The sequence below is a fragment of the Pseudomonas alkylphenolica genome, assembly GCF_000746525.1.
Taxonomy (GTDB): domain Bacteria; phylum Pseudomonadota; class Gammaproteobacteria; order Pseudomonadales; family Pseudomonadaceae; genus Aquipseudomonas; species Aquipseudomonas alkylphenolica.
This window is the reverse complement of the sequence record NZ_CP009048.1, coordinates 540,001-766,078: the sequence shown is the minus strand read 5'-3', so window position 1 is coordinate 766,078 and position 226,078 is coordinate 540,001. Positions and strand designations below refer to the sequence as shown.

Here is a 226,078-nt window from a genome sequence, read left to right as displayed (position 1 = left end):
GTCGAGCTGCTCGACCGCCGCAGTCTGCGCTCGGTGGAGAACATGCAAGGCATGCCGGTGTGGGTGAAGAGCCTGTCTGCTGGTGCCTGTGCGCTGCTCATCGAATCCCGCGCTGCCACACAATCGCTGCTGCACGAGCAACTGGCACACATCAGTGCCTCGATCGCCGGGTTCCCGGTGGAAAAGCAGGTTGATTTCAGCGAAGACCCGGTGGTTTACAACCAGCTCTGGCGCATCCGTAAAGACACCTTCCCGGCCGTCGGTGCAGTGCGCGAGACGGGCACCACGGTGATCATCGAAGACGTCACCTTCCCCGTGGAAAAACTGGCCGAAGGCGTCAATCGTCTGATCGCACTGTTCGACAAGCACGGCTATGACGAAGCAATCCTGTTCGGTCATGCCCTGGAAGGCAACCTGCACTTTGTCTTCACCCAGGGCTTCGATTCGCCACAGCAGGTGGCGCGCTATTCAGCTTTCATGGATGACGTCGCCCAGCTGGTTGCCGTGGAATACGGCGGTTCGCTGAAGGCCGAGCACGGCACCGGGCGCAACATGGCTCCCTTCGTCGAGCTGGAATGGGGTAGCGACGCCTATCAGTTGATGTGGCAGCTCAAGCGCCTGCTCGACCCGGCCGGCATTCTCAACCCTGATGTAGTGCTGACCGACGATCCGCAACTGCACCTGAAAAACCTCAAGCCGCTGCCGGCCGCCGACGAGATTGTCGATAAATGCATCGAATGCGGCTTCTGCGAACCGGTGTGCCCGTCCAAAGGGCTGACGCTCAGCCCGCGCCAGCGCATCGTCATGTGGCGCGATATCCAGGCGCAGAAACGTGCTGGCAACGATACCCGTCAGCTCGAACGTGACTACCAGTACCAAGGCATCGACACCTGTGCCGCCACCGGCTTGTGCGCCCAGCGCTGCCCAGTGGGCATCAACACTGGCGAGTTGGTGAAGAAACTGCGCGGCCAGGTCGCGGAGCATGTGAAAACCGCCGACTGGCTGGCAGAAAATTTCCACACTGCCCTCAGTGGTGCACGCTTTACCCTGCAGGCTGCCAATGGCGCACGCAGGTTGCTCGGCGCCCCGCGCCTGAGTCGCCTCAGCGCCCACCTCAGCAAAGTCAGTCACGGCCGGATTCCGCAGTGGACGGCGGCCATGCCGCAACCGCTGAAGGCCATTTCGTTCGGCCCGGCGAGCAACGATGCGCGGCCACGGGTGGTGTACCTGGCAGCGTGCGTGTCGCGGGTGATGGGCCCGGCGGCGGCCGACCGCGAACAGACCTCGTTGCTCGACAAAACCCGCGCCCTGCTGGAAAAAGCCGGCTATCAAGTGGTGTTCCCGGAGAACCAGGACAACCTGTGCTGCGGCCAGCCCTTTGCATCCAAGGGCTACGCCGAACAGGCCGAACACAAGCGCCAGGAACTGATCAACGCGCTGCTGCATGCCAGCCGCGGCGGGCTTGATCCGATCTACTGCGACACCAGCCCCTGCACCCTGCGCCTGGTTCAGGACCTGGCCGAAACCCGCCTGGATCTCTATGACCCGGTGCGCTTCATCCGCACCCATCTGATCGACAGGCTGGAGTTCACACCCCAGGACGAACCGATTGCCGTGCACGTGACCTGCAGCACCCAGCACCTGGGCGAAAGCCAGGCGCTGATCGACCTTGCGCGGCGCTGCAGCAAGCAGGTGGTGATCCCTGAGGGTATCCACTGCTGTGGCTTTGCCGGTGACAAGGGCTTCACCACCCCTGAGCTCAACGCCCATTCGCTGCGCAGCCTCAAGGACGCGGTGCAATACTGCAGTGAAGGAATTTCCACCAGCCGTACCTGTGAAATCGGCCTGTCGAATCATGGCGGGATCGATTATCACGGACTAGTTTATCTGGTGGACCGCGTGACCCGGCCTCGGAACCTCTGAACTCCGATCGCGGGGCAAGCCCGCTCCTACCGGTAGGAGCGGGCTTGCCCCGCGAAGAGGCCATCTAATCTGCCCCCGGCAAGCGTCGCAGTCCATCCAGAACGGCTCCCTTTTCCCAAGGCCATCGCGCCAAGGAGATTTACATGAAGCGTACTGCGATTACTGGACTGTTGATTACCGCCGCCCTGCTTGCATCCCCTGTGTTTGCAGACGAAGACCTGTGCACTGCCAACCTGCAGAAAATCAGCGACACCCTGGCCACCGCCGGTGCAACCTCAGAAGGACTCGACAAATCAGTTGCCACACACGTCGAAGACGCCAAAAAGGCCCAGGCCGCAGGCAATGACAAGGATTGCATCGCGATCACCAGCAAAGTGATCGAGCGCCTGGAAAAAACCGAAAAAGGCGGCCAGTAGCGAATCAGCAGGGCGACTGGAACCGCAGTCGACGTCGCCCGACCGATGGCGTATACTGATCCCCGAGCGTTGAAAAACGCTTCAGCTAGAGCGCAACAAATGGGGCCGATTAGGATTCGACGCCGGTAGTGAAACTCTAGGTGCATGCCGAGTTGGTAACAGAACTCGTAAATCCACTGTTGCAACTTTCTATAGTTGCCAATGACGAAAACTACGGGGAAGTACGCTTCGCTGCGTAAGCAGCCTAGAGCTTCCTTCTGGTAGCTTCGGCTCCAGCAATCACCAGGGGATGCCTGTAAACCCGAAGTGATTGTCATACAGAACAGGATCGCCGTGCAGTACGTTGTGGACGAAGCGGCTAAAACTTACACAACTCGTCCAAAGCACCCTGCCCGTCGGGCGGCTGCGGATTAACTCAATAGACACGGCTAAGCATGTAGGACCGACAGCGGAGCACTGGCGGACGGGGGTTCAAATCCCCCCGGTTCCACCAAACAAGCTATACAAATCAGGCACTTAGCGTTTATCGCAAGTGCCTTTTTTGTGCCTGTCAGGGGCAATTTGGTCAGGTCATGCCAGTTTTATGAGCGCATCCTTCCGGTTCCCTGTGTGCGCTGAAGAGGTTCAAGCATCTGCGTTTTGCTTGCGCTGGCGACTGGGTGGAATCTTCAGAGCCCGTTTCGATCCGGCGGAATGACGCGAGCCGCGGACAACCTCCAGCTGCCCGCCGCCACGCACAAAATCACTCACCTCTTTGACCCGGCGACTGCGTAGCCAGGCAATCCATCGAGCAAGCTCGGCGTGCCCCTGCTGCTCAATCATCTGCATGAAACGCACCTGCCAGCGCTTACAGGCAACCCCGCAGAGCCCGGTGCGTCGCTGCAGGTCAACGATGCTTTCGCCATTGATCAGCCCTTGGGCAAAGCCCAGCCAGTGTTCTGGGTAGTTCATTCGGCTCAGCAACGTGCCTTTAGTCAAGCTCACCGTGCTCCAGCAGCCGGGACAGACAAAATTGGGGCGTCGCTCATCGACACGCCGCATATCAGGCGAACCACACTTCGGACACACAGCCTGCCGAGTGGTCAGCAAGTGCTCTAACCGACCCAGGAACGTCTGGGCCTGAACTGCAATATGCGCGGGTGGTTCCAGGCTGGTGCGATCTTGTCGCGCAGACCACCAGTGATACAGCGCCGGAAACTCTTTGGCCATCACCGCACGGCAAGGCTTGATCCAGCGCCAGGTGGAACTGGGGGAAATACCCAAGGCTTTGGCAGAAGCGGGCGCAGGCCAACCCGCTAGCAAGTAATGAGCATAGGCCGACCACAGGTGCATATGCCCATAGTTTGAAAACGGATGCTTCGTCAGGCAGTTAAAACCTTTATTGCACGCAATGCAGCGGTAGAAGGGTAAGCGCAGGTTTTGCTGGGCATCCAGCCTGAAGCGCGGGTGGCCGCACTCGGGGCACTTGACCGGTGATTTATTGGGTAGCTCATGCAGATAATGGATGAAGGCATCCGCCTGGCTGTGCAACTCGACGGGCAGGCACCGGCGATAGTCGGGTGGAACCTGGACATCGGGCGCCGAGCTTGAGTTTTGCGTATCACTGTTTTTCACTCGGCGCCTTCCCCCTTTTCACATTCCAGATCAACCAGGCGCGTGGTGGGGCCATTGGCTTTTAAGCGTTCAGTAACAAGGCTCGGCCAGCGGTTGCGGGAGCGGCGCTTTGCAATGCTGTAGGTGAATTCCTGGATTCTGGCCATGGGGTAAAACATAGGTTCGAGTATCAGCATCGCAAAATCACTGCCACTTAAGTAATTCTTGCCGCCGGCGTCTTTTTTCGCCTGTTTTATCCGCGCTAGGGTATGTTTGAAACTGTCGCTCATTTTGAATCGCACGGCCAACTGACTTTTTACGAATGTATCCGACTCGCTGTGATTGCCGTGTTCGTCAAAGTAAGGGCCGTTGTTCATATAGGAACGAATGTATTCCCAAAAGCCTTTTTGCAGCGCAAGTGATTTGCCGAAGGGCGCTCCAAGGCTGACCATTAGCGCTGTCTCCGGTTCTTCAAATTTCCATACCCTGATTTCAAGCGAAGCGTTTTGAATGCTACCGATTTGTGCTCCAACTATTTGAAATTCATTCGATACAGCGATAATACCATCCCATGGGGTATGGAATAGTTCACCATCGTGATCGAAATAAATTTCTTGGGTGCGGCGGTTAAAAAGAATAGGGAGGGGTAATGGGCGTAGAGTTTCCCACAGGAATGGCGCCAGAAATAAAGGTATGCCTATAGAAAACGTCATGCAGGTAATATCGAACATTCCTTGTATTGCGCCTAAAAGGCCAAGACCCAACATTGCACAGCCACCTATCCCTCCTAGTGCGCCTGTAAGGAGTCCTCGATCAAAGTCACCGCCTGCCTGCAGCGCCAAATAGTTTTCGGTGTGCTCATCGACGATAAATAGCTCCACCGGCTGCTCGCCCGTCGATTTGTTCGCCTCAAGTATTACTGTTGGCGTGGGGCTTGGTGTATTCATATCCATGCTCGTTCTGTGATATTCGCGGCAGGTAGATTATGTGGGTAACAGAGGAACTCCTCTTCGATGCACCGCAATTTTCTAGCACTGTCCTAAGTTGCGCTCACTCTCCAGATCAACAAGGCGCGTGGTGGGGCCATTGGGTTTCAAGCGTTCGATAACAAGGCTGGGCCAGCGGTTGCGGGATCGGCGTTTTGCAATGTTGTAGGTGAACTCCTGGATTCGATCCTGGGGGTACAAAATAGGCAAAAATATTAGTTTAATAACATGATTGCTGCTCAAGTAATTTTTGCCACCTGCCTCTCGCTTCGCCTGCTTTATTTCATCCAGGGTTCTTTTAAAGCTGTCGCTCATTTTTGGGCGTACGGCCAGTTGGCTTTTTACAAAGGTATCGGACTCACTGTGATTACCGTGTTCGTCAAAGTAAGGGCCGTTGTTCATATAGGAGCGGATGTATTCCCAAAACCCTTTTTGCAGCGTCAGTGACTTTCCGAAGGGTGCCCCAAGGCTGATCATCAGCGCTGTCTCCGGTTCTTCAAATTTCCACACCCTGATTTCCAGTGACGCGTTTTGAATGCTACCGATTTGGGTGCCAACGATTTGAAACTCATTGGCTATGGCGGAAATGCCATCCCACGGGGCGTGGAATAATTCGCCATCGTGGTCGAAGTAGACTTCGCGGGTTCGGCGATTGAACAGGATGGGGAGAGGTAGGGGGCGTAGGGACTCCCATAGAAAAGGAGCTACGCACAAAGGGATACATAGGGCGAGCATTATATAAAGCCCTTCAAGACTCCCACTTTGAAAAAAACTGAACAACCCCAACCCTATTCCTCCTATTCCCCCTGTTCCTGCCAATATGCCGGTCAACAGCCCTCGTTCAAAGTCACCACCTGATTGCAAAGTCAAGTAGTTTTCGGTGTGCTCGTCGACGATAAACAACTCCATCGGCTGTTCCCCCGTCGATTTGTCAGCCGCAAGTATTACCGTGGGTGTGGAGTTGTATCGGGATTCTTCTGGCGTATTCATATCACTTTACTCAGTGCCGCTCACACTCAAGATCAACAAGGCGCTTGGTGGGGCCATTGGGTTTCAGACGTTCGGTAACAAGGCTGGGCCAGCGGTTGCGGGAGCGGCGTTTTGCAATGCTGTAGGTGAACTCCTGGATTCTGGCCCAAGGGTAAAGCATAGGCTCGAGTATCAGCATTGCAAAATCATCGGCACCTAAGTAATTCCTTCCGCCCGCCTCCTTTTTCGCCTGTTTTATTTTTGCAAGGGTATATTTAAAGCTGTCGCTCATTTTGAATCGCACGGCCAACTGGCTTTTTACGAACGCATCCGACTCACTGTGATTACCGTGTTCGTCAAAGTAAGGGCCGTTGTTCATGTAGGAACGGATGTATTCCCAAAAGCCTTTTTGCAGCGCCAGTGATTTTCCGAACGGCGCCCCTAGGCTGATCATCAGGGCTGTCTCCGGTTCGTCGAATTTCCACACCCTGATTTCCAGAGAGGCGTTCTGAATGCTACCGATCTGGGTCCCAACCAGTTGAAACTCATTGGCTATGGCGAGAATGCCATCCCATGGAGTATGGAATAATTCACCATCGTGATCGAAGTACACTTCTCGGGTTCGGCGGTTAAACAGAGTGGGGAGAGGTAATGGACGTAGGGTTTCCCATAGGAATGGAACCAAAAACAAACAAATACCGAGAGCAAGCATGATGGGGTCGAAAATACCTTGCATCGCCAACATAAGAGTAAGCCCCACCGATGCGCAGCCACCTACCCCACCTAATACGCCAGTCAGACGTCCTCGATCAAAATCACCGCCTGACTGCAACGCCAAATAAATTTCAGTGTGCTCATCGACGATAAACAACTCCATCGGCTGTTCCCCCGTCGATTTGTCAGCCGCAAGTATTACCGTGGGTGTGGAGTTGTATCGGGATTCTTCTGGCGTATTCATATCACTTTACTCAGTGCCGCTCACACTCAAGATCAACAAGGCGCTTGGTGGGGCCATTGGGTTTCAGACGTTCGGTAACAAGGCTGGGCCAGCGGTTGCGGGAGCGGCGTTTTGCAATGCTGTAGGTGAGTTCCTTGATTCGATCCTGGGGGTAGAGCATTGGTTCTATTATGAGCTTTGCAACATCATCGGCGCCTAAGTAATTCCTTCCGCCCGCTTCCTTTTTCGCCTGTTTTATCTGCTCCAGGGTGTGCTTGAAACTGTCGCTCATTTTGAATCGCACGGCCAACTGGCTTTTGACGAATGCATCCGACTCACTGTGATTACCGTGTTCGTCGAAGTAAGGGCCGTTGTTCATATAGGAACGGATGTATTCCCAAAAGCCCTTTTGCAGCGCCAGTGTTTTTCCGAACGGCGCCCCCAAGCTGATCATCAGGGCTGTCTCCGGTTCTTCGAATTTCCACACCCTGATTTCCAGTGAAGCGTTCTGAATGCTTCCGATATGGGTTCCGACCAACTGAAACTCATTGGCTATGGCGAGAATGCCATCCCACGGAGTATGGAATAATTCGCCGTCGTGATCGAAGTACACTTCTCGGGTGCGGCGATTGAACAGAATGGGTAGAGGCAGTGGACGTAGTGTTTCCCATAGAAAGGAATACCACACAAAGGGATAGCTATGGCGAGCATTATATTCAGACCTTCAAGATCCCCACTTTGCAAAAAACTGAATAGCCCAAGCCCTATCCCTCCTATCCCTCCTGTTCCTGCCAACACACCTGTCAACCGTCCTCGGTCAAAGTCACCGCCTGCTTGTAAAGTTAAGTAATGCTCGGTGTGCTCGTCGACGATAAACAATTCCATCGGCTGTTCCCCCGTCGATTTATCCGCCTCAAGTATTACGGTGTACGTTTGATGTTCTGGCGCATTCATATCCATGCAAGTTCCGTAATGTTAACCGCAGGCAGCGTCAGTCCTTCACGTGGGGAGAAAATTAATTCGCCCTCTATACGTCGTAAGTCTCTAACACCAACTTCATGGTATACTCGGCGATAAAGCGTTATGCCAGCCTGTATAGGAATGCGGGTGCCGCTATGTCGAGCAAAGTCTCTACCTGTCCATTCGACTTTTATGATTTGATCGGTGTAATGCCCGAGTGTGTCGCCCCAAATTTCCTGCCCTTTAAAGTGGATCATGTCGTCCATCAGCTCTACGTTCTCGCCGGGCAGTTTCAGCAGTAGGTAAGTGGAAAAGACCTGCCCTTGATAAGGGTTGAGTTCTGCTAGCCGATAGGCATCAATGCTGACCGGAAACAGAATGGGATATAACCTTTCCATGGACTGCGCATAGCTATGAGCCCAGTCCTTATTCGCTCTAATACCGAAATAGCTGTTCTTGACCCATTGTTCGAGCGGAGTATCTGTTGTGTAGACCCGAGCAATCACTCCACCGACAATAACTGTCGCGAGCCCAAGTAACTTGGCCCCTAGGTGTGGCACCACGTTGAGCCCCCTGGCAATAGCCGCCGCATCCCCAGCTATCACTGCAGCCCGTGCGGCTCGGAATGCCCGGAATGCGTGGACCTGAATCTTGATGCTGGCCAGCGATGCGCCAGCCACAACCAAGTTCGCGGACATGGTGTCAAAGTCGCCTGCTTTGTAGGCCTCAAAGGCGTCTACCCCATAGAGCACGACGTCGAACGCCAGAAAGATGCTTTGCGCCAAAGCCGAGTTGGCGGCGCGCTCCAAAGCCTTGGCCAAAAATAGCCGAGATGAAATTGAGGTGCTACCGCTCTGCCGGGCCGCGGATTCCCAATTAACCTCGGCCACTCGTTGACCTACCGCTGCCACTGCTGCCCCTATTCCAAATAGGGCACCGAATGCCCCAAAGGCACTTTTGGCCGTTTTATCATCAACGAATGTCTTCCCCGCCCAAGCAAAATTCACCCCCGCCACCAACGTCACAATCGACTTGATCGGCGCCTTACTCAACGCCCCTTTCAAATCAAACACACTACCCAGATCAGCACCCGCTGCGAGGTTGACCGGCAATGGCGGCAGCTTGGTACTCGCCGGTACCAGGTGCATAAACGGGATGCTTTCGCTTACCGCACTGGCCAAGGGAGCAACGTTAAGTCTGGCGGGCAGGGTGTTGCGGGTGCCTATCAGGTCGCTGTACCACTCGCCCAGTTGCCGCGGCGTGATGCCCAAGGTCTGAATGCGCTGGCCACTGCGGGCCAATGCGGCGGCCATGTAAATGCGTCCGGCGGTGCTGGCGGCATTTTCCGCTTGATGCAAGTGCAGCCCGGCAACCGGTGCGAGGGCTAGAAACAGGGCTTCAATACTGGAGGCCGGCGCACGTTGACTGAGCTTTTCAGCCGTCTTGTTCATTGCCTCTGCATAACCAAAGGCTTTAGTCAGCTGAGTGACGCCGTCCTTGAGCGATGCGCCATTGTCGTGGGCCGTATCACTCAGATCGATGAGGTATTTGATTTCGCCAACGCCCAGCCTTTTGGGTAACCCCAGCAACGCCCAGAGCAACCAGGGTTTGCCTTGTGTGTTACCTTCAAGGCTTAACGTTATAGCCTTGGCACCGGTACTTGTATTCGCCGGGCCCAGGCAGGCGGCAGCGAAATGCACCTCCAGTGCCTCGCGACTGGCAGGCAGCGTAATGTCGAAGTGGCCACAGGCGGTGTCCATACTGGACGGGCCATTCATCTGCAAGGTGTTGAACCAGTCGACCCAGAGCTGCGCCAGTCGGCGCATGTCGACGGTATAGTTGTATGCCTGCGTGTCCTGATCGTCCCAGACGCGGTTCAGCTCCTCATAGCGAGTGATCAAGCGCAACTGCGCTTTCAGTTGCGCGTCGCTATTCATCAACGACTTTAAAACATCCGCAATAGCCCATTCGTCAGCGTGATGTTCCTGATAGTTGTCAAACCCTGCCTTACGGGCGCGCATCAGTGCGGCAAGATCGAGCAGTACACCCCAGGCATCATCAATGACCGCGTAAGTATGTTGGTCGCAGCGCGCCATCTGCTTTTGCACGTTCAGCCAGTTCATTGCCTGTTCCGTTTCAGGCTCGCTGCTCCAGCCGTAGCGCGTTGCATCGCGGTATTCGCCAATATGCTTTTTGATCGCGTCAATCTGGCCGCTGTACGGTGCCACACCCGGCACAAAGGTGCGCATGATGCGCTGGCGCACGGCGGGGTCTTGTTTGGCAGCCTGATACTGCGGCTCACTCCAGCGCACCGGCGACCACACCAAACCGGCAGGCTCGCCTGCCCTGAGCAGCAGGTGGGGCTGGGTTCGGGTATCAATTACCCGCCCGGCCCGTGAGGTTTGCGTGAGTTGGGCCGATTCGACCTGATATTCCACCAGTTTGGCTGGCGTGCTTTCCCAAACGTAGAGCCAACCATCACGCAGCAAGCGCGAGGTGTAATTAAGCGCTCGCCCGCTGACGTCAGGATGGCGCGGGCCAAGCTCAGGAAATTGACAGTTCAGTGGCGGCAGATCATAGGCGCCGACATCGACAGCCGCCGTAGGCCCCAAGGCATAGCGCAACGGCAATACCGCAGCAAGCAGCGGGCACGATCCGTAAGGGGCTTGATCCTGTTGACTCATGAATGGTGCTCCGTGTTCGCTAGCAAGCTAAGCACGTGCATGAGCGCATCGGGCAAGGTGATTTGTGCCGCTAGAGCGTAGCCTTGGCCGGCGCGAACATGCGCTTATCCTTAAGCTGAAAATTGAAAGTAAAACGCGTTGCCCACGCCATAACCTGGGCAGCTCAAATTTCAGCGCACGCTAACAAGGTCGCAAGGGAATTGATGTCAGACGCATCCTGAAGTTCGTAGGAATTGTCTCTATCTCAAAATGTTTTGCGCTAGCAGCCCACGGTCTGCGCCCGTAAGGACGCGACATAAAAAAGGCCCGGGCGACAATCGCGCGGGCCTTTATCGTACGGCTGAGTAAGCGCAGCCTTACCAGCCCCCAGGCAACCAGCCCAGTGCACTGGCAATCGCATAGGCCATGCTGCACAGGTACAGAATCACCACCAGTACCTGGATCAGCGGATGGGCGATCCAGCCGCACTGCCAGGCCGGAACAATGTCACCGTTCTTGCGCGCCGAACGCAGCATCAGGATCGGCATGATCGAGAGGATCACGCCACTGAACACCCCGGCGAAGTACAGGGCGTTGACGAAGCCGACCATGCCACTGTAAGCCAGGATGAACGGCGGTACGCAGACGATGCCAAGCACCAACAGACGGTTCTTGGGGTTGCTTTCCGAGCCCAGGCTTTTGAACTTGTCGAAGATATTGGTCAGGAAGCTGCCGCCCAGGCCCCAGTAAGACGTCATCATCGCGCACAAGGCAAAGGTGTTGGCGGTGTAGAACGCCCACTGTCCAAGAGCCTGGCCCCAGGCCAGGGTGGCGACTTCGGTCTGGTTTTCCAGGCCGTTCAGGGCAATCACCGACATCGGCACGATCGCCAGCAGGATGAAGGTAATCACCATCCCGGTGATAACTGCGACGGGCAGTCGCTTGGGTGCATGGCTGAAACCACGAGCCATTTCCGGCACCACGTACTGCGCCGAAAAACAGAACACGGCAATGTTGAACACCGGGATCATGTAGATCCAGCTGCCCTCGAACAGGTTGGCAAAGTCGGTGCGCTCGTTGATCAGTGTCGCAATCACCAGCACCAGGGTCATCGAGACCATGCCGATGCTGATGAACTTTTCACCCTTGCCGATCGCCTTCAGTCCCAGGTACAGCACAAATGCCGCAGGCAGGAAGAACAGCAGGCTGCCCAACGCCGGACTGATACCGAAGAACTCGCTGAGGATCTTGCCGCTGCCGCTCATGTAGGCGGTCAAGGCGCCGATGCTGTTGACTGCCACCGAAAGGAAGATCGCCCAGGCACCGAAGGAGCCGACATAGCGTTGCGCCAGGCCGCTCAACTGATGATGGCTGCGGGTACGCAAGGTCGTTTCCGAGACATAGAGCATGGAGATGGTGGTGAAGACACCGGCAACCGCCAGCCACAAAAGCAGCGGCATGTAACCGGCCAGACGGCTGGCATAGGCCATCGACAACACGCCGGCACCGATGTTGGTGCCGACGATCATCGCTACGGCCTCGACGAAGGTCAGGCGTTTGACCTCAAGGCCCGATGATTCGGAAACGGACGCGTCAGCACCGCCCACGGCGATGTTGGGGTTTGCACTCATGATCACACTCACTGCGTATTTATATTTATTACCGGAAGCACCTGAAACGATGCGTCACAGGCCCATCGCCTGGGCGATGGCTCTGTGCCATGGATTTTTCGAGCGGCGGGCAAAATATCACACATGATGTTCGAAATAACATTCATTCGAATGTGTGAGAGTGTGAACCGAGATTTCAGGAAATTTGTTTAAAAGCAGGTGGTTAGCGATCTTCAACGTTGTAACGCAGAGGTCAAGCCCGACCAAGGTCGGGCTGCCTCGCAAGCGAGTACGATCAGAATTCCAGGCAGATCTTGCCGAAATGCTGGTTGCTTTCCTGGTAACGGAACGCATCGACGATCTGTTCCAGAGCGAAGGTTTTGTCGATCACCGGACGCAAACCGTTGGCATCGATTGCCCGCACCATCGCCTGCTGCTGGGCTCGGCTGCCGACCAGTACCCCTTGCAAGCGGATCTGGCGTACCAGTGCCTGCACCAGCGGCAGCTGGCCGGCGACCCCGGTGAGAATTCCGATCAGCGAAATGTGCCCGCCAATCCGCGCGGCGATCATCGATTGCTCAAGGGTCGCCGGGCCGCCCACTTCGATAACGTGATCCACCCCACGATTACCCGTGAGCTGGCGCACCGTTTCGCCCCACGCCGGCGTCTTGCGGTAGTTGATCAGGTGATCGGCGCCCATGGCCTTGAGGCGTTCAAGTTTCTCGTCACTGGACGAGGTGGCAATCACCGTGGCGCCAGCCAGTTTGGCGAATTGCAGGGCGAAGATCGAAACACCGCCAGTGCCCTGCACCAGCACGGTATCGCCCGGCTTGAGTGAGTCGTCGGCCATCAGCGCGCGCCAGGCGGTAAGCCCTGCGGTGGTGAGGGTCGCCGCCTCGGCATGGCTGTAGCCTTTGGGGGCATGGGTAAACGACGTAGCACGCGCGGTGACCAGTTCGCGGGCATAGCCATCGATACCGTCTCCTGGCACTGTGGCAAAGCCTTCCACCAGCGCCTGGCCGTCGAGCCAGTCGGGGAAGAAGGTGCTGACCACGGCATCACCCACAGCAAACTCCGTCACGCCGCTACCCACAGCAGTAACCACACCGGCACCGTCAGCCATGGGGATGCGCGACTCGGTCGGTCCCCACATGCCGCTGACCACGGCAAAATCGTGATAGTTGAGCGAGTTGGCGTGCAGACGAACGGTAATCTCGCCAGACTTGGGTGCGGCTGCCTCGCAGATACCGACTTGAACCTTGTCGTAACCACCGCCCGCCTGGACATAAATAGCCTTGCTGGTCATGCGAACCTCCTGGTTGGATCGGGTAAATAGCTGATCAGTCTTTGCCTCGACTTGGCAGCGGTCAAGCGCCAGCTCTTGCGAAATATCCAGACAAACAACCATAATGCGAGTAATTATCAATTACTGCGCTAGTTGCCGTTCATGCCCGCTCCCGATCATGCCGCTCTGCACACGCTCTACAGCGAACACCACGGTTGGCTGAAAGGCTGGCTACGCGCCCGCCTGGGCAACGCCAGCGATGCTGCTGACCTGGCCCAGGACACCTTTATCCGGGTACTGACCGCGCGCAATGCCCAGACCATTCGCGAGCCGCGCAGCTATCTGGGTGCCATCGCCAATGCATTGATGATCGACAAATTCCGCCGCAAGGCACTGGAGCAGGCTTATCTTGCCGAGCTGGCAAGCCGTCCGGAACGGATGGCCGATTCACCGGAAAAGCGCTTGCTGATCCTCGAAACTCTGGTGGCTGTCGACACCCTGCTCGACGGATTGGGTGAGCGCACCCGCCGCATCTTCCTCGCGGTGCAACTGGAAGGCCTGAGCTATGTCGCCACTGCTGAGCGCCTGGGGGTTTCGGTCACCACGGTGAAAAAGCACCTGATCCGCGCCATGACCCATTGCCTGCTGCTGACGGACGACTGAATGGCTCAAGCTCTGGATTACCGCACCCTCGAAGCCGCTGCCACCTGGTATGTCCAGCTCAACGCGGCGCAGCCCAGTGACGCCCAACTGCAAGCCTGGCAGGACTGGCTGGGCAAAAGCCAGGCGCATGCCCAGGCCTGGGCCCGGGTGGAAAAGCTGCAACGCCAATTTGGCAGCCTGCCGGCCGATGTCGCCCTGCCGACCCTGGCTGGCGTCCGGGCGCGCCGTCGTGCCGTGCTAAAGACCCTGGCCATGCTCCTGGCCGTCGGCGCCACCGGCTGGAGCGTGCATGAGAGCACCCCGGCGCTGGCGCTGATGGCCGAACTGCGTACCGCCAAGGGGCAACGGCGCCAGGTCCGGCTCAGCGATGGCAGCCAGCTCGAACTCAATTCCGATAGCGCCGTAGATATTCACTTTGATGGTCTGCAGCGCCAGTTACGCCTGTACCGCGGCGAGATCATGGTGCAGACCGCCAGCGATCCCGCCGCCCGGCCCTTCGAAGTGCAGACCGCCGAGGGCCGCGTACGCGCCCTGGGTACGCGCTTCAGTGTGCGCAGCGACGACGGCCAGAGCCGGGTCAGCGTGTTGCAGCACGCGGTGGAGATCCGTCCTGTGGATAACCCGCTGCTGATGCTGCGCCTGAACGCCGGGCAATCGGTCAGCTTCGATCAGCGGCAGATCGGTAGCGCCCATAGCGCTGCACCCGGCACCGGTGCCTGGACCCAAGGGATGTTGACGGTGATCGAATGGCGCCTGGCTGATTTTGTCAGCGAGCTGCGCCGCTATCGCCCGGGCATGCTGCGCTGCGCCGAAGGCATTGCCGATTTGCGTCTGTCCGGCGCCTTTCGCATCGACGATACCGACACCATTCTGGAAAACCTCAGCGCCTCGTTACCGGTCAAGGTGCGCTACCTGACCCGCTATTGGGTCAGCATCGAAGCGGTCTGAATAATTTCAATAAAAGGGTTGCCGATTTTCATTCTCATTCGGCTACGCAGTTAAAGCAGCAAATTCAGCTGCACCTCTGCCCAGCCAATCGAAGGAAAACCTGCATGACCCGCATTTGCCCCCGGGCACCCCGCCCTCTGGTTCGCGCCGTTCACCTGGCGTTGTTCGGCCTGACCCTGGCGCCACTGCCGATGCTGGCATTGCTGCCGGCGCAGGCCATGGCACAGAGCGCCAGCAAAAATTTCCAGATCGCTCCGGGGGCACTGGGCACCAACCTCAGCCTGTTCGCTACTCGCGCCAACATCACCCTGTCGTTCGATGCCCGTGAAACCCAAGGTAAGCAATCGGCTGGGCTGCAGGGCGACTATTCGGTAGAGGAAGGTCTGGCGCGCCTGCTGCAGGGCAGCGGCCTGCAGGCCCAGCGTCAGAGCAATGGCGGCTATGTACTGATCCCGGCCGGCAACGGTGACGCCCTGGAGCTGGGGGCGACCAGCATCAACGGCCAGCTCCTCGGCGAAACCACGGAAAACACCGGCTCCTACACCACCGCCGCCTCCCGGACCGCAACCAAGCTACCGTTGTCGATTCGCGAAACGCCGCAATCGATCACCGTTGTCACTCGCCAGTTGATGGATGACCAGGGCGCCCAGAGCATCTCCGATGTGTTGCGCAATACCCCCGGTGTATCGGCGCAGACCTACGACAGCGACCGTACCGAATTCACCAGTCGCGGCCTGGTCATCACCAACTACCAGTACGATGGTGTGAACACCATTTATGACGGTGTTTATGACGAGGGCACTGCCCATGTCGACATGGCCATCTACGACCGAGTCGAAGTACTCAAGGGTGCGACCGGCCTGATGACCGGCTCCGGCGATCCGTCCGCGACGGTGAACCTGATCCGCAAGAAACCCACCGCACAGTTCCAGGCCTCGCTCACCGGCAGTGCCGGCAGTTGGGACAACTATCGCGGCGAAGGCGATGTTTCCGGACCGCTTAACAGCAGCGGCACCCTGCGCGGCCGTTTTGTCGGCGCACAACAGGACAAGAAGGGTTATCAGGATCACTACCAGCAGAAGAAAGAGGTGTACTACGGCATTCTCGAAGCCGACATCACTCCCGATACCCTGCTGACAGTCGGCATCGACCAGCAGAACACCACCCCGCGCGGTACCTCCTGGACCGGCAACCCGGTGTATTTTACCGACGGCGGCCGTACGGATTTCTCCCGTTCGTTCAACCCGGGCGCCGACTGGAGCCGTCGCGACTTCCAGAACCGCACCTACTTCGCCTCCCTGGAACAGGCACTGGCCAACGACTGGTCACTCAAGTTCAGCGTCAACCAGTTGCAAAGCGATCACGACACCCGCCTGGCTTCGGCCAGTGGCGGCTCGCCGGACCGCGACGGCAACGGCATGTTCTTCTTCTGGGGGCGCTGGGAAGGTCATCGGGTACAGAACTCTGCTGACCTGAACCTCTCCGGACCTTTCACCCTGTTCGGTCGCCAGCATGATCTGGTCGTCGGTTATAACACTGCCCACTCACGCCAGACCGGCAGCACCTGGGACACCAGTGAATTCGCTATGGTGCCGGGCAGCATTTTCGACTGGGACGGTCACATCGGCGTGCCGGACTTCCCGAAAAACGGCAAGTATGAGCAGAAGAAAAGCCAGAACGGCGCCTACATCGCCACCCGCCTGCGCCCCACCGATGAGCTGTCGGTGATCCTCGGTACCCGTGTCAGCACCTTCAAGTACCACGATAACTATGATTACGACGGTCTGAACCCGACTGTCTTCGCCGACAACTCCGCGAGCTACAAACAGCATGGCGTGGTCACGCCCTATGCCGGCGTGGTGTATGACCTGAACGACACCTATTCGGTGTACACCAGCTACACCTCGATCTATCAGCCGCAGAGCAACAAGGACGCCAACGGCGCCACTCTCGACCCGGTCGAAGGCGACAGCTATGAAGCCGGTCTGAAGGCGGCTTACTTCGACGGCCGACTCAATGCCAGCCTGGCCTTCTTCCGTATCGAGCAGGACAACGTCGCCGAGTCGATCGGCTCCAACCCGCTCACCAACGAAGGCATCTACAAAGCCACTAGCGGCGCAACCACCAAGGGCCTGGAACTGGAAGTTGCTGGTGAGCTGATGGAAGGCTGGAACCTCTCGGCCGGCTACACCTATGCCCGCTCCCGCGATGCCGACGAACAACACATCTACGGCTTCCCGATGAGCACCAGCAAACCTGAGCATTTAGTGCGTGTGTTCACCACCTACCGTCTACCAGGCATGCTGGACAAGGTAACTGTCGGTGGTGGAGTGAACTGGCAGAGCGCGTTCTACGGCAAGATCTACAGCGGTGCGGTGAACGACTACACCTACATCAAGCAAGGCGGCTATACCCTGGTCGACCTGATGAGCCGCTACCAGTATGACGAGCACCTGAGCTTCACGGTCAACGCCAACAACGTGTTCGACAAACGTTACCTGAGCGGGCTGGGCAACTTCGACACCACCTACTATGGTGAGCCGCGCAATGTGATGCTGACCACGCGCTGGGACTTCTGAGTGTTCATCGCGGGGCAAGCCCGCTCCCACCGAATGTCACCGGTGGGAGCGGGCTTGCCCCGCGATAGGCTTCAACCTCGAAGCAACGCCTGCAACGCCCGGCAATCCGCCGCATGCCAGTCAACCAATTCCGGCCATGGATTGTCGGGCAGGTTGACCAGGACGGTCCGGGCCCCCGCCGCACGACCGCAATCGAGGTCAAAACGGTAATCACCGACCATGACCATCTCGGCCGGCGCCACATCCCACGCCTCAGCCAGCTTCAACAAGCCACCGGGGTGCGGCTTGGGTGGCGCTTCATCACGTCCGAGCACGTACGGCTCGGCAAAGCAGTCGGCCAGGCTGATGGCTTGCAGCGTGACATGCGCCAGCTCCCGCGCGTTGCGGGTGAGGATCCCCAGCTTACAGCCGCGTCCGGCCAGCTCACGTACCAGTTCCACGGCACCGACCGCAGCCTGCGAACCGATCGCCAGATCACGTTCATGCTCCAACAACCAGGCATGCTTGGCCGCCGCTTCGGCAGCAGGCAACGCCGCCAGATGGGTAAGGATGTCGTCCGCCGGCGGAATTTCCAGGGCCTCGCGAATGGCCGCGAAGTCATGTACTGCGACGGTCAGGGTGCCGTCCATGTCGAACACCCAGTGACGAATATCCTTGAGGCTCATGCCCAGTCCTTGCGCTGACGGATCAGGCCTTCCTGGCAGGACGAAGCCACCAGTTGCCCCGCCTGGTTGAAGATGTTGCCACGGGAAAAGCCGCGGGCATTACCCGCCCAGGAACTGTCCATGGCATACAGCAGCCATTCGTCAGCGCGCAGATTGCCGTGGAACCACAGCGCATGATCGAGGCTGGCGACCTGCATGTCCTTCTGCCACACCGATTTGCCATGCGGCAGCAACGAGGTGGTCAACAGGCCGAAGTCCGAAGCATAGGCGAGCATGTACTTATGCAGTGCAGGCACGTCCGGCAGGTTACCGTCAGCACGAAACCAGATGTACTTCACCGGCTCGCCCGGCTTGGGATTGAACGGGTCTTCTGCGGTGACCGGGCGCATTTCGATCGGCTTGGCGCACAGCATCTTGTCGCGGATCGCCTCTGGTAGACGGTCGGCCATGCGTTGGGCCAGCTCCACTTCCGAAGGCAGGTTTTCCGGACCTACCACCGCAGGCATCTGCGTCTGGTGGGCGAAACCCTCTTCGTCATACTGGAACGACGCGCTGCAGGTAAAGATCGGCTGGCCCTTCTGGATCGCCGTCACCCGCCGGGTACTGAAACTGCCGCCATCGCGTACCCGGTCAACCGAGTAAACCACCGGCATCGTCGCATCACCCGGACGCAGGAAATAACCGTGCAATGAATGCACATGGCGTGCTTCTTCGACCGTCTGGCTGGCGGCCGACAACGACTGCCCCAGTACCTGGCCACCGTACAGCTGGCGAAAACCCAGATCCTGACTGCGTCCGCGGAACAGGTTTTCCTCAATGGCTTCCAGACTCAGCAAGTCGACCAGATCGTCCAACACGTGGCTCATTCAAGATTCTCCAAAGCAATGCGCAACTGCGACAAATGATACAGGGTTTGTCATAGCTCACCTGTATGTTGTGCAATTCAGCCACGCAGGGTCTGTTGCCACTGGGCCCGGTTGATGCGGTACAGCACATGGGCCCGCAAGGGGTGGTCCTCGGGCAGTTTCGGGTGCAGGAAACTGCCGGTCAGGTCCTGTTGCATGCCAATGGCCTGCATGACCTTCTGCGACGGTAAATTGCTTTCAGAAGTGAACGACACCACCTGCTCCAGGCCCAATTGGGCAAAGGCGCAACGCAGACTGGTCCAGGCCGCCTCGCTGGCGAAACCCAGGCCCCAATGACGACGAGCCAGGCGCCAGCCGATCTCCACGGCTGGCGCAAAATCGGCGTCGAAGCTGACATTGAGCAAACCGGTCATGCCGATGAAGGCACCGGAATCCTTGCGTTCCAACGCCCACAAACCAAAACCGTACTCATTGAAATGGCCACGGATACGGCCGATCAGTGCGGCGCTTTCAAGGCGCGTCAGCGGGGCGGGAAAATAGCGCATGACCTGAGGGTCGGCGCACAGGGCGGCGAACTCGTTGAGGTCGTCATCCTGCCATTGGCGCAGCACCAGTCGTGCGCTTTCCAACTCGAGTATGGGGGGCATCGCCTGCTCCTGAACACATCACCTGCAGTTTACAGCGTAGGCAGACGCAGGAAAGCTGGCGAATCGGCTGACACAGCAGGTGTCGTAGAAGACTTTTTTCACATCCACTTCACCTGCTCTGCACAGGTCGTCACCTACAGTGCTGCCACGCTTGTGGTACCTGCCCCCTCCCGGCTGCCACTCAATCCGATTCCGTTATGGAGTAGCAGCATGTTGCCAAACCCGGCGCAGAACACGGCCCTGTCAGCGCTCAAGCGACGACGTTTTCCTTCGGTCAAAACCGCACTCATCGGCGTGTGCATCCTCCTGGCATTGGCCACCCTCACTACGTGGGCAGCAACGAGAACCCGAATTGTGGACTTGGGCAGTGACAATCAAATGCACAGCAGCGGTGTTTACAGTGAATGGTCCAAGGGCGCGGTGATCGTACTGATCCGTCATGCAGAGCGCTGTGATCGCTCAAGCAACGCTTGTCTTGGCGACCCGACCGGGATCACTGTGGCCGGCAGTCAGGCCGCCACGGACGTTGGCCATGGTTTGCAGCACTTGGGCCTGGATAGCGCCGAGGTGCTCAGCAGTCCGCAGGTCAGGACCCGCCAGACCGCGCACTTCATCTTCGGTAAAGCCATCAGCAGCGAAGAATGGGTGCAACAGTGTGACCAGGACTTCGCCAAGACCGCCCTGGCGCACAAGGCGCCGAAGCACAACCTGGTGCTGGTGACCCACAGCGGCTGCATCGACCATATGGAGCGTCAGTTGAAGGTGCCCGGCGGTCAGCGCTCCAGCGACTATGCCAGTGCATTGTTCGTCTCGGTCGCCGCCACCGGCAAAGCGAGAATCCTCGGCCAGATGAACGCCAGCGAATGGCAAAAAATTCTTAACAGTACACGGACCTGAGCATGCGGGCCGGCTCAACGCCATGCCAGCATCACTACGCCCAGAGTGACCAGGCTGATACCCGCCCACTGACGTAGATCGAGCTTCTCGCCGAGCAGGGTCACCCCCAGCACGGCGACCAGCACCACGCTGAGTTTATCCACAGGGGCAACCTGAGACGCCTGGCCCAATTGCAGTGCGCGGAAGTAGCAGATCCAGGAAGCCCCGGTGGCCAGCCCGGACAGCACCAGAAACAGGTAGCTGCGCGGCGAAATCGAAGCCAGTGACTGGTACTGCCCGGTGGCGTAGAGAATCAGCGCCAGGCTGATCAGTACCACCACGGTACGCAGCAAGGTGGCGAAGTCGGAATTGATACCGCTGATGCCGACTTTGGCAAAGATCGCAGTCAGCGCTGCGAAGATAGCCGAGAGAACAGCCCAGAACGTCCAGGAAGCCAGCATGCATGCGCCTTTTTAATGAGTCGTGCCTCCTACAAAGTAGCGCAACGGCAAGCGCAACTGGCAAGATCGAGCCCTGACTTGCTCAAGAATCTGCCATGCCCCTGCCGCTGATCTACCACGACGACTACAGCCCGGCGTTTCCCGCCGAGCACCGCTTTCCGATGGACAAGTTCCGCCTGCTGCGCGATCACCTGGTCGACAGTGGACTGACCACCGACCAGGACTTGCTGCGCCCGCAGATCTGCCCCAACGATATCCTCGCCCTGGCCCATGACCGCGATTACATCGAACGCTACATGAATGGCGAGTTGTCACGCGAAGACCAGCGCCGCCTCGGCCTGCCCTGGAGCGAAGCCCTGGCCCGACGCACGGTAAGAGCGGTCGGCGGCTCGCTGCTGGCCGCCGAACAGGCCCTGGAGCATGGCATCGCCTGTCACCTGGCCGGCGGCACTCACCACGCCCACTACGACCATCCCGCCGGCTTTTGCATCTTCAACGACCTGGCGGTGATCAGCCACTACCTGCTGGAAGCCGGACGGGTGCACAAGGTGCTGATCTTCGACTGCGACGTGCACCAGGGCGATGGCACCGCGCGGATTCTCCACAACACCCCCGACGCCATCACCGTGTCCTTGCACTGCGAGCAGAACTTCCCGGCACGCAAGGCCCAGAGCGACTGGGATATCCCCTTGCCCCGCGGCATGGGCGATCAGGCCTATCTGAAAGTGGTAGAGGACGCCCTCAACTACCTGTTGCCGATGTACCGCCCGGACCTGGTGCTGTATGACGCTGGCGTCGATGTGCACAAGGACGACGCCCTGGGGTATCTGCAACTGACCGATGAAGGCGTCGCAGCCCGTGATGAGCATGTCCTGCGCCAGTGCCTGGGGCGCGATATCCCGGTGGTCGGGGTGATCGGTGGCGGCTACAGCAAGGACCGCCAGGCCCTGGCACGCCGCCATGGCATCCTTCATCACAGCGCCAAGCGGGTACTGGGTTACTCACAATGACTGTGGAACCGCCTGTGGATAACCTGCGCGAAAGCCACTGCAGCCCTTTGCCCGTATGGGTTTGAAGCGGCTGTACATTTTTTGCTCAGTGTTTCCGCCTGCCGCGCTGAGGTAGAATGCCGGCTCTTTTTCCCAGCTTGCAGCCGACCATGACCGACACCCCCGCCACCCACCGCCCACACGTTGTCATTATCGGAGGCGGGCCGGCCGGGTTGATGGCCGCCGAAGTGCTCGGCCAGGCCGGGGTCGCGGTGGATCTGTACGACGCCATGCCTTCGGTAGGACGCAAATTCCTCCTGGCCGGGGTCGGTGGCATGAACATCACCCATTCCGAACCCTACCCGGCGTTCATTTCCCGTTATGCCGAGCGCAGCGCTGAAATCGCCGGATTGCTCGAAGGCTTCGACGCCGACGCCCTGCGCCAGTGGATTCACGATCTGGGCATCGAAACCTTTGTCGGCAGCTCTGGCCGGGTCTTTCCCCGTGAGATGAAAGCCGCCCCGCTGCTGCGCGCCTGGCTCAAGCGCCTGCGCGATACCGGGGTAGTTATCCACACCCGTCACCGCTGGCTTGGCTGGAATGCCGATGGCAGCTTGCGTGTGGCTTATCCACAGGGCGAACTGACGCTCAAGCCTGCTGCCACCCTTCTGGCCTTAGGTGGCGGCAGCTGGGCACGCCTGGGTTCTGATGCAGCCTGGTTGCCCTGGCTTGTGGATAAAGGCGTACAGGTCGCGCCGTTACAGGCCGCCAACAGCGGATTCGAGGTGCATGCCTGGAGCGATCTGCTCAAGGACAAGTTCGCTGGCGCACCGCTGAAAAACATCGCCCTGAGCCTTGCAGGTCAGGCGCCGCGCCTGGGTGAGTGCATTGTCACTGCGCAAGGGCTGGAGGGCAGCCTGGTGTATGCCTGGTCGGCGCAGATCCGTGAAGCGATCAACCGTGCAGGCAGCGCCACGGTGTTGCTCGACCTGTTGCCCAATCGCACTGTGGATAACATTCAGAAGGCTTTGGCCAAGCCACGCGGCTCACGTTCGATGGCCAAGCACCTGCACAGCCAGTTGGGCCTGGACGGGGTCAAGGCGGCGTTGCTGCGCGAGCTGACCGATGCGCAGAGCTTTGCCGACTCGGCGTTACTGGCCCAGGCAATCAAGGCCCTGCCGATTGTGCTGGTGCGCCCTCGCCCGCTGGATGAAGCGATCAGCAGCGCCGGTGGGGTTATGTTTGAGGCGATGGATCAGCGTTTGATGCTCAAGGCGCTGCCGGGGGTGTTTTGTGCCGGCGAGATGCTCGACTGGGAGGCGCCGACCGGGGGGTATCTGTTGACGGCGTGTTTTGCCAGTGGGCGCAAAGCGGGGCTTGGGGTTCTCGACTGGCTGAAAAACTGATCGCGGGACAAGCCCGCTCCTACCAGCCTGGTGGGAGCGGGCTTGCCCCGCGATAGCTAACTCAAGGCTTACGCTTGCGCGGCCCGGTATTGAAGGTTGGCACCTTGCGCACCGGTTTGGCCGCAGGCGCTGCTGCCGGCGTATCGCCACTGTCCATCCAGCGACCCAATGTACGCTTGCCGCTACTTTCCTTGGGCTTCTTCGGTTTCTTCGGCTTCTTCAGCACCTGCCCGCTGGCATCGGTCATCGGCACCTTGTGATCAGGAATGAAATCCGGTTCTTCATGGCGCGGCAAGGTCTTGCGGGTCAGGGTTTCAATAGCCGATAGCAGCTGCACTTCATCGGCGCACACCAGCGAGATCGCCTCGCCGCTGTTGCCTTTACGACCGGTGCGGCCAATACGGTGGATATAGTCTTCAGCCACGATCGGCAGGTCGAAGTTGACCACCAGCGGCAGGTCGTCAATGTCCAGGCCGCGTGCCGCCACATCGGTGGCTACGAGGATCTGGATCTCTCGCGCCTTGAAACTGTCCAGGGCACGCTGGCGGGTCGCCTGGGGTTTGTCGCCATGGATGCCATCGGCGTTCACGCCCTGACCGCGCAGACGCTCGACCAGTTGATCGACACCGTTGCGCGTCTTGGCGAACACCAGCACCTGCTTCCAGCGCTGCTTGCGCATCAGGTGGCTGAATAGCTCTGGCTTGCGCTTCTTGTCCACCGGGACGATCCACTGCTTGACCGTGCTGGCAGTGACGTTGCGCGGGCTGACTTCGATGCTCAACGGATCATTCAGGGTCTGCGCGGCCAGTTGGCGGATTTCGTCGGAAAAGGTCGCCGAGAACAGCAAGGTCTGCCGCCGTGCCGGCAAGGCGGCATACACCGCACGCAGCTCTTCGGCAAAGCCCAGGTCGAGCATGCGGTCAGCTTCGTCGAGTACCAACGCCTGAAGCTGATTGAATTTCACCGCGTTCTGACGGAACAGATCGAGCAGGCGCCCAGGTGTTGCCACCAGCAGGTCGATGCCCTTGCGCAGTTTCATCATCTGCGGGTTGATGCTGACGCCACCGTAGACCGCATAGGTGCTCAGCGGCAGGTGTTCGGCGTATTCACGGATGTTGCTGTGCACCTGTTCGGCCAGCTCGCGGGTCGGAACCAGCACCAGCGCGCGCACCGAGTTGCTGGCAACCTTGGCGCCTTCCAGGGTCAGGCGCTGCAACAGCGGCAGGGCGAAGCCTGCGGTCTTGCCGGTACCGGTCTGGGCTGCGGCCATCAGGTCGCGCCCGGCCAGCACGGCAGGGATGGCCTGGGCCTGGACTGGCGTCGGGGTGTTGTAGTCCAGGCGCTCAAGCGCGCGCAGCAAGGGTTCAATCAGGCCGAGTTTGGCGAATGTCATGGCAGTACCGTCAGGGGAATTCAGCAATGGCGGCAGTTTACCTTGTTCCGCCAGCACCTTCCTGACAAACCGCTGTTACTTGCACAGCTCGCCTTCTACCTGCGCTTGTGGCTTGACCTGCTCGGCTGTCGGCTTGCGCCACTGCGGCAGACCGATCAACACCACCGCACCGATGATGACCGCCATCGCCACGCACTCCTCGAAACCGATCTGCTCGCCGGCAAACAGGATGCCGAGCAGCACCGCTACCGCCGGGTTGACGTAGGCGTAGCTGGTGGCCGCCGCCGGACGCACATGCTTGAGCAGGTACATGTAGGCGCTGAAGGCCAGAATCGAGCCGAAGAACACCAGATAAGCCAGCGCGCCCCAACCAGCGGCGGTGGGCATCTGGGTCATGCGCTCGCCACTCAGGGCGCTGCCCAGCAGCAAGGCGGCACCACCCACGAGCATCTCGGCGGCGCTGGCCATCGGCCCCTGAGGCAATGGCAGGCTTTTGCTCCAGACCGAGCCGAACGCCCACGATGCGGCGGCAAACAGGATCAACGCGGCGCCCATAGGGCTGGCCTGCAGGTTGGACCCCAGGTTAAGCATGGCAATCCCGACCAGGCCGAGGACGATCCCGGCCCATTCCAGGCGGGTGTTGCGATGCCCCCAGAACAAGCCGAATACCAGAGTGAACAACGGCACCGTGGCGACCGCCAACGCCGCCACCCCGGAGGCTACGCCAGCGTGTTCGGCCAGCGTCACGCCCCCGTTGCCACAGCTGAGCAACAGCACGCCAATCGCACCTGCTGCACGCCATTGTGGCCAGGTCGGCGCCGGCACACCGCGCCAGCGCAGGAAGCCGTACAACAGCGTACCGGCAATCACAAAGCGCACGCCCGCCATCAGCAGCGGCGGCCAGGATTCGACACCGATACGAATGACCAGGTAAGTCGAGCCCCAGACCAGGTACAAGGCGAGGAAGGCGCCGATCAAAACCAATGGAAAGCGACGAGAGGCAGACATGGGGGGCTCGAATTCTGATTGTCGGGGGATTAGTTTAGAAAGGCACGCGTGCAAACATAAGTTACAAAACCTGTTTAAACAAACCGTACACTTTCGAAAGCACGGTTATTCAGGCAATCAACCTTTGATTCGAAACACGCCCCGAGAAGACCATGGACAAGTACGATCGAATGCTCCTCAGCGCCTTGCTGGAAAACGGCCGCGCCTCGTTTGCAGAGCTAGCCCGCAAGGTTAACTTGTCTGCCCCGGCGGTCGCTGAACGGGTCGCCAAGCTTGAAGCCAGCGGCGTGATCACCGGCTATCAGGCCAAGGTCGATCTGGAGAAGATCGGTTTGCCGATCCAGTGCATGATTGAACTGCGCCTGGCCAGCCACGGTAATCAGCAGACCTATGAAGAGCTCTCGCAGATTCCGCAATTGACCGAGTGTCACCGGGTTACCGGCGACCCTTGCGTGATCATGCAGGCTGCCGTGGCCTCGATGCCTGAGCTGGAGGCGTTGATCAATCGCGTCGCCCAGTTCGGCTTCAGCAAGACCTCGATCATCCTCTCCAGCGCGGTGGAGCGCCGCTTGCCGCTAGGCCACCTCGAGCACAACGGCAAGAAACCCTAGCGGTAGGTCTTCAGCGCCTCGGCGATCTTCGCCGCCGGGACTTTCTGCAAGCTGCAGAACAACTGGTGGGACACCGCACTGACGCCTTGCTCACGCAACTGCCCGGCCAGATGCTGGGCCAGGTTGGCGGCCATTTCCGCATCGGCCATGGCCCGGTGAGCGGTGCCGGTGTCGGGCAGGCCGGCCCAACGGGTCAAGGTGCCGAGCTTGTGGTTCGGTGCCGCCGGCATCAGGCGCCGGGCCAACAGCATCGAACAGGCGAAGCGCTGGCTGCGGCTGCGACCGATCTGCGCCAGTTCGTAATCCCAGAACTTCTGGTCGAACGAGGCGTTGTGCGCCAGCATCGGTGTGTCGCCAACAAACTCGGCGACTTCGTTCATCACCCGGGCAACAGGCGGCGCGCTACGCAGCATGGCCGTGGTGATGCCGGTCAGCGAGGCAACGAAGGCCGGTACCGGCAAACCTGCATTCATCAGGCTCTGGTAGCGGTCGACAATGCGCCCCCGTTCGAGCATGACCACCGCCACCTCAGTAGCGCGGCAATTGGCACCGGGCGAAATACCGGTGGTTTCAAAGTCGATGACAGCAATACGTTCCAAAACAAAACCTCAGTAAAACCTAGTGCCTGAGCAACAGGCTGCCCTCGATGGGCACATAGCGGCTGGCAGCGCGAATCAGCGAGTTGGCGGTAAGGCCCGGGACACCATAGGCGACGGCTTCAATACCATGGCGACTGATGACGCGTTCAAGCAGCAGATCGAAATCACCGTCACCGGACGCCAGCACCACTTCATCGACCCGCGCGGCGGCATCGATCACGTCCAGGGTGATACCCACATCCCAATCGCCCTTGGCCGAGCCATCGCTGCGCTGAATGTAGGGTTTGAGTTTGACGGTGAAACCGAGGTTGCGCAGGATCTGCTGAAACTGCTGCTGTTTGCTGTCGCCGCGGTCGATGGCATAGGCGACTGCCTCGACGATCTGCCCATGCTGGCTGATATCGGCCCACAGCGCCGCGTAATTGAAATGACAGCCATAGGCCTGGCGCACGGTGTAGTAGAGGTTCTGCACATCGGCGAATACCGCGATCTTCTTCACCGTTCTTCCTCATGGCGCCGTGGCGCGGTTGCCGGCCGCCGCACACCGGGGCCGTTTCGGCGCCCAGTATGCCAGCCTGGAGGCGGTGCGGGTATGCGCGCTCAGACGAAGCTGTCGTCGCCGCCGAAGAATCCGCCGTCGTCACTGCTGTAATCGCTGTCCATGAAGCTGCCCTGATCGTTGGCGTAGTCGCTGTTGTCGGCGGTCAGGCGCTGCTCGTCATTGCTTCCCCAGCTGTCGCTGGCGGGTGCGGGCTCTTCCTTGATCACCTCGACCACTTCTTCGGGTTGTGAATGCTGGTTGAACAGGCTGCTGATGCCCTGCGCCAGCATGACCCCGCCCGCCACACCGGCAGCGGTCTGCAAGGCGCCGCCGAGAAAGCTGCTAGCGCCACCACGGGCAGGCGCCTGAGCGGGCGCTGCGTTGAAACCTTGCTGCGCGCCAGCGCCGGGCTGATTGAACGAACGCGACGGTTCACGCCAGCCGCCACCGCCCGGAGTACTGGCCGGTGCTTGTGACTGCGGCTGAGAATCACGGGTGCCGCTACCGAAGATGCTCGAAAGAAAGCCCCCACTGTTGCTCGGCGTAGTGGCTGCCACTTGTACCTTGGCCTGTTTCAGCTCGGCCTGCAGCTGCTTGTTCTGCTCGTCCAGGCGTTTGAGCGCCGTTTCCTGAACCAGGATCGCCTGTGCCATGTAGTAGGGCGCTGCCGGTTGCTGCTGCAGGTGCTCGGCAATGCGCGCCTGAGCCTGGGCATCACGGGGGACGGCCGGGTCTTCGGCTTGCCTGAGTCGGCCGAACAGGCCATCGATCAGGGTTTGTTCTTCACTGTTCATGGGCAACCTCACACAAGAGCCGGGGGAATTCAGGTTCACTGAAAATGGGGTGCCAAGGCCGTGGATTCAACACAAGGCGCGATGAAACTTTCTTCAGGTTGGGGGCTGGCTGGGCTAAAGTTACGCCCTGCTTTTTTCAACTACGATATCGACCGATGAATCCGCTCAGCGTTCTGCGTGACTCCCTGTACTTCTTCCGCCGCCACCTGCTGAGCATCGCCCAGCTCTGTTTGCCGCTGGTGGTGCTCGAAGCACTCTGCACCCAATTGCTCTACCAACAGCTGGGCAAGGACGCGTCACAGGCCTATGGCATGCTTGCCAGCCTGTTGTTCTACCCACTGTACAGTGCCGCGCTGATTCTCTACCTCGACACCCGCAGCAACGGCTATACCCCGCTCAAGCGCAACCTGCTGGCCATGGCCCTGCGCCTGTGGCCATCGTTCGCCTTGATGGTGATGCTCAGCTCGCTGCTGATCATGGCCGGCGCCGCACTGTTCATCCTTCCGGGGATCTGGGTGATGATCAACCTGGTGTTTGCCGAGTACCTGCTGGTACTGCGCGGCCTGCCGCCGCTGGCTGCCATGCGCGAAAGCTTCCAGATGACCACCGGCAACTTCTGGCGAATCCTCACCTGCATCCTCGGTGTAATGGCCCCTTTGTGGTTAATCGATGGCCTGAGCCAGATGCTGATCCCCGAGCCTTCGCCCCTGGCGCAACTGGCCCTCGACAGCGCCAATGGCTTCTTGCAGCTGTTCAGTACGGTGGTGATGTTCCGTCTGTACATGCTGGTCAGTGAAGCGGTCGTGGAACCGCCAGCACCCTGAGCGGTTTCAGGGCCGGATGGCTACTTGCGCGGCTTGGCCCGCGCCGTAGCCTCGGCGATCAACGGGTCGTCCGGCCAGTAGTGTTTCGGGTAGCGGCCCTTGAGGTCCTTCTTCACCTCGGCATAGGTACTGCGCCAGAAGTTGGCCAGATCCTGGGTGACCTGCACTGGGCGTCGCGCAGGCGACAGCAGGTGCAGCAGGACTTGCTGACGCCCCTGGGCGATACGCGGGGTTTCGGCCAGCCCGAACAGCTCCTGCAGGCGCACAGCGAGGATCGGCGGCGTTTCGCTGTAATCCAGGCGGATATTCGACCCCGAAGGCACGCTCAGGTGCATCGGCGCCCATTCATCCAGACGCTGCGGCAGCGGCCAGGGCAGCAGATTGCGCAGCATCGACGACAGGTCGAGCTGGGCAAAATGGCTCAGGCGGGTAACCTTACCCAAGTAGGGTTGCAGCCACTCCGGCAGACTTGCCAGCAGGGCCTCGTCGCTTAGATCAGGCCATTCGCTTGCACCGTTGGCTGCCAGATCAAGCTGGCGCAACAGGGCAACCCGCGCTTGCCACTGACGCAGCTCGGGCGTCCATGACAGCATTTCCAGGCCCTTGCGTCGTACCAACTCAAGCAGCGCCCGCGCACGGGCATCTGCATCCAGACCGGTCAACGGCTCGCGGCTGAGCACCAGCTCGCCGACCTTGCGCTGGCGCTCGGCGCGCAATACGTTTTCACGCTCGTCCCAGTCGAGGATGTCGACACTGCGCACCTGCTCGACCAGTACCCCGTCAAACAAGGCAGGATCGAACTCAGCAGCCAGATAGATGCGCTCTTCGCGCTGACCCTGGCGACTGCCAAGGTCGGCGATCACCAGCCACGGACACTTCATCAGCGCATCGGGCTCGCCAAACAGCGCCGCGCGACCATTGGCCAGACGGTACTCGGCGCCACCGGCGCGGCGCTGCTGAGCAACTCGGTCCGGATAAGCCAGCGCCAACAATGCACCCAGCCAGCGGGAGTGCTCGGGGTCGGCAACCGCAGAGCGCGCTTTGCCACGCAGATAGCCACGATACTGCCGGGCCAGTTGCCGGGCACGTTGCACTCCACCCTGCCCGCCTTTGTTCGCGCGGGCTTCACCGCTGAGCAAGGCCAGGCGGCTGTGCAGATCGGCGCCAGCGCCGCGCAGAATATCGCGCTCGCCCAGCAGCGCAGCGACGTCACAGGCCATGGCCGCCAGCCCCAGGTCCTGACCACGCAACAACAGATGGGCGATGCGCGGGTGTGCGGGTAACTCGGCCATGGCCTGGCCGTGCTCATTCAGGCTGTCCCGACTGTCAGCCTTGAATGCCCCCAGGCGCTGCAACAGATCCAGGGCCTGTGCATAAGCAGCTGCAGGAGGTTGATCAAGCCAGCGCAATTGATCCGGGGTGACACCCCAGCGCGCCAGCTGCAAGGCCAGCCCGGCGAGGTCGGCCTGAAGAATTTCGGCGCTGCCGTAAGCGGCCAGCTGCTCATGCTGGGCCTCGGACCACAGTCGATAACACACCCCCGGCTCAAGGCGACCGGCACGACCGGCACGCTGGGTGGCACTGGCCCGCGAGATACGCTGGGTGTCGAGGCGGGTCATGCCGCTGCCCGGGTCGAAGCGCGGCACACGCGCCAGGCCGGCATCGATCACCACGCGCACACCATCAATGGTCAGGCTGGTCTCGGCAATGTTGGTCGCCAGCACCACCTTGCGTTTACCGGGCGGCGCAGCATCAATGGCCGCGCGCTGAGCATTGAGCTCCAGTTCGCCGTGCAATGGGCACAAGAGAATGTCCTGACGCTCACCCAGCGCCTCCTGCAACGACTGGTGCACCCGGCGGATTTCGGCCTGACCGGGCAGAAACACCAGCAGGCTGCCTGACTCGTCGGCAATAGCCTGCAATACGCAATCGACCACCCGTGGCTCGATGTACTCGCCCGGCTGGAACGGCCTGCCCCAGCGTATATCGACCGGGTACATACGCCCTTCACTGCTGACCACCGGTGCCTCATCGAGCAAGCTCGACAGGCGCTCGCCTTCAAGGGTTGCCGACATCAGCAGAATCTTCAACGGCGGCTTATCACGCAGTAGCTCACGGCCATTGAGGCTCAGGGCCAGGGCCAGGTCAGCGTCGAGGCTACGTTCGTGGAATTCGTCGAAAATCAGCAACCCGACGCCTTCCAGCGCCGGATCGGCCTGCAGACGGCGGGTGAGGATGCCTTCGGTGACCACTTCAATCCGGGTTTCGGGACCGACTTTGCTGTCCAGCCGAATCCGGTAGCCGACCGTTTGCCCGACCTGCTCGCCCAACTCGCTGGCCAGTCGCTCGGCCGCCGCGCGGGCGGCAAGCCGGCGCGGCTCAAGCATGAGAATGCTCTGCCCTGCCAGCCACGGCTCGTTGAGTAGCGCCAATGGCACACGGGTGGTCTTGCCCGCGCCGGGTGGCGCTTCCAGTACCGCTTCATGGCGCAGGCTCAAGCCTTCACGCAAGGCTGGCAGTACGGCATCGATCGGTAACGAAATCATGGTGGCCCTCAAACAATTCGCCCAGTATAACGGCGAACCGAGCCTGCTCTATCATGGTCTTAGCTGTAGATACCGGCTCTTTGCCTGTATCTTTGTGGCCCTCACTCCGGAGATTTCCATGCGTATTCCCTCCCGCGTCATCGGCGGCGTCCTGATAGCATCCTTGCTGACCCAACTGACGGCCTGCGGCACCATCTTCTACCCAGACCGGCGCGGCCAGATCGAAGGCAAGATCGACCCTGTGGTGGCGGCAATGGATGCCATTGGCATCCTGTTCTACGTGCTCCCCGGGTTGATCGCTTTTGGTGTCGACTTCGCCACCGGTGCCATCTATATGCCTGGAGGGCGAAACGCGCAGATCGCACCGGAAAAACTCAACCAGGCCATCAGCGCTGATGGCAAGGTCGATAACAGCAAGCTGCAGGCCATCCTCGAAAGCGAGCTGGGCCTGCGCTTGCCGCTCAACGACCCGCGCCTGATCCAGCACAAGGGCAGTGTCGAGCAACTGGCGATGTACGGCCTCAAGCCCGCCGCTTGAGCAACGCACAGGAAGCCCCGGCAGCATGACCTCTTCGGCTGAACATCAACGTCTGCTGCGCCTGGCCACCCGCGCTTCGCTGGCGGTGGCCAGCATCCTGATCCTGACCAAGGCGGTGGCCTGGTGGCTCAGCGGCTCGGTAAGCCTGTTGGCCGGGCTGACTGACTCGGCGCTCGACGGCGTGGCCTCATTGCTCAACCTGCTGGCGGTGCACTACGCCTTGCGCCCGGCCGATGACGATCACCGTTACGGCCACGGCAAGGCCGAAGCCATGGCTGGCATGGCCCAGGCGCTGTTCATCGCGGTGAGTGCCGTGCTGATCGGCGTACAGGCCGTGGAACGCCTGCAAAATCCCCAACCGCTGGGCGACACCGCCATCGGCATCGCGGTGATGCTGCTGTCACTGGCGCTGACGGTGGCCTTGTTGACGCTGCAAGCCCGGGTGATACGCATCACCGGCTCGACCGCGGTGCGTGCCGACTCGCTGCATTACCGTTCCGACCTGTTGCTCAACGGCAGCATCCTGGTTGCCCTGGTCCTGGCACGCCTGGGCTGGCCGCAAATGGACGCCTTCTTCGGTCTGGGCATTGCCCTGTACATACTCTGGAGCGCGCTGCAGATCGCCCGGGAAAGTACATCGATCCTGATGGACGAGGAACTGCCCGGCGATATCAGCGAACAGATGCTGGCCCTGGCCTGCAGCGTGCCTGGCGTGCACGGTGCGCATGATTTGCGCACGCGAGTTTCCGGTAGCCACTGGTTTGTCCAGGTGCACCTGGAGTTGCCGGGCAACATGCCGCTAACCGATGCCCATGCGCTGTGCGATCAAGCGGCAGCAGCCATTCACGGCAAGTACCCAAAAGCGGAAGTGTTGGTACATGCCGATCCAGTGGATTGAGCCGGCGTATCAGTTAACGCTGTAACCCCGCCCGCTCAAGCAAGCCCTCAGCGCTTGCCGGTAGCTGTCCGTCACTTGTATAGCCGGTGCATAAGTCGCTTTGGCCGGATCGAAGCCGCTTTGCTGCACCGCCCAACGGTGGCACTCGTAGCGATCCCGATCAGCCTGTTCCGGACTTTGCCCGGAAACCGGATTGGCAACGACGTCGTAGTCATTTTCCATTGGCTGAGGCTCTGTGCTGGCCACCGGCGGATTGACCACAATGTACTCGTTGCTGTCTTGCAGGTACTGGTAGTAGGTACCTGCGACAAGGAAATACAGCGAATCGGCGACCCACACTTCGCGGGCGTAATCCGGCAAGTAGCCGACCCGCATACCGTAGTGAGGCGCTACCACCACATAGCGGGGCCCTTGCGGACGGTACCAGTACCCACCGGAATAAAAGTAATCGCTACCACGGTAGGGCACACGCCAGTACTGGTCAGGAAACTGCTCGATCACCTGACCGGGTCGGTAACGCGGCCCGCTGCCCCAGCCGTTGCCATGACCATCAGGCCGCCCCGGCCAGTTATCCTCCTGCGGTCGCTGTTGCGGCCCACCCGCCTGATAGTAGCGGTTGCCATTGTTGTGCCGAGGAATGTCCTGGTAGTACCCGGTTCGCGGCGGCTGGGTCTGGCGCACCTCGTCCGGACGTGACTGCAGGGGCGACGTCCCTTGAGACTGCTCGGCGCCTTGTCCGCCATACCCGTCACCCGATCCACCCTGCCCCTCGGCCAATGCCTGCAGGTTGATAGTGATGCACAACAAACCTGCACCGGCCAGACACCAGCTACGTGACTTCATGTTGTTCCTCTCGGACCGTTGAGATGGGCCTGTGGATAAGACTGGAAAAACCACGACGGGTTTAACCAACAATTTATCAGGCTGTCCGGAACGAGGTATCGGCACCAGGATGAAAAATTGCAGACAATAAAAAAGGGAGACCCTGGGGTCTCCCTTTGAGAATTTTGTCCGTGCTCGACGCTTGTGACGTCGGCTCACCTCACGCTGTCTTGTGAACAGTGTGTAGCCCGGGGGCCGAGCACAACCCTGTTGGGTTGCTGGCCGCAGCTGCCCTGATAAGGCCAGCTGCACTGGACTGATGTCCGGGCAGTGATTCTGGGTATAAGCATAGGGCTAGAGCGGCAGCAGAGGATTGCGAAGATTGCTCATTCAAATAGCACTTGCGCAATTTTTACCTAAGGATTGATAATTCGACGCAATCGAAACAGAAAAGGCATCTTCCATGAGCAAGCTTGACCGCTACGACCTGAGCATTCTTGCCGAATTGCAGCGCGATGCGCGCATCTCCAACCAGGAACTGGCCGAGCGCATCGGCCTGTCGCCTTCGCCCTGCTCGCGCCGGGTCAAGCAACTGGAAGACGACGGCTACATCGCCCGTCAAGTGGCGCTGCTCGACCGCAAGAAGCTCGGCTTGAGCCTCACGGCCTACGTATTGATCGGCATGGATCGCCACACCCCGGAACGTTTCGAAGCTTTCGAAACTGCTATCCGCAACCTGCCTCAGGTGCTTGAGTGCAGCCTGGTTACTGGAATGGATGCCGACTATCAGCTCAAAGTGGTGGTCCCGGACATGGACCACTACCAGCAACTGCTGCTCGGCCACCTGACCCGTATCGAAGGGGTGACCAGCGTGCGCTCCAGCTTCGTGCTCAACCAGGTGCTGGCCAGCACTGAACTACCGTTGACGCACCTGCGTTAGTCAGACCGGCAAGCGGGGCGTATAATCGCGCGCCTCAACTTGCCGGAGAATATCGATGGATCCTGCGTTGTTCGAAGAGTGGATGATGACTGTCCTGGTCACCATCCTGATTGGTTTCATGGGCTTTATCGTCTGGGACCTGGCGAAGAAGTCCAAAGCCGGCAAGTTCGGCACCTTCATTCTGTTTTTCGTGCTGGGCCTGGGTATCCTCGCTTTCATCATCAAAAGCGTGGTGATCGGCTATATCGAAGGCGTCTAGGGATTGTACGAAAAGTCGCCGAGCGGTGATCAGGCAAGGCGAAAACAGGCGAGGAAGCGGAGTTTACTGATTGTAAATGAGCATTCCGAGCCTGTTTTCAACGCAGCATGATCGACGCGCAGGCACTTTTCGTACAACCCCTAACGCCTGGCCGGAACTTCCCGCCACTGCCCCTGATCCAGACCGTCCAAGGTCCAGTCGCCGATCCGCACGCGCACCAGGCGCAGGGTCGGCAGACCGACGGCGGCGGTCATGCGCCGCACCTGGCGGTTACGCCCTTCCTTGATCACCAGTTCCAGCCAGCTGGTCGGTATGCTTTTGCGAAAGCGTACCGGCGGGTTGCGCGGCCACAACTGCGGCTCTTCGAGTTGCCTGGCCTGGGCAGGCAAGGTAGGCCCGTCATTGAGCTCGACACCGTCGCGCAAACGCTGCAGTTGCTCTTCTGTCGGCTCACCCTCGACCTGCACCCAGTAGGTTTTCGCCAGCTTGTGCTTCGGATCGGCAATCCGCGCCTGCAGCTGGCCGTCATTGGTCAGCAGCAGCAAGCCTTCGCTGTCGCGGTCCAGGCGGCCGGCCGGATAGACGCCGGGAATATCGATGAAATCCTTGAGGGTCGCGCGCCCTTCGCCGTCGCTGAACTGGGTCAGTACGTCAAAGGGCTTGTTGAACAGGATCAACCGCGGCTCGGCCGGCGGCGCCTTGGCCTGGCGACGCGGGCCTGCGGGTTTGGCCGCGCCAGGGCGCGGCTTGGAACGTGGGGGTAACGGCATGGGGCCTCAGCGGAACGGCGGCTCGTCGAAACTGCGCAGTTTACGCGAGTGCAGCGAATGCAGCTCGGTGCGCAGCAGGTCGAGTGCGGCGATACCGATTTTCAGGTGCTGGCTGACTGCCCGGTTGTAGAAGGCGTTGGCCGCCCCCGGCAGTTTGATTTCGCTGTGCAGCGGCTTGTCCGAAACGCACAGCAACGTGCCATAAGGCACGCGCAAGCGGTAACCCTGGGCGGCGATGGTGCCGCTTTCCATGTCGACCGCCACTGCCCGAGACAGGTTGATCAGCGGACGCTCCTGAGCCCAGCGCAGCTCCCAGTTGCGGTCGTCGTAGGTCAACACGGTGCCGGTACGCAGACGCTTTTTCAGCTCGTCGCCACGCTCGCCGGTCACCTGCGCCGCCGCTTCCTGCAGCGCCATCTGCACCTCGGCCAGGGCCGGGATCGGAATATGCGGCGGTACCACCCGATCCAGAATGCCGTCCCGGCGCATGTAAGCGTGGGCCAGCACGTAATCGCCGATGGTCTGCGACTGCCGCAAGCCGCCGCAGTGACCGATCATCAGCCAGCAGTGCGGACGCAGCACCGCCAAATGGTCGGTGATGTTCTTGGCGTTGGAAGGGCCGACGCCGATGTTGACCAGGGTAATGCCGTCGCCATCGGCGGCGATCAGGTGATACGCCGGCATCTGGTAACGGTGCCAGACCACACTCGCCACCAGCGACTGGGCCTCACCGTTGTCCATGCTCTTTTCGATGATCACATTGCCCGGCAGGACCATGCGCACGAAACGTGGGTCATCGCGCAGCTGCTCCAGGCCATGACTGACGAACTGATCGACATAGCGGTGGTAGTTGGTCAGCAGGATCCACGGCTGCACATGGCGCCAGTCACTGCCGGTGTAATGCACCAGACGGCGCAAGGAAAAGTCCACCCGCGCCGCGTCGAACAGCGCCAGCGGCAAAGGATCGACGTTGGCCCAGTCGTACAGGCCATCGGCGATGCCATCGGTGGCGGCCGACAGGTCAGTGCTGGGGAAAACCCGTGCCAGCGCGGCGGCAGTGATACCGCTACCGGCCAGTTCGTCACCCTGCTCGACCACGTAGGGATAAGGGATATTCTGCTGACTGACACCGACTTCGACGGTGACGGTGAAGTCGCGCATCAGTGGCTTGAGCTGTTCCAGCAAATAGCCACGGAAGGCAGCGGGATGGGTCACCGTGACGCTGTAAGTGCCCGGCAGTTGAACCTTGGCGTAGGCGCGGGTGGTGGCCGGCACCTCACCATGATACTCGTAGGTCAGGCGCAGTTCCGGGTAGCGGAACAAGGCGCGCTCTTCGGCATTCGGCTCGGTGCGGTCCTTGAGATAGCGCTTGAGCGCCTGGCTCAGGGCCGCGGTGGACTTCTCGTGCAGGGCCGCCAAACGATCGACGGCCTGCTCGGCGGTTTCTACGACAACGAAGGCTTCATCAGTACGGCTCACAATGTACTTCCTGTCTGACATGCATGTAGCCATCTTGCCTACTTATTCAGGCAAAGGCACGCACGTTAGAGCGACCTGTTTGGCGTCGACCGTGCCACTATTTTGCCAACATCGATGCCCCGCGGCAGCACACCGTAGACCCGGCCACTGCCGCCCAGGCGGCTGCCGATAAAAGCATCGCTGACGGTGGCATTGCCCGCTTCAAGCAACAGCTTGGCCTGCAAGCCCAGGGCGATGTCTTCGGTGAGCTGACGGGCGCGGTACTGAATGTCGCCGGTGTCGGCAAACGCCACCTTGAGATTGCCGATGTGCGCCGCCAGACGCGGATCACCGTGACCGTCACCGAGCTCCTCGAACAGCACATCGAGCACACCTGGCTCCTTGGACAGGGCACGCAACACGTCTAGGCACTGGACATTACCGGAACCTTCCCAGGTCGAGTTGACCGGTGCTTCACGGTACAGGCGCGGCAGGATGCTGTCTTCGACATACCCGGCGCCGCCCATGCATTCAGCCGCTTCGTTGATCATTGCCGGGGCGCGCTTGCAGATCCAGTACTTGCCGACAGCGGTGATCAGCCGGGCAAACCGTGCCTGTTGCGGGTCATCCGGCTGATCGAGGGCATGGCCCATGCGCAGACTCAGGGCCAGCGCCGCTTCGCTTTCCAGGGCCAGGTCAGCGAGGACGTTCTGCATCAGGGGTTGCTCGGCCAGCAGCTTCCCGCCGACCTGGCGATGAGCACAGTGGTGGGCAGCCTGGGTCAGGGCCTGGCGCATTAGCGCGCTGGAGCCGACCATGCAGTCGAAACGGGTCATGGCGACCATTTCGATGATGGTCGGCACACCGCGGCCTTCCTCGCCGATCATCCACGCCAGGGCGCCACGGAACTCCACTTCACTGGAGGCGTTGGAGCAGTTGCCGAGCTTGTTCTTCAGGCGCTGGATATAGAACTGGTTGCGACTGTCATCCGGGCGATGGCGCGGCAGCAGGAAGCAGCTCAAGCCCTTGTCAGTCTGGGCCAGGGTCAGGAAGGCGTCGCACATCGGCGCCGAGCAGAACCACTTGTGCCCGACCAGTTCGTAGGCCTGTCCCGGTCCCGGCGCACCCACCGGGTAAGCACGGGTGGTGTTGGCGCGGACATCGGTGCCGCCCTGCTTCTCGGTCATGGCCATGCCCAGGGTTACCCCGACCTTGTGCCGGTCACCGACGTTACGCGGGTCGTACTCGGTGGCGAGGACCTTGGGCAGCCAGTACTCGGCCAGTTCCGGCTGCAACTTGAGCGCCGGCACTGCGGCAAAGGTCATGGTCAGCGGGCATCCACTACCGGCTTCCGCTTGGGTATGCAGATAGGTCATCGAGGCCCGGGCGACATGGGCTCCCTGGCGCGGGTCGGCCCACGGCAGCGACGGCAAGCCGTGCTCGATGGCCGTGCGCATCAGCTCGTGGTAGGCCGGATGAAACTCCACCAGGTCGATACGATGGCCGTAGCGGTCATGGCTGCTGAATTGCGGTTTGTGCTGGTTGGCCAGGAACCCTGCGGCCATCAGCGGCCCTCCCGCCAACGCCCCGTACGCGTCGATCCGGGCCTCAGCCCAGCCTGCCCCATAGTGCCGCGACCATTGCTGCAGCGGCAGGTCGATGCGATACAGATTGGCCCCATCCAGCGATGGCGGCTGGTTGGTGACTTCATGGGTTTCAGCGTACTGGTGCAGGTTCATCAGGGGGCCTCCTGGATCCGGACGTGACTGAAATTTCAGTGAATCACGCCGCGCCCCCTGCTCAAAGTGACAAATACGCCTAACTAGCCGCGATTTAGCCCGGGCTGGGCCAGCACCTGCGGCTGGCTCAAGGCGAGGCTCAGTACCAGCTCGAAACGGCTGCCCAGCCCCGGGCTGGACTCATGCTGCAAGCGTGCTCCGATCAACTCGGCCAGCTGCCGGCAGATCGCCAGGCCGATGCCCAGGCCTCCGTACTGGCGACTCATCGAGCCATCAACCTGGAAGAAGCGCTGATACAGACCTGGCTCGGCGAGGCGATCAAAGCCGATGCCGCTGTCGCTGACACTGATGGACAGGCCAAGCAGACCCGGCCCTTGCAAGCGCCCACGCACCTGCAACACGACCCCACCCTCATGGGTGAACTTGATCCCGTTGTCGAGCAGGTAGCTGATGCACAGGGCCAGCTTATGCCGGTCGCCGACCAGCAACTCGGGCAAATCGGCCGGTGTATCCAGATTCAGGTACAGCCCCTTGCCCAGCGCCGCTGCCGCGTACTTGCTGCGCAGCTCCTGCAACAGGTTGCGCAAGCCGAACGGTGCGTTTTGCGCACTGAGGCGACCGGCCTGCAGCTCGGTGAGGATCAGAATGTCGTCGACCATGCCCATCATGTCCTGGGCCGCGTAACTGGCCGTGCGCTGGTACTGCGCCAACTCGTGCGCCATCGGCACTGTCTGCATCAATTCCAGCGAACCGATCACGCCGTTCATCGGCGTGCGCAGCTCATGGGTCACTGTGGCCAGGAACTCATCCTTCAAGCGGTTGCTGTTGGCCAGTTGCTGGTTCAGCACTTCCAGGGCCCGGCCCGTGTCGCGCAGGGCCTGGGCCTGCTGGTCACGCATGCTGTTGATTCGATCGGCCAGGGCCAGCGACAGCAGGCACACCTCCAGCGCCGAACCGATCTGGCTGGCATACATGGTCAGGAACACATTGGGCAGGTAGCCCAGCACCATCAAGGTATTGATCAGGCCGCCAAGCAGGAATGCCGTCCAGGCGATGATGAAATAACGTGCCACCCGCAAGCCGCGCCGCCAGGCATACACCCCGGCCGCAAAGATCGTCACGGTAAACAGCAACGCCAGGGCCGTAGCCAGACGCAGGGCGATGCCGTAACTGCTGATCAGCGACAGCAGCATGACCACCCCGCCACAGGCCATCAGCACTTTGAGCAGGCCATCGAAGGCGCGGCTGTGCCGGGCCATCTGCAGGAAACTACGGGCGAACTGGCAACCGAACAGTCCCGACGCGCCGATGAACAGCGGCGTGGCGGCATTCGCCCACCAGGGGCTGTCAGGCCAGAAATAAGCCACCGCCGCGCCGTTGACCGATACCTGATAGAGGCCGAACGAGGCGATATAGAGGATGTAATAGAGATAACTGGTGTCGCGTACGCTGAGGTAGATGAACAGGTTGTAGACCAGCATCCCCAACAGCACACCGTAGATCAGGCCGAGCACATAAAGGCGGGTCGGCTGCGCTTCCAGGTAGGCTTCGGTGGACCATAAGGTCAACGGCGCCTGGACCGAACCCTGGCTGTGCAGGCGCAAGTAGGCGGTGGTGGTCTGTCCAGGGCTGAAGGGTAATTCGAACAGGTAGTTGTTCTGCTCGATCTGGCGACTGGCATACGGCAGTGCGTCACCGGTGCGCTGAGCCAGGCGGAAAGTACCACTGCTGTCAGGCAGGTAAAGCTCCAGATGGTCCAGTGGCGGGTAGGCCAGCTCCAGCAGCCAGCTGCGCGGCGCGGCCGAAGGCAGTGCGGTGTAACGCAGATCGAGGCGGATCCAGAACACCGAGCTCGAGTAACCGGCATTCAACACATCGGCTTGATGCGTACGGAAATGCTCACTGAACGAAGGAGCACTGACCTGCGCGATGCTGGCATTGCCATCGCGGTCTTCGAATACCTGCATCACTCGCCCCAAGGGCAAGCTGCGCGTCGAGTCGTCGAAATCGACCGCCGTGGCCAGTAGCGGCAACCAGCCCAGCACAACAATCAGCAAATAGCGCATACAGCCCCAGCATGGTCTGTCCCGGTCGTGTCGCGGTAGCCTCCTGTCCGTTTGAGGCGACGCGATCCGGCAGTAACCGTTATCGGTTGTTTGAGCACTCTAGCATAGCTTTTCAGCGCTACCAGACGCCACATAAAACTTTGATGAAAAGGCTCTAGCACGGCACTTTCAGCTACATGCGAATTAATTTCCTGACCACTTGATCAAAAAAGCCTGGCGCAGGGGCAGACCCGACAAAAGCGTTTGGTGGTAAGCTCGCGCACCATGAATACCTACAGCTCCCGCCCCGTTGTCCTCTGTCTCTCCGGCCACGACCCCAGTGGCGGCGCCGGCTTGCAGGCAGATATCGAAGCCCTGATCGCTCAAGGTTGCCACGCCGCTCCCGCCGTGACCGCCCTGACCGTGCAGGATACCGTCAATGTCACTGACTTCCGCGTGCTCGACCGCGAGTGGGTGTTGGCTCAGGCCAACGCCGTACTGGCCGACTCCACGGTCGCAGCAGTCAAGCTGGGCATGCTCGGCTCGCTGGACATGGTCGACACTGTAGTCGAACTGCTCAGTGCCCACCCGCATCTGCCGCTGGTCTGCGACCCGGTGCTGCGCGCTGGCGGCGGTGGCCGCCTGGGCAAGGACGAAGTCGGCTACGCCATGCGCGAACGACTGTTGCCCCTGGCCACTATCGCCACCCCGAACCTCCCCGAAGCCCGCATCCTCGCCGAACTGCCTGAGGGCACCGCGGATGAATGCGCAGAAAAACTGCTGCCCTTCGTCAGACACCTGCTGATCACCGGCGGTCACGGTGACGAACACGAAATCCACAACCGCCTGTACAGCCGCGATGGCCAGCGTCACACCTGGACCTGCCAGCGCCTGCCTGGCAGCTACCACGGCTCGGGCTGCACCCTGGCCAGCGCCCTGGCCGGTCGCCTGGCCCTCGGCGAACAACTGCAAAGTGCCGTACGTTCAGCCCTGGACTACACCTGGCGAACCCTGCGAGATGCCGAACAACTGGGCAAAGGCCAATATGTGCCGCGTCGCCTACCCCTGGATTTCTGTTCCTGAGCCCGAGGCCCCTAGATGAAGCTACGCGGTCTGTATGCCATCACCGACAGCCAACTGCTGACCGGCAAGTTTCTGCCCTACGTTGAAGCGGCCCTTGAGGGCGGCGTGACCTTGCTGCAATACCGCGACAAGAGCCAGGACCAGTCCCGCCGCCTGCACGAGGCCGAGGCCCTGGCCGAGCTTTGCGCACGCTACAAGACCCAACTGATCATCAACGACGATGCCGAGCTGGCCGCGCGCCTGGGTGTCGGTGTGCACCTGGGCCAGACCGATGGCCCGCTGACGCCGGCGCGCACCCTGCTCGGCCGCGAAGCGATCATCGGCTCGACCTGCCATGCCCAGCTTGAGCTGGCCGAACAAGCCGCCCGCGAAGGCGCCAGCTACGTTGCCTTCGGCCGCTTCTTCAATTCCGTGACCAAGCCGGGTGCGCCCGCCGCCGATACCGCCTTGCTGGAGCAGGCCCGGGCCCGGATCAAGTTGCCGATCTGCGTGATCGGCGGCATCACCCTCGACAACGCCGCCCCGCTGGTCGCCCACGGCGCCGACCTGCTGGCGGTGATTCATGGCCTGTTCGGCGCCGACAGCACGCAGGAAGTCACCCGCCGTGCCCGCGCCTTCAACGCCTTGTTCGCATCTGCCTGATTGAGAGAGCCCATCATGTCTCGTTCCGAAACCCTGTTCGCCAACGCCCAGAAACACATCCCCGGAGGCGTCAACTCGCCGGTGCGGGCGTTCAAAAGCGTTGGCGGCACGCCGCTGTTCTTCAAGCATGCCGAAGGCGCCTACGTCACCGACGAAGATGACAAGCGCTACGTCGACTACGTCGGTTCCTGGGGCCCGATGATCCTTGGCCACAGCCACCCGGACGTGCTCGACTCGGTGCGCAAGCAGCTGGAACACGGCTTGTCGTACGGCGCGCCGACCGCCATGGAAACCGAGATGGCCGATCTGGTCTGCTCGATCGTGCCATCGATGGAGATGGTGCGCATGGTCAGCTCCGGCACTGAAGCGACCATGAGCGCCATTCGCCTGGCCCGCGGCTACACCGGCCGGGACAGCATCATCAAGTTCGAAGGCTGCTACCACGGCCACTCCGACAGCCTGCTGGTTAAAGCCGGCTCCGGCCTGCTGACCCAGGGCGTACCAAGCTCGGCTGGCGTGCCGGCAGCCTTTGCCAAACACACCCTGACCCTACCCTTCAACGACATCGACGCGGTCGAGAAAATGCTCGCTGAAGTCGGCCAGGAAGTGGCGTGCATCATCGTCGAGCCGGTGGCCGGCAACATGAACTGCGTGCCGCCGGCACCAGGCTTCCTCGAAGGCCTGCGCACCCTGTGCGACAAGCACGGCGTGGTACTGATCTTTGACGAAGTGATGACCGGTTTCCGTGTCGCCCTCGGCGGCGCGCAGGCGCATTACGGCGTGACGCCGGACCTGTCGACCTTCGGCAAGATCGTTGGCGGCGGCATGCCGGTCGGCTGCTTTGGCGGCAAGCGCAAGATCATGGAGCAGATTGCACCGCTGGGCCCGGTCTACCAGGCCGGTACCCTGTCGGGCAACCCGCTGGCCATGGCCGCGGGCCTGACCACCCTGAAACTGATCAGCCGCCCGGGCTTCCACGCCGAGCTCAGCGATTACACCAGCCGTCTGCTCGATGGTCTGCAGCAGCGTGCCGATGCCGCTGGCATTCCGTTCGTCACCACGCAGGCCGGGGGCATGTTCGGCCTGTACTTCAGTGGCGCTGACGATATCGTCACCTTCGACGACGTGATGGCCAGCGATGCCGAACGCTTCAAGCGCTTCTTCCACTTGATGCTTGAAGGCGGCGTGTACCTGGCGCCAAGCGCCTTCGAGGCCGGTTTCACCTCGATCGCCCACGGCGAAGCCGAGCTGAAGATCACCCTGGATGCCGCCGAGCGGGCGTTCGCCAAGCTCAAGGACTGACACTGTCTGTAGGAGCGGATTTATCCGCGATGGGGCGCATAGCGTCCCCCCCTTCACTGGGAATGGGGACGACTTTGTCGTCCATCGCGGATGAATCCGCTCCTACACAAGCAGAAAATCGAGTAAAGACTTTGTAAGGTAGGCGTTGCTTATCCCATAATGTGCCACCAGACACTTTGGCCGCAGCTTTGCAGAGGTAAGTCGATCCCCATGAACCGCACCGGCCGCGCCCTCGCCCTGGGCTGCCTGTTGCTTCTTCAGCCCCTGCTGGCCTCAGCAGGCGGTAACTCGTTGCTGATTCCGGCAACGGGCCGCTGCACCCTCAATTCCCAGCCCGAAGACCTGCCCCAAGCCTTGGCCGCGTGCCAACAGGCCGCGCAGCAAGGCGACGCCCAGGCCCAATACGAACTCGGTGAGTTCTATTACGAGGGCACCAATACGCCACGCGACCTCAAACAAGCCCTGAGCTATTTCGAGCAAGCCTCGCTGCAAGGCCACGCTCAAGCTCAGTACCGTCTGGGCACCATGTTTTTCAAAGGTGAAGGTGTCGCCGCCAACAATGTACAGGCGTACATCGTGCTGAAAATGGCGGCAGTCAATGGCGCCGAAGATGCCCTGGACCTGGCCGATGAGGTCGCCGAGCAAATGCCGCGTGAGGATCTTGAAGTGGCGACCCAGGTATTGGGACAGATTTTCCGCAAATACCTGCTGGAGCTGCAGACCGCCGAAGGGCGTACCCCCTTCTCGCCACTGCCCTGAACCCCGGGCTTATTTTTCCGGCATTGGCATCGGAAACGGCATCACGTTGCTGACACCACGCGCCTCACTGATTTTTGGCGTTCCCAGGCGCTCGACCTCATCGATACGCACGATCGAGTGCATCGGCACAAAGCTGCGCACCACGCCTTCAAATTGCGCCTTGAGTTTTTCTTCACTCGGATCGACCACCACCTGGGTGCGTTCGCCGAAGACAAATTCCTCTATTTCAAGAAAGCCCCACAGATCACTCTGGTAGATCTGCTTGGCATACATCTCGAATACCTGGCCCTGGTTGAGAAAGATCACTTTGTAGATAGGTGCTTCGCGCTTGGTCATTTCGGCGGGGACAGCCACAGGTTGTAAAGAAAGGCCAAACTATAACATAGCCCCCAGACCGACAACGCTAGGATCCACCGCCCCGGGCCCTTATAATGTGCGGTTCTTCGAATTACCTGATGATCTCCCATGGCCAAGAAGCTTTATATCGAAACCCACGGTTGCCAGATGAACGAGTACGACAGCTCGCGCATGGTCGACTTGCTGGGTGAACATCAAGCCCTGGAGGTCACGGCACGGGCCGAAGACGCCGACGTGATCCTGCTCAATACCTGCTCGATCCGCGAGCGCGCCCAGGACCGGGTCTACTCCCAGCTGGGCCGCTGGCGCGAACTGAAGGACCTGAAGCCGGACATGGTCATCGCCGTCGGCGGTTGCGTGGCCAGTCAGGAAGGCGAATCGATCCGCAAGCGTGCGCCGTATGTCGACGTGGTGTTCGGCCCGCAGACCCTGCACCGCTTGCCGGAAATGATCGATGCCGCGCGCACCACGCGCCTGCCGCAGGTCGATGTGTCATTCCCGGAAATCGAAAAGTTCGATCACCTGCCCGAGCCGCGCATCGACGGGCCGACCGCCTATGTTTCGGTCATGGAAGGTTGCAGCAAGTACTGCACCTTCTGCGTGGTGCCCTACACCCGCGGCGAAGAAGTCAGCCGGCCATTCGATGACGTCTTGTCCGAAGTCATCCACCTGGCCGAAAACGGCGTGCGCGAGATCACCCTGCTGGGGCAGAACGTCAACGGCTACCGTGGCCAGACCCACGATGGTCGCCTGGCCGACCTGGCCGAACTGATCAGGGTCGTAGCGGCAGTGGATGGCATCGACCGCATTCGCTACACCACCTCGCACCCGCTGGAATTCTCCGACAGCCTGATCCAGGCCCACGCCGAAGTACCCGAGCTGGTCAAACACCTGCACCTGCCGGTGCAATCGGGCTCTGACCGTGTGCTGGCAGCGATGAAACGCAACCACACCATCCTCGAATACAAGTCCAAGCTGCGCAAACTCAAGGCCGCCGTGCCAGGCATCTGCATCAGCTCGGACTTCATCGTCGGCTTCCCGGGTGAAACCGAGAAAGACTTCGAGCAGACCATGAAACTGGTCGCCGAGGTCGGTTTCGACTTTTCCTACTCCTTCGTCTACAGCCAGCGTCCGGGCACCCCGGCCTCCGACCTGCCCGACGACACCCCGGAAGAGCTGAAAAAAGAGCGCCTCAAAGCCCTGCAGCATCGCCTCGACACCCAGGGCTTCGAGATCAGCCGACAAATGGTCGGCACCGTGCAGCGCATCCTCGTCACCGACTACTCGCGCCGCGACCCCGGCCAGTTGCAGGGGCGTACCGAGAATAATCGTATCGTCAACTTCCGCTGCGACAATCCAAAGCTGATCGGCCAGTTCGTCGACATCCATATCGACGACGCCCGCCCGCATTCGCTGTTCGGTTCGCTGGCACATTGACCTGTCCCGCCGGGTCGCAATACTGGCCCGGCGACCCTTGATCGTTTCAGCGCTTTCGCCCTGCAGCGGCTAGGGTTATCCTTGAGTCCATCTCCATTGCCGTTGGGCGGCTAAAAAACAACCTTGAACGCACCCATAGAACCTCATCGTTTCATCCTCGAACCCTTCGAGGCCCATCGCTTCGCCAATCTGTGCGGGCAATTCGACGAGCATTTGCGCTTGATCGAACAGCGCCTGGCTATCGAAATCCGCAACCGCGGCAATCAGTTCGAATTGATCGGCGAACCCAAACACACCTCCTCCGCCGAGCAACTGCTGCGCCGTCTCTATCGCGAGACCAAGGCCACCGAGCTGTCGCCGGAAATGGTTCACCTGTTCCTGCAGGAATCTGCGGTCCAGGAGCTGGAAAACCCGGCCGTCAACGAAGTCAGTGTTTCCCTGCGCACGCGCAAGGGCATGATTCGTCCGCGCGGGCTGAACCAGCAGCGCTATGTGAAGGAAATCCTCGGCAACGACATCAACTTCGGCATCGGCCCGGCCGGTACCGGCAAGACCTACCTGGCCGTGGCCTGCGCCGTCGATGCGCTGGAACGTGAACAGGTACGCCGCATTCTGCTGGTACGTCCGGCAGTCGAAGCGGGTGAAAAGCTCGGCTTCCTACCCGGCGACCTGGCCCAGAAGATCGACCCGTACCTGCGCCCGCTGTACGACGCCCTGTATGAAATGCTCGGCTTCGAACACGTCGCCAAGCTGATCGAGCGCCAGGTGATCGAGATCGCCCCGCTGGCCTACATGCGTGGCCGCACCCTGAACAACAGCTTCATCATCCTCGATGAGAGCCAGAACACCACGGTCGAACAGATGAAAATGTTCCTCACCCGTATCGGTTTCGGCTCCACCGCGGTGATCACCGGTGATATCACCCAGGTTGACCTGCCGCGCGGCACCAAGTCGGGCCTGGCGCATGTCATCGAAGTGCTCAACGGCGTGCCGGGCATCAGCTTCACCCACTTCCAGCCCAAAGACGTGGTTCGCCACCCACTGGTACAACGCATCGTCGAAGCCTACGAGCGCTTTGAAAACCGTCCACTTAACACCAGTGAAGGCAACAAACGCGATGCTTGAGCTCGATCTACAGCTGGCAAGCGATGCCCCGCACCCGAGTGAAGATCAGTTCCGCCGCTGGTGCGAGCTGGCCCTGCGCCAGCGCACGGCCGATTCGGAAATGACCATCCGCCTGGTGGACGAAGCCGAAGGTCGTGAGCTCAATCACACCTGGCGGCACAAAGACTACGCCACCAACGTCCTATCCTTCCCAGCCGATGTGCCTGACGAACTGCTCGACATCCCGTTGCTCGGTGACCTGGTGATCTGCATCGCCGTGGTCGAGCGCGAGGCCGCCGAACAGGGCAAGGCGCTGGAGGCCCACTGGGCGCACCTGGTGATCCACGGCTGCCTGCACCTGCTGGGCTACGACCACATCGACGACGATGAGGCCGAGGAAATGGAAGCACTGGAACGAGAATTGCTGGCTGAACTGGGTCATCCGGACCCTTACGCCGACGACGAACACGACGTACCCCACACTGATATCTGCAAGGATCACGAGTAACCGCCATGAGCGAAGATCGATCGAGCAACGGGCAAAAGTCCTGGCTGGGCAAACTGACCCAGGCTTTTGCCCATGAGCCGAAAAACCGCCAGGAGCTGCTTGAGCTGCTGCGCGAAGCCCATCAGAACAAGCTGCTCGACAGCGAAGCGCTGACCATCGTCGAAGGCGCCATCCAGGTTGCCGACCTGCAAGTACGCGACATCATGGTGCCGCGCTCGCAAATGATCAGCATCAAGGCCACACAGTCGCCACGCGAGTTCCTGCCAGCGGTGATCGACGCTGCGCACTCGCGCTACCCGGTGGTCGGCGAAAGCCATGACGACGTCCTTGGCGTCCTGCTGGCCAAAGACTTGCTGCCGTTGATCCTCAAGGAGAACGGCGACAGCTTCAACATCAAGGACCTGCTGCGCCCGGCCACTTTCGTGCCCGAGTCCAAGCGCCTGAACGTGCTGCTGCGCGAGTTCCGCGCCAACCATAACCACATGGCCATCGTCATCGACGAATACGGCGGCGTGGCTGGCCTGGTGACCATCGAAGACGTGCTTGAGCAGATCGTCGGCGACATCGAAGACGAACACGACGTCGAGGAAGACAGCTATATCAAGCCGTTGCCCAGCGGCGACTTCCTGATCAAGGCCCTGACCCCGATCGAGAACTTCAACGAATTCTTCGACAGCCAGTTCTCCGACGACGAATTCGACACGGTTGGCGGTTTGGTCATGAGCGCCTTCGGCCACCTGCCCAAGCGTAACGAGACCACCGAAATCGGCCCGTACCGCTTCCGCATCCTCAATGCCGATAGCCGCCGGATACACTTGCTGCGACTGACCCCTATCACCCGTTAAGGACAACCATGCGCTGGATCACCCGCCCCGGCTGGCCCGGTAACCTGCTGGCCGTGGCGGCCGGTGCAATCACCACCCTGGCCCTGGCGCCGTTCGATATCTGGCCGCTGGCACTGCTGGCGGCCGGCCTGTTCTACCTCGGTTTACGTGAGCTGAGCCCACGCCAGGCCCTGGGCCGCGGCTGGTGCTTCGGCTTCGGCCTGTACGCCGCCGGTACCAGCTGGATCTACGTCAGCATCAACACCTATGGCGGCGCCACGCCGCTACTGGCTACTGGCCTGCTGCTGGCATTCTTTGCTGCCATCGCCTGGTTCTTCGCCCTGCCTGCCTGGATCTGGGCGCGCTGGCTGCGCCGCAACGAGGCGCCCCTGGCCGACGCCCTGTGCTTCGCCGCCCTGTGGGTCGGCCAGGAAGCCTTTCGCGGCTGGTTCCTCACCGGTTTCCCCTGGCTTTATTCCGGCTACAGCCAGCTCGACGGTCCGCTGTCCGGCCTGGCTCCGGTCGGTGGCATGTGGCTGATCTCCTTCTGCCTGGCCTTGTGTGCCGCCCTGCTGTGCAACCTGCCTCGTTTGCGGGCGCGCAAATCCTTCCTGGCCTTGGCCATCGTCCTGTTGCTGGCGCCCTGGGGCGTGGGCCTGGCCCTGAAGAACCACGCCTGGACCGAGCCTGCCGGCAAACCGCTGACAGTGGCCGCCCTGCAAGGCAATGTCGAGCAGGAGCTGAAGTGGAACCCCGAACACGTCAACGCCCAGCTGGCCCTGTACCGTGACATGAGCTTCAGCTCCAAACCGGTCGACCTGCTGGTCTGGCCGGAAACCGCTGTGCCGATCCTCAAGGAACAGGCCCAGGGTTATCTGGACATGATGGGCAGCTTCGCCGCCGACCGGCATTCGGCGCTGATCACCGGTGTGCCGGTTCGCGAAGTGGTGCACCAGCAACGTCGTTACTACAACGGCATCACCGTGACCGGTGAAGGCGATGGCACCTACCTCAAGCAGAAACTGGTGCCTTTTGGTGAGTACGTTCCACTGCAAGACATGCTCCGCGGCGTGATTGCCTTCTTCGACCTGCCGATGTCGGACTTTGCCCGCGGGCCCGCCGACCAGGCACTGCTACAGGCCAAGGGCTATCAGATTGCCCCGTACATCTGCTACGAAGTGGTCTACCCGGAATTCGCTGCAAGCCTGGCGGCCCGTAGCGACATCCTCCTGACCATCAGCAATGACACCTGGTTCGGCACCTCGATCGGCCCGTTGCAGCACTTGCAGATGGCCCAGATGCGCGCGCTGGAGGCCGGTCGCTGGATGATTCGCGCCACCAACAACGGTGTCACCGGGCTGATTGATCCATTCGGGCGCATCACCGCACAGATCCCGCAGTTCGAACGCGGCATCCTCTACGGTGAAGTGGTGCCGATGCAGAAGCTCACGCCGTACCTGCAGTGGCGCTCCTGGCCACTGCTGATTGTCTGCACGCTGCTGTTTGGCTGGGCCTTGCTGGCCAGCCGGATCGCCAAGACCGTCTAGTAGAACAGGCGGTAACCGAGCAGGCCGACTGCCTCATTGAGCAGTTGGCCACTCTGCCACATGGCCTTGCCTTCCGGCAGCCAGCCACCGAATGGCCGGGCATGATCACGGCCGAGAAAGTTGACTGGCGCCGGGATGACGGTAAAACCCGCCTGTTCAAAGCTCCAGCGCGACCGCTGCATATGCCAGGCCTGAGTCACCACAACCACACGCTTGATACCCTGAGGCAAGAGGATCTGGGCGCTCATTTGAGCATTCTCCCAGGTGGTCCGGCTGCGCTCTTCTTTCCAGCGCACGCTCACACCGAGATCACCCTGTAGCACATCGGCTATCAACTGCGCTTCGCTAGGCGGAGTGCCGTAGTGCAAACCGCCAGAGATCAACAGTGGCAGACCCGATGCCTTGGCCAACCGGGCGGCGTAACGCATGCGCTCCATGGCTGCACCTGCCGGCTGATCAACGAAGTCCCAGGCCGGATCGCCGCGTTCGCGCCCTGCTCCCAACACCACAATGGCATCGGCCTGCGCGGCCAGCTGCGCCCATTGTTCATGGCTCAAAGCCGGCTCGGTCTCCAGTAAATGCGCCGAGCGCTCGACGACAATCGGCAGACTCATCGTCCACAAGCCACCCAAGCCCAGGACAAAACACAGGGCAGACAGGCGCGGCCAGGAACGACGCAGCCACCAGGCAGCGATCAACAGCAGGAACAACACGCCGGGTGGCAAGATTATTTGTTTGATCAAATAACGAATAGGCACAGGTCACCTCCATGGAGGTGCGCAGCCTAAGAGGATCGGCACCTGGCAACAATAGTCAGGAGTCAGATGCCGATCATCTTGAGTTTGCAAAGGGGGGCGCACTCCGTATTGCGCCTGGGAATCCGGTAGCTACTTGAATTGCAGCTTTCTGGATTTTGCCGTGGTAGTGGAGCGTGTCTTGTCCTTGAGCCAGACAACTCTGGCCGTAGGTGGCGGCTCCGCTGATAGCTGTGCGCCAGCGCATCCATGCCTGCCCTCTGGAAGGGAGTCCAGATAGGCTTTGATCACATCGAATTCAGCGCGGCTCAGACCACGCAACTCCAATTCAGCAGGCACTTCATCGCGTAACCGAACGGAAGTTCTGGCGACCTCCAGAGCAAGCCCCAGACGATCGATCAGCCGTTCGTAAAGCTCCGGTTTTGTTGCTTGTAGCTGCGACTCTCCCATCCGTTCACCTCATTGAAGATAAAATATCTCCCCCCAACAGTGAGCTTAGCGTTACTCGAAAAAGCAGCCGGACGCTGCGACCAACGGCCCGCAGCGCCTGTGCCAGTGCAATCAGGGTTTCCCTCGATGGACAGGGGTCATGTATGCTAGGCCGTTCACCATTTTGACACCGGATTGCCGATGTAGCGGTTTTTCCGCTGCCTGGATAAGGTCTCCCATCTCTAAGCGCAAAGTAGCCATGCACGAACTCTATCAGCCCCGCGAAATCGAAGCCGCCGCCCAGTCCTACTGGGACGAGCAAAAGTCTTTTGAAGTCAGTGAACAGCCAGGCAAGGAGTCGTACTACTGCCTATCGATGTTCCCGTACCCAAGCGGCAAGCTACATATGGGCCACGTGCGCAACTACACCATCGGTGACGTGATCGCCCGTTACCAGCGCATGCAAGGCAAGAACGTCCTGCAACCCATGGGTTGGGATGCCTTCGGCATGCCGGCGGAAAACGCCGCGATGAAAAACAACGTCGCGCCGGCCAAATGGACCTACGAAAACATCGAATACATGAAGACCCAGCTCAAGAGCCTGGGCCTGGCCTTCGACTGGTCGCGTGAAGTCACCACCTGCAAACCGGATTACTACCGCTGGGAACAGTGGCTGTTCACCCGCCTGTTCGAAAAAGGCGTGATCTACCGCAAGAACGGTACCGTGAACTGGGACCCGGCCGACCAGACCGTATTGGCCAACGAGCAGGTCATCGACGGCCGTGGCTGGCGTTCGGGCGCGCTGATCGAGAAGCGCGAAATCCCGATGTACTACTTCAAGATCACCGACTATGCCGACGAGCTGCTGGAAAGCCTCGACGAGCTGCCGGGCTGGCCTGAACAGGTCAAGACCATGCAGCGCAACTGGATCGGCAAGTCCCGCGGCATGGAAGTGCAGTTCCCCTTCGATCAGGCCAGCATCGGCCACGCCGGGGCACTGAAGGTCTTCACCACCCGTCCGGACACCCTGATGGGCGCCACCTACGTGGCCGTTGCCGCCGAGCACCCGCTGGCCACCCAAGCCGCCCAGGGCAACCCCGAGCTGCAAGCGTTCATCGATGAATGCAAGAGCGGCAGCGTCGCCGAAGCCGACGTCGCCACCCAGGAGAAAAAAGGCCTGGCCACCTCGCTGTTCGTCGAACACCCGCTGACCGGTGAAAAACTGCCGGTATGGGTCGCCAACTATGTACTGATGCACTACGGCGATGGCGCGGTAATGGCCGTTCCGGCCCACGACGAGCGCGATTTCGAGTTCGCCAAAAAGTACAACCTGCCGTTCAAGGCCGTGGTGCGCACCAGCCTGGGCGACGAAGTCGCTGCCGAGTGGGATGCTGCCTGCGGTGAGTACGGCCAGTTGATCAACTCCGGCGAATTCGACGGCCTGGACTTCCAGGGCGCGTTCGATGCCATCGAAGTGGCCCTGATCAAGAAAGAGCTGGGCAAATCGCGTACCCAGTTCCGTCTGCGTGACTGGGGCATCAGCCGCCAGCGCTACTGGGGCTGCCCGATCCCGATCATCCATTGCCCAGCCTGTGGCGATGTGCCGGTACCGGAAGACCAGTTGCCGGTCAAGTTGCCTGAAGACGTGGTACCGGATGGCGCAGGTTCGCCACTGGCACGCATGCCTGAATTCTACGAGTGCACCTGCCCGAAATGCGGCACTGCGGCCAAGCGCGAAACCGACACCATGGACACTTTCGTCGAGTCGTCCTGGTATTTCGCCCGTTACGCCTCGCCGAACTACGAGGGCGGCCTGGTCGACCCGAAAGCGGCCAACCACTGGCTGCCGGTAGACCAGTACATCGGTGGCATCGAACACGCCATCCTGCACCTGCTCTACGCACGCTTCTTCCACAAGCTGATGCGTGACGAAGGCCTGGTCAGCTCCAACGAGCCGTTCAAGAACCTGCTGACCCAGGGCATGGTCGTAGCCGAAACCTACTACCGGGTTGCCAGCAACGGCGGCAAGGACTGGTTCAACCCGGCTGACGTCGAAGTCGAACGTGACGCCAAGGCCAAGATCATCGGCGCGCGCCTGAAAACCGACGGTTTGCCGGTCGAGATCGGCGGCACCGAGAAGATGTCCAAGTCCAAGAACAACGGCGTTGACCCACAGGCAATGATCGAAGCCTACGGTGCCGACACCTGCCGTCTGTTCATGATGTTCGCCTCGCCGCCCGACATGAGCCTGGAGTGGTCCGATTCCGGCGTCGAAGGTGCCAACCGCTTCCTGCGTCGCGTCTGGCGTCTGGCCCAGTCCCATGTCGCCCTGGGCTTGCCGGGCAAGCTGGACGTTGCAGCCCTGGACGATGGCCAGAAAGTGGTCCGCCGCGCCATTCATGCAGCGATCAAACAGGCCAGCACCGACGTCGGCCAGTTCCACAAGTTCAACACCGCCATCGCCCAGGTGATGACCCTGATGAACGTGCTGGAAAAAGCCCCGCAAGCCAGCGAACAGGACCGTGCCCTGCTGCACGAAGGCCTGGAAACCGTCGCCTTGCTGCTGGCCCCGATCACCCCGCACATCAGCCACGAACTGTGGCACCGCCTGGGTCACCAGGGTGCGGTGATCGATGCTGGCTGGCCGGCGCTGGATGAAAGCGCCCTGGTGCAGGACAGCATCGTTCTGGTCATCCAGGTCAACGGCAAGCTGCGCGGCCAGATCGAAATGCCGGCCGGCGCCAGCCGCGAAGACGTCGAAGCTGCTGCGCGCAGCAACGAAAACGTGCTGCGTTTCACCGAAGGCCTGAGCATCCGCAAGGTCATCGTGGTACCGGGCAAACTGGTCAACATCGTCGCCAACTGACAGGACTACCGGCCCGCAAGCATGGCGGGCCGGTATACAGAATCGGCCCACAAGGGAGCAACAAGATGATCAAACGCAATCTGCTGGTAATGGGCCTGGCCGTGATGCTCAGTGCCTGCGGTTTCCAGCTGCGCGGTACCGGCACCAGTGAGCTGACCATCACGGAACTGGACCTGAGTGCACGCAACGCCTACGGCGAAACCGTGAACCAGCTGCGTCAGGCCCTGCAAAGCAGCGGTGTCAACGTTCACGCTGGCGCACCATACAAGCTGGTCCTGACCAACGAAGCGGAAACCCAGCGCGCCGCCACCTATGCCGGTGGCTCGGGTCGTTCGGCCGAGTATGAGCTGAGCACCGTGCTGAGCTACAGCATCGAAGGCCACAACAATACCAACCTGCTCAACGACAAGCTGGAAGTGCGCAAGATCTACCTGCACGACGGCAACAACATCACCGGCTCCCAGCAAGAAGCGACCCAGACCCGCCAGGAAATGCGCCGCGACCTGGTGCAGAACATGCTGGTACGCCTGCAACTGCTGACGCCGAGCCAGCTCGACCAGCTGCAGCAGGACGCTGACGCACGCGCCAAGGCCCAGGCCGACGCCGTGGAAGCGGCCCGCCGCGCCCAGGACGAGACGCCTCAGCAGTCGCCCCTGCAACTGCCGATCAACTGAGTCTGAACGGGGCACTTCGGTGCCCCGCCTGCGATCATGAAACTCGCCCCCGCCCAGCTCAACAAACACCTGCAAGGCAGCCTCGCGCCGGTCTACGTGATCAGTGGCGATGATCCGTTGCTCTGCCAGGAAGCCGCCGATGCGGTGCGTGCTGCCGCGCGCCAGCAAGGCTTCGATGAACGCCAGGTATTCAGCGCTGACGCCAACTTCGACTGGGGCACCCTGCTCCAGGCTGGTGCCAGCCTGTCACTGTTCGCCCAACGGCGCCTGCTGGAGCTGCGCCTGCCTTCCGGCAAGCCTGGCGACAAGGGCGCTGCGGCACTGATCGAATACTGCTCACGACCTGCCGAAGACACCCTGCTGCTGATCAGCCTGCCCAAGCTCGACGGCAGTGCGCAGAAGACCAAATGGGGCAAAGCGCTAATCGAAGGCCAGCAGGTCCAGTTCATCCAGATCTGGCCGGTCGACACCCAGCAACTGCCCCAGTGGATCAACCAGCGTCTGTCCCAGGCCGGGCTGTCCGCCCAGCGCGACGCGGTAGACCTGATTGCCGCCCGGGTCGAAGGCAACCTGCTCGCCGCAGCCCAGGAAATCGAAAAGCTCAAGCTGCTGGCTGAAGGCAATCAGATCACCGTCGAGACGGTGCAAGCGGCGGTGGCTGACAGCGCCCGTTTTGATGTCTTCGGCCTGGTCGATGCAATTCTCAACGGCGAGGCTGCTCATGCCCTGCGCATGCTCGAAGGCTTGCGCGGTGAAGGGGTCGAACCGCCAGTGATTCTCTGGGCCCTGGCACGGGAATTACGTGTGCTGGCCGGGCTTGCCCAGCAGTACAGTCAGGGCGTGCCGCTGGACAAGGCCTTCAGCCAGGCTCGGCCACCGGTCTGGGACAAGCGCAAGCCACTGATGAGCAAAGCCCTGCAACGCCACTCGGCGCAGCGCTGGAGCCAGTTGTTGCAGGATGCCCAGCGCATTGATGCGCAGATCAAGGGGCAGGCCCAGGGTTCGCCCTGGACGAGCCTTGCGCGATTGTCGTTGTTGATGGCTGGGCAACGTTTGGCATTGCCGGCAGAGTGACTGCAATCGCGGGGCAAGCCAGCTCCCACAGTGGGAGCTGGCTTGCCCCGCGATACTTTCACCCCTATATTGCGCCCAGCAACCCAACAGGAGCCCTGCCATGAGCAAAAAACCCAGGCCCAACAAGGCCAAGTCCATAATCGCCCAACCTCTGTTCCGCAGCCGCCAGGAACGCGCAGGCAAAGGCAAAGGCAGCTACCGCCGCGAAGCCTTCCAATCGAGAGATTGGGAGGCTTCTTACTTTTTGGCGGCATAAAAGCAAGATTCCGGCAGGCATGGTATGGTCGTCACCTGACCTGAAATACCTGGACCTGTGCATGCCCTTTTGTCTTTCCCATCGCTGGCAACCTCGCCAGCTGATTGCTGCCTCCAGCCTCATCCTGCTCGTCGCCTGCGCGGAAAAACCCACCGCCGCCGATGCCCTGCCGCTGGCTCCTGCCCAGCCCGCCCCGGTCGTGACCGTGCCGAACCCGGTAGTCGACACCAGCACCGAAATTCAGCCGCTGCAAAGCTTTGCCCAATGGCAAGCAGGCTTCCGTCAGCAAGCCTTGCAAGCGGGTATCAACCCCGGCACGTTTGACCGCGCCTTCCTCGGTGTCACGCCAGACATGGACGTGATCAAGGCCGACCGCAGCCAGCCAGAGTTCGCGCGCCCCGTCTGGGAGTACCTCGACGGCGCCCTGTCGCCCCTGCGCGTACGCAATGGCAAAGGCCTGCTGGAAAAACACGCAGAGCTCTTGAGCCAGATCGAACAGCGCTACGGCGTCGACCGCAACGTGCTGGTCTCGGTGTGGGGCATGGAAAGCAACTTCGGCCAGTTCCAGGGCAACAAGTCAGTGATCCGCTCCCTGGCAACCCTGGCCTATGAAGGCCGCCGCCCGGCCTTCGCCCAGGCACAACTGATCGCCGCCCTGCAGATCCTGCAGAATGGCGATATCCAGCCCGACGCCATGAAAGGCTCGTGGGCGGGCGCCATGGGCCAGACCCAGTTCATTCCGACTACCTACAACACCCATGCGGTGGACTTCGACGGTGACGGCCGCCGGGACATCTGGAACAGCTCCGCCGATGCCCTGGCCTCCACTGCCCATTACCTGCAAAGCTCCGGCTGGAAACGCGGTGAGCCATGGGGCTTCGAGGTACAACTGGCACCCGGCTTCGATTACTGGCTGGCCGATGGTAGCCAGCGCAAGAGCGTATCCGAATGGATGCAACTGGGCCTGAAACTGCCAGCCGGTGTACGCCTGCCTGCCGGAAGCGAGCAACTCTCCGCTGCCCTGCTGCTGCCTGCGGGATATCGCGGCCCGGCGTTCCTGGTTCTGGACAACTTCCGCGCGATCCTCAAGTACAACAACTCGTCTTCTTATGCCCTGGCTGTCAGCCTGCTTGGCCAGCGTTTCGATGGCTCGGGTTACATCGCCGGCCCTTGGCCAAAAGACGATCTGCCGTTGAGCCGTAGTGAGCGCGTCGAGCTGCAGACCCTGCTCAGCGCCAGAAACTATGACGCCGGGGCCGCCGACGGCATTATCGGCGCCAACACTCGCAAAGCTATCCGCAATGCCCAGCAAGCACTGGGTTGGCCGGCTGATGGCTATCCGACGCATAAACTGCTGGAAAGCCTACGTCAGCGCTAAACCATGATCGCGGGGCAAGCCCGCTCCCACGCCACCTGTGGGAGCGGGCTTGCCCCGCGATTAGTGTTCAAACAAACAGATCCTGTTCCAGGCGCAAGCACTTGCGCTCAGCGTCCAGGTACACCTGCGCCCCTAGCGGCAAGGTGATATTGGGATCGCAGTGGCCACTGCGCCAACCGGCCAGCACCGGTATCTGCAGCGGTTCGAACATCTCCCGCAACAACGGCGTCAGCGCCTGCAGTGTCAGCCCGGCAAAGTCCCCGACCAGCACACCCCGCAACCCTTCGAACTTGCCGGCCAGGCGCAGCTGGGTCAACAGCCGGTCGATGCGATACAGCGGCTCGTTGACATCCTCGATGAACAGAATGCCATCCCGGCACTCGAGCTCTGCCGGCGTACACAAGGTTGCACACAGCATCGCCAGATTACCGCCCATCAACCGCCCTGAGGCAGCGCCAGAGACGATCGTACTTAAAGGATGACTCTGTGGATGCTCCAACCTGTCACCACACTTCAAACGCCCGCTGAGCAGCTCGAAAAGTGAGGACACCGAAGGCGCCTGCTTGTGCGCCAGCAACTCGGACTTGAGCATTGCCCCATGAAAGGTCACAAAACCGGCATGCCGGGCGATCGCACTGTGCAATGCGCTGATATCGCTGTAGCCAACAAACGGCTTGGGGTGTTTGCGCAACACGCCATAGTCGAGTCCCTCAAGCAGGCGGATACTGCCGTATCCACCGCGCAAGCAGATAATTGCATCCACATCATCCGCGGCGAACGCCGCATGCAGGTCCGCCAGCCGCGTCGCGTCGCCACCCGCCAGATAACCTTGAACCTCGGTTACCCCCGGATAGATCCGGCATTGATAGCCACGCGCTTCGAACCACTGGATCGCCTTGAGCGTATCGAGCTGGGCCGGTCCAGCGGGTGCGATGATGGCGATACGGCCATTCTCTGGCAGCGCCTTTGGCAGCATTGAACTAACTGATTGCAGGGCTGGCTGCTGATCGATAGGAAGGTTCATCCAGACGACTCCTTGTTTGGACTTGAGCATCAACCCTAGAGCGGTTGACGGTCAAACGGCGGGTGGAAAAAATCCCGCAAACAAAAATGCCGATGCCGCCGGCAAGCGGGCATCGGCATTCGACACAGCCGGGATCAGAGCTTGATCTTGGCCTCATGCGCCTGCTGGTCGGCATGGTACGAAGAACGCACCAGAGGACCGGAAGCAACGTTCTTGAAGCCCATCTTGTAACCTTCTTCGGCGAACCAGGCGAAGGTATCCGGGTGCACGAAACGCTGCACCGGCAAGTGGCTGCGCGATGGCTGCAGGTACTGGCCGAGGGTCAGCATGTCGATGTTGTGCTCGCGCATGCGGTGCATCACTTCGATCACTTCTTCGTCGGTCTCGCCCAGGCCCAGCATCAGGCCGGACTTGGTCGGTACGTGCGGCACCAGCTCTTTGAACTTCTGCAGCAGGGTCAGCGACCACTGGTAGTCGGAGCCTGGACGTGCGGCCTTGTACAGGCGTGGCACGGTTTCCAGGTTGTGGTTGAACACGTCCGGCGGGGTCTCGGCGGTGATCGCCAGGGCCACGTCCATCCGCCCACGGTAGTCCGGCACCAGGGTTTCCAGCTGGACACCCGGCGACAACGCGCGAATTTCGCGGATGCAGTCGGCAAAGTGCTGGGCACCGCCATCACGCAGGTCGTCGCGGTCCACCGAGGTGATCACCACGTACTTCAGGCGCAGGTCGGCAATGGCGACGGCGAGGTTCTTCGGCTCATCGACATCCAGAGGCTTCGGACGGCCGTGACCAACGTCACAGAACGGGCAGCGACGGGTGCAGATGTCACCCATGATCATGAAGGTCGCAGTACCACCGGAGAAGCACTCACCCAGGTTCGGACAGGACGCCTCTTCGCAGACACTGTGCAGCTTGTGTTTGCGCAGCAATTGCTTGATACGGTCGACTTCCGGCGAAACCGGGATACGCACGCGGATCCAGTCCGGTTTCTTCGGCAACTCGTCGGTCGGGATGATCTTTACCGGGATACGCGCGACTTTCTCCGCGCCACGCAGTTTGACACCCGCCTCGACCTTGGGCCGTGGCGCTGGTGTCACGCTTTGCACTGGTTCTTGCACAACAGTAGTCATATTCAGAAGATTCCGCCCGTAAGGGTCGTCTGCTCAGCATAGTCGAGGTGCTTGACCAGCTGCCCGCGCAGCCTTGCCCTTACCTCAGAGAGTTCGATCGAGCCTGCCTGGTCGCGCAGCTGGGTCATGGCCAGCCCCGCATACCCGCAGGGGTTAATCCGGCGGAATGGCGCAAGGTCCATGTCCACGTTCAAGGCAAGGCCATGGAAAGAACAGCCATTGCGGATCCGCAGGCCGAGGGAGGCGATCTTCGCTCCATCGACGTAAACGCCCGGGGCATCGGCCTTGGCCGCCGCCTCGACGCCATAACTGGCCAGCAACTCGATCAGGCAGCGTTCGATCCGGGAGACCAGATCACGCACACCAAACCCGAGCCGGCGCACATCAAGCAACAGGTAAGCCACCAGCTGGCCGGGACCGTGATAGGTCACCTGGCCGCCCCGGTCGGTCTGCACTACTGGAATATCGCCGGGCACCAACAGGTGCTCGGCCTTGCCCGCCTGGCCCTGGGTGAACACCGCAGGGTGCTCCACCAGCCAGACCTCGTCGCAGGTTTCGGGGCCGCGCTGGTCGGTGAACCGGCGCATGGCCTCGAGCACCGGCTCGTAAGGCAATAATCCCAGATCGCGAAAGCCGAGGCTTGCCGGCATCAGAGCACCATTTTCACAATACCGGTAGCGCGCAGGGCGCTGTTGATATTGTGCAGCTGGTCTTCACCGGTAGCGACGATGTGCAGTTGCACAGTGGTGTACTTGCCTTCTTTACTCTGGCGTTCGGCCAGGGTCTTGAGATCGACTTCGGCGTACTTCTTGAGGATCTCGATCACCGTATCCTTGAAATTGACCACGGTGTCACCGATTACCTTGATCGGGTAATCAGCGCAAGGGAATTCGATTTTGTGCGATTTGTCAGCTTCGGTCATGGCAGTAACGGCCTCGTAAGCCGTGGCAACAACAACGCCCCCGCGTGAATTGGCGGGGGCGTGGCTGGTCACGATATCAGTTGAACAGCCCGTAGAAGAATAGACGAATGCTATCCCACACCCGGCCGAAGAAACCAGCTTCCTCAACAGCGTCCAGCGCGATCAGATCGGCGCTGTGTACAACGTTGTCATCCAGTTTGACTTCCACTTTACCGATCACGTCACCTTTGGCGATTGGCGCGGTCAGTTGCGGGTTCATGGTCATGCTTGCAGCCAGTTTCTTCAATTGGCCTTTAGGCAAAGTCATGCTCAGGTCTTGGGCCAGACCGGCTTTTACCTTGTTGACGGCACCCTTCCAGACTTGCGCCTCGGCCAGTTCAGTGCCCTTCTGGTAGAAGGTCTGAGTTTCGAAGAAGCGGAAACCGTAGGTCAGCAGCTTCTGGGTTTCGGCAGCACGGGCCTGCTCGCTGTTGGTACCGAAGACCACGGCGATCAGACGCATACCATCACGTACGGCCGACGACACCATGCAGTAGCCCGCTTCGTCGGTGTGACCGGTTTTCAGGCCATCGACAGTCTTGTCGCGCCACAGCAGCAGGTTGCGGTTAGGCTGCTTGATATTGTTCCAGAAGAACTCTTTCTGCGAGTAGATCGCATAGTGAGCAGGGTCTTCGTGGATGATTGCGCGCGCCAGTACCGCCATGTCGTGAGCCGACGAGTAGTGCTCGGGGTTCGGCAGGCCGGTCGGGTTCATGAAGTGGCTGTTGCTCATGCCCAGGTCAGCGGCAGTCTTGTTCATCATGTCGGCGAAGGCGTCTTCGCTACCGGCGATGTGCTCGGCCAGGGCGACACTGGCGTCGTTGCCCGACTGGATGATGATGCCGTGCAGCAGGTCGCTGACGCTGACCTGGGTGCCGACCTTGATGAACATCCGCGAGCCACCGGTACGCCAGGCGTTTTCGCTGACGGTTACCGGGTCGTTCTCGCCGATTTGCCCGCGACGGATATCCAGGGTCGCGATGTAGGCGGTCATCAGCTTGGTCAGGCTGGCCGGCGGCAAACGCTCGTCACCATTGTTCTCGACCAGGATATTACCGCTGGAAGCTTCCATGAGCACGTAGGACTTGGCTGCCAGTTGCGGCGGCGACGGCATCATCTGCTCTGCCGCAAAGGCGGCAGGGGTGATCATCAGCGGTACAAGCAGGCAAAGGCGTTTGGCAAAGCTGGTTATGTTCATCCGTCTCTCGAAATGGCTATTGGGCTCATGCCCTACATGGGCAAAACGTCTTCAGGCGCTGGGCCTTGCGAGCAAAACCGCCATTGTACATGGCTGTTCCGCCCGCTTGCATGACAAACCGACCAGTCCCCCCGATCAGTCTGCCGTCACAACTTTTGGCTGGCCAAGGTTGGCCAGACGCACACTGTCCTGCATCTGCTGGGCTTCGCCCTGGCTGTTGATCGGCCCCATACGTACGCGGTGCAGGGTCTGCTGGTTGCGCACGATCGAGCTGATGAAGACCGGCGCGCTGACCATACCGCTCAACTTGGAACGCAGCAGTTCGGCGGCATCCGGGTTGGCGAAAGCGCCGACCTGCAAGTAAAGACCATTGCTGGCCTGGTTACTGGCGATCTGCACAGGTACGACCGCTGCGGCATGCTGCTGCGGCGGAGGCGTCCACTGCTCGACGGCGCCGGTGCTGGGCGTAAACGCCTGGGTCTGGGCAACCTGCGGCTGATCCAGCACCATCGGCGCCGGCTGGCCACGCTGAGCCCACCATTGTTTCGGATCGATACCCTCGACACGCACGCGCGCGGTACCGGTTTCGGCGTAACCGAGCTTCTTCGCCGCCGCATAGGACAGGTCGATGATGCGGTCCGAATAGAACGGGCCGCGGTCGTTGACGCGCAGGACCACACTGCGATGGTTGTCCAGGTTGGTGACCTTGACGTAGGCCGGCAGCGGCAGGGTCTTGTGCGCCGCGCTCATGCCATAAAGGTCATAGACCTCGCCGTTGGCGGTGTTCTGACCGTGGAACTTGGTGCCGTACCACGACGCCGTACCCTCGGCGCGGTAGTTGCGCGAGTCCTGGATCGGGAAGTAGGTCTTGCCCAATACGGTGTAGGGGTTGGCCTTGTAGTTGCCGGTATGCACGGTCGGCGTGGCATCCGGGATCTTCGAGACATCGACGTCCCACCACGGCGCGCCGTCCTTGTGCGCCCGGTTGATGTCCAGACCGGGCTTGGCCCGCACCACATTGGTGCTTTGCTGTGTCGAAGGCTTGCTGGAAGAGCAACTGGCCAGCATCAGGCCCAGGGCCGCACAGCCGATCAGTTTGAGGGATGTATCTGAAAACATTACGCGCATTACTTGGCGCCCCGTGCTTGAACCAGCAGGTCCGATAGCTGATGTACCGCCATCGCGTACATCACGCTGCGGTTGTAGCGAGTGATCGCGTAGAAGTTCTGCAGACCCAGCCAGTATTCGGGGCCGTTGTCGCCTTCAAGCCGGAAAGCGGTGACCGGCAGATCATCGCGCAGCGCATCATGACTTGACCAGCCCAGTGCCCGCAACTCCCCGACCGTCTTGACCGCGTCAATCCCGGGGGTCAGGCCCTCGTCGATGCGATCACCGCTGGCCGTGGCACGGCTGACTACCGGCTCACCGGCAACCCAGCCATGACGCTTGAAGTAGCTGGCAACGCTGCCGATGGCATCGTCCGGGTTGTTCCAGATATTGATGTGGCCGTCACCGTCGAAGTCCACGGCGTAGGCGCGAAAGCTGCTGGGCATGAATTGCGGCAGGCCCATGGCGCCGGCGTAGGAACCTTTGAGGGTCAGCGGATCGACCTGTTCTTCACGCGCCAGCAAGAGGTACTCGCGCAGTTCCTTGCGGAAGAACTCGGCCCGCGGCGGGTAATCGAAGCCCAGGGTCGAAAGCGCATCGATCACCCGGTAGTTGCCGGTGTTGCGGCCAAAGAAGGTTTCAACACCGATAATCGACACGATCACCTGGGCCGGGACGCCATACTCCTGCTCGGCACGGGCCAGGGTCGCCTCGTGCTGACGCCAGAAATCCACGCCACGGGCGACCCGTGCGTCAGTGAGAAACATCGGCCGGTAATCCTTCCAGGGTTTTACCCGTTCGGCCGGCCGGGAAATCGCATCGAGGATCGACTGCTTGCGCTTGACGTCGCGAAACACATCCATCAACTGCTCGTCGGCAAAGCCATAATCGCGGGTCATCTCAGCGACGAACTCCGCTACCTGAGGCGAGCCGTCATAGTCGCCTGCGACCGCTTGCTGACCACCACCGAGCAAGCCGAGCAGGCCCACCCAGGGCGCACAACGAGCTGCCCAGCCACGCATTACTTGCATGTAATTCTTCACCTTATTCAAACCTGTGCAATCCATTTGCGATGCGTATGGATCGACATTAAAACTCCAAACGCTGACAGCAGCGTCACTAACGAAGTTCCGCCATAACTAATGAAGGGCAGCGGCACACCCACCACGGGCAACAAACCGCTGACCATACCGATATTGACGAACACATAAACGAAAAAGGTCATGGTCAGGCTGCCGGCCAGCAGCTTGCCGTAGAGCGTCTGGGCCTGGGCGGTAATCACCAGGCCACGGCCGATCAGCAACAGGTAGATCAGCAGCAGCGCACAGATACCAACCAGGCCAAACTCCTCGCCCAGCACGGCGATGATGAAGTCGGTGTGGCTTTCCGGCAGGAAGTCCAGGTGCGACTGGGTGCCGAGCAGCCAGCCTTTGCCAAACACACCACCGGAACCGATGGCCGCCTTGGACTGGATGATGTTCCAGCCGGTACCCAACGGGTCGCTTTCCGGATCGAGGAAGGTCAGTACCCGCTGCTTCTGGTAGTCGTGCATGACGAAAAACCACATGGCCACAGCCACTGGTACTGCGGCGGCGAGCACACTGAGGATCCAGCGCCAGCGCAGCCCACCCATGAACAGCACGAACGCACCCGAAGCGAGGATCAGCAACGCCGTGCCGAGGTCCGGCTGACGCACGATGAGGATGAACGGCACGCCAATCATGATCAGGCTGATCATCACATGCTTGAGGTGCGGCGGCAGGGAGCGCTTGGCCAGGTACCAGGCAATGGTGGCCGGCATGATGATTTTCATGAATTCCGAGGGTTGGAAGCGAATCACCCCGGGAATGTTGATCCAGCGTGTGGCGCCCATGGCGTTATGGCCCATGACATCCACCACCACCAGCAGGATCACCCCGCAGACGTAGGCCAAGGGTACCCAGCGCGCCATGAACCGCGGTTCCAGCTGGGCGATGACGAACATCGACACCAGACCGATGCCGAACGAGCTGGCCTGTTTGAGCAACAGGTCCCAGTTCTTGCCACTGGCCGAATAGAGGACGAACAGGCTGCCCGCCGCCAGGGTCAGCAGCAGGATCAGCAAGGGGCCGTCGATATGGATACGCTGCAGGAAGCTGGCGCGGCGGCGCATCACGTCTTCGCTGGAAAGCATGCGATCGAAATTGTTCTTCACTGGGCCGATTCCTGAGCGACGGTGGCGGGAGCGAACTCGGATTTGAGTCGGCCATTCTCGTCGAGCAACCAGGCGTCCATCACCTGACGCATCACCGGCGCTGCGACGCGGCCACCCGCCTCGCCGTTTTCGATCATGACCGAGACTACGATCTTCGGGTTCTCTGCCGGAGCGAAGCCGACGAACAAGGCGTGGTCACGGTGGCGCTCCTGAACCTTGTTGCGGTCGTACTTCTCGCCCTGCTTGATTGCCACCACCTGGGCGGTACCACTCTTGCCGGCAATGCGGTACTGGGCACCGGCGGCGGCAGCGCGGGCGGTACCACGGGCGTTGTGCATCACCTGCTCCATGCCATGGGTGACCTTGGCCCAGTCGGACTTGTCGCGCAGGACGATGTCTTCCATCGGATTCTCGTCCACCGGCGGCTGGCCTTCGATGGTCTTGGCCAGGTGCGGACGGTTCCACTTGCCCTTGCTGGCGATCAGCGCGATCGCCTGGGCCATCTGCAGCGGCGTGGTCTGCATGTAGCCCTGGCCGATACCGAGAATCAGAGTTTCACCCGGGAACCAGGCCTGGCGGCGGGTAGCGCGCTTCCATTCGCGGGTCGGCATCAGGCCGGCGGACTCCTCGAACATGTCGAGGGAGACTTTCTGCCCGAGGCCGAACTTGTTCATGTAGCTGGACAGGCGGTCGATGCCCATCTTGTGCGCCAGATCGTAGAAGTAGGTGTCGTTGGAACGCATGATCGCCAGGTCGAGGTCGACCCAGCCGTCACCGCTGCGGTTCCAGTTGCGGTACTTGTGGTCATAGTTGGGCAACTGATAGTAGCCCGGGTCGAACACCCGGCTGCTGGCCGTGACCACACCACTGTCGAGACCGGCGATGGCCACTGCCGGTTTGATGGTCGAACCCGGCGGGTACAAGCCCCGCAGCACACGGTTGAACAGCGGCCGGTCGATCGAATCGCGCAGGTCGGCATAGGCCTTGAAGCTGATGCCGGTGACGAACGGGTTGGGGTCGAAGCTTGGCTGGCTGACCATCGCCAACACTTCACCGGTGTTCGGATCGAGCGCGACGACGGCCCCGCGACGCCCGCCCAGCGCGGCCTCGGCAGCTTCCTGCAACTTGATGTCGAGGCTCAGGACAATGTCCTTGCCTGGGATCGGGTCGGTGCGCTTGAGTACCCGCAGTACCCGGCCCCGGGCGTTGGTCTCGACCTCTTCGTAGCCAACCTGGCCATGCAGCTCAGGCTCGTAGAAGCGCTCGATACCGGTCTTGCCGATATGGTGGGTACCGCTGTAGTTGACCGGATCGAGGGTTTTGAGCTCTTTCTCGTTGATCCGCCCGACATAGCCGACCGAGTGAGCGAAATGCGCACCCTGCGGGTAATGCCGGACCAGCTGGGCAACCACCTCGACACCGGGCAGGCGGAACTGATTGACCGCAATCCGGGCAATCTGCTCCTCGGTCAGCTCGAACAGGATCGGCACCGGCTCGAACGGCCGACGCCCCTGGCGCATGCGCTTTTCGAACAGCGTACGGTCGTCCGGGGTCAGCTCCAGCACTTCGACGATCACATCGAGCACCTGCTGCCAGTCGCCGGAGCGCTCACGGGTCATGCTCAGACTGAAGCTTGGCCGGTTATCGGCGATGATCACGCCATTACGGTCAAAAATCAGCCCGCGGGTCGGCGGAATCGGCTGCACATGCACCCGGTTGTTTTCCGACAGCGTCGAGTGATAGTCGTACTGGATCACCTGCAGGTAATACAGGCGCGCGATCAGCACGCAGATCAGCAGGACGATCGCCACGGCACCGACCACGACGCGACTGCGCACCATCCGGGCGTCTTTCTCGTGATCCTTGAGGCGAATCGGCTGCGTCATTGAAAGGCTTACAGGTTCATTTGTGGTAAGGGTGCCCGGACAACACGGTCCAGGCGCGGTACAGCTGTTCGCCGATCAGTATCCTTACCAATGGGTGCGGCAGGGTCAGCGGCGACAGCGACCAGCGCTGCTCGGCCCGTGCACAGACTTCCGGCGCCAGCCCTTCCGGGCCGCCAACCATGAAGTTCACGGTACGCGAGTCCAGCCGCCAGCGGTCCAGCTCGACCGCCAGTTGCTCGGTACTCCAAGGCTTGCCATGGACCTCCAGAGTGACAATCCGTTCCCCTGGCTGGACCTTGGCGAGCATGGCCTCGCCCTCCTGACGAATCAGGCGGGCGACATCGGCATTCTTGCCCCGGGTGTTGAGCGGTATCTCCACCAGCTCCAGCGACAGCTCCGAGGGCAGGCGCTTGGCATATTCATGCCAGCCGTCCTCGACCCACTTGGGCATGCGCGAGCCGACCGCGATCAAACGCAGACGCACGACGCTTCCTTATTCCTGGTCTTTGTTGAGCTTGGCGAAGAACTCGTGGGTGTTTTCCGGGCTGTGGTGCTTACCATCGGCCGCACGGCTTTGCTCGGCACCTTTCCACAGACGCTCCAGGTCGTAGAATTGGCGGGCAGCGGCGGTCATCATGTGCACGATAACGTCGTCCAGGTCCAGCAGAACCCAGTCGCTGTCGCCTTTGCCTTCTTCACCCAACGGGCGCACGCCCTGGGCTTTGACCATTTCGCGGACCTTGTCCAGCATCGCGCCGATCTGACGGTTCGAGGTACCGGTGGCGATGATCATGTAGTCGGTGATGCTCTGCTTGTCGCGAACGTCGATGACCAGAACGTCCTGGGCCTTGACGTCTTCCAGGGCAGCAACGGCTACCTTGACCAGCTCTTCGCCTTTAATCATTTCTTGCTTGCTCATATAAAACTCATTCAACTCTTAGGTATGAGGCGCTCAGCGCACTCAGTTCGGCGCACGGTAAAGGTTGTGCGCATCGATGTAGGCCAGTACTGCGTCCGGCACCAGAAACCGCACCGACTTGCCGCTGGCCAGCAGCTGTCGGATCTGCGTGGCTGACACCGCAAGCGGCGTCTGCCAGACGAATGCAATTTGTCCCGCAGGCCCTGCCAGGGCCTGCGGGTCACTGACTGAGCGTGCGGCCAACAGGTTGCGCAGGGCATCCGGTGGCTCGACGTCGGCATCCGGGCGTTGCAGCACCAGGATGTGACAGTGTTGCAGCAATTCTTCCCAACGGTGCCAACTGGGCAGGCCGCAGAACGCATCCCAGCCCAGCAGCAGAAACAGCTGATCCGAAGCGGCCAGTTCGGCGCGCATCAGTTCCAGTGTTTCGATGGTATACGACGGCGTGTCGCGCGCCAGTTCTCGCGCATCCACCGACAAAGTCGGCACGCCTTCGACCGCACAACGGACCATTTCCAGGCGGTCCTGGGCCGATACCTGCGGCGTGCCCCGGTGCGGCGGGCGGGCATTGGGCATCAGCCGCAGCTCGTCCAGCGCCAGCACCTCGGCCACCTCGAGCGCGCTGCGCAAGTGGCCGATGTGTACCGGGTCGAATGTCCCGCCGAGCACGCCAATGCGCCGGGCGGGCGGCATCGTCATGACTGCAGCGAGCGGTTTGCGCTCGGCCAAGTCAGAGCGACTCCTGTCCACGCAGCTGACCGTCGCCGATCACCACGTATTTTTCACAGGTCAGGCCTTCCAGGCCGACCGGGCCGCGGGCATGCAGTTTGTCGGTGGAAATACCGATTTCTGCGCCCAGACCATACTCGAAACCGTCGGCAAAGCAGGTCGGGGTGTTGATCATCACCGAGGACGAATCGACCTCGGCAGTGAACTGCCGGGCCTGACCCTGATGTTCGGTGACGATGGAATCGGTGTGATGCGAGCCGTAATGATTGATGTGCTCGATGGCCTGGTCCAGACCGTCGACCACGCGGATCGACAGAATCGCCGCCAGGTACTCGGTGCTCCAGTCGGCCTCAGTGGCCGGCACGGCATCGATAATCTGGCGGGTACGCTCACAACCGCGCAGTTCGACGCCTTTTTCCCGAAACTGACGGGCCATTTCCGGCAGGAAGTCTGCCGCGACCGACTGATCGACCAACAGGGTTTCCATCGCCCCGCAAATGCCATAACGGTAGGTTTTGGCGTTGAAGGCAATGCGTCGGGCTTTGTCCAGCTCAGCGTGCTCGGCCACATAAACGTGGCAGATACCGTCCAGATGCTTGATGACCGGCACCCGTGCATCACGGCTGATGCGTTCGATCAGGCCCTTGCCACCGCGCGGCACGATCACATCGACATACTCGGGCATGCTGATCAGCGCGCCGACAGCTTCGCGGTCGGTGGTTTCCACGACCTGCACCACCGCAGCCGGCAGGCCGGCTTCGGCCAGGCCACGCTGGATACAGGCGGCAATGGCGCGGTTGGAGTGAATGGCCTCGGAACCACCGCGCAGGATGGTGGCGTTGCCCGACTTCAGGCACAGGCTGGCGGCATCAATGGTCACGTTCGGCCGCGACTCGTAGATGATCCCGATCACGCCCAGCGGCACGCGCATCTTGCCAACCTGGATACCCGAAGGCCGATAGCTCATGTCGCGGATCGCCCCGACCGGATCTGGCAGGCTGGCCACCTGGCGCAGGCCGACGATCATGCCGTCGATCCGTGCAGGGGTCAGCGCCAGGCGCTCAAGCATGGCTGGCTCCAGACCATTGGCGCGACCAGCGGCCAGGTCCAGTTCATTGGCGGCAGACAGCTCGGCGCGCGCGGCGTCCAGGGCATTGGCCGCGGCCTGCAGCGCACGGTTCTTCTGCGCGGTACTGGCGCGGGCGATGACGCGGGCAGCTTCACGGGCGGCGCGACCCAGGCGGGTCATGTAGTCAAGAACGGACTCAGTCATGGGTTCAGTGTCTTGGCGAAGGGGAAATCGGCTGATTATAACTGGCACGTCGCCCCACGCCCAGCGGTGACAGGCGGATGGTCGAAAACAGTGTTCATACAATGGCCAATCCACCCTTATCGCGGGGCAAGCCCGCTCCCACAGTGGGAGCGGGCTTGCCCCGCGATAAGGTCCCTGGCAGCTGTTCAGCATCGATTAAGCCAGAAATTGCTATCATCGCCGCCCTGACCACCGCGAATTCGCCCGCATGCCAGACTCAGCCCCCTGCCCGTCCCAGGCCCTGCCCGACAGCTTCTTCGACCGCGACGCCCAGGAACTGGCCAAAGCCCTGCTGGGCAAGGTCATCCGCCACCGTCACGGCCCGTACTGGCTGGCCGCGCGGATCATCGAGACCGAGGCCTATTACCTGAGCGACAAAGGCAGCCACGCGTCGCTCGGCTACACCGAAAAGCGCAAAGCGCTGTTCCTCGATGGCGGGCATATCTATATGTACTACGCGCGCGGCGGCGACTCGTTGAACTTCAGCGCCCATGGCCCGGGCAATGCCGTGCTGATCAAGTCGGCCTATCCGTTCGTCGACGCCATCAGCGACGACAACAGCCTGGCGCAGATGCAACTGAACAACCCCGACGCCAGCGGCCAGGCCCGTCCTGCCGAACGCCTGTGCGCCGGGCAGACGCTGCTGTGCAAGGCTCTGGGCCTGAAAGTGCCGCACTGGGACGGCAAACGCTTCGACCCCGAGCAACTGTTTGTCGAAGACTGCGGTATCAACGTGAAACACATTATTCAGGCCGCCCGCCTGGGCATTCCCCATGGCCGCGACGAACATCTGCCCTACCGTTTTGTCGATGCCGACTTTGCCCGCCATTGCACACGGAACCCGCTGCGCCGGGGCCAAGTCGAAGGCCGGGACTACTTTCTACTGACACAAGGAAACTGACACGATGGGCCAATGGCTCGACAGCCTGACCGGTTGGCTTGGCGCCAACCCGCAATGGCTTGGCTTGGCGATTTTTCTGGTGGCCTGCGTGGAGTGCCTGGCCATCGCCGGGATCATCGTGCCGGGGACCGTGTTGCTGTTCGGCGTGGCCGTACTGGCCGGCAGCGGTGCCCTGCCACTCGGCGAAACCCTGTTGCTGGGATTCCTTGGCGGCCTGCTGGGTGACGCCATCTCCTACACCCTGGGGCGCAAGTTTCATCAGAACATCCGGCGCCTGCCGCTGTTACGTCATCATCCGGAATGGATCGGCGGCGCTGAGACCTATTTCCAGCGCTACGGCATCGCCAGCCTGCTGGTCGGTCGCTTCATCGGCCCGCTGCGGCCGATGCTGCCGATGGTCGCCGGCATGTTCGACATGCCCCTACCACGCTTTATCGCCGTCAGCCTGCTGGCCGGTGCCGGTTGGTCGGTTGCGTACCTGCTGCCGGGCTGGGCCACTGGCGCGGCGATGCGCTTGCCGCTCCCCGAAGGCTTCTGGCTGGATGCCGGGCTGATTAGCGCAGGCCTGGCGCTGCTGCTCGGGGTCAGCATCAACTGCAGCTTGCGCAGCCTGCGTGGTGGCACCCGGGTCATCGCCCTGCTCAGCCTGGTGGCTTTGGCCGCATTGTTTCTCGGCTGGCCGTATCTGCATGAATTCGACCAGGGCTTGATGACCCTGATCCAGGAACATCGCAGCAATGTCATCGATGGCAGCGTGGTACTGATCACGCGCATGGGTGATTTTCGTACCCAGTTCTTCCTCGGTGGTTTACTGACCGGCCTGTTGTTACTGGCACGTCAATGGCGTCCGGCGATCTTTGCCGGTACCACCCTGATCGGTACGGCCCTGGCCAATGGCAGCCTGAAATGGCTGTTCGCCCGCGCCCGCCCGGAAGTACTGACCGACCCCTTGACCACCTACAGCATGCCCAGCGGCCACAGCTCGGCAGCCTTCGCGTTTTTCCTGGTGCTGGCGGTACTGGCCGGACGCGGCCAGCCGGCGCGCATGCGCCTGACCTGGATCCTGCTGGGGTGTTTGCCGGCGCTGGCCATTGCGTTGTCGAGGGTCTACCTGGGCGCGCACTGGCCAACCGATATCCTCGCCGGGGCCATGCTCGCCTGCTGTATCTGTGCCACCAGCCTGACGCTGATCCAGCACCGCGAGCCGATCACCGCCCTGCCACTGAAAGTCTGGTGGTTGATTCTGCCGGCGTGCGTGGCGCTACTGGCGTTCTTCAGCTTGCATTCGCTGCCACATGCCCTGATGCGTTATCAGTACTGAGGGTTCAGGCGAACAACTCGCCTTGCAGCCGATCGAGCAATGCCTGGATAGCGTCCAGGCGTTGCCGAGGTGAATCGATGGCCAGCAGGTCGAGCTTGTCCTCTTCGACAAAGGGCAGCAGGTAAGCCAACTGGTTGGCCAGTGCCTGCTGGCCTGTGACCGTCACCGGCATGCCCAGCGCCTCCACCATCGGATGCTCGCCGAGCGCTTGCAACAGCGCCAGCAAGTCATGATGGTCATCCGTCAGCGGCAGGTCGTCCCCCTCTGGCAGCCAGGACACATCGGCGACCAGCAACTGATCCTTCTGCACCTCGAAAGGCCCGACGCGAAAACGCCGGGTGCCCTCGACACGAATGCCGAGCAGGCCGTTGTCCTGCTGCTGAAAATCGCGGATCACAGCCTCACAACCTATCTGCGAAAAGCCCGTCGGTGCCCTGCCGACCTGCTCGCCGTCAAGTATGCAGACAACACCAAAACCGCCACCCCGCTTCATGCAGCGGCCGATCATGTCCAGGTAGCGCGCCTCGAAAATCTGCAGATCGAGAAAGCAACCTGGAAACAACACGGTATTGAGCGGAAACAGCGGTAAGGTCATTGCTACTCCTCAAGCAACCAGGCTGACCGCCAGCGGCAGGAACACCGCCGTGGCAACGCCCATCAGGCTCATCGCCAGGGCCGCAAAGGCCCCGCATTCATCACTTTCCTGCAGGGCCACCGAAGTGCCCACTGCGTGAGCGGTTACACCCAGTGCCATGCCCCGCGCCTCCGGGCTGTGCACACCACAGCGCGACAACAAGCCAGGGCCGAAGATTGCGCCAATCACCCCGGTGATCAACACAAACACCGCCGCCAGGGCGGCCACGCCACCGATCTGCTCGGCCACCAGCATGGCGATCGGCGAAGTCACCGACTTGGGTGCCATGGTCATCAGGATCATGTGCTCGGCGCCAAACCACCAGCCCAGCAGCAGACAAGCGCCCGTCGCGACGATCCCTCCGATTACCAGCGTAGTAAAGGTCGGCCAGAACAGCTGGCGAATCCGCCGCAGATTGAGATAAAGCGGCACCGCCAGCGCCACCGTCGCCGGCCCGAGAAGGATACTCATGATCTCGGTACTTTTGCGGTACTCGCTGTAAGTCAGGCCACAGGCGAGGAGTACGCCAATGACGACCAGCATCGACACCAGTACCGGCTGGAGGAAAATCCAGCGGGTCTTTTCATAGGCCGCCAGCACCAGCTGGTACGCCCCCAGGGTGATGCCGATCCCGAACAATGGATGGTGAATGACCGCGCCCAGTGCGCCGCTCCAGTCCAGGCTCATGGCTGTTCCTCACGCTTGGTCTGACGGGCGATGAGCTTTTGCATCAGCACCCCGACGAAGGCCAGGGTAACCAACGCCGAAATCACCAGGGCACCGACGATGGCCCAGAAGTCCGCCGCGATATCCGCGGCGTAGACCATCACCCCCACCGCTGGCGGCACCAGCAGCAAAGGCAGGTAGCGCAACAGGCTATTGGCCGCCTCGCTCAGCGGCGCACCCACTTCACCGCGCACCATGAGGAACACCAGCAGCAGTAACAGGCCGATGATCGGCCCGGGCAAGATGGGCACAAACAAGTGATTGATTGCCGTCCCAAGCAATTGAAACAACACCAGCCAGGTCAAACCACGCAACAGCATAACTATCTCCTTCAGGCCTGGCGGCCATTATAAGCACGCTAACGACTTGCCTATAACCTGATATTCGCCGAAAACATGGCGACTTGACCGCTTTGTGCAGGCGTGCTGATCTTAGTCTTTCGAATCTGCCGAAATCATAAGAAAACCAAAAATCACCTGGAGAGTCACAATGCCCTTTGTACCTGTTGCAGAGCTGTCGCAGTACGTTGGAAAGGAACTGGGACGTTCCGAATGGCTGACCATCGATCAAGAGCGCATCAACCTGTTTGCTGAAGCCACTGGCGACTTCCAGTTCATTCATGTGGACCCGGAGAAGGCGGCAAAAACGCCATTTGGCAGCACCATCGCTCACGGTTTTCTCACCCTGTCGCTGATCCCCAAGCTGATGGAAGACATCCTGGTCCTGCCTGAAGGTCTGAAGATGGTCGTCAACTATGGCCTGGACAGCGTGCGTTTCATCCAGCCGGTCAAAGTCGACAGCAAGGTCCGCCTTAAAGTTGACCTGAGCGAAGCCTTCGAGAAAAAGCCCGGCCAATGGCTGCTCAAATTCACCGCCACCCTGGAAATCGACGGCCAGGAAAAGCCCGCCTATATTGCCGAGCCGCTGACACTCTGCTTCGTCTGAGGCCACCCTGCACTGAAACAGCCTCTGCGGCTGTTTCAGCCTGCACATTGTGCGGCATACTCGGGGCCTTACCCGTCCGGACCCCGTCATGCGCCCACTTGTTCCCCTTGCCCTGACCTTGCTGCTCGCCGCCTGTGGCGATGGCGAACCGCTGTCTCCACCTGATGCCCGCCTGCCCGATGGCGGCCGCTTCCGGGGCCAGGTCGTCGATGGCCTGCTGCAAGGCGAAGGGCGCATCGATTACCCCAACGGCAGCTGGTACGCCGGCAACTTCCATAATGGCCAGTGGCATGGCCAGGGCGAGTGGCATGGCAGCAATGGCGAGGTCTACCGTGGCCAGTTCCAGCAGGGCCTGTTCCATGGCCTGGGCACCCTGAAGACACAGGGCAGCAGCTACACCGGTGGCTTCAAGCTGGGCCGCCGCGATGGCGAAGGCACCCTGAAAGAAACCGGCCTGTTGTACCGCGGCCAGTTCAAGGACGACCAATACAATGGCGCCGGGCATCTGGAACTGGCCGACGGCAGCCAGTACCAGGGCCTGTTTGCCCGCGGCAAACCCAATGGCGAAGGCATCCGCAGCGACGCCAGCGGCAACCAGTTCAGCGGTCGCTTCGTCAACGGTCAGCTCGAAGGCAGCGGCACCTTCAATAGCGCCGAAGGCGACCAGTACATCGGCGCCTTTCGTGACAATCACCTGGAAGGCCGCGGTCGTTACGAAAGTACCGACGGTGATGTCTGGATCGGTCAGTTCAAGGACGGCACGCTCAACGGCAAGGGTGAGCTGATCGGCGCAGACGGCAGTCACTACAAGGGCAACTTTGTCGATTGGCGCTTTTCCGGCAAGGGCCGCCTGCAACTGGCGGACGGCAGCCTCTACGTCGGCGGTTTCGAAAACGACACCTACCAGGGGCCTGGCCGTCTGACCTTGAGCGATGGCAGCAGCCAGAGTGGTTACTGGGTCAATGGCCAGCGCGTGCGTGACGAACAGGGCCGCCTGTTGCCTGATCCACTGGAGCTGGCCTTGCTCAATCAAGGTCGCCTGCTGGAACAGGCCCTGGCCAAGGTGCCGGCCTCGACGCCGGAAATCGAACTGTACAGCCTGGCCCTGGCTGGCGACGGCAAGCAAAGCGTGTTTCTGCGCGAAGCCGACTATGTCAGCAACTTGCTCAAGAGTCGCTTTGGCGCAGTAGGCCAGATCAACCTGGTCAACCACCGCGACCATCTGGATGATCGCGCGCTGGCCACCCGCGAGAACCTTGCCCGGGCGGCGCAAACCCTGGCCGAACGTAGCGGCCCCGAAGACCTGGTGTTCATCTACCTGACCAGCCATGGCAGCCACGAGCACGAACTGGTGCTGGACCTGCCGCGCATGCAACTGGCCGACCTGCCCGCCGACGCCCTGGCCAGTGCCTTGGCGCCATTAAAAGATCGCCACAAGGTGATCGTCATCTCCGCCTGCTATTCCGGGGGCTACATCGACGCACTCAAGGACAACATGACCCTGATCATGACGGCCTCACGCGCAGACCGCGTATCATTTGGCTGCTCTGAAGAGGCCGACTTCACCTATTTCGGTGACGCGTTGTTTGCCCAGGCCCTGAACCAGACCGACAACCTGAGCCAGGCCTTCGAGCTGGCCAGCGCCAGCGTTGCCGAACGCGAATCGGCAGAAGGATTCGAAGCGTCCGAGCCGCAGATCTGGGCGCCCGCCGAGGTCCTCGCACACTGGCAGCGACTGCGCCAGCAACAGGCACGCAAAGCGTTGCAGAGCAACGCGGACAAGCAGACTGGACATGCAAAAAATGCCAGTACCCACTAAGCTGACTGTATCAAGGGAGAGACATCATGTACTTGACGCCTCAGCATATCCTGCTTGCCGGAGCCACCGGTCTCACCGGTGAACATTTACTCGATCGGCTGCTCAGCGAGCCGACTGTCAGCCGAGTATTGGCCCCTACCCGCCGCCCGTTGGCTAAACACCCGCATCTGGAAAACCCGGTCGGCGATCCGGCGCTGTTCCTGCCGCAGCTGGCCGGTCGCGTCGATATCGCCTTCTGCTGCCTGGGTACCACGATCAAACAGGCTGGTTCCGAGCCGGCCTTCCGCGCTGTCGACCTGGACATGGTCGTGGCCTTTGGCAAGCGCGCCCGGGAGATGGGGGCACGCCATCTGCTGGTGGTCAGTGCCATGGGCGCCGACCGCAGATCGCCGATCTTCTACAACCGGGTCAAAGGTGAGATGGAATACGCGCTGAGGGCCCAGGATTGGCCGCAACTGACCATTGCCCGACCTTCCCTGCTGCTCGGTGACCGAGAGGAACCACGCCTGGTCGAACAGATTGCCGGCCCTCTGTCGAAACTGATTCCCGGCAAGTACCGCGGCATCGAGGCCTGTCAGCTGGCCCGGGCGCTGTGGCGTCTGGCGCTGGAAGAACAGGATGGCATTCGTATTGTCGAGTCTGATGAATTGCGCAAGCTCGGGAAATAATTGTAGGAGCGGATTCACCGGGACGCCGGACCGCCGCGAAGGGGCGCAGCGCGGCCCCAAAAATTGGGACTGCTCTGCAGTCCATCGCGGATGAATCCGCTCCTACAATCCGCTCCGGCAGTTACAACCCGCCAGTCGCCTGAAACCCAATCCCCAATGCGGTCAACACCGACAAGGGCAACAACAAGGTATCCAGCAACGCGCTACCCGGCAGATCCAGCCCAGGGTAGTGCGGCGCTTCGGCACCGAAACGGTCTATGGCGCAGCAACCACCCTGCAGTGCGTACAAATCCAGACGCGTGCCGCTATACACCAACGGCGCCCCCGGCTTGGCCGCATCCAGCGTGCGCACGGTGGCACAACCGCTAACCAGTAAAACCAGCAGGCCTAAGCCAAGCAGTCGCTTCATTCATCGGCGCCGAAGTGATGCTCGCCCCAACGCGGCAGCATGTCCTGGGGAATATTCAGCACATTGAGAATCCGCGCCACGACAAAGTCGATCAAGTCGTCGATGGTCTGGGGCTGATGGTAGAACCCAGGTGCCGCCGGCAGGATCACCGCGCCCATGTTCGACAACTTGAGCATGTTCTCCAGATGAATACTGGAAAACGGCGCCTCACGCGGCACCAGAACCAGTTGCCGACGCTCCTTAAGGGTGACATCCGCAGCACGCTCGATCAGGTTGTTACAGGCCCCGGTGGCAATGGCCGAGAGCGTACCGGTGGAACACGGCACCACCACCATCGCCGCAGGCGCGCCGGAGCCAGAGGCTACCGGCGACATCCAGTCTTCCTTGCCATACACGCGAATCTGCCCGGCGGCAGCGCCGGTGTACTCGGTCAGGAAGGCCTGCATCGCCTGAGGTTTGGCCGGAAGCACCACATCGGTCTCGGTCGACATCACCAGTTGCGCCGCCTTGGAGATCAGGAAATGCACCTCACGGTCTTCGCGCACCAGACAATCGAGCAGGCGCAGACCATACTGCGCCCCCGAGGCCCCGGTCATCGCCAGGGTGATGCGTTCCGGCCCGCTCATTTCAGCGCCTCGGCCAGTTTGCCGTGCAGCCCGCCAAAGCCGCCGTTGCTCATGATCACCACCTGGGTGCCCGGCGTAGCCTGGCTCTTGACCCGTTCGATAATCGCTTCAAGGCTGTCGGCGACCACCGACGGCACCTTGCATTCGGCGGCGGTGGCGGCCAGGTCCCAACCAAGGTTCGGCGGCGCGTACCAAATCACCTGATCGGCGTCGTTAACGCTTTCTGGCAAGCCATCACGGTGGGCGCCCAGCTTCATCGAGTTGGAGCGTGGCTCGATCACCGCGATCAGCGGTGCATCGCCGATGCGCTTACGCAGGCCGTCGAGGGTGGTGGCAATCGCAGTCGGGTGATGGGCGAAGTCGTCATAGATCGTCACGCCCTGCACTTCAGCGACTTTTTCCATACGCCGTTTGACGCTTTTGAACGCGCTCAGCGCAGCGATACCCATGGCCGGCACCACGCCAACATGGCGGGCTGCAGCCAGGGTCGCCAAAGCGTTGGCGACGTTGTGCTGACCGGTCAGCTCCCACTCGACCACACCCTGGGTTTCGCCTTCAAAGCTGACTTCAAAGCGCGAGCCGTCGGCGCTGAGCAGATTGACCTGCCACTGTCCGCCTTCACCGGTGGTCTGCACCGGGGTCCAGCAACCCATCTTGATCACCCGCTCCAGGGCCGGCTCGGTAGTCGGATGAATCACCAGGCCTTCGCTCGGAATCGTCCGCACCAGGTGGTGGAACTGCCGCTCGATGGCAGCCAGGTCCGGGAAGATATCGGCGTGATCGAACTCAAGGTTGTTGAGGATCGCGGTTCGCGGACGGTAGTGCACGAACTTCGAGCGTTTGTCGAAGAAGGCACTGTCGTATTCATCGGCCTCGACCACGAAGAACGGCGTGCCGCCCAAACGTGCCGACACCGAGAAGTTCTGCGGCACACCACCGATCAGGAAGCCCGGGCTCATGCCGGCATGCTCCAGCACCCAGGCCAGCATGCTGCTGGTGGTGGTTTTGCCGTGGGTACCGGCAACTGCCAGCACCCAGCGGCCTTGCAGTACGTGGTCAGCCAGCCATTGCGGACCCGATACGTAGGGCAGGCCCTTGTTGAGCACGTACTCAACCGCAGGATTACCCCGCGACAGGGCGTTGCCGATCACCACCAGGTCGGGGGCCGGGTCCAGTTGGGCGGCGTCATAACCCTGGGTCAGCTCGATGCCCTGGGCCTCAAGCTGGGTGCTCATGGGCGGATAGACATTGGCGTCGGAGCCGGTGACCCGATGCCCGAGCTCTTTGGCCAGCACCGCCAGAGAACCCATGAAAGTGCCGCAGATACCAAGAATATGAATATGCATTATCGACCTCGCAAAACGTCGAGGCAGGGTAGCCCAGGGCGCAGGAATTCGCATCCTGTGTTTCGCTCAAAGGCTCCGGGCGATACCGTGTTTGCGAAGTTTTCGATACAAGGTATTGCGGCTGACGCCTAACTGGGCTGCTACATGGGTCATGTGCCAGCGTTGTTGTTCCAAGGCTGCAAGCAATGCACTGCGCTCGGCATCCTCCAACGGTGGGAGCGGGCTTGCCCCGCGAGGCGTTGGTTCAGACAGACCGCTATCGCGGGGCAAGCCCGCTCCCACAATGCTCGGCAAATCTCTGAAGCTGATTGCGCCCTCATCACAAAGCGCCACCAACGTGCGCAACACATTACGCAACTGCCGTACGTTCCCTGGCCAGGCGAAATCGAGCAAGGCCTGGCGTGCCGAGGGCTCCAGCGTTACTGACTGCTCGCCCGCCTCCTCAGCCAGAATAAAATCAAGCAGCTGCGACTTGTCACTACGCTCACGCAAGGCCGGCAACTCGATCTCCAGACCATTGAGCCGGTAATAAAGGTCTTCACGGAAGCTGCCATCCTCTACCCGCTCCAGCAGGTTGCGGTGGGTGGCACTGATGATGCGCACGTTGACCGCCTGCGGCTCGCCACCGATCGGCACCACCATGCGATCTTCCAGCACCCGCAACAGACGGGTCTGCAGGGCCAGGGGCATGTCACCGATTTCATCCAGCAACAAGGTGCCGCCATCAGCCTGCTGCAACTTGCCGCGCATGCCCTCCTTGCGCGCACCGGTAAAGCTGCCACCGCGATAACCGAACAGCTCGCTCTCGATCAGGCTTTCCGGAATCGAGGCGCAGTTCAAGGCGACAAACGCCCGGTCGCGGCGCTGGCTGGCCTGGTGCACGGCCTTGGCAAAGGCCTCCTTGCCACTGCCGGTTTCACCATTGATCAACAACGGCACATCACGTTCGAATACCCGCACGGCACGACGAAAATCGTTCTGCAGCGCAGGATCCAGCAGGCAGATTGACCCCGTCTTTTCCACCTTGGCGGCAGGGGCTGGCGTTGGCAACGAAGGCTGCACCGGCTGGCGCACCTGCCCCCGCAAACTGGCAAACAGCAAGCGGCCATCGCGGGTACGCAGTGGCCAACTGGCACTGGCATGGGTAGTGGCACGGCTGAACAACTCATCCAGGGCACAGTCGAAAAACATCTCCACCGGCTTGCCCAACGCACCGCCACGAATAGTGCCAAGCAGGTTCAAGGCACTCTGGTTGACCGCGCAGATTCGCCCGTCGCCATCGAAGGCCAGCAAACCTTCGCTGAACAAACCGACCGATTCGGCCTGCAGGTGAAAACGCAGCAGCCACTGGTTCTCGAAGTAGCGCAGGAAATAGCAGCTCTCGATCATCTTCGCCGAGAGATTGACCAGGGCCATGGTGTGAAACTGGCTCTGGCGCGACACGTCCGGGCGCGCCGAAGACACATCGAGCACCGCCAGCAGCTCGCCGTGCGGATCGAACACCGGACTGGCCGAACAGGTCAGGCCGGTGTGCCTGCCACGAAAGTGTTCGTCTTGATGGATGGTCAGCGCCTGCCGCTCGACCAGGCATGTGCCGATACCGTTGGTGCCCTCGCGGGCCTCGCTCCAGTCGGCGCCCAGCCACAGTCCCGCACGCTCGAACACCCGCCGTTCGGTCGGTGCGGTGACGCAATTGAGGATCACCCCACGGGCATCGGTCAGCAACACCGCGTGCCCGGCGCCGGACAACTGCTGGTGCAGGCTGTTCATCTCATTGCCGGCAATCTGCAGCACCTGTTGCAGACGCTCGCGGCTCTCCAGCACGCGGCCATGCTCAAGCACAGTCGGCGCGATGCTCTGGGCCGGGTCCAGGTGGTAATCCTCCAGGCAGCGCAACCATGAGCGGGCAATCGAAGGGTCGCTGCCCGGCCCGTGCATCTGTGCCTTGCCCTGAGTCACCGTGAGCACTTGCCGGGCGTGCCGGCTGAGGTGATTGTTCTGCACTTTTTATTGTTCTCCGCAGATGAGATCGGCCCAGCATCCCCCACCCGTCCACGCATTGCAATGCTGGCTTGACCGTTGGGTCACGGCCTGTGCCATTAGCGGTACAAAGTGTCACCCACGCTGTACCGACGCTGCTACACCACCACCTTCCGCCTTCCGGCAAAACCCTGCAAACCCTTGATTTTACTAGGCCCGACAACAGTGGCCCGAGCCTTGCTCTATGCTTTAGATATCCTCCCCAACAAACACAATAGCCAGGAGACACACCATGCGTTACGCACATCCCGGTACCGAAGGCGCCAAGGTTTCCTTCAAGAGCCGCTATGGCAACTACATCGGTGGCGAGTTCGTAGCTCCAGTCAAAGGGCAGTACTTCGAAAACACCTCACCGGTGAACGGCCAACTGATTGCCGAATTCCCGCGTTCCAGCGCCGAAGACATTGAAAAGGCCCTGGACGCCGCCCATGCCGCCGCTGACGCCTGGGGCTCGACCTCGGCGCAGGCGCGCTCGCTGGTCCTGCTGAAAATCGCCGACCGCATCGAACAGAACCTCGAGCTGCTAGCCATCACCGAAACCTGGGATAACGGCAAGGCCATTCGCGAAACCCTTAACGCCGACATCCCACTCGCCGCCGACCACTTCCGCTACTTCGCAGGCTGCATACGCGCCCAGGAAGGCGGTGCTGCAGAAATCGACGGCAACACTGTGGCCTATCACCTCCATGAACCACTGGGCGTGGTCGGGCAGATCATCCCGTGGAACTTCCCGATCCTGATGGCCGCGTGGAAACTCGCACCAGCCCTGGCAGCCGGCAACTGCGTGGTACTCAAGCCGGCCGAACAGACCCCGCTGGGCATCACCGTACTGATGGAACTGATCGGCGACCTGCTGCCACCTGGCGTACTCAACGTGGTGCAAGGTTATGGCCGCGAGGCCGGTGAAGCCCTGGCCACCAGCAAGCGCATCGCCAAGATCGCCTTCACCGGCTCCACCCCGGTGGGCTCGCACATCATGAAATGTGCCGCCGAGAACATCATCCCGTCGACCGTGGAACTGGGCGGCAAATCACCGAACATCTTCTTCGAAGACATCATGCAGGCCGAACCTGCCTTCATCGAGAAAGCCGCCGAAGGCCTGGTACTGGCCTTCTTCAACCAGGGTGAAGTGTGCACCTGCCCATCACGGGCACTGGTGCAGGAGTCGATCTACCCGGCGTTCATGCAAGAGGTGATGAAGAAGATCAAACAGATCAAGCGCGGCGACCCGCTGGACACCGACACCATGGTCGGCGCCCAGGCCTCCGAGCAGCAGTTCGACAAAATCCTCTCGTACCTGGAAATCGCCGAGAAAGAAGGCGCCGAGCTGCTCACCGGCGGCAAGGTGGAAAAACTCGAAGGCAGCCTGTCGACCGGTTACTACATCCAGCCGACCCTGCTCAAGGGCACCAACCAGATGCGCGTGTTCCAGGAAGAAATCTTCGGCCCGGTGGTGAGCGTCACCACCTTCAAGGACGAAGCCGAAGCACTGGCCATCGCCAACGACACCGAGTTCGGTCTTGGTGCCGGCGTCTGGACCCGCGACATCAACCGCGCCTACCGCATGGGCCGCGGCATCAAGGCGGGCCGCGTATGGACCAACTGCTACCACCTGTACCCGGCTCACGCCGCGTTCGGTGGCTACAAAAAGTCCGGCGTCGGTCGTGAAACCCACAAGATGATGCTCGACCACTACCAGCAGACCAAAAACCTGCTGGTCAGCTACGACATCAATCCGCTGGGCTTCTTCTAACCCACAAACAGCGCGGCCCCACCCGGGGCCGCTCTGGCTCGCTTCCTGCAAGACCATCACCAGAGACATCGGCATCCGCCGGTCACGATAAAAAAAACAGGTGAACCCTATGCCAAGCGATCACTCCGGCAGTGTGCCGGCAGGCTCTTCTGTCGACTTTGAAAAAGTCGGCACCGACTATTTCCAACAACGTGAACTGAAAAAGGGCGCAGCAGGCTGGGTACTGCTGGTCGGCCTCGGCGTTGCCTATGTGATTTCCGGCGACTATGCCGGCTGGAACTTCGGCCTGGCCCAGGGTGGCTGGGGCGGGATGTTCCTCGCCACGTTGCTGATGGCGACCATGTACCTGTGCATGTGTTTTTCCCTCGCCGAGTTGTCCTCGATGATCCCCACCGCCGGTGGCGGCTACGGCTTTGCCCGTAGCGCGTTCGGCCCCTGGGGCGGATTCCTCACCGGCACGGCGATCCTGATCGAATACGCCATCGCCCCGGCAGCCATTGCCGTGTTCATCGGCGCGTACTGTCAGTCGCTGTTCGGTATTGGCGGCTGGATGATCTACCTGGCCTTCTACATCATCTTTATCGGCATCCACATCTTCGGCGTCGGTGAAGCACTGAAGCTGATGTTCATCATCACCGCCGTGGCCGCCATAGCCCTGGGCGTGTTCCTGGTGGCCATGGTGCCGCACTTTGATGTGAACAACCTGTTCGACATCGCCCAGACCGACGCCGTTGGCGCCAGCAGCTTCCTGCCGTTCGGTTATGTCGGCGTGTGGGCGGCAATTCCTTACGCAATCTGGTTCTTCCTCGCCGTCGAAGGCGTACCGCTGGCCGCTGAAGAAACCAAGAATCCCAAGCGCGACCTGCCTCGCGGCCTGATCGGCGCCATGCTGGTGCTGCTGGCCTTCGCCCTGCTGATTCTCGTGGTCGGCCCCGGCGGCGCCGGTGCCGAAGCGTTGAAAAGCTCGGGCAACCCGCTGGTCGAAGCGCTGGCCAAAGCCTACGGCGGCTCGACCTGGATGGGCAGCTTCGTCAACCTGGTGGGCCTGGCCGGCCTGATCGCCAGCTTCTTCTCGATCATCTACGCCTACTCGCGGCAGATCTTCGCCTTGTCGCGTGCTGGCTACTTGCCGCGCAAGCTTTCGGAAACCAACAAGAGCAAGGCGCCGGTCCTGGCACTGGTGATCCCCGGGATCATCGGTTTCGGCCTGTCGCTGACCGGCCAGGGCGACCTGCTGATCCTGGTTGCGGTGTTCGGCGCTACGCTGTCTTATGTACTGATGATGGCCGCGCACATCACCCTGCGGATCAAACGCCCTAAAATGGAGCGCCCCTACCGTACCCCGGGCGGGATCTTCACTTCAGGTGTGGCGCTGGTGCTGGCCTGCATCGCCGTGGTCGCCGGCTTCCTGGTTGACCCTCGGGTAGTGGTTGGCGCTGCGATCATCTATGGCGTACTGATTGCCTACTTTGCGTTCTACAGCCGGCACCACCTGGTAGCCGGAACACCGGAAGAGGAATTCGCCGCGATCCAGAAGGCCGAACAGGCCCTGCACTGATCAACGCTATCTGCGCCGCAGGTCAGGCCTGCGGCGTTCTGGAGAGTCTGTATGGCAAGTTTTGTACACACGGCAGGTCAGCAGACCTACCGCTTTGAAAGCCTTAAAGAAGTGATGGCCAAGGCCAGCCCGGCGCGCTCGGGTGATTTTCTCGCTGGCGTTGCGGCAAGCAACGATGGTGAACGGGTTGCTGCACAAATGGCCCTCGCTGACATCCCGCTCAAACACTTCCTCAGCGAAGCACTGATCCCTTACGAAGAAGACGAAGTCACCCGCCTGATCATCGACACCCACGATGCCAGTGCCTTTGCCGCGGTCAGCCACCTGACCGTCGGCGGCCTGCGCGACTGGCTGCTCAGCGATCAGGCCGATGAAGCCAGCCTGCGCGCCCTGGCGCCCGGGCTGACCCCGGAGATGGCCGCCGCCGTGTCGAAGATCATGCGCGTGCAGGACCTGGTGCTGGTGGCACAGAAGATCCGCGTGGTCACCCGCTTTCGCGGCACCATGGGCCTGCGCGGACGCCTGTCGACCCGCCTGCAACCCAACCACCCGACCGACGAACCGGCCGGGATCGCTGCGAGCATCCTCGACGGCCTGCTGTTCGGCAATGGCGACGCCATGATCGGCATCAACCCGGCCACCGACAGCATCGCCTCGATCTGCGCCCTGCTGGAAATGCTCGACGCCATCATCCAGCGCTACGACATCCCCACCCAGGCCTGCGTGCTGACCCACGTGACCACCTCGATCGAAGCGATCAACCGCGGCGTGCCGCTGGACCTGGTATTCCAATCAATTGCCGGTACCGAAGCGGCCAACGCCAGCTTCGGCATCAACCTCAATGTCCTTAAAGAGGGCTACGACGCCGGCCTGAGCCTCAATCGCGGTACCCTCGGGCAGAACCTGATGTACTTCGAAACCGGTCAGGGCAGCGCCCTGTCGGCCAATGCCCACCATGGCGTCGACCAACAGACCTGCGAAACCCGCGCCTATGCCGTGGCCCGCCACTTCAAGCCGTTTCTGGTCAACACCGTGGTCGGTTTCATCGGCCCGGAGTACCTGTACAACGGCAAGCAGATCATCCGTGCCGGGCTGGAAGACCACTTCTGCGGCAAGCTGCTCGGCGTGCCCATGGGCTGTGACATCTGCTACACCAACCATGCCGAAGCCGACCAGGACGACATGGACACGCTCCTGACCCTGCTCGGCGTTGCCGGGATCAACTTCATCATGGGCATCCCCGGTTCCGACGACATCATGCTCAACTACCAGACCACCTCGTTCCACGACGCGCTGTATGCGCGCCAGACCCTCGGCCTGAAACCGGCGCCGGAGTTCGAAGCCTGGCTGGCGCGCATGGGCATCTTCACCCAGGCCGATGGCCGGGTGCGTTTCGGTGACAACCTGCCCCCGGCTTTCCGCCAGGCCCTGGCCCAACTGGGATAAGCGAGGCGACCATGGACAACACCCCACAGCATGACAACAGCGCCAACCCCTGGCTGGAGCTGCGCCGCCTGACCCCGGCGCGCATCGCCCTCGGCCGCACCGGCACCAGCCTGCCGACCGGCGCCCAGCTGGATTTTCAGTTCGCCCATGCCCAGGCCCGCGACGCCGTGCACCTGGCCTTTGATCACCAGGGGCTGCGCAGCCAGTTGAATGAGCGCCAGCGCGACAGCCTGCTGCTGCACAGCGCCGCCGCCGACCGCGACAGTTACCTGCAACGCCCCGACCTGGGGCGGCGCCTGCACCCGGATTCAGCACAACTGCTGCGCGAACACGCGCAGGCCAACCCTGGCGGCGTCGACCTGGCCATCGTGGTCGCCGACGGCCTCTCGGCCCTGGCGGTGCACCGCCATACCCTGCCGTTTCTGACCCGGTTTGAAGAACAGTCTGCGGCTGATGGCTGGTCAACCTCACCAGTGGTCCTGGTGGAACAGGGCCGCGTGGCGGTGGCCGACGAAGTGGGCGAGCTGCTCGGGGCGAAAATGACCGTAATCCTGATCGGTGAACGCCCGGGCCTGAGCTCCCCCGACAGCCTCGGCCTGTACTTCACCTACAACCCCAAAGTCGGCCTGACCGATGCTTACCGCAATTGCATATCCAACGTGCGCCTCGAAGGCCTCAGCTACGGCATGGCCGCCCACCGCCTGTTGTACCTGATGCGCGAGGCGTGCCGACGGCAGTTGTCCGGGGTCAACCTCAAGGATGAGGCGCAGGTACATACGCTGGAGGCAGACGCCGGCACGCCAAACAAAGGAAACTTCCTGTTAAGCAAACCCTGAGGTGCAAACATTTCGTAGATTGCGCTTTCTAATTATCTTCAGGCAGCATCTGCCAAGGCGGCCGGCAATTTGCCGCACACTCCCATGGACCCTGAGGCCTGCTTATGCGGATCATCAAAGCCACCCTCGAACACCTGGACCTGCTTGCCCCGCTGTTCGTCAAATACCGAGAGTTCTATGGCCAGTTGCCATACCCGGACTCTTCCCGCTCGTTTCTGGAGAAACGCCTGGAGCGCGGTGAATCGATCATTTACCTCGCCCTGGCGGACGATGACGACAACAAGCTGATGGGCTTCTGCCAGCTCTACCCGAGCTTCTCGTCGCTATCGCTCAAGCGTGTGTGGATCCTCAACGACATTTATGTCGCCGAAGATTCCCGACGCATGCTGGTCGCCGACCACCTGATGCGTGAAGCCAAGAAAATGGCCAAAGCGACCAACGCCGTACGCCTGCGGGTCTCCACCAGCAACAACAATGAAGTGGCGATGAAGACCTACGAGTCCATGGGTTTTCGTGAAGACAACGAGTTCAAAAGCTACATCCTGCCGATCAACTCGGACTAACCCGGCGGGAGCGGGCTTGCCCCGCGATGCAATGTGGCTGACACTCCGCAATCGCGGGGCAAGCCCGCTCCCACCGAGATAAGAGCATCAACCTTCCCTTCCTTGGAAATCCGCCGCTACAAACTGCGCAGGCACAATCTTGTCGCCGCCGTATAATGCGCCTCCTCAAAATGTGTGAAACTTTACCCATCACTCGGGTAGCGGTTGAATGCATTCGCACTGCCCGTCATCGCAGGCCCCGACCGGGTTCAAAGAACACAGGTGCTGTACATGGACTTCAACCCGCTGGACCTCATTCTGCATCTCGACGCCTACCTCGATTTGCTGGTCAACAACTATGGCCCGTGGATCTACGCGATCCTGTTCCTGGTGATTTTCTGCGAAACCGGACTGGTGGTCATGCCGTTCCTGCCGGGTGATTCCCTGTTGTTCATCGCCGGCGCGGTTGCCGCTGGCGGTGGCATGGACCCGGTGCTGCTCGCTGGCCTGCTGATGGCGGCAGCGATCCTCGGCGACAGCACTAACTATGTAGTCGGCCGAACAGCCGGAGAACGGCTGTTCCGCAATCCCAATTCGAAGATCTTCCGTCGCGACTACCTGCAGCAGACCCACGACTTCTACGAGCGCCATGGCGGCAAAACCGTCACCCTTGCGCGCTTCCTGCCGATCCTGCGCACCTTTGCACCGTTCGTCGCCGGCATTGCGAAAATGCAGTACCCACGTTTCCTCGGTTTCAGCGTCGCCGGCACCGTACTCTGGGTCGGTGGCCTGGTGACCCTCGGCTACTTCTTCGGCAACGTACCGTTCATCAAACAGAACCTGTCGCTGATGATCGTCGCGATCATCCTGCTGTCGCTGGTACCGATGATCATTGGTGTGGTGCGCAGCCGTATGCACCGCACCGCCAAGGTTCAGTAAGCCCTGGCCATGTGGTCACTGAGCGCTTGGCGCCGTCGCCGCACCCTGGCACGTCACCCCATCGACCCGCAGCGTTGGCAGCGGGTTCGCGAGCGCCTGCCGATGCTCGATGGCCTGAGTGCCGACGAAGACCACTGGCTGCGCGAAGCCTGCGTACTGTTCCTGCACGACAAACACCTGAGCGCCCTGCCCGGCGTTGAGCTGGACGGCGAGCAACGGCTGTTTCTCGCCGCCCAGGCCCAGTTGCCGCTGCTGCATCTGGGCGATCTGAACTGGTACCAGGGCTTCCACGAAATCGTGCTATATCCCGACGATTTTCTCAGCCCCCAGCGCCACCGCGACGCCAGCGGCGTGGAACATGAATGGAACGGTGAGCACAGTGGCGAAGCCTGGCAACAAGGCCCGGTGATCCTCGCCTGGCCTGGCGTGCTGGCCAGCGGCGGCTGGGAAGGCTACAACCTGGTCATCCACGAACTGGCGCACAAGCTCGACATGCTCAATGGCGACGCCAACGGCCTGCCGCCACTGCACAACGATATGCGCGTCGGCGACTGGGCCAAGGCCATGCAAGAGGCCTTTGATGACCTCAACCGCCAACTCGACCGCGACCCGGACGCCGAGACCGCCATCGACCCTTACGCAGCGGAAAACCCGGCAGAATTTTTCGCCGTTACCAGCGAATACTTCTTCAGCGCCCCCGACCTGCTCAACGACGCCTACCCCGCGGTGTACCAGCAACTGCGCGGTTTTTACCGCCAGGATCCGCTGGCACGCCTGCAGCATTTACAGCACAACCACCCGCATTACCGGCAGGCGCAGGACTGACGCTGCCGGACATCAGGGCGAACGTGGCAAGCAGTGCGGAATGTGCCTATAATCGCGACCAATTTTTGGCCAAACATGGGGGCACTGCCCAATGAGCTACAGCAAGATTCCGGCTGGCAAAGACCTGCCGAACGACATCTACGTCGCCATCGAGATTCCAGCCAACCACGCCCCGATCAAGTACGAGATCGACAAGGACAGCGATTGCCTGTTCGTTGACCGTTTCATGGCCACTCCGATGTTCTACCCGGCCAACTACGGTTACATCCCTAACACCCTGGCCGACGACGGTGATCCGCTGGACGTGCTGGTTGTTACCCCGTACCCGGTTGCCCCAGGCTCGGTTATCCGCGCCCGTCCGGTCGGCATCCTGAACATGACCGACGACGGCGGCGGCGACGCCAAAGTCATCGCCGTACCGCACGACAAACTGTCGCAGCTGTACGTTGACGTCAAAGAATACACCGACCTGCCGGCCCTGCTGATCCAGCAGATCGAGCACTTCTTCGCCAACTACAAGGATCTGGAGAAGGGCAAGTGGGTCAAGATCGAAGGCTGGGACGGCGCTGACGCCGCTCGCGCTGCGATCACCAAGTCGGTTGCTGCCTACAAAGGCTAAGTAACCCTCAGCAAAAAGCCCCGCTCATGCGGGGCTTTTTGTTTCAGAAGCAGCTCACCCGGTGGGAGCGGGCTTGCCCCGCGATAGCTAACCGTCAGCCACATCGCATCGCGGGGCAAGTCGAATCGTCGCACCGCCGCTCCCACCGGAGGGGTCAAGCCTTCTGCATCCCCAACCCCACATCATCAACAATCGACTTGGCGAATTCGCACAGAAAATAAGCAGCCCACATCATCTCGCCGTCTTCATCCAGCAGCCCCGCCTGGATCAGCTTGTGCACACAACCGAGCACGGTTGAAGCCTGCTCCAGCGCGTAATCACACGGCACGCCCGGCGCAATACGAAACAGCCCCGTGGGCGATTGCTCGCTGCGGATGAAATCCACCACACCTACCGTCTTGCCAGTCTCCTTGCTCATGGCTTGACTCCTTGCAGCTTGCTCAGCGCATGCTCGACCAGCGCCCTGGCCATCTCGGCCGAATGCAGCACATTCACCAGCATGCCCTGGCCGGGTTCATTGGCGTGGGCGCGGCAGAATTCGTCGGTGGTTTCGTGAATGCCACGCAGGAGTTCGCTGGCGAAGGCCAGGGAGTCAGGGGGGATGAGATCGCTGTGGATGGAGAAGTAGGGGCTGGATAAAAGTGAAAGCGGTGGGTCGGGAACGATTTTTTTCATGGCTTAACTCCCAGTCGATTCAGGAGCTTCCACCTCAATCCTTCTCACAAGATTAGGGTGGCAGCTGTACGCGGGGTGAGAAACCGAGGACATAGGAAACTCGGCCAGACCGAAGTCTGCCCGCGCACAGCCGCCATAACATGACTGCTCTAATGTCATCGGGTTTCTCACGCCCGGTCGTCAAAAAAGACGACCTGAGGAAATTAGCCCTGATGCATCTTTCCAACAACAGCGAAAAGGCGGCAGCGCGCGTAGGATAGTTCCGAACGCAATCCGAAGTGAATTTTTTCGACAAGAAACCTCCTACGCAGTCCTAGGCATTGCCTGTAAAACCAGGCTTTTTCCCGCCTTAAAAATGAACCTCGCGTTTATAGCCCGGGCTGTGCAAGCCCTCTAGACTCGGGACTCATGAATACCTCCGGTGATCGACTCAAAACCCTGCTGCACGAGTGCAGCCTCTCGCCTTCCGACTTTGCCGCCCAGCGCAGGGTCACGCCGCAGCACGTCAACAACTGGTTCAAACGCGGCGTACCCCTGGCCCGACTCGACGAAATCGCCGAGTTGCTGTGTGTACGCAGCAAATGGCTGCGAACCGGCGAAGGTCCCAAACACCCCAACCCCTTGCCGCGCCTGAACACCGCACTACGCAAACCGGGTACAGAGCCGGCGGAACCGAGCCTGCTCGCCGCCAGCACCACTGATGACATCCGGCTGCCGTTCTACAGCATGCAATCCCGGCAGCTCAGACCCATCCCCGACCGCCACCTGCGCTTGCCCGTGCGCATCTTCGACACCCTCGGTATCGACCCGGACGTGGCGCTGTGCGTGAGCATGCCTGCGAGCAACATGAGCCCGTTGCTGCCACGCGGCAGCACCCTGGCCATCGACTGTGGCCTGAAACACATCGTCGAAGGCGAGCTCTACGCCCTGCTGCACAACGGCCGCTTGCGCATCCACAGCCTCAGCCAGCGCGCCAACGGCACCTTGCGCCTGCACAGCCACGACAGCGACGAACACCCCACCGAAACCTACAGCCCGGCGCAGCTCAAAAACCAGAAGCTGAGCGTGCTGGGCTGGGTGTTCTGGTGGGGGCATTTGCGCGACAGCCGCCCGGTTTGAGCGGCTGCGGGTGATTTTTTGCTGGGCATCCGGCGCGATAGCCAGTATGCTACGCCGCACATTTCGCCCCGGCTGCATAGCACGCCAGCGGGCCTGGCGCGGCACACACTGCCTGTCGCCACCTCCCGGCCCCAGCGCCGGAGCAACGATTTTAAGGCGGTTGCGGCTTACCATAAATTAGCCAAGACCGTCCCCTAGAAGCCGGCCACAAGCCGGCTTTTTAATTGTCCGAAATAATCCTACCCCATCCAAGAATCTTCCTGATAGCGTAGCTATTCCGGGGGTTTCAAGCATTCCCCTGTCCGATGGCGTTCAAAGCCATTCGACCTCATCCGACGATGAAGTGGGGGGACAGGTGGGGGGACAAAACGGGCGACAGGGAAAATCCAATGGGTAAGCTGAATCCGAAACAAGTCGAAAATCTGACCGAACCCGGCACCTATGAAGATGGTGATGGGCTTCGCTTGGTCGTCAAATCTACCGGGCGTAAATCCTGGCTGCTTCGATTCCAACTGGCGGGCCGTCGTAGAGAGATGGGGCTGGGCTCATTTCCTGAGGTGAGTCTCAAGAAGGCCAGACAAGACGCCAGCGCTAAACGCAGCCAACTGAGTGATGGCATTGACCCCCTGGCAGCCAGGGACATAGAGCGCGCCGCTCAAAGGGAAGCCCAGCGTGCAAGTGAAGCCAAGCAGCTGAAGTTCGAGACTTTGGCAGCGGAATACCGCGATGCGCACGGCTCGTCGTGGTCGGAGAAATGGCGTAAGGGATGGCTGCGAAAGCTAGAGCTGTATGCGTTTGATCACATAGGCAAGCTGTCAGCCGAAGACATCGGCACTCCCGAAGTGCTTAAGGTGTTGCAACCCATCTGGGCCACCAAGACTAGAACCGCTGACGAGGTGCGTGGGCAAATAGAACAGGTCCTGGACGCGGCCAAGGCACGCAACCTGCGACAGGGTGAGAACCCCGCTCGCTGGCGCGGGCACTTAGACAATCTGTTGAGCCGCTCTGAAAAGAGGAAAGCTCGGAAGCGTGAGCACTTTGAAGCATTGCGCTGGCAGGAAGTGCCGGAACTGATGATAAAGCTCAGGGCAAATTCCACTCCCCCGTCCTGGGCCGCTCAACTGCTGATCATGACCAGCGCACGCGCCCACATGGTTAGGTTCGCTCGTTGGGATGAGTTCGACCTAGAGGCTGGAACTTGGTCCCTGCCAGATGAGCGAATGAAGATGCGAGTAGCTTTCGTAATTCCGCTTGCCAAGGAAGTCGTAGAGCTGGTGAAGAGCATCCCGCGAAATGAGGGAAATCCCTTTCTCTTCCCAGGCCAAGGCAAGACAGGGGTAATGCACGCAAACGCTATACGAACCCTACTGCATGACATGGGTTACAAACACATCACTCGTCATGGGTTTCGGTCTTCATTTCGTGATTGGGCTGGTGAATGTACCCATTACCCACGGGAGGTCTGTGAAATGGCGCTAGCACATGACGAGCGTGATCAGACTGAAGGTGCATATTCTCGCTCGGACTTTCTGGATAAGAGGCGCTTACTTATGAATGACTGGAGCATATTTACGACACCCCCGCCAACAACCTGAATATCAAGTTCATCTAGAGGTCGCCGCCTCAAAATATGCAATTAGCGCACAAAGCAAGGCGCCTCAAGGCGGCAAAACCCACCGAGTGACACATTGCAGATGCAGCTCTAAATCATAATCTGAGAAAATTTGAAATCTCTAGGGAGACAGACAAGATCGCGTAAAGCTATCAAAGCGTGGCGAACCCAATACTTCTATAAATTCATGCCGACTCAGGGCCGGCATCCAGAGTCCATCTTTTCATTACCGATAGTTAGGGCTCAACACGAAACACCTCAGCGCAATTAGGACAAGATACATCTCGCCCCTTTAACGCATGTCGAAAATAGTGATCTCGAACCTTACCTTTTTTCTCTATACTTGTAATAATAAATTCGTAAACATCCAAGTCTAATAAAATCCAATTCCTGTCCACATATTCTGAAAGCGCCTCAGAAAGCGTATTAGCGGCCTCAGCATAACTACGCCATGGATTGACCGGGCCAGGCACTAACAATTCAGCTAACATTTCATAAATATCTTCTCTAATCTTTTTTCCAACCTTAGCCCCCAAAACCCGTCCATTATAAGCCAAATTCACTACAGACATAAAATTCTGCATCCCATCGAATCTGCCAATCTCTAATGCAGATCTCATAGCCAGTATTGCCGAAGCGTCAGGGCGCCCCTCCGTAAGCCTCGACACCGCCGCTTCATAATAAAGAACCGCATAGAAAAATCTTTCTTTCAACTCTACCGTACCACGAGCATCACCCTCCCTTAGCCAGCATTTCAAAATATCCCTCTCAGAAATAACCCCCTGCTTTTCCACAAATCGAGAAACATGCTTTCTATAAAGATTGAACGACTCCTTTGGCCAATATTTTCTAAGCGAAAACCGCAACATTGCTCGCAACTTTGACAGCGCAACATAAGCCCCTGCACCTTCAACTTCCGCAACTGAATTGTGCGCACCCATAAAAACCTCATCCATTTTCAATTAAGAATCACAACTCCTTTTTTACCTTCTTGCACAAGACGAATCAACCCATCACAGGCAAGCTTTTCGTATATATCCTCCAGCCTATCTGAATCTCTAAGTCTATTTGGACAATGACGTCTAATATAGGTTTTATCAACTCGCCTTTCACCTTTTTTATCATAATTCGACCTAATCCAAGCGTGGAGCTCACTTGCATCGTTTTCTAGCATGGTATCAGGGCTGAATACTTTATTAAACTGACGTGAAAACCAATAACCAAGCTCAATTGACGCCCTCATCGTCGCCTCAGAAACATCCCCCTCGCGACCCTCAAATATATGAAATATAGCAGCCAATCTAATCATATTTTCTGCAAGTTTTGATGCATGATCTGGCGCCCACCCATAAACCCCGTCTTCCGAAATTTCTTTTTCTATCTGATTTCGGGTATTGTTCCAGATCTCACTAGCGCGCTCCGACAATCGAATCACTTTTCGAGTACACTTGCCAAGACGACGATCACCAACATATTCTTTCAGAAGAGCGACTGCCTTATTTCCAAACCTCTCACAAGCGTCCCATCGCTGCTCAGATCCATCTGTAATTCTAGAGCCTTGAGTGGACTTAGGCCGGCAAAATAAAAAACGAGAAGTAAGACCCGTACCTCTTGCAGCATCTCCCTTGATCTCGTTGAATGACTCAAAAACACTAGGCTGGATCATTAAGCAAAGGACAAGTCTCGCATCGAGCACCTGATAGGACTCACTTGAAACACGCCCCACCCGCACACCATCCCCACTCCAGACTGAATTGATTTTATCGAAATGTTGAAACGCTCCTCCTTTCAGAATCCCTGACGCCTCGCTGGAGATCCATCCTGCCGACGACAAGCCCCCATTCATAGTTTGAAACAAAGCCTGGACTGTCACATCATCGTTGAGAAACAACAAGCTCAATGGTGGACTTGGCTCTTTATCTTGATGCTCACAGATCAATCTAGCAACTTCTTCAGTGTCTTCACCTCGTTTCACGCACCTTCTTAATTTAGATTTATGTGCTTTTAAAATCTCGAGCCAAACAGCATGCAAAGATTTATACTTAATCAACTCAAGACCGCGCTCCACAAGGAGCGCTTCTTGATATTTAAATACACTTGCGGACAACGCACGAAGCGTCGGTGACTTTCCACTTCCAGAGCCGGCAATCGCCATGATAGCAAGCGATAACGGGCAAACATTACCTAGAGGAGACCTAACGTCATATAGACCCTGACAAGCTAATGACATCATCGCCAACGCAGAGCAAACAGCCAGTTCCTTTGGGGATTTTATGTTTCTCTGCACCTCATCAACTGCTTCAGAAAAAACCTCGAACGGTAAATCCGGAACAGTATCCGATGCAATATGTTTACTTGATGCCTCCTTTGGTCCCGGTGGAGTCCTATTCCATGACGGCTGCCGCGCCGGCCTCTCACCATGCATCAGCGTCCTTCCTGTTTTTTCAGTTCAATAAATGCTCTTATCTCCCGCAGATCCCATCCGACTGCGAAGCTTCCGATCTTGAACGGCTTAGGAAAATCCGAATCAAACCATTTTGAACCTGGTTTGATTCGCTCATATATAGTCGACCTACTGAGCCCCAGCATGACCTGAAGCCGACTAATACGGATTACTCGAAGTTCATCCTCAAAACTATCTATTTGCATAAGACCCTCCCTTAGACGCCTCAACGGTATCTGGTAGGTGAAATAGAAACAGCCAAACCACTAAACAGATATTATTTTAAGCGGTTGCCTTGACATGACTGAGATTTCGAGAATGACGACTCACGACATTTTTTCTAAACAACAGCCCTCCGCTACCTGCTAAAGCTGCTACCGCTGTAGCAAAAGTAGCGGCCGTAGCGGCGTCCACCCTGCATGAAAATTCCATTCGTTATTTTTTCGGCCACACATAACTTCCTTGACTACATCATCAAGGAGGTTCGCCCCATGTCATTGCAGTGCCCTCGCTGTCATTCCCCCAAAGTCGCTTCTTTCCATCACGCCATGAAAGTCGGCGCGGCCATCGGGACCGTTGGCGGTGTTGCTCGTGGCGTCAGTGCTGCACTGGCTGGTGGGCAGGCTGGTGCGCTGATTGGCGCTATCGCCGGACCGGTCGGTATCAGTCTCGGCTCGGTTTCAGGGGCCATCCTCGGCGGCCTTGCCGGCGGTGTTGGCGGCTGCGCACTCGGCGCCCAACTGGGTGAGTCGCTCGATCGCCACGTCCTGGCCCACAACCTCTGCCTGCTCTGCGGCCACCGCTTCAATCTGCCTGCTTAATCCATTACCTCACTCTCATTTATGACGTCCGGATGGTGCTGCGCGATGCGCAGCCTTTATGCCGGCGCGCACCCAAAGGAATCACCACCATGGCTCATCTCGTCGAAACTATGGCCTACGTTGGCGCTACTCCGTGGCACGGCCTGGGTAACAACCTGCCGCAGAAACAGCCCATCGAAGTCTGGCAACGCGAAGCCGGTATGGACTGGCAGATCCTGGAAAGCCCCGTGCACTTCAAGTCGGACGCCATCGGCCATCTGGGCACGGTCCACTCGTTCTCCGAACAGAAGGTGCTCTACCGCTCAGACACCAAGGCACCACTGTCGGTGGTCTCGCAGCGCTACCACACCGTGCAACCTCGCGAGGTGCTGGAGTTCTACCGTGATCTGACCGAGGTATCTGGCTACGAGCTGGAAACTGCTGGCGTGCTCAAGGGCGGCCGCAAGTTCTGGGCACTGGCACGCACAGGCCAGGGCGCCGCGATCAAGGGCAACGACCAGGTGAATGGCTACCTGCTGCTGGCCACGTCCTGCGACGGCACCCTGGCCACCACGGCAACCCCCACCACCATTCGCGTGGTCTGCAACAACACCCTCACCATCGCTCTAGACGGCACCAGCCGTGCAATCAAGGTGCCGCACAGCACCCGCTTCGACGGCGATCTGGTGAAGAAGCAGCTCGGCATCGCCGTCTCGCAATGGGATGACTTCATGTACCGCATGCGCCACCTGGCTGAACGCAAGGTGCAGTGGCATGAGGCGCTGGGCTTCTTTATGAACGTGATGTGCGAGACCAGCCCGACCGGCGCCTTGCCGGAGCAACTGCCCAACGAGCGCGCCCTGCGCAAAGTGCAGGAGCTGTATGAAGGTCGTGGCCGAGGCAGCCAGCTGGACTCGGCTCGCGGCACAGCCTGGGGCTTGCTCAACGCCGTGACCGAGTACGTCGATCACGAGCGCCGGGCACGTAGCACCGAGTACCGCCTCGACTCCGCCTGGTTCGGCCAGGGCGCACAGATCAAGCAACGCGCTCTGGAAACGGCCCTGCAACTGGTCGCCTGAACTTATACCTACTCCACCCCATAACGCCCGACCCGCTTCGTTGCAGGTCGGGCGTTTCCATTTCTGCAAGGTGAACGCTATGAAAGCTACTTCATTGAATCGCAACACCAGCAAGTCCCGTCCGGCTCTGCGCTTGGTCAGCACCAAGGAGCTGCCCCGAGAGGACTGGCTGCAGATCCGCAAGCAAGGCATCGGCAGCTCGGATGCAGCTGCGGCCGTGGGGCTGAACCCCTACAAGTCGCAGCTGGAACTCTGGATGGAGAAGACCGGTCGCGATGCTGGCATGCCCAAGGCTGATCCTCAGGATGAGGAAAGCCCGATGTATTGGGGCAACGTACTGGAGCCCATCGTTGCCTGGCATTACAGCAAGCGCACGAAGAACAAGGTGCGGCGCATCAACGCCGTGCTGCAGCACCCGGATCCAGAGCTGCCCTGGATGCTGGCCAACATCGACCGCGAGGTGATCGGGGCCGACGATGTGCAGATCCTAGAATGCAAGACAGCCGGTATAAACGGGGCTCGCCTCTGGAAAGAGGGCGTGCCGGAGTATGTCCAGCTACAAGTAATGCACCAACTCGCGGTCACCGGCAAGCAGGCCGCAGATGTGGCTGTGCTGCTCGGTGGCCAGACGCTGGAGATCCACCGTATCGAGCGGGACGAGCAGATGATCGCTCGCCTGATCGAGCTGGAACGCAAGTTCTGGCACTACGTTGAAACCGACACACCACCACCGGCTGATGGCACGACTTCCGCTGAATCAGCCCTGCGCTGCCTTTATCCGGATGACAACGGTCAGGTCGTCGACTTTCGTGGCCATGCCGGACTGGCCGCAGCCTTCATTGAACTGAAGGCCGTTCGTCAGTCGATTGCCGACAAGGAAAAGCGCGAGGCTGAGCTAAAGCAAATGCTGCAGCAGGCCATGGGCGATGCCAGCAGGGCGGAGTTTTCCAATGGCTACGTCAGTTGGCGCAAAGCCAAGGACAGCATCGGCCTCGATGTCGCTCAACTGCTCAAGGACAAGCCCTACCTGCAGGCCAAGTACCCGCTGCTGAAACCAGGTGCACGGCGCTTCCTGGTCGGCTGAAACCCAACTCCTCCAACTCTTCCATCCCCTTGGCCAGTCCGTGCAGTTACAGCTGCATGGCTGGCCTTTTTCATTTCCAGGAGACTCACCATGCTCAAAGGTCTGGCTATCACTCCGCCGGTGCTCGGGCGGATTTCCATCGGTAAGGTCATCGAGAAGAACGGCAAGCGACTGCCGGAGAAGGATGACCAATTCACCATCACCTCCCAGGTGCAGGGTAAGGACGGCTGGCTGCTGCATCCGCTTAATGACGAGCTGCGCCAGGGCAAGGACGACAAACTGCGCAGCATTCCGGTACGGCTTCTGTTCAATGAGCCGGAGCTGAACTTTCGCGCTGACTACACGCTGTTTGATCGGCAGTCTGGCAGGCCGTTGTGCGTGGGCAATGGCGAGACCTGCAAGCGAGTTACCCAGGACGGAATGCAATCGCTGCCCTGCCCTTCGCCGGATGCCTGTCCACTGGCCAAAGGCGGTGCCTGCAAACCCTATGGCCGGCTGAATGTGCTGATCGGTGATGACGATCCGCTAGGTAGCTTTGTTTTCCGCACCACCGGTTTCAACAGCATCCGCACCCTGGCCGCACGCCTGCATTACTTCCAGGCCATATCGGGCAATCGGCTGGCGTGCCTATCGCTGGAGTTACGCCTGCGCGGTAAGTCGACTCGGCAGAGTCATGGCACGCCGATCTTCTACGTCGATCTCACAGTGCGTAACGGCATGGATATAGCCGAGGCGCTACAGGCTGCGAATGAGCAGAATAAACAACGGCAAGCCGTGGGTTTCGACCAAGCCGCACTGGACGATGCGGCACTACGTGGCTTCGCTAATGGGGCCTTTGAAGACAGCGAAGAAGACAGCAGTGCTGTGATTGAAGAGTTCTTTACCTGCCGGGATACAGCTTCCATCAACACCCAACACGAAGCACCGCAAACCAGCCCCAGCTCATTGGCCGGCAAGCTGGAAGTGCTCGCCAATCAACCCCACTGACCTAGCACCGCCTGCACTGGCTCCAGGCAGGCCACCGGAGAACCGAGATGATGTTATTACGATTTCTGCTTTGCCTATTTGCCTTCATCGGCGCGCTGGCTGCAGCCGGTGTATTGGTCGTGAGCGTTGTGCTGATGCTGCGTTTCCCACCTTTGCTGATCGCTGTAGTACTGGCCTGCTGGATTCTCTGCACGCAGCTTAAGATGTTACGCATTCCGGATCAGCACATGTAGCTTCTCAGCTACACATGCTTTTATCGTGACTTTGTCTTTGGCAGCACGCACACACGCAATCAATACAACGTGAAGCCAATAAGATGGGAGCACGCTACGCATGACGCCTTGCCGATATAGCCATTCATAAATAGAGTAAATGTACCTTCAAGGAGAAGAAGAAATGAAAGCTGCAATTTTTATCCTAGCGACCCTATTTTCCACAACATCACTGGCAAATAGCTATTGTGAAAGCAGGGACACCACCCGTGCAATATTTCAGTGCTACGACGCCATCGCCCCTTCGGAAATGGAAAAGATGAAGGGTCTCTATGAAAAAATACGAAACCACCCAGCCACAACACAAGAAGCACTTCAGCTACTTGAGTTCGACCATCAAAACTGGGCCGGGCTCTTGGATGCTAGCTGTCGTGACTCTCGCTGCGGCTATACAGCCCTGGTAAATCGTAACAATGCGCTGGCCGGTCGCCTAAATGCTTTAGGCCCTGTACAGGCAGATAATTCAGAACCCGAAAATTGCCTGGACGCCTGGATTAATGCCTTCCGTGAAGAGATGGGTGAGGATTCGATGATAGTGGGTGAGCAGCTTGATGAGTGGAAAGACTGGTGCAGCGAAGGGAAGCGGCCTTAACTCTACAGTGAGGCCGGAACGCCACATTGAAGCAATCAACGCCTTTTAGCGAATGACCTTTTCTACTTCCATTGAGGGGCCCCATGGGGCCCCCTCAATGGATAAACTGCCCTTTCTTTTTGTCGATCTCTCCAAGCACCAGGACCGACTGCAGCCGAACTTGCACAGGGTTGGGCCACCCCACAAGGAGGAATCATCTCTCCGGTAATGGCGAATTGGACGCTGGATGGCCTGGAAGATGTCGTCTACGCGCCGCGCTACGTACTGGATGATGACGAACTAATGATCTGGGGCGTCGTGAGCCACAGCCGCCCTCAAATAAAAAAGCGCGACGCCCAAAGCGGGTGCCGCGCAAACGCTCAATCACAGGTGTACGACGCTAAACTATTCAGAACTGCTCGTCTGCCAGGCCATACAGCGACTCGCTGCCAGCGAGGATGCTTGCTTCTAGACCCAATGTGCGAGGCAGTAGATGGGCGAAGAAGAATTCGGCGGTTGCCAGTTTGGCACTGTAGAAAGCTTCACCTTCTATGCGTTTTCGGTGGGCCACTTCGGCCATGCGCGCCCACATCCAGGCGTAGGCGGTGTAACCGAAAAGGTGCAGATACTCCACCGAGGCCGCGCCGGTTTCATTGGGGTTGTCGGCAGCGCACTCCTGCAGCCATTTGCTGGTTCGCTCCAGGCGCTCGACGGCATCCAGCAGGTTGATGGCATACGACGTGTCGTGCTGTTCGACAAAGCGGCGGATTTCACGGGTGAATTGACGCAGTACCACGCCGCCGTTGCCGATAACCTTGCGCCCAACCAAATCGAGCGCCTGAATGCCATTGGTGCCTTCATAGATCTGGGTGATACGGCAGTCGCGGATCAGCTGCTCCTGGCCCCACTCACGGATATAACCATGGCCGCCGAAAATCTGCTGGCCATGGGTGGTGGTTTCCAGCGCCATATCGGTGAGGAAGGCCTTGGCCACCGGCGTCAGCAAGGCAACCAGCTCTTCCGCGCGCTTGCGGGTGGCGGCATCTTCGCTGTACTTGGCGGTGTCGAGCTGCATGGCCACGTAGCTGGAGAAGGCACGACCGCCCTCGTTCAGCGCTTTCATGGTCAGCAGCATACGGCGCACATCCGGGTGCACGATGATCGGGTCAGCGGCTTTGTCTTTAGCCACCGGGCCGGTCGGCGCACGGCTCTGGATACGGTCGCGGGCATATTCCACGGCGTTCTGGTAGCTGCGCTCACCCAGGGACAGGCCCTGGATACCCACGCCCAGTCGCTCGTAGTTCATCATGGTGAACATGGCCGCGAGGCCCTTGTTCGGCGCATCGACGATCCAGCCGGTGGCGCCGTCGAAGTTCATCACGCAGGTGGCCGAGGCCTTGATGCCCATTTTGTGTTCGATCGAGCCGCAGGACAGGCTGTTTTGCTCGCCCAGGGAACCGTCGGCATTGACCATAAACTTCGGCACCAGGAACAGCGAGATGCCTTTCGGGCCCGCTGGGGCGTCCGGCAGCTTGGCCAGTACCAGGTGAATGATGTTCTCGGTCAGGTCGTGCTCACCGCCGGTGATAAAGATCTTGGTGCCGGATACCTTGAAGCTGCCATCAGCCTGCGGCTCGGCCTTGGTGCGGATGATGCCCAGATCGGTGCCGGCATGCGGCTCGGTCAGGCACATGGAACCTGCCCAGGTGCCGGCGTACATGTTCGGCAGGTATTGCTCTTTCAGCTCTTCGCTGGCGTGGGCGTTGATCGACAGGCAGGCACCGGCCGTCAGCATCGGGTACAGACCAAAGGACAGGTTGGCCGAGTTGACCATTTCCTCGACCTGCGCCGAGATCGCCTTGGGCATGCCCATGCCGCCGAATACCGGATCACCACCGACGCCGACCCAACCGCCTTCGGCGTAGGTTTTATAGGCATCCGGGAAGCCGGCTGGGGTTTTCACTGCGCCATTGGCCCAGGAACAGCCTTCTTCGTCGCCGCTGCGGTTCAGCGGGGCGATCACGCCGCCGGTAACCTTGCCGGCTTCTTCGAGAATCGCCGCCGCAGTGTCTTCATCGACCACTTCAGCCAGGGCCGGCAACTGGGCCCACAGCTTGGAAACTTCAAACACTTCATTGAGCACGAAGCGCATATCGCGCAGGGGAGCTTTGTAGTCAGCCATGCTGGAGTCTCTCGCAGAATGCCCGAACATTCGGTCCGGGGATGGATAATTCAGTCGGGGCGACCGTGCGCAGCCCACACCTGGGCGATACCGCTGCCCATGATGCCGCCGATCACGCCCACACGTTGAATGTTGATAGTCGCCGGGCTGGCCTCTTAAACACGTTCGAAAACCACGGCAATACCCTGCTCACCGCCAATACACATGGTGGCCAGAGCGAAGCGGCCCTGGATGCGGTGCAGCTCATGGATGGCCTTGGTGGCTACTCGCAAGCGCCAGGCAGCGTTTAAACTGCCGCGCAGTCTAGAGATCGACGGCACCATGACCTATGCCGAAAATACCCCCAATGCCTGACGTTTTTTGCAACCTCAGGTGCCCCAACCAGGATGAACAAAGGCTATGCAAGAGAAAGATTCGGTCGCTGTCTACTTCGTCCAGGCCGCACTGCAGGGCCTGGCTGATCAGCCCCGGCGCGTAGCCGGCGTGCTGGCCGAAGCCGGCATTGATCCGCAGCTGCTGACGGACAACAGCGCCCGGGTGGTGGCCAGCGCGTTCGCCAAACTGTGGCTGGCAGTGGCGCGGGAGCTGAATGACGAATTCCTCGGCTTCGACTCCAACGGCATGCCCCAGGGCAGCTTCGCACTGATTTGCCGCGGACTGATCCACAGTGCCAACCTCGGTCAGGCCCTAAAACTCTGCCTCGGCGGCCTGAACCTGTTCATCCGTGATATCGGCGGTAACCTGAGTTTGCGTGGCAAGCACGCAGTGATCCGCCTGGACAATCGCGGACAGGCCAGCAGCGCCGCCGAAGAAACCTACCTGACCATCGTTCTCGGCCTGCTCTGCTGGCTGGCCGGGCGGCGCATTCCGATCAATCGCTCACAGTTCGTCCACCCCCGCCCGCCTCATGGCGATGACCACCTGTTCTGGGGGCCGAACCTCAGCTTCGAGACAAGCCACAGCGAAATCGAGTTCGACGCCAGCTACCTGAGCCTGCCCCTGGTACAGGACCAGACATCGCTCAAGCAATTTCTGCGCACCTCGCCGCAGTGGCTGATCGTGCGTTTCAGCAACCGCCAGGGCCTCGGTAACCAGATCTTCAAAGCCTTGCGTCACAGCCGCCACGAGCAGTGGCCGACCCTCGCAGACCTCGCCCGAGAGCACGGCATGAGCATCGCCAGCCTGCGCCGGCAGCTACAGCGCGAAGGTTTTTCCTTCCAGGAGCTGAAAGATGAAGTGCGCCGCACCATTGCCTTCGAGTGCCTGCGCAACTCGCAATTGAGCATCGGTGAGATCGCCGAAAGGGCCGGCTTCCAAGAGGCCAGCGCCTTTCACCGGGCATTCAAGCAGTGGACCGGACAAAGCCCTGGCCACTACCGAGCGAAACGGCTAGTGCAGAGCAATGAATACACACCAGGCGCTCAGCCTCGGTGACACACCGCATCCGCGCCCTTCGAATACTGAGCACATACCCGGATAGTCCATCGGCGGCACAGATGCGGAGTTGGCGGCCTATATTTGGTCAGCGCTGCAGTCCGAACCGCTGCGAGCCCTGCAAACTGTTTTCTTCATCTTGCCGAGTACCTGCACACACAAGTCGCTGTGTGGCATGACGCGGCAGGCCAATACCACGCCCGCAGCTTGTTCATCGGCGCTGACATGAGAGCGGCTCATGACGCCTGCGGCATAACTGCCTTCGACAATTTGCACCTTGCAGACTCCGCAGCCACCACCGCGGCAACCGACGGGGATGCCACGCCGACCCAGGCGCGCCATTCCATCGAGCACTGACTCGCACTCGTCGCAGGCGTATTGCTCGCCGGTATCTTCAATCAGGACTTGATGCTTCATCGCGCACACTCACTAAGCAGAAGTGGCCATCGGTAACAGCCCCAGGGCTTTCAGGGCGGCATTCGCGCAGATCTCGTCCTGCTCCTCAGTGCCACCGGAAACGCCGATGCCGCCAATGCAAACACCATCGAGAATGATCGGTACGCCACCACCGAGAACCACCAGGCGCGGACGACTGGTAAGGCCGATGCGCAGTCGCTCATCGTCACCGATCTTGCCCATCCACTCCTTGGTGGCAAAGCCAAAGCTGGCGGCGGTATAAGCCTTGTCGATTGCCAGCCCCTCGGAATGTAGAAAGGCTCCGTTCATGCGCAAATAGGCCAAGGTATTGCCATTGCGATCGACGACCGCCGCATTGACCTTGATCCCCAGCCGCTCGGCGCGGCTTAACGCCGACTCAACCGCAAGCGATGCACCTACCCAGCTCAAGGTGGCTATTTCATCGCAATACAGCTCTGGGGTTTTCATCCGGCCACTCCAAGCTTGGCGGCACGGGCACTGATTTCCTGCTCGCGCAATGCATCGGCACCCAACCCGCCGATGGACCAGTCCTGCGGTTCGACGCGGGTACACCTGCCGCGCACAAGTCTGCGTTCAACCTCCAGGATGTCGACCAGCAAGTTGGTAAAGCCGCTCATCAACTGCCGACGCTCGTCCAGCGGGCGCCCTTCCAGCACGATGAAGTCAAAATACGGCGCATGCAGGCCGTTAGCGCTGACAACGTCACCGGCCACGGCGCACTCATCTGCCGCATGCAGGGTGACAAACGCCCGTACTCGCTCTATGGGGGACTCCAGCACCTGGCTGTAAAGCTGAGAGGCGGCTTTTAACAGCTGGACTTTTTGCTCGGCCGAACAATGGCCTTGCACAAGGTGAAAGTTCACGACTGGCATATTGACGATCTCGCTAGATGTTCTTGGATTTATTAGCTAACAGCTCGACCCGGAAACACTCAGGGCAAACCACGACGGCGGCCGGAATCCAGCATCAGGGTCGAGCCGGTCATCGCATCGGCCTCGGGCGCCAGCAGCAGGCTCACGGCCCAGGCCACTTGCGCTGGCGTGGTAAAGGCGCCAATCGAGGACTCCGCACACATCTCCTGCAACACTGCCTCGGCACTGATGCCGCGCTGGCGGCCACGGTCGGCCGCCACCCGGTGCAAGCGCTCGGTGTCCGCCGGCCCCGGCGCCAGCAAGTGCGCGGTCACCCCACGCACACCATAGGCCAGGCTGAGCTGGCGCACGGCATTCACCAGTGCGGCATTGGCAATCCCGGCAGATGCGGCGTAAGCCGTGGGTTCAAAGCCATAGTGACCGCCAATGGCGATCAGCCGCGAGCCTTTTACCAAGTGCTTATCCACTGCCCGGGTCAGACGCAACAGGCCACCGACCTTGATATTCACCGCATCCACCAATGCGGCCGTGGGCGCATCGAGAATACCGCCGACCACCGCCACGCCCGGACCATGCACCACCATACGCACCGGCCGATCCAGCACCGCGCGGATGGCCGCCACTGCATCATCGCTGGCGATGTCGGCCACGCAGGGAATCAGGCCGCGATGCAGGCCGGCCAGTTCGCTCAGCGACTCGGCGCTACGCGCCACCGCCACCACGTCGAGGTTGCTGGCGCACAGCCGGGCAACGATCTGCCGACCAAAGGCACCGGTTGCCCCGACCACCACGGCCAAGTCTTTATCCGTATTCATCATCGTCCTCCGCTGCAAGTCAGGGGCATGCCGTGCATGCCCCTGACACCGTTACGTGGGCAGCAGAATTCCGCGCTCCCGGGCCATGGTCAGGGCGGTGTCCTGGATCATGTCTTCCTGGCCACCGATCATTTTCTTGCGCCCCAGTTCGACCAGGATGTCCCGCGCCGGTACGCCAAACTGCAGGCTGGCACGTTTGGCGTGGAGCAGGAAGGTGGAGTACACACCGGCATAGCCGAGGGTCAGCGATTCGCGATCGACCCGCACGATGTGCTCCATCATCGGCACGATGATGTCTTCGGCCACGTCCATCAGCTTGAACAGGTCGGTGCCGGTCTCGATGCCCATCCGTGCACAGACGGCGGCGAAGACTTCCAGCGGCGTATTGCCGGCACCGGCACCGAGGCCGGCGACCGAGCCATCGATACGACTGGCGCCCGCCTCGATGGCGGCAATCGAGTTGGCCACGCCCATGCCCAGGTTATGGTGGCCGTGGAATCCGATCTCGGTCTCCGGGTTGAGCACCTCGCGCAGGGCGCCGATACGTTCTTTGACATCCTCGGGCAGCATGTAGCCGGCCGAGTCGGTGACATACACCGTCTGCGCGCCGTAGGACTCCATCAGCTTGCCCTGCTTGGCGATGCCGGCGGCATCATTGAGGTGCGCCATCATCAGAAAACCGGTGGTGTCCATGCCCAGCTTGCGCGCATAGGCAATATGCTGGGGCGAGGTGTCCGCCTCGGTGCAGTGGGTGGCCACGTGCACGCTGCGCGCGCCGCAATCGTAGGCCGAGTGCAGCTCGGCCATGGTGCCCAGGCCCGGAATCAGCAGCACGGAAATCTTCGCCTGCTTCATCAGCGGGGCAACCGCGCTGATGTATTCCTCGTTAGTGTGCGGGGCAAAACCGTGCTGCAACGAGTTACCGCCCAAGCCGCCGCCGTGGGTGACCTGGATGTACGGCACACCGGCATCATCCAGCGCGGTGGCGACCTTGACCATCTGCTCGACACTGATCTGCTCGCGCTTGGCGTGCATGCCGTCGCGCAGGCACATATCGTGCAGGATGACTTTGCGGCCCTTGAGGCTCGAACTGGTGGACTGGCTCATTACGCGACCTCCGGGGCTTTAAGCTGAATGGTGCCGGCGAGGATTTCCTCGGCAAACATTTCTGCGGTGCGGGTGGCGGCCGCGGTCATGATGTCCAGGTTGCCGGCATAGGTCGGCAGGTAATCACCCAGGCCTGCCACTTCCATAAACACCGAGACTTTCTTGCCATCGAAAATCGGGCCGTTGACCAGGCGATAGCCCGGCACGTACTTCTGCACCTCGGTGATCATCTGCAGGATCGACTCGGTGATCCGCAGCCGATCCGGCTCCTCATCGGTCAGGCAATAGATGGTGTTGCGCATCATCATCGGCGGCTCGGCCGGGTTGATGATGGCCAGCGCCTTGCCCTTGCGGGCCCCACCGATTTTCTCGATGGCGCGCGAGGTGGTGTTGGTGAACTCATCCAGGTTGGCACGGGTGCCGGGGCCGATCGACTTGGACGCCAGGCTGGCGACGATCTCGGCGTAGGCGACGCCCTGAATGCGCGACACGGCATTGACCACTGGGATGGTGGCCTGGCCAGCGCAGGAGATCATGTTGACGTTCATCTCCAGCTTCTGCGCGTGTTCGCGCAGGTTCACCGGCGGCACGCACAGAGGACCGATGGCCGCCGGGGTCAGGTCGATCATCAACACGCCGAGGGCGTTGAGCTTTCGGCTGTTCTCGGCGTGCACATAGGCGCTGGTGGCATCGAAGGCGATCTGGATGCCGTCGTCGAGCACATGCGGCAACAGGCCGTCGACGCCCTCATGGGTGGTTTTCAAACCCATTTCGCGGGCCCGCAGCAACCCTTCAGACTCGGGGTCGATGCCGACCATCCACACCGGCTCAAGCACCGGGCTACGCAGGATTTTGTAGATCAGGTCGGTACCGATGTTGCCGGAGCCGATCAGTGCACATTTGATCTTTTTCATTGAGCCTGTTCCTTCTGCTTCGCAGCGCGCTGGGCCATGTTCATTCCGGCAACGTAGAACTCATCGCCACGGTGCTCGGTAATAAGAATACGGACGGTTTCTGCGGGGCATTCCAGACTCTGACAAACCGCTGCGGTCACCGCCGCCGCTACGCGGCTCTTCTGCTCGGCAGTACGGCCTTCGACCATATGCATTTCAATGATGGGCATGATTGCCTCCTCGGTTCTTATTGTTATTCCACAAAGCGCATCGATACGCTGCCCAGTTCCTGGAAGCGGGCTACAACACTGTCACCGGGCTTCACCGCAATGGCTTCGGTAATCGCGCCACTCATGACAAAGCTGCCGGCGGGCAGCACTTCACCCAGCTCGGCCAGAATGTTCACCACCATGGCGATGGCTTCTGCCGGGTGGCCGAGCACCGCAGCGGACGCGCCCATGGCAACCATCTCGCCGTTGATCTCGATCACCACGCCGAGGGTGCGCAGGTCGATGTCTTCGACATATCGCGCCCTGCCACCGCCAACGAAACGCGCGGAAGAGGAGTTGTCGGCGATCACGCTTTCCAGATCAAACTTGAAGCCGGAAAAACGCGAGTCGATAACTTCCACCGCAGGCAACACATAGTCAGTGGCGGCCAGTACCTGTTCGGCAGTGCAGTTCGGCCCGCGCAGCTCGTGCTTCATGACAAAGGCCACTTCACACTCCACCCGGGGATGGATAAGGTCGCTGACGGAGATAGCCGAGTTCTCCGGGCGGGCCATGCGATCGGTCAGAAAGCCGATTGATGGCACATCAACGCCCATCTGTACCATTTTGGCCTTGGAGGTCAGCCCGGCCTTCCAACCGATAAGTTTATGGCCCTGCTCGATAAAGCGCCGGCGCAGCTGGGTCTGCACCGCATAGCTATCGGCGATGGTCATGCCTGGGTATTCATTGGTCAGTTTGGGAATGGCATAGGCGCGGGTTTGTGCGCCTTCAACCCGCTCGCTAAGACGAACGATATCCTCACGAGAAAGTGTCAGGTTGCTGCTCATACTGTGCTCCTTCCGGCAAACTTCACCCGGCAGCTACCAAGGCCGCCAACGCTACACACCAATTCGTCACCATCGGTCACTGGCACCAGTGCCGACTGCGAACCGGAGAGAATCACTTCGCCCGCCTTGAACGGGATGCCCAGCTCACCGAGGGTGTTGGCCAGCCAGGCCACGGCATTGGCCGGAGAGCCCTGGACGGCGGCACCGACGCCTGTGGAGAACAACTCGCCGTTCTTCTCCAGCACCATGCCGGCCAGGGTGATGTCCAGCTTGCGCGGGTCGCCCTTGGTCTTGCCCAGTACGAAGACGCCGCAGGAGGCGTTGTCCGCAACTGTGTCCTGAATCTTGATCTGCCAGTTGCTGATACGTGAGTCGACGATTTCGAAGCACGGCAGCACGTAATCGGTGGCGCGAATCACATCCATGGCGGTGATCCCCGGCCCCTTGAGGTCATGCTTGAGGACAAAGGCCAGCTCTGCCTCGGCCTTCGGCTGGATCATCTGACCGAGGTCGATGGTGTCGCCTTCGGCAAACACCATGCCCGAGGTAAGCATGCCGAAGTCCGGCTGATAGACGCCGAGAAACTCCTGCACCGGCTTGCTGGTGGCACCGATCTTCTTGCCGATGATTTTCTCCCCGGCCGCCAGGCGTCGGGCGACAAACTGTTCCTGGATGCGGTAGGCATCCTCGATGCTGATATCCGGTTCACGGCTGAGCAGCGGCGCGACGGCGCGACGACTGACGAATGCCTGATACAGCTCTTCGCCGTACTGCTCGATCTTTTGCTGGTCCATATACGCCTCAGAGTTTTACGCAGACATTGCGGGTTTCGGTGTAGAACTCCAGCGAGTGCACGCCGCCTTCGCGACCGATGCCCGATTGCTTGGAGCCGCCAAACGGGGTGCGCAGATCGCGCAGGAACCAGCTGTTGATCCAGGTGATACCGACATCGATGCGCCCGGCCATGCGGTGGGCGCGCGCCAGGTTGCTGGTCCAGATGGTGGTCGACAGGCCGTAGTCGGTGGCGTTAGCCTTTTCCACCACTTCGTCTTCGCTATCGAACGGCGAGATGTGGCAGCACGGGCCGAAGATTTCCTCCTGCACCACGGCAGCCGTTTCCGGCAGGCCGGTCCAGATGGTCGGCTGGACCCAGGCGCCTTCGGCCAGCTCGCCCGGCATCTGCGGCACACCGCCGCCGGTGACCAGGGTGGCGCCCTCTTCCACCGCCTTGCGGTAGTAGGAAAGCACCTTCTGCTTGTGCTCCTGGCTGATCAGCGGGCCGTAGTTGGCCTGATGATCATCGGGGCGGCCGTACTTGACCGCCTCGGCCTTGACCTTCAGGGCCTGGACGAAACGCTCGAAAATCGGCCGCTCGACATACACCCGCTCGGTACCCAGGCACACCTGGCCGGTATTGAGGAACACCGAGCGCGAGAAGCTTTCCACTGCCGCCTCGAAGTCAGCATCGGCGAACACGATGCCGGCGTTCTTGCCGCCCAATTCGAATGACACGTCACGCATGCCTTCGGACGCCGCTTTCATGATCGCGGTGCCGGTGCGGGTTTCACCGGTGAAGGTGATGGCATCGACCTGCGGATGGCGGGTGACGAATTCGCCCGCCGAATCCGGGCCGAAACCGTGCACCACGTTGTACACGCCCTTGGGAATGCCCACCGCGTTCATCACCTCGCCCAGCAAGGCCGCGGTTTGCGGCGACTCTTCGGACGGCTTGACCACCACGGTATTGCCGCAGGCCAGGGCCGGGCCGACCTTCCAGGTCATCAGCATGAACGGCGCATTCCACGGGCAGACCACGCCGATCACGCCCTTGGGGCGACGAATCGAGTAGTTCAGCGCGCCGCGACCATCGGGGGTGTCCATCTGGAAGGACTCGCTGGCGACGTTCTTGATCACGTCGGCAAACACCTTGAAGTTGGCCGCGCCACGCGGGATGAACACATGTTTCATCACATGCTCGGGCTGGCCGGTGTCGGACATTTCGGCCTCGACGAAGTCGTCGAAACGGCGAGTGATTTCGTTGGCCACACCGTAAAGCAACTCGATGCGCTGCTCTGTTGTCAGACCGCCCCACTCACCCTGCAGGGCACTGCGAGCGGCGCGGACGGCGGCATCGACTTCGCCACGACCGGCTTCACTGACCGAGCAGATGATGCGGTTGTCCAGCGGGGAGTGTTTGTCGAACCGCTTGCCGCTGGCAGATGCGACAAACTCACCGGCGATAAAGTTTTCAATCTGGCGCATGGAAACTCCGGGGGTATTGTTCTGTATGACTACCGGCTGTACCTGCCCAGGCCAACCGGCATTTGTCCCTGTCAGCGAGTCTAGAAAAGCCAATCAATACCGACTAATACTTTATTTAGCCAAATTTAATACTTATTAGGTATCGATAATGGCACTCTAAATCAGCAATCACCCGCTCCCCGTGCATGTGCCCAGGGAACGGATCGTCGCAATCAGATGGCTTTGAACAGTGGGCTGCGTACCTGCTGGGCATCAGCCGCCGAGATGAACTTCTCGGTGTAGATATCCCGCTCAAATAGGCGCCCCTGCATCAGGGTGCTGATGCAGGAATCGATCATCAGCGGCGGGCCGCACAGGTAAGCCTTGTGTCCGCGGAAATCGTTGTCGAAGTGCGCCTTTGCGGCGTCATGCACAAAACCGCGGAAGCCCTGCCAGTCCGAGTCCTCGGGTTCATGGGAGAGCGCCGGCACATAACTGAAGTTCGCATGCTGGCGGGCCATGGCGAGAAACTCGTCGTGGTAATACAGCTCGTCACGGTTACGCTGGCCGTAGATCAGGGTGATCGGCAGCTCGCAACCTTCGGCCAGCAGATCGAGAATCATCGAGCGCGGGCTGGACAGCCCCGAGCCACCGCCCATGAAGATCACCGGCGTGCGCGCCGACTTCCTCACGAAGAAGCGCCCGTAAGGCCCAGTGATGCTCACCCGCTCGCCGACCCGCAGCTGCTCGTGGACATACGCGGTACCGCGACCGCCCGGCACGATACGGATATTCAGCTCGATTTCGCTGCCATCCGCCGGCGCGCTGGCCACCGAGAAAGCCCGACTGCCAATGCCGTCGGGCAACTGCAGGTTGATGTACTGGCCGGCCTGGAAGTGCATGCCCGCGCCGTCGAGCTTGATCCAGACGCCCTTGATCGTTGGCGTCAGGGTCTCGATGCGGCTGACCGTGCCGGCGAAATCGCGCACTGGCAGGTTTTCGGCATCCGGGTCTTCGTCGATTTCCGCCTCGATCACCAGATCGCTCTCGGCGGTGGCGCAGCAGGCCAGGCACTTTTTTTCTTCCCGTTCAAAATCCATGAGGGCAAAGCTGGAGGCCTCGCCGTGTTCGATTTCGCCATCCACCACTTGGATCTTGCAGGTCGCGCACAGGCCGTGACAGCAGGCATGGGGCAGGTAGATGCCAGCCCTCAGGGCTGCGTCGAGAATGGTCTGGCCTTCTTCGATCTCGATGGTCAGACCCAGCGGTTCAATCGCCAGTTCGTAACTCATGGCCCGCCCCTCAGTTGACCGCACAGATGCTGTTGAGACCCGGCGTCTTGAAGCGCAGCTGGTCTTTATGGCCGATGCCATTGTCGGCCAGGCTGGCCTCGAAGTTCGGCACCCAGGGCTGGTTGCCCTTGAGCCACTGGATCGCGTGCCAGTCGATCAGGGCGGCATCCGGATCGGCTTGCAACAGGGGTTTGAGCGCGCTTTCAAGCAACTCGGCAAAGGTGGTCTGCGGCGGCAGACACAGCAAAAACGGGGCAGCAAACAGCAGGTGGTGATCCCAGCTGGCGTACACCAGCTGCTTACCGTTGAAGTTCTCAACGCGATCGCGGGCAACGCCTACGTACTCTTTACGGGCGACTACAGGCATGGTGTTCTCCTTTTATTGTGTCGGGGCGTGGCCGCGGCCACACCCGTCAGAGTCTTACTGGTTGGACGTTGCCATCCCGCGCCACATCTCGAAGTTGCGGCGATCCTGGGAGTCGGCAAAGTCCCCGTTGTCCTGACCATCTTTCAGCGACACCCAATCCATCCAGGCACCCAGGTCGCCATTGGTCGGCTCCTGAAACAGCGCCGGCATTGGCAGCCAAGCCTGGATATATTTCTCCGGCTCGTTATCGAAGATGCTCATGCAGTGATCGGAGCAGAAGTGATACTTGTCGCCCTTGTATTCCACTTCACGATGGCAAATCAGGCTCGGGTCGTCCGGCTCGGTAAATACCGTCGGCAACTGACAGCACTGGCACAGCTTGGCCAGGCCGTAGTTCTTCAGCGGCGTACCCGCCGCCTCAAGCTTCTTGATGTGCTCCCAGCGCGGGCGGTAGTACTTGTCGAACGTCGTTGGGTACTTGGCTGACAGCCATTGCAAGTCCTCATCCGAGGGAATCCAGGCGTGGAGCGAGATACCAAAGCTCCACTGGTACAGGCCCAGCATGAACTGGTGGGACATATGGTCGATGCCGGCTTCGGCGTCGTCCCAGCTCTTGGGTGGACGAATGCCGTAGCGCGCCAGGTCCTTGAACAGCGCGCCGCCGTTCTCGGCACCGTAGATCTCCCACGCCTCGCGCCAGGACATGACACGCTTGGGCAGCATGTAATCCATCATGGTGCTGACCAAACCGAGTACGCGGAAGCCGCGCCAGAACCACTTGTCGACCCAGCCCTGGACGATCGGCAGGTTGTCCGGATCCTGTTCGAGCATGAACTTGATGCACTCCAGGCCCAGGGTCATGTGCCGCGCTTCATCGGACTGCGCGGAGAAACCAAAGGTGACGGTGGCCATGTCGCCGTTGTAGGCAGCACCGGACATAAACGGCACAAATAGCAGGTTGGTCAGCACGTACTCGAACGAGAAGCCGATGGCCATCATGAACTCGAAGGGCCCTGCGGACATGGCATCGTCGAAGAACGAGCGGGCCACCGAGGTGTACCAGATACGGTCACGCTGGTCGGCAAAGGCATGGAAGCCGTTGTAGAACTTGTTGTAGTTGGACAACGCGTGAATTTGCGTCTGTGCATGGCGAATCTCATCGATCGCCTGCATCTGACAGGCCACTTGCGTACCCACACCACGAAACTCGCGACCGGCACGGGCAAAACCTTTGTGCGAGGCATATTCGCCGGGGCTGATGGCCTGCAGGAATATCTTCAGCGCCGACAGGTAACGCGCATCGGTGATATTCAGGTGGCCGTTGTTCTGCGCATGGGCATCGATGATGGCGTAGAACTTGCGCTCTTTTTCCGCCTGGTATTTCCAGTAGGCATCCATGGTCAAGCGGAACGGATCTTCCCACTTGTTCCAGTCATGAATTTTCAGCCCTTCGTAGGCGATGTAGGGAAAGATTTCTTCCTCGGTGCGATACGACGGATCCCAAGCCAGGTCGCGCGTCAGCAGGCGATATTTTTCTTTCGCATTCATCTTTTTGCTAGCGGTTTTCATGTCCATTACAAATGTCCTCGCTTAGTTGCCCCAGGTCAGGGTCAAGGAGTCTTCGTCTTCAACGACGTTGCCGGAGAGCGTGATCAGATTGACGTTCAGCTCCTGCATGTCGAAGCTGCGACCCAGCTGTTCTTCAATGGTTTCGCGGCGAATGACCAGACGGCCAGGCGCATCGATCTTGACCATGGCCGGTTCGCGGTTGACCACCGCCTCGGGGTTGTCCAGCTCAATGGCCTCGATAATCGGGCGCGTTTCTTCATTGGTTTGCAGTGCAATAAATACAGTCGACATAAAAACTCCTCAGACCACCACGCCGGTTTTATCGAGGCGGGCCTTGAAGGCTGCCAGTTGCTCACTCATGACGTCATCGGCCTGCCCGGCAAACTCCTGCTCAATCACCGGTAGCAAGGCCGCCGCGGCACAATCACGCCAAGCGATGGTCCAGGCCTGCAACTGCTCGCGGTTGTGCTCGGACTCGGCCGCTGCCACCTTCATCACCGCATCCACCCACTTGCGGGTTTCGTCGAACCAGTCGTTCATGAACTGCGACAGCATGGCCACCACCGAACCGCCATTGGCCGCGAACCGGTCATCGACAATGCGCTCGTACACCAGCGGATAGAGCAGGCCGTCCAACGCCACGTTCTGCGCGACAAACAACTCGAACGGATCGCGCACCACCAGACAGTCCTCGGTGTAGCGACGCAGCCCTTGCCAGGCATCGCCTTCCATCCAGGCGGCTTTGCCGTCATCCAGGGCTTCGGTGCCGCCAAGCAACAGACCGATACGCGACAGGTATTGCGCGATACCAAGGTTATCCATGGCGTGGTAGATGCACGGCTGGGTAAACACCGTGCCGTAGCCATAGCTACAGATGAAGGTGTTGTTCAGGTTGGCGCCCCAAGCGGCATGGCGCAGCGGCACCAGCAGGTTGAGCGCGCGCTGGCGCAGATCATCCGGCAGCATGTCGGCCAGGCCGCGGGTTTCAACGAAGTTGAAATTGGCTTCGACGTTTTCCTGCTGACGGGCACGGGCCAGGGTGTAGGTGCTGTAGTAGAACTGGCGCGGGTCTTTCAGGGCATACCAGTCGCTCATCACGATCTTGGTGATGCCTGCGTCGTAGAGCGCCTGATCCGGATCCCAGGTCGGCCGGTAGTGCAGGTTTTCCGCCGCCTGGATGTCGTAGCTGCCCTCCTGATAACGCGAGGCTGGTTTGTCGCCAAAGCGCCGGGCCAGGTGGTCAAACGTCTGCCGCAAGGGCTGGATGCTGACCGTGCGAAGATCGATGTGCATGTGTCTCTCCCACCGGCGCCTCACCCAGGGTGAAGCGCCCAATTCGATTAGTTTTTGAAACGAACCTGAGTAGCATCCGCCAGGCGCCAGTCCCATTGCCCCGCCTCGTCGTCCTCACCATCGACCTCAGGTAATGCCGGCATCGACTCGACCTGGTTGGTGCGACAGAACTCGTCGAACGCTTCGTGCGTCAGGATCATTTCCACGAACAACTCGGGTTCGCCGATGGCGAAGTCGAACTCGACAAAGTTGCTGCCACGGCTGCCGGTAACCCGCACAAAGCGCTTGCGCGTATCCAGCTCGGCCGGCTGCATGTCCAGTGACTCATCAGGCAAGCTCATGGGGCGCCCTCAGGTCACAACGGTCATGAAGGTTTCGTGCAACTTGCGCTGTGGGTAATCGAGACCCTGGGCAAAGTTGTCATAGGTCCAGGACAGTGGCTCGTAGTCCGGATAGGGGTGGTAGCCGCCCATGAAGGTTTCAAAGCGGTTACCGGAGGGATCCCACGCATAGATGGTGCAACCGCGAGTCACGCCGTGACGGGTTGGACCGATGTCCACGTTCACTTCGTTCATCGACATGATGTCGCCGGCGCGCAACACCTGCTCCCACGACTCGAGCAGAAAGGAGCAGTGGTGCAGCTTGCCCTTCTCCGGGTACTCGACGAAGGCGATGTCATGAACCTTGTGCGAGCACGACAACCAGATGCCCATGTCGCTGTCGCCATCCGGGCTGAGCACGCGCTCGACCAGGTAAAAGCCCAGGACTTCGGTGAAGATTTTCTGCACTTCGGCAATATTCGGCCCGTACAGCAGGCAGTGGTCTAGCTGTATGGGAGCAATGCCATGCTCGCGCTGGGCATTCCAGGGGGCCGGGTTGACCTCGGAAATGCCGTTGCCGACGCAGGTTTTCTCCGCGTACAACTCGATCAGATGGCCAGACGGCAACTCGAAGCGCACGCGCTCGCCGGTTTCCAGCATCTCTCCCGCAGGGATGCGGGTCGTGGTCAGGCCGTAGGCCTGCAGATCGGCGTCGAGCTTTTCCAGGGTGGCCTTGTCCAGCACCTTGAAGCCAAAGAAATCGATACCGGCAGTATCCGCCTCGCGGATGATGTAGCAGCTGTGATCGCGTTCATCCCAGCATTTGAAATACACCCGGCCCTGGTCGTCACGCCCGGTCTCTACCAACCCCAGCACGTTGCGGTAGAAGTGGATGCCTTCTTCGAGGTTCAACACGCGCACCTGGGCATGCCCTGGACGCAATACACCTGTCATCGCCATTTGTTGTCTCCATTATTGGCTTGATGCGGTTTGCTCTACGCCGCCTTGATCGGCTGGCGAAAGCTGGATTTACAGCTTCAACCGAATAATGCAGAGATGGTGCCAACAAAGTTAAAGCATTGATCTATATGAATTTAATGAAAAATATAAGGATTTTTAGGTGCCTTGCTACGTGACGCTTCTGTCCATCACCCCCTCCAGCCTTACAAAAACGTAAGGCTAGCGCTGCGGCAAAACGCCACATATCGCGGCTACTCAGGCGCGCCGGCCAAACAACGGGGCGATTAACCGGTTACACAGGAAAAAAAAAGGCGTCGAACGACGCATCTGACACAAAACCGAACAATCTCCATGCCTTTCTCGCGCTGAGGGCGAATCGAAGTGCAATGGCGGTGCGACGGCGAGCCTGAAGGAGCAGTGCTGTACGCTTTTGTCAGGTGTCAGGCGGCGTAGCGCCCTCCCTCAGTGTCTGTTTGACCCGGTAAGCCAACTGCCTGCGAGTGATGCCAAGCAGACGGGCCGCGTGGGTTAGGTTGCCATGAGCACGCGCCACAGCGAGTCGTAGCAGGCGTGCCTCATGGGCCTGCAGGTCGAAGTCGTCGACCAGCAACGTCTCATAGAGCTGGTCTTTCTTCGCCTCATCGGCATTGCCGACCTTGCCCTCGCGGTCGATCACCGCACCCGGAGCAGTAACCGGGACCATACCGGGAAACAGATGCTGTACTTCAATTTGCCCGCCAGACGGCACTAGCAACACCGCCCGTTCCACCAGGTTTTCCAGTTCGCGAACATTGCCCGGCCAGTCGTAGGCCATAAGCCCCTGCATGGCCAGATCACTGATGCCTTGAATGATCTTGTGGTACAGCGGTGCGTACTTTTCGGTCAGCACCGAAAACAACACCGGAATATCCGACTTACGATGACGCAGCGGCGGAATTTCCAGGGGGTAAGTCGCCAGGCGGTAGTAAAGGTCAGCTCGGAAACGGCCATCAGCAATCGCCTGCTGCAAATTGACGTTGGTCGCCGCCACCAGGCGCACGTTGACCTTACGCAACTTGTCATCGCCAAGACGCTCGACTTCGCCTGTTTGCAGGACGCGCAACAGCTTGACCTGAGCGGCCGGCGATAGCTCACCCAGCTCATCGAGAAATAGCGTACCGCCATCGGCGCGCTCGAACTTGCCGGGGCGTGAAGCCTGCGCACCGGTATAGGCCCCCTTCTGCACGCCGAACAGCTCCGACTCAATCAGATCGTTGGGAATGGCGGCGCAATTGACGGCGACGAAAGGTTTGTCGGCACGGTCGCTGTTTTCGTGCAGCCACTGGGCAAACACTTCCTTGCCGACCCCGGTCTCACCCAGCAGCAGCACTGTTATCGGGCTATTGGCGGCCTTACTGAGCAGACTGAAAGCGGCGCTGAACGCCGGTGAACTGCCCACCAGTTTGCCCGCCGGACGCTGTTCGCGTAGCTGCCATAACTCGTCTTGCAACTGCTCGAAGGATGTTTCCTGAGTTTCCGGCGACAGACAATGCTCCAGAAAATCCTCATTGCCCCACGCTTCGAGGGGACGCCCTTCCAGCATGCAAGCGGAGGCGCCACAACAGACGCACTGGGTTTCGCGAAATATAATCACGCGTTTGAAGAAGCGGGTGACATAGCCCGATGCATAACCCGCCATGTTCCAGCAGGCCGGTTCACTGCTTACACCGAACAACTGCAAATGGGATTCCGCCTCCCAGGAGTTGTCGCAATTGACCGTGCCGAAAAAGGTGCCTTCTTCCCAGTCGATTTTGGCGTCGAGAATGGTCGAGCGCACCAAGCCTTCGAACGCGTGCAGTTCTGGGCCGATCTTAAATACGTCGTAGTTGTCGCCTTCACCATAGAGTTTCTGCGCGAAATCGGCATCATTCTGACCAGCTGCAAATCCCATGCGAAACAGCAGCCCCTTGGCACGCTTGGGGCCAAGGGACTCAAACAGTTCCTGGCGCAAAGCGCCCAAGGCTTTGGCATGCATCAACAGCATGCGATTCTCGTCGAGCCAGATTTGCCCGCTCTCGATATTGAAGCGCAGTCGTGAACGCAAATTGAAGCGTTCGACCAGAGGTTGCTCTGCCATTTAAACCCCTAAAGCAGACCAGTCGAGTGGCAAGTCCTTGGAACCCACCTAACCGCTGGTATTTATTGTTGTAGGTGCGAGCTATCGCCTTCGCGTTATGCGCCTCAGTCTATGCGGCTAATGCAGTACATGCCTGTTTTACATTTTGGTAAGCCTCACGAACCAGAGGCACCGCGCGATCACGCACGTGCTCAAGCCTTCCACTTTGGGCCGCACCAAGCAAGTCATCGCGAATACGCCGATAAGCGCCCAGAGCCTGAAGCAAGCCAGACACGCGTCCACTGCGCTGCTCATCAACGTTTTTTGTAGCACCCTGGACCTCGCCAAGCAGCTGATCGATTTCACGATCAAGGGCATGAATGCGCTGAATATGCGGGAGCATCTGCGACGTGGTGCGGGCATTCAGCACCATGATGTTATGCGCTCGGGTTTCTTCGATAGCCCCTATTATGGCGGCCACCCCATCGCGACTGACATCTATCTGGCTGGCCAGGCTCTTCAGGTCGACCAGTCCCAACATCAGCGCGCGCAGGCCGGCGTTACAGTCGTTGACCTTACTGTCTAGCTCGGAGGCCAGGCGCGCCACCGCGCTGGAATCCTCCAGCACCTTGCCGGCACTTTGCGTCTCGCTGCTGGCACGCTCGGCAATCCCCTGCACCGCCTGCAATGTGCTCTTAGCGGTCGAGGCAATGCCATGCAAAACCTGCGCAGCCTGGTTCGCGCGCAGTACACCGTCCGCAGCCCCCTGACGGGTACTGGCTAGGCGCTGATCGAGTCGATCAATCCCCTGACCAATCAACGAGATGATTTCACCGACATTGAGGGTGGCGCTGCCGGTGTTCTCGGCCAGTTTGCGTACCTCGTCGGCAACTACGCTGAAACCGCGTCCCTGCTCACCGGCGCGCGCGGCCTCGATGGCGGCATTCAACGCGAGTAGATTGGTTTGCCCGGCGATGCCCTGGATGATCGCCACGATCTCACCGATGCGCGCCACTTGCTGACGCACGCTGTCAAACTCTTCGGCAACTGAAGTCACTACAGCGGAGAGGTCAAGCATATCGCTGGCCACCTGCTGCACCTGCTCACCACCGATGTTGACCTGATCCCGCGCGTCGCGACTGACATCTGCCAGCATTAGGGCTTCACTGGCGGTAGTCCTGGCCCGCGCGGCCATGGCCTCGAACTCCGCCATGGAGTCACGTGCCATCGCCGACTGGCGATCGGCCGTGGCGACCGCCTCGGTAAAGCCGGACACCAGCGTACCTGTGGACACGGTCAGATCAGAGGCCAGAGCACTCATATGCTTTACCGCCACCACCTTCTCGTGCAACACCTCCTGCAGGCGCTCGATGGCACCTAGGGCGCCTCCACTAACCTGCCCCTTATCGTCAAGCAGTGCGCGTATTTGATTCAACGCAGCCAAAACCGCGCGCTCACGTTGGCTGATGCCGAGCAGCAAGTACAGGCCTAGCACGACCATTGCGGCCAACCAAACCCCACGCAGGCCGAGGCTATCCAGCGCGCAAAACATTGCGACCGCCACGAGCAAAATCAATGCGAGCCAATCGCGCTTGTGCGCGTTCAATTTACTCAGCATGGTTATTCCATCCTTTCAACGATATGTCCTTCACCAGACCGCCCGGCAGGTATCGGCCTGGTGAAGGCGTGGGCTCAGGTCATGCCTGCGCCACCTGCGCTTGCGGGCGAAACAGGAAGTGCGCCAGAGCGGGTAGGAGGATAAGTGCGCCAAGCATGTTCCAGACGAACATGAAGGCCAGCAGGATGCCCATATCGGCCTGGAATTTGATTGGCGACCAGGCCCAAGTGGCGACGGCGATTCCCAGGGTGATGCCGGTAAGAACCACCACCTTGCCGGTGAAAAGCAGGGCCTTGTAATAGGCTTCCGACAGCGTCATGCCCGCTTTCAAGTGCGTCATGGTCACTGTCATCACATACAACGCATAGTCGACACCGATACCCACGCCAAGGGCGATCACTGGCAGGGTCGCCACCTTGACGCCGATATTCAGCCAGACCATCAGTGCCTCACAGAGCACCGAGGTAACCATCAGCGGCACCACAGCGCAGACCACCGCACGCCAGGAACGAAAGGTAATGAATGCCAGCACGATCACCGCGGCGTAGACCAGGAACAGCATCTGCGTGTTGGCTTTTTTCACCACGATGTTGGTGGCCGCCTCAACCCCCGCGTTACCCGCAGCATTGAGGATGCGGATGTCGTCAGTGCCATATTTGGCCGCAAAGGCTTCTACTGTATTGACCACGCTGGTCAGCGTGTCGGCCTTGTGGTCTTTGAGGTAGGCGTAAACAGTCAACAGATCGCAGTTCTGGTTGAACATCTCCCGGGGCGCGCGCGTGATGATCGAGTTGAGCATTTCCTGGGAGCGCGGCATCTCGAACCACTTGAGACTGCCTTCGTTCATCCCCGAGCTGGCAGTCTTGGCCAGGCCTGCCAGCGAACTTGTGGTTTCAACACCTGGCAGCTGCTGCAGCTCGCGCTCCAGAGCATCAACCGTATGCAGGGTGCTGTAGTGTGCGCAGGCATATTGCGAGGTCTTCACCATAACGATGTAGACGTCGCTGCTGGCTGCGTAGTTAGAGACGATGAAGGCATTATCGAGATTGTAACGCGAGTCTGCCCTTAGCTCTGGAGCACCAGGATCGGTATCACCGATCTTCAGTTGGAAGCTGACGACCAAGCCGAATACGCCCAGCACCAACCCCAGCGCGACTGCGACTGTCGCCCAGCGGCGGCTGGTGAACAGATCGAGAAAGGCCCAGAACGGGTGTTTCTTGTGTGCCACATCGTTGGCCTCCTGCAGCTCAGCCTTTAGACTGCGCTGCGCTGCAACCGGGCTGACACCTGCGTACGAAAGCAGGATCGGCAGCAACACCAGATTGGTGAAGATCAGTACCGCCACCCCGATACTGGCCGTGATGGCCAGATCTTGAATCACTTGGATATCGATCACCATCAGCACCGCAAAACCCACCGCATCGGCCAGCAGCGCGGTCATTCCAGCCAGGAACAATCGGCGGAAGGTATAGCGGGCGGCCACCAGCCGATGGGTTCCACGACCGATGTCCTGCATGATGCCGTTCATCTTCTGCGCACCGTGGCTCATGCCGATGGCGAACACCAAAAAGGGCACCAACACCGAGTACGGATCCAGCTCATAACCCAGGGTCGGCAGCAGGCCCAGCAGCCATACCACCGCGATCATCGAGCAGAGCACCACCAGCAGGGTGCTGCGCAAGCAGCGGGTGTACCAGAACAACACTGCGGTACAGATGGCAATGGCGGCGGCGAAGAACACCAGCACCTGCATCAGCCCATCAATCAGGTCGCCCACCACCTTGGCAAAGCCGGTGACATGGATGGCAACCTTGTCCGACTCATACTTTTCGCGCATCTGCTCAATGCGCTGAGACAAGGCATGGTAATCAATGCGCTGGCCGGTCTCGGCAACCTTCTCCTGCAGCGGCACCAGGATGATGCTCGACTTGTAGTTGGCCGCCACCAATTGGCCGATTTCGCCGGAGCGCTCGACGTTGATACGTACCTGCTCAAGGCTTTGCGGCGAGCCATCGTAGTCGTCCGGAATCACCGGGCCTCCGTCCAGGCCGTCCTCGGTTACGCCCGTCCAGCGCACGGCCGGTGCCCACAGCGATTTCATGTACGGCCGGTCGACACCCGGAATTAGGAACACCTCGTCACTGAGCTTGCGTACGGTGTCCAGGTATTCGGCGTCGAAAATGGTGCCGTCCTTGGCTTCTACGGCGATGCGCAGAGTATTGCCCATCCCAGCTAGCTGCTTGCGATTCTCCAGGAAGTTGGCGATGTACGGATGGCCGGTGGGAATCATCTTCTCGTACGCGGCATTCAGCGACAGCCCCAAGGCTTGATAGCCTAGTACCAGTGTCGTCAGCAGGCAGATCGCCACAATCGCCAACCGGTTGTTGAACAACAGCCGCTCGGCGAAGGTTCCCGAGTACTGGTCGAACTTATTGAGATCGGCAATAACTGCATCAGCAGGCATGGACGGCATGTGGCTCATGGCTTAACTCCCAAATCATTTGCGTCCAGTTCGATGCGGGACATTCCACGCGCACTGGATAAAATCAGCGCACCGTCTGCCGCCTCGACAATGCCTGTGATACCGGTTCCCGGCTGCACTGGCAGCGCGGTAAAGCTCTGCGCGTTATCTGTACTGCGTAGCAGTCGGCCACTTTCGTCAGCCAGCAGCACCGAACCATCGTTTAGGCGCAACCCGGCACTCAGGGTGACGGGCTGGCCGACGTCCGCCTTCTGCCAACTCGCACCGCCGTCCAGGCTGAGCCAGGCGTTGCCACGCAGCCCGTAGGCCAGCAACCCCTGCGCGTCGAGGTTGAGCGCACCGAAAAACGTACCGCCGTAGGGCGTCAGCACCTCAGCAAAACTGCCACCCTCATCCGAAGAGCTAAACAATGCGCCCTGCTCACCACAAATCAGCAAGTGCTGATCCTTTATCTGCACTTGATAAAGATGCTTTCCACGTGGATTAGGTACCCGGCCCGCCAGCGATTGCCAAGTCTCGCCACCATCACGAGTTTCAAGTGCCAGCCCATAGGCACCGACAACATAGCCCTGGCTTTGACTCAGGAACGCCACATCGAGGAAGGGCTTGTCTGGACCATCCTTGACCAAGTACTCAGCGCTACGCAGTGCTTTTTCAGCCCCGACTTCACCCGCGGCAGCCCGCTGACGGGCATCCTCAAGAATTATCTTGGCCGCCTGGTTGCCGTCGAGCTGGCGCTGCCAGGTCTCGCCGCCATCGGCGCTGTGCAGCACCACACCGCTGTGGCCTACGGCCCAGCCATGAGTGGCCGAGACGAAATGCACAGCGGTCAGCGTCACACTCACCGGCACGCTTTCGGCCTGGTGCCAGTTGCGCCCGGCGTCGTCGGAAAGCAGCACGATGCCGCGTTCGCCCACCGCCACCAGGCGATCGCCGGCACGGGTCACCGCCAGCTGTAGGCTGTGCTGGGCCCGCGAGCTTTCCCGCGCGGGGAGATCGAGCAGGTCGGGCACGGTCTGCCCGGCTGCTACGTGGGAGGGGCCTGCCAGGCAGACCAGGGAGAACAAGGCGGCGGCCAGGGCCGCGCGCCGGTGGAGCGGAATCAGCGCTTGCATGGTGCGTACTCGAATCCGACTCCCGCCTCCGCTGCGCCGCCAAACGGGGCGCCTGCGGGGCGGGAAAGTCATGAGAGGGAACTCCAGCACCCTGCTAGGGGCAAAGGTGCCGGGACTACAGCCGGGGCTTGACGGTTCAGCGCACGCCTTCGGCGGCGACTGCATCACCCGTCCAGTGCGTCTCGGGCCTGCGCTCAACCACCTTGAAGACAGCCTCATTGAGCGACTGGCTGGTACTCATGGTGTTGGCCTGCAGGTTGAAGGTGTGCGCCGGTTTGAGTTCCAGCATCGGCGTGGACGGCAGCACGAACGGGGTGATCTGGGTGGTGCGCCACAGCTTGCCTTCGCTGTCGTAGCCATCCATCAACAGGATCATCCAGGAGTCCTCGTCGACGTAGTAGCGGCGCTTGGGCACCGCGTGGCGCTTGCCGCTGACCACTGTCGCCTCAACCTCCCAGACGCGGTGCAGTTCCCAGCGCACCTGGTCCGGATTGAGGTGGTGCTTGCCGTAGGCCTCATCCAGCGACGCGGTGACCACTTCGTTGGCGTTATAGGGCACATACATCTCGCGCTTGCCGACCAGCTTCCAGTCGAAGCGATCGATATGACCCCACAGTCCCTGCACTTCGTCGAAGTAATTGGCGCCCGAGGAAACGAAGTCTGGCGTGTCATAACCCACGGTCGGTGCGCGACGCACTCGGCGCTGGCCAACCAGATACTGCCAGGCCTGACGCGCCTGTTTGACGTCTATGCTGTCCCGGGTCACTAGTGTCTCACCAGCCTTGAAGGGCGGGGCTATAGTGACGAAACGCTGCAAAAAGTACTCACCGCTCCAAGTATCGGCACTGCCGTTCTTGTAGTAGAAGGGATACTGGTTGGACTGGTCATTCATGGTCGCCAGGATGCGCGAACCATCGGCGGCCAGTACGATATTCTTGAAGCTGGAGACATCCTCAGACTCGTTCTGGACCCGGAGCTGGTGATTCCAAATCACCTCGACACCCGCCTTGGGAATCGGGAACGGAATGCCGCCGTAGCAACCCTGCAGCGACATGCCCTCATCCTTGGTCTGACAGCTCGTGGCGTTTTTCACCGTGTTGTCATACACGTACTGCGGCGCCACACCAGTGCGATGAGTAGGGTAAACATCAACCCGGAAGCTGTCGGGGTACTTCTTCAGCAGCGCCTGGGTACCCTCGGAGAGGCGCTCGGCATACTGCCCCAGGTTCTGCGCGGTGATTTGCGCCAGCGGCTTCTCATCGGCAAACACCTTGCGCGGAATGTCGCCCACCTTCTCGCCTGAAGTCGGCACGCTCAGGGTTGGCGTCCAGGCCGGAATGCTGCCATCGGCATTGCCGGCCATTTCACCGCCCAACGGGTTGAGCGTCTTGCCCAGCGCGGCGGCTTCCTCGGGACTCACCGCGGCCTGCACACTTGATGCGCCAAGCAGGATTGCAGCCAGGGCTGCGCATAGAGCTGTTTTCTTGTGCATTGTAATGATCCTCTAACCAGTGGAGCCTGACTCAGAACGTGCGCTGAACCGAGAACGAGATGAAGTCGCGGTCGCCGTGGAAGTTGTTGTAGGAAAGCTCAGACACTGCGGTGTCGTAGTTGATCACCGAGCCATCCGAACCGAAGTAGTGGGTGTAGCCCAGGCTGGCCTGCCATTGTTTCTGGTAATCACCCTTGAGGCCGATGCTGACGTTTCCACCGTTCTCGGAAGGGAACAGCACACCGTTGACCGAGGAACGACCGAACAGGCCGTAGCCCACACCAATCGGCACCTGCAGATCGAGACCAGGTGCCACCTGGAAGTATTCGGGGGTAAAGATGAACTGCAGCGCACCGGCGTCGCGGGTGGCCAGCGGATCAAGTTGATCCTTGTTGTCTGTCACGCTCATCACACGGTTGAAGGCCAGCTCGCCGATAAAGGACGCACCATCCCAGAACGGTGTGGCCGACAGCACGCTGATCGCCGAGAGGTTCAAGTGCAGGGTGCGGCCTTTAGGGAAGGCGGCATCGCTACCGCCATCGATGACACCAAAACCACCGGGCGCAATCACCGTGTTACCACTGGCGACCAATGGCATGTCATCACGAACCGATATTTCGGCGGCCACGTTGGTTTCACCGAGCAGGGTACTGACACTGAAGCCTAGGGTGCGAATATCTTCGGCGTATACCTGCTCGTAGAGCCCGACATCCGGGTAGACATAGAACTGCGGCATCTTGTCGTGATACTGCGCGGCATAGATGCCGAACTCGTAGTCACCGGAGGTGATACGCATCTGCACACCGCCCTGCCCCGAATCACGCGCCTCGATATCGTCGGCACGGTTTACCGCGAAGCCGGGGCCAAGAATCATCGTTTCACCACCTTCATCGATGAAGTCGGTAAAGCTGAAGTAGCTGCCCGCGCCAGGCAGGCGGCTCTTGCGCCACTCCAGCTGGTAGTAGGCTCCGATGGAGACGTTGGAGTTGATCTGCAACTGCCCCGCCACCTGGCCGATGGGGCGCAGGATTTCCTTAAACTGGGAATTGGGTACCGACAGGGCTTTGATCAGATCCAGCGAGGTCTGCGCAGCAGCAATGCTGTTAGAGCCGAAGAATAGGCTCTCGCCATACAGCTGGGTGAAACGACCCGCTTTAAGGTTAAGCCCCATATCACCTGGCGCGAAACTGCCATAAACGAAAGCATCAAGCAGCTCGGCCTTACGCCCGTGGAGTTTTTCCGTGTCCTTGGTGAACTCGTCGTAATCGGCCGAGCGCGAGTTGACCAACGCGCCACCAAGCGCACCCGGATTATCGTTGGACTTGTTGTAGACATCGTCGTACCAGGCCGCGCCACTGACACGCATGCCGTACTTGCCCTTGTAACGCAGATCGAACTCGGATAGCAGGTCGAGGCGATTGGAGATCAGCCCCTTGTCGAAGTTGAGGTCGCCATCGTTGGTGTTGGCCTGCACGCCAACGGAGTTATCGGCGACTGCAGAATCGGCACCACGCACACGCCACGCCGAGCTGTATTTGATGGTGTTGTCCAACGACATGCGCAGGTCGGGGTTGCCGGAGTCGATCTGGAAAGCCAGGACGGGCCCAGTGGCAGCAGCTCCAGCACAGACGCCGGCAATGGCGAGAAACATCGTTTTTAGGCGAAATTTGGGCAGACTGACTCTAGGCAGCACGTCGAGATCCTCAGCTTGTTATTGTTGTGTAGGGGCTATAGACCTTCATTAGCGCTCTGGGCGCGCTATGGGTCTGTGCTCTCGAATCACAAACTATTACCGCCGAGGATTACCGTCCAATACCATAAAATCAAAACCCTAATACCTTTAAGGTATGAACACATCCGCTATCATCAGCCCGCTTCCCATGATTTCTGCACGGTCGCAAAAACAATGGCGAATGGCCTGAGAGCCGTATGATTCACGCTGAACCACAAAGCCTGGGCACTTTAAACAGCCCTCCGACCTTACTCAGTACAAGGCTGCACCATGGAACTACGCCATTTGCGCTATTTCGTCGCCGTCGCCGAAGAAAAGAATATCGGCCGCGCCGCTGTCCGCCTGCACATTTCCCAACCGCCCCTGACACGGCAGATTCAACAACTGGAAGAGGACCTAGGCGTGCAACTGTTTACGCGCACGCCACGCGGGATGGAGCTGACTCCAGCGGGTGAGCTACTACTCGATGAGGCGCGCAACATTCGCTCAGTGGTAGAGCAAGCGACTGAACGTACTCAACGGGCGGGCCAGGGCAAACTTGGCCGACTAGATATTGCAATCTTCGGTTCAGGGATTCTCGACACGATTCCCAAGCTGCTACTGATGTTTCGCGGTGCCTTTCCCGACGTGAAGATGGTCCTTCACAACATGACCAAGGAGGCCCAAATCGAAGCCTTGCGGCAGCGGCGCATCGATGTGGGCTTCAACAGGTTCATTGCACCTCTAAACGACATCGCTAATGAGGTCGTAACAACAGAGAAAATTCTGCTGGCGGTCAATGAGAATCACGCTTTAGCTCGTCAGGAAGAAATCCCATTTCGAGTGCTGGCTGATCATCCTCTGATCGTATTTCCATCCGGGCCGCGCCCCAGCTTTGTCGACAAAGTCATGAGCATGTGCCAGCAGAAGGGCTTTACGCCGCACGTGGTTCAGGAGGTTGGTGACACGCTGACCGGCGTAGCTTTGGTAGCCAGTAATTTCGGTGTCTGTTTGGTGCCGGAATCCGCCTGTGTGCTGGCGCTGCCCGGAGTCGTTTATCGCCCTCTAAGCGATATACCGGAGAACTCTGGCGTTGACTTGAATTGCATCTACCGGGCTGATGACCAATCACCAATACTAAGGTCATTCTTGGATACTATTCGGGAATTCCGGAATGGGTCCAACCTCGAGTGAACCGCTAGTTACGCCCCGAAGATTCCAAATCAATCAAATCACAGCACTGACAGGCATGCTGGAATCACTAGGGTCTGTTGAGTTTTCACATGGTGAGTCAGAGGAAAGCGCAGTCCATGTGCACACCAGAGGTTTGAATATTTCACCCTCGACAAGGATGCTTCAGCTGCCCCGTCCGCAGGCATCGAGCACCCTCAGGCCTCAAGCGCAGGTGCTGGGCGTTTTTGACGAGATACTTCATTGCCCTGTGGATATGAGGTCGAATCGCTTGATCTCCCCTCTGGATCTGGCCAATGCCGCACTTATCTCCATATCGATCCTTGTCGTGGTTGCAGCTTTCCATGTAGCCCTGACCACGCGTAATGTCTTCCCACAAGCCACCGATCTCGATGGCTTTCCAGACATCCCGGCAGACCACGTTGCCATTAAAGAAGTAAGCAGCATGGATGTGATAGCCCTGACCATCATTCCGGTCACCCTGCTCCACCGAGTAGATGTAGCCGATAAGATGTTCAAAGATCGGATTGCGTTTATGCGTGATCACTAACTGCTGCAGGTCATCAAATACGTGCTCAACTCGTAGCCTGGCCTGAGCCTCTGAGCGATAGTAAAGATTGACTCTGACGATCGTAGTACGCGAATAAAGGCTCACCAGAGCATCCGTGTACCCAGTGATCTCCTTCTCCTGCTTACGCGCCTCAACGCTGCGATCCCCACTCTTGCGCCGATACCGCAGCTCACGGGTCAATTGACGAATCCGTGCTGTCAGGACATTCATGCTGTGGTGGTGATCCAGATAAGCCGTACCCCGTTCATTCGGACAGATCGGACCGTCAAGACGGCGCTCAAGGCCTACGTCCTGGCAAGCCTCCCTGAATGCTTGCAGGTGCTCGCTGTAGCTGTACTCCACCCGATCATCGAACAGGTCGACCATTTGCTTGATGTGGGTGAAGTATCGGGAGAGCCTGGTCTCTTCGAGACGCTCATAGCCTGATCGGCTTTGCGTGATTCGGAATGCTGGTGCGTCAGTCTTCTCGATAGCCTGGACGAGTGACTCAATTTGAAGGGCAATGTCGGATTGGGAGAGGTGGGTGTAGGTCTTACGATTGCTCATGGTGGGTACCTGGTTGATTGACTCATACCTAGTACGTGATGTGGATTTTTTAACCGTTCTCCTTTTCCTCTGCTGGTAGTCCATGCTGAGCATGGGTTAGTGCTTGTTACTATTGAATCACTGGATTAGATAGTTAATAGCTATATCAATAGATGCAGCTCCGCCCATTGCCGACCATCCCGACGAGACAAGACAATCGGGAACAAGATTGCCAAGCCTATCGAGAGATTTTCCGCATTGCTTCTTGGGAGAGTTAGCTGAGAAACCGACCTCTAAAGGCACAAGCACCATTACCAGTCGAAGCCAGTCATAGCGCATGATTATCAGCCCTATCCAACCATGCTTTGGACTATGACGCCGAGGTCGCAAGGACAAATACTCAGTAACCGACTTCTTTCTGATGCCGAAAGGCCAGTACATATACAGCGTCATCCTCCCGCTCATGCCGATAGAGCGCAACATACCCCGACTCACCGAACTCGATTATCAGCTCACGCAGTTCCGGCAGTTCTGGGAATGGACGACCTACTTCCGGCCCTTCTTCTAGTCGAGCAAGTTGTCGCTCAATCGCCTGGGCAGCACGCCGAGCTACCTGCGGACCTTTCTCGACAAGAAACTGACGGCAACGCTCCAGCCCTTGCGCAGCGCCTTCAGTGATAATCAATCGTGGCACTTGGGAAGCTCCGCCTCAGCATCGGTGCCCCAGGTATTTAGCCAGGTCCGAGTCTCTTGGCCGGTCAGATGCCGCCCCGTTTCCTGATACGCTGCCCACGAAGCCAGGGCTTCCTGTTTAAAGCCCTCGCGGGCCTCTTCGCGCTCGACGTACTGCGCTATCGCTTCGCGCATAATCCAGTGGGACGAACGTTGACGCAGACCAGCTAGGTGCTGAATGCGATTTTTCAGCTCGTCATCAATTTTGATAGAAGTGGCCATAGCCAAACCCTCGTTATCTAAAGGTATTACCTTTTGATAAGGTATCAGTCTCCCAGTTCATCTGTCCATACGCTCAGGAGACGGACGACTGCACGCAGAGCCAGGATGGGGGGACAAGTGGGGGGATAGATACTTAATTACAAAATAAATCCATATAAATCAATACACTGGACAATATAAAACGCCGCCCACAAGCCGGCTTTTTAATGCCTGAAACATTTGTAGAACAAGGTCTTTAGCGCACCTGGTTCCAGCCAGCATCCCTCAAATATCTATCGTCCAGTATTGCCTGTGACATCTAGGCAGTTCGACGGGTTAAACTCGGTGTTTTGCCTTGCCCAAGGAATTGTTGGGTGGCTCAAGTGATTCACGGCTTGTTCCCCGAACGTGTGCTGGATAACGAAACCAAGAGCCGGGCATTTGCTTTGGTGATTTTTACGATACTGAAGTCGGCGGCTGGCCTCGCGGAGAGCGGCCAATAGGTCCAGGGAGTGACAATGGCAATTCCGGATTTCCAAAGCGTGATGCGGCCTGTGCTAGCCACTGTGCAAAACGGCGCGCCGCTGCCGCTCAGCGAACTACGCGAGCGGGTAGCTGATCAGTTCCAACTGACTGAGGAGGAGCGCAAAGAGCACCTGCCTTCCGGGCATCAGACAGTAATCAACAACCGCGTTGGCTGGGCTCGGACTTATCTGAACAAGGCAGGGCTACTGACCATTCCAGCCAAGGGCATGGTGCAGATCACTGCACGTGGCCTTGATGCTCTGTCCAATGGGCCAGAGCGCATTACTGTGAGCTGGTTAAAGCAATTCCCCGAGTTCGCCGACTTCCATACCGCCAAGCCACAGACGACAGACATCCCTGTGGTGCTGGATATCGCCAGCTCAGAAACCACTCCAGACGAACAGTTAGCCGAAGCTCATCAGGCGCTGATGCAGTCACTGGCTGATGAGCTGCTTGCTCAGGTGCGGGCAGCAACGCCGAGTTTCTTCGAACAAGTGGTGGTCGATCTGATGCTAGCCATGGGTTACGGAGGCTCACGCAAGGAAGCCGGCAAAGCAACTCAGCTCACCAATGACGGTGGTATCGACGGCACCATCAAGGAAGACAAGCTTGGCCTCGACGTGATCTACCTGCAGGCCAAGCGCTGGAGCAACACAGTGCATCGCCCGGAGATCGACAAGTTCATCGGCGCACTGACCCGCCAACGGGCACGCAAGGGTGTGTTCATCACTACCTCGGACTTTTCCATGGGCGCGAGAGACGCGGCGCTTGGTCTGGATATCAAGGTGGTGTTGATCGATGGTGTCGAGCTTGCTCAGTTGATGGTCGAGCACAATTTGGGGGTGAGCGTTAAGGAGGTCTACGAGGTGAAGCAGCTCGATAGCGATTACTTTGCCGAAGAGTGATTCGCCGCTGCTTTGACAAGGTTTGAGTTGTACAGTTTCTGGTAAACGGGGCTATTCCCCTATAGTACTTGTGGCTACAGATAGTGGCACATTAGAATCATCATGAGCGACCTGCCAAATCGCACTGATGTACGCGCTCTTCTCTAAGGCCGTTGTTAGCACGGAAGAATTGGCAGGGCTGAAGCCTGATCCTCTAATGCATAGGTCAAGGAGACCAGCATGCCAGACATCAAGGATAAAAAACTTCTCTACCACCTGACCTCTCTTGAAAACTTGAGCAGCATTCTTAGGGACGGCCTCAAGCCACGCTCCCAACTCCAGGGGTTCGCAGACGTTGCAGACGCTGAGATCCTGAGGAAGCGACAAGCTCTTGGACTTGAGCATTACGTGCCCTTCCATTGGTTCGCAGCTAATCCGTTTGACGGACGAGTCCAACTACACAGCCCCGACACCACATTCGTCCTGATCTCAGTCTATCGAACGTTTGCGAATCAAAATGGATGGAAGGTTATTCCCCGCCATCCCTTGGCGAACGATGCAATCCAACTGCTTGATTACGACGAAGGTTTCGAAGCCATCGAATGGGATGTCATGAGCGAGCGCAATTATCAGGATCCCCACTGCAAAAGCGTATGCATGGCAGAATGCCTCTCTCCTGAGGTCGTACTTCCAAACAATTTTTCAAGAATTTATGTCTCTAGCGATGAGGTCGAGAAGGTTTGTGCGGCTAAAATTCGCGAGGCTGGTGTTAATGTGCTCACCGGCGTGAATCCTGGAATGTTTCTATAAATGATCTACAGCAGACTGAATCCAGAGAAGGCTCTGATTTGGCGTATCGTCCACCGCGACAACCTGCCTTGGATTCTGGAAAACGGTCTGCATTGCGCAAACTCAGGTGTGCAGTCGCCCCAGTATGTAAACATCGGCAACGCTGACCTGATCGACAAGCGCAGATCAAGGCGCGTCCCGATAGCGCCAGGAGGGGTACTAGCCGACTACGTGCCCTTCTATTTCACCCCCTTCTCTGTGATGATGAAAAACATTCATTCTGGGTGGAGTGTTCAGCAGCGTAGCAACGACGAGATCGTGATACTGGTCTCTAGCCTGTACCGCGTTGAACAGCTGGGCCTACCGTTTGTCTACACAAACGCACACGCCTATCCGGATTGGACAGACTATTACAGCGACTTGGCGAATCTCGACCAGATCGATTGGCCTATCATCCAAAGACGCGACTTCAAGCGCGAACCTGACGACCCTCGGAAGATGGAGCGTTATCAGGCCGAAGCGCTGATTCACCATCACTTACCGATTACAGGACTCCTGGGCATCATGTGCTACACCGATGCGATGAAAGAACGCATAGAACGAGACGTTGCCAACCAAGGCTTGACGTTGCCTGTTCATGCGCGTCCGGGATGGTATTTCCAATGATCAGATTTACCCAAGGCAACCTTCTGGAAGCCAAGACCGAAGCCCTCGTCAACACGGTGAATACCGTTGGCGTAATGGGTAAAGGCATCGCGCTGATGTTCAAGGAGCGTTTCGCGGAAAATTATCGCCTGTACTCGGCTGCCTGCAAGGCTGGCGAAGTGGAAACAGGCAAAGTTCACGTAACTGCAGTCAACGAGCTGGAAGGTCCTCGCTGGATCGTAAACTTCCCCACCAAACGTCACTGGCGATCCCCTTCGCAGATGGCATGGGTGACGGAAGGTCTGCATGATCTACGTCGGTTTTTGATTGAAAATCAGGTCAAGTCCGTGGCTGTTCCACCGCTGGGCGCCGGTAACGGCGGTCTGAAATGGCCGGAAGTCCGCGAACAGATTGTTGCCGTATTGAGTGACTTGGATGTGGATGTCTTGGTCTTTGAACCTTCCAACCAGTATCTGAATGTCGCTAAACGTAGCGGAGTGGAAAAACTCACGCCTGCTCGCGCGCTCATCGCCGAACTGGTTCGACGCTATTGGGTTTTAGGCATGGAATGCAGCCTGCTTGAGATTCAAAAGCTGGCCTGGTTCCTTGAGCGCGCCATAGAAAAGCTGCCAGATACCAAGAACCCTCTGAACCTTAAGTTTGTAGCTCATAAATACGGGCCGTACGCCAACCGATTGGAGCATCTGCTCAACAACTTGGATGGCAGCTATTTGCATTGCGACAAACGTATCAGTGATGCCGGTATAAGTGATGTGATCTGGTTTGACGAAGACCGCAAAGCCTATCTACAAACCTATCTCAAAACAGAGGCCAAGGAGTATTCCCAAGCCCTGGAGCGCACCGCCAAGTTGATCGATGGCTTTGAGTCACCCTTTGGTATGGAGTTGTTGGCAACAGTTGATTGGTTGCTGAGTCAGGAAGGGGTTTCCCCGAGCGTTCCCGCCGTACGTGAAGCGTTAAGGCATTGGGATGGTGGTGCAGGCGCTGCTGCTCGCAAAAGCAGACTATTCGATGATCAGGCGCTTGATATTGCGCTCAAACGTCTCACTTCCAGTAGTTTCAGACCTGAAGTGACTACCTGCTAAGGGACACTTTTGTATTGGGCTGAAAGTAGCCGCCTTAGGAACTCTGCTTAGGCCACCCTAGATTGCAATAGTAAATTCGATGGCCGCGAAATGAACAAGCATGTGAATAGTAGGGAAGCTTAATATTTTCAAAACCCGATAGAAAGCCGACTGCAAGTCGGCTTTTTAATACCCGCCTGTTTTCAATCCCCGTCGAACACCACCGGCTTCATCGCCGCCGTATTAACCTTCAGGGTAAACACATCCGGCCGGGCGTAATGCCCGCACACGTCGAAGTCGAGGTTACTGGCCTGCCCCACGGTCAAGTCGATCTCGGCATACAAAATAGTCTCCTGATCAAACACCGGCCCGGCCAGCACCTGCCCGGTTGCACTGACGATCATGCTGCCACCGTGCATGATGTAGTCCCCTTCTGCGGCTTCCAGGCCAAAGTCTTCCCGGTAGGACGCCGGGTACTCGCCCAGGGTGATCGCCTGGCAAGCCGAAAGCACCGGCACCCGCCCTTCCAGAGCAATGTGAACCATGGACGCCGCCCAGGTCGGACGATCGTCGGCAGTCGGCGCGCAGTAGATTTCCGTGCCCTGGGCATACATCGCCTGGCGCAGTGCCGGCATGTAGTTTTCCCAGCAGATGACCGTGCCGAGCTTGCCGAACGGGGTGTCTACCGGGGCGATGCTCGAGCCGTCGCCGAAGCCCCAGATGATGCGCTCCTGGCCGGTCGGCATCAGCTTGCGGTGAAAGCCGGTGCAATACAGGGTCCGGCCCAGGCGTTCGATGATGCCCATGACCACATGGACGCCGGTTTCATTGACCACTTCTCCGAGCATGGCCAGCTCCGGGCCGTCCAGGCTGACAGCGCCTTGTACATAGCGCAGGTACTGCGCCCGGCCGAGGTCACTGCGGCTACCGACAACGGTGCCGAACGCGGCGCCCTTGGGGTAGCCACCGAGAAAGGCCTCGGGGAATACCGCAAGTTCACTACCTTGCGCAGCAGCGTCACGGATCAGCCCGGCAGCTTTCTCGGCACTCAGCTGCGGCTCGAAGGGGATGGATGAAGTTTGAACAACAGCAACCTTGATCATGAGTCTTCCCTTGATGAATGGTGAGGATCGGCTTAACCGCGGGTGATGTCCCGGTCTTTGGTTTCCGGCAGCATGAACCACAGCACGATGAAGCAGATCAGCGACACCGCAGCCAGGTAGGCGGCGGGAATGTTCGGGTTGTGGGTGGCCTGGATCAGTGCCACGGCAATGAACGGGCCGGGCCCCGCCAGCAGCGCCAGGGCGACGTTGTGGCCAACTGCCGCACCGGTAGAACGGATCGAGGCCGGGAACACTTCAACCAGCAGCACCACGTCCATCACTGCGGTTATTGCCACCAGCGCCGCCATGATCACCAGCCCCAGCAGGATCGCGGCGAAGCTGCCGGTGTTCATCAGCAGGAACACCGGATACGCCAGCACAGTCAGGCCGGCGGCGGCAGCCAGTACGAAAGGACGACGGCCAAAGCGATCGCTCAGACGACCAACCAGCGGGTTGAACAGGGTGTAGAGCACCAGGGCCAGGCTGCACAGGACCAACGCGGTCGATTTGCTCAGGCCGACGGTCTGGGTCAGGTGGGTGTTGGCGTAGGTGATGAAGTAGTACAGCGACACACCGAACAGCGCGGAAAAGGCGAACGAGACCACGAAGGCCCGTTGCTTGGCCCCACGCGAAACCTGCTCCAGGCCACCGGTGGCGCGCTTGTGCTGCAGCGCCTCGTAGACTGGGGTGTCACCCAGTTTGCGGCGGATGTACATGGCCACACCGGCCATGACGATCGAGGCTACGAACGGTACGCGCCAGCCCCACGCCATGAGGTCTGCGTCAGAGAGGGTCGCGGTGATGATCGCGGCGATGGCCGTACCACACAGGAATGCCGCACCTGCGGTGCCGGTGATGACGCTGGCCGCAGTTGCCCGGCGGTTGGCGGGAGCACTTTCAACGATGTAGATGCCGGCGCTGGACCACTCACCGCCGACCATCATCCCCTGCAGAAAGCGCAGCGCAACCAGCAGGATCGGCGCAGCGATGCCGATGCTCGCGTAGCCGGGCAACAGGCCGATCAGGGTGGTGGCCAGGCCCATGCCGAACACGGTAATGATCAACACCGCGCGACGCCCCAGCTTGTCGCCAATCGGCCCCAACACCACAGCGCCCAAGGGCCGTGACAGGAAGCCCACGGCAAACACCGCCAACGACGACAGCAGCGAAACGCCCGGTGCAGTGGACGGAAAGAACAGCTGTCCGATGACCGCGGCGAAGTAGCCGTAAATGGCAAAGTCGAACCATTCCATGAAGTTGCCAATGCCGACGGCAATGGCCCGTTTGCGCAGCTCTGCTGCGTCGTTTGATGAGACGGTGTGCTCACCCTGTTGCGATTGCACTATTGAATCCTGCATCCCCGGCCACCTGATTATTGTTGTGTTTGCGCAGGGTCGAGATTAAGAATGTCGAGACAAATTAATCAAACGAATACAAGAGATGACCATGATTAGTGTCGCTAATATCAGCAGGGTCGACCTCAACCTGCTCATCGTTTTTCAGTGTCTGATGAACGAGCGCAGCGTGACCCGTGCGGCGGCGCTGCTGCATGTCACGCAAGGCGCGGTCAGCTCTTCGCTCAAGCGCCTGCGCGAACAGTTTCACGACGAGTTGTTCATTCGCACCAGCACCGGCATGGTGCCAACCCGACGGGCGCTGGAGATCGCGCCGAAAGTCACTGAGGCCCTCACCGCTGTGGCCTCCATCGTCGACAAGCGCCCGCAGTTTTCCGCCGAATCATCCACCCGGGTGTTCAATATCGCGCTGTCGGATGACATCGAAAGCTATGTGTCGCCAAGGCTGGTCAACGAAGCAAAAGCACGCGGGCTTTCCGTCAAATTTGCCTTTCACCAGAGCAACAGTTCGCTGTGGAAAACCTCGTTGGCGGACCCGGACATTGATCTGGTCCTGTGCTCGGAGCCCAAGGAACTGACGTCGCATTACAGCTCGCAGGTGCTGTTTTCTTCGTCCTACTCCTGCCTGTACGACGGACCACGGTTGAACCTGAAAAGCCCGCTCACCCGCGATGAATACCTCATGCACGAACATGTGCGGATTTCCTTCGACGGGCGTCGAGGGTTCGTTGACGACCTGCTGGAAAGCGAAGGCGTCGCCCGCCGTGTTGCGGCGTCATTCACCCATTTCAGTGGCGCCCTGGCGACCTTGGTGCATAGCGATGTGATCGCCACCTTGCCCACTTTTGCAGCCCTGTCCTACGCCCGAATCGCGCGTTTGACTGTCAGCCCTGTACCGATTTTCGTCCCGGCCTTTCGCGTGTTCATGGTCTGGGATGTAGAGCACAACGACGATCCGCACAACCGCTGGCTGCGCAGTTTCATTATCGACACTACCCAGGAACTGCAGCACGGCTCACTCACGCCGACCTGAGCGACAGTAACCGGCTACAGACGCCATTACATTGACATCACCGACCTTAACATCGAGACTTTCCGCCTCTTCAAGATGCTCATTGATATGGAATGCACCATGAGAAATCTACTTGTAGCCTCTTTGGCCGCGGTTGTGCTTACCGGCTGTTCTGCCGAAATCGACAACGCAGAAGTCATGACTAGAAACGGCTTGATCTACAAGTACGGCGACACTGATCCTTTCAGTGGCCGAGTCGTTAACACGCCAATTGGCCTGCCAGGCATTTCAGCCCTGTGTAACTCTCAAGTAGAAAAGGGACGCTACAGCGGCAAAAGCGAATGTTTCTATAACTCGCAGAAAGTTTACGAAGTCGAATACGCTGCAGGTATCAAGAACGGTACAGAAACCGTGTTCGACGCCAAAACAGGCGCCAAGGTGTCGGTAAAGAACTGGAAGAGCGGCCGCCTGGACGGGACTGTAGAGGAATACCAGAACGGCGTGCTGACGCATCGAAAAGCGTTCAAGGATGGCAAGCCGGATGGCCAGGAAACCCGCTGGACCGCCGACGGTAGCAAGGTGATCACTGAACTCAGCTGGAGCGAAGGCAAGAAATTCAGTGGCTACGAGACCGACTCAGAGGCAAAGCTGAACTATGCAAACGGCCAGCTTCACGGGCCGCAATCGAAATACGACTACATTGTCGGTAGCCTGAAGCAATTCGTCGCCGCAGAAGAGAACTACAAAGACGGCAAGCTCGATGGCGTACAGAAGCAATATAAAAACATTCTGCACACCGCTATTGTTCAGCAGGAGTCCGAAATCATCTACGCGGACGGTACTGCAGTCTCCGGGTGGATCCGGCAGTTCAGCACCCCGGATGGCAAGGTGCTGCAGGAAATCAAGCTCGTGCAGACCGAGCAAGCTGAGGACGAGGACTTCTTCAGCGGTTACCCCGGCAACCTCGTACCCGACGGCGTCATCCAGTCGTACAACCCGCAAACCGGCCAGCTCGAAGGCCAAGAGCGCTGGGTTAACGGTGTAAAGGAAACACAATCATCCCTGCTTTCCACGGTTGCAGCGGTTTCTGCCGAGACCTGTCAGGACGCCTGGATGACCGAGTACCGCAAAGAGGTCGGCGAAGAAGCGATGATCACCAGCGACCAGATTGGCGAATGGGAACAATGGTGTGCTGAAGGCAAGTTGCCTTAAGGCAGGTGTTCAGCGAGGGCGGCTCAAGGGCCGCCCTCATTGCTTGCTGGCTTCTCCCCCACATGCTCAGCCTTTGACGCACACCACCTGCCGCAAGGTATGCACCACCTCCACCAGCTCCCGCTGCGCCTGCATCACTGCATCGATGTCTTTGTAGGCCATGGGAATCTCATCGATCACGTCTTTGTCTTTGCGGCATTCGACATGCGCGGTGGCGCGCACCTGATCTTCCAGGGTGAACTGCTTTTTCGCCCGGGTGCGGCTCATGGTCCGCCCGGCGCCGTGGCTGCAGGAGCAGAACGACTCTTCATTGCCCAGGCCACGGACGATGAAACTCTTCGCGCCCATGGAACCGGGGATGATGCCCAGCTGGCCTTTCTGCGCCGATACCGCGCCCTTGCGGGTTACCAGGATGTCCTGGCCGAAGTGGTGTTCGCGCTGTACATAATTGTGGTGGCAGTTGACCGCCTCCAGGTTGGCTTCGAAGGGTTTGCCAAGTACCTGGCGGGCCGCAGCGATCACCGCGTGCATCATCAAGGCACGGTTCTGCCGGGCAAAATCCTGGGCCCATTCGACCGCTTCGACGTAGTCGTTGAAGTGGCGGCTGCCTTCTTTGAAATAGGCCAGATCCTTGTCCGGCAGGTTGGCGATGTGCTGACGCATGTCGGCCTGGGCCAGTTCGATGAACAGGTTGCCAATGGCGTTGCCGACGCCACGCGAACCACTGTGCAGCATGAACCAGACGCGGTCGCTTTCATCCAGGCAGACTTCGATGAAATGGTTGCCCCCACCGAGGGTGCCCAGGTGCTGGCGGTTATTGGTCTTTTCCAGTTGCGGGTACTTGCCGGTGATGGCCTTGAACCGACCGGCCAGGTCCTTCCAGGCATGATCGGCCTGGGCCGGAACCTTGTCCCAGGCACCCTGGTCGTGACGACCGAAAGTCTTGCCATGGGGCACCGCCTGTTCGATAGCGCTGCGCAGCCGGTGCAAGTTGTCGGGCAGGTCCGCGGCAACCAGCGAGGTGCACGCAGCGATCATGCCGCAGCCGATATCCACGCCGACCGCCGCCGGGATAATCGCGCCCAAGGTCGGGATCACACTGCCGATGGTCGAGCCTTTGCCCAGGTGCACATCCGGCATGACTGCCAGGTGTTTGAAGATGAACGGCATCTTCGCCGTGTTGATCAACTGCTGACGGGCTTCGTCTTCCACCGGCACGCCCTGGGTCCAGAGTTTGATCGGTTTGCCGCCGGCCACTTCAAGCAGGTTCATGTCACACCTCTGGATTGACGCACATGTATTTACAACCAGAAACACAATGCGTTCAGGAAAATTTACAGTACACCAGACAGCGACTAAGGTGTATTCAGAGGACCGAATCGCGACTGGCAGGACGCCAGTCGGCACATGCTGAGCAGGTGCCACCGGGCATCTGGATTGGCCTCTTTTCGAGGGCCGGGGAGACAACTCCATGGGGCGCCGCAAGCCAACCCGGAGTTGTCCCCGCCTCTCCTTTTCCCGCCCTTATTTCAACTTCAGCTGCGTGCGCAAATAGTCGTGCAGAGCGGCCGCGCTCTTGCGGTAGCCATCGGCTGTCAGGTGCACCAGATCGCCACGCGCCAGGCCTTGCGCCTGCCAGGCAGCAATCGAACACTGACCGCCCATGTACGCCTGCCAGTCCCAGAACAGCGCATTGGCCTGCCGGGCGGCCTGACGCTGGATACGGATGACCGCAGCCAGCTGCTGCGGCTGACGCGCTGCACAGCTACGCGCCTTGCGCTGCTTGATCGAGTCAGGCGGGCCGACGATCAACACTACCGCCCGCGGCAGGTCGCGACGCAGGCGTTCAAGGGTCTGCTTGAGTTGGGTCTGGTACAGGTTGAGGTCAAGCGTGTCGTCGAACGCCTCGTTGGTGCCGTAGGCAAGGATCACCAGGTCCGGGCGCAGCGACTTGAGGGTGTCCTGCCAACCGGGTTGCCATTTGTCTGTTACCTCAAGCCGCGCACCGTTGATGCCCAACGCCGAGTAGATCACCCCGGCATTCTTCTGCCCCTGCAGGTACCAGCCCCCCAGTACGGTGCCGGGGCGACTGTCGAGGGTCAGATCCAGCGGCAGGCCGAGATTGTTCACCACCGGGCCGAAGCGCCATTGCCCACCCGTGGCTGCCAGCAACCGGCGGTTCTGGCCACGGGAGTCACGCAACAACAGAGAAGTACTTTCCTGCGCCTGGTACAAGGCTGACACCCGATAGCGCTGGGAATTCGGCTCACGTGCCTCGATGCGCACACTGGGCTTTGCCGCCAGGGGTACCGACAGATAGCCGCCAAGGGGGAACTGCGCGCTCTGCTGGTTACGTGCCGACACCAGTTCCCACTGGCGCTTGGCGGCCTTGAGGATGACCTGCTCATAACGCGTGCCGGGTACTGGCGTAGCAGCAACCAGGCCGATACCGCCATCGCCGTACTGCGCTTGCAGCAAGCGGCGCATCTCGCCGCTGAACAGGTCGGCGGCGGTATGCGAATCACCAAACTGAACGACCGTGACCGGTGCACGGTTGGCATTCTTGAATTTGCCGGCCAGCACCGCCAGGTTGCCATTGCTCTGGTTGAGCGCGGGCTTGGCCGGCGCAGTCACCGGCCTAGCCGTGGTATCGACCGCCGCCACCGGGCTACAGCCCGGTAGCGCACAGATCAGTAGAGCCAGCCCGAGAATGTTGTGCAGTCGACGCATCAGTGTCCCGTTACAGTGAGGCCTGGGAATGCGATCTTCGACAATATCTGTTCGGCGATCAGCTTTTGCCCGGTGATAGTGAAATGAATGCCGTCATCGACCCGGGTCTTGACCCGTTTGCCCTGGCTGTCCTGCAAGGTATAGGAGAATTCGTCATCCTTGTAACCCAGCACCGGATTGACCGAGAGGTAGTGTTGCTGGTGCAGCCCGACCTGTTCCTGATACAGGCCGCTGAGGTAGGCCATGGCACTCGACAGCCGCGGCTTTTGCATGTTCGGCGGGCCGACCCAGATCACCTGTACCTGATGCTCGCGGGCCTGTTCGAGAATCGCATCGATGCGCTGGCGGTAGGCACTCTCCCAGTCCGGCGACTTGAAGCGCAGGAATGGCTTGCCCTTGCCCTGGGGCATGTCCCAGGGATCGTTGGGGCCGAGGAAGATCACCATCAGGCGAATATTCGGTGAGCTCTGCAGGGTCTGCGCCACCGTTCGCGGCCAGTTGAAAAACCCCGGATAGGCCAGCCCGGTACTCTGCCGGCTGAGGTTGACGCTTTTGATCTGGTAGCGCTTGCGAAGGGTGTTGGCCAGGTGCGGCGCGACGCCTTGCATCAATGAGTCGCCCACCAGAAACACCTCGTCACCCGCCGCCAGGGAGACCACGGTGGCCGACGGCGACGGGCTTGGCGCAACGGCTGCGGCTGGCTTGACCGGTGCCACAACCGTCGCCGGAGCAGCCACCTTGACCGCCAGCGCTTTGCTCGCCACAGCGTGTGGTGCAGTATGGGCTGCCTCCAGATTCACCGGAACCACGGGAATGGGCGCAGGCAGCTCGACGGTTTCGACCTTTGCTATCGCTGTGCGGCTCTGCGCCAGGCTGTCGACAAAGCTGTCACGGGCCGCACCCAGGGCCTGGGTCAGATTGCCCCCCAAGCGCCAGGCCGGGCTTTGCCCAAGCACCGGCAGCTCGCAGCTCTGATGGTATTTCTGCTGGCAGTAGAGGCTGATCGAATCCTGGTTCAGCCAGAACAGCAGCGCAGTGGCCAGGGCAATCGCGTAGAAGGCTTTCGCCGCATCCACTTGCACGCGCAGCAGTTGAGCGGAATTAGAAGCTTGCATAAATGAACCCCGGCACGCCCGACTGCGAAGCAAAGATCACCAACGACACAAACACCCCGAGCGGAATCGGATAGAACTGCCAGGGCAAGCGGGTTGTGGCGGTAAACAACTGCCGTAGCAGTGCAAGCAACTGCGGATACACCGCGACGTACAGCACACTGGCCAGCAACAGCAGGCCGGTCGCCGAGAACAGCCCGTCGAGGCTCAAACCGCCGATGCCGGCGAGCATGTCGATGGCTTCATCGAGGCTCGCGCAGCGGAAAAAGATCCAGGCAAAGGCCACGTAGTGGAAGGTCAGCAGACGCGCCGCCAACCCCGCCCCGGGCCAGCGCATGGGTTGCGGCAGGATGTAGGTCGAAGCCTTGTACAAGGCCAGGCCGATGCCGTGCAGTGCGCCCCAGATAATGAAATTGAGACTCGCGCCATGCCACAAACCGGAAATCAGCATGGCCAGCAGCATGTTCAGGTTGCCGCGCCATACACCCCGGCGATTGCCGCCGAGCGGGATGTACACGTAGTCACGGATGAACAGCGACAGGCTGATGTGCCAACGGCCCCAGAATTCCTTGAGGTTATGCGCGGCATAAGGCGCATCGAAGTTGTCGGGCAGACGGAATCCCAGCAACAGGGCAATGCCGGTCACCAGGTTGGTATAGCCGCTGAAGTTGAAATAGATCAGGAAGCTGTAGCCATAGACGCTCAGCAGGATCTGTTCCGGCGAGTAACCGCCCGGCGTTTCGAACACCGGATCGACCCATTCGCTGGCCAGCCAGGCGCTGCAGAAGAACAGCTTGACCACCGCCAGCGCGATCAGGCCCAGGGCCCGCTGAGGCTCTAGCACCTGGCGAATGGTCTGCGGACGGATCTGCGGCAACATATGCGCGGCGCGGTTGACGGGGCCTGCGATCAGGCTGGGGAAGAATGCCAGGTACAGGGCCAGGTCCATCGGACTCGCTGACGGCATCTCGCGCCGGTTGATCGACACCAGGTAGCTGACCGAATGAAAGGTGTAAAACGACAAGCCGATCGGCAGCAGCACTTCCAGCACCGGCAGCGACACATCAATACCGGCACTGGCCAGCGCGCCCTGCACGCCCGCAACAAAGAACTCCTGATACTTGAACAGGTAGAAGCAGCTCACTACCAGCAGCAACACCAGCAGGTAACTGAAGCGCCGCCCCGGATAGCGTTCAGCGAGCCGGCCGAGCAGGTACACCAGGGCGCTGTAGCCGAGCAGAACGTACAGGGAGTTGAGGCTGAAACTGGCCACCAGGGCATAACTGGCCGCCAGCAGAAGCACGTTCTGCAGGCGAACGCTCCAGCACAAGCTCCAGTAAATGACGAAAAACAGGATGAAACTGAGGCCGAACTCGATCGAAAGGAAGCTCACAACGTAGTCCATTACGTGACGTCAGATAAAGGAAGCTGCACCTGCGCGAACCCGCGAGATAAAGCGGCCGCGATTATGGCAGAGAGCTGCAAGCAGCCACAATGAAAGCCTTGCAGGAAAATCAAGCGTTAGCCGTCGGTCTTTATGCAACAGAATGCGACGAAAGATCCGCCCTATCGATTTGCTCCCCCCGCCCCGCTCTGCTAGTGTCGCGCCGTTTATACCGCCACCGAGACAGCCGCCATGGCCCGAAAAAAAGCCTCCATCGATTTCGAGCAATCCCTCGCCGACCTGCAAACCCTGGTCGAACGCCTGGAGAACGGTGAGCTGTCGCTGGAAGACTCGCTGACCGCGTTCGAACAAGGCATCAGCCTGACCCGCGACTGCCAGGCCGCGCTGGTCCAGGCCGAGCAGAAGGTCCAGGTGTTGCTGGAGCGCGATGGCGAACTGAAGGCCGAACCTTTCGACGCGGAACAGGCAGAATGATTGCCCACTATCAGGCCAGCTGTCAGGCCCGGGTCGATGCGGCCCTCGAGCAGTTGTTTGTCGCCCCTTCGGTAGAACTCACCCGCCTCTACGCCGCCATGCGCTACAGCGTGATGAACGGCGGCAAGCGCGTGCGCCCGTTGCTCGCCTATGCCGCCTGCGAAGCCCTCGGCGCTGCCCCCGAGCAGGCCAATGGTGCCGCCTGCGCCGTCGAGCTGATCCATGCCTATTCACTGGTGCACGACGACCTGCCGGCCATGGACGATGACGACCTGCGCCGTGGTCAGCCGACCACCCACAAAGCCTTTGACGAAGCCTGCGCGATCCTCGCTGGCGATGGCTTGCAGAGCCTGGCATTCAACGCCCTGCTCGATCCGCGGCTGAGCCCGCAGGCGGACAGTATTCGCCTGGCCATGGTCCAGACCCTGGCCCTGGCCGCGGGCCCGGCCGGTATGGTCGGTGGCCAGGCCATCGACCTCGGTTCGGTGGGCCTCAAGCTTGATCAGACCGCGCTTGAATTCATGCACCGGCACAAGACCGGCGCCCTGATCGAAGCCAGCGTGCGCCTCGGCGCCCTGGCCAGTGCGCGTGCCGATCAAGCGCAGCTCAATGCCCTGCAGATCTACGCCCGGGCCATCGGCCTGGCGTTTCAGGTGCAGGACGATATTCTCGACGTCGAGAGCGACACCGAAACCCTCGGCAAACGCCAGGGTGCCGATATCGCCCGCGACAAACCGACCTACCCGGCCCTGCTCGGGCTGCAAGCCGCCAAGGCCTATGCCCTGGAACTGCGCGACCAGGCGCTGGAGGCCCTGCGGCCATTCGACGCAGCGGCTGAGCCGTTGCGCGAGTTGGCACGGTATATCGTTGAGCGCCGTAATTAAACGCTGATCGCATCGCGGGGCAAGCCCGCTCCCACAGACATTACTGTAGGAGCGGGCTTGCCCCGCGATCAGCCCAAATGGGCAGCCAATACCGCAATAAGGTAAACTGCCGCCACTTCATATCTATAACGATTCGCCTGATGCCCACGACGTTTCAAGAGATCCCCCGCGAACGCCCGGTCACGCCGCTGCTCGACCGTGCCGATACGCCTGCCGGCCTGCGCCGGCTGGCTGAAGCCGACCTGGAGAACCTGGCTGACGAACTGCGCCAGGAGCTGCTCTATACCGTTGGTCAGACCGGCGGGCATTTCGGTGCCGGCCTGGGCGTCATCGAGCTGACGATTGCCCTGCACTACGTTTTCGACACCCCGGACGACCGGCTGGTGTGGGACGTGGGTCACCAGGCCTATCCGCACAAGATCCTCACCGGTCGCCGACAGCGCATGCACACCCTGCGCCAGAAGGACGGCCTGGCCGCCTTCCCGCGTCGCGCCGAGAGCGAGTACGACACCTTTGGCGTCGGTCACTCCAGCACCTCGATCAGCGCAGCGCTGGGCATGGCCATCGCCGCCCGCCTGCAGAACGATCCGCGCAAGTCCATCGCCGTGATCGGTGACGGCGCGCTGACTGCCGGCATGGCCTTCGAGGCGTTGAACCACGCCCAGGAAGTCGATGCCGACATGCTGGTGATCCTCAACGACAACGACATGTCGATCTCGCGCAATGTCGGCGGCCTGTCCAACTACCTGGCCAAGATTCTCTCCAGCCGCACCTATTCGAGCATGCGCGAGGGCAGCAAGAAGGTCCTCTCGCGCCTGCCTGGTGCCTGGGAAATCGCCCGCCGCACCGAAGAGTACGCCAAGGGCATGCTGGTGCCCGGCACCCTGTTCGAAGAGCTGGGCTGGAACTACATCGGGCCAATCGACGGTCACGACCTGCCAACCCTGATCACCACCCTGCGTAACATGCGCGACCTCAAAGGCCCGCAGTTCCTGCACGTAGTGACGAAAAAGGGCAAAGGCTTCGCCCCGGCGGAAGTCGACCCGATCGGTTACCACGCCATCACCAAGCTTGAGCCCGTCGATGCACCGGCTGCCGCGCCGAAAAAGGCTAGCGGTCCGAAGTACTCGGCAGTGTTCGGCCAGTGGCTGTGCGACATGGCCGCGGCTGACGAACGCCTGGTCGGCATCACCCCGGCGATGAAAGAAGGCTCTGATCTGGTGGCGTTCAGCGAGCGCTATCCGCAGCGTTACTTCGACGTGGCGATTGCCGAACAGCATGCCGTGACCCTCGCGGCCGGTATGGCCTGCGAAGGCGCCAAGCCGGTGGTGGCGATCTACTCGACGTTCCTGCAGCGCGCCTACGATCAGCTGATCCACGACGTTGCCGTGCAGAACCTCGACGTGCTGTTTGCCATCGACCGTGCCGGCCTGGTCGGCGAAGACGGCCCGACTCACGCCGGTAGCTTCGACCTGTCGTTCCTGCGCTGCATCCCCGGCATGCTGGTGATGACCCCGAGCGACGAGAACGAGCTGCGCAAGATGCTCAGCACCGGTCACCTGTACAACGGTCCGGCAGCGGTGCGCTACCCGCGCGGCAGCGGCCCGAACGCGACCATCGAGAACAACCTCGAGCCGCTGGAAATCGGCAAGGGCGTAGTTCGCCGCCAGGGTAGCAAAGTCGCCCTGCTGGTGTTTGGCGTGCAGCTGACAGAAGCGTTGAAGGTGGCTGAAAATCTTGATGCCACCGTCGTCGACATGCGCTTCGTCAAACCGCTGGATGAAGCACTGGTACGCGAAATGGCGGCCAGCCACGAGCTGCTGGTGACCATCGAAGAGAACGCCATCATGGGTGGCGCGGGTGCTGCGGTCAGCGAGTTCCTCGCCCGCGAAGCACTGCTCAAGCCGGTACTGCACCTGGGCCTGCCTGACGTCTATGTCGAGCATGCCAAACCTGCGCAGATGCTCGCCGAGTGCGGGCTGGATGTTGCCGGTATCGAGGCTTCGGTGCGTCAGCGCCTGCAACTGCTCGGCCTTTAGGGCCTCATCGCGGGGCAAGCCCGCTCCCACAGAGTTCAACCCTGTGGGAGCGGGCTTGCCCCGCGATAGCAATGGAACTGCCATGAAGCTCTCCCCCCTTACCCCGCTCCTGCTCTGCCTGCCCACCGCCCTCCTCGCCGATCCCATCGACCGCGACAGCGCCCTGAAGCTGCCCGACACCCTGATCAGCGCTAACCGCCAGGTCGAGGACCGCACGCAATCCAGTGCCGCCAATACGGTGTTTACCCGTAACGACATCGATCGCCTGCAGCCTACCAGCGTCACCGACCTGCTGACCCGCGTACCGGGCGTACAGGTCGCACGTACCGGCGGACGTGGCAGCGTGCCCGGCATCTACATCCGCGGCAGCAAGACCGCACAAAGCCTGGTGCTGGTAGACGGCGTGCGCATTGCCAACGCCACTTCCGGTGACAGCGGTCTGCAGTTTTTGAATATCGACCAGATCGAGCGGGTGGAAGTACTGCGCGGTTCACGTTCGGCGGTCTACGGCAGCGACGCTATTGGCGGTGTCATCCAGATTTTCACCCGCCGCAGCGCCCAAGAGGGTCTGCAGCCACGCCTGCGCCTGGCCGCAGGCAGCAATCAGACCTGGCAACGCAGCCTTGGCCTTTCTGGTGGCGACCAGGATACCCGCTTCAATCTCGGTGCCAGCCTCGATGAAAGCGCCGGCATTGACTGGAGCCACACCTCCTACCCAAGCGATGGCGACCATGACGCCTATCGCAACAAGTCGTTCAACCTGAGCCTGAGCCACAACTTCAGTGACGAAGTAGAGGCCGGCCTCAACCTGCTCGACAGCCGCGGCCGTAGCGAGTACGACAACCCGTACGGTCGCTTCGACATGGACACCTTCCAGAGTTTCGGCCAAGCCCCCTACACCGACTACACCGTCAGTAGCCTGGGCACCTACCTGGGCGCACAACTCAACGAGCACTGGTATTCGCGTCTCGAAGTCGGCCATAGCGAAAACCGCGACAAGAAGCGCGACAAACTCAGCAGCGACGGCAGCGAGTTCAACACCTATCGCGATTCAGCCAGCTGGCAGAACGACCTGACGCTCGATGAGCAGAACAGCTTGATGCTCGGCGCCGACTGGTACCAGGACCGTGTTCACGGCAGCACCGATTTCGACGAGGATAGCCGCTGGAACCGCGCAGCCTTTATCCAGCACCGCTTCAAGGGGGAGTGGTTTTCCACCGAACTGGGCTTGCGTCGCGACCAGAACCAGCAATTCGGTGGGCAAAATACCTGGAGCGGCAGCCTGACCCTGCCGGTCAACCCGGATAACGACCTGCTGCTGTCCTACAGCGAAGGCTTCCGCGCCCCGACGTTCAACGACCTGTATTACCCGCAGTACAGCAACCCGAACCTCAAGCCTGAGCGTTCGAAAAGCTACGAACTGCAGTGGCGAAGCCAGCTCGGTGCAGACAGTCGCCTGGAAACCTCGATTTACCGTACGGACCTGCGCGATGCGATCATCTTTGGTGAAGGTTCGATCCCGCGCAACGTGGCCTCAGCCCGAATCAACGGCTTTGAAGCGGCCCTGCACCAACAATGGTTCGGCTGGCAGAGCAACCTCGGCCTGGCGCTGATTGACCCTCGCGATCGCGACAGCGGTCATACCCTGGCCCGCCGCGCTCGCCGCACCCTGAGCCTGGACCTTGATCGGCAGTTCGATCAACTGGGGCTGGGCGCTAGCTGGCAGGCGGTGAGCAGCAGTTACGACGATGAGGCCAACAGCAATAGCCTGGGCGGCTACGGCCTTCTCGGTCTACGCAGCAGCTGGACATTGAATCCTGAAATCAAGCTGGACCTGAAGGTCGACAACCTGCTGGACAAGGCCTATTCCCGCGCTCTGTATACCTACGAAGGTAGCCAGTACGGTTACCGCGAAGAAGGCCGCACCTGGCTGCTCGGTATCACCTGGACACCGGCGCTTTAACGTCGAGCACCTGACACAACCGCGCCGTCGCTTCGATCATCTGCCCGCTGGGCCGTTCCAGGCCCTTGTCCGGCACCAGCAGCAAACGCCCATGGCGCACGGCATCGACCTGCGGCCAGGCCTTCCAGGCGTCGAGCTGGGCCTGGTCGCTGGCGAGGATCACCTGGGGATCGCGCAACAGCACCGACTCCAGATTCACCTGTGGCGCAGGCACCTTGAGCTCGGCGAACACATTACGCGCGCCGCACACCGCCAGGGCATCACTGACGATCTGCCCGCCACCGACGGTGTACAAAGGTTTGTCCCACACCTGGTAGAACACCCTTAGCGGCTGTTGACGATGATACTGCGCACGGAGCTTGTAAAATTGCTCACGCAGCTGCTGCGCACGCGCTCGCCCTTGCTCCGCGCGCCCCATTTGCACACCGATGGCCTCAATCTGTTCGATCAGCTCATCAATGCCATGGGGGTCGGCGGTGTAGGTGGCGATACCCAGACGCGTGAGCTGGTCACGCTGGGCCGCCGGAACGCTGCCCGGCCAGAGCAGTAACAGATCAGGCTTGAGACTGAGCAGCCGCTCCATGTCGATCTGGCCGTAGCGCCCGACCGAAGGCACCTGGGCCAAGGCCGCGGGCCGCTCGCCACCGTCGAGCATGCCCACCAGCAAATCAGTGGCATGCAGTTCAACAACGATTTCCGTCAGCGAGGGGGCCAGGCTGACCACCCGCGAAGCAGCTGCCAGTGGCGCGGCCAGTGCCAGCAACACCAGCAGCAGAACGCCACGCATCAGCCGAGCTGACGCGGGATACGGTAGAGATAGAGCAGTACCAGACTGGAGATCGCCAGGAGGATCTGCGGCACTGTTTCCAGGCCAACGAACACCGACAACGCCGAGATCCATGCCGGCAGGCAGGCGAACAGCATGCCCAGGCGCCGTACACGCGCCAGTTCGGTCCAGGCGGCAGGTTCGGCGTCGCTGTCGAGGGCTTTCTGGGTAGCGATCAGTGCCCGTTTGTAGGCACCAAAGCGTGGCAGGCTGAGGAACATCGAGGCCACACCGGCAATGAACACCGGCATGGCCAGGACTGCAATCAATGCCTGCAGGTCACCAAAGGCCCAGGCAAATACCAGCAACGGCGCCAGCGCCAGCGCCAGGTATTGCCACCAGGCGAGTTCGAGGCGACGGCGAACCTGGGCGCGGGTCACGCCCGACCGGCCTCGCCTTGGTGCTCGTTGCCCATCATGTGGCCGAGCTTGCCAGCCTTGGTGGCCAGGTAGTGTTTGTTGTGCGGGTTATGACCGGTGTGCAGCGGCACACGCTCGGCGACCGGGATGCCCATGCCGGTCAGTGCCTTGACCTTGCGCGGGTTGTTGGTCATCAATCGCAGCGACTTGACCCCCAGGTGCTCAAGCATCGGCTGGCACATGCCATAGTCACGCTGATCGGCGGCAAAGCCCAGGCGCTCGTTGGCCTCGACCGTGTCGGCACCACCGTCCTGCAGCTCGTAAGCACGGATCTTGTTCAGCAGGCCAATGCCACGGCCTTCCTGGCGCAGGTACAGCAGTACGCCACGGCCTTCGCGGGCGATCGCCTGCAGGGCAGCCTCAAGCTGCGAACCGCAGTCGCAACGCTGGCTGAACAAAGCATCGCCGGTCAGGCATTCGGAATGCAGGCGTCCGAGCACCGGTTGCCCATCGGCGATATCACCCAGGCTGAGCACAACGTGCTCGCGGCCCGTGGCTTCATCGAGAAAACCATGCATGGTGAAAATCGCAAACGGGGTAGGCAGCTTGGAAGCGGCAACAAAGACGACGGGCACTTTGTGCTCCTGATTTGAAAGCTTGAAGAATAAAGTGAGCCGATTGTACCAGCATGTGCACGGGCTGCTCAGGTCGAATCTTTGCTCAAACCCATCGATAGATACGATTTGGCCTACTCCAGGCGCGCCTTCTCGTCGAACGGATAGGGCTGAGACCAATGGCTGAAGATTTCACGCAACTCGCCATTGGCGACCAGTTTGTCCATTCGCTGGTCAAACAGTTCCTTGAGCGCCCGGGCCTCATCAGTTTTGCCAAAGGCCAGATACAGCGGCAGTTCGGCAATGTGCGTGCTGCGAAACCTGCGCCGCTCACCCGCTGCAGCCTGGCCTAGAACGTAGTCAACTTCAGTCTGCGCATCGATGTAGAAATCCACACGCCCGCGTTCGAGCATTGGCAAGATCCCTTCGCGACGCTGCACTTCCCGGTACTCGCCGACATTGGGCAGGTAGTCCTGATAGTCATAGCCGCGCACCCAGGAAAGCTTGAACTGCCCCAGGTTCTCCGGGGTCGGCACAGGCTTGCTGGTAAGGCTCAGGGCGTAGATATGGTCGGTGTCGAAATTCCACCGTGGGTAGAGATTGTCGGTGCTTTCTTCGTGATAGGAACCGACCCAGGCATCGGCTTCGCCGCGTTTGACCAGGCCAATTGCCCGGCTGTACGGCACGCTGAGCACCTCTACCTTGACACCGGCAGGCTCGAACACCTTGCGCAGGATATCCCAGGCAATACCCGTACCGTCAGCGTTGGTGTAATCCTCCCAACGCTCACTGGCCAACCGTACTTGCTTGGGCACTTCGATGGTCTCGCTGGCGTGAACACTGCTGGCGACCAGCGCCAGGATCAACAGGACTACTCGCCATCCACGCATTGCACCACTCCCTTAAGTGACACTCCATACAAGCACCTGCATACCCAACCAAGCGAAGACGCCCGCCAGCACATCGTCAAGCATGATACCGACACCGCCGTGCACATGGCGGTCAACCCAGCGAATTGGCCAGGGTTTAAGGATGTCGAAAAAGCGGAACATCAGAAAGCCCGCCAACAGCCATTGCCAGCCTTCGGGGACCAACCACAGGGTGATCCACATGCCGACCATCTCGTCCCAGACAATGCCTTCATGGTCATGAACACGCAAGTCATCGGCAACCTTGCCACACAGCCAGAAGCCAAACAGCATGGTCAGGCCGAGCATCAGCCAATAGCCCCAGTCGGGCAACATCTGCCACAACGGGATAAACGGCAAAGCTACCAGCGAGCCCCAGGTTCCCGGCGCTTTGGGCAAAGTCCCGGAGCCGAAGCCGAATGCGAGAAAGTGCCACGGATTACGCCAGACCGACGGCGGAACGTTCTCCGCAGGCACCTGATTGGGGTGATCGGTCACGGTTGCTCCCTAAAATGTTGATAGCCCCGGGTTGTCGGGGTGATGTTCTGTCCCTGGCCGTCCACCAGGCTGACGCCAGCGCCAGCGCCTGCACGCCCCACCACATGAATCGGCCAACCCGCAGCCCGCAGTGGTTCCAGCTCGGCTTCAGGCAGGGTGAACGCCAGTACATAGTCGTCGCCGCCGGCCAGTGCGGCTTGTTGAGCGCCTGCGTGACCGAAGAACGCTTGCAGCGCAGCCGACAACGGCAGCCGATCCAGCTCGACCTGCAGCGACACTTGCGAAGCCTTGGCGATATGCCCGCAGTCGGCCAACAAGCCATCGGAGATATCCAGCGCCGCAGTCGCCTTGCCGCGCAGCGCCTGCCCCAGGGCAAATTGCGGCTGCGGCGACCAGTAATGGGCGAGCAACGGATCGGCCACAGCGGGGTCGGCCTGGCGCTGGTCGAGGACCAAAGGCAAGGCGCCGGCGGCATTGCCCAGCTCGCCGCCAACACACAGCAGGTCGCCGGCGCGCGCGCCACTGCGGGTCAAGGCCTGGCCTGCCGGCACACGACCGAATACGGTCATGGTCAGGCTCAACGGGCCACGGGTGGTGTCGCCACCGATCAGGCTCAGCCTGCAAGCTTGAGCCATCTGGTTCAGTCCACGGGCATAAGCCTGCAGCCAGTCGGCACGCACCTCAGGCAAGGTCAGGGCAAGGGTAAAGCCGATGGGTGTGGCGCCCATGGCAGCCAGGTCACTGGCGGCAACAGCCAGCGAACGCTGACCGAGCAGAAAAGGGTCGCAGACAGCCGGGAAATGCACCCCGGCCACTAGCGTGTCGGTGGAGATCGCCAGTTGCTCGCCAGGCGGCAGGCTGAGCAAGGCACAATCATCGCCAATGCCCAGCGCAACCGCTTCGCCGCCTTGCGCGCAGGGCGCAGCGGCGAAGTAATGGCGAATCAGCTCGAACTCACCCATTGGTAATCAGCGCCGCAATCAGCGCTTGAACGCCTTTACTTCGGCTTCACGCAGCCGCGGAGCCAGTTTGTCGAGCACACCGTTGACGAACTTGTGTCCGTCAGTGGCACCGAACACCTTGGCCAGTTCGACGCCTTCGTTGATGACGACGCGGTACGGTACATCAGCGCGCATCATGAACTCCCAGGTAGACAGGCGCAGTACCGCCAGTTCAACTGGATCGAGTTCTTCAAGGGCCAGGTCCAGGCACGGCTTCAGTGCTTCGTCGATCTCGACTTTCTTCGCCGGAACCCCGTGGAGGATTTCGCGGAAGTAGGCACCGTCGACATCGGTGAAATCGTTATCGACCCGGAACTGCGCTTCGATCTCGTTCAGCGATTGCCGGGCCATGTGCCATTGATACAGTGCCTGAGTCGCGAGCTGACGGGCTTCGCGACGCTTGGCGCTTTTCGATGGTTTGCCAGCATCCGCAGGTTTTGGATCGCGCGGGTTGAAACGATCGCTTTCGTCGCTAATCACTTGGCCTCCAACTGCGCCAGCAGGCTGACCATTTCCAGAGCGGACAGGGCAGCTTCGGCACCCTTGTTGCCGGCTTTGGTGCCGGAACGCTCAATGGCCTGTTCGATCGAATCGACAGTCAGGACACCGAAGGCAACCGGTACGCCGAACTCCATGGACACCTGGGCCAGGCCCTTGGTGCATTCGCCCGCAACGTATTCGAAGTGCGGGGTACCGCCACGGATCACCGCGCCCAGGGCGATGATTGCGGCGTATTCGCTTTGCTGGGCGACTTTCTGTGCTACCAGCGGGATTTCAAAGGCACCCGGGGCACGGATGATGGTGATGTCGCTTTCGCTCACGCCATGGCGAACCAGGGCATCAACAGCACCGCTTACCAGGCTTTCGACGACGAAGCTGTTAAAGCGGCCAACCACCAAAGCATAGCGACCTTTGGGGGCAATGAAGGTACCTTCGATGGTCTTCAGGGTCATTGCGAGTTCTCATCTTAAAGAGCCAGGCCGCAAATGGCGGCCTGTGAGGGTTTGGGACACGAATGGCAGCGCGACAAACCGCCTGCTTTATTCGGAGGGCACGTATTCTACAACTTCCAGATCGAATCCGGATATCGCATTGAACTTCATTGGCGAACTCATCAGGCGCATTTTACGTACGCCCAGGTCGCGCAGGATCTGCGAACCGGCACCGACGGTGCTGTAAGTGGTCGGGGTTTTCGCCGGCGCGGCATCGGCGCTTTCGCGGATATGCGCCAGCAGCACGTCGCCTTCCAGCGGGTGACCGAGCAGCAGCACGACACCGCTGCCGGCTTCGGCAACCGCGCTCATGGCGGCGCGCAGGCTCCAGCGGCCCGGTTGCTTGACCATCAGCAGGTCGCGCAGCGGGTCCATGTTGTGCACGCGCACCAGGGTCGGTTCTTCGGCGCAGATGTTGCCCAGGGTCAGGGCCATGTGCACGTCGCCTTCGACCGAATCGCGGTAGGTCACCAGGTTGAAACTGCCCAGTTCGCTGTCCAGCGGCTGCTCGGAAATCCGCTGAATGGTACGTTCGTGGATCATCCGGTAGTGGATCAGGTCGGCGATGGTGCCGATCTTGATGCCATGCTCGGCGGCGAAGACTTCCAGTTCCGGACGACGCGACATGGTGCCGTCGTCATTCATCACTTCGCAGATCACCCCGCTCGGCTCGAAACCGGCCATGCGCGCCAGGTCGCAGGCAGCTTCGGTGTGGCCGGCACGGGCCAGGGTGCCGCCAGGCTGGGCCATCAGCGGGAAGATGTGGCCGGGGCTGACGATGTCTTCGGCCTTGGCATCACGGGCGGCGGCCGCTTGCACGGTGCGCGCGCGGTCCGCAGCGGAGATACCGGTGGTCACCCCTTCGGCGGCTTCGATCGAAACGGTGAACTTGGTGCCGAAGCCCGAACCGTTACGCGGCGCCATCAGTGGCAGCTTGAGCGTTTCGCAGCGCTCGCGCGACATCGGCATGCAGATCAGGCCACGGGCGTGCTTGGCCATGAAATTGATGTGTTCGGCCTTGCAGCACTCGGCGGCCATGATCAGGTCGCCTTCGTTCTCGCGGTCTTCGTCATCCATGAGAATGACCATTTTGCCCTGGCGGATGTCTTCAACCAGTTCTTCGATGCTGTTGAGCGCCACGCGGCACCCCCTTTCAAATCAGGATTTCAGGTAGCCGTTGGCGGCCAGGAAACTTTCGGTAATGCCGCTGCCGGTGCTCGGCTCGGCGGCTTTGTCACCCAGCAGCAAACGCTCCAGGTAACGGGCCAGCAGGTCGACCTCAAGGTTGACCCGACGACCTGGGCGGTAGTCGGCCATGATGGTTTCGGCCAGGGTATGCGGGACGATGGTCAGTTCGAACTCGGCGCCATCGACGACGTTCACGGTCAGGCTGGTGCCATCGACGGTGATCGAGCCCTTGTGGGCAATGTACTTGGCCAGCTCCTTGGGTGCACGAATGCGGAACTGGATGGCGCGGGCGTTATCGCTGCGCGACACCACTTCGCCGACACCGTCGACGTGGCCGCTGACCAGATGGCCGCCCAGGCGGGTGGTCGGGGTCAGGGCTTTTTCCAGGTTGACCCGGCTGCCGCTTTTCAGCTCGTTGAAGGCGGTGCAGTCGAGGGTTTCACGGCTGACGTCAGCCCAGAAGCCATCGCCAGGCAGCTCGACCGCAGTCAGGCACACACCATTGACGGCGATGCTGTCGCCGAGTTTGACGTCGCCCAGGTCGAGCTTGCCGGTTTCGACATAGACCCGCACGTCGCCGCCTTTGGGCGTCAGCGAGCGGATGCTGCCGATGGATTCGATGATGCCAGTAAACATGAGTCCTCCTCGAGAACAGGGCTGCGCGTGGCTAGCCTGGAATTATACGCCGGACGCCGGCACAGGGATGGCAGTGACTCGCCAGTCATCGCCTACCGCGCGCATTTCAGTTATTTTCAGTTGCACCGCTTCATTCATGTGGTTCAGCGGCCAGTCCAGCAACGGACGGGCACTGGAACCGAGGAACTTGCCGGCAACAAAGATCTGGTACTCATCGATCAGGCCAAGCTGGGCAAAGGCCCCGACCAGACCGGCACCGGCCTCGAGCAGCACTTCGCTGGTTCCACGCTGCGCCAGCTCACGCATCAGCGCAGACAGGTCGACCCGGCCGCCCTCGCCCGCCAGGCTCAGCAGCTCATGGCCGGCTTCGGCGTAACGCGGGTCGTCGCTGGCGGCAGTGACCACCAGCGCCGGGCCGGCCTGGAAGAACGGCGCATCCAGCGGCAGGCGCAAGCGGCCATCGACCAGCACCCGCAGGGGCGGACGCGCCAGGGCCAGGGCTGTGGTTTGCGGATCGAGGCCCAGCTCGTCAGCGCGCACCGTCATCCGCGCCTTGTCGGCCAGGACGCTTTCGGCACTGCTCAGCACCACGCTGGAGCGTGCACGCAGACGCTGTACCGCTGAGCGCGCGGCGGGCCCGGTGATCCACTGGCTTTCACCGTTGGCCATGGCCGTGCGGCCATCCAGGCTCATTGCCAGCTTGGCCCGCACGAAGGGCAGACCGCATTCCATGCGCTTGAGGAAGCCCGGGTTGAGCGCGCGCGCCTCCGCTTCGAGTACGCCACTGGCGACTTCGATACCGACTTCGGCCAGACGCTTGAGGCCTTGACCTGCGACTTGCGGGTTAGGGTCCTGCATGGCGGCGACCACCCGCGCCACGCCAGCCTTGACCAGCGCCTCGGCACACGGCGGCGTGCGCCCGTGGTGGCTGCACGGTTCAAGGGTGACGTAGGCACAGGCGCCACGGGCCAGCTCGCCGGCCTGACGCAGCGCATGCACTTCGGCGTGCGGCTCACCGGCACGCACATGCCAGCCTTCGCCGACGATCTGGCCGTCGCGAACAATCACACAACCGACGCGCGGATTCGGGTGGGTCGAATACAAGCCCTTGCGGGCCAGTTCCAAGGCCCGGGCCATGTAATGGGCGTCGAGTACCGCGCGTTCGTTGGACATGCTCACTCTTTAGCCGGCTCACGGGCCAGGCGGTCGATTTCTTCGCGAAACTCGTTGAGGTCCTGGAAGCGCCGGTAGACCGAGGCGAAGCGGATGTAGGCGACTTCATCGAGCTTCTGCAGCTCGTTCATCACCAGCTCACCGACCACCAGCGATTTGACCTCGCGTTCGCCGGTTGCCCGCAGCTTGTGCTTGATGTGCGCCAGCGCCGCTTCCAGGCGCTCGACGCTGACCGGGCGTTTTTCCAGGGCACGCTGCATTCCGGCGCGCAGTTTTTCTTCGTCGAAGGGTTGGCGGCTGCCGTCCTGTTTGATCAGGCGCGGCAAAACCAGCTCGGCGGTTTCGAAGGTGGTGAAACGCTCACCGCAGGCGACGCATTCGCGCCGACGGCGCACTTGCTCGCCCTCGGCAACCAGTCGAGAGTCGATGACCTTGGTGTCGTTGGCACCGCAGAAGGGACAGTGCATGGTGGCAGGCAACAAAAAAAGGGAGGGCCATGGTAGCGCATCCCACTGGCAAGACAAGCCAAAGGGGTTACCATCCACTCAGGAAACATGCCGCGAAGGAATTCCCCATGCCATTTCGAGCGCTCGTTGTGCTCAGTTTTGCCGCCTTGCTGGCAGCCTGCAGCAGCGATCAACCCCAGACTGCACCGGCTCCAAAAGCACCGGTTGCCAGTAAAACCGCGAAAGCCCTCGGCCCTTTGCCGGCCTATCAACGTGAATTGAGCGGAACCTTGCTCAATATTCCGGCCGGTGCCGAAGTCGAACTGGCCTTGCTGGTCATCGATGACCGCGGCCGCCCGCAAAACCTGCTGGCCAGCAGCACGCTCAGCAGCAATGGCCTGGACCTGCCGTACCAACTGCGCTTCAACCCCGAAACCTTCCCGGCCGGGGCGCGGGTCGAATTGCGCGGCCGCGCGAGCAAATCCGGGCAACTGATCCTGCACCTGCCGCCTGTGCGGATTTTCCAGGCGCAGACCCAGGTCACCGGCCCGCTGCGCTTCGAACGAGCGCCATAATGGCACCCGCACCTTTACAACAGGCCTTGGGCGAACTGCTCGGCGATGCCCGCTTGGTGGTCAGCGACCTACCTGAGTGCGCGCTCAAGCTGTGGCTGATCGATGCCGAGAACATGGACCGCGAATTCAGTTCGGAAGAAACCCGGCGCATCCTCCACGAGCCGCCGTACTGGAGCTTCTGTTGGGCCAGTGGCCTGGCCATGGCCCGCTACCTGGACCAGCACCGGCACTGGGTAGAAGGCAAGCGCGTGCTGGATTTTGGCGCCGGCTCCGGGATCGCCGGGATCGCAGCCGCCCGCGCGGGCGCTCTTGAGGTCGTGGCCTGTGATCTCGACCCGCTGGCCCTGCAAGCCTGCCGGGCCAACGCCGAGCTCAATGGCGTGGAGCTGAGCTATTCCGAGGACTTCTTCCAGGAAGCCGACCGTTTCGACCTGATCCTGGTGGCCGACGTGCTCTATGACCGGGCCAACCTGCCACTGCTCGATGAGTTCCTCAGCCGCGGCCAGCAAGCCCTGGTGGCCGACTCGCGGGTACGCGACTTCAGTCATCCGCTGTACCAGCCTTTGGGCGTGCTGGAGGCCCTGACCCTGCCGGACCTGGCCGAGCCCCACGAATTCCGCCGGGTCAGCCTGTACCACGCCAGCCGCCAGCCTTTATAGTGATGTCATTCACGGATTTTCGAGAGTCGCGATGAGCCAAGACACACCCTATGTTTTCGATACCAGCGCTGCCGATTTCGACCAGCTGGTAATCGCCAACTCCCACCACAAACCGGTGCTGGTGGATTTCTGGGCCGAGTGGTGCGCCCCCTGCAAGGCGCTGATGCCGCTGCTTGCGCAAATCACCGAGAGCTATCAAGGCGAGTTGTTGCTGGCCAAGGTCAACTGCGATATCGAACAGGACATCGTTGCCCGCTTCGGCATTCGCAGCCTGCCTACCGTGGTGCTGTTCAAAGACGGTCAGCCGGTCGACGGCTTTGCCGGTGCCCAGCCTGAGTCGGCGATCCGTGCGCTGCTCGAGCCGCATGTGCAAATGCCGCCGCCGGCTGCTGCCGATCCGCTGGAACTGGCTCAGGGACTGTTTGCCGAAGGGCGCTTCAGCGAAGCCGAAGCCACGCTGAAAGCGCTGCTGAGCGAAGACAACAGCAATGCCGCTGCCTTGATTCTGTACGCCCGTTGCCTGGCTGAACGCGGCGAACTGGGTGAAGCCCAGACCGTGCTGGATGCGGTCAAGAGCGATGAGCACAAGGCTGCCCTGGCCGGCGCCAAGGCTCAGCTGACGTTCCTGCGTCAGGCCGCAAGCCTGCCGGAAGTTGCCGATCTCAAGGCACGCCTGGCACAGAACAGTGAGGACGATGAAGCGGCCTATCAGCTGTGCATCCAGCAGCTTTCCCGCCAGCAGTACGAAGCGGCGCTGGACGGCATGCTCAAGCTGTTCACGCGTAATCGCGGTTATGAAGGCGGCTTGCCGCACAAGACGCTGCTGCAGGTGTTCGATCTGCTGGGCAATGACCATCCGCTGGTGGGGACTTACCGGCGCAAGCTGTTTGCTGCGTTGTACTGATCAGAACTTTTCGCGGGGCAAGCCCGCTCCCACCGGGATGGTAGAGCCCCTGTGGGAGCGGGCTTGCCCCGCGATAGCTTTCACCCGACCCAGTGATAAACCGGCGCATCCGCCCCGCTTTCGACCTTCACCTCGGCACTATGGCGCAAGCGCACCAGCAGGCGCTTGCCCGCTGCAGTACTCCCCGCCAGCCCTTCCAGATGTTCAAGCAACGTCGGCCCATTGAGCTGCCCGGCGTTGCGCAATACCTCACGTGCCGCCTGCCAGAGAGCGTCATCCGGCCGGGCATTGGCCACCGATGCCACTGCAGCATCCGTCGCGACCGGCGCCACAGCCGCCAATTGTCCGCCCAGATGCGCCCATTCCGCCGGGTCCAGCTCCAGGGTCAAGTCCACCGGCCAGTCGCCGATATGTCCACGAATTCGCACGGTCGTTTCCTCTACTCAGTGACGGGCTCCATGCTCCCACGCCGACGATCCGTCGCCAAGCGCACTGGCACCGGCAGAACAAGTTGTTATAACATAACCAAACACATCCTGTGCCCTCGTGGAGTCCTGCCCATGCGTCGCCTGTTCCTTGCCTTGCCGTTCGCCTTGCTGCCCCTGGCCGTTGCTCATGCCCATAAGGACCACGAGCATGATCATGACCACGCCCATGGCAGCCTCGCCGCCCATGAGCACGGCGTCGCTCGCCTCAATGTGGTACTCGATGGCAAAGCTCTGGAGCTGGAACTGGACAGCCCGGCGATGAACCTGGTCGGTTTCGAGTATGCCCCCAGCAGCGCTGCCGATAAAGCCAAGGTCGCCACCGTGCGCGCCCAGTTGGAAAAACCGCTGGCCCTGTTCGCCTTGAGCAAGGCGGCCAACTGCAGCGAAAGCGATCAGGAACTGGAAAGCCCGCTGTTCGGCGACAAGCCAGCGGCGGATGATGACGGTCATGCTCATGACCACAGCGACATCCACGCGCACTACCGACTCAATTGCGAGAAGCCCGAGCAACTCACCAACCTCGACCTGAGCCCCCTGTTCAAAGCCTTCCCCGCCACCCAGAAAATTCAGCTACAACTGATCGGGCCAAACGGTCAGCAGGGTGTCGAAGCGACCCCGGCGAAAACCACGATCACTTTCTGATAGCCCTTTTGCAGCGAAACGCCCGGGGTAACCCGGGCGTTCATTTATGAGCCAGGCACTGATTGAACTGACCGACCTGGGCTTTGCCTGGCCGGGCCAAGCCCCCCTGCTGGAGATTCCCGCCTTGCGCCTGGAAGCCGGCGAATCGTTGTTTCTCAAAGGCCCCAGTGGCAGCGGCAAAACCACCCTGCTCGGCCTGCTCGGCGGTGTGCAGGTACCCGACCGCGGCAGCATCCGCCTGCTTGGCCAAGACTTGAGCAAGTTGAAACAGGGCGCCCGTGATCGCTTCCGCGTTGATCACACCGGCTACATTTTCCAGCAGTTCAACCTGCTGCCGTTTCTTTCCGTACGGGAAAACGTCGAACTGCCCTGCCGCTTCTCGCGCAGCCGCGCGCAACGCGCCGCCGAACGCCACGGCAGTATCGATCAGGCAGCCGCCAGCCTGCTCGCCCACCTCGGCCTGAAAGATCCGGACTTGCTCGCCCGCCGTGCCGACAGCCTGTCGATCGGCCAGCAGCAGCGGGTCGCTGCCGCCCGCGCGCTGATCGGCCAGCCGGAACTGGTGATCGCCGACGAGCCGACTTCAGCCCTCGACGCCGACACCCGCGAAGCGTTCATTCGTCTGCTGTTCGCCGAATGCCGTGACGCCGGCTCCAGCCTGCTGTTCGTCAGCCATGACCAGAGCCTGGCCACGTTGTTCGACCGTCAGTTGTCACTCGCCGAGCTCAACCGCGCAGCCCTGCCAGCCAACGCTCAGGAGGCCTGATGTACCTGCTCCGTCTAGCCCTGGCGAGCCTCGCCAACCGTCGTTTCACCGCCTTTCTGACCGCCTTTGCCATTGCCCTGTCGGTGTGTTTGCTGCTGGCCGTTGAGCGGGTGCGCACCGAAGCCCGCGCCAGCTTCGCCAGCACCATCAGCGGCACCGACCTGATCGTCGGCGCCCGTTCCGGCTCGGTAAACCTGCTGCTGTACTCGGTGTTCCGCATCGGCAATGCCACCAACAACATCCGCTGGGACAGCTACGAACACTACGCCAGTGACAAGCGGGTGAAATGGGCGATTCCGATCTCACTCGGTGACTCGCATCGCGGCTACCGGGTCATGGGCACTACCGGCAGTTACTTCGAGCATTATCAGTACGGCCGCAAGCAAAACCTGCAATTGGCCGAGGGCCGCGCGTTCGCCACCGACCCGTTCGAAGTGGTGCTGGGCGCCGAAGTCGCCCAGGCCCTGCATTACAAGCTCGGTGACAAGCTGGTGCTGGCCCACGGTGTGGCCGCCATCAGTCTGGTCAAGCATGACGACAAACCCTTCACCGTGGTCGGCGTACTGCAACGCACCGGCACCCCGGTGGACCGCACCCTGCATATCAGCCTGGGCGGTATGGAAGCGATTCACATCGACTGGCACAACGGCGTACCGGCCCGTGGTGCCGGACGGATCAGCGCCGAGCAGGCGCGTGACATGGACCTCAAGCCCGCCGCGATCACCGCGTTCATGCTGGGCCTGAACAACAAGATCGCCACCTTCAGCCTGCAGCGCGAGATCAACGAGTACCGCAATGAGCCGCTGCTGGCGATCCTGCCGGGGGTCGCCCTGCAAGAACTCTGGAGCCTGATGGGCACTGCCGAGCAGGCGTTGTTCGTGGTCTCCCTGTTCGTCGTACTGACCGGGTTGATCGGTATGCTCACCGCCATCCTCACCAGCCTCAACGAGCGGCGCCGGGAGATGGCCATTTTGCGCTCGGTCGGTGCCCGTCCGTGGCATATTGCCGGGCTGCTGGTGCTTGAGGCGCTGGCCCTGGCAGTGGTCGGCATCGCTGCCGGTCTGGGCTTGCTGTACCTGGGGATTGCCCTGGCTCAGGGTTATGTACAAGCCAACTACGGCCTGTTCCTGCCGCTGGCCTGGCCAAGTGCCCATGAATGGAGCCTGCTGGCGATCATTCTCGGGGCCGCACTGCTCATGGGTAGCGTGCCGGCCTGGCGCGCCTATCGGCAGTCTCTGGCCGACGGCCTGTCCATTCACTTGTGAGACCTTTGATGCCACGCATTCTGCTGTCGATACTGCTGCTGGTGAGCACGCCCTTATGGGCGGACGAACCGCGCACCCTGGAGTGGCCGCAACTGATTCCCGCCGGTGCGCCAATCGTCCAGCCGCAACTGGCGCCGCTGCATGACCTGTCGCAATTGAGCGATGCCCTGGCCGCCGAATCGGCTCCGGCCGCCCACCAGCAGGTGCCGAACGCGCCGGTGGTCAAGGCCCTCGATGGCCAGCAAGTGAAGTTACCGGGCTACATCGTGCCGCTGGAAGTCAGTGAAGAAGGTCGCACCACCGAGTTTCTCCTGGTGCCCTACTACGGCGCCTGCATCCACGTGCCGCCGCCACCTTCGAACCAGATCGTGCATATCGTCAGTGAGATGGGTGTGCGCGTCGAGGACCTCTATCAGCCCTACTGGATCGAAGGCCGGATGCAGGTGAAAAGCACCAGCAGTGAACTGGCCGACGCCGGTTACCAGATGGAAGCCGAGAAAATCTACGCTTATGAACTAGAATGATTGGCCCCACACAATGGCTTTGACGCTTTCATTGAGCTGGGTCAAATCGCGAAAATAATGGCTCTTTACCATTGGACGTACCAATTCTAAACGTCCTCTGGGAGCTTCCATGAACAAGTCCTTGCTCAGCGCCTCGCTTTTCGCCTTGGCGCTCGCAGCCCCTGTTGCCCACGCCCACCAGGCTGGCGACATCATCGTGCGTGCCGGCGCAATTACTGTTAATCCCAACGAGGACAGCAGTGACATCAAGCTCGACGGCACCAAGGTGTCCGGTACCAAGGCGACTCTGGATAGCGATACCCAACTGGGCCTGACCTTCGCCTACATGCTGACCGACCACATCGGCCTGGAGCTGCTGGCCGCCACGCCGTTCCACCACACTGTCGGCGTCAAGGGCCTCGGCCCTGGCCTGGATGGCAAGCTGGGCGATATCAAACAACTGCCACCGACCCTGTCGCTGCAGTACTACCCGATGGAACCAAGCTCGAAGTTCCAGCCATATGCCGGTATCGGTCTGAACTACACCATGTTCTTTGACGAAGACCTGGACAGCAACCGCAAAGCCCAGGGCTTCAGCAACCTGAAAGTCAAAGACTCGTTCGGTCTGGCTGGTCAGCTGGGTATGGACTACATGATCAACGAACACTTCCTGGTCAACGCCGCGGTCTGGTACATCGACATCGACACCAAGGCCACCATGGACGGCCCGAGCGCTCTGGGCGTCGGCAAGACCAAGGTCGACGTAGATGTCGATCCATGGGTCTACATGGTCGGTGTTGGTTACAAGTTCTGATCTAACGTTTGAGGTACATCGCGGGGCAAGCCCGCTCCCACTGAATCGGTGGGAGCGGGCTTGCCCCGCGATGCTTTCAGCGTCCCAGCAATCGCGCCAGCCCCTCGGCCAACGGCGTCGCCTCGGGAAAATCAAAACGCGCCAGCAAGCGCTGGTTGTTCGCCCGCGAGTGACGGATGTCGCCGGAGCGCGCCGGCCCATGGCTGATCGCTGGCAAATCACCGACCACCGATTTCAGCGCGGCCAGCAACTGGTTCAGTGAAGTGGCCTGGTTCAAGCCGATATTCACCGCGCCGTCTTCAACCTGCACCTGCTCCAGGGCCTGAACCATTACGCTGACCAGATCCCCCACATAGAGAAAGTCCCGGGTCTGTTCGCCGTCGCCGAACAAGGTAATCGGCTGTCGGCTCAAGGCGCGCTCGCAGAAAATGCTGATCACCCCGGAATACGGCGAAGACGGATCCTGGCGTGGCCCGAAGATGTTGAAGAAGCGGAACACCACCGGCTCCAGGCCATGCTGGCGACGATAGAAGTCCAGGTATTGCTCACTGGCCAGCTTGTCCACGGCATAGGGCGTGAGAGGCGCCTTGGGGGCATCTTCCTCGACCGCCAGGCCTTCGCCATTGTTGCCGTAGACGGCCGCGCTGGAGGCAAACAGCACCCGCTTGATGCCATTGAGGCGCATGGCTTCGCAGACATTCAAGGTGCCAATGAAGTTGCTCTGATGAGTTTTCACCGGGTCGTCCACCGAGGCCTGCACCGAGGCAACGGCGGCCAGATGCACAACCGCCTGGCACCCCGCAGCCACGCGCTTGACCAGCTCAGCATCGGCGACATCGCCTTCGATCAGCTCAAGCCCGGGGTTGGCCATTTGCAGGTTGGCGGGTTTGCCGGTGGACAGATCATCGAGGATCCGTACCGCATAGCCTTTTGCCAGCAGCGCATCGCTCAGGTGAGAACCGATGAAGCCGGCGCCACCGGTGATCAGAATTGGGGCATCAGCCATGACGATAGAATCGATCCAGTAAGGGTGGCAAACCCGAGCGCCAGGCGCGGGGCTTGATACCGAAAGTGTGCAAAATTTTCTTGCAGGCCAGCACTGCATGTTGCGGTTCTTCGCTGGCATCCGGACGTGCGGCATGGGCCTGCGCGGTCGGTGCGGTAACAGCCAGTGGGTGTAGCTGCGCCGCTTCGGTGAGGATAGCCTGACCGAGCGCCAGCGGCGTGGTGGCTTCGTTACCGGCGTAGTGGTACGTCCCCCACAAGGGTGCTGCGCAATCGAGCTGCTTGAGCACCGAGAGAATCACCCGTGCGGCATCGTCCACCGGTGTTGGATTGCCCCGGCGATCATCGGCCAGGAGCAATTCCTGGGGCTGTTCGGCGCGGGTCAGAAAACGCCCGAGCACGCCATCGATGCTCTCGTCGAGCAACCAGCCAAAACGCAGCAGTACGTGCTGCGGGCAGGTCGCCCGTACGCTCTGTTCGATCCGCCACAGTGCCTGACCACGCAGGCCCAGGGGCACCGGCTCATCCTTCTCGCTGTAGGCGGTGGCGCGTGAGCCATCGAACACCCGGTAGCTCGAAGGCTGGACCAGAATGATGTTGTGGTGCTGGCACAGTTCAGCCAGGCGCTCCACCGAGCGCTCCTGCTGAGCCAGGCGCTTTTCGCTGACGGACTCGGCCTGGAACCAGTCGAAGTAATAGGCCAGGTTCACCAATGCGTCGGGGCGGGTGTCGTCCAGCAACTGGGTCAGGCTGGCCGGGTCCCAGCCGTGCTCTGGCGGACGCGGTGCCAGAAAGCCGATATCTTCCTCGGCCCCGAGACGAATCAGCGCTTGCCCAAGGGCATTTCCACCACCCAACAGCATCAGGCGCATTCGCATAGAGTCAGCAGATCCGGTCAGATTGATTGAGGAAAGGGCACATTTTGCGTTTTCCGGCAGGGGAAGTCCAACGCTGGCCTAGCTAACGCCTTATCTACGCAATTCGGCAAACGGCCTATAATGCGCCCGACACGAGCATCCTCGGCTTCTCAAGGCGACGTCCATGGAACTTGAAGCGGCTTCAGCACAACGTTCAACCTGGCAATACGATGAGCCCAGCCCCGGCGCTGAGCGGTTCATCAGCGAAACCTTCGACAGCTATCAGCAACAGGCGCGGCTACTGATCCCCGACGAGGAGCGCGCAGCGCCGCTGTTCGTTGTCGGTGGCGCACGCTCGGACTTTACCCGCCTCAACCCCCTGCTCTACCGGCTACAGGCATTGGGTATCGGCTCACTGACCGCCAACCTGTCCGGGCACAGTCTGGCCAGCGAGCCGGGTGCATTTGCGCCTTCGCTGCGCACCAACCGGGAGGAAGCGCTGCGCTTTCACCGCCATATCGCTGCACGTTGCCAGACCGTGATCGGTCATAGCCTGGGGGCATCCATCGCCTTGAAGCTGGCGGCGCAGCAACCGACTGTGGATAAGTTGATCCTGATCTGTCCCGCCGTCTACCCCGACAACGCCCATGACGCCCCCTTCGGCCCGGCCTTCACTGCAGCAATCAGCAAGCCCTATGGTTTTCTGGACTGCGACAGCTTTGAGTTCCTGCGCCAGTTCCACGGCCGGGTGTTGCTGGTGATGGGTGAGTTCGACGGGCTCAACTCCCAGACGCATGGCCAGGGGGCAGGCACTTCGGCCGGCACCTTGTGGCTGGCAGGCGCGCAGCGCTACAGCCCGATCCCGGAAGAAGTCACCCGCTCGCTGCTCAAATCCGTGCCGCCTCCAAACCTTCAGTGTCTGTTGCTCTCAAACTGCGATCACGGCGTTGCGGCACATTTGCGTAGCGCACCATTGGTAGCAGATCAGGTGGCGCAGACCGTCGCGGAGTTCATCTTCGACGCCAGTTGATCACTCGATCTCGAACAAGCCGTTGCTGATCGGCCCGACACTCAGGCGCTCGCGCACATCGTCATCGATGCGCGGATCGTCCGGGCGATACAGCTTCACCTGGCGGTAGGCGCTGATGCGGTTGATCTCGGTCCCCAGATACTCCCAGACCACCCGGGTGCAGGCCGGAGTACGCCGGTCGCCACTGGACACCCCGGTTTTCAGGCCGTTCAAGCGGGTGATGCGGCTCTTGAAGCTGGGGATCAGGATGGTCTGGCTCATCTCGTTCACCGTCAGCGACTCGTAGTCGATGAGAAACAGGCGATCCTGCAACTGGAACGCCGCGCCCAGGTAGCGACAGCGTACCCAGTCTTCGGCCTGCACATCGGTACTGCTGGAACGCTCCTGGCGTTCCTGGCGCTCGAACAGAAAGGTGCCACGCTCCTCGCGCAGGTGCACCAGCGACAGCAGGATCGAGCCCGGCACCGACATGCAGTTGGAGTATTCGAAGTAGTAACCGCAGTACCGCGACAGGTTGCCGCTCTGCTCACGCAATGGCCGCAACAGTTCGCCCAGCGGATCTTCTTGCGGGACGCTGACGCTGGCCGGGTTGCGCGCCCCGATCAAGCGGGCGAACTGCTCAGGCGGCAAACCCAGCTCGTAATCCTCGACACCGAAGAAATCGCCGATGCGCTTGAGGTTGAACGGCGTCGGCTGACTTTGCCCGCTCAGGTACTTGTTGAACTGTGCCCGGTTGATCGACAGCTGCCGGCAAACCTCTGAGATAGAGCGGTAGTGACTGCAGGCGAGTTTGAGGTTGGTACCAAGATTTTCGCTCATGCGAGCCGTTCCAGGTGATGCGATAGGCGCCAGTTTAGCATCAAGTCGCATCAACTCAGAGCAACCCGCGAAATTGTAACCATATTTATCTTGGCCAACCATGCGCCCCCATGGATACGGCGCAACGACGTCTGTCCGGTTGTCTTTCATGCAAAGAATAAGAATCGAGGTCACTCCATGCTCGAAGCGCTCAACGATTTCCTTTCGGGGAAACTCCTCATCGTCCTTATCGTCGGACTCGGCAGTTACTTCACTATCCGTTCCCGTTTCGTCCAGTTCCGCCATTTCGCCCACATGTTCAGCGTCTTCAAGGAATCCTTGCACGGCCAGGCTGGCCAGTTGAGCTCGTTCCAGGCCCTGATGCTGAGCCTGGCCGGCCGCGTCGGCGCCGGTAACATTGCCGGTGTCGGTATCGCTGTAACCCTCGGCGGCCCAGGCGCGGTGTTCTGGATGTGGGTCACTGCCCTGGTGGGTATGTCCAGCAGCTTTTTCGAATGCACCCTGGCCCAGGTCTACAAGCGTAGCGACGGCGACGGCCTGTACCGTGGCGGCCCGGCCTACTACATCCAGCACGGTCTGAAGCTCAAGACCATGGCCGTGGTGTTCTCCCTCTTGCTGCTGGTGACCTACGGCTTTGCCTTCAATGGCCTGCAGTCCTACACCGTGACCCATTCGCTGCAGAACGCCTTCGGTTTCGCTCCCGAGCGCACCGGCATCGCTCTGGCCGTGCTGCTGGCGATCGTTTTCCTCGGTGGCATCAAGCGCATCGCCGCAGTCTCCGACCTGCTGGTACCGGTCAAGACCCTGGCCTACATCGGCGTAACCCTGTACGTGATCGGCAGCCAGATCGAACACGTCCCGGCCATGCTGGAAACCATCTTCAAGAGCGCTTTCGGTCTCGATCCGGCGTTCGGCGGCCTGCTCGGCAGCGCCATTGTCATGGGCGTGAAGCGTGGCGTGTTCGCCAACGAAGCGGGCCTGGGCAGTGCACCGAACGTAGCGGCCGTGGCTGCGGTGAAACACCCGGGCGCGCAAGGCGTGGTCCAGGCGTTCAGCGTGTTCCTCGACACCTTCGTGATCTGCACCTGCACCGCGTTGCTGATCCTGCTGTCCGGCTTCTACACCCCGGGTTTCGAAGGTGACGGTATCGTCCTGACCCAGAACTCCCTGGCCGCCGTAGTCGGTGACTGGGGCCGTCTGTTCGTCAGCGTGGCACTGTCGCTGTTCGTCTTCACCTGCATCCTCTACAACTACTACCTGGGCGAAACCAGCCTGCAGTTCCTGACCCGCAACCGCCTGGTACTGCTGGGCTACCGCGCGCTGGTGCTGGCCCTGATCGTCTGGGGTTCGGTGCAGAACCTGTCCACCGTGTTCGCTTTCGCCGACATCACCATGACCTGCCTGGCCTTCGTCAACCTGATTGCCCTGGCCCTGCTGTTCAAGATCGGCCTGCGGGTAATGCGCGACTACGACGAGCAACGCAAAGCCGGTATCAAGCAGCCAGTATTCGATGCACGCAAGTTCAGCGACCTGGATCTGGATCTGCAGGCCTGGCCGGTCAATCCGCAGACTGAGTCCAAGCCTGCAACCGGCGCTGCTGTCGCGCAGCCGCAGAACTGACATGCGCGCCGTCAACAACCTGCTGGTGCTCTACACCGGAGGCACCATCGGCATGCTCGAAACACCGCAAGGCCTGGCGCCAGGCGGTGGTTTCGAGGCGCGCATGCGTGACTACCTGGCGGCTCACCCCGAATCGTCAGGCATCCGCTGGACCTTGCGCGAACTGTCGCCGCTGCTCGACAGCGCCAACATGCAGCAGGCCAACTGGCTGGCGATGTGCGATGCGATTGTCGAAGCAGTGAAGAAGGATGGCCACGACGGCATCCTCGTACTGCACGGCACCGACACCCTGGCCTACAGCGCAGCGGCCCTGTCATTCCTGCTACTCGGGCTGGACGTCCCGGTGGTACTGACCGGTTCGATGTTGCCGGCGGGCGCCGCGGACAGCGACGCCTGGAGCAATCTGTGCGGGGCCTTGAGCCTGTTCGAGTCGGGTGTCGAGAACGGCGTGCACCTGTATTTCGCAGGCCAGCTGTTGCATGGCGCGCGCGCCAGCAAGCTGCGCAGCGAAGCCTTTGATGCCTTTACCGCACTCCCGCGGTATCGCGAGGGTCAACGGGCCGAACAGGTGCCGGCGGTACTCACCTACTGCCAGCCTCGGGTTGCGGTGAACCTGGCTGTATTACCGGTTTTTCCGGGGCTGCAGGCAGCTCATGTGCGGACGTTGATCGACAGTGGCGTCAAGGGCCTGGTGCTGGAATGTTACGGCAGCGGCACCGGTCCTTCCGATGATCAGGCCTTGCTCCAGGTCTTGAGTGATGCGCGCCAGCGCGGGGTACTGATGGTCGCTATCAGCCAATGCCCGCAAGGCAGTGTGAAGTTCGATACCTACGCGGCGGGCAGCCGGCTACGCGATGCAGGCCTGGTCTCGGCCGGCGGCATGACCCGCGAAGCTGCGCTGGGCAAACTGTTCGCGCTGCTGGGTGCCGGACTGGATGTGGCGACCGCACAGCACTGGTTCGCCCTCGACCTGTGCGGGGAACGGGCGTAGTAGAAAATGGCGGAAGGCAGCGGGAGTCGAACCTGCCCGGGAACGGCTGCCGTCCCCAACCGGGTTTGAAGCCCGGCCGCGCCACCGGGCGCGATTGCCTTCCTTGAACTCAATGCCCCGGCGATTGTGCCAGGGCGTTGTCGGCCCGTACCTGACGCCGGTCACCAATGCGCCGGGTCAGGCCGATACGATCAAAATACTCCAGCACCTGAATGCTGCGCTTGCGGCCGATGCCCAGCACATCACGAAAGGCCGTCACCTGCACCACCGGGTCATCACTGGCCAGCTGCAAGAGCATAGCTGCCATTTGTCGGATTGTGGCTTCAGGGTAGAACAGATCGCGCACCACCTGATGCACCTGGCCCAGACGCGCCAACTTGCGCAGAAGCAGTCGAACCTGCGCTTCCTCTTGCGCCAGCGACCTGGCCAGATCACGCACCCAGGGCGGATCGAACCGGCCTTGTTCAAGCAGCGGCCGCAACTGCAGCCATAGCGTTTCATCCTCTTCGTTCAGGCGTACTTGATGTTCGGGCAAATGCAGCCAGGGGCCGTTGCCAACGATTGCACCACTGGCGAGCAATTCATCCAGCAGGCTGATGAAGGCCGGACGCTCCAGCGGCAAGGCGGCAAAGCGGCGCAAGCGATCCCGGTCGGGGCCGAGCTGATCGGGCTCCTGCTCATGAAAGTGCGCCAGCTGCTCTAGCACGGTTTGTTTCAGCGCCTGCCAGCGCGCCGCGGTGAACAGCAACGGGCCCTGACGCGTAGCGATGACCTGGACATCTGCCGGCAGTTTCCAGCTGCTGCGCAGACGGTTGAACTGACGCTCCAGGCGTTGTGGATCAAGACCGACCTCATCGTTGGCGAGCAGCGCCGGCAAGGCCTGCTCCAGGCTGTCGACGCTGGCCAGCGCCTGCAACTGCGCCAGACGTGCCTCGCTGCGCCGTTGGCGCGCCGGGGCAAAAGGATCGAGCACCCGACCACCGCCAAGGGTGCGTTGCGCGCTATGGTCGCGCAGCACCAGGCGGTCGCCGTGCACCGCCTGCAGCGGTGCGTTTAGCTGCAACTGGGCAAACATGCGGCCGCCCGGCAGTAGATGTTCACCCTGCAACAAGGCCACCCGCGCACTGACATCCTGGGTGCCCAGGTGCACATGCACCGGACTGAAATGGGCAAAGCTGCGCACTTCACTGGCGAGTAACTGCAGTTCGATATCCACCCGTTGGGTCGGCCCGTGCAGCCACTCGGCGAGCAGCCAGTCGCCGCGGTGAATCTGCGCAAGTTCCAGGCGCTCGGCGCTGATGTTCAACGCCACCCGCTGCCCCGCCCATGCCTCGGGCACCGCCTGGTTCTGGGCATGCAGCCCGCGTACCCGCACCGGCTTTCCAGCCTTGCCCAGGAGCAGAGTGTCACCCAACTGCACCTGGCCATCGAGCGCGGTCCCGGTGACCACAATACCGGCACCGGCCACCGCGAAAGCGCGATCGATGGCCAGGCGAAAACCACCGCGGCGGCTGCGCGCGCGGATCTCGCCCTGGGCATTGATCAAAGCCTGGCGCAGGGCATCGACCCCCTCGCCGGTGATGCTGGACAGCGGAAATTGCCTAGCGCCAGCATAGGGCCCGGCCTCCAGCAGGCTACTGACTTGCGCCTGGACTTCGCGGACCCGACGCGGCTCGACGCGATCGCACTTGCTGATAACCACCAGCAACCGGGGGATACCCAGCAATTGAACAATCGCCAGGTGTTCGCGGGTCTGCGGCATCACCCCGTCATCCGCGGCCACCACCAGCACCACCAGATCGACACCCTGGGCACCGGCAAGCATGTTGTGGATAAACCGCTCGTGGCCAGGTACGTCGATGAAACCGGTCAACGGTGCCCCCGCCTCCAGGCTGGCATAGCGATAGCCCAGGTCGATGGTCATGCCCCGTTCGCGCTCTTCCCGGCGCTGATCCCCTGCTTGGCCGGTCAGCGCTTCAAGCAAGGAGGTCTTGCCATGGTCGATGTGCCCTGCCGTGCCGACGATCACCTGATCGTCTCCAGCAACTGCAATTGCGCGAGTTGCGCCAGCCAACCGGCCTCGTCATCCAGTTGCCGCAGGTCCAGCCACAGGGCGTCATCATCGATGCGCCCAAGCACCGGCACCGGTAGCTTGCGCAGTGCTTCCTCAAGGCTGCGCAGGCTGCGACCGCGCAGGCGCCTGGACAGCTGCGGACGCAGGCACAGGGCGGCACTGGGTAAACGGGCCACCGGCTGACTGCCGCTGCCGATCATGCTTTGCGCCGGCACTGCGGCGACGTCCCAGTCAGCACCCAGTACCTGCCCGAGCAGCGGCGCCAGGCGTTCGGCCTGGGCCGCAATCTCAGGCTGGGGACGGGTCAACAGGCGCAGGCTGGGCAGCCGTTCAGCCAGCAGGTCGGGGTTACGGTACAGGCCCAATACCGCTTCCAATGCCGCGAGGGTCAGCTTGTCGACCCTGAGCGCACGCTTGAGCGGGTTCTTCTTGATCTTGGCGATCAGCTCCTTGCGCCCGACGATGATCCCGGCCTGCGGGCCGCCGAGCAGTTTGTCGCCACTGAAGGTGACGATGTCCGCGCCATCATCCAGCGCCTGGCGCACCGTCGGTTCGGCGGGCAGCCCCCAGCGCGTGAGGTCAAGCAAGCTGCCGCTGCCCAGGTCTTCGAGCAATGGCAAGTCATGCAGGTGAGCCAGTTGCGCCAGCTCCCGGGTGGCAACCTGGGTAGTGAAACCCTGGATGCTGTAGTTGCTGCAATGCACCCGCATCAGCAGGCCGCTGCGCGGGCCGATGGCCGCTTCATAGTCGCGGGCATGGGTACGGTTGGTGGTACCGACTTCATGCAGTTTGACCCCGGCGCGGGCCATGATGTCCGGAATGCGAAAGGCGCCGCCAATCTCGATCAGTTCGCCACGGGAGATGATGCCTTCCTTGCGCGCGCCCAGGCTGTTGAGTGCCAGCAATACCGCCGCCGCATTGTTGTTGACCACCGTGACCGCTTCGGCGCCGGTCAGCTCACGGATCAGCCCTTCAATCAGGTCATCGCGGTCACCGCGCTTGCCGGTGGCCAGGTCATATTCAAGGTTCAGCGGATAGCGCGCGGCCATTTGCACCGCGTCGATGGCTTCCTCGGGCAGCAGCGCCCGGCCAAGGTTGGTGTGCAGGACCGTACCGGTAAGGTTGAACACCCGCCGTACCTGGCTGCGGTGCTGGGCTGCAAGCCGTTCGCCGGCGCGTCCGGCAAGCACTGCCGGAGCCAGCTCTGCGCCGTCTAGCTGGCCGAGTCTGGCCGGATCGCGCAGGTCGTCGAGCAGCTGGCGCAAAGTAGCCAGTACCGCGTCGCGCCCATAGCGCTCAATCAGCGGCTGGCAGGCGGGGTGGCGCAGCAGGGTGTCGATGGAGGGCAGGCGTATCGGGAGTTTGGCGAGGTTGGAGGGCATTAACGAGATTACCTTCAACAGGGTGGACCAGTTCGCGGGGCAAGCCCGCTCCTACAGGTGAAGGGGCTCTGTGGGAGCGGGCTTGCCCCGCGATGGCAGCAACACAAAACCTGAGTGTAGACGCTGAGATCACTCCCCTCCCGGCGCCAGCATCAGATTCGGCGCCAGCCGCTGATAGCCCTCCTGATCCAGGCGCAGATCCAGCGCCAGGCTTGCCAGATCAGCAGACAGCGCCTCGGCATCAGCGTCGCACTCCAGATAGATCTGCTTCAGATAACTCTTGCACCCCGGACAACATTCGGCACGCAGCGGCGCCTTGCCGGCGGCATGGCGATCATCCTCGAGGTTGAAATAAGTCAGCCCCTTGCTCTGCTCGCAGTAGATGCACTTGACCCGCACCACATGCCACTCACACGCGCACAGCGAGCACACCAGATAGCGCAGGCCGTTGTACTTGCCGCGATGGCGGATTACCCCGGCCATCGGCGGCGAGCCGCAGGCCGGGCACTGACACAGGCTGTCGCCAGCCTTGAGTTCGGTGTTCGCAAGGCTCAGCAGCCAATGGCTCCAGGCCGCCTGCAACGCGGCACCGAGAAACGGCACCAGCGCCGCTGGCACGGTGCTGAACTGCCCGGTCAGCAAGGCGATGCCCCAGAGTTTGCGTTGTTCGACAGTGGACACCTGCAAATCGCGTACGGCCTTCAACAACTCGGCGCTGGCAGGTGTTGGATAGCGCAGCAGCAAGGCATCGAGATAAGCCAGCCACAGCCCTTCACGCACCAGGCTATCGGCGGCCAGCGGTGGCAAGCCGTGCTCCACACACAGACGCTGGCGTTCCGTCTCGGCCGGTGCCGCCACCGGTGGCTGGTCGAGCAGACTTTGCTGAATACGGCACAGGTCGGCAATCAGCCGCAGGTAGTCACCCAGGGCATTGCCCTCGGCGAGGGTGTCCAGACGCGCCGCACGCAACGTAAAAAGATTCGCTGGCGGCAGATAGAGAAGCGGCGGCGAGCTGGCCGCCGCTTCGATCTGCCCAGGTTCAAGAATGGTGCTCAAGTGGTCATCCTTTTTTTCTGATCTGCGAGTCTGGTGGGTCCTCGCGGGTCACTTCCCGATACCATAGTTCATGGTGCTTTTTCGCCCAGGCGCGACTGACCCAACCATGCAGCATCGCGCTGACCGAGCCCTTGATCCAGACCCCGGCGTAGATGTGCACAATGATGCTCAGCACCAGCACGAAAGCGGCCAGCGCGTGCAGCAACGTCGCCAGGCGGATCGAGCCGATACCGAAGTACTGGCTGAACCAGGCCCGCCAGATCACGATGCCGCTAAGCAGCAGCACCAGCATGCACAGCAGCAGGGTCCAGAACAGCAGCTTCTGCCCAGGGTTGTACTTGCCGATAGGTGGCACGCCCTCCTCTTCGTTGCGCATCACCCGGTCGATACGCCTGAGCCACAGACGATCATTGGCGATAAAGAAATTCGCCCGCCAGAAGCGCAGTACCAGGAAGAGAAAGAATACGAACATCAGCACACCGATGAACGGGTGCAAGATGCGCGTCCACGGCCCGCCACCGAACAGATGGCTGAGCCAGAACAGCGCGGGGTGAAACAGCGCCAGCCCCGACAATGCAGCCATGATGAACAGGATCGCCACCAGCCAGTGGTTGCTGCGCTCGTTGGCGTTGTAGCGCAGGATGGGTTTGTCTTTCATGGCCGCTCCTCCCCTTGCCCACCCGGTTTGTGCGGGTCATACACATGCACGGCGGGGTCGACCACATGCACGCTGGTATCCGGCGCACTCGGGTGCTCGTCCTCCCCGACCCGGTTCGGGCCAATGCGCACATAGTGGAAGAACCCGGCCAGCACCGCCGCGCCCATGGCCAGCAGCGCCAGCGGTTTGCTCACCCCTTTCCACAGCCCAACCAGCGGGCTGATCACCGGCTGGTCCGGCAGCCCCGCGTACAGCTTCGGTTGATCGGCGTGGTGCAGCACGTACATCACATGAGTACCGCCGACACCATCGGGGTCATACAAGCCGGCGTTGTCGAAGCCCCGCGACTTGAGATCGACAATGCGTTCGGCGGCGTGCTCCTTCATGTCCTCCTTGCTGCCGAACACGATTGCCCCGGTCGGGCAGGTCTTCACACAGGCGGGCTCCAGCCCTACCGCGACGCGGTCGGAACACAAGGTGCACTTGTAGGCTTTGTGATCCTTCTGCGAAATCCGCGGAATGTTGAACGGGCAACCGGTAATGCAGTAACCGCAACCGATGCAGTGGTCCTGGTTGAAGTCGACAATGCCGTTGGCGTGCTGGATGATCGCGCCTGGGCTTGGGCAAGCCTTCAGGCAACCGGGCTCGGCGCAGTGCATGCAGCCGTCCTTGCGGATCAACCACTCCAGGTTACCGTCGGCATTTTCATGCTCGGTGAAGCGCATCAGGGTCCAGGTCTCGGCCCCCAGGTCATGCGGGTTATCGTAAGTGCCATAGCTGTGCCCCACCTCGTCACGCAACTCGTTCCATTCCGAACACGCGACCTGGCAGGCCTTGCAACCGATGCACTTGGTGGTGTCGATCAGCTTGGCCACTTCCTCCTGCTGGCGGATCGACGGCGGCGCCGTGGTGGTGGCCGAACGGGCGATGATGTCTTGGCTAGCCATCAGATTTTCTCCACGTTGACCAGGAACGACTTGGATTCCGGCGTTTGCGTATTGCCGTCACCGAGGAACGGCACCAGGGTGTTGGTCAGGTAGCCATGCCGGGTCACCCCGGTAAAGCCCCAGTGCAACGGAATACCGATCTGGTGCACGGTCTGGTTGTTGACCTGCAACGGACGAATCCGCTTGGTCACCACCGCCACCGCCTCGATATGCCCACGCTTGCTGCTGACGCGCACCCGGTCGCCGGCGGCAATGCCCTTTTCCTTGGCCAGTACCTCGCCGATTTCGACGAACTGCTCCGGCTGGGTCACGGCGTTGATCGGGCAATGCTTGGTCCAGAAGTGGAAGTGCTCGGTCAGCCGGTAGGTGGTAGCGGCGTAGGGGAAGTCCTTGGCTTGCCCCAGGGTGTCCCATACCGAATCGAACACCCTGCCTGCCGGGTTGCTGGTGGCCTTCTTGTTGTTCGGGTGCAACGGGTTGACCCCGATGGGCGTTTCGAACGGTTCGTAATGCTCCGGGAACGGCCCTTCGGCCATCTTGTCCAGGGCAAAGAAGCGCGCCACGCCCTCTGGGTTCATGATGAACGGGTTCATCCCCGCTTCCGGCGCCACGTCGGCCTTGAAGTCCGGTACGTCGGTACCGCCCCAGGCTTTACCGTTCCACCACACCAGCCGTTTGTTCGGCGACCAGGGTTTGCCCTGCACGTCAGCCGACGCCCGGTTGTACAGAATCCGCCGGTTCGCCGGCCACGCCCAGGCCCAACCGAGGTTCTGCTTCATACCGAACGGATCGGAGTTATCGCGCCGGGCCATCTGGTTGCCCTGCTCGGTCCAGCTGCCACAGAAAATCCAGCAGCCGGAAGCCGTACTGCCATCGTCCTTGAGCTGGGCGAATGCGGCCAGTTGCTGCCCGGCCTTGATGGTCGTGCCGCTGGCATCGGTGACATCAGATACCGCGTAACCGCTGAACTCCTTGGCGATTTCTTCCGGGGTCGGCTCGTGCGCTACCTTGTAGGGCCAGTTGAGCTTGAGGATCGACTCGGCCCAGGCCCCACCCTCGCGCTGGTAACGCTCGCGCAGGCGCAGGAACAGCGCGCTCATAATCCACACGTCGGTTCGGGCCTGACCCGGCCCTTCCGCGCCCTTCCAGTGCCATTGCAGCCAGCGGCTGCTGTTGACCAGCGAGCCGTCTTCCTCGGCAAAGCAGGTAGTGGGCAGGCGAATGACTTCAGTCTGCACGTTCGCCGTATCGACATCGTTGTACGGCCCGGCGTTGCGCCAGAACTCCGAGGTCTCGGTCGCCAGCGGGTCCATCACCACCAGCCACTTGAGCTTGCTCAACGCGGCGGTGACACGGTTCTTGTCAGGCAAGGCGGCAATCGGGTTGAAGCCCTGGCAGAAGTAACCGTTGACCTGCTCTTTGGCCATCATGTCGAACATCTTCAACACGTCGTAGCCCGGGATATCCAGCTTCGGCAGGTAATCGAAACCCCAGTGGTTCTCGGCGGTGGCGTTGGCGCCATACCAGGCCTTCATCAGGCTGACATGGAACTTGCCGTAGTTCTGCCAGTAGGACAGCTGCCCCGGACGCAGCGGCTTCGGCGCGCGTTTGGCGATGTAGGTGTCGTAGTCCTGCTCGGCATCCGACGGCAGGGTCAGGTAGCCCGGCAGCAGGTTGGACAACAGCCCCAGGTCGGTCAGCCCCTGGATATTGGAGTGGCCGCGCAGGGCGTTGACCCCGCCACCGGGCATGCCGACGTTGCCCAGCAGCAACTGGACCATGGCCGCACTGCGGATGATCTGCGAGCCGATCGAGTGCTGGGTCCAGCCCAGGGCATAGAGGATCGTCATGGTCTTGCCCGGTTGCGAGCAGGTGGCGATCTCTTCCCAGACCTTGCGCATGCTGTCCACCGGCATGCCACAGATCTGGCTGGCCAGCTCCGGCGTGTAGCGGCTGTAGTGCTGCTTCATCAGCTGGTAGACGCAACGCGGATCCTGCAGGGTCGGATCGACCTTGGCAAAGCCGTCTTCACCGAGTTCGTAACCCCAGCCGGACTTGTCGGTGTAGCTGCGTTTGTCGGCGTCGTAACCGCTGAACAGGCCATCTTCAAAGCCATAGCCAGCTTTGACGATGAACGCCACGTCGGTGTAGTTGCGTACGTACTCGTGCTGAATCTTGTCTTCGGTCAGCAGGTAATTGATCAGCCCGCCCATGAAGGCGATATCCGTGCCGGTACGGATCGGCGCGTAATAATCGGCCACCGAAGCGGTTCGGGTAAAACGCGGGTCGACCACGATCAGCCGGGCCTGGTTGTGCGCCTTGGCCTCGGTCACCCATTTGAAGCCACAGGGATGGGCTTCTGCAGCGTTGCCACCCATCACCAGGATCAGATTCGCGTTGGCGATATCGGTCCAGTGATTGGTCATGGCTCCACGGCCGTACGTCGGGGCAAGACTTGCCACCGTCGGGCCATGTCAGACACGTGCCTGGTTATCGAACCCCAGCATGCCAAGACTGCGAACGACCTTGTGGGTCATGTAGCCGGCTTCGTTGGAGGAAGCCGAAGCGGCCAGAAAGCCGACGCTCAGCCAGCGATTGACCGTCTGGCCCTGGGCGTTTTTCTCGATGAAGTTGGCGTCGCGATCGGTCTTCATCAGATCGGCGACGCGATCGAGCGCCTCATCCCAGGACACCCGCGTCCATTCCTTGCTGCCCGGCTTGCGTACCTGCGGGTACTGCAGGCGGTTGGGGCTGTGGATAAAGTCGAGCAGACCGGCGCCTTTCGGGCACAGCGTGCCGCGGTTCACCGGATGGTCGGCATCGCCTTCGATATGGATGATGTTCTGCGCAACGTTCTTGGCCGCATCACCCTGGCTGTACATGATCAAGCCACAGCCAACCGAGCAATAAGGACAGGTGTTACGGGTTTCTTTGGTATGCGCCAGCTTGAAGTGACGCACCTGCTCGGCGAAGGCCGGTGTCGGGGCCATGCCCAACGCAGCCAGGCTCGAACCTCCAAGGCCGATAGCGGCGACCTTGAAGAACTGCCGACGGTTGAGATCCATCGTGCACTCCTGATCAGGTGGTGGACGCGCGGGACGTTGCCGGCGTCTCTTGAACGATCACGGTGGCGACTTATACTGCAGGCGCCAGTTGATACTGTAGTCAAGATTTCAGGAAGCGCGATGAAGGTGGACTAGCGGCACATTGCCACGCCATGGTCAGGCATAAAGCAAAACGCCCAGTGCGAGGCACCGGGCGTTTTGTGGATGTAGCGGGATGTAGCGGTCAGCGCTATGAATCAGAACGGAATATCGTCATCAAAGCTGTCGAAATCCGGAGCCGGCTGCGGTGCGGCCTGTTGCGGCGCTGGGCGCTGCTGCGGTGCCGACTGCTGCGGACGCGGAGCCTGCTGGCGCGGCGCCTGGTTGTAGTTGTTGCCACCACCCTGAGGCTGAGAACCGTCCTGGTTCTGCGGACGACCGCCGAGCAGCTGCATGGTGCCCTGCATGTCGACGATGATTTCAGTGGTGTAACGCTTGATGCCGTCTTTTTCCCACTCGCGGGTCTGCAGTTTGCCTTCGATGTAGACCTGCGAACCTTTGCGCAGGTACTCGCCGGCGATCTCGGCAACCTTGCCGAACATCGAAACGCGGTGCCACTCGGTGCGCTCGACCTTCTGGCCGGTCTGCTTGTCGGTCCACTGCTCGCTGGTAGCCAGGCTCAGGTTGGTCACGGCGTTACCGTTGGGCAGGTAGCGGACTTCTGGATCCTGACCGCAAGTACCGACCAGAATGACTTTGTTAACCCCACGGGCCATAACGTTCTCCTAGGCTTCGCACGCTGCGGAGGCCGGGTTTACCAGACGCTCCAGGGTCGTGCGATCCAAAATTTGTGTATCAAGTTTGATATAGATGGCGGACTCATCGGCCACCACCACTGCGTCGGTCACACCCGGTACGGCCAACAGCCGTTCGGTCAGTCCCGCTTCGCGGACCGCCTCGGCCGACAACGGCATGCGCAGGCTGGTCACGTACGGCGGCTCACGCATGCTCAGGGCAACGATCCACCACACTGCACACAAGGCCGCACAGCCCAGGAACACCGTACTCAGGCCACCGTGCTGGAACAACCAGCCACCGAGAATTCCTCCCAGCGCGGCACCAAGGAACTGGCTGGTGGAGTACACCCCCATGGCGGTGCCCTTGCCGCCGGCGGGCGACACCTTGCTCACCAGCGAAGGCAAGGATGCCTCCAGCAGGTTGAAGGCAGTAAAGAATATCACGGTGCCTATCACCAGTTCGTGCAAGTTGTCTGCCGACAGCCAGAAATACAACTCGGTCAGCACCAAAACACTGACCGCGCCCAGCAGGACACGTTTCATCTTGCGCTTTTTTTCGCCGTAGATGATGAACGGGATCATTGCAAAAAATGAGACCAGCAAAGCCGTCAGGTACACCCACCAATGCTCTTCCTTGGGCAGGCCACCGCGCTCGACCAAGGCCAGGGGCAAGGCGACGAAGCTGGCCATCAGGATCGCATGCAGGACGAAGATGCCGACATCCAGGCGCAGCAGGTCGGGATGACGCAAGGTCGGCCCCAAGGCTTGCTTGGCAACGCCAGACTCGCGGTGTTGCAAGGCGCCGTGGGACGCCGGCACGACAAAGGCGATCAGGGCGATGCCGACCACCGCCATGGCGGCCGTGGCCAGGAACAGCCCGGACAAGCCGAAGGCACGGGTCAGCAAGGGGCCAACCACCATGGCCACGGCAAACGACAAACCGATGCTCATGCCGATCATGGCCATGGCTTTGGTTCGGTGTTGCTCGCGGGTAAGGTCCGAAAGCAGCGCCATCACTGCCGCCGAAATCGCCCCGGCACCTTGCAGGATGCGTCCGGCAATCACCCCCCAGATCGAATCGGCCTGGGCCGCCAGCACGCTGCCCAGGGCAAAGATCACCAGGCCCAGGTAAATCACCGGACGACGACCGATGCGATCGGAAATGACCCCGAACGGAATCTGCAGGAATGCCTGGGTCAGGCCATAGGCACCAATGGCCAGGCCAATCAGCGCCGGTGTGGCGCCAGCCAGGTCCATGCCATAGGTCGCCAGCACCGGCAGGACCATGAACATGCCCAGCATACGGAAGGCGAACACCAGGGCCAGGCCGCCTGCGGCGCGGGTTTCGCTGCCACTCATGCGTTCGCTGTGGGGATCGTGCATGGATAAACCTCGTGTGAACCGGCGGCGATTCTACCAGTCCGATCGCGTAACGGCATATACGTGACGCTTTGCCGCGTACTGGCAGGGAGCCGTATACTCAACCGTTTATGCCCGCCAAGCGAGGCCGCAGTGGACAAGATCCTGATTCGTGGGGCACGGACCCACAACCTGAAGAACATCGACCTGACCCTGCCCCGGGACAAGCTGATCGTTATCACCGGCCTGTCCGGTTCCGGCAAGTCGTCGCTGGCCTTCGATACCCTGTACGCCGAAGGCCAGCGCCGCTATGTCGAGTCGCTGTCGGCGTATGCCCGGCAGTTCCTGTCGATGATGGAAAAGCCTGACGTCGACACCATCGAAGGACTGTCGCCAGCGATTTCCATCGAGCAGAAGTCAACCTCGCACAACCCGCGCTCGACTGTCGGCACCATCACCGAGATCTATGACTACCTGCGCCTGCTCTACGCCCGCGTCGGTACCCCGCGCTGCCCGGACCACGACATTCCGCTGGAGGCGCAGACCGTCAGCCAGATGGTCGATCTGGTGCTGGCCCAGCCCGAAGGCAGCAAGCTGATGCTGCTGGCCCCGGTGATTCGCGAACGCAAGGGCGAACACCTGGCCGTCTTCGATGAACTGCGCGCCCAGGGTTTCGTCCGTGCGCGGGTCAACGGCAAGCTGTTCGAGCTTGATGAGCTGCCCAAGCTGGATAAACAGAAAAAGCACACCATCGAAGTGGTGGTCGACCGTTTCAAGGTCCGCGAGGACCTCCAGCAGCGCTTGGCCGAATCCTTCGAAACCGCGCTGAAGCTGGCCGACGGTATTGCCCTGGTCGGCTCGATGGATGACGAACCGTTCGAGGAGATGATCTTCTCGGCGCGCTTCGCCTGCCCGATCTGCGGCCATGCCATCAGCGAGCTGGAACCCAAGCTGTTCTCCTTCAACAACCCGGCGGGCGCCTGCCCGACCTGTGACGGGCTGGGGGTCAAACAGTTCTTCGACACCAAACGCCTGGTAAACAGCGAACTGACCCTGGCTGAAGGTGCGATTCGCGGCTGGGACCGGCGCAACGTTTATTACTTCCAGATGCTCGGCTCACTGGCCGCGCACTATGACTTCAGTCTCGAAGTGCCCTTCGGCGAGCTACCGGCCGAACAGCAGAAAATCATCCTGCATGGCAGCGGCAAGCAGAACGTCGACTTCAAGTACCTCAACGACCGCGGCGACATCGTCAAGCGTTCGCACCCGTTCGAAGGCATCGTGCCGAACCTGGAGCGGCGCTACCGCGAGACCGAGTCGGCAACCGTGCGCGAAGAGCTGGCCAAGTTCCTCAGCACCCAGCCCTGCCCGGATTGCCGTGGCACGCGCTTGCGCCGTGAGGCGCGGCACGTCTGGGTCGGTGAAAAGACTCTGCCGGCGGTGACCAACCTGCCAATCGGTGATGCCAGTACCTACTTCGGCGGGCTGAAACTGACAGGGCGTCGCGGTGAAATTGCCGACAAGATTCTCAAGGAAATCTGTGAGCGCCTGCAGTTCCTGGTCAATGTCGGCCTCGACTACCTGACCCTCGACCGCAGCGCCGATACCCTGTCCGGCGGTGAGGCCCAGCGTATTCGTCTGGCCAGCCAGATCGGCGCCGGCCTGGTCGGGGTGATGTACATCCTCGACGAACCGTCTATCGGCCTGCACCAACGCGACAACGACCGCCTGCTGGCTACCCTCAACCACTTGCGCGATATCGGTAACACGGTGATCGTCGTCGAACACGACGAAGATGCCATTCGCCTGGCGGACTACGTCGTGGATATCGGCCCGGGTGCCGGTGTGCATGGCGGTCAGATCGTTGCCGAAGGCACACCGGCCGATGTCATGGCCCATCCTGATTCGCTGACCGGCAAATATCTGTCCGGGCGGGTGAAAATTGCCGTACCGGCCAAGCGCACGCCGCGCAACAAGAAGCTCTCGCTCAAGCTCAAGGGTGCACGTGGCAACAACCTGCAGAATGTCGACCTGGAGATCCCGATCGGTCTGCTGACCTGCGTGACCGGTGTTTCCGGCTCGGGCAAGTCGACCCTGATCAACAACACCCTGTTCCCCCTCAGTGCCACGGCCCTGAATGGCGCCAGCACCCTCGAGGCGGCGCCGCATGACAGCTGTGACGGTCTGCAACACCTGGACAAAGTCGTGGATATCGACCAGAGCCCGATCGGCCGTACGCCACGCTCGAACCCGGCGACCTACACTGGCCTGTTCACCCCGATCCGTGAGCTGTTCTCCGGCGTGCCGGAGTCCCGTTCCCGTGGCTACGGTCCGGGGCGTTTCTCTTTCAACGTCAAAGGCGGACGCTGCGAGGCCTGCCAGGGCGACGGTCTGATCAAGGTCGAGATGCACTTCCTGCCAGACATCTACGTGCCCTGCGATGTGTGCAAGAGCAAGCGTTACAACCGCGAAACCCTGGAGATCAAGTACAAGGGCAAGAACATCCACGAGGTCCTGGAAATGACCATCGAGGAAGCCCGCGTGTTCTTCGACGCGGTGCCGGCGCTGGCGCGCAAACTACAGACGTTGATGGATGTCGGCCTGTCGTACATCAAACTGGGGCAGTCGGCGACCACCCTCTCCGGTGGTGAAGCACAGCGGGTCAAGTTGTCGCGCGAGCTGTCCAAGCGCGATACCGGCAAGACCCTGTACATCCTCGACGAGCCGACAACAGGTCTGCATTTCGCCGATATCCAGCAGTTGCTCGATGTACTGCACCGCCTGCGCGACCACGGCAACACCGTGGTGGTGATCGAGCACAACCTGGACGTGATCAAGACTGCCGACTGGATTGTCGACCTGGGCCCCGAGGGCGGCTCCAAGGGTGGACAAATCATTGGTTGCGGTACACCGGAAGAAGTCGCCGAGATGAAGCAGTCGTATACAGGCTACTACCTCAAACCGCTGTTGGAGCGCGATCGCGCGTGACGTGGGAGCGGGCTTGCCCCGCGATTACGGTGTGTCTATCACATCGCGGGGCAAGCGCGCTCCCACCAATCGAAACAAAAAAGCCCCGCACTGGCGGGGCTTCTTTTTGTTCCGGGAAAATTACATCTGCGACTGCAGGTAGTTCTCCAGGCCGATGGACTTGATCAGACCTTGCTGCTTTTCCAGCCAGTAGGTGTGATCTTCTTCAGTGTCGGCCAGTTGCAGGCGCAGGATGTCACGGCTGATGTAGTCCTTGTGCAGTTCGCACAGCTCGATGCCTTTGCACAGTGCGGCGCGCACCTTGTACTCCAGGCGCAGGTCGGCAGCGATCATTTCCGGCACGGTTGCACCCACGTCCAGATCATCCGGGCGCATGCGTGGAGTGCCTTCGAGCATGAGGATACGACGCATCAGGGCATCAGCGTGCTGGGTCTCTTCCTCCATCTCGTGGTTGATACGCTCGTAGAGCTTGCTCAAGCCCCAGTCTTCGTACATCCGCGAATGGATGAAATATTGGTCACGTGCCGCCAGTTCGCCCGTCAGCAACGTGTTGAGATAATCGATTACGTCCGGGTGACCTTGCATCGCCCTGCCTCTCCCTGTGTGAAAGTTATAGTTTGAACCAGGATGCCCGGAAGGTCACTTGGAATTGGGCATAAATGTGCAAAAAAACGGGTAAACGGTAGTGATATTCATTGAAAAACCGCCCAAATGAGGGCGGTTCTTCTTATCACTTCGACTTAGGCGAGATTTATGCCCAAAGCCTTGGCAATCCCCTCTCCATAGGCCGGATCGGCCTTGAAGAAGTGCTGCAACTGACGCTGAACGACATCTTCGGAAACCCCGGCCATGGCCCCGGCAATGTTGTTGATCAGCAGGGCCTTCTGCTCGGCGTTCATCAAGCGGAACAGTGCACCGGCGTGGCTGTAGTAATCGGTATCTTCGCGATGATCGTAACGACCGGCGATACCATTGAGCTCCAGTGCAGGCTCAGCAAACTGCGGCGCCTGCTTCGGCGCATTGCCGTAACTGTTCGGTTCGTAGTTCGGTGCCGCACCACCATTGCTGCCAAACGCCATGCTGCCATCACGCTGGTAGGTGTTCACCGGGCTGCGTGGGGCGTTTACCGGCAATTGCTGATGGTTGGTACCAACGCGATAGCGGTGTGCGTCTGCGTAGGCAAACACGCGGCCCTGGAGCATGCGATCGGGCGACAAACCGACACCTGGAACCATATTGCTCGGCCCGAATGCAGCCTGCTCGACCTCGGCGAAGTAGTTGAGCGGGTTGCGGTTCAGTTCCAGCTCGCCGATTTCGATCAACGGGTAATCCTTCTGCGACCAGGTCTTGGTCACGTCAAAGGGGTTCTCGTCGCGGCTGGCCGCCTCTTCTTCGCTCATCACCTGGATGCACACCGCCCATTTCGGGAAGTCGCCGCGCTCGATGGCTTCGAACAGGTCACGCTGAGCGTAATCAGGATCAGTACCAGCCAGACGGGCCGCCTCGGCGGGCGCCAGGTTCTTGATGCCCTGCTTGGTCTTGAAGTGCCACTTGACCCAGGTGCGCTGGCCCTGAGCGTTGATCAAGCTGTAAGTGTGGCTGCCAAACCCGTGCATGTGACGGTAACCGTCTGGAATGCCGCGATCGGAAAACAAAATGGTGACCTGGTGCAGCGCTTCAGGCGAATGCGACCAGAAGTCCCACATCGCCTGCGCACTTTTCAGGTTGCTTTGCGGCAGACGTTTCTGGGTGTGGATAAAGTCGGGGAATTTCAGCGGGTCCCGAATGAAGAACACCGGGGTGTTGTTACCGACGATGTCCCAGTTACCTTCCTCGGTATAGAACTTCAGGGCGAAACCCCGTGGATCACGCTCGGTATCCGCCGAACCACGCTCGCCACCCACAGTAGAGAAGCGCAGGAAGGTTTCGGTCTGCTTGCCGACGGCGCTGAACAGTTTGGCGTAGCTGTACTGAGTGATATCCCGGGTCACCGTGAAGGTGCCATAGGCACCCGAGCCCTTGGCGTGTACGCGACGCTCAGGGATGTTCTCGCGGTTGAAGTGGGCGAGTTTTTCAAGCAGGTGGAAGTCATCCAGCAACAACGGCCCCCGCGGCCCTGCGGAGCGCGAGTTCTGGTTGTCGGCAACCGGTGCACCGCTGGCGGTGGTCAGTGTCTTGGTCTGGCTCATGCGCTATCTCCCTATCGGTCCTTACGGTCTCAAACTGCCGGCTAATCGGCCTGGAATGAGTATCGACCAGAACTATGACAGCAACAAATTCATTACCTGACTTGGATCAATAGATTGCTTCAATACATGCAGACACAAAAAACCGGGCACTAGGCCCGGTTTCTTGTTTCAGACTGACGTCTTATTCAGCAGCTTCTACCGAGCCACCGACAGGACGATCAACCAGCTCGACGTACGCCATTGGTGCGTTATCGCCAGCGCGGAAGCCGCACTTGAGGATACGCAGGTAGCCGCCCTGACGGGTGGCATAGCGCTTGCCCAGATCGTTGAACAGCTTGCCGACGATTTCTTTCGAACGGGTACGGTCGAAAGCCAGACGACGGTTAGCTACGCTGTCTTCCTTGGCCAGGGTGATCAGCGGCTCGGCAACGCGGCGCAGTTCCTTGGCTTTTGGCAGGGTAGTTTTGATCAGCTCGTGCTCGAACAGCGACACCGCCATGTTCTGGAACATAGCCTTGCGGTGAGAGCTGGTACGGCTCAGGTGACGTCCACTTTTACGATGACGCATGATTCATTCCTTACCAAACACTACGTTCGGTGATTACGACGATCAGGCAGTCGCCTTGTCGTCTTTCTTAAGACTTGCAGGCGGCCAGTTGTCGAGGCGCATGCCGAGGGACAGACCACGGGAGGCCAGAACGTCCTTGATTTCAGTCAGGGACTTCTTGCCCAGGTTCGGAGTCTTCAACAGTTCTACTTCGGTGCGCTGAATCAGATCGCCGATGTAGTAAATGTTCTCCGCCTTAAGGCAGTTGGCCGAACGTACGGTCAATTCCAGATCGTCAACCGGACGAAGCAGGATCGGATCGATCTCGTCTTCCTGTTCGACTACCACAGGTTCGCTGTCACCTTTGAGGTCGACGAACGCAGCCAGCTGCTGTTGCAGGATGGTTGCAGCACGACGGATAGCCTCTTCAGGATCCAGGGTACCGTTGGTTTCCAGATCAATAACCAGCTTGTCCAGGTTGGTACGCTGCTCGACACGGGCGTTTTCCACCACGTATGCGATACGGCGAACCGGGCTGAACGAAGAGTCAAGCTGCAAGCGACCAATGCTGCGGCTTTCGTCTTCATCGCTCTGACGCGAATCGGCCGGCTCATAACCACGACCACGAGCTACGGTGAGCTTCATGTTCAGGGCGCCGTTAGACGCCAGGTTAGCGATTACGTGATCGGGGTTAACGATCTCGACATCATGATCCAGCTGAATATCGGCAGCGGTAACCACCCCCGAACCCTTTTTCGACAAGGTCAGCGTAACTTCGTCACGACCGTGCAGTTTGATAGCCAGGCCTTTCAGGTTCAACAGGATTTCAATGACGTCTTCCTGTACACCTTCGATTGCCGAGTACTCGTGGAGTACACCGTCAATCTCGGCCTCGACCACTGCACAGCCAGGCATAGAGGACAACAGGATGCGGCGCAGCGCGTTGCCCAGGGTATGGCCAAAGCCACGCTCGAGAGGCTCGAGCGTGATTTTAGCGCGGGTTGGACTGACGACCTGCACATCGATGTGGCGGGGCGTCAGGAACTCATTTACCGAAATCTGCATGGATGCACCTATTTTCTAGCCCTTACTTGGAGTAGAGCTCGACAATCAGGCTTTCGTTGATGTCGGCGGACAGGTCGCTGCGAGCAGGAACGTTCTTGAAAACGCCCGACTTCTTGGCAGCATCCACATCTACCCACTCAACGCGGCCACGCTGGGCACACAGTTCAAGGGCTTGAACAATGCGCAGCTGGTTCTGCGACTTCTCGCGAACCGCGACCACGTCACCCGGACGAACTTGGTAGGACGGAATGTTTACAGTCTTGCCGTTGATGCTGATCGCTTTGTGCGAAACCAGCTGACGGGATTCGGCACGAGTAGCGCCAAAGCCCATACGATAAACGACGTTATCCAGACGGCATTCGAGCAGCTGCAGCAGGTTCTCGCCGGTTGCACCCTTCTTGGAGGCTGCTTCCTTGTAGTAACCGCTGAACTGACGCTCGAGAACGCCATAGATGCGACGTACTTTTTGTTTCTCGCGCAGCTGGGTGCCGTAGTCGGACTGACGGCCACGGCGTTGGCCGTGGATACCTGGGGCTGCTTCGATGTTGCACTTCGATTCCAGAGCGCGAACGCCGCTCTTCAGGAACAGATCGGTGCCTTCACGACGAGACAGTTTGCATTTTGGACCAATGTAACGTGCCATTTATCTGTCTCCTGATTACACGCGGCGCTTCTTCGGCGGACGGCACCCGTTATGCGGGATTGGCGTCACGTCGGTGATGCTGGCGATCTTATAGCCACAACCGTTCAAAGCACGAACAGCGGACTCACGACCTGGACCTGGACCCTTGACGTTGACGTCGAGGTTCTTCAGACCATATTCCAGCGCAGCTTGACCAGCACGCTCAGCAGCTACTTGAGCAGCGAACGGGGTGGACTTGCGGGAACCGCGGAAACCCGAACCGCCGGAGGTAGCCCAAGACAGAGCGTTACCTTGACGATCGGTGATGGTCACGATGGTGTTGTTGAAAGACGCGTGGATGTGGGCGATGCCATCAACCACTGTCTTTTTGACTTTTTTACGAGGACGAGCAGCAGGTTTTGCCATTTCTAAATTCCTGTCGATTCGCTGGTGCGATTACTTGCGGATCGGCTTACGCGGGCCCTTACGGGTACGCGCGTTGGTCTTGGTACGCTGACCGCGTACTGGCAGACCCCGACGATGACGCAGGCCGCGGTAGCAACCCAGGTCCATCAACCGCTTGATTTTCATGTTGATGTCACGGCGCAGATCACCTTCGGTGATGTACTTCGCAACTTCAGTACGCAGCGATTCAACCTGCTCGTCGCTCAGATCCTTGATCTTAGCGGCTGGGTTGACCCCAGTCTCTACACAGATTTTCTGTGCAGTAGTGCGACCAACACCATAGATGTAGGTCAGCGAGATAACAGTGTGCTTGTTATCTGGAATGTTGACGCCTGCAATACGGGCCATTCAGTGGGACTCCAATTGACAGCTACCTACGCCCCGGAAGCCAAGAAATAGGGCGCGAGATAATATCGCTGTAGAAACAAATAATCAACCCAGCAGCGCACTAGCTGCTGGGTTTGTAGCGCAAATCACACTCAGCCTTGGCGCTGCTTGTGACGTGGTTCCGCACTGCAAATTACTCGAACAACACCTTCGCGGCGAATAATCTTGCAGTTACGGCACAGCTTTTTCACCGATGCACGAACTTTCATCACCAACTCCTCGAACCTTAAGGGTCTATCAGCGCAGCAAACCGCTGCCACCGTAGCCTTTCAGGTTGGCTTTCTTCATCAGGGATTCGTACTGGTGCGAAACGAGGTGCGATTGTACTTGGGACATGAAGTCCATCACAACCACTACCACAATCAGCAACGAGGTCCCGCCAAGGTAGAACGGAACGTTTGCAGCAACCACCAGGAACTGGGGAAGCAGACAGACGGCCGTCATATAAAGAGCACCGAACATGGTCAAGCGGGTCAGAACGCCATCAATGTAGCGCGCCGACTGCTCACCTGGACGGATGCCCGGAATAAAGGCACCGGACTTCTTCAGGTTCTCCGCTACGTCTTTCGGATTGAACATCAACGCCGTATAGAAGAAGCAGAAGAAAATAATCCCTGCACTAAACAGCAGAATATTCAACGGCTGACCAGGAGCGATCGACTGCGAGATGTCCTGCAACCAGCCCATACCTTCGGACTGACCGAACCAGGCACCCAGCGAAGCCGGGAACAGCAAGATGCTGCTCGCGAAAATGGCAGGAATAACGCCCGCCATGTTCACTTTCAGCGGCAAGTGGCTGGTCTGCGCAGCGAAGACCTTGCGGCCCTGCTGACGCTTGGCGTAGTGAACGGCGATACGACGCTGACCACGCTCAATGAACACCACAAAACCGATAATCGCTACTGCCAGCAAACCGATAGCGACCAGAGCGAAAATGTTGATATCGCCTGTACGTGCAGACTCGAAAGACTGCCCGATTGCTCTCGGAAGACCGGCGACGATACCTGCGAAGATCAACATCGAGATACCGTTGCCTACACCGCGCTCCGTGATCTGCTCACCCAGCCACATCATGAACATTGCGCCGGCCACAAAAGTGGAAACCGCAACGAAATGGAAGCCAAAGTCAGCAGAAAACGCCACGCCCTGACCGGCCAGACCAATGGACATGCCAATGGCCTGGACCAGCGCCAGGATTACGGTGCCGTAGCGGGTGTACTGGCTGATCTTGCGACGGCCAGCTTCACCTTCCTTCTTCAACTGCTCCAGCTGCGGGCTGACGGCGGTCATCAGCTGCATGATGATCGATGCCGAAATGTACGGCATGATCCCCAGCGCAAAGATGCTCATCCGTTCCAGCGCGCCGCCGGAAAACATGTTGAACAAGCTAAGAATGGTCCCCTCATTCTGTCGAAACAGTTCCGCCAGCCGGTCCGGGTTGATACCTGGAACTGGGATGTGTGCGCCTATCCGATAGACGATGATCGCCAGGAACAGAAAACGCAGACGAGCCCAAAGTTCAGACATCCCGCCTTTGCCGAGCGAAGAGAGAGCACCTTGCTTAGCCATTTATTCCTCGAACTTGCCGCCAGCTGCTTCGATAGCCGCACGCGCACCTTTGGTGGCTGCGATACCCTTGATGGTGACCGCGCGAGTAACTTCGCCCGACAGCATGATTTTCACACGCTGTACGTTCTGGTTAATCACGTTGGCATCCTTCAAGGATTGCACGGTGACAACGTCGCCTTCCACTTTGGCCAGCTCGGACAGACGCACTTCGGCGCGGTCCATGGCTTTCAGGGAAACAAAGCCGAATTTCGGCAGACGACGGTGCAGCGGCTGTTGACCGCCTTCAAAGCCTGGAGCGATGGTGCCACCGGAGCGGGAGGTTTGACCTTTGTGACCACGGCCACCAGTCTTACCCAAACCACTACCGATACCACGACCCGGACGATGCTTCTCGCGACGGGAACCCGGCGCTGGACTCAGATCATTGAGTTTCATCGATTAACCCTCGACGCGCAGCATGTAGTAAGCCTTGTTGATCATCCCGCGGTTCTCGGGAGTATCCAGGACTTCTACAGTGTGACCGATGCGGCGCAGACCCAGACCCTTAACGCACAGTTTGTGGTTAGGGATACGGCCGGCGGTGCTTTTGATCAGCGTTACTTTAACGGTAGCCATGATCAACGGATCTCCTCAACGCTCTTGCCGCGCTTGGCAGCAATGGATTCAGGAGATTGCATAGCCTTCAGACCCTTGAAAGTGGCGTGAACCACGTTTACAGGGTTGGTCGAGCCATAGCACTTGGCCAGGACGTTCTGAACGCCAGCAACTTCCAGGACGGCACGCATTGCGCCACCGGCGATGATACCGGTACCTTCGGAGGCAGGCTGCATGTACACCTTCGACGCGCCATGGGCGGACTTGGTGGCGTACTGCAGAGTGGTGCCGTTCAGGTCAACCTGAATCATGTTGCGACGAGCAGCTTCCATAGCTTTCTGGATCGCAGCAGGTACTTCGCGCGATTTGCCACGGCCGAAACCAACACGACCTTTACCATCACCAACCACGGTCAACGCGGTGAAAGTGAAGATACGGCCGCCTTTTACGGTTTTGGCAACGCGGTTAACTTGAACCAGCTTCTCGATGTAGCCTTCGTCGCGCTTTTGATCGTTATTTGCCATAACTTAGAACTCCAGCCCGCCTTCACGAGCAGCATCAGCCAGCGCCTTGACGCGGCCGTGGTACTTGAAGCCGGAACGGTCAAAGGCAACTTGAGATACACCGGCGGCTTTCGCGCGCTCAGCTACCAGCTTGCCAACCTTAGTGGCCGCGTCGATGTTGCCGGTGGCGCCATCACGCAGTTCTTTGTCCAAAGTCGAGGCGCTGGCCAGGACTTTGCTGCCGTCGGCCGAAAGGACCTGGGCATAGATGTGCTGCGAGGAGCGGAACACGCAGAGACGCACGACTTCGAGTTCGTGCATTTTCAGGCGTGCTTTGCGAGCGCGACGCAGTCGAGTAACTTTTTTGTCGGTCATTTGCTAGGCCCTACTTCTTCTTGGCTTCTTTACGACGGACGACTTCGTCCGCGTAACGCACACCCTTGCCTTTGTACGGCTCTGGTGGACGGAAGTCGCGGATTTCAGCGGCCACCTGACCTACCAGCTGCTTGTCGATACCCTTGATCAGGATATCGGTCTGGCTTGGGGTCTCAGCGGTGATACCCGCTGGCAGTTCGTAATCCACTGGATGCGAGAAGCCAAGCGCCAGGTTCAGCACGGTGCCTTTGGCTTGTGCTTTGTAACCAACACCGACCAGCTGGAGCTTACGCTCGAAGCCTTGGCTTACGCCTTGGACCATGTTGTTAACCAGGGCACGGGTGGTACCGGCCATTGCGCGAGTTTGTTGATCGCCATTGCGAGCAGCGAAACGCAGCTCACCAGCTTCTTCAACAACTTCTACGGACGAGTGAACATTCAGTTCGAGAGTGCCCTTGGCACCCTTCACCGAAAGCTGTTGGCCGACGAATTTGACTTCGACACCGGCTGGCAGCTTAACGGGGTTCTTAGCGACGCGAGACATGCTTATCCCCCCTTAGAACACTGTGCAGAGAACTTCGCCGCCGACACCGGCAGCGCGCGCAGCACGATCAGTCATCACACCTTTGTTGGTGGAGACGATAGACACGCCCAGACCGCCACGTACTTTCGGCAGTTCTTCGACGGACTTGTACTGACGCAGGCCTGGACGACTTACGCGCTTGACTTCCTCGATGACCGGACGGCCTTCGAAGTATTTCAGCTCGATGGAAAGCGATGGTTTTACTTCGCTGCTGACCTGATAGCCAGCGATGTAACCTTCGTCTTTCAGAACTTTGGCTACCGCAACCTTCAGAGTCGACGAAGGCATGCTTACGACGGACTTTTCAGCCATCTGGGCATTACGGATGCGAGTTAGCATGTCCGCTAACGGGTCCTGCATACTCATGGGCTAGACGCTCCTGATACAAGAAAAATTAGCCTCTCGGCTACTACAGTCGCCTGAGCGCACCAGATCAAAAAACCCGGGCTCAGGAGAGCCGGTCATTCTAGACAGTTCCCAGAAACGAAACAAGCCCCAGAAGGGGCTTGTTTCGTTGCAAAGTCACCGGTGGTCGGAAGATTGCTCTTCCGCCACCCGGACGCTGCCGGTACGTCTTACCAGCTGGCTTTAACCAGACCTGGAACGTCACCGCGCATTGCTGCTTCACGCAGCTTGTTACGGCCGAGGCCGAACTTGCGGTAAACGCCGTGTGGACGACCGGTGATGCGGCAACGGTTACGCAGGCGCGAAGCGCTGGCGTCACGTGGTTGCTTCTGCAGAGCTACGACAGCGGCAAAACGCTCTTCTGGAGTTGCTTCCAGATTTACGATGATCGCTTTCAGCTCGGCACGCTTCTTGGCGTACTTGGCAACAGTGAGCTGACGCTTCAGCTCACGGTTTTTCATGCTCTTCTTGGCCATTTTCCTACTCCAATCAGTTGCGGAACGGGAATTTGAAAGCACGCAGCAGAGCGCGGCCTTCGTCATCGTTCTTGGCAGTGGTGGTCAGGGTAATGTCCAGACCGCGCAGAGCATCGATCTTGTCGTAGTCGATTTCCGGGAAGATGATCTGCTCTTTCACGCCCATGCTGTAGTTGCCACGACCGTCGAAGGACTTGGCATTCAGGCCGCGGAAGTCGCGAACCCGAGGCAGGGAGATCGCCAGCAGGCGGTCCAGGAATTCGTACATACGATCGCGGCGCAGAGTAACTTTAACGCCGATCGGCCAGCCCTCACGGACTTTGAAGCCCGCGATGGATTTCCGAGCGAAAGTCACAACGGCTTTCTGACCGGTGATCTTCTCCAGGTCAGCAACAGCGTGTTCGATGACTTTTTTGTCGCCGACAGCTTCGCCCAGACCCATGTTCAGGGTGATCTTGGTAACGCGCGGAACTTCCATCACGTTCGCCAGCTTAAGTTCTTCCTTAAGCTTCGGAGCAATTTCCTTCCGGTAAATCTCTTTCAGTCGTGCCATGGTCTTCTACCTAGCAGTGTTCAAGCATCAACCGCTTTTTGGGTCGACTTGAAGACACGAATTTTCTTGCCGTCTTCTACTTTGAAACCAACGCGGTCAGCCTTGTTGGTTTCGCCGTTGAAAATGGCGACGTTGGAAGCGTGCAGTGGCGCTTCTTTCTCGACGATACCGCCTTGTACGCCCGACATCGGGTTAGGCTTGGTATGACGCTTCACCAGGTTGATCCCACCAACGACCAGACGGTCGTCAGCGAGAACCTTGAGCACCTTACCGCGCTTACCTTTGTCTTTGCCGGCGATCACGATGATCTCGTCGTCACGACGAATCTTTTGCATGTCGGATCTCCTTACAGCACTTCTGGGGCGAGCGAGACGATCTTCATGAACTTCTCAGTACGAAGTTCACGGGTCACTGGCCCAAAGATACGGGTGCCGATCGGCTCTTGCTTGTTGTTCAACAGAACAGCAGCATTGCCATCAAAGCGGATGATGGAGCCGTCAGCACGACGGACACCGTGGCGAGTGCGGACTACAACAGCAGTCATCACTTGGCCTTTCTTCACTTTACCGCGCGGAATTGCTTCCTTGACGGTTACCTTGATGATGTCACCGATGCCGGCGTAACGGCGGTGCGAACCGCCGAGAACCTTGATGCACATGACGCGACGAGCGCCGCTGTTATCGGCCACATCGAGCATGGATTGAGTCTGAATCATAAAATTTCTCCGACCCTTAGCCCTTAGACTTCAACAGCGCGTTCGAGAACTTCAACCAGTGCCCAAGCTTTGGTCTTGGCCAGCGGACGAGTCTCACGGATGGAGACCTTGTCGCCGATATGGCACTGGTTGGTTTCGTCGTGCGCGTGCAGCTTAGTCGAACGCTTAACGTATTTACCGTAGATCGGGTGCTTTACGCGACGCTCGATCAGTACGGTGATGGTTTTGTCCATCTTGTCGCTGACGACACGGCCAGTCAGCGTACGGACGGTTTTTTCAGCTTCAGCCATGATCACTTACCTGCCTGCTGGTTGAGCACAGTTTTCACGCGAGCGATGTCACGCTTAACTTGCGAGAGCAGGTGCGACTGCCCCAACTGGCCAGTTGCTTTCTGCATGCGCAGATTGAACTGGTCGCGCAGCAAGCCGAGCAGTTGCTCGTTCAGCTGCTGTGCTGATTTTTCACGAAGTTCATTCGCTTTCATCACATCACCGTCCGCTTAACAAAGGAGGTGGCGAGAGGCAACTTTGCAGCTGCCAAGGCGAAAGCCTCACGCGCCAGCTCTTCAGAAACACCCTCGATCTCGTACAGGACTTTGCCTGGCTGGATCTGGGCAACCCAGTATTCCACGGAACCTTTACCTTTACCCATCCGCACTTCGAGAGGCTTCTTGGAGATCGGCTTGTCCGGGAACACACGGATCCAGATTTTACCGCCACGTTTTACGTGACGGGTCAGAGCACGACGTGCCGACTCAATCTGGCGGGCGGTGAGACGACCGCGAGCAACAGCTTTCAGAGCAAACTCGCCGAAGCTGACTTTGCTACCGCGCAGTGCCAGACCACGGTTGTGGCCAGTCATCTGCTTGCGGAATTTTGTACGCTTTGGTTGCAACATTTGGCGTACCCCTTACTTAGCAGCTTTTTTACGAGGCGCTGGTGCTTGTGGTTTCAGTTCTTCTTGGCGACCACCAATAACTTCGCCTTTGAAAATCCAAACCTTCACACCGATCACACCGTAAGTGGTGTGAGCTTCGTAAGTGGCATAGTCGATATCAGCACGCAGGGTGTGCAGCGGCACACGACCTTCGCGATACCATTCAGTACGTGCGATTTCAGCACCACCGAGACGACCGCTCACCTGGATCTTGATGCCTTTGGCACCAATGCGCATAGCGTTCTGTACGGCGCGCTTCATGGCGCGACGGAACATCACACGACGCTCCAGCTGCTGAGCTACGCTCTGAGCAACCAGCATACCGTCGAGTTCCGGCTTGCGGATCTCTTCGATATTGATGTGCACAGGCACACCCATTTGCTTGGTCAGGTCCTGACGCAGTTTTTCAACATCTTCACCTTTCTTCCCGATAACGATACCTGGACGAGCGGTGTGGATGGTGATGCGTGCAGTTTGAGCCGGACGATGGATATCGATACGGCTAACGGACGCGCTTTTTAGTTTGTCTTGGAGGTACTCACGCACATTCAGATCTGCGAGCAAATAGTCCGCATAAGTCCGACCGTCTGCGTACCAGACGGAGGTGTGCTCCTTGACGATTCCCAGGCGAATGCCAGTGGGATGTACTTTCTGACCCATCTGATCGACTCCGTTACTTGTCCGCAACCTTGACAGTGATATGGCAAGACCGCTTGACGATGCGATCAGCGCGGCCTTTGGCACGCGGCATGATGCGCTTCAGCGAACGCCCTTCGTTGACGAAAACGGTGGAGACCTTCAGGTCATCAACGTCTGCGCCTTCGTTATGCTCGGCGTTGGCTACGGCCGACTCGAGGACTTTCTTCATGATTTCAGCGGCTTTTTTGCTGCTGAAAGCCAACAGGTTGAGCGCTTCGCCCACCTTCTTCCCGCGGATCTGGTCGGCGACCAAGCGGGCTTTCTGGGCGGAGATTCGAGCGCCCGACAACTTAGCGGCTACTTCCATTTCCTTACCCCTTAACGCTTGGCTTTCTTGTCAGCCACGTGCCCACGATAAGTGCGGGTACCGGCAAACTCGCCCAGTTTATGGCCGACCATGTCTTCGTTCACGAGAACTGGGACGTGTTGGCGACCGTTGTGTACCGCGATGGTCAGACCGACCATTTGTGGCAGGATCATCGAACGGCGCGACCAGGTCTTAACTGGTTTGCGATCGTTCTTTTCCGCCGCCACTTCGATCTTCTTCAGTAGGTGAAGATCGATAAAAGGACCTTTTTTCAGAGAACGTGGCACTGTCGTATCCCTCTATTTACTTGCGACGACGGACGATCATGTTGTCGGTACGCTTATTACCACGAGTCTTCGCGCCCTTAGTCGGGAAGCCCCATGGCGATACCGGATGACGACCACCGGAGGTACGACCTTCACCACCACCATGTGGGTGGTCAACCGGGTTCATGGCAACACCACGAACGGTTGGGCGAACGCCACGCCAGCGTTTGGCACCGGCTTTACCCAGCGAACGCAGGCTGTGCTCGGAGTTCGAGACTTCACCCAGAGTCGCACGGCATTCAGCCAGGACTTTACGCATTTCACCAGAGCGCAGACGCAGGGTCACATAGACACCTTCGCGAGCGATCAGCTGAGCCGAAGCGCCAGCGGAACGAGCGATCTGTGCACCTTTGCCCGGCTTCAGTTCGATGCCGTGAATGGTGCTACCCACTGGGATGTTGCGCAGTTGCAGGGAGTTGCCTGGCTTGATTGGAGCCAGAGCGCCTGCGATCAGCTGGTCGCCAGCAGCAACGCCTTTAGGGGCGATGATGTAGCGGCGCTCGCCGTCTGCGTAGCACAGCAGTGCGATGTGAGCAGTACGGTTTGGATCGTATTCGATACGCTCGACAGTGGCGACGATGCCATCTTTGTCGTTGCGACGGAAATCGACCATACGGTAATGCTGCTTATGACCACCACCTACGTGACGAGTAGTGATGCGGCCATTGTTGTTACGACCACCAGACTTCGACTTCTTCTCGAGCAGCGGTGCGTGAGGAGCGCCTTTATGCAGCTCCTTGTTGACCACCTTGACCACGAAACGGCGGCCAGGGGAAGTCGGTTTGCATTTAACGATTGCCATGATGCACCCCTTCCTTACTCAGCACTGCTGCTGAAATCGAGATCTTGGCCTGGCTGAAGGGAGACGATCGCCTTCTTCCAGTCATTGCGCTTGCCCAGACCACGTGCGGTACGCTTGGTTTTACCCAGAACGTTAACAGTCGACACGTTTTCGACTTTTACGCCGAACAGGCCTTCGACAGCTTTCTTGATTTCCAGCTTGGTTGCATCAGTAGCAACCTTGAATACGAACTGGCCTTTTTTCTCAGCCAGAACGGTAGCCTTCTCGGAAACATGCGGGCCAAGGAGGACTTTAAATACGCGTTCCTGGTTCATCCCAGCAGCTCCTCGAATTTCTTCACGGCCGACACAGTGATCAACACTTTGTCGTATGCGATCAGACTGACCGGATCGGAACCCTGTACGTCACGTACGTCGACGTGCGGCAGGTTACGAGCAGCCAGGTACAGATTCTGATCAACAGCGTCAGAAACGATCAGTACGTCGCTCAGACCCATGCCGTTCAGCTTGTTCAGCAGGTCTTTGGTTTTCGGTGCTTCAACAGCGAAGTCCTGAACCACGACCAGACGGTCGGTACGCACCAGCTCAGCGAGGATGGAACGCATTGCTGCGCGGTACATCTTCTTGTTGAGCTTCTGCGAGTGGTCTTGAGGACGAGCTGCGAAAGTGGTACCGCCGCCACGCCAGATTGGGCTACGGATAGTACCGGCACGAGCGCGGCCAGTACCTTTCTGACGCCATGGGCGCTTACCGCCACCAGCAACGTCGGAACGGGTTTTCTGCTGCTTGGTGCCCTGACGGCCGCCGGCCATGTAGGCCACGACTGCTTGGTGAACCAGCGTCTCGTTGAATTCGCCACCGAAAGTCAGTTCGGAAACTTCGATCGCTTGAGCGTCATTTACATTTAGTTGCATGTCAGCTTCCCCTTAACCGCGAGCCTTGGCAGCCGGACGCACAACCAGATCACCGCCAGTAGCGCCAGGAACGGCACCCTTGACCAGCAACAGATTGCGTTCAGCGTCGACGCGCACTACTTCCAGGGACTGAACGGTCACGCGCTCGGCGCCCATATGACCGGACATTTTCTTGCCCTTGAATACACGACCAGGAGTCTGGCACTGGCCGATAGAGCCCGGGACGCGGTGGGAAACGGAGTTACCGTGGGTGTTATCTTGACCGCGGAAGTTCCAGCGCTTGATGGTACCGGCAAAGCCTTTACCTTTCGACTGACCGGTAACATCTACCATTTGGCCAGCAGCGAAGATTTCTGCATTGATCAAGTCGCCAGCCTGGTAGTCGCCTTCTTCAAGACGGAACTCCCAGACACCGCGACCAGCGGCAACGTTCGCTTTAGCGAAGTGACCTGCTTGAGCAGCAGTCACGCGCGAAGCACGACGCTCACCAACAGTGACTTGCACTGCACGGTAGCCATCGGTTTCTTCGGTTTTGAACTGGGTGACGCGATTCGGCTCGATCTCAATGACCGTGACCGGAATGGAGACACCTTCTTCGGTGAAAATACGGGTCATACCGCATTTACGACCGACTACACCAATAGTCATGTTGTAAACCTCATGAGTGTACGGGGCTTTCACCCGCTATGGCCGCCCATTTCAGAGCGTTACACGACTAAGACCGTGTCTTAGCCGAGGCTGATCTGCACTTCCACACCGGCCGCAAGATCAAGCTTCATAAGAGCATCAACGGTTTTATCCGTTGGCTGGACGATGTCCAGAACGCGCTTATGAGTACGGATCTCGTACTGGTCACGCGCGTCTTTGTTGACGTGCGGGGAGACCAGAACGGTGAACCGCTCTTTACGGGTAGGCAGTGGAATTGGACCACGCACTTGAGCACCAGTACGTTTCGCGGTTTCCACGATTTCCTGGGTGGATTGGTCGATCAGGCGATGGTCGAAAGCCTTCAACCTGATACGGATTTGCTGATTTTGCATTGGATTTCAGACTCCAGGCTGCTATTCCCACCGGGCGCACTACGCCCGTTAAAAGGAGGCGTGATTCTATAGACGCCCCTATTGGGTGTCAACCCAATAAAAAAAGCCCCCGCTGAGCGGGGGCTTTTTCAACCTATCGAGAATTACTCGATGATTTTGGCTACGACGCCAGCGCCGACGGTACGACCGCCTTCACGGATAGCGAAACGCAGACCATCTTCCATTGCGATGGTTTTGATCAGAGTGACAGTCATCTGGATGTTGTCACCTGGCATTACCATTTCAACGCCTTCTGGCAGCTCGCAGTTACCGGTCACGTCAGTAGTACGGAAGTAGAACTGTGGACGGTAGCCTTTGAAGAACGGAGTATGACGGCCGCCTTCTTCCTTGCTCAGAACGTAAACTTCTGCGGTGAACTTGGTGTGCGGCTTAACCGAACCTGGCTTGACCAGAACCTGACCACGCTCAACGTCGTCACGCTTGGTGCCACGCAGCAGAACGCCGCAGTTCTCGCCAGCACGACCTTCGTCCAGCAGCTTGCGGAACATCTCAACACCGGTGCAGGTGGTGGTGGTGGTGTCACGCAGACCAACGATTTCCAGGGCGTCCTGAACGCGGACGATACCACGCTCGATACGACCGGTAACAACGGTACCACGACCCGAGATCGAGAATACGTCTTCGATTGGCATCAGGAACGGCTTGTCGATAGCACGCTCAGGCTCTGGGATGTAGCTGTCCAGAGTCTCAACCAGCTTCTTGACAGCGGTGGTGCCCATTTCGTTGTCGTCTTTGCCTTCCAGCGCCATACGAGCCGAACCGATGATGATCGGAGTGTCGTCGCCTGGGAAGTCGTAGGTGGACAGCAGGTCGCGAACTTCCATCTCGACCAGTTCCAGCAGCTCAGCGTCGTCTACCAGGTCAGCCTTGTTCAGGAAGACCACGATGTACGGAACGCCAACCTGACGGGACAGCAGGATGTGCTCACGGGTTTGCGGCATCGGACCATCGGCGGCCGAGCAAACCAGGATCGCGCCGTCCATCTGGGCAGCACCGGTGATCATGTTTTTCACGTAGTCAGCGTGACCTGGGCAGTCAACGTGAGCGTAGTGACGAATGTTCGAGTTGTACTCGACGTGCGCGGTGTTGATGGTGATACCGCGAGCTTTCTCTTCTGGAGCCGAGTCGATCTTGTCGAACTCAACAACGGCCGAACCGAAAACTTCGGAGCAGACGCGGGTCAGAGCAGCAGTCAGAGTGGTTTTACCGTGGTCAACGTGACCGATGGTGCCAACGTTGACGTGCGGAAGGGAACGATCAAATTTTTCTTTAGCCACGACAGTGAACCTCTTGCCTAAAGGGCTGGATTAGCCTTGTTTTTTAACGAGTGCTTCGACGATATTCGACGGAGCTTCGGCGTATTTGGAGAATTCCATGGAGTAGCTCGCGCGACCCTGAGACATGGAACGAACGTCGGTCGCATAACCGAACATCTCTCCGAGCGGAACTTCAGCACGGACAACCTTGCCGGACACCGAATCTTCCATACCCTGGATCAGACCACGACGACGGTTCAGGTCACCCATCACGTCACCCATGTAGTCCTCAGGGGTCACAACTTCTACCTTCATGATCGGCTCAAGCACCTTACCGCCGCCTTTGGCTGCGAGTTGCTTGGTCGCCATGGAAGCGGCCACCTTGAACGCCATCTCGTTCGAGTCGACGTCGTGGTAGGAACCATCAAACACGGTTGCCTTCAGGCCGATCAGCGGATAGCCGGCAACGATGCCGTTCTTCATCTGCTCTTCGATACCCTTCTGGATCGCCGGGATGTATTCCTTAGGAACCACACCACCTACAACTTCGTTGGTGAACTCCAGGCCTTCGGTGATGTTGCCTTGTGCGTCCACTGATGGCTGCGAGAAGCGAATCCAGCAGTGACCGAACTGACCACGACCACCGGACTGACGAACGAACTTACCTTCGATCTCGACGTTGTCCTTGGTGATCTGCTCGCGGTAGGAAACCTGCGGCTTACCGATGTTGGCTTCGACGTTGAACTCGCGCTTCATGCGGTCAACGAGGATGTCCAGGTGAAGCTCGCCCATACCCGAGATGATGGTCTGGCCGGTTTCTTCATCGGTCTTGACGCGGAACGACGGGTCTTCCTGAGCCAGCTTGCCCAGTGCAATACCCATCTTCTCCTGGTCCTGCTTGGTCTTCGGCTCAACAGCTACCGAGATCACAGGCTCCGGGAAGTCCATACGCTCGAGGATGATCGGCTTGTCGGCGTTGCACAGGGTGTCACCGGTGGTGACGTCCTTCATGCCGATCAGAGCAGCGATGTCGCCTGCCAGTACTTCTTTGATTTCTTCACGCTGGTTGGCGTGCATCTGCACCATACGACCAACGCGCTCTTTCTTGCCCTTGACCGAGTTGATCACGGAGTCGCCGGACTGCAGCATACCCGAGTAAACGCGGACGAAGGTCAGAGTACCAACGAACGGGTCGGTGGCAATCTTGAACGCCAGAGCCGAGAACGGCTCGTTGTCGTCTGCATGACGCTCGTCGTAGTCTTCTGCAACCAGCTCGTCTTTCGGCTTCTCGATCAGGTCAGGGTGGATACCCTTGATCGCAGGAATCTCGGTCGGAGCAGGCAGGAAGTCGATAACAGCGTCGAGAACCAGAGGAACGCCCTTGTTCTTGAAGGAAGAACCGCAGACAGCCGGAACGATCTCGCTGGCCAGGGTGCGCGCACGCAGACCGGCTTTGATTTCTTCGACCGACAGCTCACCTTCTTCAAGGTACTTGTTCATCAGCTCTTCGTTGGCTTCTGCAGCGGCTTCGACCATGTTGGCGCGCCACTCTTCAGCCAGGGCCTGCATATCGGCAGGAATTTCTTCCTCGCGATAGGTGGTGCCCTTGTCGTCGTCGTTCCAGTAGATAGCCTTCATCTTGATCAGGTCGACCTGACCCTGGAAGTTATCTTCCGAACCGATGGCCAGCTGAACAGGAACCGGGGTGTGACCCAGACGGTTCTTGATCTGACCTACGACGCGCAGGAAGTCAGCACCGGCACGGTCCATCTTGTTCACGTAAACAACACGTGGAACGCCGTACTTGTTGGCTTGACGCCATACGGTTTCGGACTGCGGCTCAACGCCGGAGGTACCGCAGAATACAACGACCGCGCCGTCGAGTACGCGCAGCGAACGTTCTACTTCAATGGTGAAGTCAACGTGGCCAGGGGTATCGATGACGTTTACGCGGTATTTGCCGTACTGGCCACGGGAACCTTCCCAGAAAGTGGTAACAGCAGCGGAGGTAATGGTAATACCCCGCTCCTGCTCCTGCACCATCCAGTCGGTGGTCGCGGCGCCGTCATGCACCTCGCCCATTTTGTGGCTCAGACCTGTGTAAAACAGGATCCGCTCGGTAGTGGTAGTTTTGCCCGCGTCAACGTGCGCGCAAATACCAATGTTACGGTAGCGGTTGATTGGTGTAGTACGAGCCATAGAGCCCTCGCAAAAATAGTGATGCCTGAATTAGAAGCGGTAGTGCGAGAACGCTTTGTTGGCTTCGGCCATACGGTGTACGTCTTCACGCTTCTTGACTGCAGCACCTTTGCCTTCAGCAGCATCCAGCAGCTCGCCAGCCAGGCGCAGGGCCATGGACTTCTCGCCACGCTTGCGGGCGTAGTCTACCAACCAGCGCATTGCCAGAGCGTTACGACGGGAAGGACGAACTTCAACAGGAACCTGGTAAGTGGCACCGCCAACACGGCGCGACTTAACTTCGACCAGCGGAGCGATGGCGTCGAGAGCTTTCTCGAAGATTTCCAGGGGATCGCTGTTCTTGCGTTCTTTAACCTTGTCCAGTGCACCGTAAACGATACGCTCGGCAACGGCTTTCTTGCCGCTTTCCATAACGTGGTTCATGAACTTGGCGAGGATCTGGCTTCCGTATTTTGGATCGTCCAGAATCTCACGCTTGGCTGCTACACGACGTCTTGGCATTGATAAGCCCTCAAACGGTCTTCAGGTTAGCCCGGGACAGTGAACCCAAAGGGTGCGTGCCCGACCTTACTCTTATCGACTCAATAAAATTGATAACTGCAAACTGCAACAAACGGCCGATTACTTCGGACGCTTGGTACCGTACTTCGAACGACCTTGGTTACGACCTTTAACACCGGAGGTATCCAGGGAGCCGCGAACGGTGTGGTAACGAACACCTGGCAAGTCTTTTACACGACCGCCACGGATCAGTACGACGCTGTGCTCTTGCAGGTTGTGGCCTTCACCGCCGATGTACGAGGAAACCTCGAAACCGTTGGTCAGACGCACACGGCATACTTTACGCAGTGCCGAGTTAGGTTTTTTCGGCGTAGTGGTGTACACACGGGTGCACACGCCACGACGTTGCGGGCAGTTCTGCAGCGCAGGAACGTCGGATTTCTCGACGATACGCTTACGCGGCTGACGTACCAGCTGGTTGATAGTTGCCATCTACTAGCTCCACTGTTGTCTTGCGACGCTATTGTCTTGCAAGAAAAGCAAAAATTGGCAGGACGGAGTCCCACCAAATTTAGGGGTACAAGAGTCTAAAGAGGATCTTGTCCCCAGTCAAGACGAGGCCCCAGCCTCCCTCCTCCAGTCATCGGCAACATTTTATGTCGCCAATGACCGGATCGGGTCAGCCAGGGCCCTGTCCTACTTTCAGTTACCGCTGGAGTTCAGCGCTTCGGTCAGTGCGGCTTCCACCTCACTGGCACTTACGCGCAGCGGCTTGTCAGCATCACGGCGACGCTTGCGCTCGCTGTGGTATGCCAGACCGGTACCGGCCGGGATCAGACGACCCACGACCACGTTTTCTTTCAGGCCGCGCAGGTAATCGCGCTTGCCGGTTACCGCCGCTTCGGTCAGTACGCGAGTGGTTTCCTGGAAGGAAGCCGCCGAGATGAACGATTCGGTGGACAGCGAGGCCTTGGTGATACCCAGCAGTACACGAGTGAACTTGGAGACAAACTTGTCTTCAGCGCTGAGACGCTCGTTCTCTACCAGTACCTGGGTCAGTTCCATCTGGTCGCCCTTGATGAAGCTGGAGTCACCCGATTCAGCGATCTCAACTTTACGCAGCATCTGACGCAGGATGGTCTCGATGTGCTTGTCGTTGATCTTCACGCCTTGCAGACGGTAAACGTCCTGGATCTCGTTGACGATGTACTTGGCCAGCGCGCTGACACCCAGCAGACGCAGGATATCGTGCGGATCGCTTGGACCGTCGGAGATAACTTCGCCGCGGTTCACTTGTTCGCCTTCGAAGACGTTCAGGTGACGCCACTTCGGAATCAGCTCTTCGTACGGATCGCTACCGTCGTTCGGGGTGATGACCAGACGGCGCTTGCCCTTGGTCTCTTTACCGAAGGCGATGGTGCCGCTGACTTCAGCCAGAATCGAGGCTTCTTTCGGACGACGGGCTTCGAACAGGTCGGCAACCCGTGGCAGACCACCGGTGATGTCACGGGTCTTCGACGTTTCTTGCGGGATACGCGCGATAACGTCACCGACACCGATCTGGGCACCGTCAGCCACACCAACCAGGGCGTTCGCCGGCAGGAAGTACTGAGCCGGTACGTCGGTACCTGGCAGCAGCAGATCCTTGCCATTGGCGTCGACCATCTTGATTGCAGGACGGATTTCCTTACCTGCAGCCGGACGATCTTTGACGTCCAGAACTTCAATGTTGGTCAAACCAGTCAATTCGTCAGTCTGACGCTTGATGGTGATGCCTTCTTCCATGCCCACGAAGGTCACGGTACCTTTCATTTCGGTAACGATCGGGTGGGTGTGCGGGTCCCACTTGGCGACGATTGCGCCAGCGTCGACCTTGTCGCCTTCCTTCACCGAAATCACGGCGCCGTAAGGCAGCTTGTAACGCTCACGCTCACGACCGAACTCGTCGGCAATCGCCAACTCACCGGAACGCGATACGGCAACCAGGTTACCGTCGGCACGCTCAACCTGTTTCAGGTTGTGCAGACGCACCATACCGCCGTTCTTCACCTGGACGCTGTCGGCAGCCGAGGTCCGGCTTGCAGCACCACCGATGTGGAACGTACGCATGGTCAGCTGGGTACCCGGCTCACCGATCGACTGAGCAGCGATAACGCCGACAGCTTCACCGATGTTCACCTGGTGACCGCGAGCCAGGTCACGACCGTAGCACTTGGCGCAGATACCGTAGCGGGTTTCGCAGCTGATCGGCGAACGCACGATCACTTCGTCGATGCTGTTCAGCTCGATGAATTCAACCCACTTCTCGTCGACCAGGGTACCGGCCGGAACGATAACGTCGTCGGTGCCTGGCTTGAACACGTCACGGGCGATAACACGACCCAGTACACGCTCACCCAGCGGCTCTACAACGTCGCCGCCTTCAATGTGCGGCGTCATCAGCAGGCCCTGCTCGGTACCGCAGTCGATCTCGGTAACAACCAGATCCTGGGCAACGTCTACCAGACGACGGGTCAGGTAACCGGAGTTCGCGGTTTTCAACGCGGTATCCGCCAGACCTTTACGAGCACCGTGAGTCGAGATGAAGTACTGGAGTACGCTCAGACCTTCACGGAAGTTCGCAGTAATTGGCGTCTCGATGATCGAGCCGTCCGGCTTGGCCATCAGACCACGCATACCGGCCAGCTGACGAATCTGAGCTGCCGAACCCCGGGCACCGGAGTCAGCCATCATGTACATCGAGTTGAAGGACTCTTGCTCGACTTCGTCGCCATTGCGGTCGATGACCTTCTCTTTCGAGAGGTTGGCCATCATCGCCTTGGAAACTTCGTCGTTCGCCTTGGACCACAAGTCGATGACTTTGTTGTACTTCTCGCCCTGAGTTACCAGGCCGGAGGCGTACTGGCTCTCGATCTCTTTCACTTCGTCGGTAGCAGTACCGATGATGCGGGCTTTCTCATCCGGGATAACGAAGTCGTTAACACCGATGGAAACGCCGGAGATGGTCGAGTAGGCAAAACCGGTGTACATCAGCTGGTCAGCGAAGATCACGGTCTCTTTCAAACCAACCACGCGGTAGCACTGGTTGATCAGCTTGGAGATCGCCTTTTTCTTCATTGGCTGGTTGACCACGTCGTACGACAGACCTGGTGGTACAACCTGGAACAGCAGAGCACGGCCGACAGTGGTGTCGACAATACGGGTGTTCTTGACGCTGCCGCCATCACGATCGTTGACGGTTTCGTTGATACGAACCTTGATCTTGGCGTGCAGGGCAGCTTCGCCGGCGCGGAATACGCGGTCGACTTCCTGCAGGTCGGCGAATACGCGACCTTCACCCTTGGCGTTGATGGCTTCACGGGTCATGTAGTACAGACCCAGTACAACGTCCTGCGACGGAACGATGATTGGCTCACCGTTGGCTGGCGACAGGATGTTGTTGGTCGACATCATCAGCGCGCGCGCTTCGAGCTGGGCTTCCAGCGTCAGCGGCACGTGAACGGCCATTTGGTCACCGTCGAAGTCGGCGTTGTACGCGGCACAGACCAACGGGTGCAGCTGGATAGCCTTACCTTCGATCAGTACTGGTTCAAAGGCCTGGATACCCAGACGGTGAAGGGTCGGTGCACGGTTGAGCAGCACCGGGTGTTCGCGAATCACTTCGGCGAGAACGTCCCAAACCTCTGGCAGCTCGCGCTCGACCATCTTCTTGGCAGCCTTGATGGTGGTCGCCAGACCACGCATTTCCAGCTTGCCGAAAATGAACGGCTTGAACAGCTCGAGCGCCATTTTCTTCGGCAGACCGCACTGGTGCAGACGCAGGGTCGGACCTACGGTAATTACCGAACGGCCAGAGTAGTCAACACGCTTACCGAGCAAGTTCTGACGGAAACGACCTTGCTTACCCTTGATCATGTCGGCCAGGGATTTCAGAGGACGTTTGTTCGAGCCGGTGATGGCACGACCACGACGGCCGTTATCCAGCAAGGCATCGACCGCTTCCTGCAGCATGCGCTTTTCGTTGCGCACGATGATGTCCGGCGCGGACAGGTCGAGCAGGCGCTTCAGACGGTTGTTACGGTTGATCACCCGACGATACAGGTCGTTCAGGTCGGAAGTCGCGAAGCGACCGCCATCCAGCGGAACCAATGGACGCAGATCTGGCGGCAGAACCGGCAGAACGGTCAGGACCATCCACTCAGGCAGGTTGCCCGAGCCCTGGAAGGCTTCCATCAGTTTCAGACGCTTGGACAGCTTCTTGATCTTGGTTTCCGAGTTGGTCTGCGGAATCTCTTCGCGCAGGCGACCGATCTCGTGCTCCAGGTCGATAGCGTGCAGCAGCTCGCGGACAGCTTCGGCACCCATACGGGCGTCGAAGTCATCGCCGAACTCTTCCAGCGCTTCGAAATACTGCTCATCGTTGAGCAGCTGACCTTTTTCCAGAGTGGTCATGCCCGGATCGATAACGACATAGCTCTCGAAGTAGAGAACGCGCTCGATATCACGCAGGGTCATGTCCATCAGCAGGCCGATACGCGACGGCAGCGATTTCAGGAACCAGATGTGGGCAACTGGAGAGGCCAGCTCGATGTGCGCCATGCGCTCACGACGAACCTTGGCCAGGGCGACTTCAACGCCGCACTTCTCACAGATAACGCCACGGTGCTTCAGGCGCTTGTACTTACCGCACAGGCACTCGTAGTCCTTGACTGGGCCAAAGATCTTGGCGCAGAACAGGCCGTCACGCTCAGGTTTGAACGTACGGTAGTTGATGGTTTCCGGCTTTTTAACTTCACCGAACGACCACGAACGGATCATCTCAGGCGAGGCCAATCCGATACGGATGGCGTCGAACTCTTCGACTTGACCCTGGTTTTTCAGCAAATTCAGTAGGTCTTTCAAGGCCTTTCCTCCTGGCGGAGCAGGGAGCGGGCTTTTCAGCCACGCTCCCGATTCGCGTCACGTGTTATTCGGTTTCCAGATCGATATCGATACCGAGCGAACGGATCTCTTTGATCAACACGTTGAAGGACTCGGGCATGCCCGGCTCCATACGGTGATCGCCGTCCACGATGTTTTTGTACATCTTGGTCCGACCGTTCACGTCGTCCGACTTCACTGTGAGCATTTCTTGCAGGGTGTATGCCGCGCCGTATGCTTCCAGCGCCCACACTTCCATCTCCCCGAAACGCTGACCACCGAACTGCGCCTTACCACCCAGCGGCTGCTGGGTAACCAGGCTGTAAGAACCAGTGGAACGCGCGTGCATCTTGTCGTCCACCAAGTGGTTCAGCTTGAGCATGTACATGTAACCAACGGTCACTGGACGCTCGAACTTGTTACCGGTACGGCCGTCGAACAGCTGCATCTGACCGCTTTCTGGCATGTCTGCCAGTTTCAGCATGGCCTTGATTTCGCTTTCCTTGGCGCCGTCGAAGACTGGAGTGGCCATTGGCACACCGCCTTTGAGGTTCTTCGCCAGATCCAGGATTTCCTGGTCGGAGAAGTCTTCCAGGCTTTCCTGACGACCACCGATCTCGTTGTAGATCTCGGTGAGGAACTTGCGCAGTTCAATGACCTTGCGCTGCTCTTCGAGCATGCGGTTGATCTTCTCGCCCAGACCTTTGGCCGCCAGGCCCAGGTGGGTTTCGAGGATCTGACCAACGTTCATACGCGATGGTACACCCAATGGGTTGAGTACCACGTCAACTGGCGTACCGTTGGCGTCGTGCGGCATGTCTTCGACCGGCATGATCACCGAGACCACACCCTTGTTACCGTGACGACCGGCCATCTTGTCGCCCGGCTGGATGCGGCGACGGATTGCCAGGTAGACCTTGACGATCTTCAGTACGCCCGGTGCCAGGTCATCGCCCTGCTGCAGCTTGCGCTTCTTGTCTTCGAACTTGTCGTCCAGCAGACGGCGACGATCAACGATGTAGGCCTGGGCCTTCTCGAGTTGTTCGTTCAGCGCGTCTTCGGCCATGCGCAGCTTGAACCACTGGCCGTGCTCCAGACCGTCCAGCACTTCGTTGGTGATCACAGTGCCTTTCTTCAGGCCTGCACCACCATCGACGACCTGGCCGTTCAGGGCAGAACGCAGACGCTCGAAGGTTGCGCCTTCAACGATACGGAACTCTTCGTTCAGGTCCTTGCGGATCTCGTCGAGCTGCATCTTCTCGATGGACAGCGCACGGCTGTCACGCTCAACGCCGTCACGGGTGAAGACCTGTACGTCGATGACAGTACCTTTGGTGCCGGTAGGCACGCGCAGGGAAGTGTCTTTAACGTCGCTGGCCTTCTCACCGAAGATCGCGCGCAGCAGCTTCTCTTCTGGCGTCAGCTGGGTTTCGCCTTTTGGCGTGACCTTGCCGACCAGAATGTCGCCAGCGCCTACTTCAGCACCCACGTAAACGATACCGGCTTCGTCCAGCTTGTTCAGCGCAGCTTCACCGACGTTCGGAATGTCCGCGGTGATCTCTTCTGGGCCAAGCTTGGTGTCACGGGCCACACAGGTCAGTTCCTGGATGTGGATCGTGGTGAAGCGGTCTTCCTGAACCACACGCTCGGACAGGCAGATGGAGTCTTCGAAGTTGAAGCCGTTCCACGCCATGAACGCGATACGCATGTTCTGACCCAGTGCCAGTTCACCCATATCGGTGGACGGGCCGTCGGCCATGATGTCGCTACGCTGAACCACATCACCTTTGCTCACCAGCGGACGCTGGTTAATGCAGGTGTTCTGGTTCGAACGGGTGTACTTGGTCAGGTTGTAGATGTCGACACCGGCTTCACCGGTTTCAACTTCGTCATCGGCAACGCGAACCACGATACGGCTGGCATCGACGGAATCGATCACGCCACCACGACGAGCCACGACGCAAACGCCGGAGTCACGGGCAACGTTACGCTCCATGCCGGTACCGACCAGCGGCTTGTCAGCACGCAGGGTTGGTACAGCCTGACGCTGCATGTTCGAACCCATCAACGCACGGTTGGCGTCGTCGTGCTCGAGGAACGGAATCAGCGACGCTGCAACCGAAACTACCTGTTTCGGCGAAACGTCCATCAGGGTGACGTCTTCCGGCGCCTTGACGGTGAATTCGTTCAGGTGACGAACGGCTACCAACTCGTCGATCAGTTGCTTCTTCTCGTTCATCGCGGCCGAAGCCTGAGCGATGACATGATCAGCTTCTTCGATCGCCGACAGGAACACGATGTCGTCGGTGACAACACCCTCTTTAACCACACGGTACGGGCTTTCCAGGAAACCGTACTGGTTGGTGCGGGCATAGGCCGCCAGGGAGTTGATCAGACCGATGTTCGGACCTTCAGGGGTCTCGATCGGGCACACACGGCCGTAGTGGGTCGGGTGTACGTCACGGACTTCGAAGCCTGCACGCTCACGGGTCAGACCACCAGGGCCGAGTGCGGAGACACGACGCTTGTGGGTGATCTCGGAGAGCGGGTTGTTCTGGTCCATGAACTGCGAGAGCTGGCTGGAGCCGAAGAACTCTTTCACCGCCGCCGCAACCGGCTTGGCGTTGATCAGGTCCTGAGGCATCAGGCCTTCGCTTTCTGCCATCGACAGACGCTCTTTGACCGCACGCTCAACACGCACCAGGCCAACGCGGAACTGGTTCTCGGCCATCTCGCCGACGCAACGAACGCGACGGTTACCGAGGTGGTCGATGTCGTCGACGATGCCTTTGCCGTTACGGATATCGACCAGGGTCTTGAGGACCTCGACGATGTCTTCCTTGCTCAGCACGCCCGAACCTTCGATTTCGGTGCGACCGATACGACGGTTGAACTTCATGCGACCAACGGCCGACAGGTCGTAACGCTCGGCGCTGAAGAACAGGTTGTTGAACAGGGTCTCGGCAGCATCCTTGGTTGGCGGCTCGCCAGGACGCATCATCCGGTAGATTTCGACCAGCGCTTCCAGCTGATTGCTGGTGGAGTCGATCTTCAGGGTATCGGAGATGAACGGACCGCAATCGATGTCGTTGGTGTACAGGGTCTCGATGCGGACAACCTGAGCCTTGGCGATCTTGATCAGCAGCTCGGTGTTCAGCTCGGTGTTGCACTCGGCCAGGATTTCGCCGGTAGCCGGGTGCACGATGGCCTTGGCGGTGGTGCGGCCCAGGACGTATTCCATAGGAACGTCGAGCTGTTTGACGCCGGCTTTTTCCAGCTGGTTGATGTGACGAGCGGTAATACGACGACCTTGCTCGACAATCACCTTGCCGGTTTCGTCATGGATATCCATGACCGCAATCTCACCGCGCAGGCGCTGAGGCACCAGCTCCAGGCTCAGGCTCTCGCCCGACACGTGGAAAACGTTGGTGGTGTAGAAAGCGTTGAGCACTTCTTCAGTGCTGTAGCCCAGCGCGCGCAGCAGTACCGAGGCAGGCAGCTTGCGACGACGGTCGATACGGACGAATACACAGTCTTTCGGATCGAATTCGAAGTCCAGCCACGAACCGCGGTAAGGAATGATCCGCGCCGAGTACAGCAGTTTGCCAGAGCTGTGCGTTTTGCCGCGGTCGTGATCGAAGAACACGCCCGGCGAACGGTGCAGCTGGGAAACGATAACACGCTCGGTACCGTTGATTACGAAGGTACCGTTTTCAGTCATCAGGGGGATTTCACCCATGTAGACTTCTTGCTCTTTGATGTCCTTGATCGCTTTGTTCGACGATTCTTTGTCGAAAATGATCAGGCGGACTTTTACCCGCAGCGGTACCGCGTAGGTCACGCCGCGCAGTACGCATTCTTTGACATCAAAAGCCGGTTCGCCCAGACGATAGCCAACGTACTCCAGGGCAGCATTGCCGGAGTAGCTGATGATCGGGAAAACCGATTTGAAGGCCGCATGCAGGCCCACGTCGCGGAACTGATCTTTGGTCGCTCCCGCTTGCAAGAATTCACGATACGAATCCAGCTGGATGGCCAGGAGGTAAGGCACATCCATGACGTCCGGCAACTTGCTAAAGTCCTTGCGGATACGTTTTTTCTCAGTGTATGAGTAAGCCATCAGCGTTCCCCAGCTTGGTCACCTGCTTGTTTGGCTTCTCCCGACGGGAGCAGCCAGAAAATCGTGCAAACCCCATGGTTTGCGCCACCATCGTTGGTGGTTACAGCTCGTTATCGGCGCCGACCTGGTCAGCTGCCAATAACGGAAAAAGGCCGGTGGCAAGAGCCACCAGCCATCAGCCGTTTGCTTAGCGCTCGGGCTGGAGTCGCAAAGTCGAAATTACTTGAGTTCGACTTTAGCGCCTGCTTCTTCCAGCTTCTTCTTGGCGTCTTCAGCGGCTTCTTTCGAAACGCCTTCAGCGACAACCTGAGGAGCGCCGTCAACTTTCTCTTTGGCTTCTTTCAGGCCCAGACCGGTCAGTTCACGAACGGCCTTGATCACGTTGACTTTCTTCTCGCCGGCTTCAACCAGAACTACGTTGAATTCGGTTTGCTCTTCAACAACGGCAGCGGCAGCAGCTGGGCCAGCAGCGGCAACAGCAGCGGTAACGCCGAAGGTTTCTTCCATTGCTTTGATCAGCTCAACAACTTCCAGAACGGTTTTCTGGCCGATTGCTTCGATGATTTGCTCGTTAGTCAGAGACATGACTTAAATCCTGTATTGGGGTGACAGCCTACGCAGCTATCAAATTAAACGTATGATTTCGAAAGGGCTTTCTGTGCCTTAGGCAGCAGTAGCTTCTTTCTGGTCGCGAATAGCTGCCAAAGTACGAGCCAGCTTGCTGGTAGCGCCTTGGATCACGCTCATCAGCTTCGCGATAGCTTCGTCGCGGGTCGGCAGGGTAGCCAACACGTCGATTTCGTTAGCGGCAAGGAACTTGCCGTCGAACGCAGCTGCCTTGATCTCGAACTTGTCCTGACCCTTGGCGAACTCTTTGAACAGACGAGCAGCAGCGCCCGGGTGTTCGTTGGAGAATGCGATCAGGGTCGGGCCGGTGAAGGCGTCGTTGAGGACACTGAATTCAGTGTCAGCAACAGCGCGCTTGAGCAGGGTGTTACGTACGACACGTACGTATACGCCAGCTTCACGAGCCTCTTTACGGAGTCCGGTCATTGCGCCTACAGTCACACCACGGGCATCAGCCACGACAGCGGACAGAGCGACTTTGGCAGCCTCGTTGACTTCAGCGACGATGGCCTTCTTGTCTTCGAGTTTAATTGCCACGGGTAAAACTCCTGCTTGTTACCGTTTCATCTGGCCGAAGCCGGATGTCGTTTTGGTGTCTGATTCGGTAAGGAACCGGGAGCACCATCTGCGTAGGCTTGAGGTTTAAGGCTTGCGCCGCCTACGGTCTTGGATAGCCCCCGCCAGGCAGGGACCCCAATTTTTTCAAGCGGACGCGATTACTCGCGCCGGCTTTTGTCTTACGCGTTCAGCGAGCTCTGGTCGATGACCAGACCTGGGCCCATAGTAGTGCTCAGGGTAACGCGCTTAACGTAGATACCTTTCGAGGAAGCTGGCTTGATACGCTTCAGATCAGCGATCAGGGCTTCAACGTTTTCCTTCAGCTTGCCAGCTTCAAAGCCGACTTTGCCAACGGAGGTGTGGATGATACCGTTTTTGTCGGTGCGATAACGAACCTGACCAGCCTTGGCGTTTTTGACCGCGGTGGCTACGTCTGGAGTTACGGTACCGACTTTCGGGTTAGGCATCAGGCCGCGAGGACCCAGAACCTGACCCAGCTGACCTACAACACGCATTGCGTCCGGGGAAGCAATAACAACGTCATAGTTCAGGTCGCCGCCTTTCATTTCGGCAGCCAGATCGTCCATACCTACACGGTCAGCGCCGGCAGCCAAAGCGGCCTCAGCAGCTGGACCCTGGGTGAAGACGGCAACACGTACGGTCTTGCCAGTGCCGTGTGGCAGCACGGTAGCGCTACGAACGACCTGGTCGGATTTACGCGGATCAACGCCGAGGTTGACAGCAACGTCGAAGGATTCGCTGAACTTCACGGTGGACAGTTCGGCCAGCAGCACTGCTGCGTCTTCGAAGTTGTAGACTTTGCCAGCTTCGATTTTCGAAGCAATGGCCTTTTGGCGCTTGGTCAGCTTAGCCATTACACACCCTCCACGTTGAGGCCCATGCTGCGAGCAGAACCGGCGATGGTACGCACGGCTGCTTCCATGTCAGCGGCAGTCAGATCAGCATTTTTGGTTTTTGCGATCTCTTCCAGCTGAGCACGGGTCACAGTACCGACTTTAACGGTGTTCGGACGTGCGGAACCGCTGGTCAGGCCAGCTGCTTTCTTCAGCAGAACCGAAGCAGGGGTGCTTTTGGTTTCGAAGGTGAAGCTGCGGTCACTGTAAACAGTGATGATCACAGGAGTCGGCAGACCGGCTTCTTGACCCTGAGTACGGGCGTTGAAGGCCTTGCAGAATTCCATGATGTTCACACCGTGTTGACCCAGTGCTGGACCAACGGGTGGGCTTGGGTTGGCCTGGCCGGCCTTTACTTGCAGCTTGATGTAAGCCTGAATCTTCTTAGCCATGAGCTACTCCAATATCGGGTACGAACGCCAGATGGCTCCCCGGATTACTTACGTTTTATCCCAGTGACGACAAAACCCCGCAGCACATAGGGCTGCGGGGTATGGGATGCTTTGTTCGGCTAGACCTTTTCGACCTGGCTGAACTCAAGCTCTACCGGGGTAGAGCGACCGAAAATAAGCACGGCCACTTGGATCCGGCTCTTCTCGTAGTTAACTTCTTCAACGGTACCGTTGAAATCAGCAAACGGGCCATCGATAACGCGGACCACTTCACCCGGCTCGAACAGCGTTTTCGGCTTGGGCTTGTCGCTGCCATCAGCAACGCGACGCAGAATGGCTTCAGCCTCTTTATCAGTGATTGGCGCAGGCTTGTCTGCAGTACCACCGATGAAGCCCATGACACGAGGGGTATCCTTGACCAAGTGCCAAGTACCTTCGTTCATGTCCATTTGCACCAGGACATAGCCAGGGAAGAACTTACGTTCGCTCTTGCGCTTCTGGCCATTACGCATCTCAACCACTTCTTCAGTGGGGACCAGAATTTCGCCGAAGCCGTCTTCCATGCCAGCCAGCTTTACGCGCTCGATCAGCGAGCGCATTACATGCTTCTCGTAACCCGAGTAAGCATGCACAACATACCAACGCTTAGCCACGGGACACCCTTAGCCAACAATCAAGGAAATCAACCAACCGAGCAGGGAGTCGAGACCCCACAGCAGCAACGCCATAACCAGAACAACCGCCACTACGATGAGCGTGGTTTGCATGGTCTCTTGACGGGTTGGCCATACGACTTTACGAATCTCGGTGCGAGCTTCCTTCACAAGCGTAAAGAACGACTTGCCTTTGGCGGTCTGCAGGGCGATAAAGCCAGCAACAGCAGCCAGAACGAGCAGTGCGAGTACGCGATACAGAATCGGCGAAGCGGAGTAATAAAGGTTACCCACGACACCAACGACCACCAAAGCGACAACAGCCAGCCACTTGAGCAGATCAAAACGAGAGTCTTGGGCTTCAGCCTTGGGAGTCATCTAGGAAGATCCTGTGAAAAGAAAGCCAGACACACGAGGTGAATCTGGCAGGTCAGGAGGGAATCGAACCCCCAACCTACGGTTTTGGAGACCGTCGCTCTGCCAATTGAGCTACTGACCTAAAAGCTTATCAGGCCGGCCATTATGCCGACCTGATCGAGAGAAATCAACTACTTATTCGATAATCTTTGCTACGACGCCAGCACCGACGGTACGACCGCCTTCACGGATAGCGAAACGCAGACCATCTTCCATTGCGATGGTTTTGATCAGAGTGACAGTCATCTGGATGTTGTCACCTGGCATTACCATTTCAACGCCTTCTGGCAGCTCGCAGTTACCGGTCACGTCAGTAGTACGGAAGTAGAACTGTGGACGGTAGCCTTTGAAGAACGGAGTATGACGGCCGCCTTCTTCCTTGCTCAGAACGTAAACTTCTGCGGTGAACTTGGTGTGCGGCTTAACCGAACCTGGCTTGACCAGAACCTGACCACGCTCAACGTCGTCACGCTTGGTGCCACGCAGCAGAACGCCGCAGTTCTCGCCAGCACGACCTTCGTCCAGCAGCTTGCGGAACATCTCAACACCGGTGCAGGTGGTGGTGGTGGTGTCACGCAGACCAACGATTTCCAGGGCGTCCTGAACGCGGACGATACCACGCTCGATACGACCGGTAACAACGGTACCACGACCCGAGATCGAGAATACGTCTTCGATTGGCATCAGGAACGGCTTGTCGATAGCACGCTCAGGCTCTGGGATGTAGCTGTCCAGAGTCTCAACCAGCTTCTTGACAGCGGTGGTGCCCATTTCGTTGTCGTCTTTGCCTTCCAGCGCCATACGAGCCGAACCGATGATGATCGGAGTGTCGTCGCCTGGGAAGTCGTAGGTGGACAGCAGGTCGCGAACTTCCATCTCGACCAGTTCCAGCAGCTCAGCGTCGTCTACCAGGTCAGCCTTGTTCAGGAAGACCACGATGTACGGAACGCCAACCTGACGGGACAGCAGGATGTGCTCACGGGTTTGCGGCATCGGACCATCGGCGGCCGAGCAAACCAGGATCGCGCCGTCCATCTGGGCAGCACCGGTGATCATATTCTTCACGTAGTCAGCGTGACCCGGGCAGTCAACGTGAGCGTAGTGACGAATGTTCGAGTTGTACTCGACGTGCGCAGTATTAATGGTAATACCACGAGCCTTCTCTTCTGGAGCACTGTCGATCTTGTCGAATTCGACGACGGCCGAACCGAAAACTTCGGAGCAAACGCGAGTCAGCGCTGCGGTCAGCGTGGTCTTGCCATGGTCAACGTGACCAATGGTGCCAACGTTCACGTGCGGCAGACTACGATCGAACTTTTCCTTAGCCATCGAGACAATCCTCAGCAAGAAGAAATAAGCAAGTTAATACGACCATTAAAACAAAGGCAGATATTTTCATATCTGCCTTGTTATATGGAGCTCTTGAGCGGATTTGAACCGCTGACCTCACCCTTACCAAGGGTGTGCTCTACCAACTGAGCTACAAGAGCGTAACACTATGCAACAACCGCAAAACTTGGAGCGGGTAGCGGGAATCGAACCCGCATCATCAGCTTGGAAGGCTGAGGTTCTACCACTAAACTATACCCGCGGAGCTTGCAGCTCTCGCTAAAATGGTGGAGGGGGAAGGATTCGAACCTTCGAAGTCGTAGACGTCAGATTTACAGTCTGATCCCTTTGGCCGCTCGGGAACCCCTCCTGAGCTGGGCGGCATTTTCAACTCTTGCCGTCCTACTGTCAAGCTTTTTCTCATTAAAATCTTGAGGTTAGCTAATTTGACAGCTGCTTCTCAGTTTTGCCACTTAGTGGTCATCCCTGTGAAGCGGGCGCCATTCTATCAAGCTATTCGCCAGTTGCAATACCCCTGCACAACATTATTTTATGTTTTAAGTCTTTGAAATCATGGGAAAGTGTTCCGAGCAGGGTTTGGTCCAGCAAACGCTGGCTCTGCGGCGCTATCTGCAACCACAGGCCGGTCGCATCTCCGAGGCGACCAACCACCGGAATGGCAGCCACATCCAGGCTAAGCAGGCGCTGGCGCAAGGCATCGAGCTGCTCCTGAGTGTTCATGCCACCGACATAAAGACACTCCTGACCACGCTCGGGAGTTTGTTTACCCGGATGAGACTCGCTCAACAGGCGAATATCCTGCTGATTACCCTTGTACAGCGATAGCGGTGCGACCTCTTTGACCTTCAAGGGCGCCTCCTGCTGATGCCAGACGTAATAGACGCCGTTAAGCACCACCAACAACAGAAACAACCAACGCATAGTCACCTCAATCCAGAGGACAGGCCATGGCCAGACCTACAAATACCAGGTCCGGCACCACTCGGGCATTCGGCGCAGCCTCTTGCACCAGGGGCGCATCACCTCCGGTCAGCAATACGGTGAAATTTTCACCCCACAAGGCTTTTGCATGATCGAGCTGGGAACGAACGAAACCCTGGAGCATATGCACACAGCCGCGCTCAACCGCCTCTACTGTTGAGCGCCCGGGCGCCATGCTCGACAAAGCGCGCTCGGCCGAGGCATCGTCATATCGAATACGACGGGTATGGGTGCGCAACTGGCTGCGCATCAACGGCATGCCAGGACAGATGAAGCCCCCCAGGTGCTCGCCATCTGCAGCAACAAAGTCCGCCTTGGCCGCAGTACCAAAATCCATGACCAGGCACGCACCTTTGGCCAACCGATAAGCCCCCAGCACTGCAAGCCAGCGGTCCAGCCCCAGACGCTCGAAGTCTTCATAACCATTGCGCACGCCACCCACCTCCTGAGCGGGCTGCGCAACAAGTACGTCAAACCCGAAGCGCTGGGCCAACAGCGCCGATAGCGCTGTAGTTTCTTCTTCACTGCGCACGCTGACCAGACGACCACGCTGAGGCGGCTGGGGCAACGCCGCGACTGCTGTCAGCAGTGCCTGATCGGAGTCGACCACACCTCCAGCAACGATAGATGCATCAGCGCTGCGGATAACGCGCCATTTGATGAAGCTGTTACCGCAATCGAGCTCAAGAATCATCACGCAACCTCAAACTGAGCTCACCACCACTGAAGCTCTTCTCTACGCCATCGACCTCAAGGCGCAATGCACCCTGGCCGTCGATACCCAATACCACACCGTCGACCTTGTTGACTCCGGCAATCAAGGACACCGCCCTCCCCTGCCATAGGTGCGCCTGCTCCCACTCAGACTGGAATGCGGCGAAACCGGCCTGCCGATGCCGCTCAAGGTCGAGCTGCAGATTGTGGTTGAGCCTGGCGACCAACAGATTGCGATCGATGGCCGCGCCCGTCTCGCGACGCACAGAGGTCCATTGCTGGTCGACCTCAGTCGTAGCCTGCATGTTCACATTGATGCCAATACCCAATACCACGTGGCAGACATCAGCGGGATCGCCAACCAACTCCAGCAGGATACCGGCAATCTTTTGATTATTGACCAGGACGTCGTTCGGCCACTTCAAACCAGCATCAGCCACACCGAAAGTCTGCAGCGTACGCATGACTGCAAGCCCCACCACCAGGCTCAAGCCCTCAAGCTGACGCATGCCGCCTTCAATACGCAGCACCAGGCTGTAATAGAGGTTCTCAGCAAACGGACTGACCCACTGACGCCCACGCCGGCCGCGTCCTGCCGTCTGGCGCTCGGCCAGCACCAGAAAGGGGGCAGCCTGACCTTCAGTGATTGCGCGTAAAGCCTGGGCATTGGTGGAATCAATAGAGTCGAATATCAGCGCAGGCCAGTGCTCACCCTGCGAGCGCTCAGCAATAGCCGATTCCTCTAGCAGGAACAGCGGTGCGGCCAACTGATAGCCGCGGCCACGCACTTTATGAATGGGCAGATTCAACTCGGCCTCGAGGTGCTGTAACTGTTTCCAGACAGCACTACGACTTACGCCAAGGGCGACCCCCAGGTCCTGCCCGGAATGGAACCGGCCATCCTTGAGGAGCTTCAACAACTTCAGCATGCCAATCTCGACTCGTAATGAGGCTGGCATGATAGCTATGCAGGTAGGGATTGCATAGAAAACTGATGGGTTTGAGGCACCTGGATCGCGTTGTGGCCTATCGCGGATAAATCCGCTCCTACAGATCACCCCGACCCTGTAGGAGCGGATTCATCCGCGATTGCCACGGCCGGAAAAGACAAAACCCCTACCTGCATACGCAGATAGGGGTTTCGGAATTTAATCTTGACGATGACCTACTCTCACATGGGGAAACCCCACACTACCATCGGCGATGCATCGTTTCACTGCTGAGTTCGGGATGGGATCAGGTGGTTCCAATGCTCTATGGTCGTCAAGAAATTCTGTTGCCAGAAGGTCTTGTTCAGACACTCCAGCGAATTGGGTATGTGACGATTGTGAGTCGCAAACTTTCGGTTCGTTTCGTCTTCACAACACCGCAATCTGGTCATTTCGACGCAAATTGCTTGGGTGTTATATGGTCAAGCCTCACGGGCAATTAGTATTGGTTAGCTCAACGCCTCACAGCGCTTACACACCCAACCTATCAACGTCGTAGTCTTCGACGGCCCTTCAGGGAGCTCAAGGCTCCAGTGAGATCTCATCTTGAGGCAAGTTTCCCGCTTAGATGCTTTCAGCGGTTATCTCTCCCGAACATAGCTACCCGGCAATGCCACTGGCGTGACAACCGGAACACCAGAGGTTCGTCCACTCCGGTCCTCTCGTACTAGGAGCAGCCCCTCTCAAATCTCAAACGTCCACGGCAGATAGGGACCGAACTGTCTCACGACGTTCTAAACCCAGCTCGCGTACCACTTTAAATGGCGAACAGCCATACCCTTGGGACCGGCTTCAGCCCCAGGATGTGATGAGCCGACATCGAGGTGCCAAACACCGCCGTCGATATGAACTCTTGGGCGGTATCAGCCTGTTATCCCCGGAGTACCTTTTATCCGTTGAGCGATGGCCCTTCCATACAGAACCACCGGATCACTAAGACCTACTTTCGTACCTGCTCGACGTGTCTGTCTCGCAGTCAAGCGCGCTTTTGCCTTTATACTCTACGACCGATTTCCGACCGGTCTGAGCGCACCTTCGTACTCCTCCGTTACTCTTTAGGAGGAGACCGCCCCAGTCAAACTACCCACCATACACTGTCCTCGATCCGGATAACGGACCTGAGTTAGAACCTCAAAGTTGCCAGGGTGGTATTTCAAGGATGGCTCCACGCGAACTGGCGTCCACGCTTCAAAGCCTCCCACCTATCCTACACAAGCAAATTCAAAGTCCAGTGCAAAGCTATAGTAAAGGTTCACGGGGTCTTTCCGTCTAGCCGCGGATACACTGCATCTTCACAGCGATTTCAATTTCACTGAGTCTCGGGTGGAGACAGCGCCGCCATCGTTACGCCATTCGTGCAGGTCGGAACTTACCCGACAAGGAATTTCGCTACCTTAGGACCGTTATAGTTACGGCCGCCGTTTACCGGGGCTTCGATCAAGAGCTTCGCGTTAGCTAACCCCATCAATTAACCTTCCGGCACCGGGCAGGCGTCACACCCTATACGTCCACTTTCGTGTTTGCAGAGTGCTGTGTTTTTAATAAACAGTCGCAGCGGCCTGGTATCTTCGACCGGCATGAGCTTACGGAGCAAGTCCTTCACCCTCACCGGCGCACCTTCTCCCGAAGTTACGGTGCCATTTTGCCTAGTTCCTTCACCCGAGTTCTCTCAAGCGCCTTGGTATTCTCTACCCAACCACCTGTGTCGGTTTGGGGTACGGTTCCTAGTTATCTGAAGCTTAGAAGCTTTTCTTGGAAGCATGGCATCAACCACTTCGTCGCCTAAAGGCAACTCGTCATCAGCTCTCGGCCTTAAGATCCCGGATTTACCTAAGATCTCAGCCTACCACCTTAAACTTGGACAACCAACGCCAAGCTGGCCTAGCCTTCTCCGTCCCTCCATCGCAATAACTAGAAGTACAGGAATATTAACCTGTTTTCCATCGACTACGCTTTTCAGCCTCGCCTTAGGGACCGACTAACCCTGCGTCGATTAACGTTGCGCAGGAAACCTTGGTCTTTCGGCGTGGGAGTTTTTCACTCCCATTGTCGTTACTCATGTCAGCATTCGCACTTCTGATACCTCCAGCAAGCTTCTCAACTCACCTTCACAGGCTTACAGAACGCTCCTCTACCGCGTCACCTAAGTGACACCCGTAGCTTCGGTGCATGGTTTGAGCCCCGTTACATCTTCCGCGCAGGCCGACTCGACTAGTGAGCTATTACGCTTTCTTTAAAGGGTGGCTGCTTCTAAGCCAACCTCCTAGCTGTCTAAGCCTTCCCACATCGTTTCCCACTTAACCATGACTTTGGGACCTTAGCTGACGGTCTGGGTTGTTTCCCTTTTCACGACGGACGTTAGCACCCGCCGTGTGTCTCCCATGCTCGGCACTTGTAGGTAT

At 59.8% G+C, this 226,078-nt stretch carries 226 protein-coding genes, 5 tRNA genes, 2 rRNA genes, 1 other RNA gene and 3 pseudogenes (2 of these 237 running past the window's edge); 74 read left to right on the top strand and 163 right to left on the bottom strand.

The genetic code is table 11. From position 1 onward, the window contains the following. From PSAKL28_RS03610 to ssrA, 3 genes are all read left to right on the top strand, one after another. A protein-coding gene (locus tag PSAKL28_RS03610; protein WP_038606698.1) for an FAD-binding and (Fe-S)-binding domain-containing protein crosses the window boundary here: on the top strand, positions 1–1,923 show its 3' portion. 888 nt of this gene lie to the left of the window's left edge; 1,923 of the gene's 2,811 nt are visible here — the last part of the coding sequence; the start codon falls outside the window, past its left edge; its stop codon occupies positions 1,921–1,923. Between the two features lie 143 nt (positions 1,924–2,066). Then, on the top strand, positions 2,067–2,339 hold the full coding sequence (locus tag PSAKL28_RS03605; protein WP_038606695.1) for a PA2433 domain-containing protein: 273 nt from the start codon (positions 2,067–2,069) through the stop codon (positions 2,337–2,339). A 101-nt stretch (positions 2,340–2,440) separates the two neighbouring features. Continuing rightward, positions 2,441–2,832: a transfer-messenger RNA gene (gene ssrA / locus PSAKL28_RS26675) on the top strand. A gap of 131 nt (positions 2,833–2,963) precedes the next feature. Here ssrA and PSAKL28_RS27575 read toward each other — a convergent pair. From PSAKL28_RS27575 to PSAKL28_RS03560, 8 genes are all read right to left on the bottom strand, one after another. Then, a complete protein-coding gene (locus tag PSAKL28_RS27575) occupies positions 2,964–3,953 on the bottom strand; it encodes a hypothetical protein (RefSeq protein WP_157686997.1) in 990 nt (329 codons plus the stop codon). Beyond that, entirely contained in the window at positions 3,950–4,879 is a 930-nt protein-coding gene (locus PSAKL28_RS26425) for a hypothetical protein (protein WP_257011848.1), read from the bottom strand. Before PSAKL28_RS26425 ends, PSAKL28_RS27575 begins: the two co-directional genes overlap by 4 nt. Positions 4,880–4,960: 81 nt before the next feature. Next, positions 4,961–5,908, bottom strand: coding sequence for a hypothetical protein (locus tag PSAKL28_RS03590; protein WP_038606689.1), 948 nt, complete (start codon positions 5,906–5,908; stop codon positions 4,961–4,963). Positions 5,909–5,918: 10 nt separating this feature from the next. Then, entirely contained in the window at positions 5,919–6,845 is a 927-nt protein-coding gene (locus tag PSAKL28_RS03585) for a hypothetical protein (RefSeq protein ID WP_038606686.1), read from the bottom strand. A 10-nt stretch (positions 6,846–6,855) separates the two neighbouring features. Continuing rightward, complete coding sequence (locus PSAKL28_RS28050) at positions 6,856–7,437, bottom strand: hypothetical protein (RefSeq protein ID WP_257011847.1); 582 nt, start codon at positions 7,435–7,437, stop codon at positions 6,856–6,858. A 337-nt stretch (positions 7,438–7,774) separates the two neighbouring features. Next, positions 7,775–10,468, bottom strand: coding sequence for a toxin VasX (locus PSAKL28_RS03570; protein ID WP_038606681.1), 2,694 nt, complete (start codon positions 10,466–10,468; stop codon positions 7,775–7,777). A gap of 356 nt (positions 10,469–10,824) precedes the next feature. After that, the gene (locus PSAKL28_RS03565) at positions 10,825–12,078 is read right to left on the bottom strand and encodes an aromatic amino acid transport family protein (protein ID WP_051939156.1); all 1,254 of its coding nucleotides are present in this window, start codon (positions 12,076–12,078) and stop codon (positions 10,825–10,827) included. A gap of 274 nt (positions 12,079–12,352) precedes the next feature. Beyond that, positions 12,353–13,363: a zinc-dependent alcohol dehydrogenase family protein gene (locus tag PSAKL28_RS03560; protein WP_038606678.1), complete on the bottom strand. Its 1,011-nt coding sequence runs from the start codon at positions 13,361–13,363 to the stop codon at positions 12,353–12,355. A 141-nt stretch (positions 13,364–13,504) separates the two neighbouring features. On the opposite strand from PSAKL28_RS03560, the gene PSAKL28_RS03555 reads away from it, so the two are divergent. The 3 genes from PSAKL28_RS03555 (at position 13,505) to PSAKL28_RS03545 (ending at position 17,532) form a co-directional block, all read left to right on the top strand. Continuing rightward, entirely contained in the window at positions 13,505–14,005 is a 501-nt protein-coding gene (locus tag PSAKL28_RS03555; RefSeq protein ID WP_038606675.1) for a sigma-70 family RNA polymerase sigma factor, read from the top strand. Further along, positions 14,006–14,953: a FecR domain-containing protein gene (locus tag PSAKL28_RS03550; protein ID WP_038606672.1), complete on the top strand. Its 948-nt coding sequence runs from the start codon at positions 14,006–14,008 to the stop codon at positions 14,951–14,953. It abuts the gene before it with no gap. A 104-nt stretch (positions 14,954–15,057) separates the two neighbouring features. After that, entirely contained in the window at positions 15,058–17,532 is a 2,475-nt protein-coding gene (locus PSAKL28_RS03545; RefSeq protein WP_084589065.1) for a TonB-dependent siderophore receptor, read from the top strand. Positions 17,533–17,603: 71 nt separating this feature from the next. On the opposite strand, the gene PSAKL28_RS03540 is transcribed toward PSAKL28_RS03545, so the two are convergent. From PSAKL28_RS03540 to PSAKL28_RS03530, 3 genes are all read right to left on the bottom strand, one after another. Continuing rightward, positions 17,604–18,197 (bottom strand): HAD family hydrolase, encoded by a 594-nt coding sequence (locus PSAKL28_RS03540; protein ID WP_038606669.1) that lies wholly within the window; start codon positions 18,195–18,197, stop codon positions 17,604–17,606. After that, positions 18,194–19,063: an acyl-CoA thioesterase II gene (tesB, locus tag PSAKL28_RS03535; protein ID WP_038606666.1), complete on the bottom strand. Its 870-nt coding sequence runs from the start codon at positions 19,061–19,063 to the stop codon at positions 18,194–18,196. Before tesB ends, PSAKL28_RS03540 begins: the two co-directional genes overlap by 4 nt. 77 nt (positions 19,064–19,140) lie before the next feature. Then, the gene (locus PSAKL28_RS03530) at positions 19,141–19,710 is read right to left on the bottom strand and encodes a GNAT family N-acetyltransferase (protein ID WP_038606664.1); all 570 of its coding nucleotides are present in this window, start codon (positions 19,708–19,710) and stop codon (positions 19,141–19,143) included. A 210-nt stretch (positions 19,711–19,920) separates the two neighbouring features. Here PSAKL28_RS03530 and pmrG point away from each other — a divergent pair, with 210 nt between their 5' ends. Beyond that, positions 19,921–20,607: a lipopolysaccharide core heptose(II)-phosphate phosphatase PmrG gene (gene pmrG / locus PSAKL28_RS03525; RefSeq protein WP_038606662.1), complete on the top strand. Its 687-nt coding sequence runs from the start codon at positions 19,921–19,923 to the stop codon at positions 20,605–20,607. Between the two features lie 14 nt (positions 20,608–20,621). On the opposite strand, the gene PSAKL28_RS03520 is transcribed toward pmrG, so the two are convergent. Beyond that, on the bottom strand, positions 20,622–21,047 hold the full coding sequence (locus PSAKL28_RS03520; protein WP_038606660.1) for an EamA family transporter: 426 nt from the start codon (positions 21,045–21,047) through the stop codon (positions 20,622–20,624). A 95-nt stretch (positions 21,048–21,142) separates the two neighbouring features. Here PSAKL28_RS03520 and PSAKL28_RS03515 point away from each other — a divergent pair, with 95 nt between their 5' ends. After that, on the top strand, positions 21,143–22,057 hold the full coding sequence (locus PSAKL28_RS03515; protein ID WP_038606657.1) for a histone deacetylase family protein: 915 nt from the start codon (positions 21,143–21,145) through the stop codon (positions 22,055–22,057). Between the two features lie 149 nt (positions 22,058–22,206). After that, positions 22,207–23,442 carry a TIGR03862 family flavoprotein gene (locus PSAKL28_RS03510; protein ID WP_167335107.1) on the top strand — a complete coding sequence of 412 codons (1,236 nt, stop codon included), beginning with the start codon at positions 22,207–22,209 and terminating at the stop codon, positions 23,440–23,442. A 61-nt stretch (positions 23,443–23,503) separates the two neighbouring features. On the opposite strand, the gene rhlE1 is transcribed toward PSAKL28_RS03510, so the two are convergent. Both rhlE1 and yedA read right to left on the bottom strand, forming a co-directional pair. After that, positions 23,504–24,835, bottom strand: coding sequence for an RNA helicase RhlE1 (rhlE1, locus tag PSAKL28_RS03505; protein ID WP_038616218.1), 1,332 nt, complete (start codon positions 24,833–24,835; stop codon positions 23,504–23,506). Between the two features lie 75 nt (positions 24,836–24,910). Further along, positions 24,911–25,843 carry a drug/metabolite exporter YedA gene (gene yedA / locus PSAKL28_RS03500; RefSeq protein ID WP_038606652.1) on the bottom strand — a complete coding sequence of 311 codons (933 nt, stop codon included), beginning with the start codon at positions 25,841–25,843 and terminating at the stop codon, positions 24,911–24,913. Positions 25,844–25,995: 152 nt separating this feature from the next. Here yedA and PSAKL28_RS03495 point away from each other — a divergent pair, with 152 nt between their 5' ends. Further along, complete coding sequence (locus tag PSAKL28_RS03495; protein WP_038606649.1) at positions 25,996–26,454, top strand: Lrp/AsnC family transcriptional regulator; 459 nt, start codon at positions 25,996–25,998, stop codon at positions 26,452–26,454. Here the strand turns inward: PSAKL28_RS03495 and PSAKL28_RS03490 are convergent. The 3 genes from PSAKL28_RS03490 to PSAKL28_RS03480 all read right to left on the bottom strand — a co-directional run bounded on the left by PSAKL28_RS03490 (position 26,451) and on the right by PSAKL28_RS03480 (position 28,388). After that, positions 26,451–27,053: a 3'-5' exonuclease gene (locus PSAKL28_RS03490; RefSeq protein WP_038606646.1), complete on the bottom strand. Its 603-nt coding sequence runs from the start codon at positions 27,051–27,053 to the stop codon at positions 26,451–26,453. The two genes, PSAKL28_RS03495 and PSAKL28_RS03490, sit on opposite strands and share 4 nt — an antisense overlap. A gap of 19 nt (positions 27,054–27,072) precedes the next feature. Then, positions 27,073–27,552, bottom strand: coding sequence for a LabA-like NYN domain-containing protein (locus PSAKL28_RS03485; RefSeq protein WP_038606644.1), 480 nt, complete (start codon positions 27,550–27,552; stop codon positions 27,073–27,075). 101 nt (positions 27,553–27,653) lie between these two features. Further along, positions 27,654–28,388 carry a DUF2076 domain-containing protein gene (locus tag PSAKL28_RS03480; RefSeq protein ID WP_038606641.1) on the bottom strand — a complete coding sequence of 245 codons (735 nt, stop codon included), beginning with the start codon at positions 28,386–28,388 and terminating at the stop codon, positions 27,654–27,656. A 155-nt stretch (positions 28,389–28,543) separates the two neighbouring features. Between PSAKL28_RS03480 and PSAKL28_RS03475 the strand changes: the two genes are divergently transcribed. Beyond that, entirely contained in the window at positions 28,544–29,212 is a 669-nt protein-coding gene (locus PSAKL28_RS03475; protein ID WP_038606638.1) for a membrane protein, read from the top strand. Positions 29,213–29,232: 20 nt separating this feature from the next. Here PSAKL28_RS03475 and hrpB read toward each other — a convergent pair whose 3' ends face one another. Beyond that, complete coding sequence (gene hrpB / locus PSAKL28_RS03470) at positions 29,233–31,758, bottom strand: ATP-dependent helicase HrpB (protein WP_038606635.1); 2,526 nt, start codon at positions 31,756–31,758, stop codon at positions 29,233–29,235. A gap of 118 nt (positions 31,759–31,876) precedes the next feature. Here hrpB and pmcY point away from each other — a divergent pair, with 118 nt between their 5' ends. Next, complete coding sequence (gene pmcY, locus PSAKL28_RS03465) at positions 31,877–32,296, top strand: periplasmic Zn2+ metallochaperone PmcY (RefSeq protein WP_038606632.1); 420 nt, start codon at positions 31,877–31,879, stop codon at positions 32,294–32,296. Between the two features lie 25 nt (positions 32,297–32,321). Beyond that, complete coding sequence (locus tag PSAKL28_RS03460; protein WP_038606630.1) at positions 32,322–33,194, top strand: cation diffusion facilitator family transporter; 873 nt, start codon at positions 32,322–32,324, stop codon at positions 33,192–33,194. Between the two features lie 9 nt (positions 33,195–33,203). Here PSAKL28_RS03460 and PSAKL28_RS03455 read toward each other — a convergent pair whose 3' ends face one another. Continuing rightward, positions 33,204–34,037, bottom strand: coding sequence for a DUF6515 family protein (locus tag PSAKL28_RS03455; RefSeq protein WP_038606628.1), 834 nt, complete (start codon positions 34,035–34,037; stop codon positions 33,204–33,206). A 442-nt stretch (positions 34,038–34,479) separates the two neighbouring features. Here PSAKL28_RS03455 and PSAKL28_RS03450 point away from each other — a divergent pair, with 442 nt between their 5' ends. Beyond that, the gene (locus tag PSAKL28_RS03450) at positions 34,480–34,956 is read left to right on the top strand and encodes an Lrp/AsnC family transcriptional regulator (RefSeq protein ID WP_038606626.1); all 477 of its coding nucleotides are present in this window, start codon (positions 34,480–34,482) and stop codon (positions 34,954–34,956) included. Positions 34,957–35,011: 55 nt separating this feature from the next. Continuing rightward, a complete protein-coding gene (locus PSAKL28_RS03445; RefSeq protein WP_038606624.1) occupies positions 35,012–35,215 on the top strand; it encodes a DUF2788 domain-containing protein in 204 nt (67 codons plus the stop codon). A gap of 140 nt (positions 35,216–35,355) precedes the next feature. Here the strand turns inward: PSAKL28_RS03445 and PSAKL28_RS03440 are convergent, their stop codons facing one another. The 4 genes from PSAKL28_RS03440 to PSAKL28_RS03425 form a co-directional block, all read right to left on the bottom strand. Next, complete coding sequence (locus PSAKL28_RS03440) at positions 35,356–35,985, bottom strand: rRNA large subunit pseudouridine synthase E (protein ID WP_038606621.1); 630 nt, start codon at positions 35,983–35,985, stop codon at positions 35,356–35,358. Positions 35,986–35,991: 6 nt separating this feature from the next. Then, complete coding sequence (amn, locus tag PSAKL28_RS03435) at positions 35,992–37,497, bottom strand: AMP nucleosidase (RefSeq protein ID WP_371261980.1); 1,506 nt, start codon at positions 37,495–37,497, stop codon at positions 35,992–35,994. A 32-nt stretch (positions 37,498–37,529) separates the two neighbouring features. After that, positions 37,530–39,182: an acyl-CoA dehydrogenase family protein gene (locus tag PSAKL28_RS03430; protein WP_038606615.1), complete on the bottom strand. Its 1,653-nt coding sequence runs from the start codon at positions 39,180–39,182 to the stop codon at positions 37,530–37,532. A gap of 83 nt (positions 39,183–39,265) precedes the next feature. Beyond that, a complete protein-coding gene (locus PSAKL28_RS03425; protein WP_038606612.1) occupies positions 39,266–41,248 on the bottom strand; it encodes a sensor histidine kinase in 1,983 nt (660 codons plus the stop codon). Positions 41,249–41,512: 264 nt separating this feature from the next. Between PSAKL28_RS03425 and PSAKL28_RS03420 the strand changes: the two genes are divergently transcribed. The 4 genes from PSAKL28_RS03420 to PSAKL28_RS03405 all read left to right on the top strand — a co-directional run bounded on the left by PSAKL28_RS03420 (position 41,513) and on the right by PSAKL28_RS03405 (position 45,013). Further along, positions 41,513–42,310 (top strand): hydroxymethylpyrimidine/phosphomethylpyrimidine kinase, encoded by a 798-nt coding sequence (locus PSAKL28_RS03420; RefSeq protein WP_038606609.1) that lies wholly within the window; start codon positions 41,513–41,515, stop codon positions 42,308–42,310. A gap of 15 nt (positions 42,311–42,325) precedes the next feature. Then, a complete protein-coding gene (thiE, locus tag PSAKL28_RS03415) occupies positions 42,326–42,952 on the top strand; it encodes a thiamine phosphate synthase (RefSeq protein WP_038606606.1) in 627 nt (208 codons plus the stop codon). 15 nt (positions 42,953–42,967) lie between these two features. Beyond that, the gene (hemL, locus tag PSAKL28_RS03410; protein ID WP_038606599.1) at positions 42,968–44,254 is read left to right on the top strand and encodes a glutamate-1-semialdehyde 2,1-aminomutase; all 1,287 of its coding nucleotides are present in this window, start codon (positions 42,968–42,970) and stop codon (positions 44,252–44,254) included. A gap of 210 nt (positions 44,255–44,464) precedes the next feature. Further along, positions 44,465–45,013, top strand: coding sequence for a tetratricopeptide repeat protein (locus PSAKL28_RS03405; protein ID WP_038606596.1), 549 nt, complete (start codon positions 44,465–44,467; stop codon positions 45,011–45,013). Between the two features lie 9 nt (positions 45,014–45,022). Here the strand turns inward: PSAKL28_RS03405 and PSAKL28_RS03400 are convergent, their stop codons facing one another. Further along, positions 45,023–45,349: a DUF1820 family protein gene (locus tag PSAKL28_RS03400; protein ID WP_038606593.1), complete on the bottom strand. Its 327-nt coding sequence runs from the start codon at positions 45,347–45,349 to the stop codon at positions 45,023–45,025. A gap of 129 nt (positions 45,350–45,478) precedes the next feature. Here PSAKL28_RS03400 and miaB point away from each other — a divergent pair, with 129 nt between their 5' ends. The 5 genes from miaB (at position 45,479) to lnt (ending at position 50,790) form a co-directional block, all read left to right on the top strand. Continuing rightward, positions 45,479–46,807: a tRNA (N6-isopentenyl adenosine(37)-C2)-methylthiotransferase MiaB gene (gene miaB / locus PSAKL28_RS03395; protein WP_038606590.1), complete on the top strand. Its 1,329-nt coding sequence runs from the start codon at positions 45,479–45,481 to the stop codon at positions 46,805–46,807. Between the two features lie 123 nt (positions 46,808–46,930). Next, entirely contained in the window at positions 46,931–47,932 is a 1,002-nt protein-coding gene (locus PSAKL28_RS03390; RefSeq protein ID WP_038606587.1) for a PhoH family protein, read from the top strand. Next, complete coding sequence (gene ybeY / locus PSAKL28_RS03385; RefSeq protein WP_038606584.1) at positions 47,925–48,419, top strand: rRNA maturation RNase YbeY; 495 nt, start codon at positions 47,925–47,927, stop codon at positions 48,417–48,419. Before PSAKL28_RS03390 ends, ybeY begins: the two co-directional genes overlap by 8 nt. 5 nt (positions 48,420–48,424) lie before the next feature. Next, positions 48,425–49,264, top strand: coding sequence for a CorC family transporter (locus PSAKL28_RS03380; protein ID WP_028944390.1), 840 nt, complete (start codon positions 48,425–48,427; stop codon positions 49,262–49,264). Between the two features lie 8 nt (positions 49,265–49,272). Continuing rightward, on the top strand, positions 49,273–50,790 hold the full coding sequence (gene lnt / locus PSAKL28_RS03375; RefSeq protein WP_038606580.1) for an apolipoprotein N-acyltransferase: 1,518 nt from the start codon (positions 49,273–49,275) through the stop codon (positions 50,788–50,790). Here lnt and PSAKL28_RS03370 read toward each other — a convergent pair. Next, the gene (locus PSAKL28_RS03370) at positions 50,787–51,548 is read right to left on the bottom strand and encodes a YdcF family protein (RefSeq protein WP_038606577.1); all 762 of its coding nucleotides are present in this window, start codon (positions 51,546–51,548) and stop codon (positions 50,787–50,789) included. The genes lnt and PSAKL28_RS03370 overlap by 4 nt on opposite strands. A gap of 129 nt (positions 51,549–51,677) precedes the next feature. After that, positions 51,678–51,995, bottom strand: coding sequence for a hypothetical protein (locus PSAKL28_RS03365; RefSeq protein WP_038606574.1), 318 nt, complete (start codon positions 51,993–51,995; stop codon positions 51,678–51,680). 238 nt (positions 51,996–52,233) lie between these two features. Here PSAKL28_RS03365 and leuS point away from each other — a divergent pair, with 238 nt between their 5' ends. The 5 genes from leuS (at position 52,234) to PSAKL28_RS03340 (ending at position 58,222) form a co-directional block, all read left to right on the top strand. Beyond that, on the top strand, positions 52,234–54,840 hold the full coding sequence (leuS, locus tag PSAKL28_RS03360) for a leucine--tRNA ligase (protein WP_038606571.1): 2,607 nt from the start codon (positions 52,234–52,236) through the stop codon (positions 54,838–54,840). Between the two features lie 65 nt (positions 54,841–54,905). After that, the gene (locus tag PSAKL28_RS03355) at positions 54,906–55,514 is read left to right on the top strand and encodes an LPS-assembly lipoprotein LptE (protein ID WP_038606568.1); all 609 of its coding nucleotides are present in this window, start codon (positions 54,906–54,908) and stop codon (positions 55,512–55,514) included. 36 nt (positions 55,515–55,550) lie between these two features. Next, the gene (holA, locus tag PSAKL28_RS03350; RefSeq protein ID WP_038606566.1) at positions 55,551–56,588 is read left to right on the top strand and encodes a DNA polymerase III subunit delta; all 1,038 of its coding nucleotides are present in this window, start codon (positions 55,551–55,553) and stop codon (positions 56,586–56,588) included. 100 nt (positions 56,589–56,688) lie between these two features. Then, positions 56,689–56,844, top strand: a complete 156-nt coding sequence (gene arfA / locus PSAKL28_RS03345; RefSeq protein ID WP_038606564.1) for an alternative ribosome rescue factor ArfA — start codon at positions 56,689–56,691, stop codon at positions 56,842–56,844. Between the two features lie 61 nt (positions 56,845–56,905). Beyond that, a complete protein-coding gene (locus tag PSAKL28_RS03340; RefSeq protein WP_038616216.1) occupies positions 56,906–58,222 on the top strand; it encodes a lytic murein transglycosylase in 1,317 nt (438 codons plus the stop codon). A gap of 67 nt (positions 58,223–58,289) precedes the next feature. On the opposite strand, the gene PSAKL28_RS03335 is transcribed toward PSAKL28_RS03340, so the two are convergent. The 13 genes from PSAKL28_RS03335 to PSAKL28_RS03275 all read right to left on the bottom strand — a co-directional run bounded on the left by PSAKL28_RS03335 (position 58,290) and on the right by PSAKL28_RS03275 (position 70,646). After that, on the bottom strand, positions 58,290–59,246 hold the full coding sequence (locus PSAKL28_RS03335; protein ID WP_051939150.1) for a S66 peptidase family protein: 957 nt from the start codon (positions 59,244–59,246) through the stop codon (positions 58,290–58,292). Between the two features lie 134 nt (positions 59,247–59,380). Next, positions 59,381–60,379 carry a lipoyl synthase gene (gene lipA, locus PSAKL28_RS03330; protein ID WP_010222903.1) on the bottom strand — a complete coding sequence of 333 codons (999 nt, stop codon included), beginning with the start codon at positions 60,377–60,379 and terminating at the stop codon, positions 59,381–59,383. 2 nt (positions 60,380–60,381) lie between these two features. Then, positions 60,382–61,029 (bottom strand): lipoyl(octanoyl) transferase LipB, encoded by a 648-nt coding sequence (gene lipB / locus PSAKL28_RS03325; RefSeq protein ID WP_038606561.1) that lies wholly within the window; start codon positions 61,027–61,029, stop codon positions 60,382–60,384. Beyond that, positions 61,029–61,301 carry a DUF493 domain-containing protein gene (locus PSAKL28_RS03320; protein WP_038606559.1) on the bottom strand — a complete coding sequence of 91 codons (273 nt, stop codon included), beginning with the start codon at positions 61,299–61,301 and terminating at the stop codon, positions 61,029–61,031. The genes lipB and PSAKL28_RS03320 overlap by 1 nt, the downstream gene beginning before the upstream one ends. Positions 61,302–61,377: 76 nt before the next feature. After that, positions 61,378–62,538 (bottom strand): D-alanyl-D-alanine carboxypeptidase family protein, encoded by a 1,161-nt coding sequence (locus PSAKL28_RS03315; protein ID WP_038606556.1) that lies wholly within the window; start codon positions 62,536–62,538, stop codon positions 61,378–61,380. A gap of 135 nt (positions 62,539–62,673) precedes the next feature. After that, complete coding sequence (locus tag PSAKL28_RS03310) at positions 62,674–63,666, bottom strand: septal ring lytic transglycosylase RlpA family protein (protein ID WP_038606553.1); 993 nt, start codon at positions 63,664–63,666, stop codon at positions 62,674–62,676. Further along, on the bottom strand, positions 63,666–64,676 hold the full coding sequence (mltB, locus tag PSAKL28_RS03305; protein WP_038606550.1) for a lytic murein transglycosylase B: 1,011 nt from the start codon (positions 64,674–64,676) through the stop codon (positions 63,666–63,668). Before mltB ends, PSAKL28_RS03310 begins: the two co-directional genes overlap by 1 nt. A gap of 17 nt (positions 64,677–64,693) precedes the next feature. Then, positions 64,694–65,797, bottom strand: coding sequence for a rod shape-determining protein RodA (rodA, locus tag PSAKL28_RS03300; RefSeq protein WP_051939583.1), 1,104 nt, complete (start codon positions 65,795–65,797; stop codon positions 64,694–64,696). Positions 65,798–65,835: 38 nt separating this feature from the next. Then, a complete protein-coding gene (mrdA, locus tag PSAKL28_RS03295) occupies positions 65,836–67,725 on the bottom strand; it encodes a penicillin-binding protein 2 (protein ID WP_038606544.1) in 1,890 nt (629 codons plus the stop codon). A gap of 16 nt (positions 67,726–67,741) precedes the next feature. Further along, complete coding sequence (gene rlmH, locus PSAKL28_RS03290) at positions 67,742–68,209, bottom strand: 23S rRNA (pseudouridine(1915)-N(3))-methyltransferase RlmH (protein ID WP_010222895.1); 468 nt, start codon at positions 68,207–68,209, stop codon at positions 67,742–67,744. A gap of 9 nt (positions 68,210–68,218) precedes the next feature. Next, positions 68,219–68,644, bottom strand: a complete 426-nt coding sequence (gene rsfS, locus PSAKL28_RS03285) for a ribosome silencing factor (protein ID WP_038606533.1) — start codon at positions 68,642–68,644, stop codon at positions 68,219–68,221. Positions 68,645–68,686: 42 nt separating this feature from the next. Next, positions 68,687–69,337 (bottom strand): nicotinate-nucleotide adenylyltransferase, encoded by a 651-nt coding sequence (gene nadD, locus PSAKL28_RS03280; protein WP_167335134.1) that lies wholly within the window; start codon positions 69,335–69,337, stop codon positions 68,687–68,689. A gap of 37 nt (positions 69,338–69,374) precedes the next feature. Continuing rightward, the gene (locus tag PSAKL28_RS03275; RefSeq protein WP_038606518.1) at positions 69,375–70,646 is read right to left on the bottom strand and encodes a glutamate-5-semialdehyde dehydrogenase; all 1,272 of its coding nucleotides are present in this window, start codon (positions 70,644–70,646) and stop codon (positions 69,375–69,377) included. A 247-nt stretch (positions 70,647–70,893) separates the two neighbouring features. Here PSAKL28_RS03275 and PSAKL28_RS03270 point away from each other — a divergent pair, with 247 nt between their 5' ends. Beyond that, positions 70,894–71,586 (top strand): DNA-3-methyladenine glycosylase, encoded by a 693-nt coding sequence (locus tag PSAKL28_RS03270; protein ID WP_038606500.1) that lies wholly within the window; start codon positions 70,894–70,896, stop codon positions 71,584–71,586. A 4-nt stretch (positions 71,587–71,590) separates the two neighbouring features. Further along, the gene (locus PSAKL28_RS03265; protein WP_038606475.1) at positions 71,591–72,907 is read left to right on the top strand and encodes a bifunctional DedA family/phosphatase PAP2 family protein; all 1,317 of its coding nucleotides are present in this window, start codon (positions 71,591–71,593) and stop codon (positions 72,905–72,907) included. A 4-nt stretch (positions 72,908–72,911) separates the two neighbouring features. Here PSAKL28_RS03265 and PSAKL28_RS03260 read toward each other — a convergent pair whose 3' ends face one another. From PSAKL28_RS03260 to PSAKL28_RS03250, 3 genes are read right to left on the bottom strand one after another with little or no spacing between them, the layout of a single operon-like run. Continuing rightward, positions 72,912–73,502 carry an LON peptidase substrate-binding domain-containing protein gene (locus PSAKL28_RS03260; RefSeq protein WP_038606472.1) on the bottom strand — a complete coding sequence of 197 codons (591 nt, stop codon included), beginning with the start codon at positions 73,500–73,502 and terminating at the stop codon, positions 72,912–72,914. Positions 73,503–73,511: 9 nt separating this feature from the next. Continuing rightward, positions 73,512–74,222: an LrgB family protein gene (locus PSAKL28_RS03255; RefSeq protein ID WP_174446956.1), complete on the bottom strand. Its 711-nt coding sequence runs from the start codon at positions 74,220–74,222 to the stop codon at positions 73,512–73,514. A gap of 2 nt (positions 74,223–74,224) precedes the next feature. Further along, on the bottom strand, positions 74,225–74,587 hold the full coding sequence (locus PSAKL28_RS03250; protein ID WP_038606466.1) for a CidA/LrgA family protein: 363 nt from the start codon (positions 74,585–74,587) through the stop codon (positions 74,225–74,227). A gap of 169 nt (positions 74,588–74,756) precedes the next feature. On the opposite strand from PSAKL28_RS03250, the gene PSAKL28_RS03245 reads away from it, so the two are divergent. The 3 genes from PSAKL28_RS03245 (at position 74,757) to PSAKL28_RS03235 (ending at position 77,699) form a co-directional block, all read left to right on the top strand. Further along, entirely contained in the window at positions 74,757–75,212 is a 456-nt protein-coding gene (locus tag PSAKL28_RS03245; protein ID WP_038606463.1) for a MaoC family dehydratase, read from the top strand. A gap of 88 nt (positions 75,213–75,300) precedes the next feature. Continuing rightward, positions 75,301–77,031 (top strand): C13 family peptidase, encoded by a 1,731-nt coding sequence (locus tag PSAKL28_RS03240; RefSeq protein WP_038606460.1) that lies wholly within the window; start codon positions 75,301–75,303, stop codon positions 77,029–77,031. A 26-nt stretch (positions 77,032–77,057) separates the two neighbouring features. Beyond that, positions 77,058–77,699 carry an oxidoreductase gene (locus tag PSAKL28_RS03235; RefSeq protein ID WP_038606457.1) on the top strand — a complete coding sequence of 214 codons (642 nt, stop codon included), beginning with the start codon at positions 77,058–77,060 and terminating at the stop codon, positions 77,697–77,699. A gap of 121 nt (positions 77,700–77,820) precedes the next feature. Here the strand turns inward: PSAKL28_RS03235 and PSAKL28_RS03230 are convergent, their stop codons facing one another. The 5 genes and pseudogenes from PSAKL28_RS03230 to PSAKL28_RS03215 form a co-directional block, all read right to left on the bottom strand. Next, positions 77,821–78,108: a YceK/YidQ family lipoprotein gene (locus tag PSAKL28_RS03230; protein ID WP_038606454.1), complete on the bottom strand. Its 288-nt coding sequence runs from the start codon at positions 78,106–78,108 to the stop codon at positions 77,821–77,823. Beyond that, complete coding sequence (gene ubiX / locus PSAKL28_RS03225; RefSeq protein WP_038606451.1) at positions 78,105–78,734, bottom strand: flavin prenyltransferase UbiX; 630 nt, start codon at positions 78,732–78,734, stop codon at positions 78,105–78,107. The genes PSAKL28_RS03230 and ubiX overlap by 4 nt, the downstream gene beginning before the upstream one ends. Continuing rightward, positions 78,731–80,080, bottom strand: a complete 1,350-nt coding sequence (mpl, locus tag PSAKL28_RS03220) for a UDP-N-acetylmuramate:L-alanyl-gamma-D-glutamyl-meso-diaminopimelate ligase (RefSeq protein WP_038606449.1) — start codon at positions 80,078–80,080, stop codon at positions 78,731–78,733. The genes ubiX and mpl overlap by 4 nt, the downstream gene beginning before the upstream one ends. A 66-nt stretch (positions 80,081–80,146) precedes the next feature. After that, a pseudogene (locus PSAKL28_RS28450) lies at positions 80,147–80,293 on the bottom strand (helix-turn-helix domain-containing protein); the annotation flags it as partial. A gap of 71 nt (positions 80,294–80,364) precedes the next feature. Then, positions 80,365–82,084 (bottom strand): annotated as a pseudogene (locus tag PSAKL28_RS03215) (sigma-54-dependent Fis family transcriptional regulator); the annotation flags it as partial. Between the two features lie 268 nt (positions 82,085–82,352). Here PSAKL28_RS03215 and exaC point away from each other — a divergent pair. From exaC to ppa, 8 genes are all read left to right on the top strand, one after another. After that, entirely contained in the window at positions 82,353–83,873 is a 1,521-nt protein-coding gene (gene exaC, locus PSAKL28_RS03210; RefSeq protein ID WP_038606443.1) for an acetaldehyde dehydrogenase ExaC, read from the top strand. 109 nt (positions 83,874–83,982) lie between these two features. Then, positions 83,983–85,431 carry an ethanolamine permease gene (eat, locus tag PSAKL28_RS03205; RefSeq protein WP_038606438.1) on the top strand — a complete coding sequence of 483 codons (1,449 nt, stop codon included), beginning with the start codon at positions 83,983–83,985 and terminating at the stop codon, positions 85,429–85,431. Positions 85,432–85,482: 51 nt separating this feature from the next. Further along, on the top strand, positions 85,483–86,877 hold the full coding sequence (locus PSAKL28_RS03200; RefSeq protein ID WP_038606436.1) for an ethanolamine ammonia-lyase subunit EutB: 1,395 nt from the start codon (positions 85,483–85,485) through the stop codon (positions 86,875–86,877). An 11-nt stretch (positions 86,878–86,888) separates the two neighbouring features. Continuing rightward, complete coding sequence (gene eutC / locus PSAKL28_RS03195; protein WP_038606433.1) at positions 86,889–87,713, top strand: ethanolamine ammonia-lyase subunit EutC; 825 nt, start codon at positions 86,889–86,891, stop codon at positions 87,711–87,713. A 104-nt stretch (positions 87,714–87,817) separates the two neighbouring features. Then, positions 87,818–88,276, top strand: a complete 459-nt coding sequence (locus PSAKL28_RS03190) for a GNAT family N-acetyltransferase (RefSeq protein WP_038606430.1) — start codon at positions 87,818–87,820, stop codon at positions 88,274–88,276. Between the two features lie 270 nt (positions 88,277–88,546). Then, a complete protein-coding gene (locus tag PSAKL28_RS03185; protein WP_038606428.1) occupies positions 88,547–89,194 on the top strand; it encodes a DedA family protein in 648 nt (215 codons plus the stop codon). Positions 89,195–89,203: 9 nt separating this feature from the next. Beyond that, the gene (locus tag PSAKL28_RS03180) at positions 89,204–90,019 is read left to right on the top strand and encodes a M90 family metallopeptidase (RefSeq protein WP_038606427.1); all 816 of its coding nucleotides are present in this window, start codon (positions 89,204–89,206) and stop codon (positions 90,017–90,019) included. Between the two features lie 91 nt (positions 90,020–90,110). Further along, on the top strand, positions 90,111–90,638 hold the full coding sequence (ppa, locus tag PSAKL28_RS03175; RefSeq protein ID WP_007933577.1) for an inorganic diphosphatase: 528 nt from the start codon (positions 90,111–90,113) through the stop codon (positions 90,636–90,638). A gap of 154 nt (positions 90,639–90,792) precedes the next feature. Here ppa and PSAKL28_RS03170 read toward each other — a convergent pair whose 3' ends face one another. Together PSAKL28_RS03170 and PSAKL28_RS03165 are read right to left on the bottom strand one after the other, a co-directional pair. Beyond that, positions 90,793–91,056 carry a DUF3077 domain-containing protein gene (locus tag PSAKL28_RS03170; protein WP_038606426.1) on the bottom strand — a complete coding sequence of 88 codons (264 nt, stop codon included), beginning with the start codon at positions 91,054–91,056 and terminating at the stop codon, positions 90,793–90,795. After that, a complete protein-coding gene (locus tag PSAKL28_RS03165) occupies positions 91,053–91,313 on the bottom strand; it encodes a hypothetical protein (protein ID WP_038606424.1) in 261 nt (86 codons plus the stop codon). Before PSAKL28_RS03165 ends, PSAKL28_RS03170 begins: the two co-directional genes overlap by 4 nt. A 408-nt stretch (positions 91,314–91,721) precedes the next feature. On the opposite strand from PSAKL28_RS03165, the gene PSAKL28_RS03160 reads away from it, so the two are divergent. Next, entirely contained in the window at positions 91,722–92,432 is a 711-nt protein-coding gene (locus PSAKL28_RS03160) for a LexA family transcriptional regulator (protein WP_038606422.1), read from the top strand. Between the two features lie 389 nt (positions 92,433–92,821). Continuing rightward, positions 92,822–94,027, top strand: coding sequence for a tyrosine-type recombinase/integrase (locus tag PSAKL28_RS03155; protein WP_038616207.1), 1,206 nt, complete (start codon positions 92,822–92,824; stop codon positions 94,025–94,027). Positions 94,028–94,280: 253 nt separating this feature from the next. Here the strand turns inward: PSAKL28_RS03155 and PSAKL28_RS03150 are convergent, their stop codons facing one another. The 3 genes from PSAKL28_RS03150 to PSAKL28_RS03145 are packed head-to-tail and all read right to left on the bottom strand — an operon-like array spanning position 94,281 to position 96,693. Next, the gene (locus tag PSAKL28_RS03150; protein ID WP_157686996.1) at positions 94,281–95,006 is read right to left on the bottom strand and encodes a hypothetical protein; all 726 of its coding nucleotides are present in this window, start codon (positions 95,004–95,006) and stop codon (positions 94,281–94,283) included. Continuing rightward, positions 95,003–96,469, bottom strand: coding sequence for a YfjI family protein (locus tag PSAKL28_RS26670; protein ID WP_075226428.1), 1,467 nt, complete (start codon positions 96,467–96,469; stop codon positions 95,003–95,005). Before PSAKL28_RS26670 ends, PSAKL28_RS03150 begins: the two co-directional genes overlap by 4 nt. Further along, positions 96,469–96,693 (bottom strand): helix-turn-helix transcriptional regulator, encoded by a 225-nt coding sequence (locus PSAKL28_RS03145; RefSeq protein WP_038606417.1) that lies wholly within the window; start codon positions 96,691–96,693, stop codon positions 96,469–96,471. The genes PSAKL28_RS26670 and PSAKL28_RS03145 overlap by 1 nt, the downstream gene beginning before the upstream one ends. A gap of 285 nt (positions 96,694–96,978) precedes the next feature. On the opposite strand from PSAKL28_RS03145, the gene PSAKL28_RS03140 reads away from it, so the two are divergent. The 6 genes from PSAKL28_RS03140 (at position 96,979) to PSAKL28_RS03115 (ending at position 101,301) form a co-directional block, all read left to right on the top strand. Further along, positions 96,979–97,308 carry a hypothetical protein gene (locus PSAKL28_RS03140; protein WP_038606415.1) on the top strand — a complete coding sequence of 110 codons (330 nt, stop codon included), beginning with the start codon at positions 96,979–96,981 and terminating at the stop codon, positions 97,306–97,308. Positions 97,309–97,397: 89 nt separating this feature from the next. Continuing rightward, entirely contained in the window at positions 97,398–98,366 is a 969-nt protein-coding gene (locus PSAKL28_RS03135) for a DUF932 domain-containing protein (RefSeq protein ID WP_038606412.1), read from the top strand. A 79-nt stretch (positions 98,367–98,445) separates the two neighbouring features. Next, the gene (locus PSAKL28_RS03130) at positions 98,446–99,450 is read left to right on the top strand and encodes a YqaJ viral recombinase family nuclease (protein ID WP_038606410.1); all 1,005 of its coding nucleotides are present in this window, start codon (positions 98,446–98,448) and stop codon (positions 99,448–99,450) included. 90 nt (positions 99,451–99,540) lie between these two features. Next, positions 99,541–100,437, top strand: coding sequence for a recombination directionality factor (locus tag PSAKL28_RS03125; protein ID WP_038606407.1), 897 nt, complete (start codon positions 99,541–99,543; stop codon positions 100,435–100,437). Positions 100,438–100,484: 47 nt separating this feature from the next. Beyond that, on the top strand, positions 100,485–100,670 hold the full coding sequence (locus PSAKL28_RS03120) for a hypothetical protein (protein WP_038606405.1): 186 nt from the start codon (positions 100,485–100,487) through the stop codon (positions 100,668–100,670). Between the two features lie 163 nt (positions 100,671–100,833). Beyond that, on the top strand, positions 100,834–101,301 hold the full coding sequence (locus PSAKL28_RS03115; RefSeq protein ID WP_038606401.1) for a hypothetical protein: 468 nt from the start codon (positions 100,834–100,836) through the stop codon (positions 101,299–101,301). A 388-nt stretch (positions 101,302–101,689) separates the two neighbouring features. On the opposite strand, the gene PSAKL28_RS03110 is transcribed toward PSAKL28_RS03115, so the two are convergent. Together PSAKL28_RS03110 and PSAKL28_RS26665 are read right to left on the bottom strand one after the other, a co-directional pair. Beyond that, on the bottom strand, positions 101,690–103,462 hold the full coding sequence (locus PSAKL28_RS03110) for an acyl-CoA dehydrogenase C-terminal domain-containing protein (RefSeq protein WP_038606398.1): 1,773 nt from the start codon (positions 103,460–103,462) through the stop codon (positions 101,690–101,692). Between the two features lie 155 nt (positions 103,463–103,617). Further along, positions 103,618–103,728 (bottom strand): annotated as a pseudogene (locus PSAKL28_RS26665) (hypothetical protein); the annotation flags it as partial. 133 nt (positions 103,729–103,861) lie between these two features. Between PSAKL28_RS26665 and PSAKL28_RS03100 the strand changes: the two are divergent. Then, complete coding sequence (locus tag PSAKL28_RS03100) at positions 103,862–104,896, top strand: AraC family transcriptional regulator (protein WP_038606392.1); 1,035 nt, start codon at positions 103,862–103,864, stop codon at positions 104,894–104,896. Between the two features lie 78 nt (positions 104,897–104,974). Here the strand turns inward: PSAKL28_RS03100 and PSAKL28_RS03095 are convergent, their stop codons facing one another. The 23 genes from PSAKL28_RS03095 to PSAKL28_RS02985 form a co-directional block, all read right to left on the bottom strand. Further along, positions 104,975–105,313 (bottom strand): 2Fe-2S iron-sulfur cluster-binding protein, encoded by a 339-nt coding sequence (locus PSAKL28_RS03095; RefSeq protein ID WP_038606389.1) that lies wholly within the window; start codon positions 105,311–105,313, stop codon positions 104,975–104,977. A gap of 12 nt (positions 105,314–105,325) precedes the next feature. Then, entirely contained in the window at positions 105,326–105,781 is a 456-nt protein-coding gene (locus tag PSAKL28_RS03090; protein WP_051939144.1) for a GlcG/HbpS family heme-binding protein, read from the bottom strand. Beyond that, on the bottom strand, positions 105,778–106,206 hold the full coding sequence (locus tag PSAKL28_RS03085; protein WP_038606386.1) for a tautomerase family protein: 429 nt from the start codon (positions 106,204–106,206) through the stop codon (positions 105,778–105,780). Before PSAKL28_RS03085 ends, PSAKL28_RS03090 begins: the two co-directional genes overlap by 4 nt. 59 nt (positions 106,207–106,265) lie before the next feature. Then, the gene (locus tag PSAKL28_RS03080) at positions 106,266–107,021 is read right to left on the bottom strand and encodes an SDR family NAD(P)-dependent oxidoreductase (RefSeq protein ID WP_038606383.1); all 756 of its coding nucleotides are present in this window, start codon (positions 107,019–107,021) and stop codon (positions 106,266–106,268) included. 51 nt (positions 107,022–107,072) lie between these two features. Beyond that, complete coding sequence (dmpG, locus tag PSAKL28_RS03075) at positions 107,073–108,128, bottom strand: 4-hydroxy-2-oxovalerate aldolase (protein WP_038606380.1); 1,056 nt, start codon at positions 108,126–108,128, stop codon at positions 107,073–107,075. Next, entirely contained in the window at positions 108,128–109,042 is a 915-nt protein-coding gene (locus tag PSAKL28_RS03070; RefSeq protein ID WP_038606377.1) for an acetaldehyde dehydrogenase (acetylating), read from the bottom strand. Before PSAKL28_RS03070 ends, dmpG begins: the two co-directional genes overlap by 1 nt. Next, positions 109,039–109,251, bottom strand: coding sequence for a tautomerase family protein (locus PSAKL28_RS03065; protein WP_038606373.1), 213 nt, complete (start codon positions 109,249–109,251; stop codon positions 109,039–109,041). Before PSAKL28_RS03065 ends, PSAKL28_RS03070 begins: the two co-directional genes overlap by 4 nt. A gap of 23 nt (positions 109,252–109,274) precedes the next feature. Then, positions 109,275–110,078, bottom strand: coding sequence for a 2-oxo-3-hexenedioate decarboxylase (dmpH, locus tag PSAKL28_RS03060; protein WP_038606372.1), 804 nt, complete (start codon positions 110,076–110,078; stop codon positions 109,275–109,277). Further along, complete coding sequence (gene dmpE, locus PSAKL28_RS03055; protein WP_038606370.1) at positions 110,075–110,872, bottom strand: 2-oxopent-4-enoate hydratase; 798 nt, start codon at positions 110,870–110,872, stop codon at positions 110,075–110,077. The genes dmpH and dmpE overlap by 4 nt, the downstream gene beginning before the upstream one ends. Positions 110,873–110,879: 7 nt before the next feature. Then, positions 110,880–112,340 carry a 2-hydroxymuconic semialdehyde dehydrogenase gene (locus PSAKL28_RS03050; protein WP_038606368.1) on the bottom strand — a complete coding sequence of 487 codons (1,461 nt, stop codon included), beginning with the start codon at positions 112,338–112,340 and terminating at the stop codon, positions 110,880–110,882. A gap of 212 nt (positions 112,341–112,552) precedes the next feature. Further along, complete coding sequence (locus PSAKL28_RS03045) at positions 112,553–113,611, bottom strand: NADH:ubiquinone reductase (Na(+)-transporting) subunit F (RefSeq protein ID WP_038606366.1); 1,059 nt, start codon at positions 113,609–113,611, stop codon at positions 112,553–112,555. Positions 113,612–113,621: 10 nt separating this feature from the next. Next, positions 113,622–113,978 carry a phenol hydroxylase subunit P4 gene (locus PSAKL28_RS03040; RefSeq protein ID WP_038606363.1) on the bottom strand — a complete coding sequence of 119 codons (357 nt, stop codon included), beginning with the start codon at positions 113,976–113,978 and terminating at the stop codon, positions 113,622–113,624. Between the two features lie 54 nt (positions 113,979–114,032). Then, entirely contained in the window at positions 114,033–115,553 is a 1,521-nt protein-coding gene (locus PSAKL28_RS03035) for a YHS domain-containing protein (RefSeq protein WP_038606361.1), read from the bottom strand. Positions 115,554–115,568: 15 nt separating this feature from the next. Beyond that, the gene (locus PSAKL28_RS03030) at positions 115,569–115,838 is read right to left on the bottom strand and encodes an MmoB/DmpM family protein (protein ID WP_038606359.1); all 270 of its coding nucleotides are present in this window, start codon (positions 115,836–115,838) and stop codon (positions 115,569–115,571) included. A gap of 9 nt (positions 115,839–115,847) precedes the next feature. Then, on the bottom strand, positions 115,848–116,840 hold the full coding sequence (locus PSAKL28_RS03025; protein ID WP_038606356.1) for an aromatic/alkene monooxygenase hydroxylase subunit beta: 993 nt from the start codon (positions 116,838–116,840) through the stop codon (positions 115,848–115,850). Between the two features lie 47 nt (positions 116,841–116,887). Beyond that, the gene (locus PSAKL28_RS03020) at positions 116,888–117,181 is read right to left on the bottom strand and encodes a phenol hydroxylase subunit (protein ID WP_038606353.1); all 294 of its coding nucleotides are present in this window, start codon (positions 117,179–117,181) and stop codon (positions 116,888–116,890) included. Between the two features lie 9 nt (positions 117,182–117,190). After that, the gene (locus PSAKL28_RS03015) at positions 117,191–118,120 is read right to left on the bottom strand and encodes a catechol 2,3-dioxygenase (RefSeq protein WP_038606350.1); all 930 of its coding nucleotides are present in this window, start codon (positions 118,118–118,120) and stop codon (positions 117,191–117,193) included. Positions 118,121–118,553: 433 nt separating this feature from the next. Beyond that, on the bottom strand, positions 118,554–120,236 hold the full coding sequence (locus tag PSAKL28_RS03010) for a sigma-54-dependent Fis family transcriptional regulator (protein ID WP_038606345.1): 1,683 nt from the start codon (positions 120,234–120,236) through the stop codon (positions 118,554–118,556). A gap of 109 nt (positions 120,237–120,345) precedes the next feature. Continuing rightward, entirely contained in the window at positions 120,346–121,371 is a 1,026-nt protein-coding gene (locus PSAKL28_RS03005) for a methyl-accepting chemotaxis protein (RefSeq protein ID WP_371261988.1), read from the bottom strand. A gap of 541 nt (positions 121,372–121,912) precedes the next feature. Continuing rightward, entirely contained in the window at positions 121,913–124,315 is a 2,403-nt protein-coding gene (locus PSAKL28_RS03000; protein WP_038606337.1) for an efflux RND transporter permease subunit, read from the bottom strand. After that, positions 124,312–125,430: a WD40/YVTN/BNR-like repeat-containing protein gene (locus PSAKL28_RS02995; protein WP_038606334.1), complete on the bottom strand. Its 1,119-nt coding sequence runs from the start codon at positions 125,428–125,430 to the stop codon at positions 124,312–124,314. The genes PSAKL28_RS03000 and PSAKL28_RS02995 overlap by 4 nt, the downstream gene beginning before the upstream one ends. Before the next feature lie 136 nt (positions 125,431–125,566). Further along, the gene (locus PSAKL28_RS02990) at positions 125,567–126,922 is read right to left on the bottom strand and encodes a DUF1329 domain-containing protein (RefSeq protein WP_038606332.1); all 1,356 of its coding nucleotides are present in this window, start codon (positions 126,920–126,922) and stop codon (positions 125,567–125,569) included. 31 nt (positions 126,923–126,953) lie between these two features. Beyond that, positions 126,954–128,573, bottom strand: a complete 1,620-nt coding sequence (locus tag PSAKL28_RS02985) for a DUF1302 domain-containing protein (protein WP_174446955.1) — start codon at positions 128,571–128,573, stop codon at positions 126,954–126,956. Positions 128,574–128,924: 351 nt separating this feature from the next. Between PSAKL28_RS02985 and PSAKL28_RS02980 the strand changes: the two genes are divergently transcribed. Beyond that, on the top strand, positions 128,925–129,827 hold the full coding sequence (locus PSAKL28_RS02980) for a LysR family transcriptional regulator (protein WP_038606327.1): 903 nt from the start codon (positions 128,925–128,927) through the stop codon (positions 129,825–129,827). A 142-nt stretch (positions 129,828–129,969) separates the two neighbouring features. Here PSAKL28_RS02980 and PSAKL28_RS02975 read toward each other — a convergent pair whose 3' ends face one another. The 3 genes from PSAKL28_RS02975 to PSAKL28_RS02970 form a co-directional block, all read right to left on the bottom strand. Further along, entirely contained in the window at positions 129,970–130,941 is a 972-nt protein-coding gene (locus tag PSAKL28_RS02975) for a YagK/YfjJ domain-containing protein (RefSeq protein ID WP_038616202.1), read from the bottom strand. Between the two features lie 379 nt (positions 130,942–131,320). Next, a complete protein-coding gene (locus PSAKL28_RS26660) occupies positions 131,321–131,614 on the bottom strand; it encodes a type II toxin-antitoxin system RelE/ParE family toxin (protein ID WP_075226426.1) in 294 nt (97 codons plus the stop codon). After that, positions 131,602–131,874 carry a CopG family ribbon-helix-helix protein gene (locus PSAKL28_RS02970; protein ID WP_010487122.1) on the bottom strand — a complete coding sequence of 91 codons (273 nt, stop codon included), beginning with the start codon at positions 131,872–131,874 and terminating at the stop codon, positions 131,602–131,604. The genes PSAKL28_RS26660 and PSAKL28_RS02970 overlap by 13 nt, the downstream gene beginning before the upstream one ends. A 497-nt stretch (positions 131,875–132,371) precedes the next feature. Here PSAKL28_RS02970 and PSAKL28_RS02965 point away from each other — a divergent pair, with 497 nt between their 5' ends. The 4 genes from PSAKL28_RS02965 to darG all read left to right on the top strand — a co-directional run bounded on the left by PSAKL28_RS02965 (position 132,372) and on the right by darG (position 135,802). Continuing rightward, entirely contained in the window at positions 132,372–133,283 is a 912-nt protein-coding gene (locus PSAKL28_RS02965; RefSeq protein WP_038606323.1) for a restriction endonuclease, read from the top strand. 219 nt (positions 133,284–133,502) lie between these two features. Continuing rightward, complete coding sequence (locus tag PSAKL28_RS02960) at positions 133,503–134,072, top strand: DarT ssDNA thymidine ADP-ribosyltransferase family protein (RefSeq protein WP_038606320.1); 570 nt, start codon at positions 133,503–133,505, stop codon at positions 134,070–134,072. Further along, entirely contained in the window at positions 134,073–134,717 is a 645-nt protein-coding gene (darT, locus tag PSAKL28_RS02955) for a type II toxin-antitoxin system toxin DNA ADP-ribosyl transferase DarT (RefSeq protein WP_038606318.1), read from the top strand. Further along, entirely contained in the window at positions 134,714–135,802 is a 1,089-nt protein-coding gene (gene darG, locus PSAKL28_RS02950; RefSeq protein WP_038606315.1) for a type II toxin-antitoxin system antitoxin DNA ADP-ribosyl glycohydrolase DarG, read from the top strand. The genes darT and darG overlap by 4 nt, the downstream gene beginning before the upstream one ends. 182 nt (positions 135,803–135,984) lie before the next feature. On the opposite strand, the gene PSAKL28_RS02945 is transcribed toward darG, so the two are convergent. Together PSAKL28_RS02945 and PSAKL28_RS02940 are read right to left on the bottom strand one after the other, a co-directional pair. Beyond that, complete coding sequence (locus tag PSAKL28_RS02945) at positions 135,985–136,884, bottom strand: carbon-nitrogen hydrolase family protein (protein ID WP_038606313.1); 900 nt, start codon at positions 136,882–136,884, stop codon at positions 135,985–135,987. Positions 136,885–136,916: 32 nt separating this feature from the next. Then, a complete protein-coding gene (locus tag PSAKL28_RS02940) occupies positions 136,917–138,227 on the bottom strand; it encodes an MFS transporter (RefSeq protein ID WP_257011846.1) in 1,311 nt (436 codons plus the stop codon). Positions 138,228–138,330: 103 nt separating this feature from the next. Here PSAKL28_RS02940 and PSAKL28_RS02935 point away from each other — a divergent pair, with 103 nt between their 5' ends. Beyond that, positions 138,331–139,272 (top strand): LysR family transcriptional regulator, encoded by a 942-nt coding sequence (locus PSAKL28_RS02935; RefSeq protein WP_257011845.1) that lies wholly within the window; start codon positions 138,331–138,333, stop codon positions 139,270–139,272. A 99-nt stretch (positions 139,273–139,371) separates the two neighbouring features. Then, positions 139,372–140,463 carry a toxin-antitoxin system YwqK family antitoxin gene (locus PSAKL28_RS02930; protein WP_157686995.1) on the top strand — a complete coding sequence of 364 codons (1,092 nt, stop codon included), beginning with the start codon at positions 139,372–139,374 and terminating at the stop codon, positions 140,461–140,463. 66 nt (positions 140,464–140,529) lie between these two features. Here the strand turns inward: PSAKL28_RS02930 and PSAKL28_RS02925 are convergent, their stop codons facing one another. The 4 genes from PSAKL28_RS02925 to PSAKL28_RS02910 all read right to left on the bottom strand — a co-directional run bounded on the left by PSAKL28_RS02925 (position 140,530) and on the right by PSAKL28_RS02910 (position 145,698). After that, positions 140,530–141,735: an RtcB family protein gene (locus PSAKL28_RS02925; protein WP_038606304.1), complete on the bottom strand. Its 1,206-nt coding sequence runs from the start codon at positions 141,733–141,735 to the stop codon at positions 140,530–140,532. A gap of 252 nt (positions 141,736–141,987) precedes the next feature. Further along, entirely contained in the window at positions 141,988–143,193 is a 1,206-nt protein-coding gene (locus tag PSAKL28_RS02920) for an SGNH/GDSL hydrolase family protein (RefSeq protein ID WP_038606301.1), read from the bottom strand. Then, entirely contained in the window at positions 143,193–144,308 is a 1,116-nt protein-coding gene (locus tag PSAKL28_RS02915; RefSeq protein ID WP_038606299.1) for an SGNH/GDSL hydrolase family protein, read from the bottom strand. The genes PSAKL28_RS02920 and PSAKL28_RS02915 overlap by 1 nt, the downstream gene beginning before the upstream one ends. Continuing rightward, positions 144,295–145,698 carry an MBOAT family O-acyltransferase gene (locus PSAKL28_RS02910; protein ID WP_038616197.1) on the bottom strand — a complete coding sequence of 468 codons (1,404 nt, stop codon included), beginning with the start codon at positions 145,696–145,698 and terminating at the stop codon, positions 144,295–144,297. Before PSAKL28_RS02910 ends, PSAKL28_RS02915 begins: the two co-directional genes overlap by 14 nt. A 243-nt stretch (positions 145,699–145,941) precedes the next feature. On the opposite strand from PSAKL28_RS02910, the gene PSAKL28_RS02905 reads away from it, so the two are divergent. The 4 genes from PSAKL28_RS02905 to PSAKL28_RS02890 all read left to right on the top strand — a co-directional run bounded on the left by PSAKL28_RS02905 (position 145,942) and on the right by PSAKL28_RS02890 (position 151,070). Beyond that, a complete protein-coding gene (locus PSAKL28_RS02905; protein ID WP_038606297.1) occupies positions 145,942–146,184 on the top strand; it encodes an exodeoxyribonuclease VII small subunit in 243 nt (80 codons plus the stop codon). Then, the gene (locus tag PSAKL28_RS02900; protein WP_038606294.1) at positions 146,181–147,068 is read left to right on the top strand and encodes a polyprenyl synthetase family protein; all 888 of its coding nucleotides are present in this window, start codon (positions 146,181–146,183) and stop codon (positions 147,066–147,068) included. Before PSAKL28_RS02905 ends, PSAKL28_RS02900 begins: the two co-directional genes overlap by 4 nt. A 140-nt stretch (positions 147,069–147,208) precedes the next feature. Then, entirely contained in the window at positions 147,209–149,107 is a 1,899-nt protein-coding gene (dxs, locus tag PSAKL28_RS02895; protein ID WP_038606291.1) for a 1-deoxy-D-xylulose-5-phosphate synthase, read from the top strand. A gap of 82 nt (positions 149,108–149,189) precedes the next feature. Next, positions 149,190–151,070, top strand: coding sequence for a TonB-dependent receptor domain-containing protein (locus PSAKL28_RS02890; protein WP_038606288.1), 1,881 nt, complete (start codon positions 149,190–149,192; stop codon positions 151,068–151,070). Here the strand turns inward: PSAKL28_RS02890 and PSAKL28_RS02885 are convergent. The 12 genes from PSAKL28_RS02885 to nrdR form a co-directional block, all read right to left on the bottom strand. After that, on the bottom strand, positions 151,048–151,857 hold the full coding sequence (locus PSAKL28_RS02885; RefSeq protein ID WP_038606285.1) for a cobalamin-binding protein: 810 nt from the start codon (positions 151,855–151,857) through the stop codon (positions 151,048–151,050). The genes PSAKL28_RS02890 and PSAKL28_RS02885 overlap by 23 nt on opposite strands. After that, the gene (locus tag PSAKL28_RS02880) at positions 151,857–152,276 is read right to left on the bottom strand and encodes a hypothetical protein (RefSeq protein WP_038606283.1); all 420 of its coding nucleotides are present in this window, start codon (positions 152,274–152,276) and stop codon (positions 151,857–151,859) included. Before PSAKL28_RS02880 ends, PSAKL28_RS02885 begins: the two co-directional genes overlap by 1 nt. After that, positions 152,273–152,890, bottom strand: a complete 618-nt coding sequence (gene ribA / locus PSAKL28_RS02875; RefSeq protein ID WP_038606280.1) for a GTP cyclohydrolase II — start codon at positions 152,888–152,890, stop codon at positions 152,273–152,275. The genes PSAKL28_RS02880 and ribA overlap by 4 nt, the downstream gene beginning before the upstream one ends. Before the next feature lie 113 nt (positions 152,891–153,003). Next, entirely contained in the window at positions 153,004–153,759 is a 756-nt protein-coding gene (locus PSAKL28_RS02870; protein WP_038606277.1) for a substrate-binding periplasmic protein, read from the bottom strand. A 12-nt stretch (positions 153,760–153,771) separates the two neighbouring features. Beyond that, on the bottom strand, positions 153,772–154,275 hold the full coding sequence (locus tag PSAKL28_RS02865; RefSeq protein WP_038606274.1) for a phosphatidylglycerophosphatase A family protein: 504 nt from the start codon (positions 154,273–154,275) through the stop codon (positions 153,772–153,774). Beyond that, on the bottom strand, positions 154,272–155,237 hold the full coding sequence (gene thiL / locus PSAKL28_RS02860; RefSeq protein WP_038606272.1) for a thiamine-phosphate kinase: 966 nt from the start codon (positions 155,235–155,237) through the stop codon (positions 154,272–154,274). Before thiL ends, PSAKL28_RS02865 begins: the two co-directional genes overlap by 4 nt. 18 nt (positions 155,238–155,255) lie before the next feature. Further along, positions 155,256–155,756: a transcription antitermination factor NusB gene (nusB, locus tag PSAKL28_RS02855; RefSeq protein ID WP_038606270.1), complete on the bottom strand. Its 501-nt coding sequence runs from the start codon at positions 155,754–155,756 to the stop codon at positions 155,256–155,258. Beyond that, complete coding sequence (ribH, locus tag PSAKL28_RS02850; RefSeq protein WP_028944446.1) at positions 155,753–156,229, bottom strand: 6,7-dimethyl-8-ribityllumazine synthase; 477 nt, start codon at positions 156,227–156,229, stop codon at positions 155,753–155,755. The genes nusB and ribH overlap by 4 nt, the downstream gene beginning before the upstream one ends. Before the next feature lie 87 nt (positions 156,230–156,316). Next, complete coding sequence (gene ribBA, locus PSAKL28_RS02845; protein ID WP_038606268.1) at positions 156,317–157,408, bottom strand: bifunctional 3,4-dihydroxy-2-butanone-4-phosphate synthase/GTP cyclohydrolase II; 1,092 nt, start codon at positions 157,406–157,408, stop codon at positions 156,317–156,319. An 18-nt stretch (positions 157,409–157,426) separates the two neighbouring features. Beyond that, entirely contained in the window at positions 157,427–158,092 is a 666-nt protein-coding gene (locus PSAKL28_RS02840) for a riboflavin synthase (protein WP_038606266.1), read from the bottom strand. A 42-nt stretch (positions 158,093–158,134) separates the two neighbouring features. Then, positions 158,135–159,265, bottom strand: a complete 1,131-nt coding sequence (ribD, locus tag PSAKL28_RS02835) for a bifunctional diaminohydroxyphosphoribosylaminopyrimidine deaminase/5-amino-6-(5-phosphoribosylamino)uracil reductase RibD (RefSeq protein ID WP_038606263.1) — start codon at positions 159,263–159,265, stop codon at positions 158,135–158,137. Positions 159,266–159,267: 2 nt separating this feature from the next. Further along, positions 159,268–159,732, bottom strand: a complete 465-nt coding sequence (nrdR, locus tag PSAKL28_RS02830; RefSeq protein ID WP_038606259.1) for a transcriptional regulator NrdR — start codon at positions 159,730–159,732, stop codon at positions 159,268–159,270. 107 nt (positions 159,733–159,839) lie between these two features. Between nrdR and PSAKL28_RS02825 the strand changes: the two genes are divergently transcribed. Genes PSAKL28_RS02825 through trxA form a run of 3 tightly spaced genes read left to right on the top strand, consistent with a single transcriptional unit; the run spans position 159,840 to position 161,849 of the window. Further along, positions 159,840–160,286, top strand: a complete 447-nt coding sequence (locus tag PSAKL28_RS02825; protein WP_038606256.1) for a YbaY family lipoprotein — start codon at positions 159,840–159,842, stop codon at positions 160,284–160,286. After that, positions 160,286–160,945 (top strand): class I SAM-dependent methyltransferase, encoded by a 660-nt coding sequence (locus PSAKL28_RS02820; protein WP_038606254.1) that lies wholly within the window; start codon positions 160,286–160,288, stop codon positions 160,943–160,945. Before PSAKL28_RS02825 ends, PSAKL28_RS02820 begins: the two co-directional genes overlap by 1 nt. 31 nt (positions 160,946–160,976) lie before the next feature. Further along, positions 160,977–161,849: a thioredoxin gene (gene trxA, locus PSAKL28_RS02815; protein WP_038606251.1), complete on the top strand. Its 873-nt coding sequence runs from the start codon at positions 160,977–160,979 to the stop codon at positions 161,847–161,849. A gap of 80 nt (positions 161,850–161,929) precedes the next feature. On the opposite strand, the gene PSAKL28_RS02810 is transcribed toward trxA, so the two are convergent. Beyond that, on the bottom strand, positions 161,930–162,277 hold the full coding sequence (locus PSAKL28_RS02810) for a hypothetical protein (protein WP_038606249.1): 348 nt from the start codon (positions 162,275–162,277) through the stop codon (positions 161,930–161,932). 132 nt (positions 162,278–162,409) lie between these two features. Here PSAKL28_RS02810 and PSAKL28_RS02805 point away from each other — a divergent pair, with 132 nt between their 5' ends. The 5 genes from PSAKL28_RS02805 (at position 162,410) to PSAKL28_RS02785 (ending at position 166,327) form a co-directional block, all read left to right on the top strand. After that, complete coding sequence (locus PSAKL28_RS02805; RefSeq protein ID WP_038606246.1) at positions 162,410–162,979, top strand: DUF2796 domain-containing protein; 570 nt, start codon at positions 162,410–162,412, stop codon at positions 162,977–162,979. A 46-nt stretch (positions 162,980–163,025) separates the two neighbouring features. Then, the gene (locus tag PSAKL28_RS02800; RefSeq protein ID WP_038606243.1) at positions 163,026–163,745 is read left to right on the top strand and encodes an ABC transporter ATP-binding protein; all 720 of its coding nucleotides are present in this window, start codon (positions 163,026–163,028) and stop codon (positions 163,743–163,745) included. Next, positions 163,745–165,010 (top strand): ABC transporter permease, encoded by a 1,266-nt coding sequence (locus PSAKL28_RS02795; RefSeq protein ID WP_038606241.1) that lies wholly within the window; start codon positions 163,745–163,747, stop codon positions 165,008–165,010. Before PSAKL28_RS02800 ends, PSAKL28_RS02795 begins: the two co-directional genes overlap by 1 nt. Positions 165,011–165,018: 8 nt before the next feature. Then, positions 165,019–165,534 (top strand): DUF3299 domain-containing protein, encoded by a 516-nt coding sequence (locus PSAKL28_RS02790; RefSeq protein ID WP_038606238.1) that lies wholly within the window; start codon positions 165,019–165,021, stop codon positions 165,532–165,534. Between the two features lie 109 nt (positions 165,535–165,643). Next, positions 165,644–166,327, top strand: a complete 684-nt coding sequence (locus PSAKL28_RS02785) for an OmpW/AlkL family protein (RefSeq protein WP_038606235.1) — start codon at positions 165,644–165,646, stop codon at positions 166,325–166,327. Positions 166,328–166,403: 76 nt separating this feature from the next. Here the strand turns inward: PSAKL28_RS02785 and PSAKL28_RS02780 are convergent, their stop codons facing one another. After that, the gene (locus PSAKL28_RS02780) at positions 166,404–167,333 is read right to left on the bottom strand and encodes an NAD-dependent epimerase/dehydratase family protein (RefSeq protein WP_038606232.1); all 930 of its coding nucleotides are present in this window, start codon (positions 167,331–167,333) and stop codon (positions 166,404–166,406) included. Continuing rightward, positions 167,326–168,210, bottom strand: coding sequence for a sugar nucleotide-binding protein (locus PSAKL28_RS02775; protein ID WP_038606229.1), 885 nt, complete (start codon positions 168,208–168,210; stop codon positions 167,326–167,328). The genes PSAKL28_RS02780 and PSAKL28_RS02775 overlap by 8 nt, the downstream gene beginning before the upstream one ends. Before the next feature lie 163 nt (positions 168,211–168,373). On the opposite strand from PSAKL28_RS02775, the gene PSAKL28_RS02770 reads away from it, so the two are divergent. Further along, a complete protein-coding gene (locus PSAKL28_RS02770) occupies positions 168,374–169,219 on the top strand; it encodes an alpha/beta hydrolase (protein ID WP_038606226.1) in 846 nt (281 codons plus the stop codon). Here the strand turns inward: PSAKL28_RS02770 and PSAKL28_RS02765 are convergent, their stop codons facing one another. After that, the gene (locus PSAKL28_RS02765) at positions 169,220–170,038 is read right to left on the bottom strand and encodes a helix-turn-helix domain-containing protein (protein WP_038606223.1); all 819 of its coding nucleotides are present in this window, start codon (positions 170,036–170,038) and stop codon (positions 169,220–169,222) included. A 177-nt stretch (positions 170,039–170,215) separates the two neighbouring features. On the opposite strand from PSAKL28_RS02765, the gene PSAKL28_RS02760 reads away from it, so the two are divergent. Continuing rightward, positions 170,216–171,658: an alanine/glycine:cation symporter family protein gene (locus PSAKL28_RS02760; protein WP_038606221.1), complete on the top strand. Its 1,443-nt coding sequence runs from the start codon at positions 170,216–170,218 to the stop codon at positions 171,656–171,658. A gap of 1 nt (position 171,659) precedes the next feature. Beyond that, complete coding sequence (locus PSAKL28_RS02755) at positions 171,660–172,649, top strand: asparaginase (protein WP_038606218.1); 990 nt, start codon at positions 171,660–171,662, stop codon at positions 172,647–172,649. Positions 172,650–172,656: 7 nt separating this feature from the next. Here PSAKL28_RS02755 and PSAKL28_RS02750 read toward each other — a convergent pair. The 9 genes from PSAKL28_RS02750 to PSAKL28_RS02705 form a co-directional block, all read right to left on the bottom strand. Next, positions 172,657–172,752 (bottom strand) — tRNA-Sec (locus tag PSAKL28_RS02750). A 6-nt stretch (positions 172,753–172,758) separates the two neighbouring features. Beyond that, entirely contained in the window at positions 172,759–174,678 is a 1,920-nt protein-coding gene (gene selB, locus PSAKL28_RS02745) for a selenocysteine-specific translation elongation factor (protein WP_038606215.1), read from the bottom strand. After that, positions 174,675–176,105 carry an L-seryl-tRNA(Sec) selenium transferase gene (selA, locus tag PSAKL28_RS02740; RefSeq protein ID WP_038606212.1) on the bottom strand — a complete coding sequence of 477 codons (1,431 nt, stop codon included), beginning with the start codon at positions 176,103–176,105 and terminating at the stop codon, positions 174,675–174,677. The genes selB and selA overlap by 4 nt, the downstream gene beginning before the upstream one ends. A 129-nt stretch (positions 176,106–176,234) precedes the next feature. Beyond that, complete coding sequence (gene fdhE, locus PSAKL28_RS02735; protein ID WP_038606210.1) at positions 176,235–177,161, bottom strand: formate dehydrogenase accessory protein FdhE; 927 nt, start codon at positions 177,159–177,161, stop codon at positions 176,235–176,237. Between the two features lie 4 nt (positions 177,162–177,165). Continuing rightward, a complete protein-coding gene (locus PSAKL28_RS02730) occupies positions 177,166–177,819 on the bottom strand; it encodes a formate dehydrogenase subunit gamma (RefSeq protein ID WP_038606207.1) in 654 nt (217 codons plus the stop codon). Then, a complete protein-coding gene (gene fdxH, locus PSAKL28_RS02725) occupies positions 177,816–178,766 on the bottom strand; it encodes a formate dehydrogenase subunit beta (RefSeq protein ID WP_038606205.1) in 951 nt (316 codons plus the stop codon). The genes PSAKL28_RS02730 and fdxH overlap by 4 nt, the downstream gene beginning before the upstream one ends. Further along, positions 178,766–181,831, bottom strand: coding sequence for a formate dehydrogenase-N subunit alpha (gene fdnG / locus PSAKL28_RS02720; RefSeq protein ID WP_157686994.1), 3,066 nt, complete (start codon positions 181,829–181,831; stop codon positions 178,766–178,768). The genes fdxH and fdnG overlap by 1 nt, the downstream gene beginning before the upstream one ends. A gap of 236 nt (positions 181,832–182,067) precedes the next feature. Further along, positions 182,068–182,586: a single-stranded DNA-binding protein gene (locus PSAKL28_RS02710; protein WP_038606199.1), complete on the bottom strand. Its 519-nt coding sequence runs from the start codon at positions 182,584–182,586 to the stop codon at positions 182,068–182,070. Between the two features lie 9 nt (positions 182,587–182,595). Next, positions 182,596–183,990, bottom strand: a complete 1,395-nt coding sequence (locus PSAKL28_RS02705; protein WP_038606197.1) for an MFS transporter — start codon at positions 183,988–183,990, stop codon at positions 182,596–182,598. A gap of 129 nt (positions 183,991–184,119) precedes the next feature. On the opposite strand from PSAKL28_RS02705, the gene uvrA reads away from it, so the two are divergent. Beyond that, the gene (uvrA, locus tag PSAKL28_RS02700) at positions 184,120–186,954 is read left to right on the top strand and encodes an excinuclease ABC subunit UvrA (protein ID WP_038606195.1); all 2,835 of its coding nucleotides are present in this window, start codon (positions 184,120–184,122) and stop codon (positions 186,952–186,954) included. A gap of 120 nt (positions 186,955–187,074) precedes the next feature. On the opposite strand, the gene bfr is transcribed toward uvrA, so the two are convergent. The 52 genes from bfr to PSAKL28_RS02445 form a co-directional block, all read right to left on the bottom strand. Then, complete coding sequence (gene bfr, locus PSAKL28_RS02695; protein WP_038606192.1) at positions 187,075–187,539, bottom strand: bacterioferritin; 465 nt, start codon at positions 187,537–187,539, stop codon at positions 187,075–187,077. Positions 187,540–187,694: 155 nt separating this feature from the next. Continuing rightward, entirely contained in the window at positions 187,695–189,143 is a 1,449-nt protein-coding gene (locus tag PSAKL28_RS02690) for a catalase (RefSeq protein ID WP_038606189.1), read from the bottom strand. 181 nt (positions 189,144–189,324) lie between these two features. Further along, positions 189,325–189,711: a 50S ribosomal protein L17 gene (gene rplQ / locus PSAKL28_RS02685; RefSeq protein WP_002555463.1), complete on the bottom strand. Its 387-nt coding sequence runs from the start codon at positions 189,709–189,711 to the stop codon at positions 189,325–189,327. A 42-nt stretch (positions 189,712–189,753) separates the two neighbouring features. Continuing rightward, entirely contained in the window at positions 189,754–190,755 is a 1,002-nt protein-coding gene (locus tag PSAKL28_RS02680; protein ID WP_003186012.1) for a DNA-directed RNA polymerase subunit alpha, read from the bottom strand. 22 nt (positions 190,756–190,777) lie between these two features. Next, positions 190,778–191,398, bottom strand: coding sequence for a 30S ribosomal protein S4 (rpsD, locus tag PSAKL28_RS02675; RefSeq protein ID WP_038606186.1), 621 nt, complete (start codon positions 191,396–191,398; stop codon positions 190,778–190,780). A 15-nt stretch (positions 191,399–191,413) separates the two neighbouring features. Further along, positions 191,414–191,803, bottom strand: a complete 390-nt coding sequence (rpsK, locus tag PSAKL28_RS02670; protein WP_002555466.1) for a 30S ribosomal protein S11 — start codon at positions 191,801–191,803, stop codon at positions 191,414–191,416. 30 nt (positions 191,804–191,833) lie between these two features. Then, positions 191,834–192,190 (bottom strand): 30S ribosomal protein S13, encoded by a 357-nt coding sequence (rpsM, locus tag PSAKL28_RS02665; protein ID WP_028944477.1) that lies wholly within the window; start codon positions 192,188–192,190, stop codon positions 191,834–191,836. A gap of 131 nt (positions 192,191–192,321) precedes the next feature. After that, on the bottom strand, positions 192,322–192,438 hold the full coding sequence (gene rpmJ, locus PSAKL28_RS26655) for a 50S ribosomal protein L36 (protein WP_002555468.1): 117 nt from the start codon (positions 192,436–192,438) through the stop codon (positions 192,322–192,324). 28 nt (positions 192,439–192,466) lie between these two features. Next, entirely contained in the window at positions 192,467–193,798 is a 1,332-nt protein-coding gene (secY, locus tag PSAKL28_RS02660) for a preprotein translocase subunit SecY (RefSeq protein WP_010220319.1), read from the bottom strand. After that, positions 193,799–194,233: a 50S ribosomal protein L15 gene (rplO, locus tag PSAKL28_RS02655; protein WP_010220318.1), complete on the bottom strand. Its 435-nt coding sequence runs from the start codon at positions 194,231–194,233 to the stop codon at positions 193,799–193,801. Between the two features lie 3 nt (positions 194,234–194,236). Then, positions 194,237–194,413 (bottom strand): 50S ribosomal protein L30, encoded by a 177-nt coding sequence (gene rpmD, locus PSAKL28_RS02650; protein WP_038606181.1) that lies wholly within the window; start codon positions 194,411–194,413, stop codon positions 194,237–194,239. A 2-nt stretch (positions 194,414–194,415) separates the two neighbouring features. Beyond that, the gene (gene rpsE, locus PSAKL28_RS02645; protein WP_010220316.1) at positions 194,416–194,916 is read right to left on the bottom strand and encodes a 30S ribosomal protein S5; all 501 of its coding nucleotides are present in this window, start codon (positions 194,914–194,916) and stop codon (positions 194,416–194,418) included. A 3-nt stretch (positions 194,917–194,919) separates the two neighbouring features. Beyond that, positions 194,920–195,270, bottom strand: a complete 351-nt coding sequence (rplR, locus tag PSAKL28_RS02640; RefSeq protein ID WP_038606178.1) for a 50S ribosomal protein L18 — start codon at positions 195,268–195,270, stop codon at positions 194,920–194,922. Between the two features lie 10 nt (positions 195,271–195,280). Further along, positions 195,281–195,814, bottom strand: coding sequence for a 50S ribosomal protein L6 (gene rplF, locus PSAKL28_RS02635; protein ID WP_038606175.1), 534 nt, complete (start codon positions 195,812–195,814; stop codon positions 195,281–195,283). A gap of 12 nt (positions 195,815–195,826) precedes the next feature. After that, positions 195,827–196,219: a 30S ribosomal protein S8 gene (gene rpsH, locus PSAKL28_RS02630; protein WP_010220313.1), complete on the bottom strand. Its 393-nt coding sequence runs from the start codon at positions 196,217–196,219 to the stop codon at positions 195,827–195,829. 209 nt (positions 196,220–196,428) lie between these two features. Then, entirely contained in the window at positions 196,429–196,734 is a 306-nt protein-coding gene (rpsN, locus tag PSAKL28_RS02625) for a 30S ribosomal protein S14 (protein ID WP_038606172.1), read from the bottom strand. A 13-nt stretch (positions 196,735–196,747) separates the two neighbouring features. Continuing rightward, a complete protein-coding gene (rplE, locus tag PSAKL28_RS02620; protein WP_028944480.1) occupies positions 196,748–197,287 on the bottom strand; it encodes a 50S ribosomal protein L5 in 540 nt (179 codons plus the stop codon). A 20-nt stretch (positions 197,288–197,307) separates the two neighbouring features. Further along, positions 197,308–197,622 carry a 50S ribosomal protein L24 gene (gene rplX, locus PSAKL28_RS02615; protein WP_009397501.1) on the bottom strand — a complete coding sequence of 105 codons (315 nt, stop codon included), beginning with the start codon at positions 197,620–197,622 and terminating at the stop codon, positions 197,308–197,310. Between the two features lie 11 nt (positions 197,623–197,633). Next, a complete protein-coding gene (gene rplN / locus PSAKL28_RS02610; RefSeq protein ID WP_002555479.1) occupies positions 197,634–198,002 on the bottom strand; it encodes a 50S ribosomal protein L14 in 369 nt (122 codons plus the stop codon). Between the two features lie 23 nt (positions 198,003–198,025). Then, complete coding sequence (gene rpsQ / locus PSAKL28_RS02605) at positions 198,026–198,292, bottom strand: 30S ribosomal protein S17 (protein WP_028944481.1); 267 nt, start codon at positions 198,290–198,292, stop codon at positions 198,026–198,028. 2 nt (positions 198,293–198,294) lie between these two features. After that, positions 198,295–198,486 carry a 50S ribosomal protein L29 gene (rpmC, locus tag PSAKL28_RS02600; RefSeq protein WP_002555481.1) on the bottom strand — a complete coding sequence of 64 codons (192 nt, stop codon included), beginning with the start codon at positions 198,484–198,486 and terminating at the stop codon, positions 198,295–198,297. Beyond that, positions 198,486–198,899, bottom strand: coding sequence for a 50S ribosomal protein L16 (gene rplP / locus PSAKL28_RS02595; protein ID WP_003255479.1), 414 nt, complete (start codon positions 198,897–198,899; stop codon positions 198,486–198,488). Before rplP ends, rpmC begins: the two co-directional genes overlap by 1 nt. Before the next feature lie 12 nt (positions 198,900–198,911). Further along, positions 198,912–199,598, bottom strand: coding sequence for a 30S ribosomal protein S3 (gene rpsC / locus PSAKL28_RS02590; protein WP_010220308.1), 687 nt, complete (start codon positions 199,596–199,598; stop codon positions 198,912–198,914). Between the two features lie 13 nt (positions 199,599–199,611). Then, positions 199,612–199,944 carry a 50S ribosomal protein L22 gene (rplV, locus tag PSAKL28_RS02585; RefSeq protein WP_003103908.1) on the bottom strand — a complete coding sequence of 111 codons (333 nt, stop codon included), beginning with the start codon at positions 199,942–199,944 and terminating at the stop codon, positions 199,612–199,614. An 11-nt stretch (positions 199,945–199,955) separates the two neighbouring features. Continuing rightward, on the bottom strand, positions 199,956–200,231 hold the full coding sequence (gene rpsS, locus PSAKL28_RS02580) for a 30S ribosomal protein S19 (RefSeq protein WP_002555486.1): 276 nt from the start codon (positions 200,229–200,231) through the stop codon (positions 199,956–199,958). 16 nt (positions 200,232–200,247) lie between these two features. Beyond that, complete coding sequence (gene rplB, locus PSAKL28_RS02575; protein WP_038606161.1) at positions 200,248–201,072, bottom strand: 50S ribosomal protein L2; 825 nt, start codon at positions 201,070–201,072, stop codon at positions 200,248–200,250. 14 nt (positions 201,073–201,086) lie between these two features. Continuing rightward, complete coding sequence (rplW, locus tag PSAKL28_RS02570) at positions 201,087–201,386, bottom strand: 50S ribosomal protein L23 (protein WP_010220306.1); 300 nt, start codon at positions 201,384–201,386, stop codon at positions 201,087–201,089. Next, the gene (gene rplD, locus PSAKL28_RS02565) at positions 201,383–201,985 is read right to left on the bottom strand and encodes a 50S ribosomal protein L4 (RefSeq protein ID WP_010220305.1); all 603 of its coding nucleotides are present in this window, start codon (positions 201,983–201,985) and stop codon (positions 201,383–201,385) included. Before rplD ends, rplW begins: the two co-directional genes overlap by 4 nt. A 12-nt stretch (positions 201,986–201,997) precedes the next feature. Beyond that, the gene (rplC, locus tag PSAKL28_RS02560; RefSeq protein ID WP_028944484.1) at positions 201,998–202,633 is read right to left on the bottom strand and encodes a 50S ribosomal protein L3; all 636 of its coding nucleotides are present in this window, start codon (positions 202,631–202,633) and stop codon (positions 201,998–202,000) included. Positions 202,634–202,713: 80 nt separating this feature from the next. After that, positions 202,714–203,025, bottom strand: a complete 312-nt coding sequence (gene rpsJ, locus PSAKL28_RS02555) for a 30S ribosomal protein S10 (protein ID WP_003186070.1) — start codon at positions 203,023–203,025, stop codon at positions 202,714–202,716. 143 nt (positions 203,026–203,168) lie between these two features. Continuing rightward, positions 203,169–204,362, bottom strand: a complete 1,194-nt coding sequence (gene tuf / locus PSAKL28_RS02550; RefSeq protein ID WP_010220303.1) for an elongation factor Tu — start codon at positions 204,360–204,362, stop codon at positions 203,169–203,171. Between the two features lie 30 nt (positions 204,363–204,392). Continuing rightward, entirely contained in the window at positions 204,393–206,540 is a 2,148-nt protein-coding gene (gene fusA / locus PSAKL28_RS02545) for an elongation factor G (protein ID WP_038606155.1), read from the bottom strand. Positions 206,541–206,570: 30 nt separating this feature from the next. Beyond that, positions 206,571–207,041, bottom strand: a complete 471-nt coding sequence (rpsG, locus tag PSAKL28_RS02540; RefSeq protein ID WP_008089143.1) for a 30S ribosomal protein S7 — start codon at positions 207,039–207,041, stop codon at positions 206,571–206,573. A 120-nt stretch (positions 207,042–207,161) separates the two neighbouring features. Then, on the bottom strand, positions 207,162–207,533 hold the full coding sequence (gene rpsL / locus PSAKL28_RS02535) for a 30S ribosomal protein S12 (protein WP_003186084.1): 372 nt from the start codon (positions 207,531–207,533) through the stop codon (positions 207,162–207,164). A gap of 210 nt (positions 207,534–207,743) precedes the next feature. Further along, a complete protein-coding gene (gene rpoC, locus PSAKL28_RS02530; RefSeq protein ID WP_028944941.1) occupies positions 207,744–211,943 on the bottom strand; it encodes a DNA-directed RNA polymerase subunit beta' in 4,200 nt (1,399 codons plus the stop codon). 64 nt (positions 211,944–212,007) lie between these two features. Then, positions 212,008–216,081, bottom strand: a complete 4,074-nt coding sequence (rpoB, locus tag PSAKL28_RS02525) for a DNA-directed RNA polymerase subunit beta (RefSeq protein ID WP_038606152.1) — start codon at positions 216,079–216,081, stop codon at positions 212,008–212,010. Positions 216,082–216,300: 219 nt separating this feature from the next. Beyond that, a complete protein-coding gene (gene rplL, locus PSAKL28_RS02520; protein WP_007957596.1) occupies positions 216,301–216,666 on the bottom strand; it encodes a 50S ribosomal protein L7/L12 in 366 nt (121 codons plus the stop codon). A 78-nt stretch (positions 216,667–216,744) separates the two neighbouring features. Next, on the bottom strand, positions 216,745–217,245 hold the full coding sequence (rplJ, locus tag PSAKL28_RS02515; protein WP_028944939.1) for a 50S ribosomal protein L10: 501 nt from the start codon (positions 217,243–217,245) through the stop codon (positions 216,745–216,747). A gap of 200 nt (positions 217,246–217,445) precedes the next feature. Next, the gene (gene rplA / locus PSAKL28_RS02510; protein ID WP_038606147.1) at positions 217,446–218,141 is read right to left on the bottom strand and encodes a 50S ribosomal protein L1; all 696 of its coding nucleotides are present in this window, start codon (positions 218,139–218,141) and stop codon (positions 217,446–217,448) included. Next, entirely contained in the window at positions 218,141–218,572 is a 432-nt protein-coding gene (gene rplK / locus PSAKL28_RS02505) for a 50S ribosomal protein L11 (RefSeq protein ID WP_028944937.1), read from the bottom strand. Before rplK ends, rplA begins: the two co-directional genes overlap by 1 nt. Before the next feature lie 119 nt (positions 218,573–218,691). After that, positions 218,692–219,225, bottom strand: a complete 534-nt coding sequence (gene nusG / locus PSAKL28_RS02500; RefSeq protein ID WP_010220294.1) for a transcription termination/antitermination protein NusG — start codon at positions 219,223–219,225, stop codon at positions 218,692–218,694. Between the two features lie 9 nt (positions 219,226–219,234). Continuing rightward, on the bottom strand, positions 219,235–219,603 hold the full coding sequence (gene secE, locus PSAKL28_RS02495) for a preprotein translocase subunit SecE (protein ID WP_038606143.1): 369 nt from the start codon (positions 219,601–219,603) through the stop codon (positions 219,235–219,237). Positions 219,604–219,648: 45 nt separating this feature from the next. Continuing rightward, positions 219,649–219,724 (bottom strand) — tRNA-Trp (locus PSAKL28_RS02490). Between the two features lie 53 nt (positions 219,725–219,777). After that, positions 219,778–220,971, bottom strand: coding sequence for an elongation factor Tu (tuf, locus tag PSAKL28_RS02485; protein ID WP_010220303.1), 1,194 nt, complete (start codon positions 220,969–220,971; stop codon positions 219,778–219,780). Between the two features lie 85 nt (positions 220,972–221,056). Further along, positions 221,057–221,132 (bottom strand) — tRNA-Thr (locus PSAKL28_RS02480). A 27-nt stretch (positions 221,133–221,159) separates the two neighbouring features. Beyond that, positions 221,160–221,233, bottom strand: a tRNA-Gly gene (locus PSAKL28_RS02475). Positions 221,234–221,256: 23 nt separating this feature from the next. Further along, positions 221,257–221,341 (bottom strand) — tRNA-Tyr (locus PSAKL28_RS02470). 143 nt (positions 221,342–221,484) lie between these two features. Further along, positions 221,485–221,913, bottom strand: a complete 429-nt coding sequence (locus PSAKL28_RS02465) for a hypothetical protein (RefSeq protein WP_038606139.1) — start codon at positions 221,911–221,913, stop codon at positions 221,485–221,487. A 7-nt stretch (positions 221,914–221,920) separates the two neighbouring features. After that, positions 221,921–222,667: a pantothenate kinase gene (locus PSAKL28_RS02460; protein ID WP_038606137.1), complete on the bottom strand. Its 747-nt coding sequence runs from the start codon at positions 222,665–222,667 to the stop codon at positions 221,921–221,923. Next, positions 222,657–223,616: a bifunctional biotin--[acetyl-CoA-carboxylase] ligase/biotin operon repressor BirA gene (gene birA / locus PSAKL28_RS02455; protein ID WP_038606134.1), complete on the bottom strand. Its 960-nt coding sequence runs from the start codon at positions 223,614–223,616 to the stop codon at positions 222,657–222,659. Before birA ends, PSAKL28_RS02460 begins: the two co-directional genes overlap by 11 nt. A 223-nt stretch (positions 223,617–223,839) precedes the next feature. Beyond that, positions 223,840–223,955 (bottom strand): 5S ribosomal RNA (gene rrf / locus PSAKL28_RS02450). Between the two features lie 139 nt (positions 223,956–224,094). Continuing rightward, positions 224,095–226,078, bottom strand: a 23S ribosomal RNA gene (locus tag PSAKL28_RS02445) (it continues 906 nt past the right edge of the window).

Excerpts from the sequence above, each read along its gene's own strand:
- PSAKL28_RS03605 (WP_038606695.1), top strand. The coding sequence starts at position 2,067 with ATGAAGCGTACTGCGATTACTGGACTGTTGATTACCGCCGCCCTGCTT.
- PSAKL28_RS26425 (WP_257011848.1), bottom strand. The coding sequence starts at position 4,879 with ATGAATACACCAAGCCCCACGCCAACAGTAATACTTGAGGCGAACAAA.
- PSAKL28_RS03590 (WP_038606689.1), bottom strand. The coding sequence starts at position 5,908 with ATGAATACGCCAGAAGAATCCCGATACAACTCCACACCCACGGTAATA.
- PSAKL28_RS03585 (WP_038606686.1), bottom strand. The coding sequence starts at position 6,845 with ATGAATACGCCAGAAGAATCCCGATACAACTCCACACCCACGGTAATA.
- PSAKL28_RS03570 (WP_038606681.1), bottom strand. The coding sequence starts at position 10,468 with ATGAGTCAACAGGATCAAGCCCCTTACGGATCGTGCCCGCTGCTTGCT.
- PSAKL28_RS03565 (WP_051939156.1), bottom strand. The coding sequence starts at position 12,078 with ATGAGTGCAAACCCCAACATCGCCGTGGGCGGTGCTGACGCGTCCGTT.
- PSAKL28_RS03560 (WP_038606678.1), bottom strand. The coding sequence starts at position 13,363 with ATGACCAGCAAGGCTATTTATGTCCAGGCGGGCGGTGGTTACGACAAG.
- PSAKL28_RS03555 (WP_038606675.1), top strand. The coding sequence starts at position 13,505 with ATGCCCGCTCCCGATCATGCCGCTCTGCACACGCTCTACAGCGAACAC.
- PSAKL28_RS03550 (WP_038606672.1), top strand. The coding sequence starts at position 14,006 with ATGGCTCAAGCTCTGGATTACCGCACCCTCGAAGCCGCTGCCACCTGG.
- PSAKL28_RS03545 (WP_084589065.1), top strand. The coding sequence starts at position 15,058 with ATGACCCGCATTTGCCCCCGGGCACCCCGCCCTCTGGTTCGCGCCGTT.
- PSAKL28_RS03540 (WP_038606669.1), bottom strand. The coding sequence starts at position 18,197 with ATGAGCCTCAAGGATATTCGTCACTGGGTGTTCGACATGGACGGCACC.
- tesB (WP_038606666.1), bottom strand. The coding sequence starts at position 19,063 with ATGAGCCACGTGTTGGACGATCTGGTCGACTTGCTGAGTCTGGAAGCC.
- PSAKL28_RS03530 (WP_038606664.1), bottom strand. The coding sequence starts at position 19,710 with ATGCCCCCCATACTCGAGTTGGAAAGCGCACGACTGGTGCTGCGCCAA.
- pmrG (WP_038606662.1), top strand. The coding sequence starts at position 19,921 with ATGTTGCCAAACCCGGCGCAGAACACGGCCCTGTCAGCGCTCAAGCGA.
- PSAKL28_RS03520 (WP_038606660.1), bottom strand. The coding sequence starts at position 21,047 with ATGCTGGCTTCCTGGACGTTCTGGGCTGTTCTCTCGGCTATCTTCGCA.
- PSAKL28_RS03515 (WP_038606657.1), top strand. The coding sequence starts at position 21,143 with ATGCCCCTGCCGCTGATCTACCACGACGACTACAGCCCGGCGTTTCCC.
- PSAKL28_RS03510 (WP_167335107.1), top strand. The coding sequence starts at position 22,207 with ATGACCGACACCCCCGCCACCCACCGCCCACACGTTGTCATTATCGGA.
- rhlE1 (WP_038616218.1), bottom strand. The coding sequence starts at position 24,835 with ATGACATTCGCCAAACTCGGCCTGATTGAACCCTTGCTGCGCGCGCTT.
- yedA (WP_038606652.1), bottom strand. The coding sequence starts at position 25,843 with ATGTCTGCCTCTCGTCGCTTTCCATTGGTTTTGATCGGCGCCTTCCTC.
- PSAKL28_RS03495 (WP_038606649.1), top strand. The coding sequence starts at position 25,996 with ATGGACAAGTACGATCGAATGCTCCTCAGCGCCTTGCTGGAAAACGGC.
- PSAKL28_RS03480 (WP_038606641.1), bottom strand. The coding sequence starts at position 28,388 with ATGAACAGTGAAGAACAAACCCTGATCGATGGCCTGTTCGGCCGACTC.
- PSAKL28_RS03475 (WP_038606638.1), top strand. The coding sequence starts at position 28,544 with ATGAATCCGCTCAGCGTTCTGCGTGACTCCCTGTACTTCTTCCGCCGC.
- hrpB (WP_038606635.1), bottom strand. The coding sequence starts at position 31,758 with ATGATTTCGTTACCGATCGATGCCGTACTGCCAGCCTTGCGTGAAGGC.
- pmcY (WP_038606632.1), top strand. The coding sequence starts at position 31,877 with ATGCGTATTCCCTCCCGCGTCATCGGCGGCGTCCTGATAGCATCCTTG.
- PSAKL28_RS03460 (WP_038606630.1), top strand. The coding sequence starts at position 32,322 with ATGACCTCTTCGGCTGAACATCAACGTCTGCTGCGCCTGGCCACCCGC.
- PSAKL28_RS03455 (WP_038606628.1), bottom strand. The coding sequence starts at position 34,037 with ATGAAGTCACGTAGCTGGTGTCTGGCCGGTGCAGGTTTGTTGTGCATC.
- PSAKL28_RS03450 (WP_038606626.1), top strand. The coding sequence starts at position 34,480 with ATGAGCAAGCTTGACCGCTACGACCTGAGCATTCTTGCCGAATTGCAG.
- PSAKL28_RS03445 (WP_038606624.1), top strand. The coding sequence starts at position 35,012 with ATGGATCCTGCGTTGTTCGAAGAGTGGATGATGACTGTCCTGGTCACC.
- PSAKL28_RS03440 (WP_038606621.1), bottom strand. The coding sequence starts at position 35,985 with ATGCCGTTACCCCCACGTTCCAAGCCGCGCCCTGGCGCGGCCAAACCC.
- amn (WP_371261980.1), bottom strand. The coding sequence starts at position 37,497 with ATGGCTACATGCATGTCAGACAGGAAGTACATTGTGAGCCGTACTGAT.
- PSAKL28_RS03430 (WP_038606615.1), bottom strand. The coding sequence starts at position 39,182 with ATGAACCTGCACCAGTACGCTGAAACCCATGAAGTCACCAACCAGCCG.
- PSAKL28_RS03425 (WP_038606612.1), bottom strand. The coding sequence starts at position 41,248 with ATGCGCTATTTGCTGATTGTTGTGCTGGGCTGGTTGCCGCTACTGGCC.
- PSAKL28_RS03420 (WP_038606609.1), top strand. The coding sequence starts at position 41,513 with ATGAATACCTACAGCTCCCGCCCCGTTGTCCTCTGTCTCTCCGGCCAC.
- thiE (WP_038606606.1), top strand. The coding sequence starts at position 42,326 with ATGAAGCTACGCGGTCTGTATGCCATCACCGACAGCCAACTGCTGACC.
- hemL (WP_038606599.1), top strand. The coding sequence starts at position 42,968 with ATGTCTCGTTCCGAAACCCTGTTCGCCAACGCCCAGAAACACATCCCC.
- PSAKL28_RS03405 (WP_038606596.1), top strand. The coding sequence starts at position 44,465 with ATGAACCGCACCGGCCGCGCCCTCGCCCTGGGCTGCCTGTTGCTTCTT.
- PSAKL28_RS03400 (WP_038606593.1), bottom strand. The coding sequence starts at position 45,349 with ATGACCAAGCGCGAAGCACCTATCTACAAAGTGATCTTTCTCAACCAG.
- miaB (WP_038606590.1), top strand. The coding sequence starts at position 45,479 with ATGGCCAAGAAGCTTTATATCGAAACCCACGGTTGCCAGATGAACGAG.
- ybeY (WP_038606584.1), top strand. The coding sequence starts at position 47,925 with ATGCTTGAGCTCGATCTACAGCTGGCAAGCGATGCCCCGCACCCGAGT.
- PSAKL28_RS03380 (WP_028944390.1), top strand. The coding sequence starts at position 48,425 with ATGAGCGAAGATCGATCGAGCAACGGGCAAAAGTCCTGGCTGGGCAAA.
- lnt (WP_038606580.1), top strand. The coding sequence starts at position 49,273 with ATGCGCTGGATCACCCGCCCCGGCTGGCCCGGTAACCTGCTGGCCGTG.
- PSAKL28_RS03365 (WP_038606574.1), bottom strand. The coding sequence starts at position 51,995 with ATGGGAGAGTCGCAGCTACAAGCAACAAAACCGGAGCTTTACGAACGG.
- leuS (WP_038606571.1), top strand. The coding sequence starts at position 52,234 with ATGCACGAACTCTATCAGCCCCGCGAAATCGAAGCCGCCGCCCAGTCC.
- PSAKL28_RS03355 (WP_038606568.1), top strand. The coding sequence starts at position 54,906 with ATGATCAAACGCAATCTGCTGGTAATGGGCCTGGCCGTGATGCTCAGT.
- holA (WP_038606566.1), top strand. The coding sequence starts at position 55,551 with ATGAAACTCGCCCCCGCCCAGCTCAACAAACACCTGCAAGGCAGCCTC.
- arfA (WP_038606564.1), top strand. The coding sequence starts at position 56,689 with ATGAGCAAAAAACCCAGGCCCAACAAGGCCAAGTCCATAATCGCCCAA.
- PSAKL28_RS03340 (WP_038616216.1), top strand. The coding sequence starts at position 56,906 with ATGCCCTTTTGTCTTTCCCATCGCTGGCAACCTCGCCAGCTGATTGCT.
- PSAKL28_RS03335 (WP_051939150.1), bottom strand. The coding sequence starts at position 59,246 with ATGAACCTTCCTATCGATCAGCAGCCAGCCCTGCAATCAGTTAGTTCA.
- lipA (WP_010222903.1), bottom strand. The coding sequence starts at position 60,379 with ATGACTACTGTTGTGCAAGAACCAGTGCAAAGCGTGACACCAGCGCCA.
- lipB (WP_038606561.1), bottom strand. The coding sequence starts at position 61,029 with ATGCCGGCAAGCCTCGGCTTTCGCGATCTGGGATTATTGCCTTACGAG.
- PSAKL28_RS03320 (WP_038606559.1), bottom strand. The coding sequence starts at position 61,301 with ATGACCGAAGCTGACAAATCGCACAAAATCGAATTCCCTTGCGCTGAT.
- PSAKL28_RS03315 (WP_038606556.1), bottom strand. The coding sequence starts at position 62,538 with ATGAACATAACCAGCTTTGCCAAACGCCTTTGCCTGCTTGTACCGCTG.
- PSAKL28_RS03310 (WP_038606553.1), bottom strand. The coding sequence starts at position 63,666 with ATGCGCGTAATGTTTTCAGATACATCCCTCAAACTGATCGGCTGTGCG.
- mltB (WP_038606550.1), bottom strand. The coding sequence starts at position 64,676 with ATGCAAGTAATGCGTGGCTGGGCAGCTCGTTGTGCGCCCTGGGTGGGC.
- rodA (WP_051939583.1), bottom strand. The coding sequence starts at position 65,797 with ATGCGCCGCCGCGCCAGCTTCCTGCAGCGTATCCATATCGACGGCCCC.
- mrdA (WP_038606544.1), bottom strand. The coding sequence starts at position 67,725 with ATGACGCAGCCGATTCGCCTCAAGGATCACGAGAAAGACGCCCGGATG.
- rsfS (WP_038606533.1), bottom strand. The coding sequence starts at position 68,644 with ATGAGCAAGCAAGAAATGATTAAAGGCGAAGAGCTGGTCAAGGTAGCC.
- nadD (WP_167335134.1), bottom strand. The coding sequence starts at position 69,337 with ATGCCGCCCGCCCGGCGCATTGGCGTGCTCGGCGGGACATTCGACCCG.
- PSAKL28_RS03275 (WP_038606518.1), bottom strand. The coding sequence starts at position 70,646 with ATGACTGAGTCCGTTCTTGACTACATGACCCGCCTGGGTCGCGCCGCC.
- PSAKL28_RS03270 (WP_038606500.1), top strand. The coding sequence starts at position 70,894 with ATGCCAGACTCAGCCCCCTGCCCGTCCCAGGCCCTGCCCGACAGCTTC.
- PSAKL28_RS03265 (WP_038606475.1), top strand. The coding sequence starts at position 71,591 with ATGGGCCAATGGCTCGACAGCCTGACCGGTTGGCTTGGCGCCAACCCG.
- PSAKL28_RS03260 (WP_038606472.1), bottom strand. The coding sequence starts at position 73,502 with ATGACCTTACCGCTGTTTCCGCTCAATACCGTGTTGTTTCCAGGTTGC.
- PSAKL28_RS03250 (WP_038606466.1), bottom strand. The coding sequence starts at position 74,587 with ATGCTGTTGCGTGGTTTGACCTGGCTGGTGTTGTTTCAATTGCTTGGG.
- PSAKL28_RS03245 (WP_038606463.1), top strand. The coding sequence starts at position 74,757 with ATGCCCTTTGTACCTGTTGCAGAGCTGTCGCAGTACGTTGGAAAGGAA.
- PSAKL28_RS03240 (WP_038606460.1), top strand. The coding sequence starts at position 75,301 with ATGCGCCCACTTGTTCCCCTTGCCCTGACCTTGCTGCTCGCCGCCTGT.
- PSAKL28_RS03235 (WP_038606457.1), top strand. The coding sequence starts at position 77,058 with ATGTACTTGACGCCTCAGCATATCCTGCTTGCCGGAGCCACCGGTCTC.
- PSAKL28_RS03230 (WP_038606454.1), bottom strand. The coding sequence starts at position 78,108 with ATGAAGCGACTGCTTGGCTTAGGCCTGCTGGTTTTACTGGTTAGCGGT.
- ubiX (WP_038606451.1), bottom strand. The coding sequence starts at position 78,734 with ATGAGCGGGCCGGAACGCATCACCCTGGCGATGACCGGGGCCTCGGGG.
- mpl (WP_038606449.1), bottom strand. The coding sequence starts at position 80,080 with ATGCATATTCATATTCTTGGTATCTGCGGCACTTTCATGGGTTCTCTG.
- exaC (WP_038606443.1), top strand. The coding sequence starts at position 82,353 with ATGCGTTACGCACATCCCGGTACCGAAGGCGCCAAGGTTTCCTTCAAG.
- eat (WP_038606438.1), top strand. The coding sequence starts at position 83,983 with ATGCCAAGCGATCACTCCGGCAGTGTGCCGGCAGGCTCTTCTGTCGAC.
- PSAKL28_RS03200 (WP_038606436.1), top strand. The coding sequence starts at position 85,483 with ATGGCAAGTTTTGTACACACGGCAGGTCAGCAGACCTACCGCTTTGAA.
- eutC (WP_038606433.1), top strand. The coding sequence starts at position 86,889 with ATGGACAACACCCCACAGCATGACAACAGCGCCAACCCCTGGCTGGAG.
- PSAKL28_RS03190 (WP_038606430.1), top strand. The coding sequence starts at position 87,818 with ATGCGGATCATCAAAGCCACCCTCGAACACCTGGACCTGCTTGCCCCG.
- PSAKL28_RS03185 (WP_038606428.1), top strand. The coding sequence starts at position 88,547 with ATGGACTTCAACCCGCTGGACCTCATTCTGCATCTCGACGCCTACCTC.
- PSAKL28_RS03180 (WP_038606427.1), top strand. The coding sequence starts at position 89,204 with ATGTGGTCACTGAGCGCTTGGCGCCGTCGCCGCACCCTGGCACGTCAC.
- ppa (WP_007933577.1), top strand. The coding sequence starts at position 90,111 with ATGAGCTACAGCAAGATTCCGGCTGGCAAAGACCTGCCGAACGACATC.
- PSAKL28_RS03170 (WP_038606426.1), bottom strand. The coding sequence starts at position 91,056 with ATGAGCAAGGAGACTGGCAAGACGGTAGGTGTGGTGGATTTCATCCGC.
- PSAKL28_RS03165 (WP_038606424.1), bottom strand. The coding sequence starts at position 91,313 with ATGAAAAAAATCGTTCCCGACCCACCGCTTTCACTTTTATCCAGCCCC.
- PSAKL28_RS03160 (WP_038606422.1), top strand. The coding sequence starts at position 91,722 with ATGAATACCTCCGGTGATCGACTCAAAACCCTGCTGCACGAGTGCAGC.
- PSAKL28_RS03155 (WP_038616207.1), top strand. The coding sequence starts at position 92,822 with ATGGGTAAGCTGAATCCGAAACAAGTCGAAAATCTGACCGAACCCGGC.
- PSAKL28_RS26670 (WP_075226428.1), bottom strand. The coding sequence starts at position 96,469 with ATGCATGGTGAGAGGCCGGCGCGGCAGCCGTCATGGAATAGGACTCCA.
- PSAKL28_RS03145 (WP_038606417.1), bottom strand. The coding sequence starts at position 96,693 with ATGCAAATAGATAGTTTTGAGGATGAACTTCGAGTAATCCGTATTAGT.
- PSAKL28_RS03140 (WP_038606415.1), top strand. The coding sequence starts at position 96,979 with ATGTCATTGCAGTGCCCTCGCTGTCATTCCCCCAAAGTCGCTTCTTTC.
- PSAKL28_RS03135 (WP_038606412.1), top strand. The coding sequence starts at position 97,398 with ATGGCTCATCTCGTCGAAACTATGGCCTACGTTGGCGCTACTCCGTGG.
- PSAKL28_RS03130 (WP_038606410.1), top strand. The coding sequence starts at position 98,446 with ATGAAAGCTACTTCATTGAATCGCAACACCAGCAAGTCCCGTCCGGCT.
- PSAKL28_RS03125 (WP_038606407.1), top strand. The coding sequence starts at position 99,541 with ATGCTCAAAGGTCTGGCTATCACTCCGCCGGTGCTCGGGCGGATTTCC.
- PSAKL28_RS03120 (WP_038606405.1), top strand. The coding sequence starts at position 100,485 with ATGATGTTATTACGATTTCTGCTTTGCCTATTTGCCTTCATCGGCGCG.
- PSAKL28_RS03115 (WP_038606401.1), top strand. The coding sequence starts at position 100,834 with ATGAAAGCTGCAATTTTTATCCTAGCGACCCTATTTTCCACAACATCA.
- PSAKL28_RS03110 (WP_038606398.1), bottom strand. The coding sequence starts at position 103,462 with ATGGCTGACTACAAAGCTCCCCTGCGCGATATGCGCTTCGTGCTCAAT.
- PSAKL28_RS03100 (WP_038606392.1), top strand. The coding sequence starts at position 103,862 with ATGCAAGAGAAAGATTCGGTCGCTGTCTACTTCGTCCAGGCCGCACTG.
- PSAKL28_RS03095 (WP_038606389.1), bottom strand. The coding sequence starts at position 105,313 with ATGAAGCATCAAGTCCTGATTGAAGATACCGGCGAGCAATACGCCTGC.
- PSAKL28_RS03090 (WP_051939144.1), bottom strand. The coding sequence starts at position 105,781 with ATGAAAACCCCAGAGCTGTATTGCGATGAAATAGCCACCTTGAGCTGG.
- PSAKL28_RS03085 (WP_038606386.1), bottom strand. The coding sequence starts at position 106,206 with ATGCCAGTCGTGAACTTTCACCTTGTGCAAGGCCATTGTTCGGCCGAG.
- PSAKL28_RS03080 (WP_038606383.1), bottom strand. The coding sequence starts at position 107,021 with ATGAATACGGATAAAGACTTGGCCGTGGTGGTCGGGGCAACCGGTGCC.
- dmpG (WP_038606380.1), bottom strand. The coding sequence starts at position 108,128 with ATGAGCCAGTCCACCAGTTCGAGCCTCAAGGGCCGCAAAGTCATCCTG.
- PSAKL28_RS03070 (WP_038606377.1), bottom strand. The coding sequence starts at position 109,042 with ATGAAAAAGATCAAATGTGCACTGATCGGCTCCGGCAACATCGGTACC.
- PSAKL28_RS03065 (WP_038606373.1), bottom strand. The coding sequence starts at position 109,251 with ATGCCCATCATTGAAATGCATATGGTCGAAGGCCGTACTGCCGAGCAG.
- dmpH (WP_038606372.1), bottom strand. The coding sequence starts at position 110,078 with ATGAGCAGCAACCTGACACTTTCTCGTGAGGATATCGTTCGTCTTAGC.
- dmpE (WP_038606370.1), bottom strand. The coding sequence starts at position 110,872 with ATGGACCAGCAAAAGATCGAGCAGTACGGCGAAGAGCTGTATCAGGCA.
- PSAKL28_RS03050 (WP_038606368.1), bottom strand. The coding sequence starts at position 112,340 with ATGCGCCAGATTGAAAACTTTATCGCCGGTGAGTTTGTCGCATCTGCC.
- PSAKL28_RS03045 (WP_038606366.1), bottom strand. The coding sequence starts at position 113,611 with ATGAGTTACGAACTGGCGATTGAACCGCTGGGTCTGACCATCGAGATC.
- PSAKL28_RS03040 (WP_038606363.1), bottom strand. The coding sequence starts at position 113,978 with ATGCCTGTAGTCGCCCGTAAAGAGTACGTAGGCGTTGCCCGCGATCGC.
- PSAKL28_RS03035 (WP_038606361.1), bottom strand. The coding sequence starts at position 115,553 with ATGGACATGAAAACCGCTAGCAAAAAGATGAATGCGAAAGAAAAATAT.
- PSAKL28_RS03030 (WP_038606359.1), bottom strand. The coding sequence starts at position 115,838 with ATGTCGACTGTATTTATTGCACTGCAAACCAATGAAGAAACGCGCCCG.
- PSAKL28_RS03025 (WP_038606356.1), bottom strand. The coding sequence starts at position 116,840 with ATGCACATCGATCTTCGCACGGTCAGCATCCAGCCCTTGCGGCAGACG.
- PSAKL28_RS03020 (WP_038606353.1), bottom strand. The coding sequence starts at position 117,181 with ATGAGCTTGCCTGATGAGTCACTGGACATGCAGCCGGCCGAGCTGGAT.
- PSAKL28_RS03015 (WP_038606350.1), bottom strand. The coding sequence starts at position 118,120 with ATGGCGATGACAGGTGTATTGCGTCCAGGGCATGCCCAGGTGCGCGTG.
- PSAKL28_RS03010 (WP_038606345.1), bottom strand. The coding sequence starts at position 120,236 with ATGGCAGAGCAACCTCTGGTCGAACGCTTCAATTTGCGTTCACGACTG.
- PSAKL28_RS03005 (WP_371261988.1), bottom strand. The coding sequence starts at position 121,371 with ATGCTGGCAGATGTCAGTCGCGACGCGCGGGATCAGGTCAACATCGGT.
- PSAKL28_RS03000 (WP_038606337.1), bottom strand. The coding sequence starts at position 124,315 with ATGAGCCACATGCCGTCCATGCCTGCTGATGCAGTTATTGCCGATCTC.
- PSAKL28_RS02995 (WP_038606334.1), bottom strand. The coding sequence starts at position 125,430 with ATGCAAGCGCTGATTCCGCTCCACCGGCGCGCGGCCCTGGCCGCCGCC.
- PSAKL28_RS02990 (WP_038606332.1), bottom strand. The coding sequence starts at position 126,922 with ATGCACAAGAAAACAGCTCTATGCGCAGCCCTGGCTGCAATCCTGCTT.
- PSAKL28_RS02985 (WP_174446955.1), bottom strand. The coding sequence starts at position 128,573 with ATGTTTCTCGCCATTGCCGGCGTCTGTGCTGGAGCTGCTGCCACTGGG.
- PSAKL28_RS02980 (WP_038606327.1), top strand. The coding sequence starts at position 128,925 with ATGGAACTACGCCATTTGCGCTATTTCGTCGCCGTCGCCGAAGAAAAG.
- PSAKL28_RS02975 (WP_038616202.1), bottom strand. The coding sequence starts at position 130,941 with ATGAGCAATCGTAAGACCTACACCCACCTCTCCCAATCCGACATTGCC.
- PSAKL28_RS02970 (WP_010487122.1), bottom strand. The coding sequence starts at position 131,874 with ATGGCCACTTCTATCAAAATTGATGACGAGCTGAAAAATCGCATTCAG.
- PSAKL28_RS02965 (WP_038606323.1), top strand. The coding sequence starts at position 132,372 with ATGGCAATTCCGGATTTCCAAAGCGTGATGCGGCCTGTGCTAGCCACT.
- PSAKL28_RS02960 (WP_038606320.1), top strand. The coding sequence starts at position 133,503 with ATGCCAGACATCAAGGATAAAAAACTTCTCTACCACCTGACCTCTCTT.
- darT (WP_038606318.1), top strand. The coding sequence starts at position 134,073 with ATGATCTACAGCAGACTGAATCCAGAGAAGGCTCTGATTTGGCGTATC.
- darG (WP_038606315.1), top strand. The coding sequence starts at position 134,714 with ATGATCAGATTTACCCAAGGCAACCTTCTGGAAGCCAAGACCGAAGCC.
- PSAKL28_RS02945 (WP_038606313.1), bottom strand. The coding sequence starts at position 136,884 with ATGATCAAGGTTGCTGTTGTTCAAACTTCATCCATCCCCTTCGAGCCG.
- PSAKL28_RS02935 (WP_257011845.1), top strand. The coding sequence starts at position 138,331 with ATGATTAGTGTCGCTAATATCAGCAGGGTCGACCTCAACCTGCTCATC.
- PSAKL28_RS02930 (WP_157686995.1), top strand. The coding sequence starts at position 139,372 with ATGAGAAATCTACTTGTAGCCTCTTTGGCCGCGGTTGTGCTTACCGGC.
- PSAKL28_RS02925 (WP_038606304.1), bottom strand. The coding sequence starts at position 141,735 with ATGAACCTGCTTGAAGTGGCCGGCGGCAAACCGATCAAACTCTGGACC.
- PSAKL28_RS02920 (WP_038606301.1), bottom strand. The coding sequence starts at position 143,193 with ATGCGTCGACTGCACAACATTCTCGGGCTGGCTCTACTGATCTGTGCG.
- PSAKL28_RS02915 (WP_038606299.1), bottom strand. The coding sequence starts at position 144,308 with ATGCAAGCTTCTAATTCCGCTCAACTGCTGCGCGTGCAAGTGGATGCG.
- PSAKL28_RS02905 (WP_038606297.1), top strand. The coding sequence starts at position 145,942 with ATGGCCCGAAAAAAAGCCTCCATCGATTTCGAGCAATCCCTCGCCGAC.
- PSAKL28_RS02900 (WP_038606294.1), top strand. The coding sequence starts at position 146,181 with ATGATTGCCCACTATCAGGCCAGCTGTCAGGCCCGGGTCGATGCGGCC.
- dxs (WP_038606291.1), top strand. The coding sequence starts at position 147,209 with ATGCCCACGACGTTTCAAGAGATCCCCCGCGAACGCCCGGTCACGCCG.
- PSAKL28_RS02890 (WP_038606288.1), top strand. The coding sequence starts at position 149,190 with ATGAAGCTCTCCCCCCTTACCCCGCTCCTGCTCTGCCTGCCCACCGCC.
- PSAKL28_RS02885 (WP_038606285.1), bottom strand. The coding sequence starts at position 151,857 with ATGCGTGGCGTTCTGCTGCTGGTGTTGCTGGCACTGGCCGCGCCACTG.
- PSAKL28_RS02870 (WP_038606277.1), bottom strand. The coding sequence starts at position 153,759 with ATGCGTGGATGGCGAGTAGTCCTGTTGATCCTGGCGCTGGTCGCCAGC.
- thiL (WP_038606272.1), bottom strand. The coding sequence starts at position 155,237 with ATGGGTGAGTTCGAGCTGATTCGCCATTACTTCGCCGCTGCGCCCTGC.
- ribH (WP_028944446.1), bottom strand. The coding sequence starts at position 156,229 with ATGACCCTGAAGACCATCGAAGGTACCTTCATTGCCCCCAAAGGTCGC.
- PSAKL28_RS02840 (WP_038606266.1), bottom strand. The coding sequence starts at position 158,092 with ATGTTTACTGGCATCATCGAATCCATCGGCAGCATCCGCTCGCTGACG.
- ribD (WP_038606263.1), bottom strand. The coding sequence starts at position 159,265 with ATGTCCAACGAACGCGCGGTACTCGACGCCCATTACATGGCCCGGGCC.
- nrdR (WP_038606259.1), bottom strand. The coding sequence starts at position 159,732 with ATGCACTGTCCCTTCTGCGGTGCCAACGACACCAAGGTCATCGACTCT.
- PSAKL28_RS02825 (WP_038606256.1), top strand. The coding sequence starts at position 159,840 with ATGCCATTTCGAGCGCTCGTTGTGCTCAGTTTTGCCGCCTTGCTGGCA.
- PSAKL28_RS02820 (WP_038606254.1), top strand. The coding sequence starts at position 160,286 with ATGGCACCCGCACCTTTACAACAGGCCTTGGGCGAACTGCTCGGCGAT.
- trxA (WP_038606251.1), top strand. The coding sequence starts at position 160,977 with ATGAGCCAAGACACACCCTATGTTTTCGATACCAGCGCTGCCGATTTC.
- PSAKL28_RS02805 (WP_038606246.1), top strand. The coding sequence starts at position 162,410 with ATGCGTCGCCTGTTCCTTGCCTTGCCGTTCGCCTTGCTGCCCCTGGCC.
- PSAKL28_RS02800 (WP_038606243.1), top strand. The coding sequence starts at position 163,026 with ATGAGCCAGGCACTGATTGAACTGACCGACCTGGGCTTTGCCTGGCCG.
- PSAKL28_RS02795 (WP_038606241.1), top strand. The coding sequence starts at position 163,745 with ATGTACCTGCTCCGTCTAGCCCTGGCGAGCCTCGCCAACCGTCGTTTC.
- PSAKL28_RS02790 (WP_038606238.1), top strand. The coding sequence starts at position 165,019 with ATGCCACGCATTCTGCTGTCGATACTGCTGCTGGTGAGCACGCCCTTA.
- PSAKL28_RS02785 (WP_038606235.1), top strand. The coding sequence starts at position 165,644 with ATGAACAAGTCCTTGCTCAGCGCCTCGCTTTTCGCCTTGGCGCTCGCA.
- PSAKL28_RS02780 (WP_038606232.1), bottom strand. The coding sequence starts at position 167,333 with ATGGCTGATGCCCCAATTCTGATCACCGGTGGCGCCGGCTTCATCGGT.
- PSAKL28_RS02775 (WP_038606229.1), bottom strand. The coding sequence starts at position 168,210 with ATGCGAATGCGCCTGATGCTGTTGGGTGGTGGAAATGCCCTTGGGCAA.
- PSAKL28_RS02770 (WP_038606226.1), top strand. The coding sequence starts at position 168,374 with ATGGAACTTGAAGCGGCTTCAGCACAACGTTCAACCTGGCAATACGAT.
- PSAKL28_RS02765 (WP_038606223.1), bottom strand. The coding sequence starts at position 170,038 with ATGAGCGAAAATCTTGGTACCAACCTCAAACTCGCCTGCAGTCACTAC.
- PSAKL28_RS02760 (WP_038606221.1), top strand. The coding sequence starts at position 170,216 with ATGCTCGAAGCGCTCAACGATTTCCTTTCGGGGAAACTCCTCATCGTC.
- PSAKL28_RS02755 (WP_038606218.1), top strand. The coding sequence starts at position 171,660 with ATGCGCGCCGTCAACAACCTGCTGGTGCTCTACACCGGAGGCACCATC.
- selA (WP_038606212.1), bottom strand. The coding sequence starts at position 176,105 with ATGCCCTCCAACCTCGCCAAACTCCCGATACGCCTGCCCTCCATCGAC.
- PSAKL28_RS02730 (WP_038606207.1), bottom strand. The coding sequence starts at position 177,819 with ATGAAAGACAAACCCATCCTGCGCTACAACGCCAACGAGCGCAGCAAC.
- fdxH (WP_038606205.1), bottom strand. The coding sequence starts at position 178,766 with ATGGCTAGCCAAGACATCATCGCCCGTTCGGCCACCACCACGGCGCCG.
- PSAKL28_RS02710 (WP_038606199.1), bottom strand. The coding sequence starts at position 182,586 with ATGGCCCGTGGGGTTAACAAAGTCATTCTGGTCGGTACTTGCGGTCAG.
- PSAKL28_RS02705 (WP_038606197.1), bottom strand. The coding sequence starts at position 183,990 with ATGCACGATCCCCACAGCGAACGCATGAGTGGCAGCGAAACCCGCGCC.
- bfr (WP_038606192.1), bottom strand. The coding sequence starts at position 187,539 with ATGCAAGGTCACCCGGACGTAATCGATTATCTCAACACGTTGCTGACG.
- PSAKL28_RS02690 (WP_038606189.1), bottom strand. The coding sequence starts at position 189,143 with ATGAGCCAGACCAAGACACTGACCACCGCCAGCGGTGCACCGGTTGCC.
- rplQ (WP_002555463.1), bottom strand. The coding sequence starts at position 189,711 with ATGCGTCATCGTAAAAGTGGACGTCACCTGAGCCGTACCAGCTCTCAC.
- PSAKL28_RS02680 (WP_003186012.1), bottom strand. The coding sequence starts at position 190,755 with ATGCAGATTTCGGTAAATGAGTTCCTGACGCCCCGCCACATCGATGTG.
- rpsD (WP_038606186.1), bottom strand. The coding sequence starts at position 191,398 with ATGGCACGTTACATTGGTCCAAAATGCAAACTGTCTCGTCGTGAAGGC.
- rpsK (WP_002555466.1), bottom strand. The coding sequence starts at position 191,803 with ATGGCAAAACCTGCTGCTCGTCCTCGTAAAAAAGTCAAAAAGACAGTG.
- rpsM (WP_028944477.1), bottom strand. The coding sequence starts at position 192,190 with ATGGCCCGTATTGCAGGCGTCAACATTCCAGATAACAAGCACACTGTT.
- rpmJ (WP_002555468.1), bottom strand. The coding sequence starts at position 192,438 with ATGAAAGTTCGTGCATCGGTGAAAAAGCTGTGCCGTAACTGCAAGATT.
- secY (WP_010220319.1), bottom strand. The coding sequence starts at position 193,798 with ATGGCTAAGCAAGGTGCTCTCTCTTCGCTCGGCAAAGGCGGGATGTCT.
- rplO (WP_010220318.1), bottom strand. The coding sequence starts at position 194,233 with ATGAAACTCAATGATCTGAGTCCAGCGCCGGGTTCCCGTCGCGAGAAG.
- rpmD (WP_038606181.1), bottom strand. The coding sequence starts at position 194,413 with ATGGCTACCGTTAAAGTAACGCTGATCAAAAGCACCGCCGGCCGTATC.
- rpsE (WP_010220316.1), bottom strand. The coding sequence starts at position 194,916 with ATGGCAAATAACGATCAAAAGCGCGACGAAGGCTACATCGAGAAGCTG.
- rplR (WP_038606178.1), bottom strand. The coding sequence starts at position 195,270 with ATGACCGACAAAAAAGTTACTCGACTGCGTCGCGCTCGCAAAGCACGC.
- rplF (WP_038606175.1), bottom strand. The coding sequence starts at position 195,814 with ATGTCTCGCGTCGCTAAGAACCCCGTTAAGCTGCCAGCCGGTGTCGAA.
- rpsH (WP_010220313.1), bottom strand. The coding sequence starts at position 196,219 with ATGAGTATGCAGGACCCGTTAGCGGACATGCTAACTCGCATCCGTAAT.
- rpsN (WP_038606172.1), bottom strand. The coding sequence starts at position 196,734 with ATGGCCAAGAAGAGCATGAAAAACCGTGAGCTGAAGCGTCAGCTCACT.
- rplE (WP_028944480.1), bottom strand. The coding sequence starts at position 197,287 with ATGGCACGACTGAAAGAGATTTACCGGAAGGAAATTGCTCCGAAGCTT.
- rplX (WP_009397501.1), bottom strand. The coding sequence starts at position 197,622 with ATGCAAAAGATTCGTCGTGACGACGAGATCATCGTGATCGCCGGCAAA.
- rplN (WP_002555479.1), bottom strand. The coding sequence starts at position 198,002 with ATGATTCAGACTCAATCCATGCTCGATGTGGCCGATAACAGCGGCGCT.
- rpsQ (WP_028944481.1), bottom strand. The coding sequence starts at position 198,292 with ATGGCTGAAGCTGAAAAAACCGTCCGTACGCTGACTGGCCGTGTCGTC.
- rpmC (WP_002555481.1), bottom strand. The coding sequence starts at position 198,486 with ATGAAAGCGAATGAACTTCGTGAAAAATCAGCACAGCAGCTGAACGAG.
- rplP (WP_003255479.1), bottom strand. The coding sequence starts at position 198,899 with ATGTTGCAACCAAAGCGTACAAAATTCCGCAAGCAGATGACTGGCCAC.
- rpsC (WP_010220308.1), bottom strand. The coding sequence starts at position 199,598 with ATGGGTCAGAAAGTACATCCCACTGGCATTCGCCTGGGAATCGTCAAG.
- rplV (WP_003103908.1), bottom strand. The coding sequence starts at position 199,944 with ATGGAAGTAGCCGCTAAGTTGTCGGGCGCTCGAATCTCCGCCCAGAAA.
- rplB (WP_038606161.1), bottom strand. The coding sequence starts at position 201,072 with ATGGCAATCGTTAAATGCAAACCGACTTCCCCTGGCCGCCGTTTCGTG.
- rplW (WP_010220306.1), bottom strand. The coding sequence starts at position 201,386 with ATGAACCAGGAACGCGTATTTAAAGTCCTCCTTGGCCCGCATGTTTCC.
- rplD (WP_010220305.1), bottom strand. The coding sequence starts at position 201,985 with ATGCAACTAAATGTAAATGACGCTCAAGCGATCGAAGTTTCCGAACTG.
- rplC (WP_028944484.1), bottom strand. The coding sequence starts at position 202,633 with ATGACTATTGGTGTAGTCGGTCGTAAATGCGGTATGACCCGTATTTTC.
- rpsJ (WP_003186070.1), bottom strand. The coding sequence starts at position 203,025 with ATGCAAAATCAGCAAATCCGTATCAGGTTGAAGGCTTTCGACCATCGC.
- fusA (WP_038606155.1), bottom strand. The coding sequence starts at position 206,540 with ATGGCTCGTACTACACCAATCAACCGCTACCGTAACATTGGTATTTGC.
- rpsG (WP_008089143.1), bottom strand. The coding sequence starts at position 207,041 with ATGCCAAGACGTCGTGTAGCAGCCAAGCGTGAGATTCTGGACGATCCA.
- rpsL (WP_003186084.1), bottom strand. The coding sequence starts at position 207,533 with ATGGCAACTATCAACCAGCTGGTACGTCAGCCGCGTAAGCGTATCGTC.
- rpoB (WP_038606152.1), bottom strand. The coding sequence starts at position 216,081 with ATGGCTTACTCATACACTGAGAAAAAACGTATCCGCAAGGACTTTAGC.
- rplL (WP_007957596.1), bottom strand. The coding sequence starts at position 216,666 with ATGTCTCTGACTAACGAGCAAATCATCGAAGCAATCGGCCAGAAAACC.
- rplA (WP_038606147.1), bottom strand. The coding sequence starts at position 218,141 with ATGGCTAAGCTGACCAAGCGCCAAAAGGCCATTGCTTCGAAAATCGAA.
- rplK (WP_028944937.1), bottom strand. The coding sequence starts at position 218,572 with ATGGCTAAGAAGATTCAGGCTTACATCAAGCTGCAAGTAAAGGCCGGC.
- secE (WP_038606143.1), bottom strand. The coding sequence starts at position 219,603 with ATGACTCCCAAGGCTGAAGCCCAAGACTCTCGTTTTGATCTGCTCAAG.
- tuf (WP_010220303.1), bottom strand. The coding sequence starts at position 220,971 with ATGGCTAAGGAAAAGTTCGATCGTAGTCTGCCGCACGTGAACGTTGGC.
- PSAKL28_RS02465 (WP_038606139.1), bottom strand. The coding sequence starts at position 221,913 with ATGCGTTGGTTGTTTCTGTTGTTGGTGGTGCTTAACGGCGTCTATTAC.
- PSAKL28_RS02460 (WP_038606137.1), bottom strand. The coding sequence starts at position 222,667 with ATGATTCTTGAGCTCGATTGCGGTAACAGCTTCATCAAATGGCGCGTT.
- birA (WP_038606134.1), bottom strand. The coding sequence starts at position 223,616 with ATGCTGAAGTTGTTGAAGCTCCTCAAGGATGGCCGGTTCCATTCCGGG.